We start from the raw sequence: 224,164 nt of genomic DNA, 5'->3' as shown, positions 1-224,164 counted from the left end.
TGGATGGAGGTCAGGAGCTCGGCGGAGAGCATGAGCCAGGTTCCGTCGCCGATGAAGGTGATGACCTCGCGGTCGGGGTCGGCGAGCTTGGCGCCAACACCGGCGGCGACCTCGTAGCCCATGCACGAGTAGCCGTACTCGATGCCGTAGGAGTAGGGGCCACCGGGCCGCCAGATGCGGTGGAGGTCGCCAGGCATCGAGCCTGCGGCGTTGATGACGACGTCGTTGTCCTTGGCGAAGGAGTTGACGATGCCCATGGCCGCGGCCTGGCTGAGCGAACCGGTCTCGGAGACCGGGTCGATGATGCGGTCGATCTCTTCACGCCAGGCCTGGGCCTCAGCGATAGCGTGCTCCCTGTAGCCAGCTGGAACCTGCCAGTCGGCCAGACGATCCCCAAGCTCACGCAAGGACTCGCGGGCATCTCCCACCAGTCCCGTGGCGGACTCCTTGTAGGCGTCGAACTCTGTGGTGTTGATGTTGACGAACCTGACGTCCGGGTTCTGGAAGAGGGTGTTGGATGCGGTGGTGAAGTCGGTGTAGCGCGTGCCGATGCCGATCACGAGGTCGGCTCTCTGGGCCAGACCGTTGGCGAACCTCGAGCCACTGGAGCCCAGGGCGCCGGCGTTGAGCGGGTGCGCATGGGAGAGGGAGGCCTTGCCCGATTGGGTGAGTCCCACCGGGATACCGGTCTTCTCGATGAAGGTCTTGAGCTCGTCCATGGCGTCGGAGTAGATGACGCCGCCGCCGGCGATGATGACGGGCCTCTGCGCCGACTTGATCAGGGCCGCGGCCTTGTCGAGCTGGCTGAGGTCGGCGCGCTGGCGGGCGATGTTCCACACCCGGTCACGGAAGAGGTCCGTCGGGAAGTCGTAGGCCTCGGCCTGGACGTCCTGAGGGACGCAGACTGTGACGGCGCCGGTGTCGACCGGAGAGGTGAGGACGCGCATGGCCTGAAGCAGCGACTCGGCCAGCTGCTCGGGGCGGTACACACGATCCCAGAAGTTGGAGACCGCGCGGAAGGCGTCGTTGGTGGAGATGTCCGGGTTGTGGAAGTGCTCAACCTGCTGGAGCACCGAACCGGTGCGACGTGTGGCGAAGTAGTCCGATGGGATCAGCAGCACCGGGATCCGGTTGGACGTCGCGGTGCCGGCGCCGGTCACCATGTTGGCGGCCCCAGGGCCGATCGAGGTGGTGACGGCCATGGCGCCCATGCGGTTGCGTGCCTTGGCGTAGCCGATGGCCGCATGCACGAGGCCCTGCTCGTTTCGCCCCTGGATGTAGGGGAATTCCTCCTCGTACTGCAGGAGCGCCTGGCCGAGGCCGGCGACATTCCCATGTCCGAAGATGCCCAGGGCTCCGCCGAAGAATGGCTGCGTGACACCATCACGCTCCACCTTCTGGGCCTTGAGGAACGAGACGATTGCCTGCCCGACGGTAAGGCGAACGGTGTCTGAGCTCATGTCTTGCATTTCCTTTCAACATTGAAAGCCGGAATGCCCTCCGGCAACGGATCCACCCCCGGCGCAAGCGCCTCGTGGACCGAACCTGTACACAGTTCTATCACGTAGTGGCCAATACGTCAACTGGAAGAGAAGAAGTCGCTTGGTCGATGTCCCTGAGTGCTAAGCCCGATGAACGCGAGGCGGGGGAACATCGCGAGTCGGTCCGGGCTCTGCCCCAGCCACCTCGTGATCTTGGCTAGGGCACCCCCGCCAAGTTCCCGCAAGAGTGTCGTGTAGTCTGCTGAGTGATAATTCTAAGGACGATCTCAACTGTCGCATTGCGCCGTCGGGGTCTGACGCACATAGAAGGTTGGTTGTCATGAAACGAGTCGCTGGTGCGCCCATCTCCTGGGGCGTGTGTGAGATGCCGGGGTGGGGTCCCATGCTGGAGGCCCGCCGCGTGCTTCGGGAGATGAAGTCTCTGGGGCTGGACGCGATCGAGCTGGGCTCCCCGGGGTTCTTCCCTGAGGACATCGGCCAGATCAAAGAGATCCTGGCGGAGTACGAGGTGCAGGTGATCGCGGACTTCGTGCCGCTGCCGCTCCATGACACCGCCCAGAAGGCGTGGGCCATGGAGAAGGCCGAGAGGATGGCTGCTCGGCTGCAGAGTCTCGGCGCCACCACCTTCGTCACCTGCGCGATCAAGGATCCGAGCTGGAGCGACCCGCACCGGATGGACGCCGATGAGCTGAAGGTGCTGGCAGATTCGCTCGACAGGCTCGAAGACATCTGCGCCGCGCACGATCTCGTCCATACCCTGCACCCGCACCTGAGCAGCATGGTCGAGGTTGCCGAGGACGTGAAGCGGGTCGCCGAAGCGTGCGACGTGAAGTGGACGGTGGATACCGGGCACCTTGCTCTTGGGGGGTACGACCCACTGCAGTTCACGAAGGACCTGGGCAACCGCGTCTCCCACGCCCATCTGAAGGACGTGAACCTCAGCATCGCCGAGAAGGTCATCTCGCGGGAGATCAGCCTGCTGGAAGCCACCGAGCAGGACATCTTCCTGCCGTTCGGCCAGGGTGATGTGCCGGTGGCCGATATCGTGCAGCACCTCGAGAACTCGGGCTACACGGGCTGGTACGTCCTGGAGCGCGACACAACGCTGATGGGACCCGAGCCGGTTGAGGGCGAGGGCCCCGTCAACGACCTGAAGACCTGCGTTGACTACATGAGGGCCAACTTCCCGAACGGCTTCTGAACAAAGCCCATCGAAAGACGTGGCGGCGGGTCTCGGGGGTGAGGCCCGCCCCCGCCCGGACTGCGCACGCGACGTCGCGCCCCACCCACTTTTCGGCTGGGCCTCTAGGCCGGATCGACCTCGTTGGTCATCTGCTCATGCTGGGCAGCGGCTCTCATCAGGGCCTGCCCCAATTCCTCGGAGCGGCGCAGGATCTCATCGCTGAATGACGACACGGCGATTGATCCCAGTTGGCCGCGGACGTTGTCGCGCACCACCACGCTGATGGATCCAAGCCCGAGGATAGTGTCGTCGAGTGACACGGTGTAGCCCTGTCGGCGACTGCGGGCCACGTCTCCCTGAAGCTCCTCGCTGGAGATCATGGTGGACGGGGTGAAGGCCTCGAACGGCGCTTGTGAGAGGACAGCCTGGAGGTCTTCCGGGTCCAGGCTGCTCAGGATCGACCGTCCTTCCGCGCCTGCGTGCAGGGGGACTTGGCGCCCTGGTTGTGCCAGGAGAACCTCGTTGAGCTTCCCGGGCACCCAATCCAGACACATGGGCGTTCTGTTCTGATAGACGCACAGGACGCTGGTGCACTCAGTGAGCTCGGCCAGTTCGCGCAGGATGCGCCGGGCCGGTTGCCATTCGGTGCGGGCTTCGAGGGCGGTGTCGGCCAGCGAGAGCCAGCGGCTGGCGATGTCTATGGTGCCGTTCGCACGGATCGTGACCAGGTCGATGGCGGCCAGGCCCTCGGCCAACCGGAAGACTGTGGATCGCGGCATCTCCAACGCTTCGGCCAGGTGTCCCGTTGTCATCGGGCCCTCGTCGGCGATCGTATCGAGGAGGCGTCGCGCGTTTCCCAGTAAGCGAAGCGGCTTCTTCATGTCGTTGACTCCCGTCCGCCCCGATACCCCATGGCTTGACTCACTTCGTTGGCGGCTTCCAGAACCAGCGAGACCGTCTTTGCGCGATCCTGCAGCAGTCGCATCCGAGCGGTGCTGACGGAGATGGCCGCAACCAGTTCGCCGCGGTGGTTGAACACCGGGGCTCCGACCGCTGCAATTCCGGGAGTCACGTCCTCGTCCGACAACGAGACGCCGGCAGCCTGGATCTCCTCGATCGTGCGCTCCAGCTGGCGTCGGGTCGGCACTTGTGGGTCTACCTCAGATTCCTGTTCGAAATGGTCCAGCACCGCGCGCCTCTCGGCGTCGGCGACGAATGCCAGCAGGGCGCGAGGGCCGGCACCCGCATACAGTGGCATCGACCCACCCAGCCGCAGGGCCAAGGACCGAACCCCCTTGCCGACGACCCGATCGATGCAGACAGCGTTGACCCCCCGGCGGAGCATCAGGAAGGATGTTGCCGTGGTGTTTGTCTGCAACCACTCCAGCCACGGCGTGGCCGTATCCCGCAGGCTCAAGCGGTCGTCGCAGACGGCCCCCATGGTCATTGCGTAGAGCCCTAAGCGGAAACGGCCCCTGGTGAGACCGTTCTCCACGAACCCGATCTCCTTCAGGCTGGTCAGCATGCGGTAGGTGGAGCTGACGGGCTCGTCCGTCGCCTCCGCGATCTCCTGGGCCGACCAGTCGCCACCCTTTTCCAGGAGCGCGAGCACCCCGTTGGCCTTACGGAACAACTCGAGACCCATTGCCTCGTCGGTGGAGCGCCGATTCGCGGGGCCCGGAGCGGCCGGGGGCGCTGCGACCGAGGCTTCAGTGGCCTTGCGGACTGGCTCCACGCTGAGGCTCCCGTTTCTGTGCTGAGATGTGTGCCGGACGTCTTCGTCAGACGCGACGATCTCTGGAATTATCGTTCATTCTGTCACCTGGGGGTGAGTTGGCCCGCCATGTGAACTCTCCCTCCAATACTACGGGCTCTCCGTCGATCCTCTGCTCTACCGGTGGCGTGTCGACGGTGCGCTGGTGGCGGTTCGGGGAGCGGCAGGTGGATCAGTCGTCAGGCCGGGGCGGACTCTCGCAGTGGCAGATCGGCGAGGCGATAGCACTCGTCAATCATCTCCATGTTCGCGATGCCATCGGTCGCGGTCGTGGGGAACGGCGCCCCCTGCCGGATGGCGGCTACTAACGCCTCGAGCTGGTGTCTGTAGGTGGTTTCCCGGCCATGGTGCTCCACGACTTCGCCCGCGGGCGTACGCAGAATGATCCGATCGTCATCGTGAGGGTTGATGTAGTTCGGCACGAACAGGGTTCCCTTCCTGCCGGTGGCGAGGATCGAGTGGCTGCGGGCTGCGTTCAGATCGGCGTGCAGGGCGGCCGTCGCACCGCCCGGCAGGAGGAGACTCACGTGCGCCCACGCGTCGATGCGGGGATCAGCGCCCGGTCGTGGGCCGGTGCGACAGGACAGGACATCAGGCTCGTCGCCAAGGATCGCGGACACATCCCTGGCAACGTGGATGGTGTAGCAGCCGACGTCCATGAGGCAGCCGCCGGACAGGGGCCAGGACCAGCGAATGTCGTGCAGATCGGAGCACTCCCACTTCATGCTGACGTCAAGCTGCTTCAACTCACCGATGGCGCCGCTCTTGAGGAGCTCGAGAAACCGGTTGTAGACCGGGTGGTAGCGGTAGTGAAAAGCCTCGAACACGACGACGCCCGCCGCCGCCGCCGCGGGAGCCACGAGCCTGGCCTCCTCGGCGTTGCTGGCCAACGGCTTCTCTGTGAAGACGTGCTTGCCTGCGCGGATCGCGGCCAGCGTCCACTCGACATGGAGACTGTTCGGTGTCGGGTTGTAGACGACCTCGACGGTGGGATCGGCCAGTAGCGATTCGTAGTCGCCATAGGCGGTGGGGATACCACGGGCCGACGCATACGCCTGTGCCCGGTCGTGGTCACGGGCGGCGATGGCCACCACGCGCGCACCGGCCAGGGCTGCGGGATGGACGACGGCGGGATCCGCGATTCGCGCGGCACCCAGGATGCCGATCCGCAGGGGCTCGCGCTTGGTATCAGAGTCCATGGGGGAGACTCGCCCTTTCACGTGGTTGGTACCTGACCGGTCGGCGGTCGGGGTCGTGGTCTGCACGGAGCCGACGGGCTGCCGGACAGGAACCAGGGCCCATTCGCCGAAGCACGATGACTTCGGCGAATGGGCCAGGATCCATCGATGTCAGCTGATGCCGATGATCTTCTTGATGTCGTCGTCGTTCATGTTGTCCTTGGTGACCCAGACGGACTCGGAGATGATGCTCTTCTCGGACGGCTGGGTGCCCTGGGCGGCTTCCACCAGAAGCTTGACGGTCTGGTAGCCCATGTCGTACGGGTTCTGAGCGACGACGCCAGTGACCTTGCCCTCGCTGAGGAGCGTCAGCACGTCCGGGGGCGCGTCGATGCCGACGACCTTGGTGTCCATGCCCATGGCCGCCACCTGGTCAGCGATGGCGATGGTGCCGAAGTCGCTGGTCCCTGCGAAGCCGGCCAGGTCGGGGTTGGCCTGCAGGATGGCCTGCGCCTTGTCGGAGGACTTTGCCTGATCCGACTCGCCGTTCTGGATGTCGACGACCTCGATGTCAGGCGCATTGGCCTCCAACCATTCGGTGAAACCGTCGCGCCGCGCGGCGGCCGTTCCGCTTTCACCGTTGGTGATCATCGCCACCTTGCCCTTGCCGCCGATCAGCTTCGACAGCTCCTCGGCAGCCTGTGCGCCGATACCGGGGTTGTCAGAGGCGATGGTTGCGATCGCCGCGTCTGTGGACTTGAGGGGGGTGTCGAAGACGACCGTGGGGATACCGGCCTCGGCGGCTGCTTCGACGATGGCCGGCGCGCCGTCCTGGGCGCCGTCCTGGGGTGCGATGCCGACTCCGTCGGGCTGGTCGTTGATGGCCGCCTGCAGTTGGTTGAGCTGCTTGTCGCCCTCGTTCTCGGTGTCCGGGGCGTTGAAGCTGACCTCAGCACCCAGGTCCTCTCCGGCAGCCATGGCGCCGTCCTTGGCGAGCGTCCAGTAGTCCGACGTCCCCTTGGCGATCAGGGCGACGCGAATGGTGCCCTCGGCGGCGCCGCTGCCACCGCTGGTAGCGCTGTCGGTAGTGGTGGCTGTGTTGGTGCAGGCGCCGAGTGTCGCGATTGCGACAGTCGCGATAGCGAAGCTTGCGAGTAGCTTCCTCATCGTAGGTACTCCTTCTGTGGGTGGTGGAAGATGGTTGGTGGGTCGAAGCTGGAGGTCCCAGCTGCGGTCTTGGGTGTAGCGATCACTCTTCTTTTCCGCCGCGCCGCATGATGTCGACGAACACGGCGACCAGGACGACGACGCCGAGGATGACCTTCTGCCACTGGTCCTGAACGCCCATGACGGTCAGGCCGTTGAAGATGGTCTGAATGGTGACGGCGCCGATCACGGCACCGAAGATGGACGCTCGACCGCCTCGGAGCGACGTGCCACCGATGACGGCGGCCGCGATGGCGTACATCTCGTAGCCCTGGCCGAGGGTGGGCTGGGCGGCAGAGAGGCGTGAGGACATCAGGATGCCGGAGATGCCGGTGAAGACGCCGCCGATGACGTAGGCGAGGACCTTCCAGCGTCGGGTGTTGACACCGGAGATCCGAGTTGCCTCTTCGTTGGACCCGATCGCCAGTGCGTAGCGACCGATCGGGGTCTTGTTCATCATGACGCCGGCGATGATCGCGAGGACGATCAGGATGGTGACGCCGTTGGGGATGCCAGGGATCGCCTGTCCCATGGCGATGTCGGCGTAGCCGGGGACCGAGCGCAGGGACACGGTCTTGCCTTCAGCCATCACCAGCGCCAAGCCCCCGCAGACCATCATCATGGCCAGAGTTGCGATCATTGGCTGCATTCGGAGGTAGGCGATCAATAGTCCGTTGGTCAGACCGAGCAGGGCGCCTGCGGCGATGCCGCCGATGATGCCGACCCAGATCGGGAGCTGGAACCCGAATTCGGCGATCAGCACGGCGGTGAACACCGCTGTAGCCGCCATTCCCATTCCGGGCGTCAGGTCGATGCCGCCGGTGGCGATCACGAACGAGAGCCCGAGGGCCTGGATGCCAGTGACGACGGATGCCAGGAGAAGGGAGGAGATGTTCGACCAGCTTGCGAAGTTGGGGTTCATCAGGCTGAAGAACATGCCCAGCAGGATCAGGACGAGCAGGACCATGCCCTGCTGAAGGAACATCTTGTACCGATCCGGGACGGCCCACTTCACGCTGGTGTTGGCCGCGCTCGAGGCGGTACTGGTGGTGACACTCATTTTCTCACGCCTCATTCTGGGTTGCGTTTGGATTGAATTCGGTGGCTAATTGCATGATCTTTTCCTGGGTGGCCTCGGCGTTCGTCAGGATCCCGGTGATACGGCCGTCACACATCACGGCGATTCGGTCGGACATTCGGAGGACTTCCTCCATCTCGGAGGAGATCATGATGATGGACTTGCCCTCGTCCTTGGTCAGGCGTTCGAGCAGGCTGTAAATCTCCTGCTTGGCGCCGACGTCGATGCCTCGGGTCGGCTCATCGAAGATGAGAATGTCGCAGTCGCGCTGCAGCCACTTGGCGAGCACCACCTTCTGCTGGTTGCCGCCCGACAGGTTGCGTACCAGCTGCCGGACGTGGGGGGTTTTGGTGGACAAGGTGGTGGCCCACTTCTCCGCAGCCTGGCGCATGTCGTTGTCTTGCAGGAATCCCGCCCTCGTGAACTGAGAGATCGACGCCAGCACCGTGTTTGCCGCGACGTCCTGGCCCAGGATCAGGCCGTAGCGCTTGCGATCCTCGGAGAGATAACCGATGCCCATGCGCACTGCGTCACCGGGATGGGTGATATTCACCTGTTGCCCGTTGATCAGCACCCGGCCGGCGGACTTCGGATCGGCACCGATCAATGCCCGCGCGGTCTCGGTACGTCCTGCGCCCATCAGTCCGGCAAAGCCGAGGATCTCGCCCTTCTCCAGGGTGAAGCTGACGTCCTTGAGCAGACGCGCGGACGACAGGTGCTCGACCTGGAGGACGGGCGTTGTAGCTTCGCGGATCTCCGGACGGATGTTGGCTGCGATCTCGCGGCCGACCATCAGCTGGATGATCTGCTGGATCGTCAGTTGCGAGGCGGGCCGGGAGTCGATGAGCTCGCCATCGCGCAAGACCGTGACCTGGGTGGAGATCTTCTTGATCTCCTCCATGCGGTGGGAGATGTAGACCACGGCAGTGGTGGGCGTCACGAAGTTGGCGATGATCCGGAAGAGGGTCGTAACCTCGGCGTCGGTCAGCGAAGCGGTCGGCTCGTCCATGATCAGAACCGAGGCATTGAAGGACAACGCCTTGGCGATCTCAACCATCTGCTGTTGGGCGACCGTGAGGTGGGAGACCTGCACCTTGGGGTCGATGTCGACGCCCAGGCGGCCGAGCAGCTCGGCGGCCTGCCGGTTCAAGGCGCGGTCGTCGTTGAGAAACCCGCCGGGGAGCTTGGGCTCGCGACCGATGAAGATGTTCTGGGCCACCGTGAGGTGGTTCATCAGGAAGAACTCCTGGTGGATGACGCTGATTCCCGCGTGGTGGGCGGAGATCGGGGTCGGCAGGGTGATTCGCTCACCGCGCAGCCGAATCTCACCGCCGTCGGGCTGGTACAGGCCCGCGAACACCTTCATCAGGGTCGACTTGCCGGCACCGTTCTCTCCGACCAGCGCATGGACTTCGCCACCTCGCAGCGTGAACGCCACGTTGTGGAGGGCGCGCACGCCGGGGAAGAGCTTGCTCAGGCCTTCGGCCTCGAGGAGCACACCCCCTGGCTCATTCGACAACGGCGATGTGACGTCCTGTGTAAGTACCGTCATTCCCCGACCTCCCTCACTGTTCGTATGGCCAACCCGATGCGAACCGGCCGGCTCCGTGGCTGGCAGGGACGCCGATGTGGCTGTCCCGGTTCGGGTGTCGTGGTTGTGACTCTTGACTTCCTTGTGCAAGAAGCGCTTTGGAGCGCATGGGTAATTCTTACTATGCAACGGTGTCAGTGTCAACTGCGTGAGAGTAGATGGTTAAGGGTTAGTCTGTTGAGGCAGTCAGAATGCGGCTCCGGCCTACACGCAGGGTGATGGAAGCGGCTTGTCGGAGCGCAGAACGTGCCCGTGCGCGTTAAGTCGCGCACGGGCACTATCGCTGTGGACGGAATGACCGTCATATGAGACTTTGTTCTAGCAATTGCGTGTCATCCAGCGGATAACGTCGACAGATCAGGCCCGGGGTATCCGAGGACCGCTGGCTGGGGGTCGAGAGGTTGACCTCTCAACCACCAGCCAGCCCTCCGAGTGCTCGCCTGAGCAGGTCCAGCCTCCGTCGGTCGCGTCAGTCTCGTCTCATGTCGCCTGGTGGAGTACTCACTCCGTCAAGAACAGAGGAGCGTCTGGGTCGACTCAAAGGCCCGCCGTGCGGCCTCTGCCACTGGCAGCTTGCGGTGGGTCGAGGAGAGGATCTCCACTCCCCAGGGGCCGTTCCAGCCCGTTGCCCGCAGTGCGGCCACCACTCCCTTGAGGTCGAAGTCGCCCTCGCCGGGGAGGCGGCGGTTCTTGACCGTATCGGGGAGCCAGTCGCCCACCATGACGGCGCTGGCGTCGGACAGCTCGATGCCGACGATCCGCTCGACCGGACAGGCTGCCACCACCTCGTGGGGCGTGGCCGCCCTCTCAGTGTGCCAGACATCAACGATCAGTCCTCCGTTAGGGTGCCCGGCCGCCTCCACCAGCGCCAAGCCATCCGTGATGGTGGCGATGTTCATCCACGGCAGGAACTCGATGCCCAGACGTGCGCCGACGTTTGCCGTTTCAGTGGCCAACACCGCGAATTCGGCGGCCCACTGGTCCATGCTCCAGTCCTCACCGGAGTCGTCAGGAGCGACCTTCAGGTCGTAGCCTCCGAGTTCCTCCAGGTAGCGCAGCATGGCAGTGCGGTTGGCGTCGGACTCGGCCCGTTGGGGTCCTGGCCCCCACCAGTTCTGCAGGAGTTCGGTCTCCCAGCGTCGGATGCCGTTGTCAGCGAGGATCTTTCGCATCCCGTCGATGCCGTACTTGGCCTCGGCCACTTCGAGATCGCAGAGGAGGAAGCCCATGCCCATGAATCCCGCGGCCGAGGTCACCTCGACCCGTTCCCGGAAATCGACGGGTGACTGTTTGTCGGCCTCCATCGGACTGACGTCGCCTGCGGTCGTCCAGCAGGTGGCGAAGAGCTCGTCGGTCACGCCGGCACCGCCGGGATCTGCACCGCGACGCCGGAGCGGGCCGCTTGCCCAGCGGCGTCAGCCAGAACCAGCGCTGCCCTGCCGTCGGCTAGAGACGGCGACAGCGGTGAGCCAGACTCGATCGCGGCGACGAAGGCCGCCAGCTCGCCGGCGTAGGCCTCGGCATACCGCCCCATGAAGAAGTTGTGGTAGGCGACGGTGCTCTCTGCGTGATCTGAGCCGTAGCTGCGGACGGAGTTCGGCAGCTGATTGACGGCCTGCATCATTCCCTTGGGTCCGAAGACCTCCAGCCGCTGGTCGTAGCCGAAGGCGCAGTGGCGGGAGTTGATGATCGTCGCCACGGCACCGGTTGCGGACTTGAGGGTCACGACGACGCCGTCGAAGTCGCCGGCCTCCTTGATGCCGAGATCGATGAGGTTCTGGCCCGTCGCCGACACCTCGACGATGTCGGGCAGGAAGAAGCGCACCATGTCGAAGTCGTGGATCGTCATGTCCCGGAAGATGCCCCCCGACTGCGCGACGTAGGCCGCGGGCGGCGGGGCCGGATCGCGGGAGATCACGACGATCTGCTCGACGTCGCCGAGTTCACCCTCTAGGACTCGCGCGTGGATGTTGGCAAAGGAGGGGTCGAATCGCCGGTTGAAGCCGATCATCACCTTGGCGTCCTTGCCCTTGAGCGCCTCCAGACACTCGTCGACCCGTTGGAGCGACAGGTCGATCGGCTTCTCGCAGAGCACCGCCTTGCCCGCCGCAACGGAGGCGAGGATCATCTCGACGTGGGTGGGGGTGGGCGAGCAGATCAGGACCGCGTCGACGTCGTCGGCGTTGATGGCCTCGTGGGCATCGAGGGTCGCGCGCGCCCCGAGTGGGCCTGCGATGCGCTCAGCGGCTCCCGGGACCGGGTCCGCCACCCACTTGAGCTCGACGTCCGGGTTGCTTGCGAATGAGCGTGCATGTGCGGGGGCGATGCGCCCGGCACCGATCATTGCGAAACGCTGCATGATTTGTTACTCCTTAATCTCGTCGAGACGCACCGGTCGGTGCTCTGCCAATGAAAGATCCAGTGCTTCACAGATGTAGAGCGCCTCCAGCGCGTCCTGGAGGGTGCACTTGCTCTCGCCGCCCTCGAGCACGCTGGACACGAACTCGGAGATTTCCGAGGCGTAAGCGGGCACGAAGCGTGGGTAGAAGTTCGGGTACCGAGCACCAGCCTGGGCGAACGTGAAGTCGGGCTCGGCAGAGGTGACGGCCATGAACTCGGCGAAACCGACCGAGATCGTCTCCTTGCTTCCAGCGAGTTCGAGCCGGATGTCATAGCCGGCTGCATTGTTGCGTGAGACCTGGAGCGTGATGAACGAGCCGTCGTCGAGCGTCAGAACTCCAGCGCCTTCGTCGATGTCGCCCTGCTCCCCGAAGTAGGCGGCGCCGCGGCTGGCACCGACGACGTATGCCTCGACGACCTCGCGGCCGGTGACCCAGCGGATGATGTCCGCGTCGTGGATCGTGCAGTCCTTGAAGATGCCGCCGGAGCCGGGGATGTAGCTCGCGGGCGGAGGCGGGTAGTCGCCAGTGACGGCGTGCCCACGACGGAGTTCGCCGATGTAGCCCTCGCCGAGCAGCTTGCGGGCGTTGATGTAGCCCTTGTCGAAGCGGCGCATGAAACCGACCTGGACGAGGGTGCCGGTCTGGGCCACCGTGTCGACGACGCGCTTCGTTGTCGGGACATCCAGTGCCACCGGCTTCTCGGTGAATACCGGAACGCCGGCCTTCGCTGCAGCCATGATGTACTCGGCGTGCGCGTTCGTGGGGGTTGCCACGATCAACGCGTCCACCTGGCTGATCAGCTTGTCCGGATCTACCTGACGGGCATTCAGTTCCGCCGCCACCATCGCGGCCCGATTCGAGTCGAAGTCGGCCACCACGAGTCCGGCGATGTTGTCCAGCGTGTTGATGGTCCGAGCGTGATCGGCTCCGATCCGTCCCGTTCCGATCAATCCGACGGTGATTCCTTCTCTTGCCACGGTTGCTCCCTTGCAGTGGTTGGTTGTGGCGGTCGGGTCCCTGTCTGCCATCGGCATCGCAGCGGCCGTAGCCTTGCCTTGATCGCCTCTTCGGACATGGCAGTTGGACGCTGGCCAATGGTCCGGCTGAGGATGCGCAGAAGTTCGTCCTTCTGTGTGCCCTTTCCTATCATGCAACGGTCAGACTGTCAACTGGAAGAGAATATGCGGTGAATCCTGGCCGGCCGACCGCCGTACAGCGGCTCGGCGCGCGGGATGCCTCGCCCGTGCGCCGGGAGCGGTCAGATACGGTGTCGGCCGCGAGTGCCACTCCATACTTAGGTGTCATACAATGGTCAAGGTGTCCGTTGTATGAGTATACTGGGTCTGGAGAGGGGCCCTTCGCCGGCCCGCGGAAGTGCGAACTTGGATCGGAGCAGGCATGCGACAGCGCACCTTCAACCTGGACACGCGTTCCCGTGACGCAGTGCTTGAGATCAGCGCTCGTGGCCGACTCGTCCTGGTGCACCCGATGGCAAACCGCGGTACCGCCTTCTCGCTGGAGGAGCGCGAGGCGCTGGATCTCTCGGGACTCTTGCCGAGCCGGGTCACCACCATCGAGGAGCAGATGCGCCGGACGTACGCCCAGTACGACCGCTCGCCCTCCCCGCTGGCCAAGTTCATCTACCTCTCACAACTGCGCGACCGCAACGAGGTCCTCTTCTACCGCCTCCTCAGCGAGCATCTCGAAGAGATGCTGCCGATCATCTACACCCCTACCATCGGTGAGGCCATCGAACGGTTCAGCCACGAGTACGTGGGGTCTCGAGGATTGTTCCTCTCCATCGACCATCCCGAACTGATCGAACGATCGCTGCTTGACTACGAACTCGACGCGGACGACGTGGACCTCGTCGTGGTGACTGACGCCGAAGGGATTCTCGGCATCGGCGATCAGGGGATCGGCGGCATCCAGATCGCGATCGGCAAGCTGGGCGTCTACACTGCCGCCGCCGGCATTCACCCCCGCCGTGCCATCCCGATCGTCCTTGACGTTGGCACCGACAACCTCGGGCTGCTCAACTCCGACATGTACCTCGGCGAGCGCCATGCGCGTGTGCGTGGGGAGCGCTACGACGAATTCATCGATCAATTCGTGCAGACCGTGACGCGGCTCTTCCCCAACGCGCTGCTCCACTGGGAGGACTTCGGTGCAGCCAACGCCCACCGCATTCTCAACCGCTACGCCAACGACGTCTGCACCTTCAACGACGACATCCAAGGCACAGCCGCGGTGGTCTTGGCCGCTGTGCTCGCAGCCGCGCGCCTCACCGGAACCCCGTTGCCACAGCACCGCGTGGTGGTCTACGGCGCGGGCACGGCAGGCGTCGGCATCGCCGACATCATCAGGGAGGCCATGGCGAAGGCGGGTCTACGCGACGACGGTCACTCCCACTTCTACGCGTTCAACAGCCGTGGGCTCATCGTGGAGGACTCGTCAGGCGTCCGTGACTTCCAACGACCGTACGCCAGAACGAGGTCCGAGGTCTCGCAGTGGGACGTGGCCGACCCAGCGCACATCACGTTGGCTGAGACGATTCGCGCGGTTGCTCCGACGATCCTGATCGGTGCTTCCGCCCAGCATGGCGCGTTCACCGAGGAGGTCGTGCGGGCCATGGCCGACAGCTGCCAACGGCCGATCGTTCTTCCCCTGTCCAACCCCACGAGCCGCTCCGAGGCTCATCCGGCCGACGTCCTCGAATGGACCGACGGAAGGGCGTTGATCGCCACGGGAAGCCCTTATGGCACCGTCAAGCACGGCGACGTCTATCACACCATCGCGCAAGCGAACAACGCCCTGATCTTTCCCGGCCTCGGCCTGGGCGTGTCGGTGGTCCAGGCCCGCCGGGTCACCGAGGAGATGATCTACGCGGCCGCCGACGCACTGGCGGGCCTGGTCAACGAGTTCAGGCCAGGCGCCTCGCTCCTGCCCTCGATGGGGGACCTCCGCCTCGTCGCGGCCACCATCGCCAAGGCTGTGGCTGAGACAGCCGAACGGCAGGGATTGGCTCGACGTCCCATGGTCAACCCGATCAGCGACATCTACCAACGGATGTGGAAGCCGGTATATCCCGAGCTGAAGATCCTCCCGCCCGACCAGACCAACTGAAGGTTGCGCTCAGCAACTCACCCGCCCCGGCGTGGGCACACTCACGGAAGAAGAGGACAACGATGACCGATTTCACCTGGACCGAGCTGGACCAGAGGGCGGTGGATACTGCCCGGATCCTCGCCGCCGACGCGGTGGAGAAGGTGGGCAACGGTCATCCCGGGACCGCCGTGTCCTTGGCGCCGGTGGCGTACCTGCTGTACCAGAAGGTCATGAGAGGCGACCCCGCTGAGCCGACCTGGCTCGGTCGCGACCGCTTCGTCCTGTCTGCGGGGCACTCTTCGTTGACCCAGTACTGCCAGCTGTTCCTCGCTGGGTACGGACTCGAGCTTGCCGACCTCGAGGCGCTTCGCACCGAGGGGTCGCGGACTCCTGGCCACCCTGAGCTCGGCCACACCGACGGTGTCGAATGCACCACCGGTCCGTTGGGTGCGGGCATCTCCAACGCGGTCGGGTTCGCGATGGCGGCCCGTCGGGAGCGCGCACTGTTGGACCCGTCTACCCCGCTGGGGAAGCCGAGCGTGTTTGACCGGACGGTCTTCACGATCGCCGGCGATGGCTGCATGCAGGAGGGTGTGGCGTCAGAGGCGTCATCGCTGGCCGGTGCGCAGAAGCTGGGCAATCTGGTGTTGATCTACGACGACAATCGGATCTCCATCGAGGGAGAGACCCAGATCACGTTCACCGAAGACGTGATGGCCCGGTACGCGGCCTACGGCTGGCATGTGCAACATGTCGATTGGACCGACGGCGGCAGCGGCTACACCGAGAACCTGGGGGCCCTCTTCGACGCCATCGAAGCTGCGAAAGCTGTCACGGACAAGCCGAGCTTCATCAGGCTGACGACCACGATTGGCTGGCCGCTGCCCACCATGGCCGGCCACCACAGCGTCCACGGCGCGAAACTGGGCGCATCGGAGATTGCTGGGCTCAAATCCACTCTCGGCTTCGACCCTGCCGCCCACTTCGCCGTCGAGGCCGACGTGCTGGAGCATACCCGCAGCAACGCGGCGTCGCGGGCGGCGGCCGCTAAGGCGGAATGGCTTCCCCGGTTTGAAGCGTGGCAAAGCAGCAATCCCGACCACGCCGACCTCTACGAGCGCCTTGTCAGCCGCCGCCTCCCCGAAGATCTCGCGGCGGCGCTACCAGTGTTTCCGCCGGGCACAAAGTCCACCCGCGCAGCCTCCGGGGACGTGCTGAACGCTTTGGCGGAGGTGATGCCGGAATTGTGGGGCGGCTCCGCCGACCTGGCTGGGCCCAACTTCACCACCATGAAGGGCGTCAAGTCATTCCTGCCGCCGGATCAGTCGTCACCTGAGTTCGCCGGGGACTTCACCGGGCGGACGCTGCACTTCGGCATCCGCGAGCACGCGATGGGCAACATCATCAACGCGATCACCATCTCCGGGCTGACCCGCTGTTACGGCGGCACCTTCCTTGTCTTCGCCGACTACATGCGCGGCGCAGTCCGGTTGGCCGCGATCCAGAAGGTGCCCAGCATCTTCGTGTGGTCGCATGACTCGGTGGGCGTCGGCGAGGACGGCGCCACTCATCAACCGGTCGAGCACCTCGCGTCGCTGCGGGCCATCCCGGGCCTTGATGTGATCCGGCCGGCTGACGCCAACGAGACCGTGCAGGCCTGGGCGCTTGCCCTGTCCCACACCGACCGGCCTTCGGCGATCATCCTCTCCCGTCAGGACCTGCTCACGGTCGACCGCGACCAAGCCGGCATCGCCCCGGCGTCGGACACGGCCAAGGGCGGCTACATCCTGGTCGACGCCGACGGCCAGCTGCGCGTCGTCCTGATCGCCACAGGCTCCGAAGTCGAGGTGGCCCTCACCGCCCGCGACCAGCTGCAGGCCGAAGGCATCGGCACCCGCGTGGTCTCCATGCCCTGTCAGGAATGGTTCGACGAGCAGCCGGGGGAGTACCGGGCCGAGGTTCTGCCGCCCGGGGTCGCCAAGGTGGCTGTGGAAGCCGGCATCAGTATGGGGTGGCGGGGCTACGTGGGCGACAATGGAGCGATCATTGCCATCGACCACTTCGGGGAATCAGCTTCCGGCGCCCGTCTCTTCACCAAGTACGGCTTCACTGCGGACAATGTCGCGGCAGTCGCCCGAGCCACCTGCCTGGCAGTGGGCAGCTGACCCGCCGTCGCCACGGCGGCGGCTTCAGGCCGCAGTCGACTGGTGCCCCAACGGGTACGATGTCTCACCTAGCGGCCACCCGAACCACTTTCACCTTCGCCCCGGAAACCGACACCCAATCGAGTCAAGAGACCGCTACCAAGGAGCCCCCATGCCCAGTCCGTTCTATCTGTCAGGTGTGCCAACGTTGGGCGCTGAATCCTTTGAGGTTCGGTCCCCCTATGACGGCACGCTTGTTGCTGAAGTCTCGATGCCAACCGACCAGCAAGTCGAACAGGCCGTCGCAGATCTCGCCGCCGTCCGTGCAGAGGCCCAAGCGCTTCCTGCCCACGTGCGAGCATCCGCGCTCGATCACGTCTACCACCGGATGAACGAGCGATTCGACGAGATAGCCCACCTGATCACGATGGAGAGTGGCAAGGCGGACATGTGGGCCCGAAACGAGGTGCGCCGGGCGATCTCCACCTTCAGATGGGCGTCAGAGGAGGCCAGGAGGTTCTCGGGTGAACTCATGCGATTGGACAGCGACGAAGGGGGTGCCGGCAGAATGGCACTCGTTCGACGGTTCCCCCGCGGTCCGATCCTGGCGATCACGCCTTTCAACTTTCCCCTGAACCTTGTGGCGCACAAAGTAGCGCCCGCGCTCGCAGTCGGCGCCCCCGTTCTTGTGAAGCCCACGCCGAAGGCGCCCCTCTCCTCACTCCTGCTCGGCGAACTCGTCGCTGAAACGGCACTCCCGCAGCAGATGTTCTCTGTCTTGCCCATGAGTCTCAGCCAGCAGGAGCCTTTGCTCACGGACCCGCGACTGCCAGTGATCTCATTCACTGGATCTGACCGGGTGGGTGCCATGATTCGCGCCGCAGCACCGGACAAGCATGTGATCACCGAACTCGGCGGTGATGCCGCAGTCGTCGTGACCGCTGATTGGCCGGACATCAGAACTGCAGCCGCCCGAATCGGGCTTTTCGGTTGCTACCAGGCGGGACAGTCGTGTGTTGGCGTACAGCGTGTCTACGTCCACTCGAGCATCGCGGAGGAGTTCACGACGGAACTGGTCAAGGTCATGGAGGGGCTCAGGCAGGGTGACCCGGCCGATGCCGAGGTGCAGGTGGGGCCGGTCATTGATCTCGACTCGGCGAGCCGAATCGTGACGTGGGTGACCGATGCCACGGATCGAGGAGCCAATCTGCTCACTGGCGGGACGGCGGAAGGAACAACGGTCTCTCCGACGCTCCTCACTGACGTCCCCCCGGATTCGATCATCGCCAACAATGAGGTCTTCGGCCCCGTTCTTACCCTTGCGACCTTCGAGGACATCGACGAGGCCTTCGAGCTCGTGAACTCCTCGAAGTACGGCCTACAGGCGGGCGTCTTCACGACCGATATCCAGACGGCATTCCTCGCCCAGCAGCGGCTTGAGGTGGGAGGTGTCATCATCGGTGACGTGCCGACCTTCAGGGCGGACCAGATGTCGTACGGCGGATGGAAGGCTTCCGGCCAAGGCCGCGAGGGTGTAGCCACCGCCATGGCGGACATCACCGACGACCGCCTCCTCGTGTTGACGGGCATCACCATCTAGCCATCTCTCGTTGATGCACACGGTTAGGACGGTGACGTCCGCCGACGCTTCCTTCTGATGGGCCCCGGGCTGCAGGTGCAGCCCGGGGCCCACTGTCACTGACCGGCTAGAGGGCGGAGCCGACGGTGTCCCTCTCTGCCATCTCGGCCCTCGCTGCCTTCGCGTCTTCCTTGAGGTAGGCGAAGTCCGCGGAGGTGAGCATGGGTGCGTCGATCCGCATGTTGTAGAAGGAGCGGTACACCATGTAGATGCTGGCCACGCCGAAGGTGACGGCGAGGACGGCGTTGATGGCGGGGTTGCCGATGATGATCGAGAGCTCGATCGCGAGCATGCCGAACAGGGTGGTGAACTTGATGACCGGGTTGAGGGCCACCGAGGAGGTGTCCTTGAACGGGTCGCCGACGGTGTCGCCGACGATGCTGGCGTCGTGGAGTTCGGTGCCCTTGGCCTGCAGGTCCACCTCGACGATCTTCTTCGCGTTGTCCCAGGCGCCACCGGCGTTGGCCATGAAGATGGCCTGGTAGAGCCCGAAGATGGCGATCGAGATCAGGTAGCCGATGAAGAAGTACGGCTCGACGAAGGCGAACGCGAGGGTGGCGAAGAAGATCCCCAGGAAGATGTTGAACATGCCCTTCTGGGCGTACTGGGTGCAGATCTCCACCACCTTGCGGGAGGTTTCGACGGAGGCCTTGGTGGTGCCTTCAAGGTCGATGTTGGCCTTGATGAACTCCACTGCGCGGAATGCCCCGGTGGTGACGGCCTGCATGGAGGCGCCGGTGAACCAGTAGATGATCGCGCCGCCGGTGATCAGGCCCAGCAGGAACGGCACGTGCAGCAGGGACAGGTTCTCGACGTTGGTGGTCAGACCGGAGGTCAGCCCCATGATGATGGAGAAGATCATCGTGGTGGCGCCCACCGCTGCGGTACCGATCAGAACGGGCTTGGCCGTGGCCTTGAAGGTGTTGCCGGCGCCGTCGTTGGCCTCGAGCAGGTACTTGGCCCGTTCGAAGTTGGGGGTGATGCTGTAGTCGCGCTCGAGCTCCTCGCGGATGCCGGGGAGCGATTCGATCTGGGACAGCTCGTAGACGCTCTGTGCGTTGTCGGTGACCGGGCCGTAGGAGTCCACGGCGATGGTGACCGGGCCCATGCCCAGGAAACCGAAGGCCACCAGGCCCAGCGCGAACACGCCCGGGACGAGCATGACGCCGCCGGTGACCACGCCGTCGACCATCGCGCCGGGTTCGATCAGCGTGGAGACGCCGTAGGCGCCTGCCATCAGGGACACGATCGCGATGCCCAGCCAGTAGGCCGAGAAGTTTCCGGCGACCAGGCCGGAGAGGATGTCGAGGGAGGCGCCGCCTTCCTTGGCCGACTTCACGACCTCCTGGACGTGCTTGGCGCGGACGCCGGTGAAGACCTTGACCAGCTCGGGGATGACCGCGCCGGCCAGGGTGCCGAAGGAGATGATCAGTGAGAGCTTCCACCACAGGGTGGTGTCGCCGCCGACGTCGGGGATCAGGATGGCCGACATGATGAAGGTCAGGACAATGGACACGATCGAGGTGAGCCACACCAGCGAGGTCAGCGGGGTCTCGAATTCCATCTCGTCGGCGTCGCCGAACTTCGACTTGGCCCACATCGCGTTGCCGAAGTAGGACAGCGCCGAGGCCACCAGCATGATCGCGCGGATGAAGAAGATCCAGATCAGGAAGTGGGCCTGCAGGTCCGCCTGGACGCCGAGCAGGATGAAGGTGATCAGCGCGACGCCGGTGACGCCGTAGGTCTCGAAGCCATCCGCGGAGGGGCCGACGGAGTCTCCGGCGTTGTCGCCCACGCAGTCTGCGATGGTGCCGGGGTTACGCGGGTCGTCCTCGCCGATCTTGAACACGATCTTCATCAGGTCCGAACCGATGTCGGCGATCTTGGTGAAGATACCGCCGGCGATACGCAACGCCGAGGCGCCCAGCGACTCACCGATCGCGAAGCCGAGGAAGCAGGCGGTGGCGATGTCGGCCGGCACGAACATCAGGATGGCCAGCATCATGATGAGTTCGGTCGAGATCAGCACCATGCCCACGCTCATGCCCGAGCGCATCGGGATGTCGTAGACCTTGAACGGCTTGCCCTCCAAGGCGGCGAACGAGGTCCGCGAGTTGGCGAACGTGTTCAGCCGGATGCCGTACCAGGCGATGGCATAGGAACCCAGCATGCCGATGATCGCGAACCCCAGCACGATGAACACCCGGGCCCAGCCGCCGGTGGTGTTGAGGAACCCGAAGTAGACGAAGATCACGGCACCGATGAACGCGAACAGCAACATCAGGAACTTGCCCTGCTGCAGGAGGTAGGCCTTGCACGTGGCGTAGATCAGCTCGGACACGTCCCGCATGGACGAGTGGACGGGGAGGTTCTTCAGCTTGATGTAGCTGAGGATCCCGAACACGAATCCGGCCACACAGATCAGCATGCCGACCATGAGGAGCCACCAGCCGCTGATGGTCCCGCCGAAGAACGTGACCGCGTGCAGGTCGGGCAGCGGCAGGTCGAACTCGGAGGTGTGGGAGCCGGTTTCGGCGGGCTCAGCCGGGCCACCCGAGCACGCGGCCAGAGCCAGAGTCAGGAGCCCGAACGCGCCGTAGAGGGCCGCGCGCATGAATCCGCGCGGCCTCCCTGTGGCGGGTTGGGTAACGAGCGAGGGATTCGTCACGATGTCTTCCTTTGAAGGTTCTGTGGGTTGGCGTCGTCCACGTGTCACCGTGTGCAGAGCGACCGCCACGCATCTACGACGTCGGGTCGTAGACAAGACAAGAGTACATCTCATGCAATGAGCAATGTGTCCACCCCGTGCTAACTTGTTCGAACGGGCGTGGGGTGGCGGCGTGCCAACCAGCCGGAGGGTCGAACTTAGTGATGGGTGGCGTCCATGGAGATATGTTCGGTGGAGAAGCAGCGGGGACTTGGGAGCGTGTACCGGGCATGACCGAATGGGTGCATGTCCTGGCTACTGTCTCGCTGGCGGAGTGGCTGATCTTGCTTATCTGCGGGCTGCTCATCGGCTTTGCGAAGACCGCGATCGGGGGAGTGGCGATGATCGCGGTTGTCCTGGCTGCGTTAGTGATCCCGACGAAGGACTCGACGGGGGTCGTCCTGGTGCTGCTCTTGGTGGGTGACATGGTGGCGATCTGGACGTATCGTCGTAACGTCGACTGGCGTTTGATCGGTCGGTTGGTGGTGCCGGTGCTCATCGGTATCGGGCTCGGGGCCTTGTTTCTGAGCTGGGTGGACGGCCCATTGTTGAAGCGGACGATCGGAGCGATCCTGGTCAGTCTGCTCGTGCTGGGACGGTGGTCGGACAGGTTGGCTCCGCACCGGCCGGCTGTGGCCAGGTCCTACGGGTCGCTGGCGGGTTTCACCACCATGGTCGCGAACGCAGGCGGACCTCCCATGAACCTGTATCTGCTCGCCGCCAAGTACGACAAGTGGAGGTTCCTCGGGACAACTGCCTGGTTCTTCTTCGCTGTCAACCTGACAAAGCTCCCAGTCTCTATCGGGCTCGGCATCGTGCGGGCCGACACTGCGGTGTTGGCCTTCGCTCTTGCGCCAGCGGTCCTGCTTGGGACATGGGTGGGCAGGTTGATCATCCGGCGCATTGATCAACCGACGTTCGACCGGCTGGTGACCGTCTTCGTGGCGCTGACCGCTCTATACCTTCTGCTCGGCTGACATGGTCGTCGGTGGTGCGTCGTCATCGCCGCCCAGTCGTCTGCCCCGCCCAAATCTCGCGCACAGCATCTACTACCGACTGGGCCGTGGTGGCCCGGAGCCAGTCGACCGTTCGATGATCCTAGGGCTGACACGCTTCTCTGGATCCCGTGTCGGGGTGAGCTCTAGGGATGGGCCGAGGTGATGCCTCAGGACCCTCAGCAGGGTGGTCGTGATCCGATCAGCTGAGCAGCCCATGAGGGAGCGAGCGAGCGCCTCGAGGTCGGCGCCACACGTTTGGAGGTGCGTCAGCTGGGAAGTGACGCTGTCCCAACTGTTCGGTGCAAGGAGGTCGCTGTTGACGCCGGCGGCCCAGGGGCGCCAGTCGATCTCCACCCGACCACCGGGCTTGTGTTGGGCCAGGGTTGCTGTGACCACGGCGGCGGGGACCCTGGCGAGGCGTCGGGCCAGTAGGTTGGTGTCGGCGCCGGCGTGGTGTAGCTCGTCGAGCCTGGCAGCTATCGATGGCCACTCCGGCGTCCCGGCGAGGCCGGTGGTGTCGGCCCACTGCTGCCAGCGTTCAGTGGAGGGCTGGTCGAGGCGTTGTCGCATGGCCCGGGTCTGCTCCTTGGCTTGGTCGGCGGCTGAGGTGGGTGTGGTGGTCCAGGCGTTGACCCGCGCCACCAGGTATCGGGTCTGCTCCTCCGGGACGAGGTGCAGTTCGTCGCCCCAGGTGGTGGCGGGGCGGGCGGCGATGATGTCGGCGATCTGGCGGCCAGCTTCGATGGGGTTGAGGAAGGTGGCGCGGTCGCGGAGCATCAGCTGCGCCTGGGCGGTGGTGGCATTGGTGAGGGCGTCGTGGAGGGCGTCGGGTCCGTGCTGTTCGAAGAGCTGTGCCGGGTCGCTGCCCGCGGGAAGGAGTAGGCGGTGGGGGTCGTGGCGGTGCTGGGCCAGCAGCCAGAAGGCGTTCTCGGCTGCGACGTGGCCGGCGTTGTCGGAGTCGGTTGCAATCACCGGCGTGACCCCGCCGCGCAGCAGTAGAGCCTGTTCGGGGGTGAAGGCGGTGCCGAGTGGTGCGACGCCGATGAAGGCGCCTCGGCCGGCGAGGGTGACCGCGATCGCGTCCATTGGCCCTTCCACGATGACTGGCACAGCATCGTGGGTGAGGTGGCGGTGGCCGTAGAGCACGTCGCGCTTGGCGAACAGTGGGCTGGCGGGGCTGTTGAGGTACTTCGGGCCGTGGTCGTCGTCGGCGTCGGGGTGGCGTCGGCCGACGAACCCGACGATGACGCCGTCGTGGGTGATGGGGAGGATGGCTCGGTCGCGGAATCGATCGATCACGTTGCCCTGCCGGGTGGTGGTGGCCACTCCGGCCGCCAGTAGCTCGGCGGTGGTGAACCCCCGCTTCCGGAGGTCCGTGACGAGGCTGGTCCAGCCGGCTGGCGCGTGACCGACCCTGAATCGGGGGTCGCCGGCGAGATCCTGCCCGAACCGCTGCGCGAAGTAGCTGTGGCTCCAGCTCCCGGGCAGCTGGACCTCGAAGAACCCGGCTGCGGCCTGGGTGACCTGGGCGAGGCGCTCCGGGGTGTGGGGTTCGTCGGCCCAGCGGTCGGCTGCTGCGAATGCTTGCCGCAGCTCGACCTCGCTGCAATCGGGGTCGGTGCGCTCCCGTAACCGGGCGGCTTCGGCGAGGTCGGCGGTGCGCGTGGACCAGTCGATCTCATCGATCCCGTCGGGCGGCAGCTCGTCGGGATGCGGAGGCGCCTCAAACCCGTCCTCGTCGACCAGTGCGGTGTTGGTTTCGGTGAGGTGGTGGGCGCGCCACAGGATCGCCTGACACGCATCATCGAACCCGGACACATCCGCCACGGGAGCGATCAAGTCGTCGATGTGGAGGCCCTGGTCGGTGCCGTGGGTGATGGCGGCAGCGAGGTGTGGCCACCAGGGGCTGGCTTCCAGATCGGCCGTCGCTTCGTAGCCGAGACGCTCGACGAGCGACCCCTCCCAAGCAGGCATTGTGGGCGCGTCCGCGGTAGCAATGTGTCGGCTGAGGCGCCACCACAGCGCGGCTGCGGGCTGCTCTGCGGGCAGCGGTCCGTCGGCGACGGCTGCGGCGAGGTGTTCGGTGATCGGTACGCCTGTGTTGTGGAGGGAGGCGAGGCGGTGGGCGAGCACGGGGGTGTAGGGGTCGCGGGGGAGGTCGGGGCGGATGTCGAGCAGGAGGTTGGTCCAGATCGCGACGGGGTGGGCGGGGCGGAGCCGGTCGGTGAGGTGTGTTTGCCAGTGGTGTGCGGCTGCGCCGAGTTGAGCGGGTCCGGTGGGTCGTCGGTCGGATCGTTCGACCTGCCAGGCGGCGCGCCACACCTCCACCTCGGTCACGCTCGACGAGGTCAACGTCTGCCCCGGCAACGCCCACACCGGGCGCCCGATGGCAGCTGTGGCGTCTCGGACTTCGGCGGCGAAATCACGGACCTGGGAGGCCCGGGCGGCGAGGTAGGGGCCCCACTGGTCGTGGTGAGCGAGTGTCTCCAGGATGCCGGTGAGCCAGGGGAGTGGCCCCGTTGTGTCGGGGTGGGGGAGTCGCCAGGTCAGGACTGCCGCCGGATCCTGGGCAGTTGACAGTTCGCGCGCATCCACAGCATCGCGGAGCAGCTGGAGCGGTGAAGGGGACGTCTCGCTGGCGGCCGAGAGCAGGAGGAGGTGGGCCCGGAGGGTGGGCCACGCCGCGCTAGAGGTGAGCTGATCGACGACCTCGTCGGCATTCCGATCCAGCTCGCGTGCGGCGTGGGTGTTGAGGTGTTCGACGGCGACGCTCAGCGCGTCGGTGTAGCGGGCCACCGCCTGGCCGAGGCGGGTGTAGGGGTCGACGGCGTGCCGGGTTTCGGTGATGACGGATCTGGAGGATCCGTCGCGGGCAAGGATGGATTCGAGGATGTCGCCGGCGGTGACTGGTCGCAGGGTGGTGGGGTGGATGGGGGAGTTCTCCCCGCCGCCGTCGACCACCTCCACATAGGCATGGTTCGACCGGCGTCCGCGGCTCATCGCCACATACAACTGCTGCCGGGTTTCGGCGCCGGTGAGGACGGTGTGGGTGGTGTCGACGGTGATGCCTTGGGCGCCGTGGACGGTCACCGCGTAGCCCAGCTCCACGCTTTGGGTGACGTAGGTGGGGGGTAGTTGAATCCGGGATCCGGAGAGACGATGAACTGCGTGGATTGCTCCGGTGGTGGTGACGGCGGTGACTGTCCAGCGGTCGCCGTTCTTGACCCAGTCGGTGGCGCTGACGGAGAGTCGACGGTCGTTGAGTCGGGTGACGATGACGTCCCCGACGGAGGCGAGGTTCCCGTCTGACAGCGCGGCGACGGGACCCTCAATGTGGCTGCCGGTGGCGGTGAGGCGGTGTTCGCGGGCCCATTGGTTGAGTTGGGTGACCTGGTCGCGGGTGCCGGCCAGCATCACCGTGTCAAGGCCGGCCGCGCGGTCGGTCTGCCAGCCGTTGAGGGCGTCGCGGAGGACGCTTTCGTCCGAGCCGGCATGGATCCGCTGCTGGTCGAGGTAAAAGCCAAGAGCCTCGGGTCGGCCGTCACGCAGCGCGAGGGAGGCGGCTGCTTCCGCGGTGTCAGCGAACCGCATGACCTCAGTGAGGTGGACGGCGCCGTGGGTGTGGTCGATGTCGCGCAGCACCCCGCCGGCGCCGACGGCGGCGAGCTGCTGATCATCCCCGATCAACCGCACCGACGCCCCACGCGCCATCGCCACTCCGATCACCGCCGCCAGGGTGGGTGTATCAGCCATCCCAGCTTCGTCGATGATGATCAGCGTGTCAGGTCCGATCGTGGAGTGGACATCGTTGTGGTTGTGGTGGAGGTCCCAGGCGACCTTTGCCAGGGTGGTGGCGTGGCCGACGTGGTCTGCCAATAGGCGTGCTGCGATGGCGGAGGGGGCGAGCCCCATGACGGTTCCTCCGCCGTCCTGCCATGCGTGGGCCAGGGCTGCGAGGGCGGTGGTTTTCCCGGATCCGGCGGCGGCGAGGGCGAGCTGGACCCGGCGTCCGCTGGTGGCCATCTGACGCACCAAGGCGATCTGTCCAGCGGTGAGAGTGATGCCATTGGCGGTGGAGGACAGCAGCGCCAGCGACACGTCCGCCTCGCTCGCTGTCCGGCCATCCAGCAGTGTCGCGGCGTTGGTGATGGTCTGTTCGGCTTCGATCACGGCGGTGGACGTGAACCGCCGGCTCCCGACGGTGGTGTACACCGATTCCCCGTCCGTGCGGCGCAGGACCTGCGGGTCGCTGATCGGATCGACCCACCCCTCCAACGCGACACAGCGATCGGTCGCCGCAGCCAGCAGCTCGGCGGTGAGCTGGGCGGCTTGTTCGGGACTGGTGGCGCGTTCCCTGGCCCTCCGGGAAGCTTCGGCCTGCAGGTGCCACACCGTCCACGACGCCCGCGACAGACCCATCCTTGTCACCATCTCGTCGGCCACCGAGTCCACCCATTCCGCCGTCGCCGCCGGCCCCGGCGCGCGGCCCGCGGCGTGCACGTCGGCGAGCATGCGCGTCACGCCGTCGACGCCGAGCACCGCGGTCGCTTGGGCTGCCCAGGTGGTCCGCTGCTCGGTCAGGGTGCGGGGTTCGTGCTTGGCCTGACGGGTCTCCAACGTGGCCTGCTGCGCCAACGCGATCGCCTCGGCAGGTGTCGGCGGGCGATGATGATCGTGCTGGAAGTCGACGGCGAGCTCGGCCTGACGGGCCACGATCGCGGCCCTCCGGCTGGACCACGCCTCACGCAACTGCTCCGGGACGCCGACGATCTCCCGGACCGGTCGCTTCGCCGGATCCCGGGTCAGATCCGGAGCGAAACGGAGACCCAGACGGGTAGTGAGGTGGGCTTCCAGCTGCGTGTTGTACACCTCCGAGACGCTCACCATCCCCGCGAACAAGGGCCGCCCGTCGATCGCCAACCACGCCCCATCCAGGGTCTGGACCTTGTTCGCGATCGCGACATGGGTGTGCAGATTCGGATCCCCCGCGCGCGAGTCCCGGTGCGTGAACGCGGCTGCGATCAGGCCGGTCACCTCGACCTGACGCACCCCACCAGCGCCGCGCCGCGAGTACAGCACCCGCTGCTCGAGGTAGGCCAGGGCGTCGGCGACGGCGGCGTTGTGGGCCTCCTCAATCTGAGCTGCCATCGGCTGTGGCGCGACCGCCCACAAGGCTGAGACCGACTTCACCGGCGTGAACGTCACATCGAACCCCGCACACGCCGTCGTCGCATTCCGCGTCAACCGCGCCACCTCCGAGGACAGCTCCAGACTGCTCGGAGCCCTGCCCATCCGCTGCTGAAAGCCGGCTCTGGCGAGCTCGTTGCGGATCCCTGCCCGCACATCGACAGGCACCGAGGCGTCACTTCCGAGACCGTTGGCGGCGGCCCATTGGCTACACCGGATCGCGACCGCCTGCTGAAACACTGTGGCCGCCTCATGCACCCTGAACGGCGACCCCAGCCGCGCCGCGCGGCGGATCTGCTCGACGGTGGCGCCCTTCGGGAGGGCGGAGAGTCGGGCCTCCATATCGGGATGGTTCCCCGCCCCGAACAATGCCCGCATCTGCACCTCCGACACCGGGCTCCCAGGCTCCATCTCCAGCGCCTTGAGGCCGGCGCCGACCCAGCGTCCGGGGACCTCTCCCTTCTCGGTGTAGTACGACGTCAGCGACGCGTGACCCTTCTCCGTGGAGTCTTGGACAGCGACCTGCCGGGTCAGGTAGTCATAGCCCGACCCGGCCGTCAGCTTGTGCAGTGACGCCGTCATACCCCCTAAGAACCCGCACTCGCCCCAGCCACAGCGCGAACCGTCGTGCAAGAGGTGTGTTCTACATCAAGGGAGGGGGGTATGGGCTTGTCGAGGCAGCGCGGGGAAGGACGCGGCAGAGCGTAGCTGGGAGTCCGAGCGAGGCGGGGGCTCGGCTGATGTCGGCCGGCGACGGAGGCAGTCCTTCGTGCTGTTGACCGGTCCACGGGAAGGGAGCCACGGGTTGCTGAGGTGAGTGATGTGGTCGGGGCCGACACCCATGGTGGTCTCGCTCTCCGCAGCGGGGTTTCACACGTTGTCGTGCCACGCCCTGACATACGTGCACGCTTGGGGAACATGATGGAGCCCTGGTTGTGCGCGAATGTCGATCCTTATCGTCGGCTGCTGCAACAAGCGCGTGTGCCAGGGATCAAGAAAGGACTGCTCATGGGCGTCAACCGGTCGTTGGATCCTGCCCGTGATGTCATCGTGTTGGTTCACAGTGGGTGACCGGTGGCCAGGAGACCTGGGCGCAGCAGGGGGCCCTGTCTGCGACGTACGATCTAGTCCTCCCTGATCGGCAGGGCTATGTGCTATCGGCGCCCGACGCTCCGGATGATCAGCTCGCCGATGCAGTCACCATCAGTGGCCTGCTGGGGGACGGCGCACATCTGGTCGGCTACTCCATGGGCGGGTTGCTCGCGATGCTGGCTGCCGCACGCAACCCGCAGGCCGTGAAGAGCCTCGTCCTGATCGAGCCGGTGGCTTTCGACCTGATGCGGGGTCGAGCACACGTCGAGGCGTTCATCACCGGCTACGATGCATTGCTGTCGAGCAGCGAGATCCCGAGCACTTCTTGCGTCAGTTCCTGGTGTTCTTCGGTAATGATCCGGCAGAGGTGAGCCAGATCCCCGATCCGCTGCCGGAGGGGCTGCGTAAGGCGGCCGTCGCACTCTTGACAGGAGCGGCCCCGTGGGAAGTGCCAACCCCGGTACCTGAGCTCGCTGCGGCGGACTTTCCCATCGTGGTCGTATCTGGTGGGCACAGGGACATCTTCGCTGCCATCCGCGATGAGTTGGCCGGTCGGGTGGGGGCGCAACGCGCCGTCGTCAAGGGCGCCGGTCACGCGGCCCAGTTCACGGGTGAGCCCTTCAACGCCCTGTTACGAGCCACCTTGGAAGGGGCCACCTAACTGTAGGCACGCCAGCATGGCCAGTCATCACCAGGGTTGGATGATGACCCCACCTGCGGATCCCCTCACGATGCGCGTGGGTGGGGCTCTCCGCCAGGGCAATGACGAACGCCGAGATGATCACCCAAACAGCAGCAGAGTCAGCATCCCGCAGACCTTCCCGACATCAACGCCCATGCACGCTTGGCCACGATGGCGATCGACTCAGCGCAGCATGAGCGAGCGCTAAAGCAAGGACTGCGCCGTCCTCTCCGAAGGTGGCTCACACCCGGGTGACCGCGGCCGCACATCGGTAATCTTGTGCGTTTTGTGCGTTTCGGCTAGCCTGGATGCATGACTGGAATGTTGGCTGCGGATCAAGCACGTCAGTTGCATGCCGCCTTGGAGGCGGTAGAGGACATGTCAGCGCGTGAGCCATTTCTGCGTCTCCTGGAGGTGTTGGAGACGTCCCCGGGGGCGGTGGTTCTTCCTTCTGACGAATTGCTCAGCACCCAGGCCGTCGCGGATCACCTGGGCGTAAGCCGGATGACGGTCGTCCGACTCATCGATCAAGGGACTATCGAGGCAGCCGGGGCCGGCACGCATCGCAAGGTCCGAGCATCGGAGGTCGATCGGTACCTGCGGGAGCGGACGTCGAAGCGTCGTGCTGCGTTGGGGAGGCTGGCTCAGGACGTCGATTTCGGCACTCCTGCTGACGAGGTGATCCGCACTCGATGAGTGGCCCCGTCGTGCTGCTGGATGCGTGCACGTTGGTGCCCATTCGGCTGACTTCGTGCCTGCTGTCCCTGGCTGAGGCTGGGCTGCTGACTCCGCTGTGGTCCGACGAGATCCTGGATGAGGTAGAACGGAACCTGCCGAAGCTCAAGCTGATGACCCCTGATCGGGCGAAGCAGCGTGTGGCCGCGATGCGGGATGCCTTTGACGAAGAAGCATCGGTGGACGGTTACGACGACTTGATTCACCGGCTCACGTGCGACCCTAAGGACCGCCATGTGCTGGCCGCGGCCATCGCAGGGGGCGCAGACGTCCTGCTGACGTTCAACCTGAAGGACTTCCCCCCGGCCTCGGCCGAGCCCCATGGGGTGTCCATTCAGCACCCTGACAGGTTCCTGTCGTTGCTGCTCGCCGAGCACCGCCAAGAGGTACTGGACGCCCTTCGCTTGGACGTAGCCCGGTACCGCCAGCCCACTATGAGCATCACCCAGTACCTCGCGGCCCTGACCGCAACGGTACCGACGTTCGCCACACTCGCCCACGATGCCCTCGCTACCGAGGGACAGGATGAGTCGCCCGTGGCGGCACTCATCCCGGCCGCCGAGGACGAAGCGCTTGCCGCCCTCGGGGCACTCGGAGATCTGACGAACCCGGCCCAGGTCGCTTTCCTATGGTGGACAGCGTTGTCGGCTGACGCCGAAGCCGTGCGACTTCTGACTTATGACCCAACGGTTTGGGGCGACTACCAACGGGCGCGTGACCTCCTCAAGGGAAGAGGGCTGGCTTCACGGGTGATCCAGCTTGTTGACGCTCCAGATCGTGTGGCGGTCATGCGGTTCGTCCCAGAAGCCCCCACCGCGGTTCAATCGTTCGCCTCGTTCGTCACACCTATGGTCTTCCTCACGATGCTGCGACTTGAAGACGGCACGTGGCGGGCATGGGGGCTGGGACCCCAGATCCTCAGCGCTCGTGACATTCTGGCGTAGGCGTCGCTTAGCCCGACAGCGGCAAAGGAGTGCATCGCCGTGCAATCCACCGGCTATGTGGGACCTCACTGTCCCGCCCAGCGGTTCGCTGCGAACCATCGCAACCCGAGGTGGACATCCCCCGCACCAAGGCCCTGGCGGTGGGCGCAGAGCGAGGGCATCCTGTTGTCCATGAGTGGACCGTCGCACGCAACCTTGGCCTCGTTCCGCATGAACCTAAACCGGGAGGCGGAGCAGCGGAAGGCACTCGAGCAGATGATCATTCCGGGTCTTCGGGAGTTCCCCGGCTTCGTGTCTGGGCACTGGACCGTGGACCGCGAGGCAGCCCAGAGCGTCGTACTGCTCACGTATGGGCTGTGTCAAGTTTCGTGGACAGGTGTTTTGTTGGTCAGGCCGCGGCTGCGGTCTGAGGTTGGTGGGCAGCGGCGTGGACCGCGGCTGGGGTTTGGTAGTCGAGGGTGGAGTGGCGGCGGCGTCGGTTGTAGAACACCTCGATGTACTGCATGACGTGGAGCCTGGCTTGGGCTCGGGTCGCGAACCTGTGCCGGTGGTACATCTCGTTCTTCAGCATCGAGAACCACGATTCGGCCACCGCGTTGTCGTGGCACGATCCGGTCCGCCCGACCGACAACAGCACCCCGAGTTGGGCGGCGACGGCGGCGTAGTCGGCGGAGGTGTACTGAGATCCGCGGTCCGAGTGGAAGATCGCTCCAGGGGCGAGGTGTCCGTGGGTGTGGGCCATCCGCAGAGCGGCGCTGATCAGTTCGGTGCGCATGTGCTCGGCCATTGCCCAGCCGACCACCATCCGGGAGTGGAGATCGATCACGGTGGCCAGGAACAGCCACCCCTCGCCAGCGCGCAGGTAGGTGATGTCACCGACCAGCTTGGTCCCTGGCGTGTCGGCGGTGAAGTCGCGTTTGACCAGGTCAGGGTGCTGTTCGGCGTCGTCGGCGGGGATCGTGGTGCGTTTCTTCGTCCGCGGTTGGATGCCGGCGATCCCGGCCTGGCGCATGATCGAGCGCACCATCCCCTCCGAGGCGGGCACGCCGTCGGCGGTCAGGTCAGCGCGCACCCGGCGGTGCCCGTTGACGCCATTGGAGGCGGTGTGGCTGTCGATCACCGCAGCGGTCACCTCCGCCCGTCGGGTCGCCGCCGGGCTCGGGGTGTCGCGTCGCTTCACCCACGAGTAGTAACCGGCGCGTGACACGTGCAGCAGGCGGGTCATCAACTCGACCGAGTGGGTGGCCTTCTCCGCGTGGATCAGCGTGAACTTGTCGGTCACGGTTGCGTCCTGGCGAAGAAGGGCTTGATATGTAGGTGATCTCGACCCTGATGCAGCGGGCAGCCGACGTGACGGCGACGATGGGGCCATCGACGTCTGGGCGGGGGCTGGTGATGGAGCGTTTCGAGCCGCATCTGGATTTCATCGATGGGGCCGCGCCCACGATCGGCGAGCAGTTGCTGGATGAGTATCTGCGGTTCACGGCAGCCCGCTTGCGCCCAAATTCCGTACTGGCGCAGGCTTTCGACATCAAGGTGTTCTTCGAGGTGGTGGGGAAAGCACCGCTGGCGGTGACCACGGCGGACGTGCTGGCGTTCATTGAGCAGCAGCGGGCTCCTCGTCATGGCGGCAACGTGGTCCGGTTGGCCGATGGCGAGCAGGGCTTGGCTGCCTCGACGATCAAGCGTCGGCTGGCGACGGTGTCGTCGGTGTTCGACTATCTGGTCGCGCGGGGGTTGTGTGAGCGGCAACCGGTCCCGCGGTCGATGTCGCCGCGGTCCCGCTCCTTGCGGGGCTCGCCGCTGATCCGGGCCCCGAAGCGCCTGCCGCAGGTCCTGTCGCCGGGCGAGGCAGCGGCGTTGATGGCGGCGTTGCGCACGCAGCGGGACCGGGCCATGGTGACGCTGATGTTGCACGCCGGGCTCCGGCGCTGCGAGGTGTTGGGTCTGCGCTTGAGTGACATGCAGCTGGGTGACCAGCGCGTGTTCGTCCATCAGGGCAAGGGCGGCCACGAACGCATCGTCCCGGTCGTCGAGGCCTTCTTCATCCAGCTGGCCGACTATCTCGCCACGGAGCGCCCCGCGGGTTCTGATCCGGAGCTGGTGTTCGTGGTGTTGAAGGGCCCTCGCCGGGGCCGGCCGTTGAGCCCGGCCGGGCTAGACGAGGTCCTGGCCGGCGCCCGCCGCCGAGCCGGGTTACGTCATGCGACCTGTCACGAGTTGCGGCACACGTGCTTCACCCGGCTGCGGGAGGCCGGGATGGCGTTGGAGGCGATCCAGGCCCAGGCCGGACACGCGAACTTGGAAACCACCCGGATCTATCTGCACCTGTCCAATGACTGGCTCGCCGATCAGTATCGCGACGCGATGAGCGTGTTGGCCGACATCTACCCACCGATCACCAGGAGCGAACCATGAGCGTCCCGGCCGAGCACCAGAGTGTCAGCCCCGTCTTGGGTGAGGTGATCGACGCCTACATCGCCGGCGGCGCAGCTGCGGCCGTCCGTAAGGGCCGTCGGCTAGCGGCGGCGCGCTTCGCCCGCTTGTTCGGCGACCTCGAGGGTTGGAGGTCGGCCAGCATCCAGCAACGACGTCAGGTTCGCACCGAGGTCATGTCCTTTGCCGCGCATGCCGTGATCGCCACCCAGACCCCGGTTGATGCGGCGTTCGTGGCGCAGTCGGGCTGCCACTGGGGCATCTACGTCCAAGATGCCTATCCCGAGCAGCACCAACGCTTCACCGCCCAGGCCACAGAGCTGGGCTTCAGCCTTCGGGAACCGCTGATTAATGGGCCAGCCTGGTTTGTCGGTGGATGCGCAGTCGGTGGGTGTTTGGCCGGTGAATGGCGTGTTGGCTAGGTAGAATGCTGGTTGTGGATGAGTTGCAGCCGAGTTTGTCTGAGGTCGAGTACGGTCAGCGTCGCCGGGTCCCGAAGCGGGAGGAGTTCCTCAAGCGGATGGACGCGGTGGTGCCGTGGGCGGACTGGGTCAAGCTGATCGAGCCGCACTACTACAACAAGACCCGCGGCAGGCGGCCGATACCGCTCGAGACGATGCTGCGGATGTACCTGCTGCAGGTGTGGTTCCACCTCTCCGACGAAGGCGTGGAAGATCAGATCAACGACTCGTACGCGATGCGCAAGTTCATGGGTGTGGACTTCGCTACCAGGCAGGTCCCTGACGCCACGACCCTGCTGCATTTTCGGCACCTGCTGGAGGAGCACCAGCTGGGTGAGGCGATGTTCTCCGCGTTGAACGCCCGGCTGGAGGCCGACGGTCTGGTCATGCGTGGCGGGAGCATCGTGGATGCCACGATCATCGCCGCACCTTCGTCGACGAAGAACGCCACCGGCACCCGGGATCCCGAGATGCATCAGACCAGGAAGGGGCGCCAGTGGTACTTCGGGATGAAGGCCCACGCCGGGGTCGATGCCGGCACGGGTCTAGTGCACTCGGTGACCGCGACAGCAGCCAACGTGCACGACCTGGACCAGATCACCCATCTGGTGCGCGAGGATGACCAGGTCGTCTACGCCGACGCCGGCTATTCGGGTGTGACGAAACGCCCCGAGATCCGCGGCGACGACCACCTGTCACACGTCGAGTGGCGGGTCGCTGCCCGGCAGGGCACGTGGAGAGCGATGCACCCTCACGAGCAGCGACTCGAGTCGAGGAAGGCGTCGGTGCGGGCGAAGGTGGAGCACGTGTTCCTGATCGTGAAGCGGGACTTCGGGCTGTCCAAGACCCGCTACCGCGGGCTGGCGAAGAACCTGAACCAGCTCCAGGTCGCGATGGCCTCGGCGAACCTGCTGATGCTCGCCCGCGCGAACACGATCGAAACCAGACTCAAGACCGCCGCTGCTACCGGGTAGCCCCTGGCGGCAGCCTGCCCAGAACCGCAGAAAAGGGCCCTGAACAAGGGCCGGAGGGCAAGCAACCGGCCCTCACCGGCCCCACCGGCGGCCCCACAGCCACCGTCAAGCCCACCCCCGGACGGATGCCCCAAATGATCAGCGGATCCTTCGACAATGCCAGCGGATGTGGTCACATCTGGCCCGGATCTGCGTGGTCTCCGGGCTGGCGCCGGAACAGCTGACGGCCGCAACCTACCAACCTGCACGCGCTGCGTTCTTCGACGCTGCCCTAGCGCTGCATGACAACCCGCCCCACAAGTCCTTGTCGACGCCCTTGTTCGGCCTCGACGCGGTGATGTTCCACCGCGGGCAAGCTGAACGCGCCGAGCTACGCCGCATCTGGAACCACCGCCCCGCCGCCGAGGTCGACTGGGACCAGATCACAGCACAGGTCCCGGTGATGGCCCAGACGATGCGCCGCTACCTGCAGCAGTGCTCCGCCTCGCTACGGCCGTCGTCGGTGACCTTGTTCAACACCACCCTGCGGCAGTTCGCCGCCTTCCTGACCGCTCGTCACCCCGGCGTCACAAGAATCGCCGAGCTTGAGCGCCGCCACATCGAGGACTACCGCGCATGGCTCGACCAGCGTCCCGGATACCGCGGCCAACCCGGTCTGTCGAGGACCACCTTGGGAATGCGCATGGGGCACCTGCACACCTTCTTCACGCGCATCACCGAGTGGGACTACCCAGACCAGCCCCGCACGGGCCTGGTCTTCCGCGAAGACCGCCCGCGGCTGGACAGGCCATTGCCGAAGTTCCTCCACGACGCCGCCGCCGCAGCGTTCATGACCGCAGCCGCCCGGTTGCCCGACGAACTGGATCGGTTGATGGTCCAGATCCTGGCCCGCACCGGCATGCGTCGCGGCGAACTTCTCGGCCTGCGCATCGACGCCGTTGTCCAGATCGGCACCGGCTACTGGCTACGCACCCCAGTCGGGAAACTTCACACCGACCGCTACATCCCCCTCGACCCCGCCCTGAAGACCCTCATCGACGGCTGGATCGCCAATCGCCCGTCCTGGCAGGCCAGTGACCTGCTCCTGCTCGAACGCGGCCGGCCGATCCCTCCCACACGCGTCGACAAGGCCGTCCAGAAAGCAGCCACCACGGCCGGGATCGGGCACGTCCATCCCCACCAACTGCGACACACCCTTGCCACCCAAGCCATCAACCGCGGCATGAGTCTGGAAGCCATCGCCGCGCTGCTCGGACACACCGACCTGTCCATGACCATGGTCTATGCCCGCATCGGCGACCGCACCGTCGCCGACCAGTACTTCCAGGTCACCAGCAAGATCGAAGCCCTCTACCACCAGGCCCAACCCACGCCCGCCACACCCGTGCTACCCGCCGACGCCGCTGGTCCCGCCATGACCGCCCTCCACGCCGAGGTAGCCAAACGCCTACTCGGCAACGGCTACTGCCGCCGGCCCGTCGAGCTCGATTGCCGCTACGAAACCATCTGCGAGACCTGTCCCATGTTCTTCACCACCCACGAGCACCGCCCCCTCCTGCAAGCCCAACGAGACGACGCCTGCGCCAAAGGCCAAACCCGCCGCGCCGAGGTCTACACCGGCCTACTCGAACGCCTGGATCAAGCCACCGCTTGACACCGATCACCCACATAAGCCGCGGCTTTTTTCAGGAACGCGTTCTCCTCCGACAGCCGGCGCACCTCGGCCTCCAACGCGGCCAGGCGGGCCGCCTCCACCGGGGGCGGGGCCTTCACCGGGTCAGGGTGCTGTTCCCGGTAGATCTTGACCCAGTAGCCCAGCGAGCTCTCATTGATCTCCAACTCCCGCGCGACCTGCGCGATCGGCCGCTGCGCGACCACCACGAGCTGGACCGCGTCAGCCTTGAACTCCGGGGTGTACTTCCTGCGTTTCGATGACATCTCGTCTCGTCGTTCCTTCCTGGTAACGACTGTCCACGAGAAGTGTCACACCCCAGAGGAGAGGATGCTTTTCCATTCGCGACGGTTCCACACGAAGACGCCCCGTTGGCCGGTGGAGCCGGCGGTGGCCGCGGTCCACCAACGACCCTGCCAGGGTTGTCCGGGATCACCACCCCGGGACTCCAGATCCTGCAACCGGCGGGTCACCGCTTCGAGGCGAAGCTCCGGAGAGGTCACCAGCCGGTCCCACTGCGCCATCAGTTGTGTCTTGGTCAAGGGCGGCAGCTGCGACAGCGGGGCGGACTGCATGCCGCGGTGCTGGTCGGCATAGTAGGGCGACTGTCGGGCGGCATGGTCGCGCAGACGCGCCAGCATCCGCTGCTGGTGATCATCGAGCTGGGTTCGGGTCCAGCGATCATGCTGTTGGGTCCTCCAACGGGTCACCAGCAGCTCTCCGAACAGGGCAGTCATGGCCAGCTCCCAAGGCTGACTCTGTCCGTGACAGTAGCGGTCCCACCCGAGCCTTCGTATGTAGAGGCCGCCTCGGCGGCCCTGGACACCGCTCTAGGCAGTGCCGCGAATCGGTCCATGCCTTCGGCGACATGGGCGACCTGGAACTCCACCTCGACGGTGGCGCCGAAGACGTCGCCGGCCCCGACGGGGGCCGGTTCGTTGGCGACGGGTTGCGTGAGGATCGGCGTGGCCATGCCGTCCGAGGTCACCTGTAACGGGTGGGCTGACTGGACAAGTGCCGTGTGCAGGTCCAGGTGCCGTGGCGCCGTGGTACCAGGTGGGTGGATGCCGTGGGGAGCGGCGCTTCTGGTCACTTGTACCCCCTTGCCTTGGTGTTCGCTGGGTTCTGTGTTGGGGTCGGGCACTCCGCCGCGGCCAAGTTTCAGTGGCGGTGCCCGGCGCCTGGGCGGCCGTGCATGAGCAGCATCATGCCCGCGCAGAGGAGGCCGCCGATCAGCGCGCCTCCGCCGCCTCCGCTGAACAGGGACCACAGGCCGAACCCGATCAACGGTAGGCACATCAGGAGCATGTGCCACATGTGGCCACCATGGCCTTGGTGCTGCTGGGCGGGTCCGGTGGCGGCGGGTGGGGCGTCGGGGCCGGTGGGGCGGTGGTGGCTGTGGAGGCTCATGAGCCGGGTTCCTCTCGTTCGGATGTTACTTCCACTGTGCGGGGTCGGGATTCAGATCCGATCCGCGGCTGGTCAACCTCTGATCAAGAACGGTTCAGCTGCGGACCAGGCGTGAGATGGCTGTGGAGGCTTCGCTGACCTTGGCGTCCCGGTAGGCGGGATCTGCTGACTGGATGGCCTGGGTGAGGCAGTGCTGGAGGTGGTTGCCGACCAGGTCCAGGGCGACTGAGCGCAGCGAGCCGGTGACTGCTGAGGTCTGGGTGAGGATCTCGATGCAGTTGGCGTCCTGGTCGACCATGCGGGCGATGCCACGGATGTGGCCTTCGATCACCGCGAGTTGGCCGATGAGTTCCTGACGCTGTGGGTTGCTGGTCATGTGTCCTGGACCTGGTCTGGTTCGGCGCCTAGTGGTGGTGGTGCGGGGCGGGGGTGTGGGTGGGCTCGTGGGGGTGCTCGGCCGGGGCGTGGGGGTGTCCGTAGCGGGCGGGGTCGGCGTCGAAGGCTTCGGCGCAGTGGGTGGAGCAGAAGTAGATCGTGGTCTCGCCGATGGTGCGGGTGGCGGCCGCGGTGGCGGGCTTGACCTTCATGCCGCAGACGGGATCGATCTGGGCGGTGGCGGTGGTCTTCTTGCCGAACATGGGGGTGTCCTTTCCGGTGGTGTGGTGCTGGGTGGTGGGGGTTTCGCCGCCGATTTCGACGACGGGGGTGACGGGGGTGACGGGGGTGGGGGTCTGGTCGATGGGGTGTGGTGCCCAGCGGCGGAGCCGGTTGGCGTTGGTGACCACCGACAGTGAGGACAGCGCCATGGCCGCGGCGGCGACCATGGGGCTGAGCAGGATCCCGAAGAACGGGTAGAGCAAACCTGCGGCGATGGGGATGCCCAGGCTGTTGTAGAGGAACGCGAACACCAGGTTCTGTTTGATGTTGCGCATGGTGGCCCGCGACAGGTCGACGGCGGTGACCACCCCTGACAGTGCGCCGGAGATCAGCGTGATGTCGGAGGATTCGATGGCCACATCGGTGCCGGTGCCGATCGCGGAGCCGACGTCTGCCTGGGCCAGTGCGGGGGCGTCGTTGATGCCGTCGCCGACCATTCCGACGATTCTGCCTTCGTCCTGGAGCCGGCGGACCTCGGCGGCCTTGTGGGCGGGCATCACTTCGGCGACCACGCGACGGATCCCGACCTGGGAGGCGATCGCGGCGGCGGTTGCCCGGTTGTCGCCGGTCATCATGATGACCTCGATGCCGCGTGCCTGGAGGGCCGCGACCGCGGCGGGGGAGCCGTCCTTGATGGTGTCGGCGACCGCCACGATTCCCGCGGGGAGCCCGTCGACGGCCACCAGCATCGGCGTCTTGCCCCCTGCGGCGAGCGCGTCATGCAGCGGCTGCAGCGTGTCGGTACTGATGCCATTTTCGTCGAGAAGTCGCCGGTTGCCGATCAGGACGTCGTGGCCGTCGACGTGGCCGCGGACGCCTTGCCCGGTGATCGAGTCGAAGTCGGTGACCTCGCCCAGGGTGAGACCGCGGTCGGTGGCGCCGGTGACGATCGCCGCCGCCAGGGGGTGCTCGGAGCTGTTCTCGATAGCGGCGACCCAGCCGAGGAGCTGGTTCTCATCGAACGCTGCGACGGTGGCGACGTCGGTGAGGGTCGGTACACCCTTGGTGATGGTGCCGGTCTTATCGAGGATGATCGCGTCAAGCTTGTGCGCGGTTTCCAGCGCTTCAGCGGAGCGGATCAGGATGCCGTATTCGGCTCCCTTCCCGGTGCCCACGGTGATCGACATCGGGGTCGCGAGCCCCAAGGCGCAGGGGCAGGCGATGATCAGGACCGAGACCGCGGCGACGAGCGCAAACACGAACACCGGCGGGGGACCCACCAGCAGCCAGATCGCCAGCGTCCACACCGCGACGATGATCACGACCGGGACGAAGTAGCTGGAGACCTTGTCCACGAGCCGTTGGATGGGGGCCTTCGAGCCCTGGGCCTCACGGACCAGTTTGATGATCTGGGCGAGCATGGTGTCGGAGCCGACCTTGGTGGCGACATATCGCAGTGCCCCGGTGGCGTTGATGGTGGCGCCGATGATGGTGTCGCCGACGGTCTTGGCCGCAGGGATGGATTCGCCGGTCACCATCGACTCGTCGACAGCGGAGGATCCGTGGATCACCTCACCGTCGACAGGCATCTTCTCCCCGGGACGGATCACGATCACATCGCCGACGACGACGTCCTCGACCGGGATCTCCAGTTCGGTGTCGTCGCGCAGGACCCGCGCGGTGCGGGGCTGGAGGCCGATCAGCTTACGGATGGCCTCACCGGTGCCGGCCTTGGCTTTGGTTTCCAGGAGACGGCCGAGCAGGATCAACGTGATGATCACCCCGACGGCTTCGAAGTACACCTGCCGCAACTCCTCAGGCAGGAGGCCGGGGGCGAAGGTGACCACCAGGCTGTAACCGAACGCCGCGACAGTGCCCAGCGTGATCAGCGAGTTCATGTCCGCGGTGCGGTGCGACAAGGCCCGCCACCCGACGCGGTGGATCGGCCACCCCGACCACAGCATCACCGGCGCAATCAACGCCAACTGCAACCACGGACTCATCAAGATCTCAGGCACCCAGGTGGCGCCGAACAGTTCGACGGCCATCACCGCGATCAGCGCCGGGGCTGTGAGGATCGCGCCGATGGTCACCCGCCGGGTCAGGTCCCCGATCTCCGCGGCCCGCTCCGCCTCATCGTCATCGGCGCCGTCGGTCGACAGACCCGTCGCCGCCGGGGAGGCGGTCGTCTGCGCATGATGCTCCGGTGCGGTGAGGGGGGCTGGTGCGGTGTGGGGGTCGCCGGTGACGCGGATCAGACCGGAGACCATGTTCATGCCGCATGCGAAGCGGAACTCGCCGGCCTCCGTGGGCGTGAACTCGACGGCGGTGGTGCGGTACGCGGGAAGGCTCGCGTTGACCTTGAAGTCCGACATCACAACTCGCGAGGTGCACTCACCGCCCTCTCGGCGGTCGAACATGATCCGCACCGGCATCCCGGGACGCACCCCCTCGATCACGCCGGGGTTGTAGCCCCCGTCGACGGTCACATCGACCACCTGAACACCGTCCTCGATGCGGACTTTCCCGGCCCGTTTCGGGCCAAAGAAGAACCACAACAGCAGCCCGGTCAGGACCACCGCCCCACCTATGACCAGCCAGAGCATCACAATCTCCACTTCTTCTCGACTCCCACCCATTACCCTGGGGGGGTATAATTCGAGGGTAGACCCAGGAAGGTTCGGAAATGACCCAGAGGGGGTCAGGCTTCGGTCAAGATTTCCCGGCCGTCGTCCACAGGGACTGTGGTGAGGGCAAGTCGGTGGCGGGACCCGGGTCGGGGGCGGCGCCGGCGTCGGGTCAGTTCGAACCCGGAGCGGTCGAGGGTGGCTCGGACCTGCGAGCTGGTCACGGCGCCGGCCGGCGCCAGCGTCAACAGCGACTCGCCGTGCGGCTCCAAATCCATGCCGACGGTGTGCACCCCGGGCAAGGCCCGGACCGCGTCCACAGCGCTGATCATGCAGCGCCAGCAGCTGAGCCCGCGCACCCCGTAGGTGGCCTGTGTCATCGTCGCCACGTCGAATCACCCTCTCTTCCTGGTCGGTTTCGCGTGTCCATGTTCGATGGTGCCCCCCGCGATGTCGGGAACCGGTCTGGGTGGGGTCAAGATCCCGACAAGACCCGGCCAGGTGGTCGGATCTTCACTGCACCCTGTCCGGGTCCTACTCGTTGCTCAGGTGACCGGCCGTGTGGCTCACCAGTCGGCGGGGCTGACAGCCGTCGGGTGCGTGGGGGGCCGGTGAGGTGGTCGAAGAGCGATCCACATGGCCGCCAGCACAGCGAGGAGCCCGGCGGCGGTCCATCCGCCCGGTCGCTCGCCCAGTGCGACGGAGGCCAACGCGATACCAAGGACCGGAGTCAGGAACGTCCACGCCGTCAACGTGTCGAGCCGGCTGCGGCGCGCCTCGGCGAACCACGCCATGGTCGTCGCTGCGGTACCAACAAGGGCCAGGAACGCCAGCGAGAGGGTGAAGCGGGGACTCCATAGGATCACCGGCGGGCCCTCCACGGCCGCGGCGAGCATCATCAGTCCAGCCGCGCCAATCAGCAGGTGCCACGCGGTGGCCGTGACCAGATCCAGCCCGGTCAGCCGCCGGGAGAGCAGGGTGCCGGCGGTCACGGCGGCGGCTGACAGGAGCGACAATGCCGCCCCGCTGCCCCGCCACCGGGCAGCGCAACGGCGACCAGCCCGGCGAAGCCGACGACCAGGGCGGCCGAAGTCCGGGGGGAGAGCCTCTCGCCGTAGAAATACCAGGCGGGGAGGAGGATCAGCAGGGGCTGGGCGTTGGCCAGCACCGCGGCGGTCCCGGTCGCGCCGCCGGCGACCCCGCCGAACATCGCGGCGAATGCCACTGTGACGTTGACCAGGCCTAGGACCGTGATGAGTCCCCAGGCGCGCCAGCCACGGGGGACAGGGCGGTGCAAGGCGGCGCCGAGGGCCAACAGGGCCGCCCCGGCGATGAGGGCCCGCAGCGCGGCGAACCACAGGAGGGGGGCGTCGCGGAGCCCCCACTCGATCGCCACGAAGCACGCCCCCCAGGCCGCTGTGATCCACAGCATCCGCAACGCCTTCGGCCGCCGGGTTTCTTCGGTCCCCGCTCCCGTCGCCGAAGCGGTGAGGCCAACAGGGTCGTCCACGCCCACCCCCCGGTCAGCGGATGCCGGACGGCACTGGAGCGGTGGGCTCCGGCTCCCGGGCCTGGCCTTGCGGCGCGGCCGGGGCCTGCTGCGCGGGCAGCCTGAGCTGTTTGAGCAGGAGGGCATTGACGGTGACGATGACCGTGGAGCCCGACATCGAGAGGGCGGCGATCTCTGGGCGCAGCATCAGGCCGAAAGCGGGGTAAAACACCCCGGCGGCGATCGGCAGCGCGATGACGTTGTAGCCGATGGCCCAGGCCAGGTTCTGACGCTCCTTGCGTACGGTTCCCTTGCCGATGCGCAGTGCGACGGAGACGTCCAAAGGATCGGAGCGCATCAGGACGATGTCCGCGGTCTCGATGGCCACGTCCGTCCCGGCACCAATCGCGATACCGATGTCGGCCTGGGCCAACGCAGGCGCGTCGTTGACGCCATCACCCACCATCGCGACCGTCTTTCCGGACTGCTGCAACTCGGCGATCTTGTTCGCCTTGTCCCCGGGCAGAACCTCGGCGATGACGGTGTCGATGCCGAGCTGGTCAGCGATACGTAGAGCGGTGGCCTCGTTGTCGCCGGTCAGCATGACGACCTCGATCCCGGACTCGTGCAGGGCGGCGACAGCGGCAGCAGCAGTGTCCCGCGCGGCGTCGGCCAATGCGATGACACCAACCGCGCGCCCATCCACCGCGGCGAGCACTGCCGTGCGCCCCGATGCGGCCAACTCGTCACGGCTCACGGCCAGGTCGCCGAGGTCGACGTTCTCCCGGACCATCAGGCGGAGGTTTCCCACCAGGACACGTCGGCCGTCGACGGTGGCGGTTGCGCCGTGGCCCGGGACGTTGAGGAACTCGCTCACGGAGAGCACGGGCACGCCGCGCTCGGCGGCTCGGCGGTCGATGGCGCGGGCCATGGGGTGTTCAGACTCGCGTTCGACGGCAGCGACCAAGGCCAGCATCTCATCCTCGCCCATCCCCGCCGCGAGAACGTCGGTGACCTCAGGCTCCCCCTTGGTTAGGGTGCCCGTCTTGTCCATCACCACCGTGTCGATCCTCGCCATCCCCTCGAGGGCGGTGGCGTTCTTGAACAACACTCCCCGCTTGGCGCCCATCCCGGTACCGACCATGATCGCAGTTGGGGTCGCCAGACCGAGGGCGTCGGGGCATGTGATGACCACGACGGTGATGGCGAAGAGCATCGCCTGTGCCACGCCGACGCCGGCGAGCATCCACACCGCGAAGGTAACAGTGCCGCCGATGAGGGCGACGAACACCAGCCAGAACGCGGCCCGGTCGGCCAGGCGCTGGCCCGGGGCCTTGGAGTTCTGAGCCTCCTGAACCATCTTGACGATCTGCGCCAACGCGGTGTCCGCGCCGACTCTTGCGGCGCGGACCCGCAAGGTGCCGGTGGTGTTGATCGAGGCACCGATCACGTCCGCGCCGGGCGCCTTCTCCACCGGCATGGACTCTCCGGTCACCATCGACTCGTCGACTTCGGACTCCCCCTCCTCCACCACCGCATCGACTGGGATCTTCGCCCCCGGCCGTACCAGTAGCAGGTCACCGGTGACGACTTCGGAGGTCGGGACCTCCACGGGCTGACCGTCCCGGAGCACGACTGCCTGGGAGGGCGCGAGTTCGAGCAGCGTGCGCACAGCGTCGTTCGCGCCGCCACGGGCCCGCATCTCCAGCCAGTGCCCGAGCAGGACGAAGGTGGTCAGGACCGTGGCGGCTTCGTAGAAGACCTCACCCCCGCCGGTGAACGTGACCACCACGCTGTACAACCAGCCTGCCCCGACCGCGACCGCCACCAGGACCATCATGTCCAGCGTCCTCGCGCGGAGCGCCCGGAAGGCCCCGTCGAAGAAGATCCACGCCGAGTAGAACACCACCGGCAGGGACAAGATCAGAGAGAAGACGTCGTCGCGTAGCCCGAAGGGTGCCGGCACGGTGAACCCCAGGACCTCCCGCCCGATCGGCGACCAGAACAAGATGACCACCGACAGGACCGCGGCGACCAGGAGACGGTTGCGCATGTCTCGCACCATGTCCACCATCGACCCACCATGCCCGCCGTGGCCCATCACCGCCTGCGCGGATCCGCCAGCCTCATCCCCACCCCCGTGGCCGGTGTGCCGTTCGTGGCCGATGTGGGGGTCGGTCGAGACCGGTTCCGCCATGGTGTGGCAGATGTGGCTAGGTACCGACTGCCCGGTGCAGTGGTAGCCGCAGTCATTGACCCAGCCGACCAGTTGGGCGACCGAGGTCTGGTTCGGGTCGTAGGTGACCGTCGCGGTCTGGGAGACGGCGCTGGCCTCGACGGCCAGCACGCCGGGTACCCCTAGTAACGTCTTCTCGATCACTGATTCCGAGGTGGCCCAGTGCAGGCCACCGGCCTCTAGGACCGTGGTTTGACTCTTCATGATCGGGTCTTCCTCTCCGGCCGCTCGGCCGACAGGTCGTGCGCCGATGGGCTCGGCGGATGCCTGCCCGTCCGTCGGGTCTCAGGCCGTCGCCCTGACCGGGGCGGGAAGGAATCTCGCTGGTCACGGTACCGGCCGGGGGCGACAGCGACTCCACCGCGCGGCTCCGGCTACAGGTCGACGCAGTGGACGGCAGGTTTCTGGTGATCGCGGTGTCCCGCGAGCACCACATCCGCTCGGGCGCCATCTGAAGAACTGCCGCTTGAACCCATGTCGATCACCGCCTTTGAATCTCGACTTTGGCACGCACCCGCCACGGGACTTCGACCTACGCCGAAGAGCCCTTTCCTCGACGACCCGAGCCGCGGTGGACCCGTGGCGCCGCCACGACACCCCAAAGGGGTATGTCATCAGGGTAGGCACGGTGCAATCCGAAAGTCACGGTCAGGTGGTCAGATTGCGCCCCGCTGGGTGGTGGGCTTTCGGGGTGTTCCCCGGTTGCTCACGCGTCGCCGCCGGTGATGGCGGCGATGGGTTCATTATCGCGGGCGGGGAGCAGTAGCGCCATGGATCCTTCGGAGAGGTAGCGGCGTTCGTCGGTGATCCATTCGTCGTTGGTGTCAGCGAGGATCATCCCCACCAGGCGGATCACGGAGGCCTCGTTGGGAAAGATCCCCACCACGCGGGCGCGGCGTTTGATCTCCTTGTTCAACCTTTCCAGGGGGTTGGTCGACCAGATCTTGCTCCAATGCGCCCGCGGGAACCCGGCGAAGGCCAAGACCTCGGTCTTCGCCGTATCCATCAGGGGTCCGATTGAACCACCCCGGGTTTAGTGGAGAGTTGTGTGTTCTTCGGCGGCGGTCGCCGCGGAAGGGTTCTGAGCAGCATCGTAGGCGTGCTCGTATGCGGCGGGTGCGAGGTAGTCGCACCAGGTGTGTGGCCGGGCCGTGTTGTACCAGTCGACCCATCTGAGAACTTCCAGCTCGACGTGCTCAAGAGTGCGCCACGGCCCTCGACGCCGGATCAGCTCGGTCTTGAAGACCCGGTTCAGCGCCTCGGCGGCGGCGTTGTCGTATGAATCGCCCTTGGACCCGACCGAGGCGACGATGCCGAGTTCCTCCAAGCGTTCGGTGTAGCGGATCGCTCGATACTGGACGCCGCGGTCGGCGTGGTGGACCAGACCCGCCAGCACCCGCCCGTCGCGCTGCCGCTGCCAGATGGCCTGCTCGAGGGCGTCCAGGGCCAGGTCGGTGTGCAGTGATCCGGAGACCCGCCAGCCGACGATCCTGCGGGAGAACAGGTCCATCACGAACGCCACGTAGACGAACCCGGCCCATGTTGGCACGTAGGTGATGTCAGCGACCCACCGGTTGTCCGGCGCCGGGGACGTGAAGTCGCGGTTGAGTTGGTCTGCCGGATGGGCGTCCTTGGCCGGTAGGGTCGTGCGGGGCCGCTTGTGATCACCGGCGACCGCTCCGGTCAGACCCAACGCCCTCATACGGGGGGCCACGGTGCACCGGGCCACCGGTGGATAGTGGACCCCGGTGGTCCGGCCGTGCTCGTCTCGGACCTCCTGCCGGTTGAGGACCTTCCACATCTTCATCACCCCGTAGACCTGGTAGTTCGCCTGGTAGGTCGCTTGGATGCGCTCATCCAGCGCCGCGTCGGCCAGCGCCCGCTGCGACGGTGAGCGCTTCTTGGCCGCGTAATAGGTGCTCGGGGCGATCTGGGCGCCGGCCTGTGTGAGCACGGCGCAGATCGGCTCGACCCCGAAGCGGTCCTTGTGCTGATCGATGTAGTTGATCAACGTGGAGAGGGGCGGTCGAGCTCCGCCGCGAAGAAAGGCTTGATATGTAGGTGATCTCGACCCTGATGCAGCGGGCAGCCGACGTGACGGCGACGATGGGGCCATCGACGTCTGGGCGGGGGCTGGTGATGGAGCGTTTCGAGCCGCATCTGGATTTCATCGATGGGGCCGCGCCCACGATCGGCGAGCAGTTGCTGGATGAGTATCTGCGGTTCACGGCAGCCCGCTTGCGCCCAAATTCCGTACTGGCGCAGGCTTTCGACATCAAGGTGTTCTTCGAGGTGGTGGGGAAAGCACCGCTGGCGGTGACCACGGCGGACGTGCTGGCGTTCATTGAGCAGCAGCGGGCTCCTCGTCATGGCGGCAACGTGGTCCGGTTGGCCGATGGCGAGCAGGGCTTGGCTGCCTCGACGATCAAGCGTCGGCTGGCGACGGTGTCGTCGGTGTTCGACTATCTGGTCGCGCGGGGGTTGTGTGAGCGGCAACCGGTCCCGCGGTCGATGTCGCCGCGGTCCCGCTCCTTGCGGGGCTCGCCGCTGATCCGGGCCCCGAAGCGCCTGCCGCAGGTCCTGTCGCCGGGCGAGGCAGCGGCGTTGATGGCGGCGTTGCGCACGCAGCGGGACCGGGCCATGGTGACGCTGATGTTGCACGCCGGGCTCCGGCGCTGCGAGGTGTTGGGTCTGCGCTTGAGTGACATGCAGCTGGGTGACCAGCGCGTGTTCGTCCATCAGGGCAAGGGCGGCCACGAACGCATCGTCCCGGTCGTCGAGGCCTTCTTCATCCAGCTGGCCGACTATCTCGCCACGGAGCGCCCCGCGGGTTCTGATCCGGAGCTGGTGTTCGTGGTGTTGAAGGGCCCTCGCCGGGGCCGGCCGTTGAGCCCGGCCGGGCTAGACGAGGTCCTGGCCGGCGCCCGCCGCCGAGCCGGGTTACGTCATGCGACCTGTCACGAGTTGCGGCACACGTGCTTCACCCGGCTGCGGGAGGCCGGGATGGCGTTGGAGGCGATCCAGGCCCAGGCCGGACACGCGAACTTGGAAACCACCCGGATCTATCTGCACCTGTCCAATGACTGGCTCGCCGATCAGTATCGCGACGCGATGAGCGTGTTGGCCGACATCTACCCACCGATCACCAGGAGCGAACCATGAGCGTCCCGGCCGAGCACCAGAGTGTCAGCCCCGTCTTGGGTGAGGTGATCGACGCCTACATCGCCGGCGGCGCAGCTGCGGCCGTCCGTAAGGGCCGTCGGCTAGCGGCGGCGCGCTTCGCCCGCTTGTTCGGCGACCTCGAGGGTTGGAGGTCGGCCAGCATCCAGCAACGACGTCAGGTTCGCACCGAGGTCATGTCCTTTGCCGCGCATGCCGTGATCGCCACCCAGACCCCGGTTGATGCGGCGTTCGTGGCGCAGTCGGGCTGCCACTGGGGCATCTACGTCCAAGATGCCTATCCCGAGCAGCACCAACGCTTCACCGCCCAGGCCACAGAGCTGGGCTTCAGCCTTCGACAATGCCAGCGGATGTGGTCACATCTGGCCCGGATCTGCGTGGTCTCCGGGCTGGCGCCGGAACAGCTGACGGCCGCAACCTACCAACCTGCACGCGCTGCGTTCTTCGACGCTGCCCTAGCGCTGCATGACAACCCGCCCCACAAGTCCTTGTCGACGCCCTTGTTCGGCCTCGACGCGGTGATGTTCCACCGCGGGCAAGCTGAACGCGCCGAGCTACGCCGCATCTGGAACCACCGCCCCGCCGCCGAGGTCGACTGGGACCAGATCACAGCACAGGTCCCGGTGATGGCCCAGACGATGCGCCGCTACCTGCAGCAGTGCTCCGCCTCGCTACGGCCGTCGTCGGTGACCTTGTTCAACACCACCCTGCGGCAGTTCGCCGCCTTCCTGACCGCTCGTCACCCCGGCGTCACAAGAATCGCCGAGCTTGAGCGCCGCCACATCGAGGACTACCGCGCATGGCTCGACCAGCGTCCCGGATACCGCGGCCAACCCGGTCTGTCGAGGACCACCTTGGGAATGCGCATGGGGCACCTGCACACCTTCTTCACGCGCATCACCGAGTGGGACTACCCAGACCAGCCCCGCACGGGCCTGGTCTTCCGCGAAGACCGCCCGCGGCTGGACAGGCCATTGCCGAAGTTCCTCCACGACGCCGCCGCCGCAGCGTTCATGACCGCAGCCGCCCGGTTGCCCGACGAACTGGATCGGTTGATGGTCCAGATCCTGGCCCGCACCGGCATGCGTCGCGGCGAACTTCTCGGCCTGCGCATCGACGCCGTTGTCCAGATCGGCACCGGCTACTGGCTACGCACCCCAGTCGGGAAACTTCACACCGACCGCTACATCCCCCTCGACCCCGCCCTGAAGACCCTCATCGACGGCTGGATCGCCAATCGCCCGTCCTGGCAGGCCAGTGACCTGCTCCTGCTCGAACGCGGCCGGCCGATCCCTCCCACACGCGTCGACAAGGCCGTCCAGAAAGCAGCCACCACGGCCGGGATCGGGCACGTCCATCCCCACCAACTGCGACACACCCTTGCCACCCAAGCCATCAACCGCGGCATGAGTCTGGAAGCCATCGCCGCGCTGCTCGGACACACCGACCTGTCCATGACCATGGTCTATGCCCGCATCGGCGACCGCACCGTCGCCGACCAGTACTTCCAGGTCACCAGCAAGATCGAAGCCCTCTACCACCAGGCCCAACCCACGCCCGCCACACCCGTGCTACCCGCCGACGCCGCTGGTCCCGCCATGACCGCCCTCCACGCCGAGGTAGCCAAACGCCTACTCGGCAACGGCTACTGCCGCCGGCCCGTCGAGCTCGATTGCCGCTACGAAACCATCTGCGAGACCTGTCCCATGTTCTTCACCACCCACGAGCACCGCCCCCTCCTGCAAGCCCAACGAGACGACGCCTGCGCCAAAGGCCAAACCCGCCGCGCCGAGGTCTACACCGGCCTACTCGAACGCCTGGATCAAGCCACCGCTTGACACCGATCACCCACATAAGCCGAGGCCGACCTCAGTATCGCGTTCGCTCGACGGAGCTCCCGGTTCTCCTTCTCCAGCTGCACGAGCCGAGCATGCGGATCGGTCTCCACCGCCGACGACCCGACCCCCAGCCCGGGGGCCCGCAGCCAGTTCCGCAGCGTCGATCCCGGGATCCCCAGCTGCTCGCCCACCTGGTTGCAGGCGCGCTTGGCCGGCATCCCCGGGTTCTCCCTGATCGTCTCGTTGACCGTGCGGACCGCACGCTCACGCAACTCGTCGTTGTACTTCCTTGGTGCAGGCATGACTCCACTCTCCTGAAGCGGTCAAGACCCTCCACTAAACCCGGGGCGGTTCAGTCCGCACGATCTTCTGGTTGGCCTGACCGAGCCAGTCGGTGAACTGCTCGTTGAAATCGGCCGGCGGCCTGAACTCGCGGCCCGGCATGAACGACGTCTCGAACCAGCCGTTGCGGCGTTCCACGATCCCCTTCGACTCCGGATCCCTCGCCTTGAGCAGCACCAGGCTCGTCGCGAGGGTCCCCATGAACGACTCCACCCCCGCAGCCCTGGAGGCACCGCGGCCGATACCGCGTTCGTTATCCCAGATCAGCCGCGAGGAACCCTGCCCAACGCCTGCAGGAGTGCCCACATGCCCAGCAGCAGATCCTCGGTCGTCTTCGACGGGATCATCCGGCCGACCGTGAACGGGAGAACGCCGCGGTCATCACCAACACCGGCAACAACACGCCCGTCCCGGTCCCGACAGGGATCCTCGCAGGCGGGAACCACAGATCACACTGCGCCGCGTCCCCGGCGTCCCAGACGAGCCGGTCAGCCGGATCCGGGCGCCGCTGCTCCGGTCGTAGCCGGGCCACGTTCTCCCGGAACTACGACTCCGATCCCGTCCAGCCGACCCTTTCCGCGATCACCGATGCCGGCATCTCCGGACACCCGGCCAGCAGCGTCTTCACCCTGGGCTCGAACACCGCGAACGAGGTCCCGGTCGGGGTCCTCACATAGCGCGGTGGCGCATCGGAGGCGACCGCCTTGACCACCGTCGTCCTCGAGATCCCCAACCTCGCCGCGATCCGCGCGTTCGGCACACCCTCCGCGGCAAGCCTCCTGATCAAGGCCCAATCCTCCATAGTGATCACTCTCCGATCGTCGTGGGAGTGTCCACTTTTCACCGTCGAAAGTGTTCAGTTTTCAACCGTCGTCGACAGCCGACGGTTCCGATCGAGGGCGTGGCGCCGATGTCTGCGAGGGGTTCGCCGTAGCGAATCGAGGTGAATTGGGCGAGTTCAACCGGTCGATGCAACACCGCGGATTCTCGTGCCGGGCGCCGCGGGACCAGCGGGCCATCTCGATCGCGTTGAGGACCATCTCGGTGCGTATGTGCGATGCGACCCGCCACCCCGCGATCATCCTGCTGAACGCGTCGATGATGAAGCACACGTAGGCGACGCCCGGTCCAGGTCGTCACGAATGTCAGGTCGGTGACCCAGAGCCGGTTCGGTGCGGTCGCGGTGAACTCCCGCTTCACCAGATCAGGGTGCCGCGCCGACGCCGGGTCCGGCCTCGTCGTCTTGATCCGCTTCGAACCCCTCACGCCCTCGATCCCCGCAGAGCGCATCAACCGGGCGGTCAGGTCTCCACTGCTGCGGCCTTCTCAGGGCGCTTCACGACAAACACGCCATCGTCTGCCGCGCGGCCGTCGTCCTCAACGCCGTCATCGCCTGGGTCAAGACATTGTCAGACACGCCCTAGGTCAGAGTGCGGCGGCTCCGGCCTCGGCTACTGTCTGGTCCTCTTCGATACTGCCGGTGGACACTCCGATGGCACCGACGATGACACCGTCGCGGACGAGCGGAATGCCTCCGGGGAACACGACGATGCGGCCGCCGTGAGCATCGTTGAGACCGTACAGGTCGCCGGTCGGGCGTGTTGCTCCCGTGAGGTCTTTGGTCTGGGTCTGGAAGGCAATGGACGTATACGCCTTATTGATAGCGATGTGGATGCTGCCGATGTTCGCAGTATCCATCCGCACGTGTGCCTTGAGGTTGCCTCCGGCGTCCACGACGGCGATGTCCTGGGGCTGTCCGATCTCCTCAGCGCGCGCGATGGCGGCATCGATGACGCGGAGTGCGTCCTCAAGGGTGATGGTGTCCTGAATCTTGGGGTTCGACATGGTGTCTCCTCTTCATTGAAGGTCAGGTGTTGCGGGTGTTAGGCGTCGCATGAGCGACGACTGGGGTGGAGCCTCGGACGGTCCCGATCATGACTTGAAAGACAGTGGACCGACCGAGGGCTAGGGGTTCCCGTCAGATGACAGGAAGCAGTGCGATGGACAACCCGGTGGCGAGCGCGCCTCCGATGAGCGGGCCGGCCACGGGCACCCATCCGCGGACGTCTGTGTCCGCGGAGGTCAAACCGCGGGCTCGGATTGAGCGTGGTACAAGGGATGGTGTGCGTGCGAGCGGCGCCGGGTGGACAGTCGAGGGCCAACCGCGGCCCACCCGGGGATTGCTCAGTGTGAGACTGTGCGGCGCAGCGTGACCTGCGCCGCACAGCGGGGGGCTCCTTAGAAGGTGCGGATCGGGATCTCCGCGGGAGCCTCGAGAAGTTCGCGGATCTCGTCGTCAAGCTTGACAAGCGTGATGGACGCGCCCGCCATGTCCAGCGAGGTGCAGTATTCGCCGACATAGCTACGGGTTGGGGTAATTCCTTGGGCCGCGAGCTTCTCGTGTGCGATGCCGTACAGAAGGTACAGCTCGCTGATGGGCGTGCCACCGAGACCGTTCACCATCAGCGCGACGTCATCGCCGCTGCTGTAGGGGATGTCGCTCACGATGGGCTCCAGAAGCAGGTCGACGATCTCGTTCGCCGGGACCCACTTCTGACGTGCACGGCCGGGCTCACCGTGGATACCGATGCCGACTTCGATCTCGTCGTCGCCGATCTCGAACAGCGGCTCGCCCTTGGCGGGCGGGGTGCAGGCGGTGAGCGCCACGCCCATGGTGCGGGTGACGGCGTTGACCTTCTCGCCGATCCGGACGATCTCGTCGAGATCCTTGCCGGCCTCAGCGGCAGCGCCGACGGCCTTGATGACGAAGAAGTTGCCAGCGACGCCGCGGCGACCGATGGTATACAGCGAGTCCTTCACCGCGACGTCGTCGTCGATGAAGAGGGTGCGCACCTTGATGCCCTCTGCGGCAGCGAGCTCTTCTGCCATTTCGAATGCCATCTTGTCGCCGGTGTAGTTGTTCACCAGCAGCAGCACACCCTTGTCGCTCTTGACGCGGCGTGCGGCCTCGACGACGAAATCGGTGGGCGGGGCGGCGAACACGTCACCGGGGCAGGCGGCGTCCAGCATGCCCTTGCCGACAATCATCACGTGTGCGGGCTCGTGGCCAGAGCCGGAGCCCTGGATGATGGAGACCTTGTCGTTGTTGGGCGCATCGGCGCGGACGATGAGGTTGTACTTCGGGTCGTACGTGAGCGTGTCAGGGTTCGCCAGGGCCAGACCCTTCAGCATCTCCGGAACGAACGCCTTCGGGTCGTTGATGAACTTCTTCATTGTGTTCTCACTTCCTTGTGTGGGATGGGGGTGGAGGGAGGGTGAGTCGTTACCAGGTCTCGGCGACGCGCTCGGCGAGCACTGCCATCGCGATGGCGCCCGGGTCGGGGGAGCCGATGCTGCGCTCACCGGTGTAGGACGCGCGGCCACGATGTGCCTCGAGCTTCGCGGTCTCTTCGGCGGCGGCGCGTGCGACAAACACGCCATCGTCTGCCGCGCGGCCGTCGTCCTCAACGCCGTCATCGCCTGGGTCAAGACATTGTCAGACACGCCCTAGGTCAGAGTGCGGCGGCTCCGGCCTCGGCTACTGTCTGGTCCTCTTCGATACTGCCGGTGGACACTCCGATGGCACCGACGATGACACCGTCGCGGACGAGCGGAATGCCTCCGGGGAACACGACGATGCGGCCGCCGTGAGCATCGTTGAGACCGTACAGGTCGCCGGTCGGGCGTGTTGCTCCCGTGAGGTCTTTGGTCTGGGTCTGGAAGGCAATGGACGTATACGCCTTATTGATAGCGATGTGGATGCTGCCGATGTTCGCAGTATCCATCCGCACGTGTGCCTTGAGGTTGCCTCCGGCGTCCACGACGGCGATGTCCTGGGGCTGTCCGATCTCCTCAGCGCGCGCGATGGCGGCATCGATGACGCGGAGTGCGTCCTCAAGGGTGATGGTGTCCTGAAGCTTGGGGTTCGACATGGTGTCTCCTCTTCATTGAAGGTCAGGTGTTGCGGGTGTTAGGCGTCGCATGAGCGACGACTGGGGTGGAGCCTCGGACGGTCCCGATCATGACTTGAAAGACAGTGGACCGACCGAGGGCTAGGGGTTCCCGTCAGATGACAGGAAGCAGTGCGATGGACAACCCGGTGGCGAGCGCGCCTCCGATGAGCGGGCCGGCCACGGGCACCCATCCGCGGACGTCTGTGTCCGCGGAGGTCAAACCGCGGGCTCGGATTGAGCGTGGTACAAGGGATGGTGTGCGTGCGAGCGGCGCCGGGTGGACAGTCGAGGGCCAACCGCGGCCCACCCGGGGATTGCTCAGTGTGAGACTGTGCGGCGCAGCGTGACCTGCGCCGCACAGCGGGGGGCTCCTTAGAAGGTGCGGATCGGGATCTCCGCGGGAGCCTCGAGAAGTTCGCGGATCTCGTCGTCAAGCTTGACAAGCGTGATGGACGCGCCCGCCATGTCCAGCGAGGTGCAGTATTCGCCGACATAGCTACGGGTTGGGGTAATTCCTTGGGCCGCGAGCTTCTCGTGTGCGATGCCGTACAGAAGGTACAGCTCGCTGATGGGCGTGCCACCGAGACCGTTCACCATCAGCGCGACGTCATCGCCGCTGCTGTAGGGGATGTCGCTCACGATGGGCTCCAGAAGCAGGTCGACGATCTCGTTCGCCGGGACCCACTTCTGACGTGCACGGCCGGGCTCACCGTGGATACCGATGCCGACTTCGATCTCGTCGTCGCCGATCTCGAACAGCGGCTCGCCCTTGGCGGGCGGGGTGCAGGCGGTGAGCGCCACGCCCATGGTGCGGGTGACGGCGTTGACCTTCTCGCCGATCCGGACGATCTCGTCGAGATCCTTGCCGGCCTCAGCGGCAGCGCCGACGGCCTTGATGACGAAGAAGTTGCCAGCGACGCCGCGGCGACCGATGGTATACAGCGAGTCCTTCACCGCGACGTCGTCGTCGATGAAGAGGGTGCGCACCTTGATGCCCTCTGCGGCAGCGAGCTCTTCTGCCATTTCGAATGCCATCTTGTCGCCGGTGTAGTTGTTCACCAGCAGCAGCACACCCTTGTCGCTCTTGACGCGGCGTGCGGCCTCGACGACGAAATCGGTGGGCGGGGCGGCGAACACGTCACCGGGGCAGGCGGCGTCCAGCATGCCCTTGCCGACAATCATCACGTGTGCGGGCTCGTGGCCAGAGCCGGAGCCCTGGATGATGGAGACCTTGTCGTTGTTGGGCGCATCGGCGCGGACGATGAGGTTGTACTTCGGGTCGTACGTGAGCGTGTCAGGGTTCGCCAGGGCCAGACCCTTCAGCATCTCCGGAACGAACGCCTTCGGGTCGTTGATGAACTTCTTCATTGTGTTCTCACTTCCTTGTGTGGGATGGGGGTGGAGGGAGGGTGAGTCGTTACCAGGTCTCGGCGACGCGCTCGGCGAGCACTGCCATCGCGATGGCGCCCGGGTCGGGGGAGCCGATGCTGCGCTCACCGGTGTAGGACGCGCGGCCACGATGTGCCTCGAGCTTCGCGGTCTCTTCGGCGGCGGCGCGTGCGACCTCGGCTGCGTGCTGAGCGACAGCCTTGCCGTCCAGACCCTTATCGAGGTCCGCCTCGATGGCATCGGTGAGCGGGACCAGAGCGTCCAGCAGCGTCTTGTCTCCGAGGGAGGCGCCGCCGCGCTTCATGATGCCCTCGACGGCCGAGCGAAGCATCGCGACCACATCGGCCTGGCTGATGTCGTTCTTGTCTTTCACGGAGATAGCGGCGCGAAGGAACGCCGTGCCCCAGATCGGGCCGGACGAGCCACCGATACGGCCGGACATCGTAGTCGCAACCTTCTGGATGAAGGTGCTGAGATCCGACCGGTCGTACTCGTCCCATTCGGCGATGACGTTCTCGAATCCGCGAGCGAGCGAGTATCCGAAGTCGCCGTCGCCGACAACGGCATCCAGGTCGCTGAAGTACTTCTCATTGTCGACGCACGTCTGTGCGATGAGCTTGATGACGCTCTCGACGCGGGCGACGCCCGCCTGGCTGAAGGTGCTGCTCATGATGATCCTCGGGTTGGGTTATCGGATGGTGAGGGCAGTGAGGGTGTCGAGGGTGACCTGACCGGTCTCCTCGACGCCACGCGGGTTGGAAAGGAAGCGCGCTGGCGTCTGCGGCTGGTCACCCAGGCTGTCAACGACCAGTGCCGCCTCGGTGAAGTCCTCGTCGGCGGTGTAACTGGACACCGTCACGACCGTGGTGATGCCGGCCGCGGCGGCGGCCCGCAGCCCGTTCTGGCTGTCTTCGACGACCACAGCGTCCGCCGCGTCGACACCGAGGTCCCGCAGAGCGAGCAGGTAGATGTCCGGTGCCGGCTTCTTCGCCGGGACCACGTCTCCCGCGTAGATACGGAACCAGGAGGCGGACTCTGCACCGACCGCATGCTCCAGCACGGCGCGCACCGATTCTTCGGCGGACGTGGATGCGACAGCGAGCAGCCATCCTGCGTCGTGTGCAGCAGCGACGATTCGGGCGATTCCGGGCCGCCCGGGCATCTCACCAGCTCGAACCTTCGCTGTATAGCGGTCCGTCTTGAAGCGGTGCCACCGCTTGACGAGCTCGATCTGTGCAGCTTCGTCGGTGGGCAAGTTCGCCGACGCAATGAAGTCGCTGGTGAGAAGCGAGGCGAGACGCTCCTTGCCGCCGCCGATTCGTACCTTCTCGGCATAGTCCTCCTCGGACCAGTGCACGGGAAGGTTGAAATGCGCGAAGGTGTCGTTGAAGGCGGGCAGGTGACCATAGCGCTCGGTGTCTGCGAGCACTCCGTCGCAGTCGAAGATCAGGGCGCGAGTCACGGCTTGACGGCCTTCGCCTTGGCTGCCATGCCATCGGAGCCGAACCACTCGATGTGGTCACCGATGACGCTGGTGACAGCATCACCGATGGCAGTCATCAACTTCGGCGGATCCCAATGGTTGTTGGCGCGTGCCCAATCGAGATGCTCCGCCGATGCCTGCATGTACGCGTGCTTGACGGCTGTGGAGATGTTGATCTTGGAGACGCCATTGTTGATGAAGGCGCGGAAGTCGGCGGGCTCAAGGCCGGTTCCCCCGTGAAGAACAATTCCCTTGTCCGTGAGGTGCGCGAGTTCGCGGGCGCGCTCAGGGAGAAGGGTCGGCTTGGACGTGAACAGGCCGTGGCTCGTGCCCAACTGCGGGGCGAGCAGGTCAGCACCGGTGCGCTCCGCGATGGCTGCGAGCTGGTCGACGCTATACGCGTGGTGGGCTTCGTCGCTGCCGACTCCGTCTTCGACCCCGAGGATGTTCTCGATCTCGGATTCGACGTCGACGCCCGCTGCGTGAGCCTCCTTGACGACTTCCGTCGTCTCACGCTCTGCATCAGCAAGATCACGGTCAGAAGCATCGAAGAGAACCGATGACCACCCGGCGGCAATGACGTCAGAGAGGACAGAACGGTCCGGGCAGTGATCCAAGTGGAGCGCGACCGGCACGGATGTGTGCCGCGTGAGCGCCTGGAAAAGGCTCGTGATGAAAGCGGTCCCCGAGGTGCGAACAGTCTTTGTCGAGACCTGGACAATCAGAGGCGAGTCCTTCTCCTCGGCTGCGGCGATGACCGCGCGCATGCTGATCTCGTCGAAGACGTTCACGGCGGGAACCGCGTATCCGTGCTTCCGAGCTCCCGTCGTGAGACGACGAGTTGATACGGCCATAGTCCGATCTCACTTCCTTGTGTCGAGTTCGGGCCAGAACATCCTTCGTTCCGGTCCGTCTGGACCCAGAGTACATGGCTATACAACTCTATACAAGACCTACTTGGTAAGATCATGTGGAAAATTCTGGAGGCGTAAGGATGACCGACGTGATTGAGCGCGACTCAGCGACACCGATCTATCAGCAGCTCGAGGACATCTTTCACGCGAAGATCGCCAGTGGTGAGTGGGCACCCGAGCAGCGCATCCCGTCGGAGAACGAGCTGAACCGGGAGTACAGCCTGAGCCGCATGACGATTCGTGGTGTGCTCAACAAGCTGGCGGGTGAGGGTCTGCTCATCCGCGTCCCTGGCAGGGGCACGTTCGTCGCCCCGCAAAAGATCAACGCGGTCTCTCCTGCATACAAAGGAATCCGTGAGCAGCTCGAAGTGCTCGGGTACGACATCGTGACGACGTTGATTTCTACGGAGCGCGCTCCCGCGCCGACGAGAGTGCGTGAGCACCTGAATCTGCCGGAGGGCGCCGAGGTCATCGCCATCATGCGACTGCGGACGGTAGACGGGAAGCCTCTGAGCGTCCACCGCTCCTTCGTGCCAGCGAGCCTCGCGCCGGGACTGGATCAGCTGGATGTCGTCAACGAGCAGCTGTGCGTGGTTCTCGAAGACAAATTCAATCTGTCGATGAAGAGTGTCTCCGAAGATCTGGAAGTCATCGCCGTGGACGGAACCGACGCCAAGCTGCTGGAGCTGCGCAAGGGCGACCCGGCACTGCTGTTGACGGATGTCATCACGAACCCGGCAGGGACGGCCTTTGAGTACTCGACCATCGTCTTCCGCGGCGATGCGGTGCGGCTGAAGTTCGATTACAAGCGTGAGTGAACCCGCCGTGGTGGATAACTCGGGGCCCACCACAGCGGGTCCGCCTAGCGGACGAGCAGCCGAATGCGCTCGTACAGTCCCGCGGCGTCAAGCGCGTATCGGGCAAGCAGACCTGAGTACGTACCGGTGACGATGTGCTCATGCGGCAACCCGATGGCGTGCACGGGAATTCCCGAGGATGCCAGAGCCTCGCCAACGGCCGCGGAGAGACCGCCGCGGGTGTAGTGCTCCTCGACGGTGATGACGCGTCCGGTGCGATGAGCGGACGCGCGGATAAGCGCCGCGTCAACAGGTTCGACAGTTGGCATCCCGATGAGCTCCACATCGACGCCGTCGTCCGCGAGCCGTTGCACCGCGACCACGACCTCCGGGGTGATGGTCCCCGTCGTGACGACCGTTGCGCGAGACCCTTCCCGAATCATCCGCCCTTCCCCGATGGTGAACGGTGCCTGCGGGAACAGATCGGGGATCGATGGGCCCCCGATGCGCATGTACACGGGCCCGTCGTGCTCAATCATCGCCTTCGCTGCCTCCCGGATCTCTCCGGGGTCCTGGGGTGAGAGGACGACGACCCCGGGAAGCATGCGGATGATTGCATAGTCTTCGAGGGAGTAGTGTGTGGGCCCGAGGTCGGAGTAAGTGATCCCTCCGTTGCGACCGACGATCTTGACGTTCTGACCCATGTACGCGATGTCGTTACGGAATGCTTCGTAGTTCCGGTTGGTGACAAACGCTGCGATGGCTGCGAAGACGGGGATTTTCCCGGTTGTTGCGAGACCTGCCGCGACGCCCGTTGTTCCGTGTTCCTGAATGCCGAACTCGTAGTAGCGGTCGGGGTAGCGCTCGCGAAATGAGCCGAATCCCGACGACAGCCCGCTGTCGGCGGAGAGGACGACGACACGGTCATCGCTCGCAGCGAGGTCGGTCACTGCTTGCCCGAAGGTCTTTCGCGGATCGATAAGAGTAGGCGTCTCAGCAGCCATGGTCGTTCCATTCGCGCAGGTTGTCGATGCGGGCGTGCACTTCACGTTCGGCTCGGTCGAGTTCCTCGACCGTCGGCTTCCAGTAGTGCGAGGCAAGGGTCCCTTCCAGGAAGCTGATGCCCTTCGCCTTCGTCGTGCGAGCAACGACGACAGTAGGCCGGCCCTTTTCACCGTCCGCGGTGCTGACGGCGCCGAGGACGGCATCGATATCGTTCCCGTCGATGGTGACGGTGTTCCACCCGAACGCTGCGAACTTGTCGGCAATCGGCTCCATGTTCATGACCTCAGCGGTCGGCCCGGAGATCTGCAGATCGTTGACATCGACGAAAGCGACGAGGTTGTCGAGTCGGTGGTGGGCCGCAATGGACGCGCCTTCCCAGTTCGCCCCTTCGGGGAGCTCACCATCCCCAAGGACGGTGAAAACCCGTCCTCCGTTGCCCGCTGCGCGAAGGCCAAGTGCCATCCCTGCGGCAATCGACAGCCCGTGACCCAGGGCGCCCGTGTTCGCTTCAATCCCCGGAAGCTTGTGAAGGTCAGGGTGACCGCCGAGTTTGCTGCCGACGGAGCCGTAGGTGTCGTACAGCGTCTCCTCGAAGTAGCCGCGCCGGCCGAGGACGGCGTACTGCGCCATTGCTTTATGGCCCGCGGACAGCAGGAACCGGTCGCGGTTCGGGTCCTTCGGGGCTTGCGGGTTGACGCGCATGGTCGCGAAGTACAGCGCGGTCACGATGTCGATGCACGAGAGTGCTCCTCCAAGGTGGCCAGAACCGCCTGCCCGCACCATCCGCAGGACGTTCAGGCGTGCGAGTTCCGCCTCGATCTGCAGCGGGACGGTATTCATACGCGAGTGTTCTCGGTTTCGTAGTCGTACAGAGCGGCGAGCTTCGGAGCGCTCCGCTCGTTCTCCCCGTACGACACCGAGAGGTATTCGCGAACGAGTCGCTTGATCGTCTCGACGCCGGTGACCTGAGCTCCGAATGCGACCATGTTGGCGTCGTTGCTCAGCTGAGCACGCTCGGCTTGGTACGCGTCCGTGAGCAGTGCGCAGTACGCCCCGGGAACCTTATTCGCAGAGATGGAGACGCCGATGCCGGTGCCGCACATCACGACACCACGCTCGACCTCCTTCGCCGCGACGCTTTCCGCCACCGCTATGGCTGTCTTCGGGTACAGGGGGTCGTCGGAGCCGAAATCACGAACCTCGTGGCCGAGCTCGCGAAGGTAATCAGCGACGGCATCCTTGAGGGTGGCTGCATTCGGGTCGCAGCCAATGCCAATCAACATACGGGACTCCTATCTATACCTGTATAGCCCTGTCTAGCTGATCATAGACCGAATCGGCGTAGAATGGAAGACCGGACTGTAGTCCACCCATCGACCTGGGAGACAGCATGGCCAGAGACGCCCACCCCACCCCTCTTGACAGCGCGGACGTCATCCTCTCCGACCTCGACGGAGTCGTCTACCGCGGCGCAGCACCCATACCGCACGCCGTCACCGCTTTGAACGCGGCTCGAGAGACGAAGACGGTGGGGTTCCTGACGAACAACGCCTCTCGGCTGGCAGCGGACGTCGCGGAACAGCTGACGACAATGGGACTCGGCGTCGACGCAGATGATGTCGTCACCTCACCGCAGGCGACACTGCTGCTCCTCTCAAGGGTCGTCGAGCCTGGAACGTCTCTGCTGGTCGTCGGTGGTCCGGGGCTGACGACGGTGCTCCAAGGGGCGGGATACCGACTTGTCCGCACGGCGGATGAGCATCCCGATGCGGTCGTGCAAGGTTTCTCACCACACGTGAGCTGGAATGACCTCGCCGAAGCTGCTTACGCTCTGGCCTCCGGGATTCCGTGGGTTGCGACGAACCTCGACACCGCACTTCCACTCGAGCGCGGCCTGGCCCCCGGCAATGGTGCGATCGTCGCAGCCGTACGCGCTGTCGTCAACCGCGAACCGCTCGTGGCCGGAAAGCCCGAAGAGGCGATCTTCGACGCCGCGCGCGAACGATTCCCCGGCTCCCGATGGCTATTCATCGGCGACCAGGTCGACACAGACATCAGAGGCGCAAACCGATCCGGGATGAGTAGCGCCCTCGTCTTCACTGGCATCAGTCAGCCTCAAGATGCCTTCGCCGCGCACCCCGATGCAAGACCCGACTTCATCTTGCGCGACCTTCGTGATCTCACCTTGCCGTACCCCCCGATCCGTCTCACGCGCAACGGCAAGTTCCTCAAGTCGGCCGCCGCTGATGCAGTAGTTGCCGCCGACGGGCGTCGGGTCCGCCTTGTCGCCACGGGGGAGGAGCCCATGAATGTAATCCGAGCCACGGCCGCTCTCATCTGGGAGCATGCCGCAACCTTCGACAGTCTTGAGCTCGACACCGAGCTCCACGACGCCATCATCGCGGCCCTTCGTTGACGGCGTCAGCGCGTCGCTTGCTAGGAGATGCCATCCTCCTACTCTGCGAAGGTCCGCAGTAAGACAACGTCCACCCACCTCGCCGGAGGGCTGACGTCGATGTACACTCGGGGGCTCGGCTCAGACGAATCGCAGCTCCAGCAACGCGAAGAACGATTCCATCGCTGAGTTGTCGGCGCTGATGCCGACATGAGTGTGCTGGCAAGGTTCAGCCCGAACCGGCCGCCGCTCCGGCTCCGTGGGCTCAACTTCAAAGAGTTCTTCGAGTGGCTTTCGAAGTCGGTTTCGCGTGTTTCCCGGTCACCCCCGGGTGACACAGTGAAGCTCGACCTCGAAGGGCTTGCTGGGACATGCCGCGCCGAGCTCGAGTCTACTTGATTGGGTTCCGACCCTTGCCAACATCGGCCCTGCGATGATCGGGCAATGAAGCGTTGGTTGGGCGCCGTCGCCGTGGTCTTTGCTGTGGGGGGCGTCGTGGTGATGTTGCTGCCGACCCTGGAGATGCGCTGGCTCGTCGACCCGTCACTGGGTGTTGAGATGCCCATGACTCGGCATTCTTGGTTCGACCCGCTTTTGCTGGGGTATGCGCGCTTTGACGCCCCGTTGTCGCTGATTGCGGGGGTAGCAGGAGTCATCCTGCTGTTGCCTGGGCTCCGAAGGGGTTCGCCGTCGTGGATCGCCATCGGATGCTTGATCGCAGCCGCTGTGGTGCCGCTCATCGGCTACGCGATCTACGGAACACTTGGACCGGCCGCGCTCTTCGCGCCGATTTTGATGGCTGCGAGTGCCGCGACGGCGATCCTCTGGCACCGCCGGGAAAACGCATACTTCGCCACCCGGAAGACGAAGGTCGTCTCTGAGCATTGATCTGATCTGGTCAGGCTTCGGTCAAGATCCGGCCTTACCGTGTGGGTCCGGGCACGTGGACTGGGATCTTGACCAAACCTTGTCCGGGTCCTGCTCGTTGCTTGAGGCGACCGGTTGAGACTGGGCAGTGAGGCCCCGCGGTCACGTCGTGCGCCTGGAACTTCTTTGACGATGGGAGTGGGCTGTGTGGCCTGAGGTGTTCTCGATATTTGGTGTGGGGATCCAGTCCTATGGGCTGAGTAAGGCGCTGGCGCTGCTGGTCGGCGCGTTCCTGTTGGGGCGCGCGTTCACGCGGATCGGTTACGACAAGGAGCTGGCGCACTCGATCGCGTTGTGGGCGACGGTGTGGGGGTTCGTCGGCGCGAAGGTGTACTACCTGATCGCGAACTGGGACAACTTCAGTTGGCACCTGTTCGGCGGGTCCGGGTTCGTCTGGTACGGGGGCCTGATCGCGGGGGCGATCGCGGTGATCGTGATGACCCGACGCCACGACCTCCCCCTTGGACGGGTGGCGGGCGCGATGGCGGCGCCGCTGTCGGTGGCCTACGGCATCGGCCGGATCGGCTGCTTCCTGGCCGGGGACGGCACCTACGGCACGCCCACCGATCTGCCCTGGGGGATGGCGTTCCCCAACGGAGTGGTGCCGGTCGACGTTCCGGTGCACCCGGTCCAGCTATATGAAGCGGCCGGTGCATTCCTGATCGCCGGCATCTTGTGGGCGCTGGGCCGCAGACTGCGGCCGGTGGCCGTGTTCGGGTCCTATCTGATGCTCAGCGGAGCGGCCCGCCTCCTCGCCGAGATGGTCCGCATCAACCCACACGTCGTGCTCGATCTCACAGAGGCGCAGCTGATCGGCATCGCCAGCATCATCCTCGGCGCCGCCCTGATCCTCCGAGACACGTTCCATCCTGCTGCTCCAGTCTCAAACGTCTCCGCCGCCGACCCCTCGTCGGCTGTCCCCAGCCCCCATCCGGTCGGACGGTGAGCGGCGCGATGGACACGATCACCGATACCACCCCAGGCATGACAGGGGGGCGTCGCGGCTTCTGGGGTGCGCTCTGGGCCGGCACACGGGCCACCCTCGGTGCGTTGATGGGCCTGGCGCCGCACGTGATGCACCACATCGGGTTCCTGGCCGGGGCCGCGCTCCTGACGGGATTCCTCGGCAACACGCTGCTCTACGTGGTCGGGTTGGCGTTGAGCATCCCCCTGCTGCGACGGCTGCATCGCCGGTTCAGCACCTGGAAGGCCCCTGCGATTGGCATAGCGGTGTTCACCGGCCTGTTCGCCCTGTCCGCGTTCGTGATCGGGCCACTGTTCAACCCCGCCACCTCCAGCGAACAAGACACCCCCACACCGGCCGCTTCCGCCAGCGCGTCCGGCACCGAGGACCACGAGGGGCACCACAGCGCCTCGCCCACCCGATGATCAACACCACAATGAAATGAAAGGAAACCAAGCACATGTGCAATCACGAGCATGGACACCAGCACGGGAACCAGCAGGAGGGAGGCTGCTGCGGCGGTCACGCCGGCGGCGGTCAGGGTGGGGGCCATCACTGTCAACATGACGTGGTGGCGGGCCCAGGCGACGAGCTGGTCACCTGCACGGTCCGCGGGACCAGCACGCTGAAGTCCACCGCGGAGGCGGCGGGACTGTTCCGCGACGTCGAAGGCCAGCGGTTCTACTTCTGCTGCCGACGTTGCCAGGACCTCTTCGACGCCGAGCATCTCGCCAGCAACCCAGCCGCCTAACCCCGCCAGGTACGGCGTTCGCGCCAACCAGGGCAACCGACGAAGCGCCCGCCCAGCCACAACGGCTGGACGGGCGCCTCATCGCTTGCACGCCTGGGTTGGTCAGAGGCTGGTGAGCATCTCCTGCATCTCGGTGATCTCAGTCTGCTGGTCGGCGATGATCTTCTCCGCCAACATGAGAGCATCCGGGTTCTGCCCCTCGGCCAACTGCTGCTCGGACATCCCGATCGCACCCTCGTGGTGGGCGATCATGGCCTCGAGGAACGCCTGATCAAAGTCGGCGCCGGACATGCCGTCGAGTTGGGTCATCATCTCCTCCTGGCTCATTCCGTTCATGTCCATGCCGCCCATGTCCATGCCGCCATGCCCACCGGGGGAGACGTCTTCACCCCAGGCGCTGAGCCAGGCGGTCATCTCCTCGATCTCGGGGCCTTGTGCCTCGGCGATGCGCTCCGCGAGGGCCACGACCTCGGGTGTTTCGGCGCGTTCGATCGCCAGCTGGGACATTTCGATGGCGCCCTCGTGATGGATGATCATCATCTGCGCGAACGTGGTGTCCTGGTCGTTGTGGTCGGCGGACACCTCAGATGAGGCGCTCGCCGACGCCGACTCGGACTCAGTGGCCGTGGCGGAGGTGCTGCCTGTCGGGGAGGTGGTCGCCGTCGGGGGAGTGGCGCCCTGGTCCGCGCAGGCCGCCAGGGTGGCCGTCAGGACCAGCCCCGCCAAAGTGGCAGTGATCCGCTTAGTGCGTGTCATGAAAGATGCTCCATTCCTGGCCGACGGGGGCCGCCGGTCCTAACGTCGAGGCTATGAACGATCAGCTCAAGAGCCAACCCGTGTAAGGTCAAGAATCGATCAAGACCCGCTCAGGTGCTGGCGCGGTGGGCAGGTGCAGGGTGAAGATCGAGCCGTGTCCGGGGCCGGGGCTGGCGGCTGTCAGTGAGCCGCCGTGAGCCAGGGCGAGGCTGCGGGCGATGGTCAGCCCGATCCCGGAACCGCCCGCATCGCGGGCCCGTGCCGTGTCAGCGCGGTAGAACCGGTCGAACACCTTGGCGATCTGGTCGGGGGTGAGGCCGTCACCGGTGTCGGTGACCGTGATCACCACCTCGTCCCTGGACTCGCGCGCGCTGAGGCGCACGATCCCCCCGATGGGGGTGTGCCGCAGCGCGTTGTCGAGGAGGTTGCCGAGGATCTGTCCCACCCGCTGCGGATCCGCTGCGACGGAGCCCGGGTCGGAGTCCGCGGACAAGACGACTCCCTTGGCCTGGTATCGGGTGGCGACGGTGGCGACGGCGGGCTCGATGAGGTCCCAGACCGGCTGGGTATGGGTGTCGAGGGTGAATCGGCCTTCCTCGGCGCGGGATACGTCGTCGAGGTCGGCGGCGATCTTCTTGAGCCGGGCGGCCTGGAGGGTGAGCAGCTGTTGGCTGTCGTGGTCCCAGGGGACCACGTCGTCGATGACGGCCTCCAGCTCAGCGGTCAGCGTGGCCAGGGGGGTGCGGAGCTCGTGTGCCACGTCGGAGAGAAGCCGCCGTCTGCTGGTCTCGGTGGAGTCCAGGCGGCTGGCCATGTCGTTGAACGCGTCGGCGACGGCCGTGAACTCGGGACTTGTTCCACTCTGGGGGACGCGGGCGGTGTAGTCGCCTGCCTCGAGCTGGGCGGCGGCTGCGGTCAGTTGTTCCAGTGGGCGGCGCAGCCGCCTGGTCTCGATCCAGGCCAGGCCGATAGCCAGCGTGAGTGCCACCACCAGTCCGATGCCCAGCGATCTGACGCCAGCGTCGAGGAACGCCTGCTCCACATGCCCCATCTCGGCAGTTCCGTCCGCGTGACCGAGTTGTTGCAGGTGTTCGTGGAACAGTGGGGGCCCGACCACCACAGCGACCAGGGCGGCGGTGATCACGCCGACTGCCACCACCAGGGCCTGGGTGAGGAAGGTGCGGGTGCCCCACCGCATCCGGCCCACGAGACCGCGCAGCCTGGTCATCGCCCTGGTCCCATCCGGTATCCGACGCCGCGGACGGTGAGGATGTAGCGCGGTTCCGCGGGCGGGTCGTCGAGCTTCTTGCGGAGATTTGCCACATGGACGTCGACGACGTGGTCGTCGCCGGCCCAGCCCGGGCCCCACACCGCGTCGATGATCTGCCGCCTGCTCAGCGCCACGTTGGGTCGGGCTGAGAGTGCGTCGAGGATGTCGAACTCGGTGCGGGTGAGCCCCACCTGCTGGTCGTCGACCCACACGTCGCGGCCCTCCGCGTCCACCCGCAGCCGCCCGAACTCGCGCGGCGCGGTCAGTTGTGCGACGTGGGTCTGGCGGCGCGGGCGTCTCAGCACGGTGTTGACGCGGGCGATGAGCTCGCGGGGGCTGAACGGTTTGGTCAGGTAGTCGTCGGCGCCCACCGACAAGCCGATCAGTTTGTCGACCTCGTCGGCCCGGGCGGTCAGCATCAGGATGTAGCAGTCGGAGAACAGCCGGATCTGGCGGCACACCTCGATGCCGTCGATGCCGGGTAGGCCCAGGTCAAGGATGATGACGTCGGGGTCCAGGTCTTGCGCCGAGGAGACGCCGTCCGGGCCGGTGTAGGCCAGGGCGGTGTCGAAGCCTGCCTTGTTGAGGTAGGAGGCGACGATCCCTGCCAGCGGGCGCTCGTCGTCGATCACCAACACACTCGACCTGCGGGGCTCAGCCATACAGCCATTATTGCCACACGCCCGCCCGCCACCCCACCCCCCTCACGGTGCTGGGGGAGTGTTCTTGGCCGAACCTTGACCCGGGCTGAACCGTTCCCTGATCTGGAGGGTTGAGGATGGGATCGTGAACGAGATTCCGGCGCCAGCACCGCCGACCGCACCGACCCAGGTGGTCAACGTCACCCTGGTGACCACCCCCGCCTGTCACTTCTGCGACGACGCCCATCAACGCCTCAACGCTCTGGACCGTGCAGGATTGTTGCGGCTGACGGCAGTGCCGGCGGAGTCACCGCAAGGTGAGGCGCTGATCGCCGAGCACCGCCCTGGGAGTTTCCCGCTGACCCTGGTGGCGGGCAGGTACTTCCACGCCGGCCGCATTCCGCGAGGCAAGCTGGCGCGGCTCGTCGACCGCCTCGGTGCCCGCTGATGGGTGCCGACTTGCTCAGCGCGGGAGGGGTCCTGGCGGCGTTCCTCGCCGGCGGCGTCGCGCTGTTCGCCCCGTGCTGCATCGTCTTCCTTGCTCCCAGCTATCTGGCTGCGGCGGCGAAGAACCGCCGTTGGCGCCTGATCCCGCTGACCTTCGTGTTCGCCGCCGGACTGTCGGCGGTCCTGGTCCCGATCACCATGGGGGTCAGCCTGATCGCCGGCGCCATTGCCAAGTACCACGTGGTTCTCTACTGGGCCGGCGGCCTGTTGATGATCGGACTCGGCCTGTTGGCGTTGTCGGGGGCGATGTGGTCGATGCCGTCGTTCCTCCGGGCGCCTGACACCGCACGCGGTGACACTGCCACCTTCTTCAGCCTCGGCGTGTTTTCCGGCATCGCCTCCAGTTGCTGCGCGCCGGTCCTGGCGGGCGTGATGACCCTGTCGGCGCTGTCCGGCTCGCCCGTCGGTGGGCTGGTGCTCGGTCTGGCCTACGTGTTCGGGATGGTGATCCCGCTGTTCGTGATGGCACTGCTGTGGGACAAGCGACCCGAGCGGATGCGCAGCCTCCGCGCCAAGCCCATCCGGATCAACCTGGGCCGCTTCACGCTGGCCACCAACACCGTCAACCTGCTGGTCGCCGTCGGGTTCGTGATCATGGGCATCCTCGTGATCGGCCAAGCCGGCGCCACCGAGATGACCGGCGCCGACGCCCCGCTGGTCGGCATGGGCGCCTGGCTCTCCGAGGTCTTCGCCTGGCTGATCGCGATCACCGCCCCTATCCCCGAGGCCGTCCTCGGACTGGCACTGCTCGCACTGGTGGCCGTGTTCGTCATCGCCACCCTTCGCGACCGCCGACACGCCAAGCCCACCGCCGCCGTCCATGACTGCTGCGACACCCAACTCGCACCGACCCCCGCGCCCGAAGGAGCCAGCACTCCGACGACACTCTCCCTGGAGCCACGATGACCCCCACGAACCCCGCACCCTCACGGCGCGAGCAACTCAAAGCCCGCCAGGAGGCCGAGACGCGCCGCGACACGAAGCGCCGCACCTGGAGCCGGATCATCGGCGGAGTAGTGACCCTGATCGTCGTCGTCGTCGTCGGTTACGGGCTGTGGTCCGCCATCCCCGAGCAGGGCGACACCCAGCGCCTCGCACCCGACTTCACCCTCACCACCACAGCCGGCACCAGCGTCACTCTCAGCGACCTGCGACCCAACCCGGTGCTGATCTATTTCAACGAAGGCGCCGGCTGCGCATCCTGCACCATGCAGATGGCCGAGATCGAGAAGGATCCCGGCTTCGCCGAGGCGGGCATCGAGGTTTTGCCAATCGTCATGAACAGCGCCGAGCAGATCCTGCCCGACATGCAGCAGTTCGGCGTCACCACCCCCTATCTCCTCGACGACGGGACCGTGTCGAAGGCGTACGACGTCCTCGACAAGGGCATGCACCCCGGGATGCCCGGCCACGGCTTCGTCCTCATCGACGGCGATGGCGTCCAACGCTGGAATGGCAACTACCCCTCCATGTGGCTCGACCCGAAGGAACTCCTCGACGAGGTCACCACGCGCCTCCAGTGATGCCTTGGGGGTCCACCGGATCAGCCCTGCGGGCGTGGTGCGCTCCAGTTTTCGCGAGCACCTCTACGTGAGTTCGCCCGCTGGCTGATCGAGAGGCAGCCGTTGGTGTCCCGATCAGGGCTCTATGCCTGGCCGGCATCAGCCTGGCAGTCCCAGCCCTGTGTGGCGGCGCAAGTGCCTGTAGGTGTCTAGCTGGGTTGACGGGCAAGTCGGTCCCCTTCCTGCCGTCAGGGCTGCGAGTTCCTAGTAGCAGGGCCCAGCGGTCGTCGGACGCGTCAGCGCACTGGTAGCACTTGAGGAACTCTTTCATTTGGGCGATTCCTTTTCCAGCGCTTCGATGAGGTCCGTGCAGACGCGATGTTCACCTCCTCCTGGCGGAGCTACGCGGGGTAAAATCGATCCCTGGGCCGAGGCAGCAAGCTGGAACATCGCTGGATTCGCGGTCTTCGGTGTGGTGGCCTGGTGGCTGGGGCGCCGTCTTCGCATCGCCACGGTCACCCCCTGACCACGGTGAGCACCGTCCTGGCCATGTGGGTTGGGGTATCACCAGCCCGTGGCTCCGGAGGTGAGCCGGCGCCCGAAGCATGGGATCGGAGGTGCTGGCCAACGTGATGAGGGTTTCCTTCGGGTGCCCCATGTTCACAGGATGGTCCCGAATGTTGAGGCCCACTGTCGCAGGTAGGCAACGAGGATGGCCCACAGGCCGGTGACCATGGATATCCCAACCACAATGAGCAGCCCACCACCGGCACGCTGCAGGGCGCGTTGGTGGCGCTTGAGCCACTCGAAATGGGGAGCGAATGTGGTGAACGAAGCCGCGAAGGCGAGGAAGGGCAGGCCAAGGCCGATTGCGTACCAGAAGGCCAGCAGCCCGCCACGGGCGGCCGAGCCCTCGTTGAGGGCGAGGGTGAGAACCACAGACAGGGTGGGGCCGATGCAAGGGGTCCAGCCGAGGCCGAAGGCTATCCCGAGTAGGGGGGAGGCGAGGGCTCCGGCGCGGGCGGTTTGCGGGCGTCGCTGCGCGGGCAGGGGGATCCAGCCGAGGAAGCCCAGCCCCATCAGGATGATCAGGATTCCGGCAGCGATCGTGATGATGCGCTCGTAGGTGAGTAGGACGGCTCCGAGGCCACCCAGGAGGGCCCCTGTGAGGACGAAAACGACGGCGAACCCGAGCACGAATCCCAGGGTTCCCAGGAGCAGGAGTCGTCGGTTGCCGGTTCCTTGAGTGATCTCGTGGGCCCCAAGACCAGAGGCAAACGACAGGTAGCCTGGGAGCAGGGGCAAGACGCAGGGCGAGGCGAAAGAGATGACACCGGCGAGCATGGCGACAGGGATCCCCAGGAGCAGTGACGATGACATCGCTTGGCTTACCCAGGACTCGAGAGGGATCATTCCGCCGCCGTGACGTCTTCGATGATGCCGACCAACGTCGAGGCGGTGGTCTCACCGAGTATCCGTGCAGCGACCCGCCCTTCAGAATCGATGACCAAAGTACTGGGGATAGCCTTGGGTGGAAGCTGCCCGAACTCGAGCAGGAGCGCACCGTCGGGGTCGTAGATGTTGGGGTAGGGGATGTCGAAGGCCCGAACGAACGCCTGCGCCGGGGCCGGGTTGAGGTCGCGGGTGTTTATGCCGATGAACTGCACCCCCGGCAGTTGGGCGGCCGCTTCGACGAGGGCGGGTGCTTCAGACCGGCAGGGGGCGCACCATGATCCCCAAACGTTGAGCACCAGGAGTTGGCCCGGGAAGTCTGCAGTGGTCAGCGGTGCACCGTCCAAGGTTTCCCCGGCCAGCTCTGGGGCCGATCGCCGCTGCTCGGCAGGGACAATGGTCACTGAACCGTCACCTCCTTGAAAACCTGCTGAGTCAAACACTCCCGCCTGGCCCGATCCACTTGAGCAACCGGTCAGGATCATCACGGTGAGGACCAAGGCGAGGTGACTCACCCACCGGGCTGAGGGGTGGCGCCCTGACTGTCTCATGTCTGACCTTCCTTGATTCTCGGCGGTGGATGGGCGCCCTCGGGGAGGTGTGCGATGCCCGATCCTACGTCCTTCCGCCGTGTTCACGGCGTCGACTGCCAGCCTTCGTCGGGGCCAACCGGATTCCCATGAGCGTTGTTTCAGTGGTGTGAGTGGCGTTCCAGTGCGCTATGGGAGGGGGCTTCGATCTGGAAGGTGGAGTGTTCGACGCTGACGTCGAAGTGTTCGGCGACGCAGGTTTGGAGGTCCCGAAGCTTCTGGGAGACGTGGCCCTGGGCGAAGCAGGTTTCTTCGACGACGACGTGGGCTGTGAGGACCGGTAGCCCGGTGGCGATGGTGGAGGCGTGCAGGTCGTGCACCCCGATCACGTGCGGGACCTGGAGGATGTGTCCGCGGACGTCGTCGAGGTTCAGGCCTCTGGGGGTGGATTCGAGCAGGATCCCCCCGGCTTCCTTGAGGATCGTGATCGCGCGGGGGACGATCAGGGCGGCGATCAGCATCCCGGCGATGGCGTCGATCCGGGTCCATCCGGTGAGCGAGATGACGATCGCGCTGATAATGACCGCCACGGATCCGAGGGCGTCGTTGACCACTTCGAGGAACGCGGCACGCATGTTGAGGTTCGCGGCGCGGCCCGCGCCCAGGACAAGCATGGCGACGATGTTGCCGACGAGTCCGACGATCCCGAACACCAGCAGCCCGCCAGCGGTGACCTCTGCCGGGTCGAAGAGCCGACGGACCCCTTCGATGAAAGCGTAGATCCCGACGGCGAGGAGGATCGCGGACTGGGCGCCGGCGGCCAGCACCTCCGCGCGACGGTATCCCCAGGTCCGCTCCGGTGTGGGCGGCCGCAGGGCCAGGGAGGCGGCGATCAGTGCCATCAGCAGGCCGGAGGCGTCAGTGAGCATATGCCCGGCGTCGACGAGGAGGGCGAGGCTGTTGGTCCACCATGCGCCGATGACCTCGGCGATCAGGATGGTGGCGGTGATCCCGAACGCGATCGCCAGCCTGGTCCGGTTGGTCCCCGGATTCGCGTGGGTGTGGTCGTGGGTGTCGCTCATGCTGGGACCATCGCGGGTTCTGACCGACGGATAGGTGCGGTGATCGGGGACAGGGCGGTGCTGCGTCCTGCCCGGATGCCGTTGCCGATCACGAATACCTCCGCGACTTCGTGGACGAGGACGACGGCTGCCAACCCGAGTACTCCGAAGAGCCCGACTGGGATGAGGATCGTGATGAGTGCGATCGAGAGGATCACGTTCTGGAGCATGATGCGACGGGTACGTCGGGCGTGGTCCAGCGCGTGGGGGAGCAGCCGTAGGTCGTCGCCCATCAGCGCCACGTCGGCGGTCTCGATGGCCACGTCGGTGCCCATCGCCCCCATCGCGATGCCGAGGTCGGCGGTGGCGAGCGCGGGGGCGTCGTTGACGCCGTCGCCGACCATCGCTGTCGAGTGGCCTTCCCGGCGGAGCCGCTCGATGATCGCGGACTTGTCCTCGGGGCGCAGGTCGGCGTACACCTCGCTGATCCCGGCCTCCCGTGCGATGGCGCGCGCGGTTGCGCCGTTGTCGCCGGTGAGCATGACGATGGTGTAGCCGTCCGCGCGGAGTTGCGCGATGACTTCGGGGGCTTCTGGGCGTAGTTCGTCGCGGACGGCGATCGCTCCTACGGGGATGCCGTCGACTTCCACGATGACTGCGGTGGCGCCGGCGTCCTGCATGCGGGTCACGTGCGCGGTCAGTGGGCCGGGGTCGATCCAACCGGGGCGTCCCAGCCGGAGGCTGCGCCCGTCCATGCGGCCGGTGAGCCCGGATCCGACCTCGGCGGTCACCTCATCGGCTGCGCGCACGTCGTCGGCGGCTGCCAGGATTGCGCGGGCGAGCGGGTGTTCGCTTCGCGCCTCGAGCGCGGCGGCCAGGCCGAGTACTTCGGCTGGGCAGTAGCCGTCGGCGGGTGCGACGTCGGCGACGGCCGGCTGGTTGCGGGTCAGGGTGCCGGTCTTGTCCAGGGCGATGGTGCGGACCTTGCCGAGGCTCTCCAGTGCGGCGCCCCCCTTGATCAGGATCCCGCGACGGCTGGCCGCGCCGATGGACGCCACCGCGGTCACGGGAACGGAGATCGCCAGCGCACACGGGGAGGCGGCCACCACCATCACCAGGGCCCGCTGCAGCCACACCGCCGGTTCCCCGAGCAGGAAGCCCGCCATGACGGTCAGGGTGGCGGCGATCAGGATGCCCGGCACCAGGGGCGTGGCGATCCGGTCGGCCAGCCGCTGCGTGTCGCCCTTCCGGGACTGCTCGGCCTCCACGATGTGCACGATCCGGGCAAGAGAGTTGTCCCTGGCCGCGGCCGTGACCTCGACCTCGAGGACGCCGGAGCCGTTGACGGAACCGGCGAACACGGGGTCCCCTGGGCCCACCTCGACGGGCATCGATTCGCCGGTGATGGCGGAGGTGTCCACCGCCGTCCTGCCGGCCCGGATGTCACCGTCGGTGGCCACCCGCTCGCCCGGCTTCACGATCATCAGATCCCCGACCACCAGATCGTCGGGGCTCAGCACCACATCCCGACCGTTGCGCCTGATCGTCGCCTCACGCGGAACCAGACCCAGCAGCGCCCGCAACCCGCGTCTGGTCTTGGCCAGCGAGTAGTCCTCCAAACCTTCGGCCAGGGAGAACAGGAAGGCCAGCATCGCCGCCTCCTCGATCTGCCCCAGAGCAGTTGCGCCGACTGCGCCGATGGTCATCAGGAGCCCGACCCCGACCTTGCCGCGCGCCAGCCTCTTCAACGCTCCGGGCACGAACGTCGACGCCCCCACCAGAAGCGCCGCGACGCTCAACACCAGCTCGGCAACCTCCCAGCCCAGCAGTCCGGAGACGAAGCCGGCCAGCAGCAGCACCCCAGAGGCCAGCCCGAACTGGATGTCGCGGACCTGCCACAGATGCTCCACCGCGTCGTCATCATCACTGCTGGCGCCTGCGGGTGCCTCGCAGCCGCACGCGCTCTCGGTGTTTGCGGTGTTCCCGTGTTCGCGTCCGCTGATCGCTGGCCTGTTCATCGCTGGGCCTCCGCCCCGTGGGCCTTCAACAGATCGGGGGAGGGGTTCGTGGTGGTGCCGACCCCATAGTTCGGACACAGCGCCACAGCCTGCCCGCTCGACTCAAGCAGGCGCTCCGCAGCCGCCAAGACGGCCAGCAACTCCGGGGCGCCCACCAGCGAGAAGACCGACGCGCGACCCTCCGGCCGCGACGACACGAGGCCGCACTCGCGCAGACACGCCAGGTGGGCGCTCACCGTCGACTGCGCCAACCCGAGATGGGCTGTCAGATCACGCACCCGATGCTCGCCCAACGTCAAGTGTTGCAGGATCGCCAGCCGCGAAGGATCGGACAAGCCGTGGAAGAAGGCAGCGGCCACCGACAGATCCCCGACCGCGGATCCATCCTTAACCGTCGTTGTTATCGTCATGTGACGATGATACCAGACGAGGATCGTGTCACTTTCGCCCGCCTCGTGATCTTCTTGATCTGATCTTGACTAAGCGTGTGACTGGCGCATTCAGCGATTGCGGCATTCTGGTTGGACGACCTGTCCGAAACCGTGCCGCGCTCAGTCGCGGAGACCTCGACTTCCTTGAAGACACATAGCTCCTGGAGACACCCATGCGCCGCCATCATCTGACCATTCGTATCGCTGTGCCGCTCGCCGCCGTCTTGGCGCTGTCGGCTTGCTCAACCCCGGAGGTTGCCGAGACCCCGCGAGATTCCGTGTCGACGGCGGCGCCGAGCGTCGCGGCGGGGGACGCGGGGGCGTTGCTTGCGGCGCACGGGTTGGTGGGGAAGAGCGGCGCCGAGGTCGTGGAGGCGCTCGACCGGCTCGACGCTCAGCGCCCGCTGCCGCTGGCCGCGTCGGTGCGCTACGACGAGGTACTGCTCAGCGACGGCACCATCGAGGCCTCGATGCCCCTCGACGGTGATGAGTTCTACCTGTCGATCGCGCCGTACGAGACCACCACTCATGAGTGCTACTTCCACAACCTCGGCACCTGCCGAGGGGAATTGGCTGAGGCGGACGTGAAGGTGACGATCACCACCGATTCAGGTGAGGTGCTCGTCGACGAGGACGCGACCACCTACGCCAACGGCTTCGTCGGTTTCTGGATCCCCAAGGACCTCGCGGGCGTCGTCGTCGTCACCAAGGACGGGAAGCGCGCCGAGAGCCGCTTCTCCTCCGACGCTGAGGGCCCCACCTGCCTGACCACCTTGCAGCTTCTATAGTCCTGGGGGTGAGCCCGCCGTGGACGCGCCTGGGGCCATCCCTGACCGTTGGTGAGGTGGTGACAGTGAGGGTTGGTTTCATCGCTCGTCGCGTCCTGATGCGGCGTTGCGGGCCTCGAGTCAGCGGGATCCCCGCCCGGGCTGTGGTCTCCTTCATGTCGGTGCCGGTCGATCCGGCCGATAAGACCACTGTCCCGCGACAATGTAGATCCGTTCAACTATCCCCTCCGCTTTTGATCAAGAAGTCTGAGGGCCTGGGTCCCACGATTCAGAGTGGGGCTTGGGCAGGCGATCGGCGGCGAAATCCTGGTGCTTGGCTCAGCGCTCGTCGGTGTCTTGTCGCATCTGGTGAGGAAGTGCTCGCCGCGTGCGGGGTAGGTGCGTGGACTCGGGTGAGCCTACTCTTCACCAGGGCCAACTCCCGGACGGGCCTGGCCTGAGCTTTCTGGTCGTAGCCACCTGTATCCCAAGCCAGAAGCAGGCGCCTCCTGTCCCTCCACCATGCTGAGCCACTCCACGGGTGGATCAAGGCTCAGGGAGTTGGTGTTGCTAGTTCCGCCTGCCTTCAGTGGCGGGTTCGCCGGGAACCGCTGGCAGGGAGGGTGATCGTGAATCGGGCGCCGGTGCCGGGGCCGGCGCTGTCGGCGGTGAGGGTCCCGTGGTGGGCCTCGACGATGGCGCGGGCGATGGTCAGCCCGAGGCCGCTGCCGGGGCTGTCGGCAGCTTTCGCGAAGCGGCGGAAGATCTGCCCTGTTTCGGCGGGGGTGAGGCCGAGGCCGTTGTCGGTCACCGTGATGACCGCCGAGTCCCCGGACGGGCTGGGCCGACCGGCGATGGTGACGGTGCCGCCGGCCGGGGTGCAGCGGAGCGCGTTGTCGAGCAGGCTGCCGAGGACTTCCTGGATTCGTTCGGGGTCGACCAGCACGCGAGGGGTGCTGTCAGCGAGTGAGGCGTCGATCCGGACGCCGGCGGACCGGTAGCGCTCCGAATGCGCGGCAACGGCCGCGTGGATCATGGTGGGGACAGGAACGGGTTCGGCGCTGAGGAGCAGTTGACGTTCCTCGGCGCGGGAGACCACCTCGAGGTCGGCGACCAGGCGTCGGAGCCGCGCGCTCTGGGCGGCAAGGGTGTCCCAGGTTTGGTGATCGGCGGGCAGTACATCGTCTCGGACGGCCTCGATGGTGGCTTCGATGGAGGCGATGGGGGTGCGGAGCTGGTGGGCCAGGTCGGCGGTGAGTGCGCGGCGGGTGGTCTCGGTGGCCTGGAGTCGCTCGGCCAGCTCGTTGACCGACGCGGCGAGGGTGGCGAACTCGGGGCCCATGCGGGGATCGAGCACCCGGGCGTCCAGGTCTCCGTGCGCCAGTCGACGGCTGGTGTCTGCGGCATCCCGCACGGGAGCGGCGAGCCGGCGGGCCACGACCCAGCTGATGGTGGCGGCCGTGAACGCTGCGGCGGCGACGCCGATCCCCACGGCCACGAGGACGGCGTCCTGGATCGCCATCAGGATGTGTTGCAGGGCCTCCGAGTCGGCGGCGACGCCCGCCCTGTCCAGGTGGAGCTGGAACACCGACGGGGTGACGAGGAGCACTACGACGAGCACGGTGCCGGCGCCGGCCAGGATGACGAGCAGGTTGTTGAGCAGGAGCCGGGGGGCCAGGGCGAGTCGTGCCAGTCGCGGATCCTTTCGGTGGGCGGTCATCCCGGGCCCATCCGGTAGCCGACCCCGCGGATGGTCAGGACGTAGCGGGCGTCGCGGGGGTCGTCGCCGAGCTTGCGACGGAGGTGGCCGACGTGGATGTCGACGAGGTGCTCGTCGCTCGCGGCGGAGCCCGTCGTGTCGTTCCAGACGCGGTCGAGCAACTGTTGTCGGGTGAACACGATGCGGGGACTCCCGCTCAAGGCCTCGAGCAGGTCGTACTCCGTGCGCGTCAACGCCACCAGTGAGCCCGCGACGCGCGCTTCGCGCGCCGGAACGTCCACTGTCAGGTCCCCGAAGACACGTGCCTCAGGGGCTTCCTGTGCCGTGGTGTCGGCTGGGGTGCGTGGCCGCCGGAGCAGCGTTCTGACCCGCGCCACCAGTGCGCGGGCCGAGAAGGGTTTGGTGACGTAGTCGTCGGCTCCCACCGCAAGCCCGATGAGCATGTCCACCTCGTCGGCGCGCGCAGTCAACATCAGGACGTAGCAGCTGCTGAACGTCCGCAGCTGCCGGCATACCTCGACGCCGTCGATGCCGGGCAGTCCCAGGTCGAGCACAACCACGTCAGGCTCTGACTCCCGCGCCATTGCCAGCGCCGTCTCGCCGTCGCCGGCGGTGCGCACGGAGAACCCCTCCTTGGTCAGGTAGCCCTCCACCACCCTGACCAGGCTGGGTTCGTCGTCAACCACCAGGATGCTCGGCTGCTTGGCAGAACCCACGCTCAAGCGTCCTCCTCCCCGACGAACCGGCCGTGCCACGTGTGGTACCAGACCGCCCCAGTGGTGGCGTTGACCGACAGCATGCCCACCGTCGTACCGCCCGAGGCGGTGTCGAGGGTGTAGTACCCCGGATACTCCATGGCCATCCCTGCCGCCGTCTCACCGGCGGCATTGGTCTGCAGCCAGCCGTCGGCGATCGCAACGGCCTCATCAGCGGACATGGCCGCGGTCCGGCTGCCGGTGTTCCACATCATGGCCGGCCCGTACTCGGTGGACACCGCACCGGTGGCCGGGTCCACGAGCACCTCGGTGGTGGCCTCACCGGAGGCGTCCCTCAACTCGACGTAGAAGTTGGTGGTGAACTGCATCACCTCGCCCGGTATGAGCCCACTGACCGCCGCAGCCTGCGTCGCGCGAGCCCTTGCCTGGGTGATGGTGTCGACCCGGACGCCGTCGCCGGCCAGCCACACCCCGCCGCCCATCATGGAGCCGCTCATCATGGAGCCGCCCCCGGCGCCCATCATTCCGCCCGACGGTCCGACCCACCCGCGACCGTTGGCTCCCATCATCGGACCATGCCCGTTCCAGTTCGGCGCGACACCGGCAGCGCCAGGGTAAGGGCGAGCACCTCCCCAAGCGGCCAAGACCACCGAGGCTATGAACAGCACGCTCGCGACCACCAACACCAGCCACGCCAGCCAGCGTGGGCCGGCCTGAGTCAGGCCCCGCCCAGTCATCGGCGTTCACCCCGGGCCGAGGCCAGCGCAGCCCGCTGCACCTGATACGTCTCGACGTCAACCTCGCCGCGGGCGAACCGACGATCCAGGATCTCCTCCGGTGTCTCCGGCCCGGGCTGCATGCCGCCACCGTTGGGGCGCGTCGGCAAGAGCCTGGTCACCGCCCACACCACCAGACCAATCAGCACCGCCCACAGCAGCACCATGCCGACCATGCCGCCCCACCCCATACCGCCAAAACCGCCGTAACCCATCATGTCTATCCTCCTGGACCGAGTGGGTGGTCCCGTGACCACCCGATGCAACAAGCTTGACCGTCACGTGTAAGGATCCTCGCGCCTGCGGAGTAAAGATTCCCTCTACATCCATCCATGCATCGGTTCCACCCCCAATGTCGGATGTGGAACTGCGGGCCGAGAAGCGGCTGCCATTTCGAGGACCGCCCCGTCGATCAGGATGGAGGGTCGCCCAGCCGGGTCAGTGCTCCGCGTGGCCGCCCTCGGCTCCGGTGGCGTAGTCGGGGACGGTGACGCTGGTAGTGGCGGGCCCGGGCGTAGGCGATTGAGGGCTGTAGCTGATGCCGTTTGGCTTGTCGCCCACAGACACAGTCGAGACGGTCTGGTTGGTCGACAGGTCGATCACGGAGACCGTGTCGTCATAGAGGTTGGTCACCCAGGCCCGCTGCCCGGTCGGTTCGACAACCACCCCGTGCGGGCCAGCCCCCGCGGCGATGGTGTCCTCGATGGTCATGGAGGCCGAGTCGATCACGGACACGGTACTGCCAGGGGCGCCCTCGGTTCCCTGGTCGGCCGACAGCAAGCGGGTCCCGTCCGCGGTCAGGTACAGCTGGACCGGCGGCGACGGAACCGACACCGATCCCGTGACCTTCTGCTCCACCAGGTCGACCTTCACCACAGAACTGGACCCGACCAGGCTCACGTAGGCGTACCGCCCGTCCGGTGCGACAGCGACCTGCGGAGGGGAGTCCCCGACCGGGATCGTCGCGGTGACTTCATAGGTGTCAGTGTCGACCACGTCGACAGTGCCCGCTGTGGTGTTGGCCACGACCACCGCCGCACCGTCCGGGGTGGGACGCAGGCCGTGCGGCCCGGCACTGAGGTCAACGGTGGCCCGGAGCTCCAGCGACTCGGCGTCGTAGACGCTCAGCGTGTCATCCCCCGAGTTGGTGACAAGGACCTGCTCACCATCAGGACTAACGACCACATGCGCAGGGCTCACACCGGTCGGAGCGGTCCCCAACAGCTCATACGTCGCGGCATCCAGCGCCACCACAGCGTTGGCGTGACCACTGACAGCCCAGACCGTGCCACCATCAGGGCTCACCTGAACATTGTGAGGACTCTCGATCCCGCTCACCGTGGTCACCACGACACCGGTGTCCGCGTCGATGGCCGACAAGGAATCACCGTCCTCGTTGGCAACCCACACCGTGCCCCGGATCGCCATCGGCTCCTGAGGTCCGGTGCCTCCCTCACCGGCAGCGCCCTCGTCGCTCTGCGTAGCGGCGGCACTGCTCAACGGCGCAGCCGAACCAGCAGCCGGTGCATCCTGCCCACAGGCAGTCAGCGTCAAGGCGGCCATCACAAGAACGGTGAGGAACAGGGGGCGGCGCAGACCGCCATGGCGAACGAACACGGATTTCTCCTAAGAACATGTAGAAATGTAGGACCACTATGACGCCCCAGTCGTCTGCCTTCGATGCTCATCCGGTCAAGGTTCCGTCAAGGACACATCGCCTACCCGGGGAAGTCGGGGAAGTCCCGCGAAGCATTGGTTCTCGCGCTGGGCGGTGGCAAGCCGCTCCACCTCTGACGCCGCAGATCGACCCGCGTATTACATCGGATCACCCAGAGAATCCGGTGAGCGTCGGCTGCCGACGGCGACAGCAGCTCGTCTCCTGCGACGACGTGCCGCTGCCGCCGCGCGAGTGGAGTCACGACCGCCGCGGCCTGAGTTCCGCGCGTGGTGTGAACCTGCCGACCTCTGAAACCACGATCTGCAGCTGATGGCCCAGTGTGGCCACGCAGGTCGCTGGACCCCAGGACGGTCACAGTCACACCCAGGCCGGTTGGCGCGTCGGGGTTCGCGCCCCACTCCCTGCGGGCGGCATTCGTCACGTAGGCCGGGAAACGTGACGCCACCTCACCGCAAGATCGCCGCCAGACCCGCCTGGGTTCCATCGGCATCAACACCCGAGGACGCCTGGGAGGAACACACCGCCACCCAACTCCCTGATGTGCAAGGTCGTGCCCTGCGGTGCTCAAGCCGTCGAATGTCAACCCGGGTCGGGCTCCGAGGCTCGGCCACGGACACTCGCCGACCTCACTCTCATGCTTGATATGTGGGTGATCTTCTGATTGACCGGCGCCTCTGTGGTGTGTCGGCGGACACGGAAAAATGCCCAGTGACGGTCATGTAGTTGCCCGCTGGCGGTCATGAAATCTGCCCGGTGGTGGCCATGGGATCTGCCCGACACGACATCCGTTGCCTGCCGCGTCCGCGGTCGGCGTCCCTTCCTCGAGTGCGATGAGTGGTGCTGAAGCACTGTTCGTCACCCGGGAAGGGACATCTTGAAGTCTGCCGAGGAAATCATGGAAATCTTGGATGCTTACGATCTGACCGGGTCGTTGCGTGACACCGCCGAGTTGGTGGGGTGTTCCCATCACACGGTGAAACGCTATGTGGAGGCCCGCGACAAGCTGGGTGGCCCGCCGTCGGGGACGGCCCGCCGGCCGCAGTTGATCGACGACTACCTGGAGAAGGTCGAGGAGTGGGTCGAGCGGTCGAAGGGGAAGGTCCGCGCCGACAGGGTCCACCAGAAGCTGGAGTGGCTGGGCTACACCGGCTCGGAGCGCACCACCCGCCGAGCGGTCGCGGCCGCGAAGACCGCGTTCCGGGTCGGGAACCGCCGGGTTCATCGGCCGTGGGTGACCGAGCCCGGGATGTGGTTGCAGTACGACTACGGCGACGGGCCGTTGATCGACGGGGTCAAGACGGTCCTGTTCGTCGCCTGGGTCGCGTGGTCGAGATTCCGGGTGGTGCTGCCGCTGCGGGACAAGACCCTGCCCTCGGTGTTCGCCGCCTTGGATGTCACGTTCCGCCGGATCGGGGGCGTCCCGACGTATGTGTTGACCGACAACGAGAAGACCGTCACCAGTGAGCACATCGCCGGGATCCCGGTCCGGAACCAGCAGCTGGTCGCCTTCGCCTCGCATTATGCGGTGACGGTTCACACATGTGTTCCGGCGGACCCGGCGAGCAAGGGCGGCACCGAATCATCGGTGAAGCTCGCGAAGGCCGACCTGGTGCCCACCGACGCCAACCTGCGCGACGCCTACGACACGTTCGCCGACCTCGAAGCCGCCTGCGAGGCGTTCTGCGACTTGGTCAACGCCCGCCCGCATCGGGTCACCCGCCGGGCCCCGGCCGAGATGCTGGCCGAGGAACGCCCACGGTTGCATCCTGTCGCCGCGGCGCCGTTCACGGTCGCGTTCGGGACCACGAGGGTGGTGCCGGACAACACGCCGATGGTGAACTTCGAACACGGCCAGTACTCCGTCCCTCACCGGCTCTGCGGCGAGACGGTCTGGGTCCGCGTCCACGGCCGCGGCGCGGATGAGCAGATCGTGATCTGCCACCTCGACGACGCGGGCCCGGTCGAGGTCGCCCGCCACCGACGCGCCACCCCAGGCACGCCGATGCTTGAGGGGCTGCATTTCCCGCCCGCCCCGGCCGGGGCCCTGGAGCGGTCACCCAGGGCGAAGACGGTCGCTGACACCGAGTTCCTCGCCCTCGGTGAAGGGGCGCGGATCTGGCTGGTCGAGGCCGCTCACGCGGGCACCGGGAAGATGCGGGTCAAGATGGCCGCCGCGGTCCAGCTGGCACGCCTGTTCAACCCCGCCGACGTCGACTGGGCCTTGGGGCATGCCGCCGTCCACGGCCGCTTCGCCGAGGCCGACCTCGCCTCCATCCTCGACCACCACCGCAGCCGACCCCACCCCCAACAGCTGCAGGCCAGCGAGGACCAGTCCCTGACCCAAGGCACCCGCGGCTGGGCCACCTACGGCACCAACCCCGCCCAGGAGATCGCCTCATGACCGCACCGAAGGTCGCCGTCCCCGTCGCGGGAGTCCCGGTCGCCCCGCCGCTACCGGCCGATCTGGAAGGCCTGCTGCGCCGGATGCGGTTGCCCTACATGCGGGCCCAGGCACCTGACATCCTCGCCACCGCCCGAGCGCAACGCTGGGACCCCGCCGAAATCATCAAGGCCCTCCTCATCGAAGAGGTCACCGGAAGGGAACGCTCCGCGCTCGCCACCCGCCGCACCGCCGCCGGGTTCCCCACCGGGAAAACCTTCGACGCCTGGCAGCCGACCGCCTCATCGATCCCGGCCCCCACCCAACAAGCACTCCGGACCCTGGAATGGGTCGGTCGGCGGGAGAACCTCGTCGTCTGCGGCCCCTCCGGCACCGGGAAGACGTTCTTCCTCGAAGCACTCGGCCAACACGCCGTCGAACAAGGACTACGCGTCGCCTGGTTCACCCTCGAAGACCTCGGCCTCCTGCTGCGCCGGCACCGCGCCGACGACACCGTGTCGAAAGCCATCGCCCGGATCCTGCGCGCCGACGTCGTCGTCGTCGATGACATCGGCCTGCTGCCCGTGTCCCACGACGCCGCCGAGGGCCTCTACCGCTTGGTCGACGCCGCCTACGAGAAACGCTCCGTCGCGATCAGCTCCAACCTCCACCCCGCCGGCTTCGACGAACTCATGCCCAAAACGCTGGCCACCGCCACCGTCGACCGGCTCCTCCACCACGCCCACGTCTGCCAAACCAGCGGCGACAGCGTCCGCCTCACCCAAGCACTCGCCGGCCGGGGGGTGACCCCCTTGCACTAACCACGCCCTCGACCGAGGTGGATGGCCAACAACCCCCTGGGGCAGATCCCATGGCCACCACCGGGCACTTCTCGTGACCGCTACCGGGCAGGTTTCATGTCCGCCTCCGGGCAGAAACCAGTGGCCCTTGACAGTGGTGGGGGTGTCAGGATCGGGTGGAGGTGCCCTCAATGTCGCTGTTGCCGTGTTTGCTCCCTGCTGCTGATCGGGTGACGGGGGCGCCGCCGGGCAGCTTCGGTGACCCGTTGCTGGATGCCTATCTGGAGTTCCTGGTGGCTCGGGTGCGCCCGAACTCTGTGCTTGCTGCCTGGTATGACCTGAAGGTCTTCTTCGGCGTCGTGGGGAAGCCGGTGGTTGCGGTGACCCCGGCGGACGTGTTCGGGAGAGGAGAGTTGCTGGCCGATCCGATCCCCGACACCGTCGCCGCCTTACTCGCCGCCGCCGGCGGCACCATCAGTATGGCGACCATCGCACCGGAACTCCCGGGCGCCATGGATGCGATTCAGGTGTTGCTCGCCAACGGCTGCCTTCCGGCCATCGGTCATACCGCCGCCAGCTACAACATCACCAAGGCCGCCATCGAGGTGGGCGCTACAGGGGTCACCCACATCTTCAGCGCGATGTCACCGCTGGGCCACCGCGACCCTGGGCCGATCCTGGCGTTCCTGGACGACTCGCGGACCACGGTCGAGTTGATCTTCGATGGCATCCACGTGAGTCCCGCACTGGCGGCCTACCCGATGCGCCTGCTGCCGAACCGGGTCGTCCTGATCACCGATGCCATGGCGGCCGCCGGGGCCCCGGACGGCGATTACCAGCTGGGCGCTCTGCCGGTCGAGGTCAGCGATCGGGTGGCTCGACTGACCGGACTCGACACCATCGCCGGCAGCACCCTCACCCTCGACAGGGCGGTACGCAACGCCGTCGCCTACGGAATCCCGCTTGCCCAAGCGGTCCGCAGCGCCACCATCCTTCCCGCCGAGTACCCTCAACCTCCACAACGTCGGAAGAGTCGCAGCAGGAGCCAGAGCCGACCTGGTCGCCCTCGACGACGACGCGAACGTCACCAGGGTCATGTACGGCGGAACCTGGCAGTAGCGCCCACCGGCATGGCACCCCCGCCAGATTGACTTCCATCGATTCGACTAGGCTAGAGTTCACATCGACGGTCTTCGATGTGTCTTCGAGAGGAAATCATGGTCAATATCCGAGTTTTCGAGCCAGCGTTGTGCTGCAACACCGGGGTGTGTGGTGAGGACGTGGACCAGGCGTTGGTGAACTTCTCCGCCGACCTGGACTACGTGAAGCAACAGGGCGTCGACATCACCCGGCACAACCTGGCCAACGACCCGACGGCGTTCGTGGAGAGCCCAGCGGTGATGAGCTTCCTTCAGGCGGCCGGATCGGAGGGGCTTCCCCTGGTCCTGGTTGACGACGTGACCGTGCTGACCGGCAGTTACCCCACGCGTGAGATGCTCGCCCGCTACGCGGGCCTTGGCACACCCACTCTTCGTCCGCGTTTCAGCTTGGCCACCGTGGGTGGCGGCTCCTGCTGCGGCGGCGGCGGTTGCTGAGGCTGTGGACATGAAATTCCTCAGCAGTCCCACGCGCTTCCTCTTCTTCACCGGCAAGGGCGGCGTGGGCAAGACCTCGATCGCGTGCGCCTCGGCGGTGCAGCTCGCCGAAGCCGGACGTCGCGTGCTTCTGGTGAGCACCGACCCGGCGTCCAACGTCGGTCAGGTTTTCGGCCAGACGATCGGCAACACCATCACGGCAGTGACGTCGGTCCCCGGCCTGGACGCCCTGGAGATCGACCCCGAACAGGCCGCCGCCGACTACCGTGAGCGAATCATCGGCCCCGTTCGAGCCTTCCTGCCCGCACGTGAGATCGCCGAGATGACCGAACAGCTGTCCGGATCATGCACCACCGAGATCGCATCGTTCAACGAGTTCACCGGACTGCTGGCCGACCCGACGCTGGTCGCCGACTACGACCACGTCCTGTTCGACACCGCCCCCACCGGTCACACCATCCGGCTCCTGAAGCTGCCCGGCGACTGGACCGGCTTCCTCGACACAGGCAAGGGTGACGCCTCCTGCCTGGGCCCCCTGTCCGGACTGGAGAAGCAACGCACCCTCTACGGCGGAGCGGTGACGGCACTGGCCGATCCTTCGGTCACCCGCCTGGTGCTGGTCGCCAGGGCGCAGGCCTCCAGCCTTGCCGAGCTCGCCCGGACCGCCGAGGAACTGAGCGAGACCGGCATCAAGCCCAGCAACGTGGTGATCAACGGGGTGCTCCCCGATACCGCTGGAGCCGACGACAGCCTGGTCGTCGCCATCCGGGAACGGGAGCAGGCCGCCGTCGCCGACATGCCGGCCTCGTTGGCGGGGGTCCCTCGCGATGTCATCGAACTCAAGCCCGACAACATGGTCGGCCTCGCCGCGCTCCGGTCATTGTTCGACGGCTCAACGACGCTTCCGATGGACTCAGTCAGCTACTTGCGTGAGGACATCGCCCCCTCGTTGAACGACATGGTCGACGACCTTGCCGCCCCCGGGCATGGGCTCATCATGTGCATGGGCAAGGGCGGCGTCGGGAAGACCACCATCGCCGCGGCGGTCGCCACCCGCCTCGCCGAGTTGGGCCACGAGGTCCACCTCACCACCACCGATCCTGCCGGGCGCCTGGCACACACCATGGGGGAAGGTGACGCGCTACCCACCCTCACCATGTCGCAGGTCAATCCCGCTCAGGCAGTCCAGGAGTACCGCGATCACGTCATGGCCACCAAGGGCAAAGACCTTGATGAGGCTGGCCGGGCCCTCTTGGCCGAGGACCTGCTGTCCCCCTGCACCGAGGAGGTCGCGGTCTTCAAGCAGTTCTCCCGACTGGTCAACCAAGCGCGTCGCACGTTCGTCGTGATGGACACCGCGCCCACCGGCCACACCCTGCTGCTCATGGACGCCGCCGGCTCCTATCACCGCGAGATCGCCCGCAACATGCCCGAAGGCGCCCACTACGCCACCCCCATGATGCGACTCCAGGACCCCGACTACACCAGGATCCTGCTCGTCACGCTGCCGGAGACCACGCCCGTCCTCGAGGCGGGCATCCTCGAGGACGACCTGAAGCGGGCCGGCATCCAGCCCTGGGCCTGGGTGATCAACCAGTCGCTTGCCGCCGCCACCACCACATCACCCCTGCTCCGTCACCGGGCAATCCAGGAACAAGGACCTGTCGACTCCGTACGGGCCCGCGCCAAGCGGCTCGCCATCGTCCCCCTGCTGCACGAGGAACCCATCGGACCCAAGCGGCTCGCCCGCCTGGCCTCCTAGGAAACCACGGCGCACGGCCCAGTCTTCGACCGCATCACACCGACCCACCACGAGGAGCCCTGACCACATGCTGAATCCAACCCTCCAGGCGCCGGCTGACGCCGAAGCCGAGGTGCACGCCGCCGCTAGAGCGTTCGGTGCGGCGCTGAAGTCCAGCAACGAGTTCACCGCCCTGCTGGCCGCCGACGAGGCCGTCTCCACCGACGCCGAGGCGAACGCCGCAATTGCCGCGTTCGAACAACTCCAGCAGGAGTTTCGGGCGGAGATCACGGTGGGAGTCCTGACCGACGCCCACCGCGCGGACCTGGAGCGCAGCCAGGAAGCGATGCTCAGCGTCCCGACGGTTGCCGCCTACGCGGCGGCCATGTCAGCGTTCCAGGATGTGTGTCGCGACACGGCATCCGTCGTGACCGCTGAGGTCGGCATCGACTTTGCCGCCAACAGCCGCTCCGGCGGCTGCTGCGGCTGACAGGAGAAGGCAATCATGCTGACCCCCGATCTCCACGACGCTGCCCTGACGTTCGGCCGCGCACTCCGCCAAGCCCCCGCCGTAGCCGCCTACCGGGCCGCAACCGACGCCTTGGCCGACGACCTTGAGGCGCAACAGACCATGATGGCCCTCCGTGGCCCGCAGGCCAGTCTCGTACGGACGCAACAGGCCGGACTGCCACCGAGCCAGGAACAGGTCAACCAGCTGCGCCGCAGCCAGGAGAAGGTCCGGGCCAACGAGGTCATCATGAACCACCTGCGGGCCACCAACGCCGTCAAGGCCTACCTGCCCACGGTGGCTCGTGAGGTGAGTGGTGCACTCGGCGCGGACTACCCGAGCCTGATCGCACCAGCCTCCGGCTGCTGAACTCGCCAACCGCTGCCCTCGTGGTTCACGAACGGCCATGTCGTCGAGGGCGAGGAGCGGCGCCGCAAGGGTGTCCACGCCAACGCGGCGATGTGGACGGACCCGACCCTGAAGAACACCTGCCTGATCGGCCCTGTGGGGGGAAGCGTCAGCTTCTACGACACCAGCGTGACACTGAAGCCGGCCTAGAAGGCTGTCCCAGGGCTGCGGGCATTCTTTGGTCGGTTGCGAATGGGGGTATGGTTCGTATCGATAGCCGTCGATGTGCAAGGGGAGGACCTGATGGATCTCGCGGCCGCTGACACGTCGGTGAAGCCTTCCCCCATTGAGCGGGCTAGGCCTACCGTCCTCTTCGTGTGCGTCCACAACGCCGGCAAATCGCAGATCGCCGCCGCAATCATGCGGCAGGGCGCAGGTGAGCGCGTCAACGTCAGATCAGCAGGAACTGCACCGGACGCGCAGGTGCACGACCTGTCCGCGTCTGCGGTCGCGGAACTCGGCGCGGACATGTCCGACCAGGTTCCGACCCGGCTCGAACCAGAGATGCTGACCGACGCAGACCGCATCATCGTGCTTGGAAGCGAGGCCCGTGTGGAGGCCGTCGAGGGCATGCGCGCAACGATCGACACCTGGGTCATCCCGGACCCCGCAGATCAGGGTATCGAGGGGCTAGATCGCGTCCGGCTGATGCGAGACGACATCGCGGAGCGGGTCCACGACCTCCTTGATGAGATGGGCATGACCGGAGGGAACCCGCTCCAGGGCCAGGTGGCGAACTCCTCCAGCCGCAACGAACCAGCACGCAGTACGAGAAAGCTCTCGACATGATCCGTACCCTGCCCCTCCTCGAGTGCGCTCCCGCCAGCAATGACGCACTCATGTCGGCTACCGACGCGGAGCGGCTGGCCGCCGTGCTCAAAGTGCTCGCAGATCCAGTCAGGCTCAGGTTGCTCCGATTGGTTGCAGACTCCCCAGACACCACGGCCTGCGCCTGCCACCTGCCCGACGCACTCGGCATCTCTCAGCCAACCCTGTCCCACCACCTCAAGAAGCTGGTCGAATCCGGACTTCTCGAACGAGACCAGCGTGGCCGCTGGGTGCACTACCAACTCCGCGCAGGAGCGCTCGGGCCTATAGCGGAGTTCGTGTCGAGCTGCGAGCAATGAGCAAGCCCGCCGTCTCCAGTCACCTTCTTGGCCCGAATGGGAGCCGACGGGTGGCTTGATCGATCAGGAAGGGCTGATCAGCGGCAGGGAAGCTGACGCAAACCATCGGCCCGGCAATTTCGGGAGGCGTCCCTCCTGATGGGCGAGGACTCGGCGGCGGCTCGGGCCGGCCAGCCGGTCGGGTCCGGATACTGCCGACCTGTTCGCATGCTCGGGCACGGGGAGTTAGATGTTTCATGAGCCCCACGGCTGCTGATCCTCTGCGCGGACTCCCCGCGCGGCCTCATCCTGTCCGTCGCGAGCGTGTTCATGGCATCCGCACATCTGATGACTGTCGCCCCCGCAGCGACGCGAGAGCCCCCGCCTGCGGCAGCCAGGGTTCATGCCTCGGCAGCCGGGGCAGGATCACTGGTCCTGCTTCTCCTGAAGCAGGCTGAGCCTCTCGAGATACCCCTCGCGCGGGATGTAGCCATCGGCGAGACTGTCAGCCAGTGAGTATTTGACCGTGTGAGCGCCGTTGGTTATCGCGCTTGAGCGCCACTGGATATTGGGGTCGAGCGCCGGGGGTAGTGCCGGTGAGCGCCACCGGGGGTCGTGGTGGCGCTCACCGGCTCTGGGTTATGCGGTGGCGGTGTGTTCGCGCATGTTGGTGCCGCCGGTTTCGATCCAGATGGTGTTGTGGACGATGCGGTCCATGATCGCATCGGCGTGGACTCCGGAGCCGAGGCGCTGGTGCCAGTCTTTCTTCGCGTACTGGGTGCAGAACACGGTGGAGACTGCGTCGTAGCGGCGTTCAAGCAGTTCCAGGAGCATGCTGCGGGTGCTGTCGTCGGGCGGGTCGAGGAGCCATTCGTCGATCACGAGCAGCGTGAACGCGGCGTATTTGCGGAGGAACTTCTCCTTCCCGGCGGGCCGGTCCCTGGCCGCAGCCCAGGCCTCTTCGAGGTCGGGCATGCGTATGTAGTGCGCCCGATACCGGTGCTGGCAGGCCTGTTTCGCCAGCGCGGAGCCGAGGTAGGACTTCCCGGATCCGGTGAAGCCTTGGAACACGACGTTCTGCTGTCTGGTGATGAAGGTGCAGGTGCCCAGTTGGGCAATCACCCCGCGGTCGAGGCCACGCTGTTCGACCAGGTCGAGGCGGCGGAAGTCCGCGTTCGGGTAACGCAGCCCCGCCCGGCGGATCAGGCCTTCGACCTTGCCGTGGGTGAACGTGGCGTGGGCGTCGTCGACGGCCAGCTTGATGCGTTCTTCGAACACCATCCCGAGGGTGAGGGTGTCGTCCTGGGTTTCCAGGGCGTCGACCAGGCAGGTGGCGCCGATCTCGCGGAGCTTGCGTTTGGTCTCGGTATCGATCCGGGTCATCGTGCGCCTCCGTAGTAGTCGGCCCCACGCACGTACCCGACCGGCCCACCGCCGCCGTTCTCCGGTTCGATCCCCGGCCCTCGGCTGCGGGTGTGGTCCTGGTTGGTTTCCAGGATCGGCCTCAGATGGGCGTAGCGGGGCGAGCGGACCCTGGACGCCAAGGCGATCTGGCAGGCTGCTTCGAGGCGTTCAGTCGAGTAGCGGCGAGTGAGCCGCAGGACCGCCAGCGCGGCATCGAGGCCCTGCTCATCGACCGGGACGGACTCGAAGATCCGGTTGACCACGGTCAGCGTGTTCTCCCCGACCCGGCCCGCCCACTGGCGGACCCTGGCCGCGTCCCATTGCCGGTAGCGCGGCCCCTCGGGCAGATCGGCGTCGTGGGTGCGGTACTGGTTGAACACGCCTGGTGGTGCGAGCAGGTGGCTGGTCAGCCGCGTGTGACCGGTGAACACCTCGAGCATCGTGTCGGTGACCCGCAGATCGACACTGCGACCAATATGCGAATACGGCACGGAGTAGAAGTTCTTCTCCCACACGACATGCCCATTCTTCTGGACTCGTCGCCCGTAGACCCAGCGGCTGATCTCGAACGCGACCGCGGGCAGCGGCCGCAGCAGCGGCTTCTCCTCCGCTTCGAACACACTCAGCCGGGAGCCTTGGCGTTTCTGGAAGGGTTCACGGTTGTAGGCCTCCACCCGCTGGTAGATCGCGGCGCGCAGCTCGGGCAGCGTGGCGAAGCGGCGGTCCCGGAGCCCGGCGATCACCCACGTCGCGACATGCGCGACGGTGTTTTCGACGCTGGCCTTGTCCTTGGGTTTCCGGACCCTGCCGGGTAGCACCGCAGCCGAGTAGTGCGCAGCCAACTCCCGGTAGGCGTCGTTGAGGACCACCTCACCCTCGGCGGGGTGTTTGATCACGCCGGTCTTCAGGTTGTCTGGAACGATCCGCGGGACGGAGCCGCCGAACCAGTCGAACATCGCCACATGCGCCCGCAGCCACGTGTCCTGCCGCATATCCAGGGCCGGCTCGACGAACGCGTAGCGGGAGAACGGCAACGTGGCCACGAACAAGTAGACGCGCTGCTGCTGCCCGGTCACCGGATCGGTCAGCTGCATCGTCGGCCCGGACCAGTCGACCTCGATGCTCTGCCCGGCCTTGTGACCGATCCGCGACGCGGCCCCGCTGACCAGGACATGCTGCTGATAGTTCTTGCAGAACCGGTCATAGCCCATCGCCGTCGACCCCTCGACGCGGCATCGGTCGACGTACTCGCCATGGAGCAGCTTCAACGTCACCCCGACCCGGGCGAGCTCGCGATGCACCGACGGCCAGTCCGGCTGCGCATGGACGCTCTCATGCTCCCCGCGGCCCGGGAACAGACGGGCATACACCTGCGCCTCGTCCAGGTCGGCGACGTCGTCCCAGCCGACGTCCTCCCGCTCGGCGGCCTCGATGACCGCGGTCACGCTATGGCGTGACATGCCCTGCGCGGCGATCTGCCTGCCCGAGAACCCCTCCTCGCGGAGCCGAAGCACCAGCTTCGCTTTGATCTTGCGTACCATCCCAATCACTCCTTCTGCCGCGTGATAGGCCACACGGCAGGAGGAGCCTACGAACCCCGCACCCGGCGCTCACCGACACGAACCGGTGGCGCTCAACCCCACGAACCCGCACGGCGACGGATGGCGCTCAACCGCAATACCGCTGGCGCTCAGAAGACCGAATACTCAGCCAGCACCGATTCGGTCGGTTGTTGGCGCTTGAGCGTCCCCGTGCCTGGGCCCGACAGAGGAACGGGCGACACGGCCCCGACTCCTGAGGACGAACAGGAAGACGGTGATGGCCATCAGGATGCGCGGGTCAGACCCTCGCAGTTGTCGGGGGGCTCTCAGGATGCGTGGGCCCTGACGAGGGCATCTCCGACGGGGATGGGCCGGAACAAGCGATCGAGGTCTTCAACACGCACCCTGATCAGCCGCACTCCAAACCGGGCTGCTGGCAGACGGCCAGCGGAGATACGACGACGTAGAGTGTCAACACTTACTCCGTAGTAGAGAGCAGCCTGTTGAAGGGATAGCCACTCGGCGCTGGGATACTTGCTGGCTTCGGGATGCGTAGCGACGGCCATTACGACAACTCCTTTGATGGCAGGGCGCGAGATTCGGTGGTGCCCCCCCTCGCTGTGTTCTCTTGCTAGTAAGAACCCGGCCCGGAGCTGGACACAGCGTGAGCAACGGCGCCCTACTCCGGGCCTTGGTGCCCACTCGGTGCCCAAGCAGGCCACCGAGGCGCGAGGCGGAGGACCATCACCAGGCACCAACCGGACATGTGTCGACAGCCGACCCCGCCTCCCGTGGGAGCTGCCTGACCGGAGACGTCCGTCCACGCAAGCACCATCCTGACCACCGACCTGTCAACGATGCCCGGCGCGCCCAGGCATGTAGCGCTGTGCGGCCGCGGGGTCCTGGCGCCTGAATGCGGGACTCCCCTGTCCATCGCACCCAGGAAAATGATACGAGTGCCCCCACGAAGCGCACGCACTCCCGAAAAACTCGGGGCACATTCGGGGCACGAATCGCGTCTGGCACCCCGCTGTGCCCCAGAAATGGCGATTCCCGCCCTAGTCAGAGCGGGAATCGTGGTGGCGGAGGATACGAGATTCGAACTCGTGAGGGCGTTAACCCAACCCGCTTTCCAAGCGAGCGCCATAGGCCTCTAGGCGAATCCTCCAAGGCGAGACCTTACCGGAGCGGGTCCTGACCTCTCAAGTCGGGGGAGGACCCGTGCCTGCACCGTCCCCCGCGGTTGTGCCGCGGAGGCTCAGAGCACCATCGCCGCGACCCAGCCTGCCGCCAGCAGCGGCAGATTGAAGTGCAGGAACGTGGGGATGACGGTGTCGCGGATGTGGTCGTGCTGGCCGTCCGCGTTCAGACCGGCGGTGGGGCCGAGCGTGGAATCGGAGGCGGGTGAGCCCGCGTCGCCGAGGGCTCCGGCCGTGCCGATGATCGCCACGGTGGCCACGGGCGAGAATCCCAACGAGATGCAGAGCGGCACGTAGATGGCCGTGATGATCGGAAGCGTCGAGAACGAGCTGCCGATGCCCATCGTGACCAGCAGACCCACCAGCAGCATCGCGAACGCGGCCATGCCCCGGTTGTCGCCGAACAATGCGGCAGAGCCCTCCACGAGGGGCGCGATCTGCTCAGTGGCGCGCATCACCGACGCGAAGCCCTGCGCGGCGATCATGATCAGCCCGATCAATGCCATCATCCGCATGCCGCCGGTGAAGACCTCGTCGGCGTCCTGCCACTTCACGGCACCCGTGATGATGAACAGGCACAGCCCGAGCAGAGCGCCCACCAGGAGCGGATCGGCAGCGGATCCCGCGAAGGTCAGCCAGACCTGCACGCCGAAGGAGGCGACGATGGCGGCCAGTGCAATGGCGATGCGGTAGCCCTTGATCTCTGACGGTGCGTCGTGGTCCACCACCGCGTCCCGGTCGTACTCGCGGGGCCGCCGGTAGGTGACGAACACCGCGACGACAAGGCCGATCACCATGCCCAGCGCCGGGATTCCCATGGCGGACATCACGTTGACGCCGCTGACGTCGAGACCGGAGGCGATGATGTTGCCGTAGAGGATGTCGCTGAGGAAGATCTTGCCGAATCCGATGGGCAGGAACATGTAGGTGGTGACAAGGCCGAACGTGAGCACGCTGGCCACGGCCCGCCTGTCGAGGCGCAGCCGGTTCATGATGATGAGCAGCGGCGGGATCAGCAGTGGGATGAACGCGATGTGCACCGGGATGAGGTTCTGGCTCATGATCGCCATCGCCAGGATCCCGGTCAGCAGGCCGGCGGTGGTCCACCGGGTGACCTTCTGCGACCTGCTGAGGTCGTCCGCGTCGAGCTTGCGGATCAGCCAGCTCGCCAGCAGTTGGGGCAGGCCGGAGTGCGCCACAGCCATGGCGAACGCGCCGAGGAGCGCGTAGCTCAGGGCGATCTTCGCGCCTCCGGCCAGTCCCTCCTGGAACGCCACCATCGTGCCCTCGAGGCCGAGGCCCGCCAGCAGGCCGCCGACGAGGGCGCCGAGGAAGAGCGCCAGCACGACGTGCACACGCAGGACGGACAGCACGAGCATCACGACAACAGACAGCACGACGGCGTTCATGGCGGACCCCTGGGAGAGAAGGACTGGAGCGCGCGCAGACTATCGGACGCCTGCGCGGAGGGCGACGGCGGTGCCAGTCAGAGCGCCGAGCGCAAGACGGCCCGAAGATCGGGGTCCACGACGACGCGGCCCACGGGCCTGCCATGGCCGAGCACCGGTTCCGGGTCCAGAGCCCTCAGCGCCGGCGTGTCGTGGCCCAGCGCGGCCAGCACGGCCACCACCGGCGCGACCGTGCCCCGGTGGTGGCCGTCGCCCACCTTCACCGCGACCCCCGTGCCGTCGGCCAGCCCGATCGCGTAGCAGCCCTCGGCGCCCACCTTGCACACCAGCCCCGGTATCTCGCGGTGCAGGACCACCTCGTCGCGCCGTGTGCCCGACGCGTACTCGGGGTGCGCGCGGAAGGCGTCGCCCACCCGTCGTTCCGGCCCCGTGGGTGCCCCGGCCAGGCGGCCGAATGCCCGTGCCAGGCCGGCCAGGCTGACGGCGAACGCGGGGGCGCCGCACCCGTCGACCACCGGCTCGCCCACGGCCTCGCCGGCCAGCTCGGCGATGACCTCGCGCGAGAGGATCTGGAGCGGATGGGTGATGTCGAGGTAGGAGTCGGTCGGCCAGCCCGCCCGCGCGCAGGTCCGCAGCATGCCGGCGTGCTTGCCGGAGCAGTTGTGCGCCAGCGGCTCCCGTCCGTGCCCGTCCGCCAGCCAGGCGGCCTGGGCCCCGGCGTCGAGCGGCAGCCCCGGCGTGGTCTGGAGGTCTGCGGGGGACAGGCCCGCCCCTTCGAGGATGCTGCGCACGCCGTCGAGGTGGAACGTCTCCCCGGAGTGCGAGGCGCCGACCAGGGCCAGTTCCGCGCCGTCGACGTCGAGCCCGTGGCGCAGCATGGCGACCGCCTGCAGCGGCTTGAGCGACGAGCGCGGAAGGATCTGGGAGGAGGTGTCGCCCGCGGCGAAGCGGACGGTTCCGTCCGGCGCCGTCACCACCACCGCGCCGTGATGCAGGCACTCGAGATGCCCACCCCGCCACACCTGCGCGATCACCGGATCCACCCTGCTCACCATGACGCGAGCCTAGGCCAGGAACGTCGACAGGGCCCCGCCGATGCATGGGGTAGAGTTGGCCCCGGTTCCTCGCGCGGCGGTACCTCGCCCAACTCCCCCAGGGTCGGAAGGCAGCAAGGGTAAGTGAGCTCTTCCGGGTGCGCGAGGGGCCCTTTTCTTTGCCCCTGGAAATGTCGTGCCTCTGGAATAGGGTGGGTCGCGTGGACGACGAGTACGACGAGGACGAGTACGCCCTGATCAGCGATCAGGCGCTCGGAGCGGCTGACCAGCCCGGGTTCGAGCCCATGGAGGGGCCGGGCCTCTTCGATGAGATTCCGGACCCGGTGGAGGATGCCCCGGCCCTGCACGTGCCGCCGTCGAAGCTGGACCACACCCCCCGTCGCGAGTCCCCGGCGGCGCCCCTGGCCCTGTATCGCCGCTACCGCCCGGACACGTTCTCCGAACTCATCGGCCAGGACCACGTCACCGTGCCGCTGCAGCGGGCGCTGGAGAACAACAAGGTCAACCACGCTTACCTCTTCTCCGGCCCGCGGGGCTGCGGGAAGACCACCTCGGCGCGCATCCTGGCGCGCTGCCTCAACTGCGAGAAGGGGCCCACCTCCACCCCCTGCGGACAGTGCGAGTCGTGCCAGGACCTGGCGCGGGGCGGCCCCGGGTCCATCGACGTGATCGAGATCGACGCAGCCTCCCACGGAGGTGTCGACGACGCCCGGGACCTCCGTGAGCGCGCGTACTTCGCCCCGGTGGCGAGCCGCTACAAGATCTACATCATCGACGAGGCGCACATGGTGACGCCGCAGGGGTTCAACGCGCTGCTCAAGCTGGTGGAGGAACCGCCACCGCACACGAAGTTCATCTTCGCCACCACGGAGCCGGAGAAGGTCATCGGCACCATCCGGTCCCGCACGCACCACTACCCGTTCCGCCTCGTGCCGCCCCGCGTGCTGGGTGACTACCTGGCCGAGATCTGTCAGACCGAGGGCGTCATGGTGGACCAGACCGCCCTCCCGCTGGTGGTCCGCGCCGGGGGTGGTTCGGTCCGGGACTCGCTCTCGGTGCTGGATCAGCTGCTCGGCGGCTCGGGGGAGGAGGGCGTCAGCTACATGCAGGCCGCTGCCCTGCTGGGCTACACGCCCGACGCGCTGCTCGACGAGATCATGGACGCGTTCGCCGCGGGCGACGCGGCAGGGGTGTTCCGCACCGTGGACAAGGTGATCGACGTGGGTCAGGACCCCCGCCGGTTCGCCGAGGACCTGTTGCGTCGCCTCCGGGACCTCGTCATCCTGTCGGCCGTTCCCGACGCGGCCACCAACGGGCTGCTGGACGTGGCGGCGGATCAGGCACAGCGCCTCCAGACGCAGGTGGCGGGCCTGGGCGCCGGTGAACTCACCCGCGCCGCGGAGGTGATCGCGACGGGGCTCACGGACATGCGGGGCACCACCGCGCCGCGCCTGCACCTGGAGCTGATGTGCGCACGGGTGCTGCTGCCCGGCGCGGACGCCGGTGAGCGTGGACTGCCGGCCAGGATGGATCGGCTGGAACGCCGCGTGGGGATGATGGGCGCCGCGGAGCCGTCGACGCCGGCCACCGAGCCCCCGGCGTCGACGCCTGTGACGCAGCGCGCCCCCGCAGCGCCCGAGTCGCCCGCCGCCGCACCGCACCGCGCCCCCGCGCCGCCGGAGCGCCCCGCAGCACAGGAGCCCGAGCAGCGGCGGCCGCCCGCCGAGCCGCCCCGCCAGCGTCCCGCCGGCGCCCCCCCGGAGCACTCGGTGGCGCCGCCAGCGCCCGCGCCGGCGAAGGCCGCGCCACCGTCGGAGGCAGCGAAGGCCCGCCAGGCGAAGCTGACCGCCGCCGAACTTCGGCGGGTGTGGCCCAACGTGCTGGAAGAGGTCAAGCAGCGCCGCCGCTTCACCTTCATGCTGCTCAGCCAGCACGCCCAGATCCTGGACGTGGCCGACGGCGTGCTGCACCTCGGCTTCGCCCAGACCGGACCGAAGGACAATTTCGGCAGCGGCGGCAGCGCGGACGTGTTGGCGGACGCGCTGATCCAGGTCATCGGGGTGGAGCTGCGCATCCAGTCGGTCCTGTCCTCGGGCGAGCCCGGCCCCGCCGCTCAGCCCGCGCAGCGGCCCACGGGCGCCCCCGTCGCGCCGCCACCAGCCCCGGAGCCCGCCCCCGTCCCGCAACCCGAGCCGGCTCCGGACGTGGAGGTTTCCCACGATGACGAGGTCCTGGACACCGAGCACAACGCCGAGGAACTGCTGAGCAGCGCGTTCGGGGCGGAGATCATCGCAGTGCGGGACCTCAACGAGTCCTGACGCACGCATAAGCTGGCCCTCAACCCATCCAGGAGTGAACCCACATGTTCGGTGACTTTGACATCAACGCGCTGATGCAGCAGGCGCAGCAGCTGCAGGACGACCTGGCGCGCGCCCAGGCGGAGCTGGCGGAGAAGACCTTCACGGGGTCGGCCGGCGGAGGTCTGGTGTCCGTGACGCTCACCGGCGGCGGGGATCTGGAGCAGGTCGACATCAAGGCCCAGGCCTGGGATCCGGAGGACACCGAAACCCTGTCCGCCCTGATCATCGCGGCCTTCCGCTCGGCGAAGTCGGCTGCAGACGCCGCCACGGCGGCAGCCATGCCGGACATGCCCTCGCTGCCGCCCATGCCCGGCCTCGGGGGCTGACCACTTCCGTGTACGAAGGGCCAATTCAGGACCTCATCGACGAGCTGAGCAGGCTGCCCGGCATCGGTCCGCGCGGCGCGCAACGCATCGCCTTCCACCTGCTCGACGCCCCCGCCGAGGACGTCTACGCACTGTCGGACACGCTTCGCAGGGTGAAGGAGACCTCGCGGTTCTGCGAGGTGTGCTTCAACATCTCGCAGGAGGAACGGTGCCGCGTGTGCAGGGACCCCCGTCGGGACCGCACGCAGCTGTGTGTCGTCGAGGAGTCCAAGGACGTCGTCGCCGTGGAACGCACCAACGAGTTCCGTGGGCTCTACCACGTGCTGGGTGGGTCTATCTCGCCCATCGACGGTCGCGGCCCAGCGGACCTGCACACGCGCGAGCTGTTCCAGCGCCTCGCCGATGGCGAGGTCACGGAAGTGATCCTGGCCACGGATCCCGACACCCAGGGCGAGGCCACCGCGGCCTACCTCAGCCGCATGCTGCGCGACTTCGGGGTGCGCGTCACGCGCCCCGCCAGCGGACTGCCCGTGGGCGGAGACCTGGAGTACGCGGACCAGGTCACCCTCGGGCGCGCTTTTGAGGGTCGTCGATCCATGTTCGACGCAGAGACGGACCGGGCGCGCGCCGTGGCGCTGCCGCCGCTGACCAGGTCGTGACGTTCCGGATCATCCAGGGGTGAGCTGCCCGAAGGCGGCCGCTCCGAGGATGATCGCCAAGGCCCGGCGGACCTCGTCGGCGTCGTGGCCGCCGTAGCTGACCAGGAGACCCGTGAGGCCCGGGTTGTCGGCCCAACCGTCGGCCAGGTCCGCCACCAGGAGCCCGCCGCGTCGGCAGTTCTCCCGGATCCGCACCGCGTCGTCACGCCGCATCTCGAGGATGAGGAGGTGGCCGGTGTCGGTGACCCTCACCATGTGGGGGAGTGCCGTGAGCGCCGCCAGCCGCGCGGCCACCTCCCCCTGCGCCGCCACAGCGCCGCGGCGGGCGCGCGCCAGGCGTCGCCTCAAACCCCCCGCCTGGAGATAGCGCGCCAGCGCCCGCTGCACGATGGGAGCCACGCCTCCGCCCAGCGCAGCCTGGGCGTCGAGGAGGTCGTCGTGCCACGACGGCGGCGCCACGAGGTAGCCCGTGGCCACGTCGCGGCCCAGGACCGCGGCGAACGTGCCGAGATGCGCGACGATGCCGGGCGCCAGGCTCCACAGCGGGGGTAGTGGCGGGCCCAGGTGGCGGTACTCGGAGTCGTAGTCGTCCTCGACGAGCAGCACCCCGGTGCGCGAAGCCCAGCCGATGAGCGATTGCCGGCCGGCGGCGTGCAGGGCGGTGCCGGCCGGGAACTGATGATTGGGTGTGACGAGCACCAGGTCCAGCGGCAGGGACCGGGTGAGTGCATCGGTGTCCACCCCGTCGGGCCCCACAGGAACAGGCACCACCTCTACCCCCAGCACCTCCAGCACGCGGCGGAGGCCGGGGAAGCCGGGGCTCTCGACGGCGACCCGCGGCCGCGCCCCGGTGCGCCGCGCCACCACGCCCAGCAGTAGCGCCAGCCCGGAGCGCGCGCCAGCGGTGACGATCACCGCGTCCGGGTCCACGGCCATGGCGCGCATGAGACGCAGATGCTGGGCGATGGCCTCAGTCAGGAGGGGCCCTCCCGGTCCGACGGCGGCGCGGAGGGATGACCGCCACACCGCGTCGTCCAGCGGATGGGCCGTCTCGTGGCCCGAGCTGAAGTCCAGCTGCAGCCGTGGCCGCCGATGCGGGGGGCGGCGGCTCTGCGGCGCCGCCTGGCGCGCGTGTGTCGAGAGGTTGGGGGCCACCCGCATCCCCGAGCGGTCCCGGGCCACGAGATATCCCTCGGCGACCAGTTGATCGTAGGCGGCGCTGACGGTTCCCCTGGACACGGAGAGGATCTCGGCGGCCGACCGGCTGGAGGCCAGGACGTCGCCGCCTGCCAGGGCGCCTGAGGCGATCAGGCTGCGGATTCCGGCTGCGATCTGGGCCGGCAGCGGAGCCGATCCCGGCGCCCGGTCGAGCGCCAGGGTGGTCAGTGCCTCGGACTCCATGGCGCACAGCATACGCTCTGGTACATCAGAATGGGTGGCATCTGGCTCTTGTCTGGTCCAGTCTGAGCGGACATCATCGTCACCATGACCGCACCTGATACCACTGCGCCCACGCGCGCCCTCGTCAACACCGGACTCGCCGAGATGCTCAAGGGCGGCGTGATCATGGACGTCGTCACGCCCGAGCAGGCGCGCATCGCCGAGGATGCGGGCGCGGTGGCCGTGATGGCGCTGGAACGGGTACCTGCCGACATCCGGGCACAGGGCGGCGTCGCCCGGATGAGCGACCCGGACCTCATCTCCCGCATCATCGAGACCGTGTCCATCCCCGTGATGGCGAAGGCCCGCATCGGCCACTTCGTCGAGGCGCAGGTGTTGCAGGCGTTGGGTGTGGACTACGTCGACGAGTCCGAGGTGCTGTCGCCCGCGGATTTCGTCAACCACATCGACAAGACGCAGTTCGAGGTGCCGTTCGTGTGCGGCGCCACGAACCTCGGGGAGGCGCTTCGCCGGATCACGGAGGGCGCCTCGATGATCCGCAGCAAGGGGGAGGCTGGCACCGGTGACGTGTCCGAGGCCATGAAGCACCTGCGCACCATCAAGGGCGAGATCCGGGCCCTCGCGGCGAAGTGCGACGATGAGCTGTTCGTCGCGGCCAAGGAGCTCGCGGCCCCCTACGAGCTGGTGCGCCGCGTCGCACGCGACGGTGCGCTCCCCGTCGTGCTGTTCGTGGCCGGCGGCATCGCCACGCCCGCCGACGCCGCGATGATGATGCAGCTTGGCGCCGACGGCGTGTTCGTGGGTTCCGGCATCTTCAAGTCCGGCAACCCCGAGCGCCGGGCGAAGGCGATCGTCGAGGCGACGGCGCACTTCGAGGACCCGATGGCGATCGCGGAGGCGTCGCGCGGGCTGGGCGAGGCCATGGTGGGCATCAATGTGGCCGATGTGCCGGCCCCGCACCGGCTGGCCGAGCGCGGCTGGTGACCGTCGGAATCCTCGCCCTGCAGGGAGCGGTTCGGGAGCACGCGGCCGTGCTGGAGTCGCTCGGGCGGTCGGTGAGGCCGGTCCGCAAGCCCGACGATCTCGTCGGGCTCGAGGCGCTGGTGCTCCCGGGCGGCGAGTCGACGGCGATCGCGCGGCTGGCCAGTCCCAGCGGGCTGCTCACCGCCATCCGCGGCTTCGTCGACCGGGGGCTTCCGGTCTTCGGGACCTGCGCCGGCCTGATCCTGCTGGCCGACGACGTCGCCGACCCGGCTGCCTTGGCCGGCTACGCCACCATCGGGGGCCTGAACGTCACCGTTCGCCGCAACGCGTTCGGTGCGCAACTGGCCTCGGGTGAGGCGGAGGTCAGCCTGGTCGGCCCGGCTGCCCGCCCCAGCGACCCGCGGGAGGGCGCCGCCCCGTCGTCGGGGACCATGCAGGGGGTGTTCATCCGCGCGCCGCGGATCGAACGGGTGGGCGCTGGTGTGGAGGTCATCGCGGTGCGCGGCGACGAGCCGGTCGCGGTGCGGCAGGGCAGCGTCGTGGCCTGCACCTTCCACCCCGAGCTCGTTCCCGACCCCACTCTGCATCGCCTGTGGCTGGGTGGGGTTTGAGCCGATGGATGGGTTCGCGCTGAGTTGAACGATCGAATTGGCCGTTTCGCGCATTGAGCCCATCCATCGGCTCAATTCCACCACCCGGTAGGGGGCGTGTGAGTCACCGAGTGTTCATCGAACGGTCACCTGACGTTGGGGGCTGTGGGGTGGGGGGTCGCGTTGGATGGTCAGGACCCACCGACCACCAAGAGGAGACCCTCCATGAAGCGCCTGCTTCCCATGCTCGGCCACACCCGCGGTAACCGATCAGCCGTCACCTGCGAACTCAAGTGCGGCAGCGCCTGCGCGCATCCCGCCCCCAATACCTCCGGCAACGAGTCCTTCCGCGACATCGTCAGCGGCGTGTTCTCCCGCCGCGCCGCGCTCGGCGCCGGTGCCGGGGTGACCGGCGCGATCGTCGTCGGCGGAGCGATGGCCCGGCCGGCCGCGGCAGACTTCGGCAACCCGCCCAAGGGCGGCGGCAAGCTCCCCTTCACCGCGATCGGGCCGACGGCCCGCACGGTCGACACCGTGACCGTGCCCGAGGGCTACCGCTGGGATCCGATCATCCGCTGGGGCGACCCGCTGTTCGCCGACTCGCCGGAGTTCGACATCACGAAGCAGACCGGGGCGTCGCAGGCCAAGCAGTTCGGCTACAACTGCGACTACCTCAACATCATCTCCGACGGCCGCAACGACCGGTCCGGCTACCTGGTGACCAGCCACGAGTACACCAACGAGAACATCATGTTCCCGCCCGGGACCGATGAGCGGGACATCGTCGACGCGGCACTCGCGGCCCACGGCCTGTCCGTGGTGGAACTGACCCGCGCCAAGCAGGGCGACGTGTGGACCTACGTCAGGGGCGGGCGCCGCAACCGCCGCATCACCGCCTTCACCGAGTTCACGGTCAGCGGCCCGGCGGCCGGCGCGGACCTGATGAAGACCGACGCCGACCCCACCGGCACGAAGGTGATCGGCACCCTCAACAACTGCGCCGGCGGCACCACCCCCTGGGGCACCGTGCTCTCCGGCGAGGAGAACTTCAACCAGTACTTCGTCGGCACCGGGTCGCCCGAGGACGGGCGCTACGGCATCGGCAGTGGGCAGACGAACCGGCAGTGGGAGCGTTACTACGACCGGTTCAACCTCAACACCCCTGGCTACGCGAACGAGGCCAACCGATTCGGCTGGATCGTCGAGGTGGACCCGGAGGATCCGACGTCGACGCCGGTCAAGCACACCGCCCTCGGACGCTTCAAGCACGAGGCCGGCACCGTCGCGATCTCCAAGTCCGGCCACGCCGTGGTCTACATGGGCGACGACGAGCGCAACGACTACGTCTACAAGTTCGTCTCCTCGGCCAAGTACCGCGAGGGCGACAAGGCGCACAACCTGACGCTCCTGCAGGACGGCACGCTCTACGTGGCCAAGTACTCCGGCAACTCGCCTCAGGCGCAGATCACCGGGGATGGCACCCTCCCCGCCGACGGCGCCTTCGACGGCACGGGGGAGTGGATTCCCCTCGTGCGGGGCACCACGTCCCTCGTGGACGGCATGACCGTCGAGGAGGTGCTCGTCTACACGCGCCTCGCCGCGGATCGCGTGGGTGCCACCCCGATGGACCGCCCCGAGGACATGGAGCCCAACCCGCTCACCGGCAAGGTGTACCTCGCGTTGACGAACAACAGCCGGCGCGGCGTCACCAGCGCCGTCGACGAGGCCAACCCCGTCGCCCCCAACCGCGACGGCCACGTCGTCGAGATGACCGAGGCAGGAAACGACGCCGCGGCGACGACCTTCGCCTGGAGCATCCTGCTCCTGTGTGGAGATCCGGCCTCCTCGACGTCGGCCTACTTCGCCGGCTTCCCCGCCGACAAGGTCTCGCCGATCAGCTGCCCGGACAACCTGGCGTTCGACTCCGAGGGCACCCTCTGGATCTCGACCGACGGCCAGCCCGGCACCATCGGCCTCAGCGACGCCCTGCACAAGGTGACCCTCACGGGCCCGGAGCGCGGGCGCGTGCAGCAGTTCCTGGGCGTACCCGTCGACGCCGAGACCTGCGGACCGGTCATCCACGACAAGGACCAGTCGGTGTTCATCGCAGTGCAGCACCCCGGCGAGGACGGCGAGTGGGACGCCCACACGTCGTATTTCCCCGATCAGCTGCCCGCCGGCGGCCCGGTCCAGGTGGGTGACAAGGTCGCCGTGCCCCGCCCGACCATCGTTCAGGTCACCCGCACGTCGGGCAACCGTTCGCGCAAGTGACACGAGTCCGTCGGCCCACCTGGCGGAGACCTGATTTTCCGCCAGGTGCGCCGACGGCGGCCCAGCCCTGCGTCGCCGCCTTGTGCACCCGGGGCTGAGGCCGTGTGAATCGTCGGTGGGGTGTCGTAATGTGTCGCGGGTGACTGAGCCAGTGATCACCGCCCGCGCGCTGACCAAGCGCTACGGCACCCTCACCGCTGTGGACGGGATCAGCTTCGACATCGCGCCGGGGGAGTCGTTCGGCTTCCTCGGTCCCAACGGGGCGGGCAAGTCCACCACCATGCGGATGATCGCGGCCACCTCCACCCGCACCGCCGGCGAGCTCACCGTCCTCGGACTGGACACCAACCACCACGGCCCGCAGATCCGGGCGCAGCTGGGCATCGTCCCCCAGGGGGACCTCCTCGACGAGGAGCTCAGGGTGATCGACAACCTCACCGTCTACGGCCGCTACTTCGGCCTTCCCCGCGCCTACGTCAGGCAGCGGGCAGAGGAGCTGCTGGACTTCGCCCAGCTCCGCGACAAGCGCCTGGCCCGCGTCGACGGCCTCTCGGGCGGCATGAAGCGCCGCCTCACCATCGCGCGCGGCCTGATCAACAACCCGAAGATCATGCTCCTGGACGAGCCGACGACAGGCCTGGATCCCCAGGCGCGTCACGTGCTGTGGGACCGCCTGTTCCGGCTCAAGGAGGAGGGGGTCACGCTCGTGGTCACCACGCACTTCATGGACGAGGCCGAGCAGCTGTGTGATCGCCTCGTCGTGATCGACAAGGGGCGCATCGTCGCCGAGGGGAGCCCGCCGTCGCTCATCCGCCAGTACTCCACCCGCGAGGTCCTGGAGGTGCGCTTCGGCTCCTCGCGCAACGAGGAGGCGGCCCGGGTGCTAGGCGGCATCGGCGAGCGCCAGGAGGTGCTGCCGGACCGGGTGCTCATCTATACCGACAACGGCGAACACGCCCTCCAGGCCGTGATCGAGCGGGGGATGGAGCCCGTCACGTCGCTCGTGCGGCGCTCCTCTCTGGAGGACGTGTTCCTGAGACTCACCGGCAGGAGCCTGATCGAATGAGCGCGGACCTCGCGCCTCGTAGCGGGGTCATCGACCGCCGCATGTCCTCGGACCACCGTGTGGTCGCGCGCTGGGGGTGGTGGGCCGTCGTCGAGCACCACGTGCACCGCATGCGCCGCTACCTCGTCACGCTGCTGGTCACCGGCATCGGCTCCCCGGTGATCTACCTGCTCGGGCTGGGCGCCGGGCTGGGTGTCCTCGTCGATCAGGGCGAGGGCATCGGGGGCGTGCCGTATCTCACGTTCATCGCGCCTGCGCTGGTCATGTCGACGGCGATGCTCACGGCCTCGCAGGAGAACACCTACGGGGTGTTCGGCGGGTTCAAGTGGTTCAACACCTTCCCTGCGATGCGGCTGACGCCCATCAGTCCGGCCCAGATGGCGGTGGGCGTGCAGGTGGCCGTGCTGCTGCGGGTGCTGCCGGTGCTGGGCTTCTATCTCACCGCGCTGGTGCTGTTCGGGATCGCGGGGCCGCTGCGGGCCCTGGCGCTGCTCCCCGTCGGGCTGCTCCTGTCGGTGGCCGTGGGGTTCGCGGTGATGGCGTGGGTGGCCACCCAGAAGGATGACCGCGGACAGTTGTCCTTCATCGAGCGGTTCGTCGTCGTGCCGCTCACCCTGTTCTCCGGCACCTACTTCCCGCTCGAGACGTTGCCAGGCTACCTCCAGCCCATCGGGTGGATCTCGCCGCTGTGGCACGCGGCCGAGCTGGGGCGCTGGGCCATGTACGGGCAGCCACTGAGCCTGCTGATGGCCACGGTGCACGTCGGGTTCCTCGCCCTGCTCGCGGTGGTCTGCGGATGGCTGTCCATCCGCACGTTCCGGCGGAGGCTCGACGAATGACATCTCCCATTCAGGCTCCCGCTCCGCGCGTGCCGGCGTTCCTCGCCGGCCTCTACGGGGGCAACACGCGCTCTGTGGTGGCGCGCGGAATGAGGGTGATCGCCCGCAACAACTGGCTGATCATCCTGACGGGCTTCTTCGAGCCGGTGTTCTACCTCCTCTCGATGGGTCTGGGGCTCGGTGCACTCATCGGCACGGTGGCGTTCTACGGCCGCGACGTCGCCTACGCCGCCTACATCGCCCCCGCGTTGATGGCGGTCTCGGCCATGAACGGCGCCATCTACGACTCGACGATGAACGTCTTCTTCCGCATGCGCTACGGCAAGATCTACGACCAGATGCTGTCCACGTCGCTCGGCCCCATGGACGTGGCGTTGGGTGAGATCATCATGGCGCTGTTCCGAGGGCTGCTGTACGCGTGTGGGTTCATGGTGGTGACGACGGCGCTCGGGCTGAACCTGTCCTGGACGGCGGTGCTGGCCATCCCGGCGGCGTTGATGGTGGCGTTCGGGTTCGCGGCCGTGGGGCTGGCTGCCACCAGCTTCATGACGTCGTTCCAGCACCTGGACGCCGTCTATTTCGTGATGCTGCCGATGTTCCTGTTGTCGGCCACCTTCTTCCCCATCGACGTGTACCCCGAGTCCGTGCAATGGGTGATCATGGCCATGCCGCTGTGGCATGCCGTGGACATGGTGCGGCAGCTGACCACCGGCCTGATCCGGCCGTCGATCTGGGGGCACCTGGCCTATTTCGCGGTGATGATCGGGGTAGGGACGACGGCGGCCACCCTGCGTCTGAAGGCCCTGTTCCTGCGCTGAACGGGGAGTGGTGCAGGAGCAATCGACATGAGGATCGCCGGCTCACAGGGTGGCCCCGGAGGCCCGGTCCCGGGGCCCAGGCGTACCCTGTCCCCGGAGAGGTGAGTGGTGGGCAACAGGGATTTCAGGATCGAAGCGCAGCGGCTCACACCCAGAGAACAGGTGGAGCGGTACCGCGCTCTCGTCGGCAGCCACCTGGTGAGCTTCGCCGGGTTGTGGCCCACGCCGAAGGACTACGCCGGCCTGCGCTCGTCCTGGGGCAAGGACCTGCTCGCGGGGATCACCGTGGGTATCGTCGCGCTGCCCCTGGCGCTCGGCTTCGGCGTCGCCTCGGGAGCGGGCGCGGCCGCAGGGCTGGTCACCGCGATCATCGCGGGCCTCGTCGCGGCGATTTTCGGGGGTAGCCACCTGCAGGTCTCGGGCCCCACCGGTGCCATGACGGTGGTGCTGCTGCCGGTGATCGCCAAGCACGGCGTCGAGACCGTTCCCTTGCTGGCCATCATGGCCGGCGTCATCGTCGTGGCGATGGCCCTGACAGCGGTGGGGCGCTCGGTGGAGTTCATACCCCTTTCCGTGGTGGAGGGGTTCACCATCGGCATCGGCGTCATCATCGCACTGCAGCAGATCCCGCTCGTCCTGGGAACCGAGCGGGCGGAGGCTGAGTCCACACTGGTCTCGTCGTGGCTCACGCTGGGCTCCACGGACTGGACCAGCGCCTGGCAGCCGCTCCTGGTGACGGTGGGTGTGATCGCCGTCCATCTGATGGGGCACCGATTCTTCCGGCGTCTTCCCCTCTCGCTCATCGCGATCGTCGTGGCCACCATCGCGGTGGAACTGAGCGGTGCGGACGTCCTTCGGATCGGGGCCCTCCCCACAGGCCTGCCGATGCCCACATTGCCGCTGTTCGACGCAGCGCTCCTCCAGGACCTGATCGCGCCGGCGTTTGCCGTGGCGGCCCTTGCGGCACTCGAGTCGTTGCTGTCCGCGCGCGTGGCCGACGGGATGCGATCCGACCTCACTCAGACCAGCCCGGACCGGGAACTCATGGGCCAGGGGCTCGCCAACGTGGCGTCCGGCCTCTTCGGCGGCCTGCCTGCCACCGGCGCGATCGCCCGCACCGCCGTCAGCGTCCGTTCGGGCGCGAGGACGCGGCTGGCGTCGGTCTCGCACGCGGTGGTCCTGTTGGTCGTCATGCTGCTGCTGGCGCCGCTGGTGTCGCTGATTCCGATGGCGGCGTTGGGAGGCGTGTTGCTGGTCACTGCCGGCCGGATGATCAATCTCGGCCTTGTGCGCACCCTCAGCGCGGTCACCCGGGCGGACCGCAACACCTTCTGGCTCACGCTGGGCGCCACCATCCTTCTCGATCTGGTTGCGGCCGTGCTCCTGGGCATCGGTATGGCAGCGCTGATGAGCCTGCGCCACATGGCCTCCTACTCCGTCGTCGCGCGTCAGCGGCTGCCCACCAACACTCGCGAGGGCGACGTGGACCTTCGGCCGGAACATGAGCACCTCCGCACACAGCTCGCGATCTTCCGCGTGGACGGGGCTCTGTTCTACGGCAATGCCCGTCGATTCGTCGACGAGGTCACCGCCGTCGAGGACGAGGTCGGCGCCGTGATCCTGCGTTGCCATCGGATGACCATCCTCGACGCCTCCGGCGCCGACGCGATCAAGGCGGTGGGCCGGCAGCTCAAGGCCCGCGGGGTGGCCTTCGTGGCCCAGGGGATGACCGAATCCCAGCAGCGGACGTGCCGCCTCATGAGGGTGTTCGACGACGACCAGCATGTCCGCGAACTGTCGGAGGCCGTGGACTGGGCCGTGCGGAGGCTGACCGAGTCCGACGGCTGATCGGTCCGCAGCTTTCGGCGGGCCGTCCGCTCGCGGTAGGTTGGGTCAGTGCCCGAACAACGTCGTTACGAGGTCCTCCCCGGCAATCACGGCTCCCGCGTGAAGGTCAACATCCGCGGAGGCGACATCCTGTGGACCCCCCGGCTCAACCGGGGCACCGCCTTCACCCTGGAGGAACGCGAGGAGCTCGGCCTCGTGGGCCTGCTCCCCACCGGCATCACGCCGATCGACGCCCAGCTGCACCGCGCCTACGAGCAGTTCCTCGACGCGCGTACACCCATGGCGAAGTTCCGTCGCCTGACCGCGCTGCGCGACCGCAATACGGTGCTGTTCTACCGGCTGCTCAGCGAGCACCTCGAAGAGATCATGCCGATCGTGTACACGCCCACCATCGGCGACGCGATCGCGCAGTTCAGCCACCAGTTCACCCGCCTGACGGGCGTCTTCCTGTCCATCGATGCGCCCGATGCCATCGAGCAGTCGCTGCTGGCGAGCAACCGCGACCCTGACGATGTGGACATCATCATCGTCACCGACTCCGAGGGCATCCTCGGCATCGGCGACCAGGGCGTGGGCGGCATCCAGATCTGCCACGGCAAGAAGAGCCTGTACACCGCCGGCGCAGGGGTGGACCCGGACCGGATGCTCGCCGTCGGCCTCGACGTCGGCACCGACAACCTCGGCCTCCTCAACGACGACCTGTACCCGGGGCTCCGGCACGCGCGGGTGCGCGGCAAGCGGTACGACGACTTCATCGAGGCATTCGTCGTGGCCGCGCAGAAGCTCTACCCGCACGCGATGATCCACTGGGAGGACTTCGGCGCCGCCAACGCTCACACCATCCTCACCCGCTACCGCGAGCGCGTCTGCACGTTCAACGATGACGTCCAGGGCACGGCCGCCGTCGTCAGCGCGGCCGCGCTCGCGGCCATCAAGGGCCTGGGGGAGCGGCTGCGCGACCAGCGGATCGTCATCTACGGGGCGGGCACCGCGGGCATCGGCATCGCGGACCTGTTCCGCGACATGATGCTCGACGAGGGCCTGTCGGACGCGGAGGCCCACAACACGTTCTGGTGCCTCAACAGCCGCGGGCTCATCCTGGAGGACTCCGCGGGCGTGCGCGACTTCCAGCGCCCGTATGCCCGCAGGCCCGACGAGGTGGCCGGCTGGGAACTCGATGACCACGGCCGTGTCAGCCTCGCCGACGTCGTGCGCAACGTCCGCCCCACCATCCTGATCGGCACGTCGGGCCAGCCGGGCACCTTCACCGAGCCCATGATCCGGGGCCTGGCGGGCCATGTGCGCCGGCCGATCATCCTGCCGCTGTCCAACCCCACCACGCTGGCCGAGGCGACGCCCGCGGACCTCCTGGAGTGGACCGACGGCGCGGCGCTGATCGCGACGGGTTCGCCGTTCGATCCGGTGACCCGCGGGGACGTCACGTTCGACGTCGCGCAGGCCAACAACGCGCTGGTCTTCCCCGGGCTGGGTCTTGGGGTCGCGGTGTGCCAGGCGAGCAGGGTGACGGACCGGATGATCGCGGCGGCCGCCAGGGCGGTGGCGTCGCTGGTCAGCCTGCGTACGATGGGCGCGCCGCTGCTCCCGCGGATCGGCGAGCTCCGTCGCGTCTCGGCCACGGTGGCGATCGCGGTGGCGCGGGCGGCCGCTGAGGACGGCGTCGCGGGCGTGGAGTTGGACAATCCGGTGCAGGACGTGTTCGACCGCATGTGGCAGCCGGTCTACCCCGAGCTCATCCTGGATTAGCCGCGCGGGCCGGGCTCTGGAAGGAGCAGGTCGATGCGCTCGACGACGTACGTGGGGCGCTTGTCCTCTGGCAGCGCCGCGACATCCTCGAGTGTCGATTCGCCCGTCAGCACCAGGGCTGATGCCATGCCGGCGTCGACGGCCATCTGGATGTCGGTGTGCAGGCGATCGCCCACCATCAGGCAGCGCGAGAGGTCGAGGCCGAGCCCGCCCAGCGCGGCCTCCAGCATCACCGGCGACGGCTTGCCCAGGCTCACGCTGCACGTGACGCCCGTGCACGCCTCGATCGCGGCGGTGATCGCCGCGCAGTCAGGCTCTCCGCGACCCCCCGGAAACGGGCAGAACCGGTCCGGGTTGGTCTGGATGAGGATCGCGCGCTTGTGGAACCACAGCGCGTCGAAGGCGATCTGCAACTTGCGGTAGTCGAAGGTGCGGTCGTACGACGCGACCACCACGTCGATCTCCGCCGGATCCTCGGTCAGCCGGAATCCGGCCGCGCGCAGCGACCGCTTGAGCGGCTCCTCGCCCACGACGAACAGCGCCGCCTCCGGCTGATGGTCGAGCAGCCAGCGCGTGGTGGTGACGACGGTGTTGGCGATGTCCTCCAGCGGCGTCGGCAGCCCGAGCGCCTCCAGCTTGGCCTGGTACTGCCGGGGGTCCTTGGTGGGGTTGTTGGAGAGGAACTTCACCACCTTGCCCTCCGCGCGGACCCCCTCGATCAGCGTTTGCGCTCCCTGGAGGAGGTCGTCGCCGAGGTAGATCGTGCCGTCGAGGTCGAACACGTACGCGTCGTACCACGGCGTGGGGATGGTGAACATCGGTCTCCTTGCGCCCCGGCGACTCTGTCCGCGGGCCTGTACCCAACAGTGCCATCTCCGGCCCCGCCCATCTGAACCAATTAGGCCGGTCAGGTGCGCGGAACCGGAAGAAAAACGACTCGTTCGGTAGTGAACCACACCGGAACGCAAAGGCCCGGGCGGCCGGCGCGTCGCCTTCACGGGGCTTCTCGCCTAAAGGACCTCGCCCGGCAGCGAGACGCCCACCTGGCGGCGCAGCTCGTCCATCGTCGCCATGACGGCCAAGGTCTCGTCGAGCGGCAGGATCTCGGACTCGAGCCGCCCCTCCGTGATCAGGGCGGCGAGGTGCGCCGCCTGGTAGCACAACCCCTCGTGCGCTGGGATCGGCCCCGCCTCGGATGAGGTGCGTTCACCGTCGCGGCGGGTCACCGTGACCGGCTGCGGCCCGTAGAAGGGGCCGGGGATCTCCAGGCGGGCCTCGTCGCCCGCGACGAACGCGAGCGTGGGGGTCAGGGCGGCCAGCGTCGTCGTCACGATCCCGTGAGCCATCGGGTGCCGCTCGAATCCCGTCAGCACGGCCGAGATCTGCCGGTCAACGCCGGTAAAGGCCCTGGTGCCCGTCGCCAGGGCCGCGCCGGGGGTGCCGAGGGCGAAGTGTGCGAAGCTCACCGGGTACACCCCGAGGTCCAGCATGGCTCCGCCGGCCTTGGCCGGGTCGAAGAGGCGGAAGTCCGGGTCCTTGGGGAACCACTGCCCGTGGTCGGCGAACGCGGTCTCGATCTCGCCGAGTGCGCCGTCGGCCAGGACCTGGCGCACCACATCCATGTGCGGAAGGAAGCGCGTCCACATGGCCTCCATCGCCGCGACCCCCGCGGCGCGGGCCGCGTCCACCACCTCGGTGGCCTCGCCCAGGTTACGGGTGAAGGCCTTCTCGATGAGGACGTGCTTGCCGGCCGCGATCGCGAGGAGCGCGTTGTCGCGGTGCTCGCTGTGCGGCGTGGCCACGTAGACGATGTCCACCGTCGGGTCCGCCGCCACCGCCTCGTAGCCCACGAGGCTGCGCTCGATGCCGTGCCGGGAAGCGAACTCGGCGCCTTTTTCGGATGTGCGGGAGCCGACCACCACCACCCGCTGCCGGGTGTGCGTGTGCAAGGCCTCGACGAAGCGCTCAGCGATCCATCCGGTGCCGAGCATGCCCCACCTCAGCGGCGGGGCGTCCATCGGGTCCGGGGTGCGGGGGGAGGGCAGCCAGAAGGTCATGTGCCCCAGTCAATCACCTCGGACGACGGCGGGGCGGGCGTTCCGCGGCGGCGTGAGGGCGGGCGTGAGGGCCAGCGCCACCAGCGCGGTGGTGGGCACCACGATGAGCGCCCAGCGCAGGCTGACGAGGTCGCCGACCAGGCCGATCAGCGGCGGGCCCGCGAAGAAGCCGAGCCGCATCAGCCACGTCACGAACGTCAGGCCGGAGCCGTGCGCCATGCCGGGAAGCTCGTCGGCGGCGTGCATGGCCGACGGGATCCCCGTCGCGATGCCCCAGCCGGCGCACGCGAAGCCGATGATGGTGGTGGCCGGGTGCGGGAACGCAACCGCCATCCCCATGCCCAGGGCCGCGACACTCACACCCCAGGTCACCGCGGGGCGGGCGCCGATCCGGTTGACCAGGGCGTCGCCGGTGAACCGGCCGATCATCTGGGCCAGCTGCAGTGCGACGAAGGCGAGGCCCGCCACGAACGGGATGACGTCGAACATGCCGTCCATGTAGATGGCACCCCACGACGCGGCGCTGTCCTCGACTAGGCCGACGGAGGCACCGAGGAGGCCCAGCGCGATGAGCCGCAGCCACATGGAGGCAGGGATCCGGCGGCTCGGGCGCACCTCCGTAGCGGCCGCCTCGCTCAACGGCTCCTGGTCTCTGCCCGGGAGGAGCAGTGTGCGGGCGAACAGCGCGATGAAGCCGAACACGACGGTCGCGATGATGGCCTGCAGCCACAGCGCCATGTCGATCTGCGCGGCGACCGAGCCGAGGAAGCCGCCGCACACCGCGCCGATGGACCACCAGCCGTGGAACGAGTTGAGGATGCTGCGGCCGTACAGCTTCTGCACGCGGAGGCCATGGGCGTTCATCGAGATGTCCGTGACGGCGTCCATGGCCGCCATGAAGGCGAGGGCGGCGGAGAACACGGCGATGTGCGGCGCGAAGGCGATGAGGTTGAGGGTCGCGATGCCCGTGATGAGCGTCACGGTGGCCACGGAGGCCGAGCTGAACCGGCGCACCAGGCGGGCGGTGAAGAGGCCGGCGACGAGCCCACCCACAGGTCCCAGTCCCACGGCCAGGCCGAATGCGGTGTTGGACGCCTCCAGCGCAACCTTGATCTCGGGGTAGCGCGGCAGGATGGAGGACCAGGCGACGCCGTTGAGCCAGAACAGCAGAATGACGCCCCAACGGGCGCGCAGGACTTCCTTGGACATGAGAACTTCCGTCGGGCAGGAGGGCCCCATCGCGCGCAGGGCTACGTCGCGGCGTGGGGTGGAGAGCTTCGATCCTGCCAGATCCTGGCCGGGGCACCAAAGTGCGCTCTTCCCGCACATGGGGGTCCCCAGGGCCGACGGGGGACGGCTTCGTCGGCGTGTCGTGCCCGGAGGGGGAGGCGGTGACCTCGCGCCGCTCACGGGGATGACCACTAGCCTGGGAGCATGAGCATGGACGTGGTTGACCTCATTCGCACCAAGCGCGACGGGGGCAGGCTGAGCCCGGACGAGATCGACTGGGTGGTCGACGCCTACACCACGGGCCGGGTGGCCGACTATCAGATGTCGGCGCTGGCCATGGCCATCCTCCTCAAGGGCATGGATCGCGACGAGATCGCCCGCTGGACCGCCGCGATGATCGCCTCCGGGGAGCGGATGGACTTCTCCACGCTCAGCAGGCCGACGGCGGACAAGCACTCCACGGGCGGCGTGGGGGACAAGATCACCCTCCCGCTGGCCCCCCTCGTCGCGGTGTTCGACGTGGCGGTCCCGCAGCTGTCGGGGCGTGGCCTTGGCCACACCGGCGGCACGCTGGACAAGCTCGAGGCCATCCCCGGGTGGCGCGCGGCATTGACCAACGAGGAGATCTTCCGTCAGCTCGAGGACGTCGGCGCGGTCATCTGCGCGGCGGGCTCCGGCCTGGCCCCCGCGGACAAGAAGCTCTACGCCCTCCGCGACACCACGGGCACCGTCGAGGCCATCCCGCTGATCGCGAGTTCCATCATGAGCAAGAAGATCGCCGAGGGCACGGGGGCGCTGGTCCTCGACGTCAAGGTGGGCTCCGGCGCGTTCATGAAGTCGTTCGACCAGGCCGAGGAGCTCGCCCGCACCATGGTGGACCTGGGCAAGGACGCCGGCGTCACCACCGTCGCGCTGCTCACGGGCATGGACACGCCACTGGGGCTCACCGCAGGCAACGCGCTCGAGGTGCGCGAGTCCGTCGAGGTCCTCGCCGGGGGTGGTCCAGCCGATGTGGTCGAGTTGACGGTGGCGCTGGCCAGGGAGATGCTGACCGCAGCCGGACGGCCGGGCGTGGACCCGGCACCGGCGCTGCAGGACGGTCGGGCGATGGACGTGTGGCGCCGGATGATCGCCGCCCAGGGCGGAGACCCTGACGCGTCGCTGCCGGTGGCGACCCATCAGCACACCGTGACGGCCGGCCGCGCCGGGTACCTCACCAGGATGGACGCCTTCGCCGTCGGGGTGGCCGCGTGGCGCCTCGGTGCCGGGCGAGCCAGGAAGGAGGACGACGTCCAGGCCGTGGCTGGGGTCGAGATGCACGCCAAGCCGGGCGACGCGGTGACTGCCGGACAGCCGCTGTTCACCCTCCACACGGCCACTCCCGAGCGCTTCGACCGAGCACTCGACGCGCTGGAGGGCGCCGTCGACTATGCCGACGAGGTCCCCGAGCTCCCCGGGCTGATCCTGGGACGCGTGGACTGACGCCAGGGGTCAGGTATCCGTCGACGACCGGCCGAGCGCCCGCTCCAGCGTGCGCAGCTCGTCGACGATTTCGCGCGGGAGCCGCCATCCGAAGGTGTCGAACCAGCGCCCGATGCGAGGCACCTCGTCGCGCCATTCGTTGTCCTTGAAGGACACCACGTCGCTGAGATCGCGGGCGTCGATGTCCAGCCCCTCCACGTCGAGGCTGCCCTCAGCCGGCACGAACCCGATGGGCGTCTCCACCGCGTCGGCCAGCCCGTCGACGCGCTGCGCGATCCACTTGAGCACGCGGGAATTCTCGCCGAAACCGGGCCACATGAAGCGGCCGTCGGCGTCGCGGCGGAACCAGTTGACGTAGAAGATCTTCGGCAGCTTGTCCGCCTGGGCGGTCCTGCCGATGTTGATCCAGTGCTGCACGTAGTCAGCCACGTGGTAGCCGATGAACGGGAGCATGGCCATGGGATCCCGGCGCAGCACCCCGACGGCGCCGGAGGCTGCGGCCGTCGTCTCCGACGAGCACGTGGCGCCCATGAACACGCCGTGCTGCCAGGTCCTCGACTGCATCACCAACGGGATGGTGTTCTCCCGCCGGCCGCCGAAGATGATCGCGTCCAGGGGGACCCCGTGCGGCGAGTAGTAGTCCTCCGACAGGATGGGGCACTGGTCGATCGGGGTGCAGAACCGGCTGTTGGGATGCGCGGCCTTCTCGTCGGGCCGGCCGCCCACGGGGCCGGTGGCGCCCCGCCACTCGCGGCCCTTCCAGTCGATGAGCGACTCCGGCTTCTGGGGTGTCATGCCCTCCCACCACACGTCGCCGTCGGGAGTCAGGGCGACGTTGGTGAAGATCGTGTTGCCCGCCTCGATCGAGCGCATGGCGTTGGGATTGGTCTCGTAGCTGGTGCCCGGCGCCACACCGAAGAATCCCGTCTCCGGATTGGTGGCGTACAGGCGGCCGTCCGCTCCGAAGCGCAGCCAGGCGATGTCGTCGCCCAGGGTCTCGACGGTCCAGCCCGGGATCGTGGGCTCCAGCATCGCCAGGTTGGTCTTCCCGCAGGCCGACGGGAACGCCGCCGCCACGTGGTACTGACGCCCCTCGGGGGAGATCAGCTTGAGGATCAGCATGTGCTCGGCCAGCCAGCCCTCATCGCGGGCCATGACGGAGGCGATCCGCAGCGCGTAGCACTTCTTGCCCAGCAGCGAGTTGCCGCCGTAGCCGGACCCGTAGGACCAGATGACGCGCTCGTCGGTGAAGTGGACGATGTACTTGCTCTCGTTGCACGGCCACGGCACGTCCTCCTGGCCCTCGGCCAGCGGCATCCCGACGGAGTGCAGCGCCGGCACGAAGTCCGCGTCGGTCTCCTCCATCCTGGCCAGGGTCTCGGCGCCCATGCGCGTCATGATCTTCATCGACAGGGCGACGTAGGCGGAGTCGGACACCTCGACGCCGTACTTCGGGTCGTCGGCATCCAGGCTGCCCATGCAGAACGGCATCACGTACATGGTCCGGCCGGACATGCACCCGTCGAACAGGGGCGTCATCACCCGCTTCATCTGGTCCGGGTCCATCCAGTTGTTCGTGGGCCCGGCGTTGCGCTCGTCCTTGGAGCAGATGAACGTCTGGTCCTCCACCCGGGCCACGTCGTCGGGGTCGGTGCGCGCCAGGATTGAGTGGGGCTTCAGCGTGTCGTTGAGCCGGATGATCGTGCCCTTGGCCTCGAGTTCGCGCACCAGCGCGTCGTACTCGACATCCGAGCCGTCGCAGTAGTGGACGGCGTCCGGCCTGCACAACGCGACGACCTCGTCGAGCCATGCGAGCAGCCTCGGGTGCGACGGGGCCATGCCCGTGGAGGGGAGGTCGGTTCGGGTCATCTGGCGGATCTCGGTAGCGGTTGACATGGGTCTCCTCGGTGCGACACTTGCCTCGGACAGCCGCGTCGTCCTTGAGCGCTGTCCGCCTCCACGGTAGCCCGCCGCCCCGGGTGCCCGTGCCAACTTCGGGTGGACGCGTGGACCCCTGGTAGCGTCGGTGCCGTGCGGAATGTGATGCTGACAGGTGGCGTGCTGGCCGTCGCGCTGACGCTGGGGTCCTGCGGGGCCGCTGCGGACGTCGCCCCCGCGCCATCGGCGCCGCCGCCGGCCACGGCCTCGGTGGGTCCGTCGTCAAGCTCGCCGCTCCCGGCGGAGTCGGAGGCTCCCGATCCCCAGCCGGAGCCGTCACTCGAACTGGCCCCCACCACGGCTCTGACCCCGGTGCCGCAGCCCTCACCGGAGGGCGGTCCGTGGGCGGAGGTCGGGGCAGCGGTCACCACACCCGAGGAGGCGCGAGAGCACGCGGAGCTGCCTGCCTCGTTCCGGGACTTCCTGGCTGTGCGGTTGGGCTATGCCGACGAGACGGGGTGCGTCACCTCGCGGGTGGATGTCAGGGCGGTGCACCGCGACGGGTTCGTCTTCGGTGACGAGGAGACCACATGCGGTGACAGCCTCACCATCTGGGGCATCACGGAGCGACGGTGGCAGTACATCGTGGCGTTCCAGGACGCGATCCCGTGCCGGGACCTGGCCCAGAACGACGTGCCGGCCGGAGTGCCCGGGCTCCGCTGCCTTGATGACACCGGACGGGCGGCCGACTACTGACCCGCCGGGCCACCCCGGCGCTACCCCAGCGACATCCCGATGTACTTGATCTCGAGGAACTCCTCGATCCCCTCGGGGCCACCTTCGCGCCCCAGGCCGGAACTCTTCACACCGCCGAACGGGGCGGCCGGGTTGGACACCAGCCCGGAATTGAGCCCCACCATGCCGGACTCCAGTCGCTCGGCCGTCGTGATGGCCTCCGTGAGGTCCTCGGCGAAGACGTAGCTCATGAGCCCGTAGTCGGTGTCGTTGGCCAGCGCGACCGCCTCGTCGACCGAGTCCACGGCCACGATGGGGGCGACGGGCCCGAAGATCTCCTGGCGGAAACAGCGCGACGACGGGTCCACGTCGGCCAGGACGGTGGGCTGCATGAAGTGGCCCGGGCCCTCGCCCCGCGAGCCGCCGACGACCACGCGGGCCCCGTCGGCCACGGCCTCACGAACCATCGCCTCGACGTCGTCCAGCGCCGACGCGGACACCAGCGGTCCCACCTCGACTCCCTCGGCCATGCCGTCACCCACCTTCATCGCGCCCACGCGCGCGGCGAGCTTCTCGGTGAACTCCTCGACGAGGCTGCGGTGCACGATCAGCCGGTTGGCAGCCGTGCAGGCCTGCCCGATGTTACGCATCTTCGCCACCAACGCCCCCTCGACGGCGCGGTCCACGTCCGCGCTGGGCAGGACCAGGAACGGGGCGTTGCCGCCCAGCTCCATGGAGGTCTTGAGCACGTTGGCGGAGGCCTGCTCGAGCAGCGTGACTCCGACGGATGTCGAGCCGGTGAAGGTGAGCTTGCGCAGCCGTCGGTCGGCGATCAGGGGACCTGTTGTCGCGGAGGCCGACGACGACACGAAGCAGTTCACCACGCCCGCGGGGACGCCCACCTCGTCGAAGACGTCCATGAGCAGCAGCGAGGTGAGCGGCGTCAGCTGGGCGGGCTTGAGGACCGCGGTGCAGCCGGCGGCCAGGGCCGGCCCCAGCTTGCGCGTGGCCATGGCCAACGGGAAGTTCCACGGCGTGATCGCGAGGACCGGCCCGACTGGTTGCTTCGTGGTGAGCAGCCGCTGCCCGCCGACGGGCGCGACGGTGTAGCGCCCGTGGATCCGGGGGGTCTCCTCGGCGAACCAGCGCAGGAACTCGGCGCCGTACGTGACCTCGCCTCGCGCCTCGGCGAAGGGCTTGCCCATCTCCCGGGTCATGGTCTCGGCGAACTCGTCCGCGCGCTCCAGGATCCGCTCCCAGGCTGCGCGCAGCAGCTCTCCGCGGAACCGTGGCTCGGTGGCGGCCCAGCCGGCGGCGGCGTCGACGGCGGCGTCCAGGCAGGCCATCGCCACCTCGGGCCCGGCATCGGCCACCGTGGCCAGTGCCTCGCCGGTTGCCGGGTTCTCCACGACGAGGGTGGGCTGGTCGGTGCTGAAACGCCCATCGATGTAGTGAGTGGTGCGCAGGGGCGTCCAGGTCATCGTCGGCTCCGTCCGTGAGGTGTCCACCAGCTTAGGCCCGGCGGGGCCGGGCGGGGCGTCGGGGCGGAGAGGGGCGCCGCGGCAGGATCCCGCGCCCAGACGGACGCGAGCTCACCGTTGACCGTAAAGACGAAAAGACCGAGAGCTGTGGGCGCTTGCCCATTTCTCTCGACCTGCGTCGGGGTGTTCCGGGACTTCGTCCCTCCAACCCCCTCCTTGGCCTCGGAAATGGACAAGCGCCGAGACCATGGGCAACAAAAAGTCGAGAGCTGTGGGCGCTTGCCCATTTCTCTCGACCTGCGTCGGGGTGTTCCGGGACTTCGTCCCTCCAACCCCCTCCTTGGCCTCGGAAATGGACAAGCGCCGAGACCATGGGCAACAAAAAGTCGAGAGCTGTGGGCGCTTGCCCATTTCTCTCGACCTGCGTCGGGGTGTTCCGGGACTTCGTCCCTCCAACCCCCTCCTTGGCCTCGGAAATGGACAAGCGCCGAGACCATGGGCAACAAAAAGTCGAGAGCTGTGGGCGCTTGCCCATTTCTCTCGACCTGCGTCGGGGTGACAGGATTTGAACCTGCGGCCTCGTCGTCCCGAACGACGCGCGCTACCAAGCTGCGCCACACCCCGATGGCCCAGAGGGCCAACCGAGATACTAGCCCATCGGCGTCGTCACCGCGAAACCGGACGGAGCGTCAGGAGGGTGACCTCCGGCCTGCAGGCGAACCGGTAGGGGGCGTACGGGGAGGTGCCCACGCCCGCCGACACGTGGAGGTGGGCGGTGCGACCGCCGGCGGTGTGGGTGGACAGGCCCTTGACCCGCGCGGGGTCGAGGTCGCAGTTGGTCACCAGCGCGCCGTAGCCGGGGACGGTCACCTGGCCGCCGTGGGTGTGGCCCGCGAAGATCAGGTCCATGCCGTCGGCGGTCATCGCGTCCAGGAGCCGCAGGTAGGGCGCGTGCGTGACGCCGATGTTGAGGTGGGCCTCCGGGTCCGGCGGTCCCGCCACGGCAGCGTAGTCGTCGCGGCCGAGGTGGGCGTCGTCGACGCCCCGGAACGCGAGGCGGTAGCCGTTGACCTCCAGTGCGGCGCGACGGTGGGTGAGATCTACCCAGCCGTGCCTGGTCATGCCGTCACGCAGCTTCTCCCAAGGCAGGGTGGGGCGCGACCGGCCCTCTGACTCCGACTTGCCGTGCACGAGGTAGCGCAGCGGATTGCGGAAGTGCGGAGAGTAGTAGTCGTTGGAGCCGAACACAAACACGCCCGGCACCAGCCGGAGCTTGTTCCACGCGGCGAGCAGGGGGAAGATCGCCTCGGCCTGGGCGATGTTGTCGCCGGTGTTGACCACGAGATCCGGCTCGAGGGCCGCCATCGACCGTACGAAATCCAGCTTGAAGTGCTGGCTCGTGGTGAGGTGGACGTCGGAGACGTGCAGGATCCTGATCGATCTGCCCCCAGGGGGCAGGATGTCCAGGTCCACCCGGCGGACGGTGAACAGCGCCGCCTCGATCAGCCCCCACCCGAAACCGGCCGCGCCCAGGGCCGCGGTGGCGCCGAGTGCACGCAGCACCGGGCGCGTCATCGGTCCGATTTACCGGGCGGGTCCTGCGTGGCCGCAGGGGTGGGCGTGGCGGCTGGCGCCGGTGTCGCGGGCGTCGGAGAAGGCTCGGGAGAGGGCTCAGGTTTGGGCTTGGGCTTCGGCCCGACGGACACCTTGAGCCGCACCGTCGAGAATTTCACGGCGGAGCCCTCAGGCGAGATTCCCAGGAACGTGCCACGGGGGCGGCTGGAGTAGATCCCCCAGCGCTCGGTCTGGAAGCCGGCGGCCTCCAGCGTGCGCTCAGCCTCGTTGTAACCCATGCCGGACACGTCCGGCAGCGGCACCTTCACGCCCTCGAGCACTTCCTTGGACGGCGCCGTGAACGCCGTCTCCGGTTTGCCCGCCAGAGCCGACGACATGGCGGCGTTCCAGATGAGTCCGGCGTCGCCGCCGCCAGTGCCCCGGAGGTACGTGCCGCTGGGAAGGCGCACGTTCTTGAGGGTCTTGCGCTTGGTCTCGTACCAGGGGTTGGTCTTGTCGATGGCGATCCACGCAGCCCCAGCCATCTCCGGCGTGTAGCCCGCGAACCAGACGGCCTGGTTATCGGTGATCGTGCCCGTCTTCCCGGCTTGGGGGCGCCCGTCGCGGAGGCGGGCCGGGTAGCCCGTGCCCTGCTTGACGACGCTCTGCAGGATGTAGTTGACGCCGTCGGCGATCTCAGGCCGGATCACCTGCGTGCAGTCGGCAGACGGCACGGCCAGGTCCGCCCCGTCCTTCGTCGTGACCGACTTCAGGATGATGGGCGTGCAGTGGATGCCGCGGTTGGCGAACGTGGCGTACGCCTCCGCCATGGACAGGGGGGTGACCTCGGATGTGCCGAGCACGAACGTGGGGTAGTTCTGGTTGACCCGCAGATCCTGGCCGGTGGACATCTTCACGCCCGCCGCTTTGGCTATGTCGATCGACGCGCAGATGCCCGCGTCGGCCTCCAACTGCATGAAGTAGGTGTTGACCGAGTCCTCCGCGGCGCTGATCATGTCGATCTTGCCGTAGCCGCGGTCGTAGTTGCGGACGCTGTGGTCCTGCTTGAACACGAACGGGCCGGAACAGTTCTTGAACGTCATCCCCTCCAGGGGGAGCTCGGCCGGCGCGGTGTAGGAGCGCTCCGGCGTCATCCCGAGGTCCAGGGCTGCCGCGATCGTGAACGTCTTGAAGGTGGAGCCGGCCTGGTATCCCTCGGCGCCGCCCATCGCGCGTTCCACGTTGTAGTTGTAGTAGGTCTCGCCCGGGTCCGTGCCCATGTCCGGGCGGGACTGCGCCAGGGCGACGATCAGGCCGGTGCTGGGCTGGATCAGGGCTGCTCCGGCCAGCACGGGATCGGTGGGGGCGATCAGGTCCGCCACCGCGGCCTCGGCCGACGCCTGCGCCGCGGGGTCGATCAGGGTGTTGATGGTCAGACCGCCCCGGTTGAGCAGGTTCTCGCGCTCCTCCAGCGTCGCCCCCATGCTCGGCATCGCGTCGCTGAGCAGCGTGAGGCGGACGTAGTCGCACAGGAAGGGGTACGGCGACGACGTGCAGCCGTTGGGCGTGCGGGTGACGGTGGCGGGATCGAACGCGACCGCCTTGGCCTCGGCAGCCCGGTCCTCGCTGATGATGCCGAGTTCGGCCATCCGGTTGAGTACCACATTGCGCCGCGCGATGGCCTTGTCCGGGTTCTTCACCGGGTTCGTGGCCACGGGGTTCTGCACCAGACCGGCCAGCATGGCCGCCTGCTCCAGCGTGAGGGCCTTGGCCGTGGTGCCCCAGTAGTGCTGAGCTGCCGCCTCGACGCCGTAGGCCCCGTCGCCGTAGTAGGCGATGTTGAGGTAGCGCTCCAGGATCTCGTCCTTGGTCAGCCGCTCCTCGAGCGCCATGGCGTAGCGGGCCTCGATGATCTTACGGTCGAGGGTCACCTCGGTGGCCTTGCTGACCCCCTCCTTGTCGCCGGCTGCCACGGCCGATTCGACGCGCACCAGCTTGACGTACTGCTGGGTGAGCGTCGAGGCGCCTTGGGTGTCACCCGTCATGGTCTTGACGAAGGCGCGACCGAAGCCCTGGAAGTCGATGGCGCCGTGCTCGTAGAACCGGTGGTCCTCGATGGCGATCTGGGCGTCCTGCATCACCGGGGCGATGTCCGACAGCGGTACATAGACGCGGTTCTCGTTGAAGAACGTGGCCAGCACCTGACCGTCCGCCATCAGCACGCGTGAGCGCTCTGACTGCGGGGGGGTCTCCAGGTCCGCGGGAAGGAACTCCAGCGAGTCCGCCGCCATCTTGGCGCCACCCCCGGCGAGCGCGGCGAACGGCACGGCCAGGCCCGACAGCAGGAGGCCCGCGAGCACGCTCACGGCGAGGAACATGAGGACGGAGTACGCCTTCTGGCTGAGGGAGGCAGACTTCATTTGCTCAGTTTACGTGACGGGTCCCAGGAGGCCATGCTCGCCGGGCTGGCTTGCATCTTTACCGGTGGGACCCCTGTTGCGATGGGCCGGGGATGCGCTAGCGTCAGGGTATTGACAGCAACTGCGCAAAGGAGGGCAGCTCATGTCACTCGCCGAGGTGAGCGAATGGACGCTCCACGCCAAGTGCCGAGACATGGCGGACGCTCTATTCCCCGAGGGCAAGGATCAGAAGCGCGCACGGTCCGTGTGCGTCGGATGTCCGGTCCGGTCGGAATGTCTGGCAGAGGCGCTGGACAACCGCATCGAATGGGGCGTCTGGGGCGGCATGACCGAGCGGGAAAGGCGGGCGCTCCTGCGCTCCCGTCCGGACATCGATTCGTGGCACGACGTCCTGGTCGATTTTCACGACACGGCTGAGGCCACCATCACCGTTCTGCCCGTCCGCCACGGATAGAACTCACGCCACTGCACCGGCGCGCGGCTTGCCGTGCGCCGGTGTCGTCTCTCATGGATCACCGCTAGTCGCGCATGTAGCGCGCCGGGATGCCGGAGACCCGGTCGCGGTCCCATGGCTGCGCCCATCCACCCAGATCCAGCACCCAGTCCACCAGGTGCGCGGTCAGCCCCCAGATGAACTGGGCACCCATCACGAACGCCGGCCCTTCGAAGCCGCTCGGGTGGCGAGCCGTCACGCGCACAGCAGGGGAGGCCAGCTCCGCCACGGTGAAGGCGTGCACCGCGCCCGTCTCCGCGGGGTCGCGCGGCTCCAAGGGGTGCCCACCCGGCCAGACCGCCACCACCGTCGTCACGTCGTAGCGGGAGGCCGGCACCCAGAGCGGTGGGAGTTCGCCCAGCACTGAGACGTGTTCGGCCGCCAGTCCGATCTCCTCGTCCGCCTCCCGGAGCGCCGTGTGGCGGCGGTCGGTGTCCGTCGGGTCGACGGCGCCCCCGGGCAAGGCGATCTGACCGGCGTGGCGGCGCATCGTCTCGGCCCGCGTCACGAAGGTGAGCGAGGGATCGGCGTCGTCGGAGAACAGCATGAGGACCGCGGCCGCCCGCTCCCCCCGCGGCGTGCGGTCGAGGTGGAGGTGACGCGCCGTCGGCCCGTGCACCAGGGCGCGGCACAGCTGCTCGAAGGACTCGGGATGCCTCATCCCGCACCCAGATACTCGTCGGTGAGGTCCACCAGTTGCTGCGTCGAGGCCAGGGGGCCGGCATGCACCCCGGCGATCCGACCGTCGACGTCGATGAAATACGTGGTGGGAAGCCCTGGGACCCGCAGGTCCACCTGAAGGGACCTGTCCTCGTCCACGACGTGGGGGTACAGCCAGCCGGCGAGCCCGGCGAACTCGATCGCCCAGTCCGGTTTGGGGTCGTTGTAGTTGACGCCGATGAAGCTGACCCCCTCGAGCTTGGTGACTCCTTCGCGCAGGAAGGGAGCCTCCTCGCGGCAGGGTCCACACCACTGGGCCCAGAGGTTGAGAATCGTGGGGGTGCGCGGCAGGCCCGCGAGGTTCACCGTCGTGTCGCTGCCCAGACACTGCAGGCTGGTCCGGGGCAGTCCGTCGGCGGACTGCGGCGCGTCCGGATCCGTGGCCGGGCAGTCGGGAAGGCCGAACTGGACCCGCAGGGCCGCCAGGTCCGCCGGCGCCGCGGGGGTGGCGACGGGATCCGGTGTGGGGGCGGTGACCGCAGGGGAGCAGGCGGCCAGCGCGAGTGTCGCGGCGAGCGTCGCACGGAGCAGCAGGGAGGTCACCGGAACGAGATTACCCGCGCGGCTCGCGGATGAGGCCGGCGGCGATGGCTGGATCCTGTTCGCCGAGGGTACGGCTGGGGCACAGGTCACGGACTGGACAGGCTCCGCACGCGGGGCGCCGCGCGTGGCAGCAGCGGCGCCCGTGCCAGATCACGCGGTGGCAGAGCATCACCCACTCGTCAGGCGGAAACAGGGCCCCGACGTCGCGCTCCACGTCGTCGGGCCTGGTGCTCGCGCTCCACCCGAGCCGTCCCGACACCCTGATGAGGTGCGTGTCGGGCGTGACCCCGGGCACCCCGAAGGCGTTGCCGAGCACCACGTTGGCCGTCTTCCGGCCCACCCCGGGAAGCGTCACCAATTCCTCGAGGGTGCCCGGGACGCGCCCGTCGAACTCGTCGACGATCCTCCGGGCGAGGCCGATGATGGCGGTGGTCTTGTTGCGGAAGAAACCCACCGGCCCGATGAGGGACTCGACCGTCGCGCGGTCCGCCTCCGCGAGCGCCGCGGGGGTGGGGTACCGGCCGAAGAGCGCGGGCGTGACCGAGTTGACGCGCCGGTCCGTGGACTGGGCGGACAGGACTGTGGCCACGAGCAGTTCGAACGGCGTGTCGAAGTCCAGCTCGCACCGCGCGTCGGGATAGGCCTCTGCGAGGGCCCGGTGGACGTCGGCCGGCCGGTTCATCAGACCTCGACGATGAGCTCGACCTCGACGGGCGCGTCCAAGGGCAGTACCGAGACGCCTACCGCGGAACGGACGTGGGCGCCGGCGTCGCCGAACACCTCGCCGAACAGGGTGGAGGCACCGTTCGCGACGGCGGGTTGCCCGCTGAACGCCGGCTCGCTCGCCACATAGACCACAACCTTGACCACACGTCGGATCTGGTCCACGCCCCCCGCCAGTGCAGCGGCGGCGGCCAGCGCGTTGAGTGCTGCGACGCGCGCCGCCGCGGCGCCCTCCTCGGCTGTGACGCCCGCGCCCAGCTTGCCGGTGAGGGAGAGCTCCCCTGCGACGCTGGGCAACTGCCCGGAGGTCCAGATCTGATCGCCCACGCGGGTGGCCGGGACATAGGCCGCCACGGGGGTGGCGACGGGTGGCAGGTCGATGCCCAGCTCGGTCAGGCGGCGTGAGGGAGCCGTCATGCGCCGCTGGCGGGGCGCTTGAAGTAGCCGACGAGGGTGTCGGGGTTGGGGCCCGGGGCCAGCTGGATGAGTTCCCAGCCCTCCGAGCCGAAGTTGTTGAGGATCTGCTGCGCCACGTGCGACAGGATCGGGGCCACGAAGTATTCCCACTTGGTCATGGGCCCAAGCCTGCCATGTCGGGGGCGACTCGCGAACCAGGCGGCGCGCCTATGGTCGCCCGAGGTTGCTCTCGCGGTCCGCGTCGCGGAACTTCGGAAGGTCACCGGGCCTGATCACGACCTCGCTGCCCTGGGTCCGCGAGGCGATGGCCGCGACGACGGCGTCCAGCGTGGCCTTGGCCTCGAGGATCGTGGCCTCGGGCTTCCTGACCTGCCGGAACTTGTTGCGTCCCAGGACGGCCAGCACCCCGGCGATGATGAGTGAGATGAGGACGCTGGCGAGGAAACCGAGCGTGAACGAGGACCACGGACCCAGGGGTGTGACGGCGTAGAGCAGCAGCCCCACGGCCAGTGCGATGAGGATGACGAGCATCCAGATGGCGTGGAACGCGAACAGCGCGGCACCGGCGAAGAGACCGGCACCGAAGCCCGCGGCCTTGGCGGCGGGCTTGAGTTCGGCCGCCGCCAGCTCCGACTCGCGGGCGACGAAGTCCGAGACGGCGTCCTTGATGTCTGTCAGGGGGTGGCTGGGCTCAATACGCATGGTGCTCCTTTCGGCACTCGCCAGCCTAGTGGCAGCACGCGCCGCCTGGGGTGGCGATCGGACTTACCAGGGGCTACAGCTGGATCGCCAGGGCGTTGTCGGGCAGGACGACGGGGGCGGTCAGCTCCTCGTGGCTGACCCAGGCGCGCGCACACAGCAGCTGGAACGGGAGCCTCAGGCTCTCACCCGGACGCACCGCCCCGTCGTAGAGCTCGGCCACCTGGCGCAGGAGCTGCGCGAGCTGGGTCTCGTCGAGGTTGGCGGCCAGCGGTTGGGCCCGCACCAGGCTCTGGAGGTCATCCCGCGTGACGGTCTGCCATACCCGGAAGGCGCGCTCCTCGACCTCCGGGAAGTACTTGCTGGCACCCAGCTCGGCCAGGCTGTGATGCCCGTAGTCGCCCTTCATGGCCATCGGGTCGAACCGACGCAGCAGCGCGGCCAGCCGACGCACCCACGGGACCGAGTCGTCGCGGACCAGGTAGGAGGCGCTCAGGCAGCCGCCCGGCCGCAGGACGCGGGCGATCTGGGCGAGCGCCTGCCCCAGGTCGTAGTGGTGCAGGCCCTGGTGGACGAATGCCACCTCGACGGCGCACGGGTCCATGGGAATGGCCTCGGGGCGCGCCAGTATCGGAGTGACGTTGCGGATGGCGTGCAGGCGGCGCAAGCGGGCCACGTCGTCGGTGAGGGCGAAGAGTGAGTGGCCGGCATCCGTCAGCCGCCGCGCGAGGTGCGGTTCGGGGTTGAGCGCCAGAGCGCGCACACCGTGCCACACCGCCAACCAGTCCAAGGCCTCGGTGGGGAGGGTGGTACGGCTCATGGGGTCCTTCCGGGGTAGATCGAGTCAAGGGTAACCGGACCCCGCCCGCCACGGGTTCTCCACAGCGCGCAGCACACCTGGGAAACGGCGGCGATCCCGTGCGATCAAGGTGTCATGGAGACGCCCGTGCGTGTGCTGCTGTGTGCCAAGGATCCGTCGGTGATCGAGGCCGTCGAGGTGACGGCGGCCGCCCTGGAGCTTCCCGTCCAGGTGGCGCGGGACGCGGACTCCGTGGGGGCGCACTGGGCGGCGGCCGGGCTGCGGCTCGTCTCCACCGAGGTCGCGGCCAGGTGGTCGTCGGCGCCTGCGGGGAGGGCCTACCTGGTGGGCACGTCGCCGGCTGAGCTGGCCCGCTGCTCCGCGGAGCTGGAGCTGCCGGTGCTGCCGCTCCCGGACACCGGCGGCCGGTTGGCCGCTGTCCTGGCCCGGGCCCGAACATCGGAACGTCAGCGAGGGTCGACGGTGGCGTTGGTCGGCGCCACGGGAGGCCTGGGCGTCAGCACGTTGGCCCTGGCACTCGGCCTCACCGGTGCGCGCCAGGCCATGGGATCTGCGGTGGTGGACCTGGCGGCGAGCAGCGGCGGGCTGGACCTCGCCGTCGGCGCGGAGGCCGTGGAGGGCGTCCGCTGGGCGGACCTGGCGGGTGCGCACGGGGAACTGGGCGAGGTGGCGGCGCGTCTGCCGGCGGTGGCGGGTATGGCACTCCTGGCGCAGTCCCGCCAGGATCCGGGACCCCCGTCGCCGGGTTCCGTCTCCGCGGTGGTGTCCGCCCTGGCGCGCTCCCACCGTCTCGTGGTGCTGGACTGCGGCCGTGACCCCGCGCCCCTGCCCGTGGATCACACTGTCCTGGTGGTGGGGGCAGACGTCCGCTCCGTGGCCGCGGCCAGGATGTTGGGCGAGACGCGGGGGGTCACGCCAAGCGCCATCGTGGTGCGGCACGGCCCCGGTCGCACCCTGCCCGAGCAGGTGATCTGCCGCACTCTCGTGGCGCGCAGCCTCGGCCGCATCGATCAGCATCGCGCCCTCCCGCGCCTCGCCGAACTGGGCCTGCATCCTGTGGGCGGGCCGGCCCGGCGTTACGCCGCCCAGGTGGCGGCCGTCCTCAGGGAACTCACCCGTGGTTGACGTGGACCTGGACCAGGTGCAGGTCCACCTGGCGGCTCTGGGCCGGCCGTACGCCCCCGTGGACGTGGCCTCCGCGCTCCGCTCCATGGGGGTCGCGGTCACGGATGCCGCCGTGCACGAGGTTCTTGCGGACCTTCGTCGCAACAGCGTGGGCGCCGGACCGCTCGACGAGCTGCTGCGCCACCCCGGGGTCTCCGACGTGGTGGTCAACGGCCCCCGTGACGTGTTCGTGGATCGCGGATCCGGGCTCGAGCGGGCTGACCTGGCCTTCGTGGACGACGAGCAGGTGCGGCGTCTCGCCATCCGCCTGGCTGCAGCGGCGGGGCGGCGGCTGGACGACGCGGCACCCTTCGTCGACGGACGGCTGCCTGGAGGGGTACGGCTCCACGCCGTCCTCGCCCCGGTGTCCGCCCCAGGGACCTGCCTGTCGCTGCGGGTCCCGGCGGCCAGGACCTTCTCCCTGGCGGACCTCGTGGCGGCCGGCTCGCTGCCGGAGGCGGGGGCCCAGCTACTCCGGGACGTGGTCCGCAGGCGGGTGCCGTTTCTCATCTCGGGTGGTACCGGCACAGGCAAGACCACGCTCCTGGCCGCCATGCTGGCGCAGGTGCCGGCAACGGAGCGGATCGTGCTCGTGGAGGATGCCCGGGAGCTCATCCCCGATCATCCGCACTGTGTGCGGCTGGAGGCCAGGCCGGCAAACGCCGAGGGGGCAGGGGCCATCACTCTGACCATGCTTGTGCGCCAGGCGCTGCGCATGAGGCCGGACCGGGTGGTGCTGGGTGAGGTGCGCGGCGCGGAGTTGACGGACCTGCTCACCGCCCTGAACACCGGTCACGAGGGCGGCTGTGGGACGGTGCACGCCAACTCGGTCGCGGACATCCCGGCACGGCTCGAGGCCCTCGCGGCGCTCGGCGGGATGAGCAGGGAGGCGTGCCACGCGCAGGTTGCGTCGGCGCTCAAGGTGGTCATCCACGTGACCCGGGAGAGCAGCGGACGCAGGAGGGTGGCGCAGGTGGGTGTCTTTCTGCGCGGGGCGGACGCGATGGTGGAGATCCTGCCCGCCGCCACTCTCACCGACGGGGGCCTCACCTTCGGCGCGGGGGCCGATCTGCTTCTAAAGGCGGTGGGGGGATGATCCCGGCCGTCCTCACCGCCGCGCTCGCCGCCGCCATGATGATGGGGCCACCGCCGGCCGGCGCCGAATCCCGGTTAATCCCGTCGCGGGTCAGGAGGCGCGGGCATCCGTCTGTGGGGTGGACCGTGCTCGCGCTGCTGCTGCCGGTGGTCGTCGCGGGCGTGTGGGGCGTGAGAGTCACGGGGTGGGTCGTGTGCGTGGGGGTGGCGGCGGGCACGGTGGCGTGGGTGATCGCGGGCAGACGTCGTCGACGCCGCGAAGCATCGGCGGCGGAGGACTGCGCCCAGGCGGCCCGCGCCCTTGCGTCGTTGCTGCGGGCGGGCAACATCCCGCACCAGGCGTTGGCGGAGGCCGCCACGGACTTCCCCGTGCTGGCGTCGGCGGCTTCGGCGGCCAGGCTGGGCGCGGACGTCGCCCGTGAGCTGGATCGGGCCGCATCCCGCCCGGGCCTGAGCGGGATGCGGCCGGTCGCGGCCGCGTGGCGGCTCAGCGAGCGGACGGGGGCCCCCATCGCCGGCGTCCTCTCAGGGGTGGCTGAGACCCTGCGCAGGCAGCGCCAGGTCGAGGCGGTCGTGGAGACCGAACTTGCGGCTGCGCGGACGAGCGGCCACATCATGGCGGCGCTACCGCTGCTCGCGGTCGGGCTGGGGCTGGTGGCCGGCGTCAACACGCCGGAGTTCCTCCTGACCGAGCCGTTGGGGCAGCTGTTGACGGTGGCAGGCGTGCTGCTTACTGCCGCGGGAGTGCTCTGGGTGGAGGCGCTGGCTCGGCCAGGCCCACGTGGGGGAGCCCAGACCCGGCGGAGCGACAGATGATGAGCACCCTCGTCCTCGCCGCGCTCGCGGCCGCCCTCGCGTCGTGGCTGGTCCTCGCCTCGCCGTCGGAGCGCCTCGCATCGCTCAGCGCCCCCCTTGGTGTCCCCGTGAGGCTGGCGGCAGCGCGGCCAGGGGCACCGTCGGCGCGGCAGCGTGCGGCCGTGGGGGCCGGGGTCCTGCTGGTGAGCCTGCTCATTCTGGATGTCGGACCGGGCCTGAGTGCCGGGGCACTGCTCGGCGGCCTTACCTTCTGGGGCCTGGGTTTCGCCGCGCCGAGGCCGGATTGGGCCGTTGCGGCGGACGAACTCCCCGATGCCCTGGACTTCCTCTCGGTCTGTCTGCGCGTCGGCCTCCCCACCTCCCGCGCGGTGGCGGACGTGGCGGGGGTGTCGCCGCCCACCACGCGTCGGCTCCTCGAGCGCGTCGGGGCGGAGCTGGCGTTGGGGAGGGCGGGGCCGGACGCCTGGCAGCCGCTCCGCGGACATCCCGTCTGGGGGCGCCCTGCCATGGACATCATGCGGGCCGAACGGTCAGGGACGTCGCTGGTGGGGATCCTGACCGACCACGCCGAGGACGCGCGGCAGGGGATGCGGGACAGGGCCGCCAAGCGGGCCCGCACCGTTGGTGTGCGGTCTGTCGTCCCATTGATGGCCTGCTTCCTCCCAGCGTTCATGGCCGTGGGCGTCGTGCCGATCATCGCCAGCCTGATGCAGGGGTTCTTCGGATGAGTTCAGGGGGCGTCGTCGAGGAGGTCCGGCAGGGTGGCGAAGCCGTATCCGCGGGCGTGTAGATCGCTGATGATGCCTGGGAGGGCGTCCGAGTCCAGCGTGGAGCCGTCCTCCGGGTGGGCGCCCACGTGCATCAGCACGACAGCACCCGGCTGCAGCCGGTCCAGGATCCGCTGGCGGACGACGGCGGTGGTGATGCCCCCGCTGGTGCCCTTCCATCCCAGCGTGTCCACGGTCCACCGGACCGGGATGTAGCCGGCGCCGTTGACCACCCGGATGTCGAGGTCGGCGACATCGCCGTACGGGAAGCGGAACAGGGGCTTGGTGGTGGTGCCGGTCAGTGCGGAGATGCTCCGTTCGGCGGCGGTCAGCTGGGCGCGGATCTCCTCGTTCGTGATCCGCGTGAAGTACGGGTGCGTGTCACTGTGATTGCCCACCGGATGGCCGGCGCGGTCCATCGCCCGGACGGCATCGGGGTAGGCCCGCGCGAACTGGCCCGTGACGAAGAAGGTGGCGGGTACCCCGTGGGTGGCCAGCGTGGCCAGGATCGGCGTCACGGCGTCCGCGGAGGCGCCGCCGTCGAAGGTGAGGGCCACCACCCTGCGTTGAGTGGTGAACACCTCGATGTCCTGCCCCGCCCACAGCTGCACGAGGGTCGCGGGGGCCGGGGGAGTGGTTGTCAGCGTCGGGCGGGGTGTGCTGGTCGACGGCGTGGCGGTGGTCTCGGTGCGCGTCGACGACGGCGCGGCGGAAGCCGTGACTTTCGTGGTGGAGGCAGCTGCCGAACTCGTGGTGGGCGTGACCGTCGGGCGGGCGGTGCTGGGACTGTGCGTCGCGGGTCCGTCGCTGGTGGGCACCTGGGAGGGGGAGAGAGTCGGCGTCGGGGGGAGCGGGGAGGCGGGAGCGGAGGGTTGCTGGGAGGTGGGCACAGGAGAAGGGGCCGCGGGCGTGACGGGCGACGGGCCACAACTCAGGAGGCCGAGGGCGAGCACCATCGCCCCGGCCGCCGTGCCGAGCCGAACTCGGCGGTGGACGGGCCCGCACTGGCCGACCGACCGGCACACTGCCCCGCCTCCCTGTTGCCTCGCATTCTACTCGCGCAAGCCCACCCCAGTGGGGTGACTGGGGTCGGCGTCGGGGCGCGTTGTGGAAGTGTCAGCCGTCGCTGGCACAGTGGTGGTGTGAAGTTCGGCTGGGTGAGCGCCAGGGACGAGGCAGTCGCCGTCTCGCTGCGGGAGCCTGCCGCGGGCCGGACATCACGGTGGCCGGACTGGCTCTCATCCGAGGCTGTGGAGCGGATCCAGCGCTCGGGGGTCCCTGCGCCCTGGGAGCACCAGGTGGACTTCGCCCAGGCGCTGTTCGAGGGCAGGCACGCCATCGTCTGCACCCCCACCGGGTCAGGCAAGACCCTCGGGTACCTGATGCCCATCATCGCCGCCACGGCAGAGGGCCGGCTCGGCGTTACCGTGGACTCCACGCGGGCCCGCCTCAGCTCGCGTCACACCGCGGTGTACCTGGCTCCTACGAAGGCCCTCGCGCACGATCAGGCGCGGGCGGCCGCGGCAGTGGGTCCGCAGGGGTGGCGGATCGGCGCCCTGGACGGTGACTCGGACGAGGCGGAGCGCAGATTCGCCAGGGAGCATGCGGATCTGGTGCTGACCAACCCGGACATGTTGCACTTCTCGGTGCTTCCCGGCCACCAGAGGTGGGCGTCGTTCCTCGGGTCGTTGCGCTACATCGTCGTCGACGAGGCCCACCGCTACCAGGGCGTCTTCGGGGCCCACGTGGCCCAGGTGATCCGGCGGCTGAGGCGGCTGGCTGCGCAGTACGGCGCGGACCCGGTCGTCGCGCTGTCCTCGGCCACCGCCCCCAACGCGGGCGAGTTCGCCGGCACGCTCATCGGCGCGGACCATGTGCAGGTCATCGACCGGGACGCGTCTCCGAGCGGTCGACGTACCGCGGTGCTGTGGCGTCCCGCGTCGTCGCTGCGCGCCGCCACCGCCGAATTGCTGGCCCGGCTCACCGATGACGATGCCCAGACCATCGCGTTCGTGCCGTCGCGCCAGGGCGCGGAACTGGTTTCCCTCGCGGCCCAGGAGCTCTCGGCGGAGCCCACCCGGATCGCCTCGTACCGCGGCGGGTACCTCGCGGTGGACCGGCGTTCCCTGGAAGCCGGGCTGCACAGCCGGGAGCTGCGCGGCCTGGCCAGCACCAACGCGTTGGAGCTCGGGGTGGATGTGGCGGGCATGGACGCCGTGCTGGTGTCCGGCTATCCGGGCAAGCTGTCCTCCTTCTGGCAGCAGGCCGGCCGCGCAGGACGCCGGGGTCAGGAATCGCTGGTGGTGCTCCTGGCCAGGGAGGACCCGTTGGACGCCTACCTCCTCGAGCATCCGGAGCTGGTGTTCGAGGCGTCCGTGGAGCGGGCGGTGCTGCATCCGGAGAACCCGAGGGTGCTCGGCCCGCACCTGGCGGCGGCGGCGCAGGAGCTTCCCCTGTCAGACGAGGACGCCAGGTGGTTCGGCCCGACGGCACCCGTGGTCGCCCGGGCGCTGGCGCAGCAGGGCGTGCTGCGGGCGCGGCGCGACAGGTTCTTCTGGACCCGCCCGGATCGCGCGGTGGACTTCATCAACCTCAGGTCCATGGGAGGGCGCCCGGTGGACATCATCGAGCGGACCACGGGCAGGGTCGTGGGGATGGTGGACGCGGCTGCGGCGGACCGCACGGTGCACCCCGGTGCGGTCTATCTCCACCAGGGCGAGAGCTTCACCGTCGAGGAGCTGGACCTGGGCGAGCACCAGGCGATGGTCGCATCGTCGTGCCCCCGCTACTACACCCAGGCCCAGTCGTCGTTCGACATCGAGGTGGTGCGGGAGGAGGCTCGGCGGACGCTGGGTGCCACCTGGGTCAGCCGGGGAGAGGTGCGGCTGGACTCCCAGGTGACCGGTTACCTCCGTCGCGACGAGGTCACCCACGACGTCTGGGATTCCACGCCGCTGGACCTGCCGCTGCACCGCATGACCACGCAGGCGGTGTGGTGGACGGTGCCCGCGTCGTTGGCCGGCCGGCTCGGCTGGGCCGAGCTGCAGATGGGGGCCGCGGCGCACGCCATGGAGCACACCGCCATCGGGCTCCTGCCGGCGTTCGCCCCGTGTGACCGGTGGGACATCGGCGGAGTGAGCACGGCGCTTCACCCGGACACGGGGCTCCCGACGGTGTTCGTCCACGACGGCATGTCCGGCGGGGCCGGGTTCGCCTACCGAGGCTTCGAGGCAGCTGAGCAGTGGCTGGGCGCCACCCTGGACCGTCTCACCCGATGCGCCTGCGAGGCGGGTTGTCCTGCCTGCGTGGTCTCGCCCAAGTGCGGCAACGCGAACCAGGTGCTCAACAAGGCCGACGCCGCCGAGTTGTTGGCGCTCCTGCTCGATGAGACCCCGTCCCGTCATCCACAGCCATCGGTGTTGTCCGTCGCGTCCATCCACAACCTCGGGGCCCGCACGGGAAATGGTGAGATGGCCGGGCGATCAAGGGGCTGACCGGCTGAGAGGCGGCCGGCACACCGAAAGGACGCCCCATGGCACACCCCGTCCCGAGCCGAGCAGGTCGCGCCCGCGCGTTGGCGCAGCGCGGACTCACCACCGTCGAGTACGCCCTCGGGCTGCTCGCCGCCGCCACAGTGGCCCTCGTGCTGCTGCGGATCTTCGGAGACAACACCTTCTACAAGACCCTTTTCGACTGGGTGATCAACGTGTTCACCACCGTCGCGAACGGTGGGTGACCCGGCTCAATGAGCAGGCAGCGGAGGCCCCGGCGCGGCTCGCGGGGGATGGTGACCGTCGAGCTGGCCATCGGGCTGGTGACGGCGGTGACGCTCACCGCGTGTCTCGTCGGGCTCTCCCTGTTGGGCGTGGCGCAGGCGACGGTGGCGGAATCCAGCGCCCAGATCGCACGTCAAGCGGCCCGAGGCGACGACGCGTCGCTCCAGGAGGCCAGGGCACGGGCGCCGCGCCGGTCCACGATCGACGTGAGCACCGATCGGGCGGGGGTGAGTGTCACGGTCGCCATGGCGCTCGAGGTCCCAGGCCTGGGCCCCCTCAGCGTGACATCCACGGCGTGGGCCGCCTACGAGCCGGGGGTCGGCCCATGACGTGGCGCGGTGACCAGCGCGGGGCGGCCGGTTCGGCGCTGGTGGCCGGGGTGTGCCTGGTCCTCGTCTCGGTGTTCATGGCGGGCGCCGTTCTCATCCAGTGGTTCTATCTCGCCCGCCGCGCCGAACACACGGCGGAGCTGGCAGCCCTGGCTGCGGTGAGTGCCACGGTCGAGGGCAGCTCCGCCTGTGGGGCTGCGGGCGAAGCCGCCCGCCGCAACCACGGGACCGTCACCGGTTGCGAGGTGGCGGTGTCGGGCAGGGCGGTGGTCGTGCAGGTCACCGTCGGCGTGCCCCTGGAACCAAGGGTTCCGTGGGGGCCGTCGCGGCTCACCAGGTCGGCCACGGCCGGCACCTGAGCCGGCCGGATGGGCGTGGCGGTCGTGGATCCCCGTCCCCGGCAGGCGCCGTGCCGCGGCGATACAGTGCTGGTATGACTTACATCGCCGCCGAAGACCGCTATTCCTCCATGCCGTACCGACGCCTGGGCGCGTCAGGTCTCAAGCTCCCCGCGATCTCGCTGGGCCTGTGGCACAACTTCGGCGACGACTTCCCCCTGCAGACCCAGCGCCGGATCCTGCGCCGCGCCTTCGACCGCGGCGTCACGCACTTCGATCTGGCGAACAACTACGGGCCGCCCTACGGCGCGTCCGAAACCAACTTCGGTCGGATCATGGCCGAGGACTTCGCCCGCTACCGCCACGAGCTCGTCATCTCGTCCAAGGCGGGCTGGGACATGTGGCCCGGCCCCTACGGGTTCGGAGGCTCCAGGAAGTACCTGCTCAGCTCGCTCGACGACTCCCTCACGCGCATGGGGCTGGAGTATGTCGACATCTTCTACCACCACCGCCCGGATCCGGAGACGCCCCTGGAGGAGACCATGGCGGCCCTGGACCAGGCGGTCCGTTCGGGCAAGGCGCTGTACGCGGGCATCTCGTCGTACTCGGCCAAGCTCACCGCGGAGGCGCAGCAGATCGCGCGCTCGCTGGGCACCCCGCTGATCATCCACCAGCCGTCGTACTCCGTGCTCAACCGGTGGGTCGAGCAGGGTGAGCCGAGCTTGTTGGAGGCCTGCCACGCCGCGGGCATGGGCGTCATCGCCTTCTCGCCGCTGGCCCAGGGCATGCTGACGGACCGCTATCTCGACGGGATCCCCTCGGATTCGCGCGCCGCGCAGGGCAAGTCCCTGGACACGGGGCTCCTCACCGAGGAGAACATCGACCACCTGCGGGCGCTCAACGACATCGCGCAGGCCCGCGGCCAGAGCCTCGCCCAGATGGCGATCGCCTGGGCACTTCGCGATCAGGGAGAGGCCTCCGTCACCTCCGTCGTGCTCGGCGCCTCCTCGGTGCAGCAACTCGACGCAAATCTCGACGCGCTGGGCGTCCTGGACTTCACCGCGGAGGAACTCTCCGCCATCGACCAGCACTCGGTCGTCGAGGGCGTCAATCTCTGGCAGGGGGCCACCGACTCGGTCCGGTGACCGCCAGGGCATGGGCGCCTAGGATGGCGTCCATGCCTCTCGATGCCTCCGCCCTGCGCGCCCGCCTGGTGGCGGCGGACTTCACCGTCGACGCGGTCCTCGGGCGGATCGGCGAGGCGGGGCAGGACGGTCTGGGGCGAAACTCGACGGTCCCCGCCGACGTGGCGCTCGGTGAGGCCTCCGACCCGCTGTCCACTCTGATCCGGCTGTTCGTGCTCCAGCAGCCCGTCGACGCGGACCAGCTCGCCGAGGCAGTCGACGTGTCGGCCATGCAGGCGGCCGGGTACCTGGAGACGCTCACCGGGGGCCGGATGCGGGCGCTGGTCGACATCCGTCCCTACGGCTCCCCGGACGACGGCGCGTCCGGGTGGATCGTCGCGGATCCCACGCCGGGGATGGACGGCGAGACGGCCCCGACGCGCCCGGACTACGTGCTGGGCGTGTCGCCGGCGTCGAGCACGCTGGCGCAGATCACGCCCCGCGAGCGGGTGGGCTCCGCGCTGGACCTGGGCACCGGGTGTGGCGTGCAGTCGCTGCACCTGGCGCGCCACGCGTCCCGGGTGGTGGCCACCGACGTCAACCCCCGGGCGCTGGAACTGGCCCGTCTCACGGCAGAGCTCAACGGGGTGGCCCTCGATCTGCGCGCGGGCTCGTTGTACGACCCGGTGCAGGGCGAGCGCTTCGACCTCATCGTGTCCAACCCGCCGTTCGTGATGAGCCCGCCCACTCACGAGGCGGACACCTTGACCTACCGTGAGGCCAACTTCGAAGGGGATTCCCTCGTCGAGACGCTGGTGCGTGGGGCCGCGGACCACCTCACCCCGGGCGGCAGCCTCCAGCTGCTCACCAACTGGGCCATCCTCGACCAGCCGTGGGAGGACAGGCTCCGCGGCTGGATCCCAGCCGGGTGCGACGCGTGGGTCATCGAGCGTGAGCGGCTGGACATCTTCTCCTATATAGAGATGTGGCTGACCGACGCCGGGTTGGTGGGCTCCCCGCGATGGCGCGGGGCCTATGACGAGTGGCTCCGCTACTTCGACAGGCTCGGGGTGCGGGCCGTCGGCATGGGGTGGATCCTGGTCACCAGGGCGGGCCGGGACGAGCCGCATCTGCGCCTCGAGACCTGGCCCCACGCCGTGGCGCAACCCGTCGGCGCGGTGTTCGGCCGGCACGCGGGCGCCGTCACGGCCGCGACACTCGCGCTGCGCGAACTCCTCGCCACCCGCCCCCGGCTCGTCGACGTGGACCAGGAGGCCATCGGGCGTCCCGGGGCTGAGGATCCTGAGCACATAGTCTTCCGCCAGAGCGTCGGGCTGCGGCGCGCCATCAAGGCGGACACGGCCCTGGCCGCTGTGCTGGGCGCCCTCGACGGAGATCTCACCGTCGCCCAGGTGCTCGGTGCCGTCGCACAGGTCCTCCAGACCGACGCGTCGGACCTGGCCGCCGCCGTCGTGCCGGAGCTCCGCACGGCGCTGCTCACTCAGATGCTGCGCATCGGCCAGTGACGAGCGGGACATCCCGCCTGGCACGTCCGCGCCGGAGCCGGCGGCATTGCGCACACGCCTGACGCCGACGCCCGGTGGCACGGCCGGATTGACAGCGCAGGCTATTGTTCGAGGAGTTTCCGACCGGAGGGCTGATTCACCCATGGCTTCAAAGCGTCTCGTGATCGTCGAGTCGCCGACCAAGGCGACCAAAATCGCCGGCTTCCTCGGCTCCGACTACATCGTCGAGTCCAGCCGTGGTCACGTCCGCGACCTTCCCACCTCGGCCGCCGAGGTTCCCGCCAAGTACAAGGGCGAGAAGTGGGCGCGCACCGGCGTCAACGTCGACAACGACTTCCAGCCCATCTATGTCGTGTCCCCGGACAAGAAATCCACCATCAGAGATCTGAAGTCCAAGCTCGCCGGCGTCGACGAACTCCTGCTGGCCACCGACGGTGACCGTGAGGGCGAGGCCATCGCGTGGCACCTCATGGAGGAGCTGAAGCCGAAGGTCCCGGTGAAGCGGATGGTGTTCCACGAGATCACCAAGTCCGCCATCGCCGAGGCGGTGACCAATCCCCGTGAACTGGACGTCGATCTGGTCGACGCGCAGGAGACGCGCCGGATCCTGGACCGGTTGTACGGCTACGAGGTCTCGCCCGTGCTGTGGAAGAAGGTCATGCCACGGTTGTCCGCGGGCCGGGTGCAGTCCGTCGCGACGCGGCTGGTGGTGGACAGGGAGCGCGAGCGGATCGCGTTCGTACCGGCCTCGTACTGGGACCTCGACACCTACCTGGACGCGGGCCCCGACGCGGAACCGCGCACGTTTCCCGCCCGCCTGGCGACCGTCGGCGACGCCAAGGTGGCCCAGGGCCGCGATTTCAACGCCGCCGGCGAGCTGACCGCGCAGGACTCCCTCGTGCTCGACGAGGCCACCGCCCGGGCGCTGGCCGAGGCTCTCACCGCCGCGACCCTCGTGGTCGGCGCCGTCGAGGCCAAGCCCTACACGCGCAAGCCCTACGAGCCGTTCCGCACCACGACGCTGCAGCAGGAGGCCGGGCGGAAGCTCGGGTTCACCTCGGAGCGGGCCATGCGGGTGGCGCAGGAGCTGTACGAGAAGGGTTTCATCACCTACATGCGTACGGACTCCGTGACGCTGGCCGGGCAGGCCATCCAGGCCGCGCGGCAGCAGGTCAGGGAGCTCTTCGGCGAGGCGTACCTCCCCGCGCAACCCAGGGTCTACGCGTCGAAGGTGAAGAACGCCCAGGAGGCGCACGAGGCCATCAGGCCGGCCGGTGACACGTTCCGGCATCCGGACGAGACCGGCCTGGGGGGCGACGCGTTCAAGCTCTACCAGCTGATCTGGCGCCGCACGCTGGCCTCGCAGATGTCGGACGCCAAGGGCGAGTCGCTGACCATCCGGGTCGACGCTGCCTTCGCTCCGGTCCAGGTCGGGGCCGGCGCGGCGACGACGGCGGGGCTGGTGGCCTCGGGTCGTACCATCACCTTCCCCGGCTTCCTCAAGGCCTACGTGGTCAGTGTCGACGACGACTCGGCCTCGGACGATCAGCAGACCCGACTGCCCGTCCTGGAGCGGGGTCGGAGCCTCGAGGTGGCCAAGGTCGACGCGCTGGGCCACGAGACCCGCCCGCCCGCCCGCTACACCGAGCCGTCGCTGGTGGCGAAGCTGGAGGAGCTGGAGATCGGGCGCCCGTCCACCTACGCCTCCATCATCCGCACCATCACGGCGCGGGACTACGTGTTCAAGAAGGGGTCCGCGCTGGTCCCGACGTGGCTGGCGTTCGCCGTCACGCGGCTACTGGAGGAGCACTTCTCGGAGCTGGTGGACTACGCGTTCACCGCGCAGCTCGAGGATCAGCTCGACGAGATCGCGGCAGGCAAGGCCAAGCGCCTCACCGTGCTGTCGGACTTCTACCGCGGCCCGGAGGGCAGCTCGCACCACGGTCTGGAGACCCTGGTCACCGAGCTGGGCGAGATCGACGCCCGCGCGCTGTCCACCTTTGCGCTGCGCGACTCGGGCATCGATGTGCGGGTGGGCCGGTACGGCACCTACGTCGAGTCCTCGGACGGCCGCCGGGCCAACGTGCCCGAGGACATGGCCCCGGATGCGTTGACCGTCGAGGTGGCCGAGGAACTGCTGAGCAGGCCGCTCGACGAGGAGCGCGAGCTCGGCGTCGATGAGGCCACCGGCACCATGATCGTGGCGAAGAACGGCCGGTACGGGCCCTACGTCACGGAGGTGCTGCCGGAGGACTCCCCGAAGTCGGCCAAGCCGAGGACGGGGTCGCTCTTCTCGTCCATGTCGCTGGACTCCATCGACCTGCCCACCGCGCTCCTGCTGATGAGCCTGCCCCGCGTGGTGGGGGTGGACCCGGACGGCACCGAGATCACGGCGCAGAACGGCCGCTACGGTCCGTACCTCAAGCGCGGCACGGACTCCCGTTCCCTGGCCGCTGAGGATCAGATCTTCTCCATCTCCCTGGAGGAAGCGCTGGCCATCTACGCGCAACCGAAGACGCGCGGGCGGGCTGCCGCCGCGGCGCCGCTGAAGGAGTACGGTGCGGACCCGGTGTCCGCGAAACCGGTGGTGCTGAAGTCCGGCCGGTTCGGTCCCTACGTCACCGACGGCGAGACCAACGCCACGCTGCGGCGCGACGACGATCCGGAGGCGATCACCCCCGAGCGGGCCTTCGAGTTGATCGCGGAGAAGCGGGCCAAGGGCCCGGCGAAGAAGCCGGTGGCCAAGAGGGCGACGACCGCACGCAAGCCGGCGGCCAAGAAGCCGGCAGCCGGCGCCAAGAAGGCGTGAGCGGCACCGTCGGCTCTGGCCGCGGGCTCGCGCCACTAGGGTTGCCCCATGGCTAAGAAGCGACGCGCCGTGCTCCGGCTGGAGGTCCCGTTCACCTCTGATCCGCCACGGCTCACGTCGGACGCCGTCGGCCTGCCGCGCATCCTCCGTCGCCCGGCCGCGTCGTACACGATGGACGTGACCGTGCTCGACGTCAGCGACGCCAGGCTCCTCCGGGCGGGCGTGATCGTGGCGCACCGGGTGATCGACGGCATGGGCGAGTGGTACCTGTCGGCACCGGCCTGGGCACCGCACCTGCCCGCCGAACAGGTGGTTCCGCTGGGCGCCTCGGGTGATCTTCCGGAGCACTACGCGCGCATGCTCCGGCCGCTGGTCAGACGTGGGGTGCTGGGCACCATGGCCGCGCTGCACTGTGAGCGCGACGAGTGGGCGCTGCGGACCACAGAGGGCAGGATCGCGGCCGTGGTCCGCGACGAACGGGTCCGGGTCCGGCGCAGCGGCATCACCGTCGCCCGCTACCGCGAAGTCACCATCACCCCCACCGAACATCTGACGGGCCAGCAGCGCGATTTCCTGGTCAGCGCCGCGATGTCGGTCAACGCGACCGTTGTGGACCATTACCCCACCATCCAGCAGCGACTCGGTGCCCCGGCGACGGGGCTCACCAGCTTCCCCCGCCCCCGCGAGATCCGTCGCGACTCCTCGCTGGAGGAGTTCGTCGGCGCCGTGTTCGCTGAGCACCTCCATAGCCTCGTGCGGGCGGACCTGGCGCGCCGTGCCGCAGAGAGCGACGACCTGGCGGACCTCAACGCAAGGCTCTGGGCCTTCGGCCGCGACCTTCGCGGTCTGGCCCCGGTGCTGGAGCCGTCCTGGCGCGAGGCCACCGAGCGGGCGCTGGCGGGACTGCCGTACTCGTCGCCGGCGGAGATCGAGACACCCATGCTGGACGTCATCGACTCCCTCGTAGGCGCCGTAAGAGCGCCGCGCCTGGGGGATCTCGCGCACAAGCAGGCCGGGGAACTGCTCTACGAGCGCGCCGAGCAGGCCACGTTCATTCTCGCGGACCGCTGTCGCGCCCTGGCGGTGGACTCCCCGGACGACAAGTGGCAGGGGGCCCTGCGTGCCGCCGAACAGCTCGAGGTGGTGGTCGCGGTGGCGTCCCCGCTGTTCCCCAAGGCGGTCACCAGGTTCCTGCGCCGACTGGCGGACGTGACCCAGGATCTGCGTCGCTGTGCCCTCGGCGCTTTCGTCGGCGATCCGGCGCTGGACGGGCTGAGCGCCACCCAGGCCTTCAGCCTGGGGCGTGACGCCGAGCGGAAACGTCACCAGGTGCGGACGCAGCGTGAGGCCTTCATCGAGCGGTGGCCCGAACGCGTCGCCGAGGCCCGCAAGCTCATGAAGCGAGCCGGGAAGAGTCAGGTCGGGAAGAAATGACGGGCCTGTTCATCGTCTTCGAGGGAGGCGACGGCGTGGGCAAGTCCACGCAGGTGGAACGCCTGTCCCGGTGGCTCGAGGGTCGCGGCGTGGGTCACGTCGTCACGAGGCAGCCGGGCGGCACGCAGGTGGGGACCGAGCTGCGGCGCCTGGTGCTGGACCCGGCGATGGGCCACGTGGACGCGCGCGCCGAGGCGCTCATGTACGCCGCTGACAAGGCCCAGCACGTCTTCGAGCTGATCGGGCCCGCGTTGGAGCGCGGCGACGTGGTGGTGTGCGACCGCTATGTCGATTCCATGATCGCCTATCAGGGGGCGGGTCGGGCGCTGGACATCGACGAGGTCGGCAGGATCGCCTGGTGGGCCGTGGGTGGGCTCACGCCGAACCTCACGGTGCTGCTCGACACGGACCCGTCCCTGGCCATGGAGACCATCGCGGACAAGGACCGGCTCGAAGGTGCGGGGATCGGGCTGCACCTGCGCGCCCGCCAGTTCTTCCTCGATCTGGCCGCCGCGGCCCCTGAACGCTATCTCGTCCTGGACGCCCGGGCGACGCGTGAGGCGTTGGCCACCGCCATAGCCGACCGCGTGGGTGCCATGCTCGGGGGTGACGCGGCCTGAGGGACGCGCCCGCCCGAGCGAACCGTCGGCGGGCCATGGCAGGATGGCGGCCATGGGTGACGTCTTCTCTGAGCTGATCGGGCAGGAGCGCGCCGTCGCCACCCTCCGTCGGGCCGTGGAGGGGCGCCGTCACGCCATGACGCACGCCTGGCTTTTCGTCGGCCCCCCGGGATCGGGCCGATCCAACGCGGCCAAGGCGTTCGCCGCCGCACTGCAGTGCGCCAAGGGCGGCTGCGGGCAGTGCGTGGACTGTCGCACCACACTGACCGGCGCGCATCCGGATGTCACGCTGCTGCGCACGGAGCAGTTGTCGATCGGGGTGGACGAGGTGCGCGCGCTCGTGGGCCGGGCGGGGGTCATGCCCGTCAAGAACCAGTACCAGATCGTGGTGGTGGAGGACGCGGACCGCATCACTGAGAGGGGCGCCGACGCGCTGCTCAAGGGGCTGGAGGAGCCGGCGCCGAGAACGGTGTGGCTGCTCTGCGCGCCGAGCGCGGACGACGTGATCATCACCATCCGGTCACGCTGCCGGGCCATCAAGCTGGTCACCCCCGGCGACGATGCGGTGACGGAACTCCTGGTCACCCGTGACGGGATCTCCCCCGCCTTGGCCGCGCACGCCGCCCGCGCCGCGCAGGGGCACGTCGGTCGCGCGCGCATGCTGGCCCGGTCGGAGGACGCCCGGATCCGCCGCCGGGAGATCCTCTCCCTGCCCCGGAAGCTGACCTCGGTCACGGCCTGCCTGGACGCGGCGGACAATCTCGTCTCCTCCAGCGCGGAGGAGGCGGCACAGGCCACGGCGGAACTCGACGCGAAGGAGATGGCCGCCCTGCAGGGGGCGTTGGGCGTGGGCGGGCGGGGTGCCAAGCCGCGCAACGCGCAGGCCGCCATCCGGGAGCTTGAGGAGCAGCAGAAGGCCCGCGGTAAGCGGCTGCAGCGCGACGCGCTGGATCGCGTCCTCACGGAACTGACCGGGTACTACCGCGACGTCCTTGCCAGGCAGACGGCGCCGGACGTGCCCCTGGTCAATGCCGATCTCGCGGACGAGATCGAGCCGGCCGCGCGGCGGTCCACCCCGGAGCAGACGATCCGAGCCCTGGATGCCATCCTCCAGGCGCGCACGGCCCTCGAGGGCAACGTGGCCCCTCTGTTGGCGTTGGAGGCGCTGCTCATCAGCATTTCGCTGGCCGCGCGGACCTGACCCCCTCGGGCGTGTCCTCGGCACACCCCTGCCACCGGGTGCCAAGATGGAGCGCAAGACTGCCCACGGATAGGGGAACTGATGTCCAACAACGATTGGGTCCAGCAAGGCACACCTCGCGACGAGGAGTGGACGGCCGAAGAGGACGACTACGGCGTGCCTGTGGAGCCAGCCGAGTGGGATGACTACTCATCGGAGCAGACCGTGCCCGTGCCCCCCGCACCCAGCCAGCCCGCAGCCGAGGCACGCCCGCCGGAGGAGAGCGGCGGGGGGCCCTCCGCCGAACCGCCGGTGGACGACGCCTCGCCAGAGCCCGCCATCGACGAGCCTGCCGGGGACCAGTGGGCGGAGACCGGGGTCCATGACGCTGAGGCCCCGGCCGCGGACGCGGGCGAGGCGGAGGTCCACGGCGAGGATCACGCCGAGGGGCAGCCCGTCGAGGACGCCCCGGAGTGGGACGAGGCCGCACCGGCGCCAGAGGCAGGGAAGCCCGAGCCCGAGGCTGAGCCTGTCGCCGAATCAGAGCCTCAGCCTGCATCGTTCGGCCACCCCGCGGAGCCCTTCGGATGGCCCGCAGACGCCGAGCCTGCGGGCCACACCGACCAGCAGGACACACCGTCGCCCGAGTCTCCGGAGGAGTCCGGGAGCGGTGACGGCGTGGAGGATCCCGACGCCACTCGGGCGATGCCTGTGGTGGCCGGCGGTGGCGCAGGTCAGGAAACCGCTGCAGCGGCGGGCGCGGCAGGCGGAGCCGCCGGCGCCGCCGCCCTGGCCGGGCTGTACCGGGCAGACCGCGCGGGTGCAGATGACACACAGGTGATCGAGGGCGCAGGCCGCCGCACCGTGGACGACGAGGTGGCCGAGGAGGAGCGGCTCGCGCACCAGTTGCGCGCCGAGAAGGAGGCGCGGGACCAGCGGCTGGGTCTGGTTCAGACCTCGGACGCCAACTCCGTGCGTGATCCCCGGCCGCTGCGCCGCAAGGGTGTGGGCGGCTTCGGCAGCTTCGGGCTCTTCGTCCTGCGGCTGGTGACCGCGGCCGTGCTGGGCGTGGTCGGCTACCAGGTGCTGAGCGACATCGACGCCACGGCCGAATTCCTGGGGCGCACTCTGATTCCTGAGCCGCGTCTCGTGGCCTGGATTCTCGGCTTCGGGCTGGCTGCGCTGGCCGTGCTCCTGGTGATCGGTCTGGCGGTCCGTGTGGTCGGTCTCCTGCTCGCATTCGTGGCCGTCGGCGCGCTCGCGTTCATCCGGTGGGGTCAGTTCAGCCCGTTCATCGACGGGATGGAGGGCTTCCTCGGGGACAAGGATCTCCTCCTCTTCGGCGTCGGGGTCCTGTTCCTCTCCCTCGGCGGCGGCCGGTGGGGCATCGACGGCGCCTTCTCGAAGGCCAGGGAGAACGCCCGCGAGGCGAAGCACTGAGCAGTGTCGGCCTCCGCTGAGCGGAGGCCGACGCCCGGGCCGTTTGGGCCGTTCACTAGGCTGACCTCATGGCACGGGTGATGGCTGTCGCCTTCGAGCGATACGGCCAACTGCACTATCTGGACCCAGGCGTCCACCAGTACGCGGTGGGGGACTGGGTCCGTTACCCGACGCCTGACGGCGACGAGGTGGCCCAGTGCGTGTGGGCTCCCGAGGAGGTCGTGGACGGTTTCGTCGGCCTTCCGGTCTGCCCCGGCCCGGCGGATGCGGCGGACCTCGCCCGCGACGAGGCCAACCGGCGGATCCGGGAGGAGGCCACAGGGCTGGCCAAGGGCCTCATCGCCAAGCATCACCTCCCGATGAAGGTCGTGGGGGTGGACTACGTGGATCGGTCGACCGAATTCGACCGCCTCGTGGCCATCTACTACACCGCACCTCAGCGGGTGGACTTCCGCCAACTCCTGGGCGACCTCGCCCGCGCTCTCGAAGCCCGCATCGATCTGCGGCAGGTGGGTGCCCGCGACGCCGCGCGGCTGATCGGGGGCGTCGGAAGCTGCGGGCGCGAGTTCTGCTGCACCACGTTCCTCACGGACTTCGAACCCCTGTCTCTGCGCCTGGCGCGCGTGCAGGGACTTCCGTCCAACCCCCTGCAGATAGCCGGTGCCTGCGGCCGGATGATGTGCTGCCTCAAGTACGAGCACCCCCTCTACGTGGACTTCCTGCAGCGCGCGCCGGGCGTCGGGGACCAGGTGAGCGTGGACGGGGAGCCGGGGGTGGTCACGGGTCATCAGGTTCCCCTGCAGTCGGTCACCGTGCGGCGTCCGGGCGGGGAGATCGTCCGGTGTCCGTTGGAGGCGGTATGCACAACGGCGCACGGCCGGCGGGTAGTGGAGCAGGAGCTCGCGGGTAAGGGCGCGGATGAGTAGGAGAGTCACCCTCATCCAGGCGGTGTTGGCGCTCATCGCGATCACGCTGGTGGGCACTTTGTTCCTCGGCGGTTTCGTGGGAGGACGCAACCGTGATCAGCCCGCATCGCCACACACTCCTGGGCCGGCCACCCCGTCGCCACTGGCCGCCGGTGCCCGGATGCCGGGGATGCCCGAGGTTCCGGTCGAGGACCACGAGACCTTCCCGGACGAGCCCGGCCGCGACGCGGACCGTCAGCTGGACTACCAACCCATCGACACGCCGGAGGTGGAGTTCGTCGCCCCGGCCGGAGGCCTGGAGGCCTACGCCACCCAGGTGGTGGACTGGGAACTCTGCGATGAGGATGCCTCCGCCGGGCAGTGCGCCACCGTGAAGGTCCCCCTGGACTGGGACAACCCGGCCGGGGAGGCCATCGAGATCGCGGTGCGCCGCGTCATCAATGGTGATTCGTCGCGCGGGCCGCTGTTCGTCAATCCCGGGGGGCCCGGGTTCGGTGGGCAGGACATGGCCCAGCAGATCGCCGGCCGATGGACCAACTACGACACGGTGGGCTGGGATCCGCGAGGCACGGGTGAGAGCACCGCAGTGGTGTGCGGCACGCTCGAGGAGACCGATCAGATCTTGGGGCTGGACGCCAGCCCGGACGACGCAGCCGAGGACCGCGCGCTCCAGGAGGGGGCCGCCGACTTCGCGCAGCAGTGCCGCGACGGGTCCGGCAAGCTGCTGGATCACATCACCACCATCGACGTGGTGCGCGATCTCGATCTGCTCCGCCACCTCCTGGGCGCGGAGAAGCTGAACTACGTCGGCGTCTCCTACGGCACGTACGTCGGCGCGATGTACGCCGAGCTGTTTCCCGGTTCCGTGGGCCGGATGGTGCTCGACGCCGCGGTGGACATCACCGGCGAGGGCGACACCCCCCAGACCGAGGGCTTTGAACGCGCGATGGCCAACTTCACGCAGTGGTGCGCGGGCTCGGACCTCTGCGGCCTGGGCGATGAGCAGCAGGAGATCACGGACACGATCGACGATTTCCTGACCGGACTCGACGCCCGGCCGATCCAAGTGGGTGACAGGCGGCTGACGCAGAGCATGGCGGCCACCGGGATAGCGCTGTACCTCTACGAGACCGAGGAGGCCTACCGCACCCTGGCCCAGGTGATCGCGTCCGCCATCGCAGGGGACGGAGAGGCACTGCTCTACTCGGCGGACCTCCTCAATGGGCGCGGCCCGACGGCGTACGAGACCATCGCCTACGCGTTCCCGGCCATGGTGTGCGCGGACGCCGCGGACGAGGGCGTGGCGCCGGTCCCCCAGGAATGGCGCGACACGTTCGACGAGGCCCCGCTCATGGCGCCCCACATGGGCATGGGCTACACCTGCCAGCTCTGGACGGCCGAGTCTGCGCCGCAGATCAGGATCACCGCCCAGGGCGCGCCCACCATCCTCGTCGTGGGCACCACGGGCGATTCGGCCACTCCGTACGAACAGGCGGGGGCCATGGCCGAGCAGCTCGAGTCCGGCACGCTGCTGACCCTGGAGGGCGCCGGCCACGGGGCCGTCACCGGGGACAACGGCTGCATCGCCGACGCCGTGGACGCCTACCTCTACGACGGCGTCGCCCCGGAGGACGGCACGACCTGTTCCTAGCGCAGCCGTGCCGGCCGTCCGGGTCCTCCGGGGCGCACGCGCTTTGCCGCGGCGAAGCGTCGCCGGTATAGTTCCTGCGTGCTGCCGCCCTAGCTCAGTTGGTAGAGCGACGCTCTCGTAAAGCGTAGGTCACGGGTTCGATTCCCGTGGGCGGCTCCAGTGCGGGCCCCGGTCGAAGACCGGGGCCTCGTGCGTCCCGGCACCACGGATGGGCCGCGTCGCGGCCGTCGGTGGGGATCGATAGAGTGCCGCCCATGGCCCAGTTCGATCTGCCCCTCGACGCCCTGCGCACCTATCAGCCCGACGTGCCCGAATCGCCGCGCTTCGACGAGTTCTGGTCATCCACGCTCGCTCACGACGAGCCCGTCGCGCTGCTCGACGAGGCGCTGATCGACAACCGGCAGGCGCTGATCGACACCTACGACCTCACGTTCACCGGCTTCGGCGGCGCGCCCGTCAAGGCGTGGCTGCATGTCCCCGCCGGTGCCAGCGGCCCGTTGCCGACCGTCGTGCGTTACCACGGGTACTCGGTCTCGCGAGGCATGCCGCTGGCTCCGGTGTTCGCCGCCGCCGGGTTCGCGCAGTTCGACCTCGACAATCGAGGGCAGGGCTGGCATTCCGCGAGCCTATTCGAGCGGACCCCGGATCCGGACGTGGCGGCGGGGGAATTCGGCCCGGCCGGTCCCATGACCAAGGGCATCTCGTCGCCGGAGACCTACTATTACCGCCGGCTCATCACCGACGCGGTGCGGATGCTCCAGCTGGCGGCCGCTCATCGGCTCGTGGATGAGTCCCGGATGTTCATCGCCGGAGGATCGCAGGGCGGCTATCTGACGCTCGCCGTCGCCGGGTTGGCGCCTTCCCTGGGGCTCAGCCTGGCCGGCGCCATGCCGGACGTGGCGTTCATGTGTCACATCCGCCGGGCGGTGTCCCTCACCGACGACGCCCCGGTCTCCGACATCGCCCGCTTCATCAGGGCGGCCCCTCATCTGGAGGACGCGGTGTGGGAGACGCTGGGCCACTTCGACGGGGTGTCGTTCGCGCGGCGTGCCGAGTGCCCGGCGCTGTTCTCGGTGGCGCTGGCGGACACCATCTGCCCCCCGTCGACGGTCTTCGCGGCGCACAACGCCTATGGGGGTGAGCGTGACATCGTCGTCTATCCGCACAGCGGCCATGAAGGTGGCCAGGACGTCCAGACATGGCACCAGCTCGGTTGGCTGGCCGGCCGCATCGGAGAGGACCACGCATGACCCGCCCCATGTTCGGTGAGCGCCCGGACCGATTCGAGGATGCTGTCCACCGTCAGTTCCTCGTCGAACACCGCCGAGATCTGCTGGACTTCTATCAGCCCGAGGTGTGCCTACCCTCCGGGGGTTTCGCATGGATCGGGAGCGACGGGCGCGCCATGCCGGAGATGGGCGCGCAGCTGTTCATCGGCGCCCGCATGACGCACGTATTCTCCCTCGCCGCCCTCGAGGGGCGCGCGGGGGCCCGGGAGGTGGTGGAGCACGGCCTGGACTTCTACCTCGACGGACCCGGCCGGGACGCCCAGTTCGACGGGTGGGTGCCCGTTGTCGGCGGGGACGCGCCGCAGGACCGCAAGGAACTCTACGGGACGGCCCAGCTCCTCCTGGCGGCCAGCTCGGCAACGGTGGCCGGCTTCAGCCGCGGACGGGCGCTGCTGGACGCGGCCTCGGCCGTGATCGACCGCCACTACTGGAGCGAGGAGGAGGGCATCTGCGTCGAGGGCTACGACCGCACGTTCACCACCCTCGACGAGTACCGCGGCCAGAACGCCAACATGCACCTCACCGAGGCTTACCTCGCGGCCTACGAGGCCACCGGAGAGGGCAAGTTCCTCACGCGGGCAACGTCGATCGCGCGGAGGATAGCCGCGGGCGCCGCCACTCCCGAGGACGGGGCATGGCGCTTACCGGAGCACTTCACGGCCCGCTGGCAACCCTTGGGCCAGTACAACGCCGACGACCCCCGCCACGCGTTCCGGCCGTACGGCTCACAGCCTGGTCACTGGCTCGAGTGGACCAAGCTCCTGCTCCAGCTGAGGGGGTTGGGCGCGGACGAGCCGTGGATGCTGCCTGCGGCGACAGCGCTGTTCGAGGGGGCCATCCGCGACGCGTGGGCGGCTGACGGCGGCTTCGTGTACACGGTGGACTGGGACGGCACCCCGGTGGTGGAGGAGCGGTTCTTCTGGGAGGTGGCGGAGGCCATGGGCGCGGCGCGCTACCTGTGGCTCGCCACGGGGGAGGAGCGCTACCAGGAGTGGTACGAGACTCTCTGGCGGTTCGCGGATGCGCACTTCATCGACCATGAGCGCGGAAGCTGGCACTCAGAGCTGGATCCCACCAACGCGCCGGTGGCGCACACCTGGGAGGGTAAACCGGACCTCTACCACGTGTATCAGGCCACGTTGTACGCGTCCCTCCCCGCGGATCGAGGCTTCGCGGTGTGGCTGGCCACGCACCCATCGGGGGCCCTCGCTTAGGAGACTCCGGCGCCTCGATGAAGGGCGGGCCTTGTAGGCTGGGCATCGCTTCCCCGACCCGGGGATCCGTCTAGGAGGAACACCGTGTTCGACTGCGCCATCATCGGGGCTGGCCTGGCAGGGCTCGTGGCCGCGCGATACCTCACGGACCGCGGCCTGTCCGTCACGGTGCTCGAGGCCCGGGACCGGGTGGGGGGCCGCGTCGAGAACAAGGTATTGAGCGACGGGTCCTACGTCGAACTCGGTGGGCAGTGGATCGGGCCTGGGTTCGATGAACTGCTGGAGATCATCGAGGACCTCGGTCTCGACACCATCGGTCTCCCCGCCCGCGGGAACCTGGTGGTCCGCCTCCGCGGCCAGGCCCTGCAGGTGCCGTCGAAGGAGGACGTCGCGGCGCTGACGCCCTTCGAGGTCTCCGACCTCGGGCAGGGGCTGCTTCGGCTTCGTCGCCTGGCGGAACGCCTCCGCGATGATCCGGCATGGCGCAAGGCCAACGACGCCTGGCTCAAGCAGGACCTGCGGCGATGGGTCACCACGAACCTCCGCACGCACGGCGCCCAGCGCAGGTTCGGCGAGGTCTACGCGGCCGCCTTCGGGCCCATGCCGAAGGACGCCACCCTCGTCGAGGGGCTGCACCAGGTCAACTCGGGTCCGGATCTCGAAACCATGCTGGCCAGCAACGGGGGCCTGCATCAGAAGCGGGTCGACGGTGGTATGGCAGCGGTCGTGGACGCCCTCGCCGCCCGCCTCGGAGACGTGGTGCGCCTCGGCGCCGAGGTCTCGCGGGTGGAGCACACGGACCAAGGTGCCCGGCTGATCCTGGCCGACGGCCACGTGGTGGAGGCCCGGCAGGTCATCTCGACACTTCCCCCGCGGCTCGCCGTCGCGCTGCCCCACGAGCCTCCCCTGGCGGCGTGGCGCGGGGAGGCTGCGGACAAGGTCTCCCCGGGCAACGTCATCAAGGCGTTCCTCATCTACGACAAGCCGTTCTGGCGCGAGCTGGGCTTCTCCGGCCAGTCCAGCGCCGACGAGGGCGCGGTCAGGGTGACCTTCGACACCACGTCGGACAACTCCGAGCGCGGGCACCTCATGGGGTTCTTCGAGGGGGCAGACGCCGACAGCCTGTCGCGCCGCTCCGTCACGCTGCGCGAGCGGGCCTTCGTGGATTCCGTGGTGCGGACGTTCGGCGAGGTCGCCGCCAAGCCGCTGTCGTACATCGAGCGTGACTGGTCCACCGAGAAGTTCACGGGCGGCTGCCACGGCGCCCACTTCGCCCCCGGCGTCTGGACCACCAACGGACCCATCCTGGCGGAGCCCGACGGCGTGCTGCACTGGGCCGGGGCCGAGTACGCCACGCGGTTCAACGGATACCTGGAGGGCGCCGTGCGCTCCGGCCGCGAGGTGGCCGCTGTTGTCGCCCGCAATCTCGCCTGACCCTCGGCTCGGCAGGCTGCGCCTCGTGGCGCAGGGCCTGGTCACGCGCCCCTACGCGAGGCCCGCGGACGCCGTGGGCGCGTTCGGCGCCATGCAGGCCCAGGACCTGCCCGGTGTGCTCGCCTCGGCGGTGCTTCGCGCCCAGGGGGACGTTGGCTCCGTGCTCGAGGACCTGGACGAGGGCCGGATCGTGCGCGGTTATCCCATGCGTGGGACGGTGTTCCTGCTGCCGGGCACCGACGCCGCGTGGATCACGGAGCTGTGCGCGCGTCCGTCGTTGCGGGCCGCCTCGGCACGGAGCCATCAACTGCAGCTCGATCAGGCCCAGGTCGACCTTGCACGGGCACTCGCCGTCGGCCGGCTCGACGACGGCCCCGTACCGCGCGCAGGGCTGTTCGCACACTGGGACGCCCACGGGCTGGCTACCGCGGGCGGCCGGGGCTACCACCTGCTGTTCCACCTCATCGCCGGCGGCACCCTCTGCTACGGGCCGTGGAACGGCACCGAGCAGGATCTCATCCTCGCGTCGCGATGGCTGCCCCAGGGCTCGAGCCTGGAAGGCCGGTTCAACGGGGACCGGGTGGCCGGCGTCGCCGAACTTCTGCGCCGCTACCTGACCAGTCACGGTCCGGCGACAGTGCGCGACTTCGCGTGGTGGACCAAACTCGGCCTGGGGGAGATCCGCACGGCCTTGGCCCACGTTTCCGACCACCTGGACAGCGACGGCGCCGAGGAGCCGAGCTTCTGGCGCCCGGGACTCGTGGAGGAGGCCGCCGCGCTGGGGAGGCGACCTTCAGCCGCGCTGCTGCTGCCCGGATTCGACGAGTTCATCCTCGGCTACCAGGACCGGCTGTTCGCAATGTCGGCCGAGCAACACCACCGGCTCGTGCCGGGCAACAACGGGGTGTTCAAGAAGTCCATCGTGGCCGGCGGAGTCGTGCGCGGGGTCTGGGCACGCGCCGGGCGACCCGGTCGGCGATCCCTCGAGACCGACGAGTTCGTGCCACTCAGCGCGACGCTCCGGTCGAGACTGGGCGCGCTGTTCGCGGCCTACCCCTTCGTCACCGCCTGAGGCTCGACGCAGAGGGAGGGCGACGCGTGGTGCGTCGCCCTCCCTCTGACAGTCCTACGGACTCAGATTGCTGCGGAGCCCTTCTCCCCGGTGCGGATCCGGACGATCTCATCGACGGGCGTCGACCAGACCTTGCCGTCGCCCACGGCGCCGGTGCGGGCCGCGCGGGTGATCACGTCGATCACGGCCTCCGCCTCGCCGTCCTCCACGATGACCTCGATCTTGGCCTTCGTGATGAAGTCGATCGTGTACTCGGCGCCTCGGTAGAACTCCTTGTGGCCGCGCTGGCGGGCATAGCCGGAGCATTCGGTGACGGTCATGCCGGCCACGCCGTGCTGGGCGAGCGCGATCTGAACCTGGGTCAACATGGTGGGCTGAACGATTGCCGTGACGAGCCTCATGCCTGCACGTCCTCTCGGGGGGTGGGAACGATCAGCGTCTGCCGAACGCCGTAGGTGGAGTAGCCGACCGCGCTGAGGTCGTAGCCGGTCTCAGCGTGTTCGACGGTGTCGATGCCCTGCGTCTCGGCCAGTTCGGCGACCCGCAGGCCCATGACCTTGTCGAGGACCTTGGCGATGATCAACGTCACCACGAAGGAGTAGACCATCACCACGAGCGCGCCGAGCGCCTGCCGCCAGAGCTGGTCGACGCCGCCGCCGTAGAACAGGCCCGCCACGCCCGCGGGTGAGGCCGGATCGGCCAGGAAGCCGATGGCCAGGGTGCCGACGAGCCCGCCGACCAGGTGGACGCCGACCACGTCGAGCGAGTCGTCGTAGCCGAGGCGGGACTTCAGGCCGATGGCGAATGCGCAGGCCACGCCGGCGAGGACGCCGATGATCAGCGCGCCGAGGGGGCTGACGGAGTGGGCGGCGGGCGTGACGCCGACCAGGCCCGCGACGATGCCGGAGGCGGCGCCCAGGCTGGTGGCGCGACCGTCGCGGAGCCGCTCGACCAGGAGCCAGCTCAGCATCGCGGCCGCAGCGGCGGCCAGCGTGTTGATCCAGGCGACGCCGGCCATCGCGTTGGCGCCCAGCGCCGAGCCCGCGTTGAACCCGAACCAGCCGAACCACAGGATGCCTGCGCCGAGCATGACGAGGGTGAGGTTGTGGGGACGCATGGGAGTGCGGCCGAAGCCCAGGCGGGGTCCGATCACGATGGCCAGGGCGAGCGCCGCGGCTCCCGCGTTGATGTGGATGGCGGTGCCGCCGGCGAAGTCGATGGCCTGGATGCCGTTGGCGATGAAGCCGCCGGTCTCCGCGGTGCCGCCGTCGAAGCTGAAGACCCAGTGCGCGGCGGGGAAGTACACCAGGAGCGCCCACACAGCGGCGAAGACGGCCCAGGCCGAGAACTTCATGCGGTCGGCCACGGCGCCGGAGATCAGCGCGACCGCGATGATCGCGAAGGCGGCCTGGAACCCGGCGAAGACCATGGCCGGCACCGTGAAGGTGGCCCGCTCAGGGTCCATGAGGCCGTTGAGGAACAGGAACTCCAGGGGGTTGCCCAGGAACCCGCCCATGGAGTTGCCGAAGGCCATGGAGTAGCCGACGACCACCCACAGGACCCCGACGACGCCCATGGTGGTGATCGACATCATGAGCATGTTGAGCACGCTCTTGGCGCGGACCATGCCGCCGTAGAAGAACGCGAGACCGGGGGTCATGAGCAGCACCATGGCTGCGCTCACCAGGACCCAAGCGGTATCGCCTGCGCTGATTTCGAGAACTGTCATGGACGGAATCCTGCAGGGCGCCCGTGTCGGCTGAGCCGTCGCACGGTAACGGTTGGGTAAGGGATGGCGGGCGCGTGTAACGATGTGTCGCCGGTGCGTTACCGCACGGTTAACCGGGCCGCTTGATCTCTTCCAGCCGGATCGTCGAGAAGTCGCCGGCGGCCAGATCGGCCCAGGATCCGTCGAACACGAACGTGGTGTAGGCGGAGGTGGGGAACCAGCACTGTGCCTGGTCCGCCTCGGCGCGGTTGCTCGCGTAGGCCAGCTCGGCCACGAGGCTGGGGATCGTGGGTGCATGGCCGACGACGAGGAGGCCGGTGATGTCCGGATCGGTCTCGCCGATGCGCTGGAGCATGGTCTCCGTGCCCTGGTGGTACAGGGCGTCCTGGAACTCGACGGGGATGTTCAGGCCAAGGGCGGCGAACGTCTCGCGGGTGCGCTCGGAGGACGACACCAGCGCGTAGCCGAGGCCCAGCCCGGCGAGCGCGACACCTGCCTCCTGCGCCTCCCGGACCCCGCGCGGCATGAGCCGGCGGGCCTTGTCACCGCCGACGTTGTTGGCCTCGGTCTTCGCGTGGCGCATGAGCACGAGTCGTCGCATGGGTCGAGCCTACGCCGGGGAACAACCGCGGAGCTCCGTCAGGACCGGGTGGCCACGATGAGGTCGCGCTTGATGGACGAGTCGACGCGGTGGGCGAACCGCTCCCAGGCGCCGCCCTCGCACACGTCGAGCCCGGCCCCGGCCAGCATGGCAGCCAGGTCCTGCCGCGACAGCCCGAACGTGTTCCAACTGATCCCCAGCGCGCCGCCGTGCATGAGTTGTCCGGCCCACACCGGGATGGCCTCGCCGAGAAGGCCTGCGGGTGACCGGTCACGCTTGCCCGCGACCCCGCGCACGTCGGTGGAGGAGCCGTGAACGACGCCGTAGGGGGCGTCGGCGACGATGGCGTCGAATCTCTTCCTGCCGAACAGGGCCGCGGAGTCCCGCGTGTCTCCGGTGAAGGAGGTGAGGTGCAGCGTGGCGCCCTCGAGCCTGAGCTCCGCGTCGAATCTCTTGCCCACGGCCTTGCCGTCACGTCTGACGGGGGTCGTGTCCGCCGTGTGCTTGAGCCTCTTGCGGCGTAGGTAGGCGGTGTAGAACGAGGCCATCTGCTCGAACGCCTTCGCGTCTCCTTCAACGCCGTATGCGTCGTGCCCGAGGAGGAGGGCCGTCGACAGGGTGGTGCCGCGCCCGGCGAGCGGATCGAGGATCTGGCGCGGGCCCGTCGGCTCACGGGTGAGGGCCGCCAGCGTGACGTTGAGGAGCAGCTGCGTGAACTGCTCATTGGTCTTGCCCTGGTACTTGGGGATGCTGACCAGGTCCTCGTCGAGCACGAACGGCCGGGGGAGGGCGACGGGGCGCAGCAGGTCCCCTTCGAGTTCGAACAGCGCGAAGCACGCCGACTGCCGCGCCACCGACTCCAGCTGAGGCTCGGCCAGCCCGGGGGAGTCGAACGCCAGATAGCTGACCCCCGCAAGGTCCACCTCGACGATGTCCCGCGCGAAGGGCGCGGTCAGTTCCAGTTCGGCGGCCGTGAGCGGACCGGACTCGCCGGCGTACACGCGGTTGGCCGACGGCGTACGCAGCATGAGGTAGCGGGGCATGTCGCCGATCAGGCCAGGTTGAGGTGGTGATGCTCGTAGGGGGTGCCCTTCGCGCGCTCGAACGACGCTGAGACCTCCGCCTCGGCCTCCTCACGGCCCGTCCACGTGGCCCCCTCGACGGACTTGCCCGGCTCGAGGTCCTTGTAGACCGAGAAGAAGTGCTCGACCTCCAGGAGCAGGTGCTCCGGCACGGAGGACAGGTCAGTGATGTGCTTGCGACGGGTGTCCGCGGTGGCGACGCAGAGCACCTTGTCATCTCCGCCCATCTCGTCGGTCATGCGGAACATCGCCACGGCGTAGCACTCGATGAGGCAGCCGGGGAACGTGGGCTCGGCGCCGATGACCATGGCGTCCAGAGGGTCTCCGTCCTGGCCGAGGGTGCCCTCGACGAAGCCGTAGTCGTACGGGTACTGGGTGGAGGTGAACAGGGTCCGGTCCAGCCGGATGCGCCCGGTGTTGTGGTCCATCTCGTACTTGTTCTTGGTGCCCTTGGGGATCTCGACCGTGACGTCGAACAGGATGCGACGGCCGGGATCCACGGGGGTCATGCCGACGGGTGCGTCTTCGCTCACTGAGGGCACTCCTATGATTGAGATCGGTGCCCGCTGCAGCAGCGGGTCAACTACCCCTGCAGGATACAGGTTCGGAGGACACCGTGCGGACACGCTCGAGGACCATGGAACGGGTCCTCGCGTGGCTTCTGGTAGGGCTGTTGCTCATCGCCGTGTTCGCCGCTGCGCTGTTCCACCAGCCACTGCTGCAGGCCGTTGGCGCCACGCGCGACGGGGCGCCCACCACCATCCCGCCGGCGCTGTTCTCGCCCTCGCCCTCGCCCACGCCGGAGACCGCAGCCGCGGGTACCGGGCTCGCCGACGCCGCGTCCGCGCCACCTGCCGGGATCATGCCCGTCCGCGCGACGCTCGACGCCCGGCTCGCCGCACTGGACCGGACCGCCCTGGTGGGGGTCGACGGCGCGCCGGTCCAGGTGGCGTGGGAGGTCCTCGACGTCACGACGGGCGACGTGGTGGCCGCCAGCATCAGCGACACGCCGCTGATCCCCGCCTCGAACACCAAGACGCTGACCACCCTGGCCGTCATGAGCGCGTTCACCGGCTCCGAGCGGTTCGCCACCACCGTGGTCCAGCCGGCCCCGGGGCAGATCGTGCTCGTGGGTGGAGGCGATCCCCTGCTGCGCAGCGTTCCCGCGGAGGCGGGCTCCTATCCGCAGCCGCCCACCACCCAGCAGCTCGCCGGGGCGACCGCCGCCGCGCTGAAGGCAGCCGGCCAGACAGAAGTCACGCTCGGCTTCGACGCCACCCTCTTCACCGACGAAGGGTGGAACTCCACCTGGCCGTCGAACTACCGGGACCAGGTCACCCAGCTGTCGGCGCTCTGGGTGGACGAGGGGCAAGTGGGCGGCGCCCGCAGCCGCACGCCAGCCCTGGCCGCGGCGACGGTGTTCGCCGCCCAGCTCTCGGCCGCCGGCATTACAGTCAGCGGCGCCCCCGTCGCAGCGGTGGGTAGCGGGGCGGAGATCGCCAGGGTCGAGTCGCTCCCCGTCCACGTGCTCGTCGAGACCGCCATGAACAGGTCCAACAACTCCTTCACCGAGGTGCTGGGCTTCCAGCTGGCGCTGGCCACCGGACGCCCGGCCACGTTCGCCGGGTCGGTCGCCGCCATCGAGGAGCGCCTGGCCTCCCTCGGCCTCTGGGACGACGGCGCCGAGCTGTACGACGCCTCCGGCCTGTCGCGCAGCAACCTCGTCACGGCGCACATGCTGGCCGCGGCCATGCGGCGCATGAGCACCGATCCCCGCCTCTCCGTCGTCCTCGACGGGCTTCCCATCGCCGGAGTCACCGGCACGCTGTCAGACCGCTTCACCGACGATGTGTCGCGCCCGGCGCGGGGGGTCGCCCAGGCGAAGACCGGCACGCTCTCCTTCGTGTCCACCCTCGCCGGCACCGCGCTCACGGCCGATGACCGCCAGCTCGCCTTCGCGTTCCTCGTCAACGGCACCCCCGACGGCTTCTCGGCCAAGCTGTGGACGGACCAGGCCACCGGGGTCGTCGCCTCGTGCGGGTGCTGATGGAGCACGCCCCGATCCTCAACTGGGCCATCGCCCGTCGCGTCGCGTCCTCGGCGGCCGGGGAGCTTCCCGCGCTGTCGCGGCCGGAGGCGCAGCGGCTGGCGGCCGACCTCCGGGTGACGGCGCGGCTGGCCGGCGAGGTGGCCGGGCGCCACCTGGGCCTGGACAGCGCAGGTGCGAGCGACATCAGGGTGGTGGACTGGGCAGGCTGGGGACGTGCCGTGAGGGCCATGGCCGACGGCGCCGTCGCCGAACTCGGCCTGCCCGCGCGCCGCCCCGCGGCGCTCAATGCCCTGCGCGGCGTCGGTAATGGACTCGTCGCCGGCCTCGCCATCGGGGCGGTGAGCCGCAGGATGCTCGGCCAGTACGACGCCTTCACCGGAAGCCGCGCCCTGTATCTCGTGGCGCCCACCATCGTGGCGCACGAACTCAGCCACGGTTTCGTGCCGGCGGACTTCCGGCTGTGGATCGCGCTGCACGAGCAGACGCACGCGCTGCAGTTCCACGCCGCGCCCTGGTTGGGCGACCATCTGCGGGGGCTGATGACGCGCCTGGCCGCAGACGACGCGCACCTGCTGGAGGGGCTCGCCGGTTGGCGTTCGACGGGCGACGTCGCGGCGCTGCTCACCTCTCCATCCGCCCGGGCGGACCTGGCCTCCCTCATCGCGACCATGACCTTCCTGGAGGGTCACGCCGATCACGTGGCCGATCAGGCCGGCCGACGGCGGATCGGCACGGTGGCCGCGCTGAGGCGCGCCTTCCAGCGGCCGCGGAGCCGGTCGCTGCTCACACGCCTCTCCGGCTCGTTGAACAAGGACGCCCAGTACCGCGACGGGCTGGCGTTCTGCACCGCGGTGCACCGCGCCCGGGGGCCCAAGGGTCTGGCGGCCGCCTTCGCGGCTCCGGACGCTCTCCCGGGACCCGGCGAGATCGCCGATCCCGCCGCCTGGGTGCGGAGGGTCCATGGCGCGGCGTGAGCTGGGGCCGGCCGCCCTCCGCGTGGCGCAGGCTGTCGCGGCGGTGCTCCCGACCGGTCCGGTGACCGTCGGCTGCTCAGGCGGCGCGGACTCCACGGCCCTCGCGCTGGGCGCGCAGTGGGCGGCCGTGCGCGCTGGGGCGACGATCCGCGTGCTGGTGGTGGATCACGGGCTGCAGGCCGGCTCCCGGGGCGTGGCCGACGCCACGGTCGCGCGGCTGGCCGCCGTCGGGATCGACGGTGCGGTCGAGTCCGTGACCGTGCCCCCGCCCCACGCCGGCGGGCTGGAGGCGGCCGCCCGGGAGGCGCGGCTGGCCGCGCTGGAGGCCCCCGGGGCTCCGGTCCTGCTGGGGCACACGCTGGACGACCAGGCGGAGACGGTGCTGCTGGGGCTGCTGCGCGGCGCCGGGACCCGGTCGCTGGCCGGCATGGCGCCGGTGCGCGGCCGGTTCCTCCGCCCGCTCCTCGGACTCCGACGCTCGGACACAGAGCAGGCGTGCCGGGAGTGGGGGGTGGACGTGTGGCACGACCCCATGAACCAGGACCCCCGGTTCGCCCGGGTCGCCGTGCGCGGCTACCTGCGGGACCTGTCGGCGGCGCTGGGACGCGACGTGGGCCCGGCGCTCGCGCGTACGGCCACGTTGGCCAGGGCGGACGCGGACCTGCTCGACCAGTTGGCCGCGCGCGCCGTCGGCGAGCGAGGGACGCTGCCCGTGAATGACCTCGACGGGCTGCCCGACGCGCTGCGGTGGCGCGCGATCCAGCGCTGGCTCGGCGTCAGGTCACCGACGGCGGGCATGGTGCACGTCATGGCGGTGGCCGCCCTCGTGGACCGCTGGCACGGGCAGGGAGCGGTGACGGTCCCCGGCGGCTCGGTGGAACGCGCCTCCGGCGTCCTGGTGTACACGCCGTCTCCGCGGGATGGGGCCGGGGCTGCGGCACCGGCGCCGTCGCGATAGGCTGACCAACCGTGGATGCCGCTGACGTTGCACAAGACCTTGAAAAGGTGCTTTTCACCTCTGACCAGATCCAGGCCCGCGTGGCCGAGATCGCCGCACATATCGACGAGGACTATCTGGGCCGCGAGGTGCTCCTCGTGGGCGTCCTCAACGGCGCGGTGATGGTGATGAGCGATCTGCAGCGCGCCATGCGTAGTCACGTCCAGATGGACTGGATGGCGGTGTCGTCCTACGGTGCGGGGACCCAGTCCAGCGGGGTGGTGCGCATTCTGAAGGACCTCAGCGTGGAGTTGGAGGGCCGCGACGTCATCGTCGTCGAGGACATCATCGACACCGGCCTCACGCTGTCCTACCTCATGAGCAACCTGGCGTCCCGGGGGCCGGCCTCGCTGGAGATCATGACCATGTTCCGCAAGCCGGACGCGGCGCAGATCGACGTCCCGGTGAAGTACGTGGGCTTCGAGATCCCCAACGAGTTCGTGGTCGGTTACGGCCTGGACTACGCGGGCCGCTACCGCAACCTGCGTGACGTGGGCACCCTCTCGCCCCACGTCTACAGCTGACCGCGCGCCCCTCCCCGGGCGTGAGCGACGGCGGGGCCGGTTGGGCCCGCTGGTAGTGTTTCGGTGCACCCCACCGTCGCCCTATTAGATCGGCTTTGCCCGTGCAGAAGTTCTTCAAGAGCCCGATGGCCTGGATTCTGATCAGCCTGCTCGTCCTCCTCATGGGCATGCAGCTGCTGAGCAGCGTCACCGGATTCCAGACCGTCCCCACCTCGGAGAGTCTCGCGCTACTCAACAGCGATGAGCAGCTGCGCGAGGTGGTGCTCGTCGACGGCGAGCAGACCATCCAGATCACCGATGACCAGGGTGTCAAGACGCAGTCCGCGTGGGTGGGCAACCAGGTGGACGACATCATCCCCATCCTGGAGCGGCGCGAATCAGAGGGCACCCTCGAGCGCTGGTCGGGCACCAACCCCAGCCCCGGGCTGCTGTCCATGCTCCTCTACACGGGTCTGCCATTCCTCATCATGATCCTGGTGTTCTTCTGGATCATGCGCTCGATGTCCGGCGGCGGCCAGGGAGGCCCGCTGTCGTTCGGGAAGTCCAAGGCCAAGCTGGTGAGCAAGGACACCCCCAAGACGACGTTCAAGGATGTGGCGGGGGCACAGGAGGCCGTGGAGGAGCTCGAGGAGATCAAGGAATTCCTCGCCGAGCCCGCGAAGTTCCAGAAACTGGGGGCGAAGATCCCCAAGGGCGTGCTGCTGTACGGGCCGCCCGGCACCGGTAAGACCCTGCTCGCGCGCGCCGTCGCGGGGGAGGCGTCGGTGCCGTTCTTCTCTATCTCGGGGTCGGACTTCGTCGAGATGTTCGTCGGGGTGGGCGCGTCCCGCGTGCGGGACCTGTTCAACCAGGCCAAGGAGAACGCCCCCGCCATCATCTTCATCGACGAGATCGACGCCGTAGGCCGCCACCGAGGCGCCGGCATGGGCGGCGGGCACGACGAGCGCGAACAGACCCTGAACCAGCTGCTGGTCGAGATGGACGGCTTCGACGTGCGCGGCGGCGTCATCCTCATCGCCGCCACCAACCGGCCGGACGTGCTGGACCCGGCACTGCTGCGCCCCGGCCGCTTCGACCGGCAGATCGGCGTGGAAGCGCCGGACTTCGACGGTCGTCACAAGATCCTGCAGGTGCACGCCAAGGGCAAGCCGCTCTCCAGCGATGTGGACCTGGCATCGATCGCCCGTCGCACGCCGGGATTCTCCGGCGCGGACCTCGCCAACGTCCTCAACGAGGCGGCCCTCCTGTCGGCCCGCATGAACCAGGAGATGATCCGGCAGCCGCAGCTCGACGAGGCCATCGACAGGGTCATCGCCGGGCCGCAGAAGCGCACGCGTCTCATGAACGACCGCGAGCGCCTCATCACCGCCTACCACGAGGGTGGCCACGCGCTCGTCGCGGCCGCCCTGCCCGGCAACGACCCGGTGCAGAAGGTCACCATCCTCCCGCGTGGGCGCGCCCTGGGGTACACCATGGTCATGCCCGACGCGGACAAGTACTCGCAGACCCGCGCCGAGTTGCTGGACCAGATGGCCTACATGATGGGCGGCCGGGCCGCCGAGGAGCTCGTGTTCCACGACCCCACCACCGGGGCCTCCAATGACATCGAGAAGGCCACCAAGGTGGCCCGCGCCATGGTGATGCAGTTCGGCATGAGCGAGCGGGTCGGGGCCGTCAAGCTCGGCGGCGGTGACTCGGAGCCCTTCATGGGGATGCGGGGCACGGACTCCAGCCAGGAGTTCTCGCAGGCCATGGCGGCCGTCGTGGACGACGAGGTGGCCAAGCTGATCCACACGGCCCATCAGGAGGCGTTCGACGTGCTCCAGGAGAACCGCGACGTCCTGGATGAACTCGTCCGGCAACTGTTCGCCAGGGAGACCCTGAACAAGGCGGAGGTGGCCGAGGTGTTCACCGGGCTCCGGCGCCGGGACAAGCGCCCCGCGTGGACGGGCTCGGACTTGCGCCAGCCCTCGCACCTGCCACCCGTGGACGTGCCCCCCGCTCCGGACGGCCCGGCAGGCGGCCCGGCGGTCCTCCCCTCGCCGCCCACCCCACCCGGCGTCGGGCCGGACTTCCAACCGGGCTCCGGCCCGCAGCCCCCTGAGACCGGACCGTCTCCGTGGGGTCCGCCCGTCCCGCCGGCCGGTCACTGACATGGCCGTCGACCACACGCGAGCGGCGGCCGCGGTACGCGAACTTCTCATCGCCATCGGCGAGGACCCGGAGCGCGACGGGCTGCTGGAGACTCCCGACCGGGTGGCACGGGCGTGGGGCGAGTTGCTGGCCGGTCACGGGGCCGACGCGTCCGGCGTGCTGGGCAAGACCTTCGACATCGCCCACGACGAGATGGTGCTGGTCAAGGACATCGAGCTGGTCAGTACCTGCGAACACCACCTCCTGCCCTTCACCGGCGTGGCGCACGTGGGCTACATCCCGTCGGTGAACGGGCGCGTGACCGGGCTGTCCAAGCTCGCGAGGCTGGTCGATGTCTACGCCCGCCGGCTGCAGGTGCAGGAACGGCTCACCACCCAGATCGCCGACGCACTCGTCGAGCACCTCGACGCGCGCGGCGTCATCGTCGTGGTGGAGGCCGAGCACACCTGCATGACCATGCGCGGGGTCCGGAAGCCGGGGAGCCGGACCGTGACCTCAGCGGTCCGCGGGCTCCTTCGGCAGCCCGCCACCCGCGCGGAGGCGATGAGCCTCATCATCGGGAGGTGACGCGATGACCCTCGTGATGGGGATCGTCAACGTGACCCCCGATTCCTTCTCCGACGGCGGACGCTTCCTCGACCCGAAGGAGGCGCTGCGGCATGCCCGGAGGATGCTGGCAGAGGGAGCCTCCCTGATCGACATCGGCGGCGAGTCCACGCGCCCGGGCGCGCAGCGGGTGTCCCTCGACGAGGAACTGGACAGGGTGGTTCCCGTGGTGCGGGCGCTGGCTGCGGACGGTGTCCGGGTCTCCGTGGACACCATGCGCGCCGATGTGGCGCGGGAGGCCATCGAGGCCGGCGCCGCCATCATCAACGACGTCTCCGGCGGGCAGGCCGACGCGGACATGCTGGGAGTGGTGGCGCGCTCGAGGGCGGACTTCGTCGTCATGCACTGGCGGGAGCACTCTGTCCGCATGCAGACGGCCGCCCTGTACTCCGACGTGGTGGGCGAGGTCCTCGCGGAGGTGACCGCCCAACGGGACGCGGCCCTCACCGCAGGGATCCCGGGGGAGCGGATCATCCTGGATCCCGGTCTCGGCTTCTCGAAGTCGTGGGACCACAACTGGACGGTACTCAGGCACCTGGACCGGTTCCAGGCGATGGGTCACCGGGTGCTCATCGGCGCCTCCCGTAAAGCCTTCCTCGGCGAGCTGCTGGGCGGACGGGAGCCTGAGGGGCGAGACGGCGCGACGGCTGCCGTGTCCTTCTGGTCGGCGCTGCACGGGGTGTGGGCGGTGCGCACCCACGACGTGATCCATCAGGGCGACGCCATCGCGGTGGCGCGTCGCCTCAGGCACGAACACCCCATCGAGATCCACTGAGAGCAGGCCCCCGCGGCCCAGCCGTCGGAGAGCCGTGCGGTAGGGTCGGGGCAGGGCCGGAGGGAGCACGCACATCGACAGGATCACGCTCACAGGACTCACCGCGACGGGATTTCACGGGGTCTTTCCCCACGAGCGTCGCGACGGTCAGCCGTTCGTCGTCGACGTGGTCCTGGAGCTCCCCCTGGAGACCACGACAGACGAGTTGGCGGACACCGTCAGCTATGCCGACATCGCCGACATCGTCGAGTCGGTGATCACGGGACCGCCACGCAACCTCATTGAGACAGTGGCTGGGGAGATTGCGGAGAGGTGCCTGGACCATGGCAGAGTGGGCAACGTCACGGTCACGGTGCACAAGCCCCGGGCGCCCCTGAGCCAGACCTTCACGGATGTTGCCGTCACGATCAGCAGGAGTAGAGATGTCTAACGGTCCTTTCGATATCGATGTCGACACGCTGGGCAATCTGCGCCCCATTGCGAAGGTGGTGCTGAGCCTCGGGTCCAACATGGGGGATTCGGCCGCCATCCTGCAGGAGGCGGTGGACTACCTCGCTGAGACCCCGGACCTGATCCTGGTCGACGTGTCCCCGGTGTACGAGACCAAGCCGGAGGGCGACGTCCAGGAGCAGGCGGACTTCCTCAACCTCGTCGTGGTCGCGGAGTCCACGCTCGAACCGCTCACCCTGCTCGATCGCGCCCAGGCCATCGAGGAGAACTTCGGCCGGACCCGGGAGCTGAGGCACGGCCCCCGGACCCTGGACATCGACATCATCATGGTCGGCAAGCGGATCTCCGAGGACAGCATCGAACTGCCTCACCCGCGCGCGCACGAGCGCGCCTTCGTGCTGGTGCCGTGGCTGGACATCGACCCCAACGCCGAGATCGCCGGACACGGCCCCATCGCGGACCTGGTCGATGACCTCGACACGTCGACGGTGACCCGCCGCGACGACGTCGTCATCACGGCCGCCACAGGCTTTTGAGCGACGGGCCGCGCCTCGGCCTGACCACTGCCCGTCAGGCCGTCATCTCGGTGCTCGCGGGTGCCGTCATCTGCGCCCTGATCCTGCTGGGTTTCGAGGCCGCGGGCTCGTTCCCTCCTGTGGTGCCCTGGTCGGTTCCCCTCCTCATGGTTGCGCTGGCGGTGGGGGTCGCGGTGTACGCGCGGCTGCTGCCGAAGCGGATCCACGAGCACCGGGTCGAGCCGCAGGAGTCAGTGGCGGCCCTGGCCATCGGCAAATCCATGATCATGACCGGTGCGGTGCTGGCAGGTGCCCACGTGGTCTACGTCGCGCGGTACCTGCAGCTCTTCGACGCCCCCCTGCCGTCGGCGCGTGTCGTCCAGGGCGCCGCCACCATAGTCGCGTCGCTGCTGCTCGCCGGGGCAGGCGCGCTCCTCGAACGGGCCTGCGTGGTCCGCGACGACGATGACGACGATGACAAGCCCAACAACGGGGTGGCCTCCCCGGCGTGATCACGACACGCCCGGCCGCCTGACCGGGAGTTCTGGTCCGACCGCCTACTCTGACGGCATGGCTGGTCGACACGCTTCACAGAAGTCCACAGAGCGGACGCTCGCGCTCACGATCCTGGGTGTGGGCACCGCGGTCTCCCTCGCCTCCCTGGTAGGTGACGTGTGGATCCTCCGCGGTGGCGTGCTCGTCGCGGTGGCCATGGCGTTCGTCGCCGTGTGGGCCGCGTGGCGCGAGCTGAAGGCCGAGCGCGAGCGCCACGTAGTGGAGATGAAGCATGAGGTGGGGCTGCGGTCTCAGCAGGCCTCGCGGTTCCACGAGGAGTCCGTGGCCATGATCGTCCGCTTCAACGCACGCGCCGAGAACCTGCAGTCCGTGATCGCCAAGCTGCGCAGCCAGCTGGGTGCGGCCAAGGCCGAGCTGAGCTCCATGCGCGGCAACGCCGCGTGGCTGCGTGCCGAGGTTGCCGAGCGCCAGGCGCGGATCGAGGCACTGGAGGCCCGGATCGCCGAACTGGAGGCCGAGGACACCGCCAACATCGTGGACCTGCCGCGCCGCGTCTCGCCGAGCGTGGCCGACATCTGGGGCGAGAACGAGCACCCCACCATGGTGAACCTGACCAAGCTCAACCTCGAGATGCTTCCGGAGTTGCGCCGCCAGGCCTGACCCCGTCTACTTGTCGGCATCGCCGACGCTGTAGCCCACCGAGGCGACGGCGTCGGCGATGCGGTCTTTCGGCACCCCCGCCAGGGCACGGGCGAGAACCGACAGGTTGCTGAACGACGGCGTCCGGAGCGCCACACGCCACGGAGTGGCGCCACCGCGCGAGACCATGAGACACGACGCGATCCCCCATGGGGCCTCGATTTCCGTAGCATGCTCGCCCTCGGGCACCTTCAGCCGCCGCGACAGCCGGATCGCCACGTCGCCGGGGCCGTCCTCGGCCAGGGACCGAGCCATCCGGATCATGTCGACGCTGGTGCCCAGCTCGTCGATGAGGATCGCCAGACGGGCCTCGGCGTCCCCCGCCGTCCTCAGTCCCGCTGGCCTGAAGAGCTCGCCGTAGGACAGGTAGCCGCCGTGCCGACGGTCCACGTCCAGTCCGCAGGCACGGGCCACCGGACCGGACAGGCCGTAGCCCAGGCAGATCTCGGGGTCCAGCACCGCCAGGCCGGAGAACCGGCTGGTCCCGGCGAGGGTGGCCCGCAGATCCGCGGACAGCCGCGCGACCTCGTCGAGGTGGGGCTCCAGGCCAGCCAGCCATCCCTCCGGCGCGTCCGTGGCGAGCCCGCCGACGCGGCACAGCATGGGATGGACCCGGTTGCCCGTCCACGCCAGCATGTGACGTCGAAGCCCGTCCACGGTGGTCCAGAGCCGGCCGGAGAGCTCGCCGTCGGCCAGGTAGCTGAGGTAGGAGAGGTGGCTGTGGATACGCGCATACTCGGCCAGCAGCGTCCGCAGAATTGTCGCCCGCGGCGGAGCAGTAAGACGCATTGCATTCTCCACAGTGAGCACCAGGGTCAATTCACCGCTGAAGGCGGCCAGCCAGTCATGACGGTCCCCGAGCATGATCATCGATCGGAAATCACGCACCTCGAATAACTTCTCGGCGGCTCGGTGACCATAGCCGGAAGTGACGTCCGCGGCGGTCACCACATCCCCATCAAGGTCGATGCTGAGTCGAATCAGGCCGACGCTCGAAGGATGCCTCGGCCCCAATGTCACGGCAGTATGGCCTGGGAGCGAAAGTCCTCCGACCGTCATCAGTTCCACAGACCTCATCTCGAATTCCTTTCCCTTTCAGGGTGATGCGCGGTAGTGTTCTCCGGAGAATCCCATCCCCCCAAGGAGCATTCATGGCACGTCAGATCCGCGTATTTCTCGTCGACGACATCGATGGCACCAATGACGCCCGCACAGTCGAATTCTCGCTCGGGCGCGACGCGTACACCATCGACCTCTCCGAGAAGAATGCCAGCAAGCTCGAGGCGGCGCTCGCGCCATTCATCGAGAAGGCCACCAAGGCGGGCCGCAAGTCCGCGCGCAAGGCCGCGGCACGCTCCACCGGCAAGGACACCAACGCGGTCCGCGAGTGGGCACGGGCCAACGGCTTCGAGGTGTCGGACCGCGGCCGCGTCCCCGCCCAGATCCTCGCGGCCTACGAAGCGGCCCAGTAACGGTCCACGTTCGCGGCCAGTGAACCGCGGAGGATTGGTTCCCTCGCTGGCATCAGTAAGCTAGAGGCGGCTGCCCGTCGCACGTCGTCGGGCCGCAGGAGGGAAGTTTTCATGTTCGAACGGTTCACGGACCGCGCACGCCGCGTGATCGTCCTGGCACAGGACGAGGCGAAGCTGCTCAACCACAACTTCATCGGCACCGAGCACATCCTGCTCGGCCTCATCCATGAGGGTGAGGGTGTGGCGGCGAAGGCGCTCGAGTCGCTCGGCATCGCGCTGGAAGCGGTGCGCGAGCAGGTCGAGGAGATCATCGGCCAGGGGCAGCAGGTTCCCACGGGGCACATCCCGTTCACCCCGCGCGCCAAGAAGGTGCTGGAGCTCTCGCTGCGCGAGGCGCTCCAGATGAATCACAACTACATCGGCACCGAGCACATCCTGCTCGGCCTCATCCGTGAGGGCGAGGGCGTCGCGGCCCAGGTGCTGATCAAGCTCGGCGCCGACCTCAACCGGGTCCGCAACACCGTGTTGCAGCTGATCACCGGATACCAGGGGCGCGAGGCGTCCATGTCCGGCGCCCCGGAGACGGGTCCCGAGAAGGGCAGCTCGCAGGTCCTGGACCAGTTCGGCCGCAACCTCACCCAGGCCGCGCGCGAGAACCAGCTGGACCCGGTCATCGGCCGCGTCCACGAGATCGAGCGCGTCATGACCGTGCTCAGCCGCCGCACCAAGAACAACCCGGTGCTGATCGGTGAGCCCGGCGTGGGCAAGACGGCCGTCGTCGAAGGGCTGGCCCAGGCCATCGTCCGCGGAGACGTGCCTGAGACGCTGCGTGACAAGCAGATCTACACGCTGGATCTGGGCGCCCTGGTGGCCGGCTCGCGCTACCGCGGTGATTTCGAGGAGCGCCTGAAGAAGGTGCTCAAGGAGATCAAGACCCGCGGCGACATCATGCTGTTCATCGACGAGATCCACACCCTCGTCGGGGCGGGCGCCGCGGAGGGCGCCATCGACGCCGCGAGCATCCTCAAGCCCATGCTGGCCAGAGGGGAGCTCCAGACCATCGGGGCCACCACCCTGGACGAGTACCGCAAGCACATCGAGAAGGACGCCGCGCTCGAGCGCCGCTTCCAGCCCATCCAGGTGGCCGAGCCCTCGGTCGCGCTCACGGTGGACATCCTCAAGGGCCTCCGGGACCGGTACGAGGCGCACCACCGGATCACCATCACGGACGAGGCCCTCGTGGCCGCGGCCACCATGGCGGACCGCTACATCCAGGACCGCTTCCTCCCGGACAAGGCCATCGACCTGATCGACGAGGCCGGGGCCCGGCTGCGCATCCAGCGCATGACGGCGCCGCCGGACCTGCGTGAATTCGACGAGGCGATCGCGGCCAACAAGCTGGAGAAGGACGCCGCCATCGACGCGCAGGACTTCGAGCGCGCCGCACGCCTCCGTGACGAGGAGCAGAAGCTTCGCGCCCAGCGCGCCGAGCGCGAAGAGGCCTGGAAGCAGGGCGATTCGGACATCCCCGCCGTCGTCGGCGAGGAGGAGATCGCCGTCGTGCTCTCCGGGTCAACCGGCATCCCCGTGTTCAAGCTCACGGAGGAGGAGTCCCAGCGGCTGCTCCGCATGGAGGAGGAACTGGGGAAGCGCTACATCGGGCAGAACGACGCCGTCAAGGCGCTCTCGCGGTCCATCCGGCGCACCCGCGCCGGGCTCAAGGACCCCAAGCGGCCCAGCGGTTCATTCATCTTCGCCGGGCCTTCGGGCGTCGGCAAGACGGAGCTGACAAAGGCGCTCACCGAGTTCCTGTTCGGGGATGAGGACGCCCTCATCACGCTGGACATGAGCGAATACTCGGAAAAGCACACCGCGTCGCGGATGTTCGGTTCCCCTCCCGGTTACATCGGGTACGAAGAGGGCGGGCAGCTCACGGAGAAGGTCCGTCGCAAGCCGTTCTCGGTGGTGTTGTTCGACGAGATCGAGAAGGCCCACCCGGACATCTTCAATTCCCTGTTGCAGATCCTCGACGAAGGTCGGCTCACGGACGCGCAAGGCAGGGTGGTGGACTTCAAGAACACTGTCATCGTGATGACCACGAACCTCGGGTCGCGCGACATCTCGAAGAACATCAACCTCGGGTTCACCCGGTCCGGTGACCAGGAATCGGGGTACGAGAAGATGAAGGCGAAGGTCTCGGATGAGCTGAAGCAGCACTTCCGCCCCGAATTCCTCAACCGCGTCGACGAGATCGTCGTGTTCCATCAGCTCACGCAGGCCGATATCGAGCGGATCGTGGACCTCATGGTGGCGCAGATCGAGTTGCGGCTCAAGGACAAGGACATGGGCATCGAGCTCACGCCTGCGGCCAAGACGCTCATCGCGAAGCGCGGCTTCGACCCGGTGCTCGGTGCCCGCCCGCTTCGGCGGGCGCTGCAGCGCGACATCGAGGATCTGCTGGCGGAGAAGATCCTGTTCGGCGAGATCCAGGCGGGCCAGATCGTCCAGGTCGACGTCAGCGAGGAGGGCGCAGAGCTGCCGTTCAAGTTCACCGGCGTCGCGAAGGCGGACCTGCCCGAGCTTCAGCCGGTGGCAGAGGGCGACGGAGCAGCCACCGCCTGACCAGGGTGCATACGGGCGGGGCGGACCTTCGGGTCCGCCCCGCCCGTCTTTCTATGTCAGCCGGCGATCACGGCCAGGGCCAGGGCCACGATGCCACCCACGGCGACCACCATCGCCAGCACGGCGGGGAGGAGACCGTCTGCCAGGCGGGTACCGCCGGCCGTGAGCGTGCGGTGCGTGTAGCCGTAGCGGCGGCGCGACCAGACGCCGATGAGCACCGCCGAGGCCAGGCCCGCGCCGGCGAAGGCCCAGGACCAGACGCCGAGGACAGTCGCCTCGACCCTGGCGAAGATCAGGGCGCCCATGCCGATCGACAGGGAGGTGCGCTGCCACGCCAGGACCGTGCGCTCGGGCTGGAGACCGGGGTCGTAGGGGCGTTGGGTCATCGCAGGAGAAAGCCGACGAACACCAGAAGGCCGCTCACGGCGACGGCCGCGGCGATGGGAAGGGCGAACATCGAGGCGGGCAACGGTGTGTTGTTGCGCAGGGCCCGCTCGTAGCGGGCCCACCCCCACCAGGCGACGGGGGCGGCCGCGATCCCCGTGCCCATGAGGACCACTGAGGCGGCCATGCGGAAGAACTCGTCGATGCCCAGCCCGAGCACCTCCAGGGCGATCCCTCCGGCCAACAGCGCCAATGACGTGCGGATCCAGGCCAGGTAGGTGCGCTCGTTGGCCAGGGTGAATCGGGCGTCCGGCTCGTCGCCGGTGCCGTACACGGACTGGGGGAATCTGTCGCGGGCCACCGGTTCACCGTAGCGTCAACCCGTCCGGGGGCGGACAGTGAGCCCCAGGTGGCCTCCCGACCGTGGACGGGGATCGGCTCGGTAGGCTGGGGAGGTGCTCTCCTTCCTCCGCGGTGCCTACGGGCGCGCCTTGACCCCGTTGGCCCTTCTCCTGCTCCGGCTGGGGATCTCCCCGACGGCGGTCACCGTGGCCGGCACGGTGGGGGTCGCGGCCGCAGCGCTGTGGTTTCTTCCCAGGGGTGAACTGGTGACCGGGGTGGTCGTGCTGACCGTCTTCCTCCTGGCTGACGGCCTGGACGGCACCATGGCGAGGAAGGGCGGACGGGTGACGAGGTTCGGCGCGTTCCTGGACTCGACTCTGGACCGCCTGGCCGACGGCGCCGCGTTCGCCGGCCTGGCACTCTGGGCCGCGAGCCGCGACCAGGTCGTCCTGGGGCTGGCCCTGGCCTGCATGGTGCTGGGGTTCGCGGTGTCCTACGCGCGGGCCCGTGCCGAGGCCGAGGGCTGGGACGCCTCCGCCGGCCTGTTCGAACGGTCGGACCGGCTCGCCGTCGCAGCCGTCGGGACCCTCGCCGTCGGCCTGGGCGGGCCGACGCTCATTCTGACCGTCGCGCTCGCCGTGGTGGCCGTCGGCAGCGCCGTCACGGTGGGGCAGCGCATCCGCGCGGCCTGGAAAGGGTCCCTCACGCGGGTGTGACGGCCCCCCCGACGAGCCGTATACGCACCGTCGGACCCTCCACCCGCTCGGGAGAGGCCACCGTGGCCCGCTGCCCGTCCGGCAGGCGCACGCCGATCTCCACGTGGTCGACGGTGTAGCCCTGGTCCACGACGGCCACCTCCACGCCCGCGTCGTCGAGCACCAGCGAGCTCTGGCCCACGCCGAGGACCGCTCCCACGGGCAGGGCACCGTGCCAGCCCAGCGCCCTTGCCTGGTGCTCCGTGAGGAACGCTCTGCTTCCCAGGAATGCGGCCACCTGCTTCGAGGCCGGCGCACGCCGCAGGGCCTCGGGATCGTCCATCTGCAGGAGGGCGCCGTCGTGCAGGACCGCCACCGAATCGGCGATGGTGTAGGCCTCCTGGTGGTCATGGGTGACGTAGACCGCCGTGGTGTGGGTCTCGCGCAGGATCCTGGCCAGGTCGTCGGCGAGGCGACGGCGCAGGCCGGTGTCGAGTGCGGAGAGTGGCTCGTCGAGCAGGAGGGCCCGGGGCGAGGGGGCCAGGGAGCGCGCCAATGCCACGCGCTGCGCCTGTCCGCCCGAGAGCTCTGTGGTTCGCCGCTGCTCGTAGCCCGGCAACCCGACGAGCTCGAGCATCTCCGCCACCCTGGCGCGCTGGCCCTCGCGGCTCAGCCTGCCCAGCCCGTAGGCGATGTTCCTGCCCACCGTCATGGTCGGGAAGAGCTGCGCGTCCTGGAAGACGAGGCCGAAGTTGCGTTGGTGGACCTTGACGCCGGCGAGGTCCACGCCGTCCCAGGCGATGGACCCGGCAACCAGCGGCTCAAGGCCCGCGATGGCGCGCAGCAGCGTGGACTTGCCGGAGCCGGAGGGCCCGAGAAGGCCCACGACGCTGCCCCGCGGCACGGCCAACGAGACCTGATCGACGGCGGTGGTGCGGCCGTAACGCACGACAGCGTCGTGCACGGTCAGACCGGCTACCACGTGGCTACCTCCTTCGGGCGCGCGCGTTCAGCGACGGCCATGGTGACTCCGGCCAATCCTGCCAGGATGACGGACGCGGCCAGGGCGAGGCCGTAGTTCTCGGCGCCGGGGCGACCGAACGCACGGAAGATCAGCACGGGCAAAGTGGGGTTGTCCGGCCGTGCGAGGAACGACGTGGCGCCGAACTCGCCGAGCGACGTCGCGAAGGCGAATCCCGCGGCCAGTCCCACGCCGCGCGCCAGGTGGGGGAGCTCGATGCGCCGCAGGACCTGGCCGGGGGTGGATCCGAGTGTGGCGGCGGCCTCCAGCTGTCGGGGGTCGATGGCACGCAGCGTGGGCAGCAGCGTCCGGACCACCAGCGGGAGCGCGACCACCGCCTGCGCGATGGGGATCAGCACGATGCTGGAGCGCAGATCCAGCGGCGGCCGGTTCAGGGTGATGAGGTAGCCGAAGCCGACGGTGACCGCCGAGACGCCCAGCGGGAGCAGGAACAGGCCCTCGAGCACGGCGAGGGCCTGCCTGCCGCGTCGGCGCCGCGGCCGCCGCGACGCGACCAGCGCCACCAGGACGCCCAGCGTGAGGGCCACGGCGGTGGCGGCCAGAGCGGTCACCAGCGTCGTGCGGAGCGCCTCCCAGACGGTCGCCCCGAGGCTGTCGGCGGTGGCCAGGCGGAGGTAGTTGGCGAGGCCGAACTCCCCCTGGACGGTCAGGGAGCGCCAGAGGAGGTTGGCCAGGGGCAGCGCCAGCAGCCCGACGACGACCGCGACGGTCGCTGCGATCGCGGGCCAGTCGCGGACCAGGGAGAGGGGCCGCGCCCCTGCACTCTCGGGATGCAGGCGCAGCGCGCGGGTCATCCGCGCCTGGGCGTGGCCACTGACCCACAGGGTGGCGGTGACGATCACCAGTTGGGCGACGGACAGCGCCGCCGCGGCCGGCAGATCCAGAAGCTGCGTGGTGAGGAACCAGATCTCGGTCTCGACGGTCTGGAACCGCGTCTCGCCCAGCACCATCACGATGCCGTAGGACGAGGCGCTGAAGAGGAACACCAGGGAGGCTGACGACAGGAGCGCCGGCGCCAGCGTCGGGATGGTCACCGTCGCGAGGACACGCGCCGGGGAGGCCCCCAGGGTCGCGGCGGCCTGACCCAGCCGAGGGTCCAGACGCGCCCAGAAGGTGCCGACGGCGCGCACCACCACCGAATAGTTGAAGAACACCATCGCGGCGAGAATGGCGGCCACCGAGCCTCCCAGGCCGAGCCATCCGAGGAGGCCGTCCTCGCGCAGCAGGGAGCCGAACGCCACACCCGCCACCACCGTCGGCAGCACGAACGGAACCGCCACCAGCGCGCGCAGGGTGTCGCGGCCGCGGAAGCTGCACCGGTACAGCACGTACGCGCCCGGGAGACCCAGCGCAAGGCAGGCCGCCGTCGTGGCGAGGGCCGAGCCCAGGGTGAACCGGACGGCCCGCCAGGTGCGGGGGGAGTTGTAGACCGCGGTGAACCCGTCCAGCGTCCAGGCGGCACCGTCGTGGAAGCCGCGCGCGATGAGAGCGGCCGCCGGCCAGGCGAAGAACACCGCGAGGAAGGCGGCGGGGATCGCCGCGGCGACCACCCACCCGCCCCGCCACAGTGCCCGGGTCAACTGGTGGCGTCGGTCCACGCCCGGATCCACTCGTCGCGGGAGGCGCCGATCTCCTCCTGCGGCACCTCGATGGGCGCGTCGGGCAGCGCGGCGAACCTCTCCCACTGCTCAGGAAGGGGGGTCCCGGGGACGACGGGGAACATGTAGAGGTTCTCCGGGATGGCCGCCTGGACCTCAGGCGTGAGCATGAAGTCGATGAACTTCCGGGCCCCCACCTCGTTCTCGGCGCCCGCGATCACGCCCGCGTACTCGACCTGCCGGAAACAGGTCTCCAAGAGGGCCACGGTCGTGGACTCGTCGCCGGAGACGGTGAAGGCCGGCGAGGTCGCGTAGGACAGGACGAGCGGCCGGGGGCCCTTGCCGTCGGCGCCGGAGAAGTCGGTGTAGTAGGCGTCCGTCCAGCCCGAGGCGATCTTGGTGCCGTTGTCCATCAGCGAGCGCCAGTACTCCAGGTAGCCCTCGCCCTTGGCGCCGACGGTGGCGATGAGGAACGCCAACCCCGGCGACGACGACGCCGGGTTGGTGACCACCAGGAGGTCCTTGTACTCGGGCTCAGCCAGGTCGTCGAGGGTGACCGGCACGGGCAGGGCGTGGTCCTCGAACCAGGCCTTGTCCGCGTTGATGCAGACGTCGCCGTAGTCGACGGGGGTGAGATCCGGGGCCTGGAACTCCTCGGGCACCGTGGCCGCGGCCGGCGAGGTGTACGGCGCCAGGACGCCTTCGTCCGAGGCACGGGACGCGAAGGTGTTGTCGATACCGAACACCACGTCGCCGAGCGGGGAGTCCTTGGTGAGGATCAGCTGGTTGACCAGCGCGCCCGCGTCCCCCGGCGTCGTATAGGTCACGTCGTAGCCCGTCTGCTCGGCGAACGAGGCCTTCAGCTCGTCCGGCAGCGTGAACGCGTCGTGGGTGAAGACGGTGAGGGTGCTGGTCTCTGTGGGCCCGGCTGCCGAGGACGGGCCGGTGGTCGTCGTGGACTGCGGCGAGCCCGCGCAGGCGACGAGGGCGAGCGCCGCGACCGAGGCGGCAAGGGTCCTGGTGGTGGACGTCCTGGACATACGTGTCTCCTTTCGGAGGCTCGGCGAGGCCGAGGAGATTCTCACTCCCTACGCCGGTGCTAACCGGATCAGGTTGAGGGTCTGCGGCTTCCCGCACTCTCAGCGCCCCAGTGGCGCTCCCCTGTGTGTGCGCCCAGGCTATACCGTCGCGACGCCGGCGGAAGACGGGTCCGCGTCAGGTGATCTCTGCGATCCGCAGCATCGCGTCGCGAATCTGGCGCGCGCGGAGCTGTCCGATGCCCTCCACCTCGAGCAGGGAGCTCACCGGGGCCCCGGACAGCTCCTGGAGGGTGAACCGGTCCACGAGCTTGGCCACCAGAGGCGACGGCAGGCGGCCGACCATGGTGAGGAGCCTGACGCCGCGGGTGGTCAGCAGCTGTTCCATGGGCGGGTTCGAGCCGAAACCGAGGCGCTGGGCCACCAGCTGGCCGCTGAACAGTTCCTCGGTGGAGAAATTGTGCAGGCGCGCCAGGTCGAACTCCGCCGGCTCGTCGAGGTTGTGCGCGTAGTCCTCTGTCAGGAGCCCCGCGACACCGTCGAAACTCGTGGCGAGTTCAGCGTGCTGCATGGCCACCATGCGTCCCTCGACGCCGAGGACGTCGGCGTGGAACTGCATCTCGGAGGACAACCTGCGCGTGAGCTCCAGGCGGTGCACCACGTGAGTGAGGTCCCGTAGCGTCACCTGCTCGCCGATCTCGAGGGCGGTGAACTGATCCATCAGGTCACCCAGCCGCGTGACCACCCGTGCCAGGGTGGCCAGGGTCTGGTTGGCCCGGCTGATCACCTGGGGGGCGGTCTCGACGACGTGGCGCCGGCCCTCGAGGAAGAGCGAGACGGTGGACATGGAGGCCGACACCGTCACCACGGGCACACCGGAGGCCTGGGCCGTCCGGTCGGCCGAGCGGTGGCGGGTTCCGGTCTCCGCGGTGGGGAGGTCACCGGCCGGCACCAGGTGCACGCCGGCCGCGATGATGGTGGAGAGATCCGTCGACAGGATGATGGCACCGTCCAGCTTGGCGAGCTCGCGCAGTGCCTGCTCGGTGCACTCGACCCCGATCTGGAAGCCTCCCGAGCACACCTGGTGCACCTTCGCGTTGTTGCCCAGCACGATCAGGGCGCCGGTTCCCCCGAGCAGAATCCGGTCCAGGCCCGCGCGGAGCGGGGTGCCGGGCGCGAGCAGTTTCAGATAGCGACGGACCGTGGACTTGGGCAACGCACCTCCCCGTGGTGATCCGCCCAGTGTAGGGGCCGCTAGGAGCGTCCGGGGTCGTCCGAGAGCCGGGCCTTTCGGTCCGTGCGCTTGACGTTGCGGCGGACAGGGCGGTCGTGCCAGAGGATGGTGGCCACCATCACCAGGCCGCCGACGGCCGCGAGCAGGAAGAAGACGGTGCCCAGCGCCGGATAGCCCAGGAGGCGGGGACCGACGTCGGCGAACATCAGCAGGGCCGCCGCGATGGTGATGGCCGCGAGGATCAGGGCGGTCGACAGGCGGTTGGCCACCTGCTGCAGCACCATCAGCATCCGGCTCTCATCGAACGCGTCGATCTTGAACGCCAGTTCGCCCTCGGTGAGCGCGTCCATGAGGCGGTTGGCGCGTCTGGGCAGGCGCTCCAGAAACTCCTTGCCCTCGATGGTGCCCAGCAGGGTCTGCCCGGCGCCGGGCTTCAGGCCCGCGGTGAGGATGGTGGGCAGGTTGGCCCGGATGGCCTCGATGGGTGTGAACTTCGGGTCCAGGTGCTGGGTGGCCTGGTCGAGGTTGAGCAGCGCCTTGGCCACGAGCGTCATCTCCGCCGGCGGGCGCAGGCCGTGCACGCCGGAGACCCGCGCCAGCTGCATCAGCACACTGCCGGCCTGCAGGTCCGCGCCCATGGAGAGGGTGGAGGAGACCAGGTGCGACACGTCGTCGCGGAAGGCGGCCGCGTCGTAGTCCGCCGTGGGGTGGCCCATGTCGGCCAGGATGGTCGCGGCCCCCTCGCCGTCGCCGTCGCCGATCGACACCAGCAGCTTCACCATGGCGCTACGCAGCCGGCCGGGCAGCCGCACCACCATGCCGACGTCCAGGATGGCGATTCTGTGTTCGGGGGTGAGGAACAGGTTGCCGGGATGGGGGTCGGCGTGCAGGATGCCGTCGATCAGCATGGCGCTGAGCATGAAGCGGAACAAGGCTGCGGCCAGGCGGGCGCCGTCCACGTCCAGCATGGCCAGTGGTCCCACGTCGGTGATCTTCTTGCCGGGCATGAACTCCAGCGTCAGCACGTCGTCGGCGGAGTAGTCCGGGACATAGCCGGGCACCACCAGGTCCGGCTCGTCCTGCACGAGGCGGCGGAACAGGTCGAGGTTGGCCGCCTCCTTGCGGTAGTCGAGCTCGTCGGCCATGGAGCGCCGGAACTGCGCCAGCATCCGGGCCGCGCCTAGCCTGGGCCCGATGGCCGTGTTGGCGTCGGCGAAGTCAGCGAGTTCGGCCAGCGACGCCAGATCCCTGCGAACGCGCTCCCGCACGCCCGGGCGCAGGACCTTCACCACCACCTCACGGCCGGTCCGGGTGACCGCGCGATGGGCCTGGGCCAGGGACGCCGATGCCAGCGGCACGTCGTCGAACTCGGTGAAGAGCGTCGAGATGGGGGCACCGATCGAGCTCTCGATCCGCTCCCGGACCTCCTCGACGGGAACCGGCGACACGTCGTCCTGGAGCCGCGACAGCGCGTCGGTGTAGACGGCAGGGAGCAGGTCCTGGCGCGTGGAAAGCAGCTGGCCGAACTTGATGAAGGTGGGTCCCAACTTCTCCAGCGCGGCCGTGAAGCTCTCCGCGTCCTCACGCTCGGCGTCGTCGGCGGGTTCCCCCGGCAGCGGTGAGGCATCCGTGTTGAACGCCTTGAGGTGCCGGATGAGCAGTCCGCCGAGCTGGGTCATCATGGCAACGTCTGGCATGTCTCTCCTGTGGTCGCACGCACTGGTCCTGCCCCCACGCAAGTGCAGCCAGGGCGTGTTCGCTGAGGGACGACGGCCGGGGTCAGCGCCTGGCTTGACCTTGACGCGGCGTCAAGGTTTACCGTCGAGCGCATGACCGAACTGCAGAGCATCATCTCGTCCCTCGCCGACCACGACGGCACCGTGCGCCGGCATGCGGCGCTCACCCTCGGCGCGACGAAGGATCCCTCCGCCGCCCCCGCCCTCGTGGAGCGGATGCGCGTCGAGCCGGATCCGCGCGTCCGCGAGGACCTCACCTGGGCACTTGTCCAGCACGCCGCGGAGGTGGAGCCGGACCTTCTCGACATGCTGATCAGCGACGAGCCCGCGCAGCGGCGCACCGCCGCCCACGTATTCAGCAAGATCGGCGACCCCAGGCACTTCGAGCACCTGCGCCCCCTGGTGGACGACGAGCACCCCGACGTGGCGATCAAGGCCTACCGGGCCGTCGCCAACACGAGGCGCCCCGAAGCCGCGGAGGCGTTGACGCAGCGCCTGGGCCACGGGGCGGCGCTGCAGCGCGACGCGCTCACCACGGCGCTGCACCGTCTCGGCGAGGCCGCGGTCCCGGCGCTCACCTCGGCACTGGGCGATCCCGACGCCGAGGTGCGCGCCCATGCGGCCGAGGCGCTGGGCCACCTTGGAGGCCCCGACGCCGATCCCGCCGCGGCCGCTCTTGAGGCTGCCGCCCTCGACACGGACGCCGACGTGCGGCTGGCTGCGGTCTCCGCGCTGGGGCAGCTGACCGGGGCCGCGGACGGCGCCCTCGAGCGCCTCGCCGGCGGGGAGGATGCCCTGATCGCTCAGGTGGCCAGGCGCTTCCGCTCCGATCGGGACGCGGCGGCCGGGGCGACCGCCTGACGGTCCGCCACCAGACGGCGGGCCAGGAGCCGCGCGCGGTCGTCGGGCGAGTCGATCTCACCCTCGACGGCGCGCGCGGCACCCTCGTCGTCCAGCTGCCCGAGCGCCAACAGGGCCGCGAAACGTACCTCGGGCTGCGTATCGGAGAGCAGAGCCGTGAGCGCGGCGACGGTGGTGGGCTCCCGCGACAACCCCAGCGCCTCCGCCGCGAGCGCCCGGACCGCCGGCTGGGGGTCCGACAGCGCCGCGACGAGCGGCTCCACCGCCCCGTCCAGCGCCGCCAGCGCCGCCGCCACCTCGTCGCGCACACCAGGCCGCTGGTCGCCGAGCGCGGCGACCAGCGCGGCCACGGCACCCGGCCCGCCCACCTGACCCAGGCTGAAGGCGGCCTTGGCGGCCACATCGGCCTCGTCGTCGCGTAGCAGCTCTCCGAGCAGCGGCACCGCGGACGGGTCGCGCAGCTTGCCCAGCACGTGCGCCAACGCGTGGCGGGCCCGCGCGTCGCCTGAGGCAAGCGCGTCGCCGAGCCTGGCCGCGGCCCCGGCGGGGCGTTGGGTGATGGCCCAGGTGGCCGCCTCCCGGACCCCCGGCTCCGGGTCGCTGCGCAGCACCTCGACGAGGTCCTCGAACGGCGCGGACGCGTGCCCGGTGAGCGCCGCGCGGAGCCGTACCTCGGCATGCGGATGGCGCAGCCGCTCGCTCAGCGCGATGGCGTCCAGCACGTCGTCCCATCCCGCCTCCGCGGCGGACTGGAGCGCCCGGAGCCTCCCGAGCAGATCCTGCTCCGCGGCGATCCGTCGCTCCACGGCGGCGGCGTGCTGCCCCAGCATGGCGGGCGCGTCCACGGCCGGGTCATCCAGCGCGCTGCGCACCTCCCCCAGGGACAGACCCAGCGACTTGAGGTGCTGGATGGCGAGGAGCCGCACAAGATCCTCGTGGGAATAGAGCCGGTAGTCCGCCGACGAGCGACCGCTCGGCACCAGGAGGCCCAGCTCGTCGTAGTGGCGCAACGTGCGCTGCGACAGGCCCGTGCGGCGGGCCACCTCACCGATCCGCAACGCCCCCACCGCCCTACTCCTTGGCCCCGCGACGGAGGTCCAGCACGCCCAGAGCGTCCGCCAACGTGGTCACCTCCACCACCTTCAGGCTTCCAAGGCGGGGCACCTTCACGGTCACGTCCCGCGACCCGGTGGGCACGATGGCCAGTTCGAACCCCAGCCGGGCCGCCTCCGCGAGGCGACGCTCAACCCCCGGGACGCGGCGGAGGTCTCCGGCGAGCCCCACCTCTCCCAGCGCCAGGAACCGGCGGGGGTGCTGCCGGTCCACGGCGGCCGATGCGATCGCGATGGCCGTGGCGAGGTCCACCGACGGGTCCGTGACCCTGGCCCCGCCCACCGTCGAGACGTACACGTCGTGCTGTGACAGCGGCAGCCGTGCCTTCCGCTCGAGGACGGCCAGCACCATCGCGATCCTCGAGGCGTCCAGCCCGTGTGTGGTCCGGCGGGGCGAGGACTGGTACGGGGAGGGCGCCACCAGCGCCTGGATCTCCGCCAGCAGCGGGCGCCTGCCCTCCAGCGTGACGGTCACGCAGGTCCCCGGCGTGGGCTCGGCATGCGTGGTGGTGAACAGCCCTGAGGGGTCCGGCACCTCCACGATCCCCGTCTCGCTCATCTCGAAGCATCCCACCTCGTCCGCGGGGCCGAAGCGGTTCTTCGTGGCGCGCACCATGCGAAAACCGGAGTGCCGGTCCCCCTCGAACGTGAGCACCACGTCGACGAGGTGCTCCAGCGTGCGGGGCCCCGCGATGGAGCCGTCCTTGGTGACGTGCCCGACGATGATCACCGCCATGTCCTCGCGCTTGGCCACCTTGGCGAGCGCCCCCGTCACCTCCCGGACCTGCGCCGGCCCGCCGGGCGCGCCCTCGGCCTCCGCGGTGGCGATGGTCTGCACCGAGTCCAGCACGAGCAGCGAGGGGCGCACGGTCTCGATGTGGCCGAGCACCGTCCCCAGGTCGTTCTCCGAGGCCAGGTAGAGCGACTCGGCCACGGCGCCGGTGCGCTCGGCCCGCAGCCGCACCTGCGACGCGGATTCCTCTCCGGAGATGTAGAGCGTGGTCTGGCCCGAACGGGCCCACTTCGCTGCGACGTCCAGCAGCAGGGTGGACTTTCCGACGCCAGGCTCACCGGCCAGGAGGACGACGGCGCCCGGCACGAGCCCGGCGCCCAGGACGCGGTCCAGCTCCGCGATGGTGGTGAGCCGGCGCTGCGCGGTGTCCGTGGGGACCTGGGTGATGGGGACTGCTGCGTCCACGGGAACCGAGGAGGACACCTGCCTGAGTTTCGGGGCGCCGCGCTCGGCGACGGTGCCCCAGGCCTGACACTCGCCGCACCTGCCCACCCACCGCACCGTCGTCCAGCCGCACTCGGTGCAGTGGTAGATGTCTTGTTTCTTCGCCACACGAATGAGCTTAGGTGCGCCCACCGACAAAGCCGCAGCCGAGCGAGCGGCAGAAGGTGGTCGCGGTGCTGAGAGCTGCCCACCTGTGGGGAGCCGGGCCTGCGGTTGCGCCTGCAGCAGGGGTCTCAGATGGTGACGGTGCCCTTCGGCGTCTCAAAGGTCACGTTGGAGATGCCGGGTGTGCCGTGGGGGGCCACGAGATCGAGGCGGATGCCGTCGAGCTCGTCCGCCACCGGCATGGCCAGCCACTCTGACAGGCGGTCCGCCGAGCCGGAGATCTGCATCGACGTGAGGCGGACCTCGCCGCGCAGGGCGGCCGGGCGCAACGAGTCGTCGCTCTTCCACTCCAGGAAGTAGGGCAGTTGCGGGTCCGCGATCAGCCCTCTGATGCCGATCTGGACCCATTCAAGCCGACGGCCGTCGGGGAAGTGACGCAGGCCGGTGACGGCCGAACGCTCCAGCCGCTGCTCGAACGGGGCGATGTCGGGCACGCTGACCACCCATCCCATCCAGCCGCCGCCCATCTCGGAGCGGGCGCGGACGGCCTGCCCGAAGGCGGCCTTCTCGGCTGCCGGGTGATCGAGCACCTCGACCACCTCGATGTAGCGGGCGTCCGCGAGCGGGATGATGTGGTTGCGGGTGCCGAACCTTGGATGGAAGCCACCGTCCTTGTAGTCGGTGCCCAGCGCATCAGCGAGCCGTGATGCCTCAGCCTTGAGGCCGTCGGGGCCGGTCGCAAAGATCAGATGGTCGACGTGCATGGCCCCATTCTTGCCCTGAGCAGCGCTAAACAACTAATCGGCCCTCGCCGGTCCTCCCTCATCGCTAGTAGGGTGGCGATGTGTCCACGTCGAAGGTTCTTCTGTCGACCACGTCGGTGTTCCCGGAGGCCTCGGCCAGCGCGTTCGAGCTGGCCGCCTCCCTGGGGTACGACGGCATCGAGCTGATGGTCGGTGTCGACGCGCTCTCCACGGACATCGACGCCATCGAGAAGCTCGCCTCCTATCACGGTGTGCCCGTGCTCTCGGTGCACGCACCCACGCTGCTCGTCACGCAGAGCACCTGGGGCTCCGAGCCGTGGGACAAGCTGCGGCGATCAGGCGAGGCCGTGCAGCGGTTCGGGGGCGACACCGTCGTGGTACATCCCCCATTCCGCTGGCAGCGCGAGTACGGGGCGGGCTTCGTGGCCGGCATCAAGCGGCTCAACGCGGAGATGGACGTGCAGTTCGCCGTCGAGAACATGTATCCCTGGCGCACGCCCGCCGGTCACTTCCAGGCGTACCTGCCCGGCTGGGACCCCACTCCGTACGACTACGACCACCTCACGCTGGACCTCAGCCACGCGTCCACGTCCCAGCGGCAGTCGCTGGATCTGGTGCGCGCCTGGGGGGACAGGCTGGCGCACGTCCACCTGACCGACGGTCGCGGCTCCCTCAAGGATGAACACCTCATGCCCGGCGAGGGGGACCAGGCGGCCTGGACGGTGGTCGAGGAGATCGCCGCCTCAGGGTTCGAGGGGCACATGGTGCTGGAGGTCTCCTCCAGGAGGGCGCGGTCGCGGCATGAGCGGGAGGAACTGCTGGGCGAATCGCTGGCCTCCATCCGGTCCGTGCTGGCCAAGGGCACGGCGAGGAGGGTGGATGTCGCGTCTTAACAGCGCGGTCCGCGGGGTGATCAGGTCGCGGCGGGTGCAGACCTCGGCGCTGGCCTCGGGCGCGGCGGAGGAGTTCGCCAAGGCCTACGTGGCGGGAGAGACCATCGACGACGCGGTGGCCGTGACGCGCACGCTGGTGCGACAGGGGTTGCTCGTGTCGTTGGCCTACCTGCCCAGCTCGGACAGCGAGGCGGAGACCCCCGCGATGTTGTGCCGCGCGCTGGAGGCGCTTGGTGCCGACGCGGCCGGCGTGGACATCTCGGTCAAGCCTTCGTCGCTGGGGCTCAGGGACAGCCCCTCCAGTGCCAGGGACCGGCTCGGTGAACTCTGCCGCGTGAGCAATGCGGCCGGCGCCGTCGTGACGCTGGAGATGCAGGGCACCGAGGAGTACGACGAGACCCTCGCGCTCTGGCAGCAGGCCCGGGACGAGTGCGACACCATCGGGCTGACCCTCCCGATGGACATCCGGCGCGCCGAACGCGACGCCTCGAGGGTCGCGGCGGAGGGCGCCCGGGTGCGGCTCTGCGTCGGCTCCTATCCGGTGCCCAGAAGCGCCGGCTACCGCGATGAGCAGGAGAAGTCCCTGGCGCTCGTGCGCGGCGTGCGCCGCGTCATGGAGGACGGCGGCTACGCGATGGTCGCCTCGCACGACCCCACGATCATCGCCATCGCGCAGGATCTCGCGCGGCGTAACGCCGTCGGCCGTGACGGCTTCGAGTTCCAGATGTTCTACGGCGTGCGCCCGTTGGAGCAGCGCCGGCTGACGGACATCGGCTACCGCTCCCGCACCTATGTGCCGTTCGGCCCCGCATGGTTCGAGTACCTGACCACGAGGATCGCCGCGCGCCCGCGCACGCTGTACAGCTACCTGCGGGCCATCTCGGACAAGCGATGACGGCGGCCCCGCTGGCGGTGTCATCGACGGTGGGCGGCGCCTCCCGGCGCCTGCTGCGCACCGAGATCGCCATCGTGCTGCTGTTGTCCTTGGGACAGTCGGCCATCTACGCCGTGTTGTCCATCATCGAGAAGCTCACCCGGCCGATCCCGCTCAATCAGCAGACCACGTCGATCAACACCAGCGCCACGCCTGACCGGCCGTGGCTGGACCTCGCCTACCAGGTGGCGTGGATGACGTTCCCGCTGATCCCCGTGGTGCTGGCGCTCTATCTCCTCGCCACGCAGCGCCGCCCGGCGGAGGGGCCGTGGCGCGTGATGGGCTTCGACCTGCGCAGGCCGGGCCACGATCTGTCCTGGGGTTTCGGCGTGTTCGCCATGATCGGGGTGGCGGGCCTCGCCTTCTACCTCTTCGCCGTGGAGATCGGCATCAACACGCAGGTCAGTACCGCCAACCTGGCCGCCAACTGGTGGACGGTGCCCGTCCTGCTGCTGCGCGCGGTGATGAACGGCGTGCTGGAGGAGGTGCTGATGATCGGCTATCTCTTCTCCCGGTGGGCGCAGACCGGCGGCCGGATGTGGGCCGTCGTCGTCGTCAGCGCGCTCATCCGCGGCGGCTATCACCTCTATCAGGGGTTCGGCGGATTCGTCGGCAACCTCGTCATGGGGCTGGCCTTCGGCTGGCTGTACATGAAGATCAAGCGCGTCATGCCGCTGGTGATCACCCACTCGCTGCTGGACATCGCGGCCTTCGTCGGGGCGCCCCTGCTGCCGGTGCTGCTGGCCTGGCTCGGGCGCTGATCCGGCTCAGGGGAGCACAGGCCCGACGGCCAGTCCCGCGCCGGCGGCGGCCAGGCTGAGCGCGAGCATCGCCACCGCGAGCCCCGCGGCCGCCACCGGCCGGCCGGCTCGCGCCAGCCGCACCAGTTCGACGCTCGCGGTGCTGAAGGTGGTGAACCCGCCGAGGAACCCGACCCCGGCGATGAGCTGCAGGGTGGGAGCGGCTCCGTCGGCGACCCGTCCGGTGACCAGTCCCAGGAGGAACGAGCCGAGCACGTTGATGATCAGGGTCGCGGCAGGGAGGGTTCGGCGGCTGCGGGAGGTGAGCGCGCCGTCGAGGGTGAATCGGGCAGCGGCCCCGAGGCCCCCGGCCAGGGCCACCCAGATCGGCGTCATATCGGCCTTGCTGCGCGGACGATCCGCCTGAGCGCTGTCATCGCCGCGAGGGCGGCGATGAAGCCGGCCAGAAGTGAGGCGGCGGCGTAGGTCGCGGCGAGTGCCACGTCGCCGGCCCGCCCCAGAGTCAGGGTCTCGAGCACGAAGGTGCTGTAGGTGGTGTAGCCGCCGAGCAGTCCCGTGCCCAGCGTCAGCTGCAGCACCCGGCGGCGGCCACCCTCGGCCCGCACCAGCGCCAAGGACTCCAGCAATGCGCCAAGGATCATGGCCCCGGTGACGTTGATCGCGAACGTGGCCCAGGGGAACTCGCCTGCCGAGGCGCCGAACGCGGACTCGATCGCGTGCCGCAGCGCGGTCCCGGCGGCGCCCCCCAGCGCGACGAGGCCGATCAGCGAGGGGCGCAGGTAAGCCGGCCCCGGAGTGGTGGTCACCGCCATTCCAGTGGCGTCTTCCAGTCGACCACAGAGGTGGGGACCGTGAGCACGGGCCGATGCTGATGGTGGACCAGGTGGGTGCCGACGGCGGCGTCGAGCAACCCGTGGAATCTCCCGCTACGCCCGGGCCGCCCCGTACCGACGACGATCACCGCGGCGTCGACGGCACGCGCCAGATGGGTCAGCGCCCGGTCCGGTCGCCCCGCCAGGTAGCGAAACTCCCACGACACGCCCGAGCCGGCCAGCGCCTCCTCGATCGCCGCGACGATCCTCGCCTGCCGCTGCCGCCACTCCTCGTCGTCGGACATGTCCGGGTCCATGTCGCTGTGCTCGACGTTGCCGTCGGGGAACTCGCGGTCGACGACGCGACCCGGGTCGGCGTAGGCGCAGAACAGGGCGCCCCCCTGTGCGCGGGCGAGTTCCGCCGCGGTCAGCAGGACGAGATCCGGCTGCTCCGGGGTGACGCCCACCACGACCGCGTGGCCCGCGAAGGGCGTGATGCGGGACGGATGGGGCTGGGGAACCTGCGGCATCATCGGACCTCTCTCGCGAACTCCTCGAGGCGAACACTACCCAGCGCCGGCTGGGGGAGCGGCGATCGGTGACGGCGTCGTAGACTTCAGCCCATGCGTGTAGGAGTTTTCGGAGCGACCGGGCAGGTGGGTGGCGTGATGCGTCGTCTCCTGGCGGAGCGCGATGTCCCGGTTGAGCAGATCCGCTACTTCGCCTCGGCGCGGTCGGCCGGCAGGGTGTTGCCCTGGGGTGCCGGTGAGGTGGTGGTCGAGGACATCGGGACCGCGGACTTCTCCGGCCTCGACGTGGCGCTCTTCTCCGCCGGCGGAGCCACCTCGACGACGTGGGCGCCGCGGGTGGCCGAGGCCGGCGCCATCGTGGTGGACAACTCCTCCGCCTGGCGCATGGACGATCGCGTCCCGTTGGTGGTCTCCGAGGTCAACCCTGAGGACATCGCCCTGGCCGGGCTCGGCATCATCGCCAATCCCAACTGCACCACCATGGCGGCCATGCCGGTGCTCAAGGCGCTGCACGACGCGGCGGGCCTCGAGGCGCTGCAGGTCACCACCTTCCAGGCCGTCTCCGGCTCGGGCGTCAAGGGTGTGGAGGCGCTGGCGGGCCAGCTCGGCCTGATGGAGGACCCGCGCGTCCTGGCTCAGGACGGGTCCGCGTTCCAGCCCGCGGACATCGCGCCCTACGTCGCCCCCATCGCCTACAACGTCGTGCCGCTCGCGGGCAGCCTCGTCGACGACGGTGAGGGAGAGACGGACGAGGAGAAGAAGCTGCGCAACGAGTCGCGCAAGATCCTCCACCTGCCCGACCTGAGGGTGGCCGGAACCTGCGTTCGGGTGCCGGTCTTCACGGGTCACTCCCTGTCCGTCCACGCGACCTTCGGGCGCGAGATCACACCCGATCAGGCACGCGCGCTGCTGGCCGACGCCCCCGGCGTGCAACTCGTCGACGTCCCCACGCCGCTCCAGGCCGCCGGCGCAGACGCGTCGCTGGTGGGACGGATCCGCCAGGACCGCAGCGTCGAGGGAAACCACGGTCTCGTGCTGTTCATCAGCAACGACAATCTGCGCAAGGGCGCCGCCCTCAACGCCATCCAGATCGCCGAGCTGCTCGCCCGATGAAGCTCACGCTGATCGGCGCCGGCGCCATGGGCGAGGCGTTGCTGGCCGGGTGGCTCGCCGCGGGGCGCCTGCCGGAGGAGCTGAGCATCGTCGAGCCGGCCGAGGAACGCGCCGCCGCCATCCAGGCACGCCACGGCGTGCGTGCGGTGGCCTTGCAGGACGCCGCGGCGGCGGACGTGGTGGTCCTCGCGGTCAAGCCCCACCAGATTCCGGACGTCCTCGCGGCGCTCACCCCTCAGTTGGAGGGCGGGCAGTTGTCACCGCTGGTCGTCTCCATTGCCGCCGGCACCCCCGTCGCCCAGCTCGAGGCCGGGCTGCCGGATGGGACCGCGGTGGTGCGGGTCATGCCGAACACCCCCGCGCTGGTGGGCCAGGGGATGGCCGGTGTGGTGTCCGGGACCTGGGCCACCGCCGAACAGCTGGACCTGGTCGCATCCCTGATGGACGCCGTCGGGCGCAGCATGGTCATCCCGGAGAGCCAGATCGACGCCCTCACGGCGGTCTCCGGCTCCGGCCCCGCCTACCTGTTCTATGTGGCTGACGCCATGATCGAGGCCGGGGTGCACCAAGGGCTGACCCGCGCCCAGGCCACGGATCTGGTGGTGCAGACGTTCGTGGGGTCGGCCTCCCTGCTCGCCACCGGGACCCGGCCGGGCGAACTGCGGGAGCAGGTGACGTCCCCGGCCGGCACGACGGCGGCCGCGTTGAGAGTGCTCGACGAGCGGGCCGTGCGCGCCGCGTTCCTCGCCGCGATGGAGGCGTGCGCCGACCGCGGCCGGGCGATGGCCCGCTGAGATTGGTCGATCACCGTCCCTAACAGCTAAGATTCACTGTCTGGCCCAGTGTGGCCAGGCACATTGAACCACCCGGATCATCCGGTAATGAAAGGCACACAGTGGGTTCTGTCATCAAGAAGCGACGCAAGCGCATGGCCAAGAAGAAGCACCGCAAGCTTCTGAAGAAGACGCGCATCCAGCGTCGTCGCGCCGGCAAGTAGTGGCACCACCCTCGCGGGTCCTGCTGCTGACCCGCTCCGGCTGTCACCTCTGTGTGGAGGCCGAAGCGGTGGTCAGGAGCGCCTGCGAGGACCTCGGTGTGCGGTGGCGCGCCGTCGACGTCGACACCGACGCGGCGCTGCGGGCCAGGTACACCGATCACGTGCCTGTCACTTTCGTGGATCAGCGGCAGTTCGGCTACTGGTTCGTCGACGATGACGCACTCCGCGCGGCCTTGGCCGTCCCGTCCCTGTGGGACACGCCGGCCGATTGGATCCCGTCCCTCGCCGACCAGCCCTGAACGGAATAGATCGAAGTGACCGATTCCATGGAACCGACCTCACCGGCCACTCCGCCGGAGTTCGAGCCGACCGGTGGGTCGGTCACGTTTGTCGGTTCCGGCCCCGCGGATCTTGGGCTCCTCACCCTGTCCGGATCCCGGGCCATACGCTTCGCGGATCTCATCATCGTCGACCCGTCCGCGGATGTGGAGCAGGTCCGCGCCCTCGCGCCCGCCCACGCCGAGGTCCGCTTCGCCGGGGGCGATGACGAGGTGTCGGAGATCCTCAGCGCAGTGGCACGCGGACGACGGGTGGTCCGGCTCCACTCAGGTGACTACTTCACCGATGCCGACGCGGGGGGCGTGCTGCCGGAGGTCCTGGCTGCCGCGGGCATCCGCGCGAACGTGGTCCCCGGGATCAACCGGTGGAGCGCCGCACTGTCCTTCGGCGGCGTGAAGGCGACGGCCGCGTTCGCGGCGCTCGACGCCATGCTCGAGGTGCCCCCCATCGACGAGTGGCCCAGCGCCAACACCCTCGTGGTGCGCACCGCCGGCACCCGGGCCCGTCAGTTGGCGCGGGAGGCGGAGGCGCGGTTCGGCCGCTCCGGCCAGTGCCTGAGCCTTATGGGCGTCGGGACGACGGCGCAGGTCAGCGAGGTGCTCACCTGGGGCGAGATCGAGGACGTGGACGCCGACGAGTGCTACTTCATCGTCGGCCCGGGCATCGAGGAAGTCCGACGGCAGCGCTACGCCTGGTTCGAGGGCAAGCCCCTGTTCGACTGGCGCGTCATCACACCGCGCACCAAGGACGACCTCGCCTCCCTGACCGAGGAGCTGGCGCACTACGGGGCGAGCACGGAACTGGTGGCCACCATGTCCATCGAGCCTCCCCGTACCGAGCAGGGTATGGAGAAGGCCGTCCGGGGCCTCGTCGACGGTCGCTACCTGTGGCTGGTGTTCACCTCACCCCACGCGGTCACCGCCATCGCCGAGCGTCTCGCGGAGTACGGCCTGGACTCACGGGCGCTGTCCGGGATCAGCCTCGCCGCCGTGGGCCGCGGCACGGTAGAGGCGCTCGCCCGCCTCGGGCTCGTCGCGGACCTCACGCCGGTGGTGGAGAACACCACCGGAGCGCTGGCCAACGAGTTCCCTGCCTACGACGACCTCATCGACCCGCTCAACCGGGTACTCGTGCCCTCCGCGGACGTCTCGGTCGAGCCGCTCCTCGTCGGCCTCAGCCGCCTCGGTTGGGAGGTCGAGGAGGTGACCGCCTACCGGACCGTGCGCGCCGCGCCACCGCCCGCCGAGGTCCGCGACGACATCAAGACTGGCATGTTCGACGCCGTGGTCTTCACCTCGGCCACCGCCGTGCGCAACATGATCGGCATCGCCGGCAAGCCGCACTCCGCCACGGTCGTCGCCGCCATCGGGCCGGCTACCGCCGCCGCGTGCGAGATGCACGGGCTCCGGGTGGACGTGGTCGCAGATGTGCCCACCTTCGAGTCCCTCGCCGAGTCGCTGGCCCGTTTCGCGGATCGCCGGCGCGCCGACCAGGTGGCGGCGGGTCTCCCCGTCGCCAAGCCCTCGCAGCGCAAGCGCCGGAAGCGTCGCAAGGCCGTTTCCCCGGCGGACTAGGGTGATGGCGTGACGGACGCAACCATCGTGCACGTGATGCGGCACGGACAAGTGGAGAACCCTGGCGGTGTGCTGTACGGCCGCCTGCCGGGCTTCGGGCTCTCGGACCTGGGCCGGCAGATGGCCGAACGCATGTCGCAGCACTGGCGCGACGTGCCCCTCACCCATCTGCGCTGCTCGCCGCTGCAACGCGCCCAGGAGACGCTGGCCCCCACCGCCGCGCTCTTCCCGGCGCTGGAGATCACCACCGACGAGCGCATCATCGAGGCGGACAACCGGTTCGAGGGCATGGTGTTCGGCAAGAACAACAGGGCGCTGCGGGATCCACGCATGTTCTGGCACATGCGCAACCCGCTGGAGCCCAGCTGGGGGGAGCCCTACAAGAAGGTGGCCGCCCGCATGCGCGCCGCCATCGCCGACGCAGCAGCGGCCGCCGGCCCGGGTGGACAGGCCCTGGTGGTGAGCCATCAGCTGCCCATCTGGATCGCCCGGAGTGACGCGGAGGGACGCCCGCTCGTCCACGATCCGCGCCGGCGGCAGTGCACCCTGTGCTCCGTCACCAGCTTCACCCTCCGCGACGGCGTGGTCACCGCGGTGGATTACGTCGAGCCGGTCGCGGACCTGCTGCCCGGGGTGCAGAGCCGGCGGTTCAAGGTCGGGACGTGAGGGCCCTCCTCGCGGGCGTGGCCGCGGCGGGGTTGCTGACCGGCTGCGGCACTCAGGCCGGGGCGGACGGCGTGGGCTTCCAGGGCGGTGACGGGACGGTCTCCATCATCCCCGCGGACCAACGCCCCGCGGCCCCCATCCTGGCCGGGACCACTCTGTCGGGCGAGGAGGTGTCCACCGCGGACTTCGCCGGCCGCACCGTCGTGGTCAACGTGTGGGGCTCGTGGTGCGCTCCATGCCGCGCAGAGGCCCCCGAGCTGGTCGAGGCCCACCGCGCGCTGGGTGGCGAGGTGGAGTTCCTGGGCGTCAACACGCGGGACCTCGACGCCGCACCGGCCCTGGCGTTCGAACGGGCGTTCGGCCTCACCTACCCCAGCATCTTCGACCCCGACGGGGAGCTGCTGCTGGGATTCGGCCAGCTTCCCCCCAAGGCCATTCCCAGCACGGTCGTCATCGACGCCGACGGTCGCGTCGCGGCGCGAGTCCTCGGCGAGGTGGACGCCACCACGTTGAGCGGCATCGTCGAGGACGTTGAGGCCGGGCCATGATCCTGCTGGAGTCCTGGGCGCGTGAGGCGCTCACCTCCTCCATGCTGGTGGCCGTTCCGGTGGCGATGCTGGCCGGGCTGGTGTCCTTCCTGTCGCCCTGCGTGCTGCCTCTGCTCCCCGGCTACCTGTCCTATGCCTCCGGACTGGGCTCGGCCCAGATCATGGCGGGTACCGGGTCTAGGCGGCACCTGGTGGGCGGCACGCTGGGCTTCATTCTCGGCTTCTCGGTGGTGTTCGTCCTCACGGGCGCCCTCCTCGGGGGCCTCGGCGCCGTGCTGCTCACCAACATGCGTCTCATCACGGTGCTGCTCGGCGTCGTCATCATGGTGCTCGGCGCCGGGTTCGCCGGATGGCTGCCGGTGCCGTCGGGATGGCGCCCCAGCGTGACGCCGCGGGTAGGGGTGTGGGCCTCGCCGCTGCTTGGCATGGTGTTCGGCCTGGGGTGGACGCCCTGCATCGGGCCCGCGTTGTCGGTGGTGCTCACCCTGGCCCTCAACGAGGGATCGGCCACCCGTGGGGGCATCCTGGCGTTCGCCTACGCGCTGGGGCTCGGCCTTCCGTTCCTGCTGTTCGCCGTCGCGTTCACGGCCCTGGCCCCGCGGTTCGAGTGGATGAGGCGCCACGGGCTCCTGCTGCAGCGCGTCGGCGGGGTGGCGATGATGCTGGTGGGCCTCGCCATGGTGGTGGGGTGGTGGGATGTGCTCGTCGGGGTGCTCCGCCAGTGGGCCGCCAGCTTCGGGACCATCCTGTGACGCAGCCGGACGGCCGGGCCCTCGCGCCGTCGGCGCTCCTGCGCTGGGTGTGGGGGCAGCTCACCTCCATGCGCACCGCCCTGCTGCTGCTGTTCCTGCTGGCCCTGGCGGCCATCCCGGGCTCGATGATTCCGCAGCAGAGCGCCTCACCCATCTCGGTGATGGACTTCAAGCGCGACAACCCCTTCTGGGACGCCATCTTCGAGCCGCTGGGCTTCTACGACGTCTACACCTCGCCGGCGTTCTCCGCGGTCTACCTGCTGCTGTTCGTGTCCCTGATCGGCTGCATCCTGCCTCGCATCGCCAGGTACTGGACGGCTGTGCGCACACCTCCGCCGGCGCTGCCGTCGCGGATCGAGAGGTTGCCCGCGTCAGCCTCCGGCGCGCTGCGCGGGGCCCCCGAGGAGGCGCTGGGGGCCGCGGAGGCATGGCTGAGGGGCAGGAGGTACCGCACCAGGAGGCTCGCCGACGGCGTCTCCGCCGAGCGCGGCTACACGCGTGAGGCCGGCAACCTGATCTTCCATATCTCTCTGGTGGCGATGCTGCTCGGCATGGCCTGGTCCAACCTGTGGGGATTCCACGGCACCGTCGTGGTGGTGGAGGGGCGCGGCTTCGCCAACGTGATCACCCAGTACGACGACTTCACCTCCGGTTCCCTCGTGGACACCGACGGGCTCGAGGGGTTCTCCGTCCAGGTCGAGGAGTTCCGGGCGTCGTTCGAGACGGGGGCCGTCCAGCGCGGCGCGGCGCGGCAGTTCGACGCCGACGTCAGCCTCACGGACGCCGCCGGCACCCGAGAAGCGCTGCTCACCGTCAACGAGCCGCTGATCACCGCGGGCGGCACCCAGGTCAACCTCATCGGCCACGGCTACGCACCGAACTTCACCGTCACCGACGGCAACGGCGACGTGGCGTTCAGCGGTCCGGTGGTGTTCCTCCCGCAGGACGGCAACTTCGCCTCCGTCGGCGTGGTGAAGGTGCCCGACGCCAGCCCGCAGCGGCTGGCATTCGAGGCGTTCTTCTTCCCGACGGCGGTGCTGGACGAGACGGGACCGCACTCCGTCTTCCCCGACGCACTCAACCCCGAGGTGTATCTCAACGCCTGGTCCGGTCCCCGCGCCCAGGAGACCGGCATCCCTGAGAGCGTCTACACCCTCAACACCGCCGGCCTCACGCCGGTGCCCGGTGACGGGGGAGAGGTGCTGCGCGCCCGGATGCTGCCCGGGGCGGGGTTCGCCCTGCCGGACGGCCTGGGATCCATCAGCTTCGACGGCTGGGACCGGTGGGTGAAGCTGCAGGTCAGCGAGACCCCGGGCAACACCATGACGTTGGTGTCCCTCCTCGTTGGCGTCACCGGACTGAGCGTGTCGCTGTTCGTGCGCCCCCGTCGGCTCTTCGTGCGAGTGGCCGGCGGTATGGCCCTCGTGGGGGGCTTGGACCGGGCAGACGCGGCGAGCGGCCTCGACGAGGACGTGGCGGCTCTGTTGGCCACGGTGGCACATCCTGTGCACAATGGGGGCGCGCCGCCCGAGGAAACCAAGGAGGAGGCATCGGTATGACTCTGTCCGAGTGGTCCTACACCGCCATGGTCTACGCGGCCGTCGGCTACCTGCTCGCCTTCGCGCTGCATGCGCTCGAGTGGTCTGCCGCCCGAGGCCTCGCCCCGCTGCGCCCATCGGACGGCTCCGAGGACTCCCAGCGCATCAGGGTGGACCTGTGGGGGCGCTTCGCGGTCGCCGCCACCGTGCTGTCGGCAGTCCTGCACGTGGGCGCCGTGGTCCTGCGCGGGGTGGCGGCCGATCGGCCGCCGTGGGGCAACATGTACGAGTTCATCACCTCGGCTCTCGCGTTCGCGGTGATCATCTACCTGTTCTGCGTGGCGAAGTTCGGCATGCGGTGGCTCGGGCTCGGCCTGACCCTGCTGTTCACGATCGGACTGGGGTTGTCGGTGACGCAGTTCTACGTGGAGGTCTCACCGCTGGTGCCGGCCCTGCACAGCGTCTGGTTCATCATCCACATCGTGGCGGCCGCCATCTCCGGGGCGGCCTTCAACGTGGGCGCGGTGGCGTCGGCGCTGTTCCTCATCCGGGACGCTGCCGAGCGTCGCTCCGCCGAGCGGGGCGTCCCCGTCAGCGGATACCTGGCCAAGGTGCCGTCCGCGCAGAAGCTGGACCTCATCTCGTACCGGCTGCACGCGTTCGCCGTCCCGTTGTGGACTTTCACGATCGCGGCCGGGGCCATCTGGGCGCAGTACGCCTGGGGCCGGTTCTGGAATTGGGACCCGAAGGAGACCTGGTCCTTCATCACGTGGATCGTCTACGTCGCCTACCTCCATGCCCGCGCGACCGCAGGATGGCGTGGGCGCCCGGTGGCGATCGTCGCGCTCGTGGGGCTGGCGACGTTCTGGTTCAATTTCATCGGCGTCAATCTGCTCTTCAGCGGGCTCCACTCGTACGCGGGCATCTGAGCGGTGGCGTCGGACGAGGCACCGGACTGGTTGGTCCGGCTGTACGAGGAGCAGGGGGCCACTCTGCACCGGCTCGCCGTGCTGCTCGACGCCGAGGCCCAGTCCGGGCGCATCCTCCGCAGCGCGCTGCTCGCGCTGCACCGCCGTGGCCACCGGCTGATCGACCCGGCTGAACGCATCGAGTTCCTGCAGGAGCACGTGGTGCACCTCGCCCGAGGCGTCCGCGGCGCCACGGACCCCATCCGGCTTCCGGAGGTGGCCGAGGGACGCCAGCGGGAGATCCTCCGGGCGGTGTCATCGCTCCCGCCCCGGGCCGCGGAACTGGTGATCGTCAGCCACTACCTCGCCGTCTTCGGCCCGGAGTTGGCCGGCATCATGCGCATGTCTGTGCGGGGCTGCAACCAGAGGCTCGAGTCGGCCCTGGAAGCCCTGCGCTCCCGCGTGGGTGACCCCACGCCAGGCAGTCAACCCGGCGTCATCGAGTCCCTGTCGCAGGAAGCCACCGCGGCGCTGCGCTCGGCCGCGCGCATGGTTCAGGCCCCCGGGACGGAGACCCTGGAGGGCGAGCTGCTCCAGCTCGCCTCGCAACGGCACAGGAGCTTCGGCCCGCGGATGGTGGCGTCCGTGACGGTCGTGGCCGTGGTCGCCGGACTGCTGCTTGCCGCGCTCACCCGACCGACGCTCGCCACGCCAGAGCCCTCGCAATCCGGCCCCACGGTCTCCGCGACAGCCGTGGCCTCGCGCTCCCTTCCCGCCCAGGTGCGCGGGGTGCCGCTGTACTACGTCGGCAGGCAGGACGGGAAGCTGTACCGGGAACTCCGCGACCTCCCGGCCACGGCCAACCTGGTCCGCGGTGCCCTGGACGCCCTGCTCACGCTAGCTCCGCTGGACCCGGACTACGAGTCCGCGTGGGGGCCAGGCACCCTGGTGGGCACGGAGCTGGCCGGCGACACGCTCACGGTGGACCTGACCTCCGACGCGTACGTCGATCTGTCCTCGCCGGTACTGGCCGCCCGGGCGCGCGACCAGATCGTCTACACAGCCTCCGAGCTGATGGGTGACCCCCAGCTGCGGGTCAAGTTCCTCGCCGACGGGGCTCCGCCCCCGGCCGGGTTCGTCAGCGGCACCGGCTTCACGCGGACGGGGCTCACGCCGATGCCGCTGCTGTGGATCAACTCGCCGAGGAACGCCGCCCGGCTGGCGCCGGGCCAGGTCGTGATCATCGGCACCGTGAAGCCTGATGTGGGGGTGCCCATCGTGCGGATCACCGACATCGACACCAGCCGAGTGGTGGCGGAGACGTCCGCGCAGACCTCCACAGGCATCAACGCCGACGGGTGGCGAGTGTGGTCGGTCAGCGTGCGGCTGGGCGAGGGCAGCTACGACGTCGAGGCCACCGTGCGGGGCGGCAACCCGCCGGCGACCTCGTCGGAGAACAAGTCCGTGCGCGTCGGGTAACTCAGTTCGTCGTGACCAGGCGGGCGATGCGGGCCTGAAGGTGCATCGGTACCAGGCGAGTGGCCAGCGCCAACGCAACGTTGGTGGGGCCGTCCACCACCACGGGCCGGTGCGCGCGCAGACCCACGAACGTGGTGTCCACCACCTGGGCAACCGTGCGGCGGCGGCGCATCACCGTGTCGTCGCCTGCCGTGGCGAAGAAGTCCGTGTCGGTGGGGCCCGGGCAGATGACGATGGCGCGGACGCCTGTGGCGTACAGCTCCTCCCACAGCGCGACGGTCAGCCGCATCACGTAGGCCTTCGACGCGGCATAGACCGCCATCGTCGGCGTGGGCTGGAACGCGGCCGTCGACGCAACGTTGATCACCGCGCCGGCCCTGCGCTCCACCATGGCGGGAAGGACGGCCCGGGTCAGCTCGGTCAGCGCCACCATGTTGAGCTCCATCTCGTCGCGCACCAGGTCCGGTGACACCTCGTGGAACTCGCCCATGGCCCAGAAGCCGGCGTTGTTGACCAGGTGGCTGACGTCCAGCTGCGCCATCCGGGCAGCGAGCCGCGCGCGTTCCTTCCGGTCCGTGAGATCCGCCGGCCACACCTCGACCTCCACGCCTGTCGTGGACCGGATCCGGTCCGCCACGGACTGGAGCAGATCCTGCCGCCTGGCCACCAGCAGCACGTTGTATCCGTCGGCGGAGAGCCGCTCCGCGAAGCCGACCCCCAGCCCGCTCGACGCGCCGGTGACCACTGCCCACGAGTTGCTCATGGGGGCCAGCTTACGGGCAGGCGGACGACGCCCCGCGGAGGCGACGGTCGAGCTGGGCCGTCCATGGAAGAATGGCCACATGCAGCATTTTGATCTGGCGGTCATCGGGTCCGGATCGGGGAACTCGCTGATCGACGAGCGGTTCGCCTCCTGGAATGTCGCGCTCATCGAGCGCGACGAGACGTTCGGCGGCACGTGCCTGAACCGTGGCTGCATCCCCACCAAGATGTTCGTCCTCCCCGCGGGCCACGCCGCCTCGCCGGCTGAGGCGAAGCGGCTGGGGGTGGATCTGCAGTACCGCGGATCGGACTGGAGGGGGATCCGGGACCGGATCTTCGGCCGGATCGATCCGATCTCCGCCGGGGGCCTGGCATGGCGCGAGCAGTCCGGCAACGTCACCGTCTTCCACGGCGAGGGGCGGTTCGTCGGCCCGCGGACGCTGCAGGTGGGCGAGGACCAGATCAGTGCGGACCACGTCGTCATCGCCACCGGTTCACGCCCGCGCATGGTCGACGTGCCTGGCCTCGACGAGGTGGCGGACCGCGTCCACACGTCGGACACCATCATGCGGATCGACGAGCGGCCCAGGCGGCTCGTCATCGTGGGCGGCGGGTATATCGCGGCGGAGTTCGCCCACGTGTTCTCCGCTCTGGGCACCGATGTGACCCTGATCAACCGTTCGGACGTGCTGCTGCGCCACCATGATCGCGAGGTCGCCGAGCACTTCGCAGACCGCTTGTCCCGCAGGGTCCACATCCGGCTCAACCAGCAGCTCAGCGCCGTCGAGAACGGTCCCGGCGGCGGGCTGACGGTGATCACCAAGGACCGCAACGGGGTCGAGTACGAATACTTCGCCGACGCGCTGCTGCTCGCGGTGGGGCGGGACCGCAATGCGGACTCGCTCAACCTCACGGCCGCCGGTGTCGAGGTGCGGGCGGCCGGCCAGATCCGCGTGGACGCGCAGCAGCGCACCAACGTCCCCGGCGTCTGGGCCATGGGCGACGCATCGTCGGACTTCCTGCTCAAGCACGTGGCCAACGCGGAGATGCGCACCGTGCAGCACAATCTGCTTCATCCCGACGCCCTCGTCGAGACGGACCACCGCTACGTGCCCCACGCCGTGTTCAGCGATCCACAGATCGCCAGCGTGGGCGCCACGGAGGAGCAGCTCAAGGCGTGGGGGGTTCCGCACGTCGTGGCGCGGCAGCGCTACGCCGACGTTGCCTACGGGTGGGCCATGGAGGACGAGGGTCACTTCGTGAAGCTGCTGGCGGATCCGCACAGCTGGCACCTGCTGGGTGCCCACATCATGGGCCCCCAGGCTCCCACGCTCCTGCAGCCGCTCGTCCAGGCCATGAGCTTCGGGCTCCCGGTGACCCAGATGGCGCGCGGCCAGTACTGGATCCATCCGGCGCTGCCTGAGGTGGTGGAGAACGCTCTGCTGGGGCTGGTCGACGCGCACCACCCCGTCTACCTGGACCGCTGAGTGTTCCCCACCCGCGCTGCGTGCGCCGTCGCGTCCCTGGCCGCCCTCGCGGCGGTGGGCTGCGCGCCCGGCCCGGTGCTGCCCCCCACGCTGGCCACCGTCGATGCCTCCGCTCCCGGCGGTGATGCGGTTGAGGCGTCCAGTGCGTCCATCGCCCGCCACACGCCGACGGCGGCCAGCTGCCGCAGCATCGCGGAGGGCCTGGACGGCCCCACCAGGGTGGGCCAACTCTTCATGGTTGGGGTCACCACGTCGGGTCTGGACCAGAGCACCCGGGCGGCCATCTCGCTGGGCAGGGTGGGGTCGGTGGTGCTCCTGGGCAATACCTCCACCGGCATCGACGGGGTGCGGGCGCTCACCGCGGAGCTGGGGAGCCTCGGCACTGCCGCGCTGCCGCTCATGATTGCCGTGGACCAGGAGGGCGGCCAGGTTCAGCGCCTGCGGGGGGAGGGCTTCGACGTGATCCCGCCGGCGATCGACCAGGGGGTCATGCCCGAGGGCCAGCTGCGTGAGGCGAGCCGACGGTGGGGCGAGCAGTTGCGCCGCGCAGGGGTCCATTACGACCTTGCGCCCGTCGCTGACGTCGTGCCCGCCGAGAAGCAGACCAGCAATGCGCCCATCGGTGCCCTGTCCCGCAACTACGGCAACGCCCCGCAGGTGGTGGCGGCGGCCGTGGTGGAGTTCGTCGAGGGGATGACGGACGCGGGGATCGCCACCTCCCTCAAGCACTTCCCAGGACTGGGTGAGGTGGACGTCAACACCGACCAGGGTGCAGCGACCGACGACGACACCACCCGCGACGACACGTTCCTGGACTCCTTCCGGGCGGGGATCGAAGCCGGCGCGGGCTCGGTGATGGTGTCGTCGGCGGTGTTCTCCCAGATCGACCCGGCCTCGGAGGCGGTGTTCAGTCGCGTCATCGTCTCCGACCTCCTGCGCTCCGAGATGGGCTTCGACGGCGTCGTCATCGCGGATGATCTCGGCGTCGCGCGGTCGGTGGCCGGCATTCCCCCGGCGGAGCGCGCGGTGGGATTCCTCGACGCGGGAGGGGATCTGGTGATCAACGCGGACCCGGGCATCATGGGGGAGATGATCGAGGCGACGGTGGCCAAGGAGGCCTCGGACGGGGCCTTCTCCGCACGGGTGCTCGACTCCGCCACCCGCGTGCTGCGCCTCAAGGCGACGGTGGGCCTCGTCGACTGCGCCTGACAGGCTCTCTGGGTAGGCTGGCCATCATGTCGCGCTGCTCCGTGCTGTGGTCCGCCTCCGGTCTCCCGGCGTGGGGTACGGCTGCTCGCGCAGAATTCTGGGTGTGCCTCGAGACCCCCGGGCCCTGGGGCGCGAAGGCCGCCACGAGCGCGCGGGCGCTCGACCCGGCCCTCGGCGCGCGGCTGGAGGCCCTCATCGAGGAGATGGGCGGCCGGTTGCTGCTCATCCGGCACGCCTCGCGCAACACCGTCGGCGACGAGCCCCTCACGGTCCTGGTGTCGGGTGGTTTCGACGGCGGGGGGTGGGTGACCCGCTTCGAGGTGGGTGCAGCGGCCGAGGTCGAAGGATGGCTCGCCCAGTGGCGCGCGGCCGGTGCCCCGCCACCGGCGGACCCGGAGGCCGAGCCGGTGCTGCTGGTGTGCACGCACGCCAAACGCGACCAGTGTTGCGCGCTCGAGGGGCGCCCCGTCCTGGAGACGCTCACCGACGAGGTTGCCCCCGAATCGCTGTGGGAGTGCTCCCACCTGGGCGGCCACCGGTTCGCGCCCACGGCGCTGCTGCTGCCCACCGGCCAAGTGCTGGGGCGGCTGACGGTGGGTGAGGCGCTGGCCGCGCACCGCGACGCCGGTGTGGGGCTGCTGTGGCCCGGGGGGCAGCGCGCGGACCGCGGGCGCAGCCATCTTCCACCGGAGCGTCAGGCGGCCGAAGCTTGGGCAGTGGAGAGGTTCGGTGCCGCCCGGGCTGTGGACCTGGACAGCGCCACCGACGGCGACCTCGTCACGCTGCGGCACGGCCAGTGGCGCGGCACCGTGCGGGTGACCCGCATCGACACCGGAGACGAGGCGCCGCTGAGCTGCGGCAAGGCGGCCGAACCCGTCACGTTCTGGTCCGTCGAGGAGTCGTAGCGCCACCCCAGGGAAGCGGCGCCGCGAACCGGGGTGGCCGGCTCAGCCGAAGCGACCCGTGATGTAGTCCTCCGTGGCCTTCTGGTCCGGGTTGTGGAAGATCTTCTCCGTGGAGCCGTACTCGATCAACTCGCCTGGCTGACCGTGTGCCTTGAGGTTGAAGAACGCCGTGGAGTCCGAGACACGCGCCGCCTGCTGCATGTTGTGCGTGACGATCACCACCGTGTAGGTCTCCTTGAGATCCTTGATGAGGTCCTCGATGGCCAGGGTGGAGATGGGGTCCAGGGCGGAACAGGGCTCGTCCATGAGGAGCACGTCCGGGGACACGGCGATGGCGCGCGCGATGCACAGGCGCTGCTGCTGGCCGCCTGACAGGCCCGAGCCCGGCTTGTCAAGGCGGTCCTTGACCTCGTTCCAGAGGTTTGCCCCCTTGAGGGACTGTTCCACGAGGTCATCGGATTCGGATCGGGTCATCCGTGCGTTGTTGAGCCGTACGCCGGCGAGGATGTTCTCCCTGATCGACATGGTGGGGAACGGATTGGGCCGCTGGAACACCATGCCGATGTGGCGGCGGACACGTACGGGGTCCACGGTCTTGTCGTAGAGGTCCACTCCGTCGAGGAGGACGTGCCCGTCGACATAGGCCCCGTCGATCACCTCATGCATGCGGTTGATGGAGCGCAGGACGGTGGACTTCCCGCAGCCGGAGGAGCCGATGAACGCGGTGACGGCCCGGGGCTCGATGGTCATGTTGACCGACTTGACGGCGTGGAACTTGCCGTAGTAGATGTCGAGATCCTTGAGCTCAATTCGCTTGGACATGTCTAGATCTTCCTGATCAGCGGCCGGACTTGGGGGCGAACTTCCACGCGATGAGTCGACCGATCGCGTTGAGGCCCATGACGATGAGGATGAGGGTGAGGGCTCCGGCCCACGCGCGAGCGTAGAACGGGTCCTGCGGGATTCCTGGAGTCACGTACTGGTAGTACACGAACACCGGCAGGGTGGCCATCGGGTTGGAGAGCGGATTGGCGTTCATCGACGCCGTGATGCCGGCGGTGACCAGCAGCGGCGCGGTCTCGCCGATGACGCGGGCGACGGCCAGCACGACACCGGTGATGATGCCGGCCAGGGCCGTGGGCAGGACCACCTTGGCGATGGTGCGCCACTTCGGCACGCCCAGCGCGTAGGAAGCCTCGCGCAGCTCGTTGGGGACCAGCCGCAGCATCTCCTCCACGGATCGGACCACCGTCGGGATCATGAGGACCGACAGAGCCACGGCGCCCGACACGCCGTTGTTCGTCCCCGGACCGAACACGAGGCTGAACAGGGTGTAGGCGAACAGACCGGCGACGATGGAGGGGATGCCGGTCATCACGTCGACGAAGAAGCGAATGGCCGAGGCGAGCCTGCTGCCGGCGCTGTACTCCACGAGGTAGATGGCGGTGAACAGGCCGATCGGCACCGAGATGAGGGAGGCGATCCCCGTGACGATGAGCGTGCCCCAGATGGCGTGGATGGCCCCGCCGCCCTCGCCGATGACGTTGCGCATCGAATAGCTGAAGAACTGCGGATCCATCCGCACGAGGCCCTTGACCACCGTCTGCCAGATCAGCGAGACCAGGGGGAGGAGCGCGATGAGGAAGAAGCCGGTCACCACGTAGCGGGCATTGCGGTCCTTCGCCTTGCGGATGCCCTCCACTGCCCACGACAACGCGAACATCGCACCGAGGAACACGATCACGCCGATGATGAGGACCGGCGCGACGGTTGCCGCGCTGAACAGGGCCAGGACCCCTGCGGTGACGACGAAGGCGACCACGAGCATCGCCAACGCGGTGAAGCGCGGGAGCCGGCCCGCGGTCAGTTCGCTGGATTGCCTGGTGAGGGTGGTGGCGGACATCAGTTGGCTCCCGAGAATTCCTTGCGCAGGGACAGGACCCAGCGCGCCGTCATGTTCACGGCCAGCGTGATCACGAACAGCACGAGGCCGGTGGCGATCAGTTGGTTGATCCCCAGGCCGAAGGCCTCCGGGAAGGCCAGCGCGATGTTGCCCGCGATGGTGTTGGGGTTGCTCGAGGTGAGGAGTTCGAAGTGGATCACCGCCGCGGGGGACAGCACCATGGCGATAGCCATGGTCTCGCCCAGTGCGCGGCCGAGGCCCAGCATGCAGGCGGACACGACTCCTGGGGTGCCGAACGGCAGCACCGCCTGGCGGATCATCTCCCAGCGGGTGGCACCCAGCGCCAGCGACGCCTCTTCGTGGAGGCGGGGCGTCTGGAGGAAGACCTCCCGGGAGATGGCCGTGATGATGGGCAGCACCATGACGGCCAGCACGATGGCGGCCGTCAGCACGGTGCGCCCGGTGCCGGAGACCGGCCCCGCGAAGAACCACCCGAGGACGGGGAGTTCACCGAAATTCTCCGCCAGCCACACGTAGATGGGGCGCATGAGCGGGGCCAGCGTATTGATGCCCCACAGGCCGAAGACCACCGAGGGGACAGCCGCGAGCAGGTCGATGATGTAGCCAAGGCCCTGAGCGAGCCGTCGGGGGGCGTAGTGGCTGATGAACAGCGCGATGCCGATGGCCACCGGTACGGCGAAGACCATGGCCAGCGAGGCAGCCCACACGGTGCCGAACGCGAACGGCAATGCGTAGCTGAGGAACTCGCCGTACTGCAGGTCCGCGGCGTCAGCGGTGAAGGCCGGGATGGACAATCCGACGAGGAATGTCGCCACGGCCGCCAGGATGACGAGGATGAGGATGCCGGAGCCGGTGGAGATGCCCTTGTAGAGCTTGTCTCCGAAGCGCTTGCTGCTGTGCCGGAGGGCGTGGCTGTCATCGTCGCGATGTGGGAGGGAGTCGTTAGGCTGCGGCGTGGGTGTCGCCTCCGCGTCGATCGTCGACATGGGTCTCCTGGTTGTGAGCCGGGGGTGGGCCGGGCTGGCGCCCAACCCCAGAGTCGCGCCTCCCGCATGCGAGAGGCGCGACTCTGGGGTTACTGCGATCTTACGGTCACTTGATGGAATCGATGGCGGCGAGCACCTTATCGCGGAGGCCGGCGGCCAGCGGAGCGGAGCCGGCGCCCTCGGCAGCGTCAGCCTGACCCTGCTCGGAGGCGACGTAACCCAGGTAGGCCTTCACGAGCTCGGCCTTGGCCGGGTCCGCGTACTCGGCGCACGCCATGGCGTAGGCGACCAGCACGATGCCGTAGCCCTCGGCGCTGCGGTCCAGGTTGATGGCGAGGTCGTTGGCGTCGCGGCCCTCCTCCATGGGGGAGACGTCGACCGCGGCGGCGGCGGCCTCGGCCGTGGGGCCGTAGAACTCGTCGTCGCCGATCATGGCCACCGAGAGCTCACCGGCCTGCGAGGCGTCGGCGTAGCCGATGGTGCCGGTGCCGTTGGTGACCGCTGCCACCACGCCGGAGGTGCCCTTGGCAGCCTCGCCGCCCTCGTAGGTCCATTCGCCGTCGGCCTCGTTCGTCCACACGCTGGGGGCGGTCTTGTTGAGGTAGTCGGTGAAGTTCTCGGTGGTGCCCGAGTCATCCGAGCGGTGGACGGGGGTGATGTCCATGTCCGGCAGCTCGACGCCCTCGTTGGTGGCGGCGATGGCCGGGTCGTTCCACTTGGTGATGGAACCGTTGAAGATGCCGGCCAGCGTGTCGGGGTTGAGGTTGAGTTCGGTGACGCCCTCGAGGTTGAAGATCACCGCGATGGGGGAGACGTAGATCGGGAGGTCGTAGGCGATCGAGTCGTCGGCGCACAGCGACGAGGCGCCCGCCACGTTCTCATCCAGCTTGAACGCGCGGTCCGAGCCGGCGAAGTCCACGCCGGCGCCCATGAAGGCCTCACGGCCGGCGCCGGAGCCGTCGGGCGCGTAGTTGACGGTGACGCCGGGGTTGGCCTCCTGGAACTTGGCGATCCAGGTGGTCTGGGCGGAGTTCATGGCGGAGGAGCCCTTGCCGGCGAGGGTGCCCTCGAGCTCCGAGGCGGGGGCGCTGGCGTCGCCCGATGCGGCGGCCGATGCGGAGGCCGAGCCGGTGGTGTCCGGGGTGGTGACCTCGTTGGCGGCGCAGGCCGACAGGAGGAGAGCGGCGGAGAGACCGAGTGCAGCGGTCAGACGGATCTTCATACTTCGGGTGCCTTCCAAGACGGGTGGTGGCCCTCGCGGGGCCCGGAACCGGGGTGTTCGAGCGTTCCTGCTCTGGACGGTAGAGAAGCGAAGTAACGTGATCGGGCCTGTTGGGTGAACAGAAGGTGAACGGAAGCCGAGTTTTCGCCTGCGCGGGCGTGAAATCGGGTACTTAAGGCAGATTCAGAAAAACTCATGCCGTGGGTTTGTGGACCTCCACCGACACCTTCTCGCCATCGTCGTCGCGGTGCACCACGATCACCTCGCCCACCACCATCGGCCGGGCAGGGAGGTCCAGGCCCTCGAACATTGCCGGCAGCACGGGGCGGTGCCCGCACACCGCCGTCGGGTCGTTGATGCTGAGGAACAGGTCGGCGGTGTAGGAGGTCACCACATCGGGGTGCACCGTGCCCTCCTCCTCGGTGAGCACGTCCTCGGTCTCCACGGGCAGCCCGCGCTGTCGGGCGTAGGGCAGGAGCGTGTCGGCGCACCGGGTCGACGACGAGGACACGAGCCGTTCCACCCCGTAGGCGGCGAACAGCTGCGACAGTTCACGCGCCTGGCGTCTGCCCCGACCCGAGAGCCTCCGCTCCTGGTCAGGCCCGCTCCAGTCCTTGCGCAGCATCGCCTTGGCGTGGCGCACCAGCAGGAGGGGCGTGGTGCGGGGGGTCAGGAGGGCAGCCGACAGCACTCGACGCTCGTCTGCATAGGTGAGGCGCCGCATGGCCTCGTCGATGGTGAACCATCGCACCCGATCCACCTCCGCGTCGGGTTCGCGCGGGTGCTGCTCCAGCACTTCGGCGCGCCAGTACTCCACGGTCTTGGGCCCCTTGGCCAGCTCGTACCGGATCGACGGCAGCCTCAGCCCGAGCCGGACCACGGCACCGGTCTCCTCCCGCACTTCGCGGACCGCGGTGCGGGGTGCCAGCTCGTCCGCCGCGCCCTTGCCCTTCGGCAGCGACCAGTCGTCGTAGGCGGGCCGGTGGATCATCAGCACTTCCATGTCGTCGCCGGTGCCGCGGAGCACCACCGCGCCCGCCGCCCGGATCTTCGCCCTCTTGCTCATCGGGAGGAGCGGCGGGCAGCTGTCTGCTGGATGAGAATCTCCTGAAGGTCGGTCAGGGGGGAACCGTCGGCGTGTGTGGTGTGGGCCCTCCAGGTGTCGTCCGTCAGCGTCCAGTGCACCGTGGTGGGGTTGAAGGCCATCTCGAACAACTCCTCGACCTGCCGGACGTGCGCGGGGTTGCTGATCCCCACGATGGCCTCGACCCGCCGGTCGAGGTTGCGGTGCATCATGTCCGCGGACCCCAGCCCGACGATGGGGCGCCCACCGCCGGCGAACCAGAACACCCGGGAGTGCTCCAGGAAGCGGCCCAGGATGGAGCGGACGCGGATGTTGTCGCTGAGGCCGGGGACCCCCGGGCGGATGGTGCAGATGCCGCGCACCCAGATGTCGACGGGGACACCCGCCTGCGAGGCGCGATACAGCGCGTCGGTGAGGGACTCGTCCACCACGGAGTTGACCTTGAACTTGATGCCGGCCGGCTTGCCGGCCCGGTGGTTGGCGATCTCGTCCTCGACGTACTCCAGCAGGCCCCTGCGGATGCCGTGCGGGGCGACGAGGAGCCGGCGGTAGTGGGTCTCCTGCGTCATGCCGGACAGGTGGTTGAACAGCCGGGCCACGTCGTCGGTGATGATGGGGTTGGACGTGAGCAGGCCCATGTCCTCGTACTGGCGGGCCGTCTTCGGGTTGTAGTTACCGGTGCCGATGTGCGCGTAGCGGCGCAGCCCGTCAGCTTCCTCCCGCACCACCATGGACAGCTTGCAGTGGGTCTTGAGCCCGAGCATGCCGTAGACGACGTGCACCCCGGACTTCTCCAGCTTGCGGGCCCAGCCGATGTTGGCCTGCTCATCGAAGCGCGCCTTGATCTCGACGACGGCGAGCACCTGCTTGCCCGCCTGGGCAGCCTCGATGAGGGCGTCGACGATGGGCGAATCTCCCGAGGTGCGGTACAGCGTCTGCTTGATGGCCAGGACGGCGGGGTCCGCGGCCGACTGCTCGATGAACCGCTGCACGGACGTGGCGAAGGAATCATAGGGGTGCTGCACCAGGACGTCGCGCAGCTTGAGCGCCTTGAACATGTCAGCAGGGCTGGCGCTCTCCACCTCCGCGAGGTCAGGGTGCGTGATGGGGAGGAAGTTGGGGTACTTCAGGTCCTCCCGTTGGGAGTCTGCGAGCGCGAACAGCGCGGTGAGGTCCAGCGGCGCGGTGAGGCGGAAGACCTCGCTGTCGCGGACGTCCAGCTCGGCCATGAGCATGGTGAGCATGTGCTCGTCGATGCCCTCCTCCACCTCGAGGCGCACCGGCGGGCGGCCCACCTTGCTGCGGAGCAGTTCCTTCTCCAGGGCGAACAGCAGGTTCTCCGCGTCGTCCTCCTCCACCTCGATGTCCTCGTTGCGGGTCACCCGGAAGGTTGTGTAGGACACCACCTGCATGCCGGTGAACAGCTGGCCCAGGTGGCGGGCGATGATCTCCTCGAGCGTCACGAAGCGGCCCTCGGCCAGCTTGACGAGACGCGACAGCACCGACGGAACCTTCACCCGCGCGAACTGGCGGGCCCCGGACTGCGGGCTCTTCAGCAGCACCGCCAGGTTGATCGACAGGCCTGAGATATAGGGGAAGGGGTGTGAGGGGTCCACCGCCAACGGCGTGAGGACCGGGAAGATCCGCTCCGCGAACAGTGCCCGCATGCGGTCCTTCTCCGTGGCGGTGAGCTGATCCCAGCGCAGGATCTCGATCCCCTCCGCAGCGAGAGCCGGCCGGATCTCGTCCTGGAAAACCCGCGACTGCTCCTTGACCAGGGCTCTGATGTTCTCCAGCAACTCGCCGTGCAGTTCTCCGGGCATCTTGCCGGTGACGGTGGGGACCGCGACCCCCGCGGCGATCCGCCGCTTGAGTCCGGCGATGCGCACCATGAAGAACTCGTCGAGGTTGGAGGAGAAGATAGCCAGGAACTTCGCCCGCTCGATCAGCGGGATCCGCGTGGTGTCGCGGGCCAGATCCAGCACCCGCTCGTTGAACTGGAGCCAGGAGATCTCCCGATCCAGGTAACGGTTCGCCGGTAGCGGCGTCTCACTCAATGTCTCTTACCTCTCGAGGCGGTAGCTGGTGTCGGTCTGCATGATCTGGAAACCGGCACGTTGGTACATCGTGACGACCCTTTTCTGATCGCCCTCCACGTAGAGCTGGACCCGTTCGTCTCCCACGGCCTCCAGGTGGGCCAGACCCCGGGCCAGCAGGGCGCGGCCCAGCCCCCGGCCCTCGTGCTCGGCGGCGACGGCGATGAGATACACCTCGCCCAAGCCGCCGCCGTGGCGCTTGGTCCAGTGGAATCCGGCCACCTCGTCGCCGGCGAGCGCCACGAAGAAGCCCGACGGGTCGAACCAGGGGAGGCGCGTCAGGTCGTCGAACTCCCTGCGGGTCAGGCGGCCCTGCTCAGGGTGGCTCGCGAACGCCCTCGCGTTGACCGCGACGATCCGATCCGCCAGGTCCGGGGTGTAGGTGACGATCCGATAGCCGTCCGCGGGGTCCACGGCGGCTTCCGCCGCACCCGCGAGCGGGCGTTCCATGCGCAGGAGCGTCCTGACTGGGTAGAACCCCAGCCGGTTGGCCAGGGCGTCGCCGCCCGGCAGCGTGCCGAACGCCCACACCGCGAAGTCCGGGTGGGCGCGCATGGCCTCCTCCAACAGCTTGGTGCCCACGCCCTCGCCCCGGTGAGCCGGGTGCACGCCGAGCAGCAGCGTGCCGTCGCGTTCGTCACACACCACGAAGCCGTAGGGGTCCGAGCGCAGTCCCATGAAGAAGAACTCCGCCTCGCGCAGCCCTTCGATGCCGAGCGACGCAGACTCGTTGATCGGCGAGACGCCGTCGTGCTCGGTGATGGCGGCCACGAGGCGGCGCAGCGCATCCTGCATGGTCGGAGTGAGCGTGGTCAGATTAACCAGCACGGTGTCCCTCCCTGGAGTTGGCGAACCTGTACCCCACGTTACGCACCGTGCCGATGTAGTAGTCGAATTGCCCGAGCTTCGCGCGGAGGCGGCGCACGTGCACGTCCACCGTCCGGGTGCCGCCGTAGTAGTCGTAACCCCAGACCTGGCTGACGAGGGTCTCGCGGGACAGCACCCGCCCTGGATGCTGCATGAGGTATCGCAGCAGCTCGAACTCCGTGTAGGTGAGGTCCAGCGGGGCGCCGTCGAGGCTCGCGCTGTACGCGGCGCCGTCGATGCGGATGGGTCCGGCCGTGAGTACATCCGGGTCCACGTTGGTCTTGGCCAGGATGCGGAGCCGGGCGTCCAACTCGGCCGGCTCGCTCCCGGCCGCGACGAAGTCCGAGAACCCCCAGTCCGGCGACAGGACCGCCAGCCCCGAGGTGGCCACGAGGAGCAGGACCGGGGTGCCGCCGCTCTTGGCCAGCGTCTGACACGCGGACCGGGCACCGGCCAGGTCCGAGCGGCCGTCAACCACCACCACGTCCATGGTCTCCGCGTCCACCAGCGCCTGGGCCGCGGACGTCACCGCCGTCACCTGATGGCTGAGGAGCGTCAGCTCCACGGGCGGTTCGCCGTCGGAGACGAAGAGGATGCTGCTCACACGTGGTCCTCCTTCCGTCGACTGGCCTGGCTCATCGTATCGTCGTAGGTCCCCGAGCGACATCCGCAACGACTTGTAGCATGGCGCACATGGACCAGCGGGTTCCGGACGAATACTTCCGGCCGGCCGCCGAATCCGACGACGTGCGGGGCGCCGAGGCGCACGACCGGCTGCCGGACAAGGCGGCCGTGAAGGCCGTCGCCGCCACCGATGTGCGCGACGGTTGGGCACCCCGCGCCGTGGTGACCCTGGCCGCCGTGACTCTCGGGCTGGCGTTCACCGTCGGCCGGATGTGGATCTTCCCGCCGGAGCCGCAGCCGCGTCCCAACGAGTCCTCGACGGTCTCCGCCTCGGCCACCGCGTCCATTCCGCCCGACGCCTTCGCGCCGTACGACGGCCCGGTGGCCACGGTTCAGGCCATCGGGGCGGACGGGGACTGCCTCGAGGGTGGCAGCGTGGACGGCGCCTATTCGCTCCTGGACAGCAAACCCGACACCATCTGGCGGTGTCGCGGCAGGGGGGTGGACGAGACTGTCACGGTCACGTTTCCGGGTCCTCGGGCGCTGGTGGGGTTGCGGGTCGTCAACGGCAACACGGCCTGGACGGACCGCTACCTGTCCGAGCGTCGCATCCTCACCCTCCGCTGGACCTTCTCGGACGGCTCGTTCTTCGAGCAGGGCCTGGCGGCCAACAACCGCCATCCGCAGGAGGTCCGGTTCCCGGAAATGGTCACCGAGTCCATGACCTTCACGGTCCTGGAGGCCACCCCGCCAGGCGACGACGGCATCTCCACCGACGCGGTGTCCGTCAGCTCGCTGGAGTTCCTGGGCCCCGCCTGACCGCCCTCGCTGGGGGGTCATTCCCAGGTTCGCGTGTCCATGATGATCGTGACGGGCCCGTCGTTGACCGACGCCACGCGCATGTGGGCGCCGAATCGGCCCCGCGCCACCGTCGCGCCCAGCACCTCCAGTTGGCGGCACAGCTCCTCGACGAGGGGCCCGCTCACCTCACCGGGCGCGGCGAGGCTCCAGGAGGGACGGCGGCCCTTCCGGGTGGAGGCGTACAGCGTGAACTGGCTGACCACGAGGAGCGGGGCGCCGGTGTCGCTCGCAGAGGACTCGCCGTCCAGGATCCGCAGGCCCCAGATCTTGCGCGCAAGGGCCGCCGCGTCCGAGGCGTCGTCGTCACGGCCCACGCCCGCCAGGACCAGCAACCCCGGGCCGTCGAGCCGGGCGGTCACCTCGCCGTCGACCTCGACGGACGCCTCGAGCACCTTCGTCACCACCACGCGCATGGGCCCATTGTGGCCCGTTCGTATACTGGCCCGCATGGCCGCGGTTCTGGTGTGGGTGCTGATTGTCGCCACCGTCGCGCTGGGCGCCGGTGCGCTCGTCGCGCTCGGTTTCACACTGAGGGGTCTGTGGCGTGAGTTGCGAGGAGATCAGACGTGAACATTGACATCGAGGTACCCGAGGGCCTCAACCCTGCGCTGACGGCGCTGGGATGGCTGGTCGGCCGGTGGGAGGGCACCGGCAGCGGCACGGACCATGAGGGCGAAGGCTTCGAGTTCGAGCAGCGCGTCGAGTTCAATCACAACGGTGGCGACTACCTGTACTACGCCTCGCAGACGTTCCTGCTCAGCGACGAGGGCGCGGACCAGGTGCCGCTCAGCATGGAAACCGGCTTCTGGCGCCCCAAGGCGGACGCTTCCCTCGAGGTGGTGCTGACCAGCGCCGACGGCTGGACCGAGGTCCTCGTCGGCAAGATCCAGGTGACCCGGATCGACCTGCTGACGGACGCCGTCGTACGAACGGAGTCGGCCAGCGTCTCGCATTCCGCGGGTCAGCGGCTCTACGGCAAGGTGGAGGGCGACCTCATGTACGCGCTGGACCGCGCCACCACCGACCACGAGCTGCGCCCGCACATGTGGGCCCGGCTGAAGCGGGTCTGACATGCCGGTGACGGTGGAGAACGGCCTTGACGCCGGGCTGGCGTGGCACTACGGCAACCCGGTGACGGAGGCGCGCGCCCTCGCGGCCGGTGAGGGCGTCGTGGACCTGCGCAACCGCGAGATCGTCGAGGTGAGCGGAGCCGACAGGCTCGGCTGGCTCCACTCGATCACCACCCAGCACCTGAGCGGGCTGCGGCCCGGCGAGGCCACCACGGCGCTGATCCTGTCGCCCACCGGCCACATCGAGCACGTGATGCACGGCGTCGACGACGGCGCCTCCTTCCTGGCGTGGACCGAGCCGGGCCGGGCCGGCGCGCTGGTGGAGTTCCTCCAGCGGATGCGTTTCGCGATGCGTGTCGAGGTGTCGATCCGCCCGGACCTGAGGCTCGCCTGGATGGGGCACCGGGTGCCGGTCGACGGCTCGTGGCGCGTCCGCGACTCGGAGCTGGGTGGACTGGAGGTGTTCCTGCCCCATGACGCGGCGGTGGAGGGCACCGCCGGCACGTGGGCGTTCGACGCCATGCGGATCGCCGCGGGGGTGCCGCGGATCTTCGTCGACACGGACCACAAGACCATCCCTAACGAGATCGGACTGGTGGGCACGCACCTGGACAAGGGCTGCTATCGCGGGCAGGAGACGGTTGCCCGGGTGCACACGCTGGGGCGCCCGCCCCGACGGCTCGTCCAGTTGCACCTCGACGGCACCATGTCGGCGCTGCCCGCGGAGGGGGCGGCCATCGAGTTCGGCGGCCGGACCGTCGGCGTCGTCGGCTCGTCGTCGCGCCATCACGAACTGGGCCCCATCGCGCTCGGGCTGATCAAGCGGTCGGTTCCCGTCGACGCCGAACTGCTGGCCGACGGCATCCCCGCAGCCCAGGAGGCGCTCGTCGACCCGGACGTCGGGCTGCACGTGCGCCCCGTCCTCGGATAGCGCGCCGGACTGGCATCATGTCCCCGTGCAGACCGAGCCGCGGCGCAACCACACCATCGACGTGGCCCGCGCCCTGTCGGTCCTCGTGGTGGTCGTCTTCCACGGCTTCATCTACAAGGCGTCCCTGAAGCCGGACGGCACGCTGGAGGCCGGGCTCTGGACGCCGCCCACCTGGGTGTGGGCCCTGTCGTGGCTGCTGATGTCCATGCCGCTGTTCTTCGCCTGCGGCGGATTCTCCAACGCGCTGATCGTGGACAAGATGCAGCGGCGGGGCACCGGCTTCTCCCACTACCTCGCCAACCGGGGTCGGCGACTGACCGGTGGGTTGACGCTGTTCGTGACGTTCTTCGCGGTCATCGCGACGGTCGCGGCGTGGGCGGGCTACGGGCTGCTGGCGGCCGAGCTCAGCCGTTCGCTCATGTTCCTGCTCTGGTTCATCTCGGTGTACCTGGTGATCGTGCTGTTCGCGCCGCTGATGGTGGTTCTGCACGACCGGTTCGGGGCGTGGGTGATCGTCGTGATGCTGCTCGGCATCGTGGTGGTCGACAGGGCATGGCTGGGGTTCGGGCGCAACGACATCGGCCAGATCAACATGTTTCTCGTGTGGCCGCTGTGCCATCAGCTGGGCATCGGGTACCAGCGCGGCTGGTTCCGCGAGGGACCCGTGCGGCGGACGTGGGCCGTCCTGTTCGCGGCCGCGGCCGCGATCGCGGTCCTGATCCTCTTCTTCGGGTACCCGGCGTCGGCCGTCGGGTTCGCCAACGCCCCGCTGGCCAACCACATGCCGCCGACGTTGGCGATGGCCCTGCTCGGGGTGGGGCAGACCGCGGTCATGGGCCTGGTCGAACGAGCAGGCGTGTTCGACGCCTTGTCCGGGAGGGCCGAGGCGGGACTGTCGCGGCTGAGCGCCCTGGCCATGACGGTCTACCTGTGGCATGTGCCGTGCCTGCTGGTGGGGGGCGCGGGCCTCATCCTCCTCGCACGGTTGATGCCGGCTGCCGCGCCCGTGTTGCTCTCGCAGGTCACCGTGCTCGCCGTCGGCATGGTGCTCATCTCGGTGCTGGTGCCACTGATCGGTCTGGTGGAGTACCGCCTGATCCCTCCGCTGGGAACGGTGCAGGACCGCTATCTCGCCCTGTTGAGCTTTGTGTTGATGATCGCCGGCGCGATGCTGGTGTGGACCCACGGCACCGTCGTGCACCCACTGCAGCTGGGGTCGTCCTTGGGGGTGCTCACGGTGTGGGCGGGAGCTTGGACGATGGTTCGCGCGTCGCGCCCCGCGGGCGTGGCCCGCGTCGCCGATGATGCGCTGAAGCCGGCCCGGGTGTCGCGGCGGTCGCGGGGGCGGCGTTCCGATGAGGGTTGAGCCGGACACGGCACTCGTGGGAGGGGGTTGAGCCGGACACGGCACTCGTGGGAGGGGGTTGAGCCGGACACAGCACTCGGAAGCTCAGGCCGGCGATGGCAACGCTGCCACGCCGACGAGTCTCGGCTCAGGCTCGTGGCCGTCTTGGGCGCGTTCAACTGGCGTTCACCCGGAGGTGATGAACTATTCCCATGAGCCAGAACCTCCGTGAGTACATCGACAAGTTGCGCGACGAGGGGTACGCCGTCGCCGATGTCCACGGGGAGGATCCCTACCTGATCGACCCGATGGGCCAGGCCGTCGAGACCTGGCGGGACCGCCACCCCTACGACGAACTCCTCGACAGGAACGAGTACGAGGCGGAGAAGCGGGAACTGCAGATCGAACTGCTCAAGTTCCAGTACGCCGCGCAGGACGCCGGCACGAAACACGTGATCATCTTCGAAGGCCGCGACGCCGCGGGCAAGGGTGGCGCGATCAAGCGCTTCACCGAGCATCTCAACCCCAGGACCGCGCGCGTCGTGGCGCTGGCCGCGCCGACGGAGCGGGAGAGGGGGCAGTGGTACTTCCAGCGTTACGTGCAGCACCTGCCGACGGCGGGTGAGATCGTGCTCTTCGACCGGTCCTGGTACAACCGGGCCGGGGTCGAGCGGGTCATGGGGTTCTGCACCGACGAGGAGTATGAGATCTTCATCCGGCAGGCGCCCCTGTTCGAAGAGATGCTGATCCAATCGGGCATCACGGTCACGAAGCTGTGGTTCTCCGTGGCGCAACGCGAACAGCGCACGCGGTTCGCGATCCGGCAGATCGACCCGGTTCGCCAGTGGAAGCTGTCGCCGATGGACCTGGAGTCGCTCGGCCGCTGGGAGGACTACACAGCGGCGAAGACGGCGATGCTCAAGCACACAGACACCGAGATCGCCCCGTGGTACCGGATCAAGTCCAACGACAAGAAGCGCGCGCGGCTCAATGCGATGCGCCTCTTCCTCGACCTGCATGAGTACGAGGGAAAGGACCCCTCCGCGATCAGGCCCACCGACCCCCTGATCGTCCAGCGCGGGCGCAAGAAGTGGATGAAGTCCGACGAAGAATCCGCCGATGACGCGGTGGTCCGCATCGATGACACCGACGCCAAGAACGACTCCGAGAAGGGAACACCTATGAAGCCGAGCGTCCTGTTCGTGTGCGTGAAGAACGGCGGCAAGAGCCAGATGGCCGCAGCGCTCGCGCGTTTGCACGCCGGCGACACCGTCGACGTCTACTCCGCAGGCACCAAACCGGCCGCCGCGCTCAATGAGGAGTCGCGCGCCAGCGTGGAGCAGGTGGGCGCCACGTTCGACGGCGAGGAGCCCAAGGCGATCGACCCGGAGATCCTGCGCCGCGTGGACAAGGTGGTGCTCGTCGGCGGCGAGGCGGTGGTGGAGCCCCTGGAGGGCATGCGCGGCACCATCGAGACGTGGCTGACGGACGAACCCTCGCTGCGGGGCATCGAGGGTGAGGAGCGCATGACGCTGCTGCGCGAAGACATCGATGCCCGGGTGCGCGCCCTCCTCGCCGAGTTGGTGCCGCCCACCGCGGTCTAGGGGAGCTGGCCCAGGGCGATGATGACGTCCATCAGCGGGCGAAGGTCGTTGTTGCGCACGCGCTGAGAGTTGGCCGACGCGCTGATGCCCTCGATGTCGGCGATCTCCGCGTTGTCCAGGCCCTCGAGCATGCCCCGGAGGGTGGAGAGGGCCCCCGGGCGTAGCCGGGTCAGGTGCACGTCCACAAGCCGCGACACCGCGTCGGCCGACGGGGTGGCTGCCGCCCGCTCGTCGCGGATCGCGGTCCGCACCGTCTCGTAGCCGGGTCTGGCCGCCTGCGCCTTCACCCAGTCGATCGCCTCGCGGGCCAGCCACCAGCCGGAGCCGTCCTGGATCCCGCGTGCCTCGTCGACGACGACCACCTCGCCGCCCCCGACCCCGCACCGCGCATCCCACCTGGGAGCGAGCGCGAGCCTGAGGCTCAACCCGGCCGTCAACGCGGCGCCCAGGGTGGGGTAGACGCCCTGGAGTTCGTCGCCGACGGTGGGGCGAAGTTCGTGCACCGATTCGACGGCGCCGTTCACGCCCTCAACCGCGCGGAGGACGTCCGCGTGCAGGGCAGCCCTGGGCGAGGAGCGTGACGCCACGATGTCCACGAGGAGCGCCACGGCCAGTCCGCCCTTCATTTCGCTCATATGTAGATACTACCTTCATATCGTCAGAATGTAGTAGCACGCTCCCTGCGGGGCTTGTCGGGGAGGCGGTGTAGCGTTCCGGGCATGGACTGGGGGCTGGTGCTGGAAGCCGCGACACTGGTGGCCGCGGGACTCGTCGCCACGCTCGGCAACCCCGTCGTCCGGGCCCTGCTCAGGCGGATCGACAAGGCGTCCGCGCCGTCGTCCGAGACCGAGGTGGCTCAGACCAGGGCCAGCCTCGGTCTGGAAGCCGCTCAGCGGGAGCTGCCCGGAGGCCGGTGGATCGGGATGCTGGAGCGCCTGGCGGTCTATGCGTGCATCGTGACGCAGTTCCCCGCGGGCATCGCGATGGTGCTCGCGGTCAAAGGGCTCGGACGCTACGCGGACCTGGCCACGGCGTCGGAGTCGGGCACGTCGCGCAAGGGTGAGCTGTTCATCATCGGCACGTTCGCCAGCATGCTGTGGGCAGGGCTCTGGGCGGGCGTGGCCTACTTCGCCGTGCGGGCGTGGTGAACGCCGACGGACTCCTGCCGGACCCCGTGGCGGCCGAACTGCTCGCCAGGTGGTCCGAGCCGCACCGTCGCTACCACTCGCGGACCCACCTGGGCGACGGGCTGGAGGCGCTCGACATCCTGCAGGCGGGCAGGCTGGAGCGTGTCGCATTCTGGTTCCATGACGCGGTCCATCGCAACGCCAGCCCGGACGACGAACTCGCCTCCGCCGCGTTGGCGCGCGACCTCCTGGCCCACCTGCCGATCGCGGAGGTCGACGAGGTGTGCCGGCTGATCCTGGTCACCGTCGATCACGCGCCTCGGGCCGACGACGCGGCCGGTGCGCGCATGGCCGACGCGGACCTGCACGGGCTGGGGCTTCCGTGGGAGCGCTACCGCGCCAATGTCGCGGCGATCCGGGCCGAGCTGCCAACGCTGGGGACGCCCGAGTGGGCGCAGCGCCGCCGGCGCTTCGTCGAGCGGATGCTCAAGCGCGGATCGGTGTTCAACACGCCGAAAGGCCTGGCGCTCTGGGAGCACCAGGCCCGGAACAACCTCCAGGCGGAGGCGGATCAGCTCTCGGCGAGCAGCTGGTAGAGGCGGAGCTTGAGCGGTCAGCCCTTCTTGGCGCCCTTGCGCTCCTTGGCCCGGTCGTTGGCGTTGAGCGCCACCTTCCGGATGCGCACCGCGGCAGGGGTGACCTCCAGGCACTCGTCGCCGGCGCAGAATTCCAGGGCCTGCTCCATCGACATGTTCTTGGCCGGGATCAGCCGCTCCAGCTCGTCGCCCGTGGAGGAGCGCACGTTGGTGAGCTTCTTCTCCTTGGTGGGGTTGACGTCCATGTCCTCGGCGCGGGGGTTCTCGCCGACGATCATGCCCTCGTACACCTCGGTTCCGGGAGCGACGAACATGGTGCCGCGCTCCTGCAGGTTGAACAGCGCGTAGGACGTGGCCACGCCCGTGCGGTCCGCCACCAGGGAGCCGGTGGGACGGGTGCGGAACTCGCCGGCCCACGGCTCGTAGCCCTCGCCCACGTGGTTCATGATGCCGGTGCCGCGGGTCTCGGTGAGGAACTCCGTGCGGAAGCCGATGAGGCCGCGGGCGGGCACGATGAACTCCATCCGGACCCATCCGGTGCCGTGGTTGACCATCATCTCCATGCGGCCGCGGCGCAGCCCCATGAGCTGGGTGACCACACCGACGAAGTCCTCGGGGATGTCGACGGTGAGGCGTTCGATGGGCTCGTGCACCTTGCCGTCGACGAGCTTGGTGACCACCTGGGGCTTACCGACGGTGAGCTCGAAGCTCTCGCGGCGCATCATCTCCACGAGGATGGCCAGCTGGAGCTCGCCGCGACCCTGCACCTCCCAGGTGTCCGGGCGCTCGGTGGTGTTGACCTTGATCGACACATTGCCGACCAGTTCCTGCTCCAGGCGACCCTTCAGCAGGCGCGCGGTGAGGTTCTTGCCGGACTGGCCGGCCAGGGGGGAGGTGTTGATGCCGATGGTCATGGAGATCGACGGTTCGTCGACGTGGATGAGCGGCAGCGGCTTGGGGGTCTCGGGATCCGAGAGCGTCTCGCCGATCATGATCTGCGGGATGCCCGCGATGGCGACGATGTCGCCTGGGCCGGCGATGTCGGCCTGGACGCGGTCCAGCGCCTGGGTCATGAACATCTCGGTCAGCTTCACCGTGGAGATGGTGCCGTCGGTCTTGCACCACGACACGAGCTGGCCGCGCTTCATCTCACCGGCGATGATGCGGCACAGGGCGAGGCGGCCCAGGTACGGTGAGGCGTCGAGGTTGGTGACGTGCGCCTGGAGGATCGCGCCCTCTTCGTAGACGGGGGCGGGGATGTGCTCCATCAACGTGTCGAACAGCGGCTCGAGATTGGGGCTGTCCGGCATGCCGCCGTCCTCGGGCTGCGTCAGCGAGGCGCGACCGGCCTTCGCGGAGGCATACACGATCGGGAAGTCGAGCACGTGGGCCGCGTCGTCGTCGATGAGGTCCATGAAGAGGTCGTAGGTTTCCTCGACGACGGCCGAGATGCGAGCGTCGCTGCGGTCCACCTTGTTGACCACCACCACGATCGGCAGGTTCTTCGCCAGCGCCTTGCGCAGCACGAACCGGGTCTGGGGGAGGGGGCCCTCGGACGCGTCGATCAGCAGGACCACGCCGTCGACCATTTCGAGGCCGCGCTCCACCTCGCCGCCGAAGTCGGCGTGGCCGGGGGTGTCGATGATGTTGATCGTCACCCCGGTGCCGTCGGGGCGGATGTGCCGCACGCCGGTGTTCTTCGCGAGGATGGTGATGCCCTTCTCGCGCTCGAGGTCCATCGAGTCCATGACGCGGTTGTTGACGTCGGAGCCCTCGCGGAAGGCACCGGACTGCCACAACATGGCGTCGACGAGCGTCGTCTTACCGTGGTCGACGTGGGCGACGATGGCGACGTTGCGCAGGTCTTCGCGTGTGGGCATGAGGCATCTCCGGGGGATCGACGGTGGGGGCCTCGGGAGAGTCTACGTGGCGGGAGCCTGGTGCCACGAACCGTGAGCCCCGGGAAGGTGTGTGGCCACGTGTGCGGCGCGTTGCAGCGAAGCGCGGTCCCGGAGCGTATAGAGGTGTGGGTGCGGGTCGTCCTGTCGACGGCGCCGCCCTCACCCGTGCCTTCGGGCACGGGAGTACACGTCGAACGAGGAGTCCAGATGAGCGACCGTTCAGATCAGGCATTCAGTGGCGCCATGGGCCAGCGGGCCCCGATGGGGCGGAAGGCGCCGCCACGCCTTGCGCACCTCGTGTGGGCGGTGGTGGCGACGGTGGCCCTCGTGGCGATGGTCGTCGCTGTGGCGGTGGTGCTGACCAGCCGCCCGGTCCAGGTGGCCACGCCTGCCGCTCCGACGAGCGTGAGTGGGCTGCCTGCTCCGGAGGACGGTTGGCGGTGGGTGTCTCGAGGGGATGTGGCGGCGCAGGTGCCCGAGGAGTGGGGATACAGCGACTACGCCTGGGTGCCGTGGTGCCTGGGCGCGACGCCGGAGCCCGTCCCGCCGGCCGGCCCGTTCGTCTCGACGCCCGCCGGTCCGGTCGCGGCGATCGCGTGCCCTGAGTTCCAGGCCGGCTGGGTGCAGACCTATCTGGGCTTCGCCGACCCGGCGCTGGAACCCTCGACCCTCACCCCCGTGCTGAGCCGTACCGTGGCAGACGTCGACGTCCGCGTGACGCTGAGGCAGGACGCCCCCGACGACGAGCGGGCCACGGCCCAGAAGATCCTCGACTCCGCCGTCGAGTTCGAGCGGGACGCAGCCGGGTGTACGCCGCACGCCCCGTTCTCGACCCTCGATGACAGGCCGGAGGCGTGGGATGTGTCGAGCGCGACCGGCGTCGTCGAGGTGGGTCTCTGCCGCCATCTCGACTCTGCGTCGGAGGGGGACCGCCCCAATCTGAGCGCGTCGCGAGTGGTGGCGGGGGAGGAGGCCGCGGGCCTTGTCGCGGCCATCGCGGCCGCGCCCGAAGGAGCTAGCGGGAACCCCGACGAATGCATCTCGGACTTCGACCAACGCTCCGGACTCGTTCTGCGCGTCCTCGATGCCACCGGACTCCACGACGTCTACCTCCGAGTCGACGGGTGCCGCAACCTCGGCTTCGACGACGGGACCGCGCACCGTGAACTGACCCGCGACGCGTGCACCCCTGTCTTCTCCGCAGACCCGATTCGGTTCGACGGCGGCCAGGAGGCGGCGATGGCCGCCTGCCACGTCGGGCGTTAGGGTCAGTCGATCCGGAGCTCGCCCATGGTGTCCCAGCCGTCTCCGTCGATCGTGCGCGAGATGATCTGCGGGGTGGCGAGGATGTGCGGGCGCATGGCGTCCAGTCCTCGAGGGAAGTGGGCGGAGTTGACGTGCGCCGAGCCGGCGTCGCCGTCGCGGAAGGCCTCGACGAGCACATACTCGTTGGGGTTCTCCATGCTGCGCGACCACTCGAACCACAGGTTCCCCGGCTCGGCTCGCGTGGCCTCGTTGAAGGGGCCGACGACATCCATCCACTGCTCGGCGGATTCAGGCTTGACCTGGTACTTGACGACGATGAAGATCATGCCGCCAGCCTAGCCAGGTCTCCCGGATCCACGGGAGCGGCAGAGCCGCCCACGCATTGTGCAATGCGGCGATCGGGCTGCATGTTGCGGGAAGTGTTCCTCCAGGCTGGATCTCGAAGGCAAAACAGGGCCCGACAACCAGCCTGGAGGAACACTAGCCGCGCGCTCCGGGTGATGAGGTTGAACCGATCTAGATGACAGGCTCCGCCAGCACCTGGTAGGCGGTCTCGGAGGAGTCGCGGAGGAACTGCGCACACCGTTCCTGCTCCTCGGTCTCGCCGATCCGCCCCGCCGCGACACTCAACGCCCACAAAGCACGCAGGAAGCCCTGGTTGGGTTCGTGTTCCCACGGCACCTGGCCGGATCCCTTCCAGCCGTTGCGCCGCAGCGTGTCCAGCCCGCGGTGGTAACCGGTGCGGGCGTAGGCATAGGCGGCCACGGCGCTGCCGAGATCCTCCTCGGTCAGGCAGGTCTCGGCGAGCAGTGCCCAGCACAGCGACGACGTGGGATGCTGCGCGACGATCTCGAGGAAGCGTTCCTTGCCGTGCTCGGCGATCGCCGCGAGAGCGGGGTCCTCCGGCAGGCGCACGACCACAGGGGAGGCCATCAGGTTGGGGTGCGTGTCGCTCATGCCGCTCAGCCTAGCGGCGCGCGCTCACTTCTCGCCGAAGCCGGCCGATATGAGGGTCACGAGCGCGTCGACGGCCTCGCGTGCCTGAGGGCCGGTGGCCGTCAGGCGGAGGACGTCACCCTTGCGGGCGTTGAGGGTGGCCAGCCCGATGCTGCTGGCCGCCTTGACCGGACCGATGTCCGCGTTGCTGATTCGGACGTCGGCGTCGAACCGGCGGGCCTCGGCGACGAACAGCGCCGCCGGCCGGGCGTGCAGGCCCGTCTCGTTGACCAGCACCGCCTCGCCGGAGGCGACGCCATCGGCCCCGTCTGGTCCGTCACCTGAGAGTTCCGGGGAGGCAGAGGCCGGTCCACCGGCCGCCTGCTCGTCGGGCGATGAGGCCCGGCCCAGCGCCATGAGCTTGGGCGTGAGCGCCGATTCGGCCTCCTCCGCGACGTCCGCCAGCGATGCGCCGCCCACGGCGCGCACCAGCCCCGCCGTGAGGCCCTCGACGAACGGCGCGGCGAGGATCCGGACGTTCTCCACGCCCGCGAACTCCACTCCCATCTCGGCGCTCATCAGCGCCGAGCCCATGTCGACGAAGATGACCACACCGTCGCCCCGGTCCACCTCGGCGACGGCCGCCGCGACCGCCGTGGCATCCGTCCCCAGCCCGCCGTCGGGCATGCCGGCGGCGATGGCCACGGGCGAGGGTGCCTCGTGGACCATCTGCATGGCCAACTCGACGGCGGCCTCGGCGAGCGCGCGACTGTGCGAGACGACGACGATGCCGACCGCCATCAGGCGCCGATCACGTCCGCCAGGGCGTCGAAGAGATAGGCCGACGACGTGGCACCGGGATCCTGGTGCCCGGCGGACCGCTCGCCCAGGTAGCTCGCCCTGCCCTTCTTCGCCACCATCGGCGTGGTGGCGTCGCGTCCCGCAGCCGCGGACTGCGTGGCGGCTGCCACTGCGTCGTGCAGCCCGGCGCCGTCCGCCACCGCGGCGTCGAAGGCGTCGATGGCGGGCGCCAGGGCGTCCACCATCGTCTTGTCGCCCAACTCCGTCTTACCCCGGGCGATCAACCCTTCGAGCCCGGCCCGGAACGCCTTTCCGAACTCCTCCGGCGAGAGCTCGACCACGGTCCCGCTGGCCATCCCCATCTTCATCAGCAGGGTGCCGTAGAGCGGGCCGGCGGTGCCGCCGACCGTGCTCACCAGCGTCATGCCAGCCTTCTTGAAGAGGCCATCGATCGTGGTGGCCTGATCAAGATGCAGCAACACGGCGGCTGTCCCACGGGCCATGTTGGCGCCGTGATCGGCGTCACCGATGGCGGAATCCAGGTCCGTCAGGAAGACCTTGTTCTCGTCGATGATCTGCGCGTAGCGGCGCAGCCAGTCCGCGAGGAGGTCCAGGGTGAGGTGTTGTTCGGTCACAGGCCCCACCGTAGACCCGCGGTCT

General features: G+C 68.6%; 216 protein-coding genes, 3 tRNA genes, 1 other RNA gene, 5 pseudogenes, 1 riboswitch and 1 other annotated feature (2 of these 227 running past the window's edge). Of the genes and pseudogenes, 113 read left to right on the top strand and 112 right to left on the bottom strand.

What is annotated here, in order from left to right; all coding sequences use genetic code 11:
- On the bottom strand, nt 1-1,460 hold the 5' portion of the coding sequence (gene iolD, locus ACX1D0_RS09865) for a 3D-(3,5/4)-trihydroxycyclohexane-1,2-dione acylhydrolase (decyclizing) (protein ID WP_459017703.1). 415 nt of this gene lie to the left of the window's left edge; only the first 1,460 of its 1,875 coding nucleotides appear in the window; its start codon is at nt 1,458-1,460; its stop codon lies beyond the left edge, outside the window.
- Nucleotides 1,461-1,821: 361 nt separating this feature from the next.
- On the opposite strand from iolD, the gene ACX1D0_RS09860 reads away from it, so the two are divergent.
- Nucleotides 1,822-2,703 (top strand): sugar phosphate isomerase/epimerase family protein, encoded by an 882-nt coding sequence (locus ACX1D0_RS09860; RefSeq protein ID WP_459017702.1) that lies wholly within the window; start codon nt 1,822-1,824, stop codon nt 2,701-2,703.
- A gap of 104 nt (nt 2,704-2,807) precedes the next feature.
- Here the strand turns inward: ACX1D0_RS09860 and ACX1D0_RS09855 are convergent, their stop codons facing one another.
- From ACX1D0_RS09855 to ACX1D0_RS09815, 9 genes are all read right to left on the bottom strand, one after another.
- The gene (locus ACX1D0_RS09855; RefSeq protein ID WP_459017701.1) at nt 2,808-3,566 is read right to left on the bottom strand and encodes an IclR family transcriptional regulator; all 759 of its coding nucleotides are present in this window, start codon (nt 3,564-3,566) and stop codon (nt 2,808-2,810) included.
- Nucleotides 3,563-4,330 carry an IclR family transcriptional regulator gene (locus ACX1D0_RS09850; RefSeq protein ID WP_459017700.1) on the bottom strand — a complete coding sequence of 256 codons (768 nt, stop codon included), beginning with the start codon at nt 4,328-4,330 and terminating at the stop codon, nt 3,563-3,565. Before ACX1D0_RS09850 ends, ACX1D0_RS09855 begins: the two co-directional genes overlap by 4 nt.
- A 308-nt stretch (nt 4,331-4,638) precedes the next feature.
- A complete protein-coding gene (locus tag ACX1D0_RS09845; protein WP_459017699.1) occupies nt 4,639-5,724 on the bottom strand; it encodes a Gfo/Idh/MocA family protein in 1,086 nt (361 codons plus the stop codon).
- Between the two features lie 84 nt (nt 5,725-5,808).
- Nucleotides 5,809-6,804: a substrate-binding domain-containing protein gene (locus tag ACX1D0_RS09840; protein ID WP_459017698.1), complete on the bottom strand. Its 996-nt coding sequence runs from the start codon at nt 6,802-6,804 to the stop codon at nt 5,809-5,811.
- Nucleotides 6,805-6,886: 82 nt separating this feature from the next.
- Entirely contained in the window at nt 6,887-7,903 is a 1,017-nt protein-coding gene (locus tag ACX1D0_RS09835; protein WP_459017697.1) for an ABC transporter permease, read from the bottom strand.
- 4 nt (nt 7,904-7,907) lie between these two features.
- The gene (locus tag ACX1D0_RS09830) at nt 7,908-9,419 is read right to left on the bottom strand and encodes a sugar ABC transporter ATP-binding protein (RefSeq protein ID WP_459017696.1); all 1,512 of its coding nucleotides are present in this window, start codon (nt 9,417-9,419) and stop codon (nt 7,908-7,910) included.
- Between the two features lie 602 nt (nt 9,420-10,021).
- A complete protein-coding gene (locus tag ACX1D0_RS09825; RefSeq protein WP_459017695.1) occupies nt 10,022-10,870 on the bottom strand; it encodes a sugar phosphate isomerase/epimerase family protein in 849 nt (282 codons plus the stop codon).
- Entirely contained in the window at nt 10,867-11,871 is a 1,005-nt protein-coding gene (gene iolG, locus ACX1D0_RS09820) for an inositol 2-dehydrogenase (RefSeq protein ID WP_459017694.1), read from the bottom strand. The genes ACX1D0_RS09825 and iolG overlap by 4 nt, the downstream gene beginning before the upstream one ends.
- Before the next feature lie 6 nt (nt 11,872-11,877).
- Nucleotides 11,878-12,891: a Gfo/Idh/MocA family oxidoreductase gene (locus ACX1D0_RS09815; RefSeq protein WP_459017693.1), complete on the bottom strand. Its 1,014-nt coding sequence runs from the start codon at nt 12,889-12,891 to the stop codon at nt 11,878-11,880.
- A gap of 421 nt (nt 12,892-13,312) precedes the next feature.
- On the opposite strand from ACX1D0_RS09815, the gene maeA (ACX1D0_RS09810) reads away from it, so the two are divergent.
- The 3 genes from maeA (ACX1D0_RS09810) (at nt 13,313) to ACX1D0_RS09800 (ending at nt 18,766) form a co-directional block, all read left to right on the top strand.
- Nucleotides 13,313-15,040 (top strand): NAD-dependent malic enzyme, encoded by a 1,728-nt coding sequence (gene maeA, locus ACX1D0_RS09810; RefSeq protein WP_459017692.1) that lies wholly within the window; start codon nt 13,313-13,315, stop codon nt 15,038-15,040.
- A gap of 62 nt (nt 15,041-15,102) precedes the next feature.
- Nucleotides 15,103-17,187, top strand: coding sequence for a transketolase (tkt, locus tag ACX1D0_RS09805; protein WP_459017691.1), 2,085 nt, complete (start codon nt 15,103-15,105; stop codon nt 17,185-17,187).
- Between the two features lie 151 nt (nt 17,188-17,338).
- Nucleotides 17,339-18,766, top strand: coding sequence for an aldehyde dehydrogenase family protein (locus ACX1D0_RS09800; RefSeq protein WP_459017690.1), 1,428 nt, complete (start codon nt 17,339-17,341; stop codon nt 18,764-18,766).
- A 106-nt stretch (nt 18,767-18,872) separates the two neighbouring features.
- Here the strand turns inward: ACX1D0_RS09800 and ACX1D0_RS09795 are convergent, their stop codons facing one another.
- A complete protein-coding gene (locus ACX1D0_RS09795; RefSeq protein ID WP_459020436.1) occupies nt 18,873-21,419 on the bottom strand; it encodes a sodium-translocating pyrophosphatase in 2,547 nt (848 codons plus the stop codon).
- Between the two features lie 323 nt (nt 21,420-21,742).
- Between ACX1D0_RS09795 and ACX1D0_RS09790 the strand changes: the two genes are divergently transcribed.
- Nucleotides 21,743-22,489 (top strand): sulfite exporter TauE/SafE family protein, encoded by a 747-nt coding sequence (locus ACX1D0_RS09790; RefSeq protein ID WP_459017689.1) that lies wholly within the window; start codon nt 21,743-21,745, stop codon nt 22,487-22,489.
- 72 nt (nt 22,490-22,561) lie between these two features.
- Here the strand turns inward: ACX1D0_RS09790 and mobF are convergent, their stop codons facing one another.
- The gene (mobF, locus tag ACX1D0_RS09785; protein ID WP_459017688.1) at nt 22,562-28,279 is read right to left on the bottom strand and encodes a MobF family relaxase; all 5,718 of its coding nucleotides are present in this window, start codon (nt 28,277-28,279) and stop codon (nt 22,562-22,564) included.
- Between the two features lie 485 nt (nt 28,280-28,764).
- Here mobF and ACX1D0_RS09780 point away from each other — a divergent pair, with 485 nt between their 5' ends.
- The 4 genes from ACX1D0_RS09780 to ACX1D0_RS09765 all read left to right on the top strand — a co-directional run bounded on the left by ACX1D0_RS09780 (nt 28,765) and on the right by ACX1D0_RS09765 (nt 31,150).
- Nucleotides 28,765-29,160, top strand: coding sequence for an alpha/beta fold hydrolase (locus ACX1D0_RS09780; protein WP_459017687.1), 396 nt, complete (start codon nt 28,765-28,767; stop codon nt 29,158-29,160).
- Complete coding sequence (locus tag ACX1D0_RS09775) at nt 29,157-29,450, top strand: alpha/beta fold hydrolase family protein (protein ID WP_459017686.1); 294 nt, start codon at nt 29,157-29,159, stop codon at nt 29,448-29,450. The genes ACX1D0_RS09780 and ACX1D0_RS09775 overlap by 4 nt, the downstream gene beginning before the upstream one ends.
- Before the next feature lie 333 nt (nt 29,451-29,783).
- On the top strand, nt 29,784-30,167 hold the full coding sequence (locus ACX1D0_RS09770) for a helix-turn-helix domain-containing protein (RefSeq protein WP_459017685.1): 384 nt from the start codon (nt 29,784-29,786) through the stop codon (nt 30,165-30,167).
- Entirely contained in the window at nt 30,164-31,150 is a 987-nt protein-coding gene (locus ACX1D0_RS09765) for a PIN domain-containing protein (protein ID WP_459017684.1), read from the top strand. Before ACX1D0_RS09770 ends, ACX1D0_RS09765 begins: the two co-directional genes overlap by 4 nt.
- A gap of 388 nt (nt 31,151-31,538) precedes the next feature.
- Here the strand turns inward: ACX1D0_RS09765 and ACX1D0_RS09760 are convergent, their stop codons facing one another.
- The gene (locus ACX1D0_RS09760) at nt 31,539-32,432 is read right to left on the bottom strand and encodes an IS3 family transposase (RefSeq protein ID WP_459017683.1); all 894 of its coding nucleotides are present in this window, start codon (nt 32,430-32,432) and stop codon (nt 31,539-31,541) included.
- Between the two features lie 35 nt (nt 32,433-32,467).
- Between ACX1D0_RS09760 and ACX1D0_RS09755 the strand changes: the two genes are divergently transcribed.
- The 4 genes from ACX1D0_RS09755 to ACX1D0_RS09740 all read left to right on the top strand — a co-directional run bounded on the left by ACX1D0_RS09755 (nt 32,468) and on the right by ACX1D0_RS09740 (nt 36,675).
- Entirely contained in the window at nt 32,468-33,568 is a 1,101-nt protein-coding gene (locus tag ACX1D0_RS09755; RefSeq protein ID WP_459017671.1) for a tyrosine-type recombinase/integrase, read from the top strand.
- A complete protein-coding gene (locus ACX1D0_RS09750; protein WP_459017682.1) occupies nt 33,565-34,008 on the top strand; it encodes a hypothetical protein in 444 nt (147 codons plus the stop codon). The genes ACX1D0_RS09755 and ACX1D0_RS09750 overlap by 4 nt, the downstream gene beginning before the upstream one ends.
- A gap of 23 nt (nt 34,009-34,031) precedes the next feature.
- The gene (locus ACX1D0_RS09745) at nt 34,032-35,021 is read left to right on the top strand and encodes an IS5 family transposase (RefSeq protein ID WP_459020358.1); all 990 of its coding nucleotides are present in this window, start codon (nt 34,032-34,034) and stop codon (nt 35,019-35,021) included.
- A 166-nt stretch (nt 35,022-35,187) separates the two neighbouring features.
- Nucleotides 35,188-36,675: a tyrosine-type recombinase/integrase gene (locus ACX1D0_RS09740; protein ID WP_459017681.1), complete on the top strand. Its 1,488-nt coding sequence runs from the start codon at nt 35,188-35,190 to the stop codon at nt 36,673-36,675.
- A 23-nt stretch (nt 36,676-36,698) separates the two neighbouring features.
- On the opposite strand, the pseudogene ACX1D0_RS09735 reads toward ACX1D0_RS09740, so the two are convergent.
- The 12 genes and pseudogenes from ACX1D0_RS09735 to ACX1D0_RS09680 form a co-directional block, all read right to left on the bottom strand.
- Nucleotides 36,699-36,959, bottom strand: a pseudogene (locus ACX1D0_RS09735) (transposase); the annotation flags it as partial.
- 45 nt (nt 36,960-37,004) lie between these two features.
- Nucleotides 37,005-37,430 (bottom strand): phenylacetate--CoA ligase family protein, encoded by a 426-nt coding sequence (locus tag ACX1D0_RS09730; protein WP_459017680.1) that lies wholly within the window; start codon nt 37,428-37,430, stop codon nt 37,005-37,007.
- Nucleotides 37,427-37,786, bottom strand: coding sequence for a hypothetical protein (locus ACX1D0_RS09725; protein ID WP_459017679.1), 360 nt, complete (start codon nt 37,784-37,786; stop codon nt 37,427-37,429). Before ACX1D0_RS09725 ends, ACX1D0_RS09730 begins: the two co-directional genes overlap by 4 nt.
- Before the next feature lie 68 nt (nt 37,787-37,854).
- Nucleotides 37,855-38,103 (bottom strand): hypothetical protein, encoded by a 249-nt coding sequence (locus ACX1D0_RS09720; RefSeq protein WP_459017678.1) that lies wholly within the window; start codon nt 38,101-38,103, stop codon nt 37,855-37,857.
- A gap of 94 nt (nt 38,104-38,197) precedes the next feature.
- Nucleotides 38,198-38,479, bottom strand: a complete 282-nt coding sequence (locus tag ACX1D0_RS09715) for a metal-sensitive transcriptional regulator (protein ID WP_459017677.1) — start codon at nt 38,477-38,479, stop codon at nt 38,198-38,200.
- A gap of 28 nt (nt 38,480-38,507) precedes the next feature.
- Nucleotides 38,508-41,306: a heavy metal translocating P-type ATPase gene (locus ACX1D0_RS09710; RefSeq protein WP_459017676.1), complete on the bottom strand. Its 2,799-nt coding sequence runs from the start codon at nt 41,304-41,306 to the stop codon at nt 38,508-38,510.
- A gap of 95 nt (nt 41,307-41,401) precedes the next feature.
- A complete protein-coding gene (locus tag ACX1D0_RS09705) occupies nt 41,402-41,716 on the bottom strand; it encodes a hypothetical protein (RefSeq protein ID WP_459017675.1) in 315 nt (104 codons plus the stop codon).
- A 177-nt stretch (nt 41,717-41,893) separates the two neighbouring features.
- Nucleotides 41,894-42,319, bottom strand: a complete 426-nt coding sequence (locus tag ACX1D0_RS09700; protein WP_459017674.1) for an EamA family transporter — start codon at nt 42,317-42,319, stop codon at nt 41,894-41,896.
- Nucleotides 42,316-42,759, bottom strand: coding sequence for an EamA family transporter (locus ACX1D0_RS09695; protein ID WP_459017673.1), 444 nt, complete (start codon nt 42,757-42,759; stop codon nt 42,316-42,318). The genes ACX1D0_RS09700 and ACX1D0_RS09695 overlap by 4 nt, the downstream gene beginning before the upstream one ends.
- Nucleotides 42,760-42,850: 91 nt before the next feature.
- Nucleotides 42,851-45,256, bottom strand: coding sequence for a heavy metal translocating P-type ATPase (locus tag ACX1D0_RS09690; RefSeq protein WP_459017672.1), 2,406 nt, complete (start codon nt 45,254-45,256; stop codon nt 42,851-42,853).
- A 502-nt stretch (nt 45,257-45,758) separates the two neighbouring features.
- Nucleotides 45,759-46,070, bottom strand: a pseudogene (locus ACX1D0_RS09685) (transposase); the annotation flags it as partial.
- A 15-nt stretch (nt 46,071-46,085) separates the two neighbouring features.
- Nucleotides 46,086-47,063 (bottom strand): IS3 family transposase, encoded by a 978-nt coding sequence (locus ACX1D0_RS09680; RefSeq protein ID WP_068750207.1) that lies wholly within the window; start codon nt 47,061-47,063, stop codon nt 46,086-46,088.
- Nucleotides 46,974-47,103: a sequence feature (AL1L pseudoknot), on the bottom strand. Its footprint overlaps the gene before it by 90 nt.
- Before the next feature lie 10 nt (nt 47,104-47,113).
- On the opposite strand from ACX1D0_RS09680, the gene ACX1D0_RS09675 reads away from it, so the two are divergent.
- Complete coding sequence (locus ACX1D0_RS09675; protein ID WP_459017671.1) at nt 47,114-48,214, top strand: tyrosine-type recombinase/integrase; 1,101 nt, start codon at nt 47,114-47,116, stop codon at nt 48,212-48,214.
- Nucleotides 48,211-50,070 carry a tyrosine-type recombinase/integrase gene (locus ACX1D0_RS09670; RefSeq protein ID WP_459017670.1) on the top strand — a complete coding sequence of 620 codons (1,860 nt, stop codon included), beginning with the start codon at nt 48,211-48,213 and terminating at the stop codon, nt 50,068-50,070. Before ACX1D0_RS09675 ends, ACX1D0_RS09670 begins: the two co-directional genes overlap by 4 nt.
- Here the strand turns inward: ACX1D0_RS09670 and ACX1D0_RS09665 are convergent.
- From ACX1D0_RS09665 to ACX1D0_RS09610, 12 genes and pseudogenes are all read right to left on the bottom strand, one after another.
- The gene (locus ACX1D0_RS09665; protein ID WP_459017669.1) at nt 50,055-50,372 is read right to left on the bottom strand and encodes a transposase; all 318 of its coding nucleotides are present in this window, start codon (nt 50,370-50,372) and stop codon (nt 50,055-50,057) included. The genes ACX1D0_RS09670 and ACX1D0_RS09665 overlap by 16 nt on opposite strands.
- 34 nt (nt 50,373-50,406) lie before the next feature.
- Entirely contained in the window at nt 50,407-50,613 is a 207-nt protein-coding gene (locus tag ACX1D0_RS09660; RefSeq protein WP_068750211.1) for a hypothetical protein, read from the bottom strand.
- 343 nt (nt 50,614-50,956) lie between these two features.
- On the bottom strand, nt 50,957-51,214 hold the full coding sequence (locus ACX1D0_RS09655; RefSeq protein WP_458996513.1) for a helix-turn-helix domain-containing protein: 258 nt from the start codon (nt 51,212-51,214) through the stop codon (nt 50,957-50,959).
- 77 nt (nt 51,215-51,291) lie between these two features.
- Nucleotides 51,292-51,720: pseudogene (locus tag ACX1D0_RS09650) on the bottom strand (DDE-type integrase/transposase/recombinase); the annotation flags it as partial.
- 117 nt (nt 51,721-51,837) lie between these two features.
- Nucleotides 51,838-52,257, bottom strand: a complete 420-nt coding sequence (locus ACX1D0_RS09645; RefSeq protein WP_068751134.1) for a GlcG/HbpS family heme-binding protein — start codon at nt 52,255-52,257, stop codon at nt 51,838-51,840.
- A 393-nt stretch (nt 52,258-52,650) separates the two neighbouring features.
- Nucleotides 52,651-53,646 carry a dihydroxyacetone kinase subunit DhaK gene (gene dhaK / locus ACX1D0_RS09640; protein ID WP_068751136.1) on the bottom strand — a complete coding sequence of 332 codons (996 nt, stop codon included), beginning with the start codon at nt 53,644-53,646 and terminating at the stop codon, nt 52,651-52,653.
- A 49-nt stretch (nt 53,647-53,695) separates the two neighbouring features.
- A pseudogene (locus tag ACX1D0_RS09635) lies at nt 53,696-53,854 on the bottom strand (DAK2 domain-containing protein); the annotation flags it as partial.
- 70 nt (nt 53,855-53,924) lie between these two features.
- Nucleotides 53,925-54,344 carry a GlcG/HbpS family heme-binding protein gene (locus ACX1D0_RS09630; RefSeq protein WP_459017668.1) on the bottom strand — a complete coding sequence of 140 codons (420 nt, stop codon included), beginning with the start codon at nt 54,342-54,344 and terminating at the stop codon, nt 53,925-53,927.
- A 393-nt stretch (nt 54,345-54,737) separates the two neighbouring features.
- Complete coding sequence (dhaK, locus tag ACX1D0_RS09625; protein ID WP_068751136.1) at nt 54,738-55,733, bottom strand: dihydroxyacetone kinase subunit DhaK; 996 nt, start codon at nt 55,731-55,733, stop codon at nt 54,738-54,740.
- A gap of 49 nt (nt 55,734-55,782) precedes the next feature.
- Entirely contained in the window at nt 55,783-56,424 is a 642-nt protein-coding gene (gene dhaL, locus ACX1D0_RS09620) for a dihydroxyacetone kinase subunit DhaL (RefSeq protein WP_068751139.1), read from the bottom strand.
- An 18-nt stretch (nt 56,425-56,442) separates the two neighbouring features.
- Nucleotides 56,443-57,216: an HAD-IA family hydrolase gene (locus ACX1D0_RS09615; protein ID WP_068751141.1), complete on the bottom strand. Its 774-nt coding sequence runs from the start codon at nt 57,214-57,216 to the stop codon at nt 56,443-56,445.
- Nucleotides 57,213-58,091 (bottom strand): class II fructose-bisphosphate aldolase, encoded by an 879-nt coding sequence (locus ACX1D0_RS09610; protein ID WP_068751143.1) that lies wholly within the window; start codon nt 58,089-58,091, stop codon nt 57,213-57,215. The genes ACX1D0_RS09615 and ACX1D0_RS09610 overlap by 4 nt, the downstream gene beginning before the upstream one ends.
- Nucleotides 58,092-58,231: 140 nt before the next feature.
- Between ACX1D0_RS09610 and ACX1D0_RS09605 the strand changes: the two genes are divergently transcribed.
- Nucleotides 58,232-58,969: a GntR family transcriptional regulator gene (locus ACX1D0_RS09605; RefSeq protein ID WP_459017667.1), complete on the top strand. Its 738-nt coding sequence runs from the start codon at nt 58,232-58,234 to the stop codon at nt 58,967-58,969.
- A 44-nt stretch (nt 58,970-59,013) separates the two neighbouring features.
- On the opposite strand, the gene ACX1D0_RS09600 is transcribed toward ACX1D0_RS09605, so the two are convergent.
- The 3 genes from ACX1D0_RS09600 to ACX1D0_RS09590 are packed head-to-tail and all read right to left on the bottom strand — an operon-like array spanning nt 59,014 to nt 61,236.
- Nucleotides 59,014-59,952: a transketolase family protein gene (locus ACX1D0_RS09600; protein WP_068751146.1), complete on the bottom strand. Its 939-nt coding sequence runs from the start codon at nt 59,950-59,952 to the stop codon at nt 59,014-59,016.
- Nucleotides 59,942-60,793, bottom strand: a complete 852-nt coding sequence (locus tag ACX1D0_RS09595; RefSeq protein WP_068751149.1) for a transketolase — start codon at nt 60,791-60,793, stop codon at nt 59,942-59,944. The genes ACX1D0_RS09600 and ACX1D0_RS09595 overlap by 11 nt, the downstream gene beginning before the upstream one ends.
- On the bottom strand, nt 60,790-61,236 hold the full coding sequence (locus ACX1D0_RS09590; RefSeq protein WP_459017666.1) for an RpiB/LacA/LacB family sugar-phosphate isomerase: 447 nt from the start codon (nt 61,234-61,236) through the stop codon (nt 60,790-60,792). Before ACX1D0_RS09590 ends, ACX1D0_RS09595 begins: the two co-directional genes overlap by 4 nt.
- 107 nt (nt 61,237-61,343) lie before the next feature.
- Here ACX1D0_RS09590 and ACX1D0_RS09585 point away from each other — a divergent pair, with 107 nt between their 5' ends.
- The 5 genes from ACX1D0_RS09585 (at nt 61,344) to ACX1D0_RS09565 (ending at nt 64,990) form a co-directional block, all read left to right on the top strand.
- Entirely contained in the window at nt 61,344-62,369 is a 1,026-nt protein-coding gene (locus tag ACX1D0_RS09585) for an HAD-IIA family hydrolase (protein ID WP_068751153.1), read from the top strand.
- 423 nt (nt 62,370-62,792) lie between these two features.
- Nucleotides 62,793-63,236 carry a hypothetical protein gene (locus ACX1D0_RS09580; RefSeq protein ID WP_068751154.1) on the top strand — a complete coding sequence of 148 codons (444 nt, stop codon included), beginning with the start codon at nt 62,793-62,795 and terminating at the stop codon, nt 63,234-63,236.
- Between the two features lie 184 nt (nt 63,237-63,420).
- Nucleotides 63,421-64,221 carry a prolipoprotein diacylglyceryl transferase gene (locus tag ACX1D0_RS09575; RefSeq protein WP_459017665.1) on the top strand — a complete coding sequence of 267 codons (801 nt, stop codon included), beginning with the start codon at nt 63,421-63,423 and terminating at the stop codon, nt 64,219-64,221.
- Nucleotides 64,222-64,229: 8 nt separating this feature from the next.
- The gene (locus tag ACX1D0_RS09570; RefSeq protein WP_459017664.1) at nt 64,230-64,664 is read left to right on the top strand and encodes a hypothetical protein; all 435 of its coding nucleotides are present in this window, start codon (nt 64,230-64,232) and stop codon (nt 64,662-64,664) included.
- Between the two features lie 146 nt (nt 64,665-64,810).
- The gene (locus tag ACX1D0_RS09565) at nt 64,811-64,990 is read left to right on the top strand and encodes a hypothetical protein (protein ID WP_068752814.1); all 180 of its coding nucleotides are present in this window, start codon (nt 64,811-64,813) and stop codon (nt 64,988-64,990) included.
- A 102-nt stretch (nt 64,991-65,092) separates the two neighbouring features.
- On the opposite strand, the gene ACX1D0_RS09560 is transcribed toward ACX1D0_RS09565, so the two are convergent.
- From ACX1D0_RS09560 to ACX1D0_RS09550, 3 genes are all read right to left on the bottom strand, one after another.
- The gene (locus ACX1D0_RS09560) at nt 65,093-65,746 is read right to left on the bottom strand and encodes a DUF305 domain-containing protein (RefSeq protein WP_459017663.1); all 654 of its coding nucleotides are present in this window, start codon (nt 65,744-65,746) and stop codon (nt 65,093-65,095) included.
- An 88-nt stretch (nt 65,747-65,834) separates the two neighbouring features.
- Nucleotides 65,835-66,974: a sensor histidine kinase gene (locus tag ACX1D0_RS09555; RefSeq protein ID WP_459017662.1), complete on the bottom strand. Its 1,140-nt coding sequence runs from the start codon at nt 66,972-66,974 to the stop codon at nt 65,835-65,837.
- On the bottom strand, nt 66,971-67,678 hold the full coding sequence (locus ACX1D0_RS09550; RefSeq protein WP_078919647.1) for a response regulator transcription factor: 708 nt from the start codon (nt 67,676-67,678) through the stop codon (nt 66,971-66,973). The genes ACX1D0_RS09555 and ACX1D0_RS09550 overlap by 4 nt, the downstream gene beginning before the upstream one ends.
- A gap of 124 nt (nt 67,679-67,802) precedes the next feature.
- Here ACX1D0_RS09550 and ACX1D0_RS09545 point away from each other — a divergent pair, with 124 nt between their 5' ends.
- The 3 genes from ACX1D0_RS09545 to ACX1D0_RS09535 are packed head-to-tail and all read left to right on the top strand — an operon-like array spanning nt 67,803 to nt 69,687.
- Entirely contained in the window at nt 67,803-68,105 is a 303-nt protein-coding gene (locus ACX1D0_RS09545; RefSeq protein ID WP_459017661.1) for a glutaredoxin, read from the top strand.
- Nucleotides 68,105-69,070, top strand: coding sequence for a cytochrome c biogenesis CcdA family protein (locus ACX1D0_RS09540; RefSeq protein WP_458993598.1), 966 nt, complete (start codon nt 68,105-68,107; stop codon nt 69,068-69,070). Before ACX1D0_RS09545 ends, ACX1D0_RS09540 begins: the two co-directional genes overlap by 1 nt.
- A complete protein-coding gene (locus ACX1D0_RS09535; protein ID WP_458993599.1) occupies nt 69,067-69,687 on the top strand; it encodes a peroxiredoxin family protein in 621 nt (206 codons plus the stop codon). Before ACX1D0_RS09540 ends, ACX1D0_RS09535 begins: the two co-directional genes overlap by 4 nt.
- Nucleotides 69,688-70,326: 639 nt before the next feature.
- On the opposite strand, the gene ACX1D0_RS09530 is transcribed toward ACX1D0_RS09535, so the two are convergent.
- The 5 genes from ACX1D0_RS09530 to ACX1D0_RS09510 form a co-directional block, all read right to left on the bottom strand.
- The gene (locus ACX1D0_RS09530; RefSeq protein ID WP_459017660.1) at nt 70,327-71,046 is read right to left on the bottom strand and encodes a cytochrome c biogenesis CcdA family protein; all 720 of its coding nucleotides are present in this window, start codon (nt 71,044-71,046) and stop codon (nt 70,327-70,329) included.
- A 29-nt stretch (nt 71,047-71,075) separates the two neighbouring features.
- Complete coding sequence (locus ACX1D0_RS09525) at nt 71,076-71,669, bottom strand: TlpA family protein disulfide reductase (protein ID WP_073186929.1); 594 nt, start codon at nt 71,667-71,669, stop codon at nt 71,076-71,078.
- A 140-nt stretch (nt 71,670-71,809) separates the two neighbouring features.
- Complete coding sequence (locus ACX1D0_RS09520; protein ID WP_459017659.1) at nt 71,810-72,730, bottom strand: cation diffusion facilitator family transporter; 921 nt, start codon at nt 72,728-72,730, stop codon at nt 71,810-71,812.
- A complete protein-coding gene (locus tag ACX1D0_RS09515) occupies nt 72,727-74,727 on the bottom strand; it encodes a heavy metal translocating P-type ATPase (RefSeq protein WP_459017658.1) in 2,001 nt (666 codons plus the stop codon). Before ACX1D0_RS09515 ends, ACX1D0_RS09520 begins: the two co-directional genes overlap by 4 nt.
- Nucleotides 74,724-75,137: an ArsR/SmtB family transcription factor gene (locus tag ACX1D0_RS09510; protein ID WP_459017657.1), complete on the bottom strand. Its 414-nt coding sequence runs from the start codon at nt 75,135-75,137 to the stop codon at nt 74,724-74,726. The genes ACX1D0_RS09515 and ACX1D0_RS09510 overlap by 4 nt, the downstream gene beginning before the upstream one ends.
- Nucleotides 75,138-75,331: 194 nt before the next feature.
- On the opposite strand from ACX1D0_RS09510, the gene ACX1D0_RS09505 reads away from it, so the two are divergent.
- The gene (locus tag ACX1D0_RS09505) at nt 75,332-75,946 is read left to right on the top strand and encodes a CueP family metal-binding protein (protein WP_182782063.1); all 615 of its coding nucleotides are present in this window, start codon (nt 75,332-75,334) and stop codon (nt 75,944-75,946) included.
- Between the two features lie 565 nt (nt 75,947-76,511).
- On the opposite strand, the gene ACX1D0_RS09500 is transcribed toward ACX1D0_RS09505, so the two are convergent.
- The 5 genes from ACX1D0_RS09500 to ACX1D0_RS09480 all read right to left on the bottom strand — a co-directional run bounded on the left by ACX1D0_RS09500 (nt 76,512) and on the right by ACX1D0_RS09480 (nt 80,754).
- A complete protein-coding gene (locus ACX1D0_RS09500; RefSeq protein WP_459017656.1) occupies nt 76,512-77,645 on the bottom strand; it encodes a HAMP domain-containing sensor histidine kinase in 1,134 nt (377 codons plus the stop codon).
- Complete coding sequence (locus ACX1D0_RS09495; protein ID WP_459020435.1) at nt 77,642-78,361, bottom strand: response regulator; 720 nt, start codon at nt 78,359-78,361, stop codon at nt 77,642-77,644. The genes ACX1D0_RS09500 and ACX1D0_RS09495 overlap by 4 nt, the downstream gene beginning before the upstream one ends.
- Nucleotides 78,362-78,363: 2 nt before the next feature.
- The gene (locus ACX1D0_RS09490; protein WP_459017655.1) at nt 78,364-78,930 is read right to left on the bottom strand and encodes a hypothetical protein; all 567 of its coding nucleotides are present in this window, start codon (nt 78,928-78,930) and stop codon (nt 78,364-78,366) included.
- A 164-nt stretch (nt 78,931-79,094) separates the two neighbouring features.
- Nucleotides 79,095-79,355 carry an SHOCT domain-containing protein gene (locus tag ACX1D0_RS09485; RefSeq protein ID WP_459017654.1) on the bottom strand — a complete coding sequence of 87 codons (261 nt, stop codon included), beginning with the start codon at nt 79,353-79,355 and terminating at the stop codon, nt 79,095-79,097.
- 220 nt (nt 79,356-79,575) lie between these two features.
- Entirely contained in the window at nt 79,576-80,754 is a 1,179-nt protein-coding gene (locus ACX1D0_RS09480; protein ID WP_459017653.1) for a YVTN family beta-propeller repeat protein, read from the bottom strand.
- 935 nt (nt 80,755-81,689) lie between these two features.
- On the opposite strand from ACX1D0_RS09480, the gene istA (ACX1D0_RS09475) reads away from it, so the two are divergent.
- The 9 genes from istA (ACX1D0_RS09475) to ACX1D0_RS09435 all read left to right on the top strand — a co-directional run bounded on the left by istA (ACX1D0_RS09475) (nt 81,690) and on the right by ACX1D0_RS09435 (nt 89,374).
- Nucleotides 81,690-83,216: an IS21 family transposase gene (gene istA, locus ACX1D0_RS09475; protein ID WP_459017652.1), complete on the top strand. Its 1,527-nt coding sequence runs from the start codon at nt 81,690-81,692 to the stop codon at nt 83,214-83,216.
- The gene (istB, locus tag ACX1D0_RS09470) at nt 83,213-84,016 is read left to right on the top strand and encodes an IS21-like element helper ATPase IstB (protein ID WP_459017651.1); all 804 of its coding nucleotides are present in this window, start codon (nt 83,213-83,215) and stop codon (nt 84,014-84,016) included. Before istA (ACX1D0_RS09475) ends, istB begins: the two co-directional genes overlap by 4 nt.
- A 170-nt stretch (nt 84,017-84,186) precedes the next feature.
- Complete coding sequence (locus ACX1D0_RS09465) at nt 84,187-85,146, top strand: hypothetical protein (RefSeq protein WP_459017650.1); 960 nt, start codon at nt 84,187-84,189, stop codon at nt 85,144-85,146.
- A 66-nt stretch (nt 85,147-85,212) separates the two neighbouring features.
- Complete coding sequence (gene arsD / locus ACX1D0_RS09460; RefSeq protein WP_182782071.1) at nt 85,213-85,590, top strand: arsenite efflux transporter metallochaperone ArsD; 378 nt, start codon at nt 85,213-85,215, stop codon at nt 85,588-85,590.
- 10 nt (nt 85,591-85,600) lie between these two features.
- Entirely contained in the window at nt 85,601-87,352 is a 1,752-nt protein-coding gene (arsA, locus tag ACX1D0_RS09455; protein ID WP_459017649.1) for an arsenical pump-driving ATPase, read from the top strand.
- A 67-nt stretch (nt 87,353-87,419) separates the two neighbouring features.
- Nucleotides 87,420-87,821, top strand: a complete 402-nt coding sequence (locus ACX1D0_RS09450) for a YlbF family regulator (protein ID WP_182782073.1) — start codon at nt 87,420-87,422, stop codon at nt 87,819-87,821.
- 15 nt (nt 87,822-87,836) lie between these two features.
- The gene (locus ACX1D0_RS09445) at nt 87,837-88,208 is read left to right on the top strand and encodes a YlbF family regulator (RefSeq protein ID WP_182799174.1); all 372 of its coding nucleotides are present in this window, start codon (nt 87,837-87,839) and stop codon (nt 88,206-88,208) included.
- Nucleotides 88,209-88,490: 282 nt separating this feature from the next.
- On the top strand, nt 88,491-89,036 hold the full coding sequence (locus tag ACX1D0_RS09440; protein ID WP_182782075.1) for an arsenate-mycothiol transferase ArsC: 546 nt from the start codon (nt 88,491-88,493) through the stop codon (nt 89,034-89,036).
- The gene (locus tag ACX1D0_RS09435; protein ID WP_459017648.1) at nt 89,033-89,374 is read left to right on the top strand and encodes an ArsR/SmtB family transcription factor; all 342 of its coding nucleotides are present in this window, start codon (nt 89,033-89,035) and stop codon (nt 89,372-89,374) included. Before ACX1D0_RS09440 ends, ACX1D0_RS09435 begins: the two co-directional genes overlap by 4 nt.
- Before the next feature lie 618 nt (nt 89,375-89,992).
- Here the strand turns inward: ACX1D0_RS09435 and ACX1D0_RS09430 are convergent.
- The 6 genes from ACX1D0_RS09430 to ACX1D0_RS09405 form a co-directional block, all read right to left on the bottom strand.
- Nucleotides 89,993-90,736, bottom strand: coding sequence for an ATP-binding protein (locus ACX1D0_RS09430; protein WP_459017647.1), 744 nt, complete (start codon nt 90,734-90,736; stop codon nt 89,993-89,995).
- The gene (gene istA / locus ACX1D0_RS09425; RefSeq protein WP_459017646.1) at nt 90,733-92,298 is read right to left on the bottom strand and encodes an IS21 family transposase; all 1,566 of its coding nucleotides are present in this window, start codon (nt 92,296-92,298) and stop codon (nt 90,733-90,735) included. Before istA (ACX1D0_RS09425) ends, ACX1D0_RS09430 begins: the two co-directional genes overlap by 4 nt.
- A 326-nt stretch (nt 92,299-92,624) precedes the next feature.
- On the bottom strand, nt 92,625-92,864 hold the full coding sequence (locus ACX1D0_RS09420; protein WP_182799173.1) for a helix-turn-helix domain-containing protein: 240 nt from the start codon (nt 92,862-92,864) through the stop codon (nt 92,625-92,627).
- Nucleotides 92,865-93,378: 514 nt separating this feature from the next.
- Nucleotides 93,379-93,466: transfer RNA gene (locus tag ACX1D0_RS09415), tRNA-Ser, on the bottom strand.
- 90 nt (nt 93,467-93,556) lie between these two features.
- The gene (locus ACX1D0_RS09410) at nt 93,557-94,906 is read right to left on the bottom strand and encodes a Na+/H+ antiporter family protein (protein WP_459017645.1); all 1,350 of its coding nucleotides are present in this window, start codon (nt 94,904-94,906) and stop codon (nt 93,557-93,559) included.
- A gap of 77 nt (nt 94,907-94,983) precedes the next feature.
- Nucleotides 94,984-95,961: an asparaginase gene (locus ACX1D0_RS09405; RefSeq protein WP_459017644.1), complete on the bottom strand. Its 978-nt coding sequence runs from the start codon at nt 95,959-95,961 to the stop codon at nt 94,984-94,986.
- 60 nt (nt 95,962-96,021) lie between these two features.
- Between ACX1D0_RS09405 and ffs the strand changes: the two genes are divergently transcribed.
- The 4 genes from ffs to recR all read left to right on the top strand — a co-directional run bounded on the left by ffs (nt 96,022) and on the right by recR (nt 99,306).
- Nucleotides 96,022-96,118, top strand: an RNA gene (ffs, locus tag ACX1D0_RS09400) — signal recognition particle sRNA small type.
- Nucleotides 96,119-96,131: 13 nt separating this feature from the next.
- Nucleotides 96,132-98,279: a DNA polymerase III subunit gamma and tau gene (locus ACX1D0_RS09395; protein WP_459017643.1), complete on the top strand. Its 2,148-nt coding sequence runs from the start codon at nt 96,132-96,134 to the stop codon at nt 98,277-98,279.
- Between the two features lie 44 nt (nt 98,280-98,323).
- Entirely contained in the window at nt 98,324-98,647 is a 324-nt protein-coding gene (locus ACX1D0_RS09390) for a YbaB/EbfC family nucleoid-associated protein (RefSeq protein ID WP_459017642.1), read from the top strand.
- Between the two features lie 8 nt (nt 98,648-98,655).
- The gene (recR, locus tag ACX1D0_RS09385; protein ID WP_459017641.1) at nt 98,656-99,306 is read left to right on the top strand and encodes a recombination mediator RecR; all 651 of its coding nucleotides are present in this window, start codon (nt 98,656-98,658) and stop codon (nt 99,304-99,306) included.
- A 9-nt stretch (nt 99,307-99,315) separates the two neighbouring features.
- On the opposite strand, the gene pdxR is transcribed toward recR, so the two are convergent.
- Entirely contained in the window at nt 99,316-100,707 is a 1,392-nt protein-coding gene (gene pdxR / locus ACX1D0_RS09380) for a MocR-like pyridoxine biosynthesis transcription factor PdxR (RefSeq protein WP_459017640.1), read from the bottom strand.
- 84 nt (nt 100,708-100,791) lie between these two features.
- Here pdxR and pdxS point away from each other — a divergent pair, with 84 nt between their 5' ends.
- The 8 genes from pdxS (at nt 100,792) to maeA (ACX1D0_RS09340) (ending at nt 110,887) form a co-directional block, all read left to right on the top strand.
- Nucleotides 100,792-101,691: a pyridoxal 5'-phosphate synthase lyase subunit PdxS gene (pdxS, locus tag ACX1D0_RS09375; protein WP_459017639.1), complete on the top strand. Its 900-nt coding sequence runs from the start codon at nt 100,792-100,794 to the stop codon at nt 101,689-101,691.
- Entirely contained in the window at nt 101,688-102,302 is a 615-nt protein-coding gene (gene pdxT, locus ACX1D0_RS09370) for a pyridoxal 5'-phosphate synthase glutaminase subunit PdxT (RefSeq protein WP_459017638.1), read from the top strand. The genes pdxS and pdxT overlap by 4 nt, the downstream gene beginning before the upstream one ends.
- A 204-nt stretch (nt 102,303-102,506) precedes the next feature.
- Complete coding sequence (locus tag ACX1D0_RS09365; RefSeq protein ID WP_459017637.1) at nt 102,507-104,552, top strand: PhoX family protein; 2,046 nt, start codon at nt 102,507-102,509, stop codon at nt 104,550-104,552.
- Between the two features lie 139 nt (nt 104,553-104,691).
- Complete coding sequence (locus ACX1D0_RS09360; RefSeq protein WP_459017636.1) at nt 104,692-105,618, top strand: ABC transporter ATP-binding protein; 927 nt, start codon at nt 104,692-104,694, stop codon at nt 105,616-105,618.
- On the top strand, nt 105,615-106,457 hold the full coding sequence (locus tag ACX1D0_RS09355) for an ABC transporter permease (protein WP_459017635.1): 843 nt from the start codon (nt 105,615-105,617) through the stop codon (nt 106,455-106,457). The genes ACX1D0_RS09360 and ACX1D0_RS09355 overlap by 4 nt, the downstream gene beginning before the upstream one ends.
- The gene (locus tag ACX1D0_RS09350; protein WP_459017634.1) at nt 106,454-107,275 is read left to right on the top strand and encodes an ABC transporter permease; all 822 of its coding nucleotides are present in this window, start codon (nt 106,454-106,456) and stop codon (nt 107,273-107,275) included. Before ACX1D0_RS09355 ends, ACX1D0_RS09350 begins: the two co-directional genes overlap by 4 nt.
- A gap of 108 nt (nt 107,276-107,383) precedes the next feature.
- Nucleotides 107,384-109,123 (top strand): SulP family inorganic anion transporter, encoded by a 1,740-nt coding sequence (locus tag ACX1D0_RS09345; protein ID WP_459017633.1) that lies wholly within the window; start codon nt 107,384-107,386, stop codon nt 109,121-109,123.
- A 48-nt stretch (nt 109,124-109,171) separates the two neighbouring features.
- Nucleotides 109,172-110,887 carry an NAD-dependent malic enzyme gene (gene maeA / locus ACX1D0_RS09340; RefSeq protein WP_459017632.1) on the top strand — a complete coding sequence of 572 codons (1,716 nt, stop codon included), beginning with the start codon at nt 109,172-109,174 and terminating at the stop codon, nt 110,885-110,887.
- Here maeA (ACX1D0_RS09340) and ACX1D0_RS09335 read toward each other — a convergent pair.
- The 3 genes from ACX1D0_RS09335 to ACX1D0_RS09325 form a co-directional block, all read right to left on the bottom strand.
- The gene (locus ACX1D0_RS09335) at nt 110,884-111,705 is read right to left on the bottom strand and encodes an HAD-IIA family hydrolase (RefSeq protein ID WP_459017631.1); all 822 of its coding nucleotides are present in this window, start codon (nt 111,703-111,705) and stop codon (nt 110,884-110,886) included. The genes maeA (ACX1D0_RS09340) and ACX1D0_RS09335 overlap by 4 nt on opposite strands.
- 192 nt (nt 111,706-111,897) lie before the next feature.
- The gene (locus tag ACX1D0_RS09330; RefSeq protein ID WP_459017630.1) at nt 111,898-112,944 is read right to left on the bottom strand and encodes a Gfo/Idh/MocA family protein; all 1,047 of its coding nucleotides are present in this window, start codon (nt 112,942-112,944) and stop codon (nt 111,898-111,900) included.
- A gap of 9 nt (nt 112,945-112,953) precedes the next feature.
- Nucleotides 112,954-114,153 carry an MFS transporter gene (locus ACX1D0_RS09325; RefSeq protein ID WP_459017629.1) on the bottom strand — a complete coding sequence of 400 codons (1,200 nt, stop codon included), beginning with the start codon at nt 114,151-114,153 and terminating at the stop codon, nt 112,954-112,956.
- Between the two features lie 225 nt (nt 114,154-114,378).
- On the opposite strand from ACX1D0_RS09325, the gene ACX1D0_RS09320 reads away from it, so the two are divergent.
- Nucleotides 114,379-115,656, top strand: coding sequence for a thymidine phosphorylase (locus tag ACX1D0_RS09320; protein WP_459017628.1), 1,278 nt, complete (start codon nt 114,379-114,381; stop codon nt 115,654-115,656).
- 9 nt (nt 115,657-115,665) lie between these two features.
- Here the strand turns inward: ACX1D0_RS09320 and ACX1D0_RS09315 are convergent, their stop codons facing one another.
- The gene (locus tag ACX1D0_RS09315) at nt 115,666-117,552 is read right to left on the bottom strand and encodes a phosphoenolpyruvate carboxykinase (GTP) (RefSeq protein ID WP_459017627.1); all 1,887 of its coding nucleotides are present in this window, start codon (nt 117,550-117,552) and stop codon (nt 115,666-115,668) included.
- A gap of 135 nt (nt 117,553-117,687) precedes the next feature.
- On the opposite strand from ACX1D0_RS09315, the gene ACX1D0_RS09310 reads away from it, so the two are divergent.
- Nucleotides 117,688-118,290 (top strand): hypothetical protein, encoded by a 603-nt coding sequence (locus tag ACX1D0_RS09310; protein ID WP_459017626.1) that lies wholly within the window; start codon nt 117,688-117,690, stop codon nt 118,288-118,290.
- A gap of 20 nt (nt 118,291-118,310) precedes the next feature.
- On the opposite strand, the gene ACX1D0_RS09305 is transcribed toward ACX1D0_RS09310, so the two are convergent.
- The 4 genes from ACX1D0_RS09305 to ACX1D0_RS09290 all read right to left on the bottom strand — a co-directional run bounded on the left by ACX1D0_RS09305 (nt 118,311) and on the right by ACX1D0_RS09290 (nt 123,724).
- Entirely contained in the window at nt 118,311-119,750 is a 1,440-nt protein-coding gene (locus ACX1D0_RS09305; protein WP_459017625.1) for an NAD-dependent succinate-semialdehyde dehydrogenase, read from the bottom strand.
- Between the two features lie 550 nt (nt 119,751-120,300).
- Nucleotides 120,301-120,374 (bottom strand) — tRNA-Pro (locus tag ACX1D0_RS09300).
- Between the two features lie 42 nt (nt 120,375-120,416).
- Complete coding sequence (locus tag ACX1D0_RS09295) at nt 120,417-121,325, bottom strand: metallophosphoesterase (protein ID WP_459017624.1); 909 nt, start codon at nt 121,323-121,325, stop codon at nt 120,417-120,419.
- Nucleotides 121,322-123,724, bottom strand: coding sequence for a transglycosylase domain-containing protein (locus ACX1D0_RS09290; protein ID WP_459017623.1), 2,403 nt, complete (start codon nt 123,722-123,724; stop codon nt 121,322-121,324). Before ACX1D0_RS09290 ends, ACX1D0_RS09295 begins: the two co-directional genes overlap by 4 nt.
- 142 nt (nt 123,725-123,866) lie before the next feature.
- Between ACX1D0_RS09290 and ACX1D0_RS09285 the strand changes: the two genes are divergently transcribed.
- Nucleotides 123,867-124,178 carry a WhiB family transcriptional regulator gene (locus ACX1D0_RS09285; protein ID WP_459017622.1) on the top strand — a complete coding sequence of 104 codons (312 nt, stop codon included), beginning with the start codon at nt 123,867-123,869 and terminating at the stop codon, nt 124,176-124,178.
- A 64-nt stretch (nt 124,179-124,242) separates the two neighbouring features.
- Here ACX1D0_RS09285 and ACX1D0_RS09280 read toward each other — a convergent pair whose 3' ends face one another.
- From ACX1D0_RS09280 to ACX1D0_RS09250, 7 genes are all read right to left on the bottom strand, one after another.
- Nucleotides 124,243-124,878 carry an NUDIX hydrolase gene (locus ACX1D0_RS09280; RefSeq protein ID WP_459017621.1) on the bottom strand — a complete coding sequence of 212 codons (636 nt, stop codon included), beginning with the start codon at nt 124,876-124,878 and terminating at the stop codon, nt 124,243-124,245.
- On the bottom strand, nt 124,875-125,480 hold the full coding sequence (locus ACX1D0_RS09275) for a TlpA family protein disulfide reductase (protein WP_459017620.1): 606 nt from the start codon (nt 125,478-125,480) through the stop codon (nt 124,875-124,877). Before ACX1D0_RS09275 ends, ACX1D0_RS09280 begins: the two co-directional genes overlap by 4 nt.
- 10 nt (nt 125,481-125,490) lie before the next feature.
- Nucleotides 125,491-126,162 carry an endonuclease III gene (nth, locus tag ACX1D0_RS09270; protein ID WP_459017619.1) on the bottom strand — a complete coding sequence of 224 codons (672 nt, stop codon included), beginning with the start codon at nt 126,160-126,162 and terminating at the stop codon, nt 125,491-125,493.
- Complete coding sequence (locus tag ACX1D0_RS09265) at nt 126,162-126,620, bottom strand: RidA family protein (RefSeq protein WP_459017618.1); 459 nt, start codon at nt 126,618-126,620, stop codon at nt 126,162-126,164. The genes nth and ACX1D0_RS09265 overlap by 1 nt, the downstream gene beginning before the upstream one ends.
- Complete coding sequence (gene sp36 / locus ACX1D0_RS09260; protein WP_459017617.1) at nt 126,617-126,778, bottom strand: Sp36 family protein; 162 nt, start codon at nt 126,776-126,778, stop codon at nt 126,617-126,619. The genes ACX1D0_RS09265 and sp36 overlap by 4 nt, the downstream gene beginning before the upstream one ends.
- Before the next feature lie 49 nt (nt 126,779-126,827).
- On the bottom strand, nt 126,828-127,322 hold the full coding sequence (locus tag ACX1D0_RS09255) for a phage holin family protein (protein WP_459017616.1): 495 nt from the start codon (nt 127,320-127,322) through the stop codon (nt 126,828-126,830).
- 73 nt (nt 127,323-127,395) lie between these two features.
- Complete coding sequence (locus ACX1D0_RS09250) at nt 127,396-128,139, bottom strand: class I SAM-dependent methyltransferase (protein WP_459017615.1); 744 nt, start codon at nt 128,137-128,139, stop codon at nt 127,396-127,398.
- A gap of 114 nt (nt 128,140-128,253) precedes the next feature.
- Between ACX1D0_RS09250 and ssd the strand changes: the two genes are divergently transcribed.
- The 4 genes from ssd to ACX1D0_RS09230 are packed head-to-tail and all read left to right on the top strand — an operon-like array spanning nt 128,254 to nt 131,942.
- The gene (ssd, locus tag ACX1D0_RS09245; protein ID WP_459017614.1) at nt 128,254-129,264 is read left to right on the top strand and encodes a septum site-determining protein Ssd; all 1,011 of its coding nucleotides are present in this window, start codon (nt 128,254-128,256) and stop codon (nt 129,262-129,264) included.
- A complete protein-coding gene (locus ACX1D0_RS09240) occupies nt 129,257-130,399 on the top strand; it encodes a TadA family conjugal transfer-associated ATPase (RefSeq protein WP_459017613.1) in 1,143 nt (380 codons plus the stop codon). Before ssd ends, ACX1D0_RS09240 begins: the two co-directional genes overlap by 8 nt.
- Nucleotides 130,396-131,214, top strand: a complete 819-nt coding sequence (locus ACX1D0_RS09235; protein ID WP_459017612.1) for a type II secretion system F family protein — start codon at nt 130,396-130,398, stop codon at nt 131,212-131,214. The genes ACX1D0_RS09240 and ACX1D0_RS09235 overlap by 4 nt, the downstream gene beginning before the upstream one ends.
- A complete protein-coding gene (locus tag ACX1D0_RS09230; RefSeq protein WP_459017611.1) occupies nt 131,211-131,942 on the top strand; it encodes a type II secretion system F family protein in 732 nt (243 codons plus the stop codon). The genes ACX1D0_RS09235 and ACX1D0_RS09230 overlap by 4 nt, the downstream gene beginning before the upstream one ends.
- Nucleotides 131,943-131,944: 2 nt before the next feature.
- Here the strand turns inward: ACX1D0_RS09230 and ACX1D0_RS09225 are convergent, their stop codons facing one another.
- Entirely contained in the window at nt 131,945-132,799 is an 855-nt protein-coding gene (locus ACX1D0_RS09225) for a polysaccharide deacetylase family protein (RefSeq protein ID WP_459017610.1), read from the bottom strand.
- Between the two features lie 324 nt (nt 132,800-133,123).
- Between ACX1D0_RS09225 and sftH the strand changes: the two genes are divergently transcribed.
- The 18 genes from sftH to ACX1D0_RS09135 all read left to right on the top strand — a co-directional run bounded on the left by sftH (nt 133,124) and on the right by ACX1D0_RS09135 (nt 154,143).
- On the top strand, nt 133,124-135,475 hold the full coding sequence (gene sftH, locus ACX1D0_RS09220; RefSeq protein ID WP_459017609.1) for a DNA 3'-5' helicase SftH: 2,352 nt from the start codon (nt 133,124-133,126) through the stop codon (nt 135,473-135,475).
- Nucleotides 135,476-135,513: 38 nt separating this feature from the next.
- Nucleotides 135,514-135,717, top strand: coding sequence for a DUF4244 domain-containing protein (locus ACX1D0_RS09215; RefSeq protein WP_459017608.1), 204 nt, complete (start codon nt 135,514-135,516; stop codon nt 135,715-135,717).
- A 9-nt stretch (nt 135,718-135,726) separates the two neighbouring features.
- Nucleotides 135,727-136,086 carry a TadE family type IV pilus minor pilin gene (locus ACX1D0_RS09210; protein ID WP_459017607.1) on the top strand — a complete coding sequence of 120 codons (360 nt, stop codon included), beginning with the start codon at nt 135,727-135,729 and terminating at the stop codon, nt 136,084-136,086.
- The gene (locus tag ACX1D0_RS09205) at nt 136,083-136,445 is read left to right on the top strand and encodes an Rv3654c family TadE-like protein (RefSeq protein ID WP_459017606.1); all 363 of its coding nucleotides are present in this window, start codon (nt 136,083-136,085) and stop codon (nt 136,443-136,445) included. The genes ACX1D0_RS09210 and ACX1D0_RS09205 overlap by 4 nt, the downstream gene beginning before the upstream one ends.
- A gap of 74 nt (nt 136,446-136,519) precedes the next feature.
- Nucleotides 136,520-137,569: an L-glyceraldehyde 3-phosphate reductase gene (mgrA, locus tag ACX1D0_RS09200; RefSeq protein WP_459017605.1), complete on the top strand. Its 1,050-nt coding sequence runs from the start codon at nt 136,520-136,522 to the stop codon at nt 137,567-137,569.
- 32 nt (nt 137,570-137,601) lie between these two features.
- Nucleotides 137,602-139,074, top strand: a complete 1,473-nt coding sequence (locus ACX1D0_RS09195; protein ID WP_459017604.1) for a methyltransferase — start codon at nt 137,602-137,604, stop codon at nt 139,072-139,074.
- A gap of 142 nt (nt 139,075-139,216) precedes the next feature.
- The gene (gene topA, locus ACX1D0_RS09190; protein ID WP_459017603.1) at nt 139,217-141,883 is read left to right on the top strand and encodes a type I DNA topoisomerase; all 2,667 of its coding nucleotides are present in this window, start codon (nt 139,217-139,219) and stop codon (nt 141,881-141,883) included.
- Between the two features lie 48 nt (nt 141,884-141,931).
- Nucleotides 141,932-143,317: a hypothetical protein gene (locus ACX1D0_RS09185; RefSeq protein ID WP_459017602.1), complete on the top strand. Its 1,386-nt coding sequence runs from the start codon at nt 141,932-141,934 to the stop codon at nt 143,315-143,317.
- Nucleotides 143,314-143,937 (top strand): dTMP kinase, encoded by a 624-nt coding sequence (gene tmk / locus ACX1D0_RS09180; RefSeq protein WP_459017601.1) that lies wholly within the window; start codon nt 143,314-143,316, stop codon nt 143,935-143,937. Before ACX1D0_RS09185 ends, tmk begins: the two co-directional genes overlap by 4 nt.
- A 52-nt stretch (nt 143,938-143,989) precedes the next feature.
- Nucleotides 143,990-145,138: a DNA polymerase III subunit delta' gene (locus ACX1D0_RS09175; RefSeq protein WP_459017600.1), complete on the top strand. Its 1,149-nt coding sequence runs from the start codon at nt 143,990-143,992 to the stop codon at nt 145,136-145,138.
- Nucleotides 145,139-145,219: 81 nt separating this feature from the next.
- Nucleotides 145,220-146,557 carry a DoxX family protein gene (locus ACX1D0_RS09170; RefSeq protein ID WP_459017599.1) on the top strand — a complete coding sequence of 446 codons (1,338 nt, stop codon included), beginning with the start codon at nt 145,220-145,222 and terminating at the stop codon, nt 146,555-146,557.
- 68 nt (nt 146,558-146,625) lie between these two features.
- A complete protein-coding gene (locus ACX1D0_RS09165) occupies nt 146,626-147,483 on the top strand; it encodes a PSP1 domain-containing protein (RefSeq protein WP_459017598.1) in 858 nt (285 codons plus the stop codon).
- On the top strand, nt 147,476-149,134 hold the full coding sequence (locus tag ACX1D0_RS09160) for an alpha/beta hydrolase (RefSeq protein WP_459017597.1): 1,659 nt from the start codon (nt 147,476-147,478) through the stop codon (nt 149,132-149,134). The genes ACX1D0_RS09165 and ACX1D0_RS09160 overlap by 8 nt, the downstream gene beginning before the upstream one ends.
- Before the next feature lie 83 nt (nt 149,135-149,217).
- Nucleotides 149,218-149,293: transfer RNA gene (locus tag ACX1D0_RS09155), tRNA-Thr, on the top strand.
- 95 nt (nt 149,294-149,388) lie between these two features.
- Nucleotides 149,389-150,384: an acetylxylan esterase gene (locus ACX1D0_RS09150; RefSeq protein WP_459017596.1), complete on the top strand. Its 996-nt coding sequence runs from the start codon at nt 149,389-149,391 to the stop codon at nt 150,382-150,384.
- Nucleotides 150,381-151,637 (top strand): AGE family epimerase/isomerase, encoded by a 1,257-nt coding sequence (locus ACX1D0_RS09145; RefSeq protein ID WP_459017595.1) that lies wholly within the window; start codon nt 150,381-150,383, stop codon nt 151,635-151,637. Before ACX1D0_RS09150 ends, ACX1D0_RS09145 begins: the two co-directional genes overlap by 4 nt.
- 84 nt (nt 151,638-151,721) lie before the next feature.
- Nucleotides 151,722-153,071, top strand: a complete 1,350-nt coding sequence (locus ACX1D0_RS09140) for a flavin monoamine oxidase family protein (RefSeq protein ID WP_459017594.1) — start codon at nt 151,722-151,724, stop codon at nt 153,069-153,071.
- Nucleotides 153,049-154,143, top strand: coding sequence for a winged helix DNA-binding domain-containing protein (locus ACX1D0_RS09135; protein WP_459017593.1), 1,095 nt, complete (start codon nt 153,049-153,051; stop codon nt 154,141-154,143). The genes ACX1D0_RS09140 and ACX1D0_RS09135 overlap by 23 nt, the downstream gene beginning before the upstream one ends.
- A gap of 62 nt (nt 154,144-154,205) precedes the next feature.
- Here ACX1D0_RS09135 and ACX1D0_RS09130 read toward each other — a convergent pair whose 3' ends face one another.
- From ACX1D0_RS09130 to ACX1D0_RS09110, 5 genes are all read right to left on the bottom strand, one after another.
- Nucleotides 154,206-154,544: a P-II family nitrogen regulator gene (locus tag ACX1D0_RS09130; RefSeq protein WP_459017592.1), complete on the bottom strand. Its 339-nt coding sequence runs from the start codon at nt 154,542-154,544 to the stop codon at nt 154,206-154,208.
- The gene (locus tag ACX1D0_RS09125) at nt 154,541-155,872 is read right to left on the bottom strand and encodes an ammonium transporter (RefSeq protein ID WP_459017591.1); all 1,332 of its coding nucleotides are present in this window, start codon (nt 155,870-155,872) and stop codon (nt 154,541-154,543) included. The genes ACX1D0_RS09130 and ACX1D0_RS09125 overlap by 4 nt, the downstream gene beginning before the upstream one ends.
- 109 nt (nt 155,873-155,981) lie before the next feature.
- Nucleotides 155,982-156,473, bottom strand: a complete 492-nt coding sequence (locus tag ACX1D0_RS09120) for a SixA phosphatase family protein (RefSeq protein ID WP_459017590.1) — start codon at nt 156,471-156,473, stop codon at nt 155,982-155,984.
- Between the two features lie 38 nt (nt 156,474-156,511).
- On the bottom strand, nt 156,512-157,516 hold the full coding sequence (locus tag ACX1D0_RS09115; RefSeq protein WP_459017589.1) for a TRM11 family SAM-dependent methyltransferase: 1,005 nt from the start codon (nt 157,514-157,516) through the stop codon (nt 156,512-156,514).
- A gap of 8 nt (nt 157,517-157,524) precedes the next feature.
- Nucleotides 157,525-158,064, bottom strand: coding sequence for an inorganic diphosphatase (locus ACX1D0_RS09110; protein ID WP_459020434.1), 540 nt, complete (start codon nt 158,062-158,064; stop codon nt 157,525-157,527).
- 128 nt (nt 158,065-158,192) lie between these two features.
- On the opposite strand from ACX1D0_RS09110, the gene dacB reads away from it, so the two are divergent.
- The 11 genes from dacB (at nt 158,193) to ACX1D0_RS09055 (ending at nt 167,776) form a co-directional block, all read left to right on the top strand.
- Nucleotides 158,193-159,602: a D-alanyl-D-alanine carboxypeptidase/D-alanyl-D-alanine endopeptidase gene (gene dacB, locus ACX1D0_RS09105; RefSeq protein WP_459017588.1), complete on the top strand. Its 1,410-nt coding sequence runs from the start codon at nt 158,193-158,195 to the stop codon at nt 159,600-159,602.
- Nucleotides 159,602-160,579 carry an Rv3626c family coenzyme F420 biosynthesis-associated protein gene (locus ACX1D0_RS09100; protein ID WP_459020433.1) on the top strand — a complete coding sequence of 326 codons (978 nt, stop codon included), beginning with the start codon at nt 159,602-159,604 and terminating at the stop codon, nt 160,577-160,579. Before dacB ends, ACX1D0_RS09100 begins: the two co-directional genes overlap by 1 nt.
- Nucleotides 160,566-161,537 carry a tRNA lysidine(34) synthetase TilS gene (gene tilS / locus ACX1D0_RS09095; RefSeq protein WP_459017587.1) on the top strand — a complete coding sequence of 324 codons (972 nt, stop codon included), beginning with the start codon at nt 160,566-160,568 and terminating at the stop codon, nt 161,535-161,537. Before ACX1D0_RS09100 ends, tilS begins: the two co-directional genes overlap by 14 nt.
- An 11-nt stretch (nt 161,538-161,548) precedes the next feature.
- A complete protein-coding gene (gene hpt / locus ACX1D0_RS09090) occupies nt 161,549-162,100 on the top strand; it encodes a hypoxanthine phosphoribosyltransferase (RefSeq protein WP_459017586.1) in 552 nt (183 codons plus the stop codon).
- 125 nt (nt 162,101-162,225) lie between these two features.
- Nucleotides 162,226-164,253, top strand: a complete 2,028-nt coding sequence (gene ftsH / locus ACX1D0_RS09085; protein ID WP_459020431.1) for an ATP-dependent zinc metalloprotease FtsH — start codon at nt 162,226-162,228, stop codon at nt 164,251-164,253.
- Between the two features lies 1 nt (nt 164,254).
- Nucleotides 164,255-164,821: a GTP cyclohydrolase I FolE gene (gene folE, locus ACX1D0_RS09080; RefSeq protein WP_459017585.1), complete on the top strand. Its 567-nt coding sequence runs from the start codon at nt 164,255-164,257 to the stop codon at nt 164,819-164,821.
- Nucleotides 164,822-164,825: 4 nt separating this feature from the next.
- Nucleotides 164,826-165,635 (top strand): dihydropteroate synthase, encoded by an 810-nt coding sequence (folP, locus tag ACX1D0_RS09075; protein ID WP_459017584.1) that lies wholly within the window; start codon nt 164,826-164,828, stop codon nt 165,633-165,635.
- A gap of 73 nt (nt 165,636-165,708) precedes the next feature.
- Nucleotides 165,709-166,065 (top strand): dihydroneopterin aldolase, encoded by a 357-nt coding sequence (gene folB, locus ACX1D0_RS09070; RefSeq protein ID WP_459020430.1) that lies wholly within the window; start codon nt 165,709-165,711, stop codon nt 166,063-166,065.
- On the top strand, nt 166,058-166,621 hold the full coding sequence (gene folK, locus ACX1D0_RS09065; protein WP_459017583.1) for a 2-amino-4-hydroxy-6-hydroxymethyldihydropteridine diphosphokinase: 564 nt from the start codon (nt 166,058-166,060) through the stop codon (nt 166,619-166,621). The genes folB and folK overlap by 8 nt, the downstream gene beginning before the upstream one ends.
- On the top strand, nt 166,618-167,112 hold the full coding sequence (locus ACX1D0_RS09060) for a DUF3180 domain-containing protein (protein ID WP_459017582.1): 495 nt from the start codon (nt 166,618-166,620) through the stop codon (nt 167,110-167,112). Before folK ends, ACX1D0_RS09060 begins: the two co-directional genes overlap by 4 nt.
- A gap of 58 nt (nt 167,113-167,170) precedes the next feature.
- Nucleotides 167,171-167,776 (top strand): hypothetical protein, encoded by a 606-nt coding sequence (locus ACX1D0_RS09055; RefSeq protein WP_459017581.1) that lies wholly within the window; start codon nt 167,171-167,173, stop codon nt 167,774-167,776.
- 6 nt (nt 167,777-167,782) lie between these two features.
- Here the strand turns inward: ACX1D0_RS09055 and ACX1D0_RS09050 are convergent, their stop codons facing one another.
- Nucleotides 167,783-168,703: an NADH-quinone oxidoreductase subunit D-related protein gene (locus ACX1D0_RS09050; protein WP_459017580.1), complete on the bottom strand. Its 921-nt coding sequence runs from the start codon at nt 168,701-168,703 to the stop codon at nt 167,783-167,785.
- Nucleotides 168,704-168,966: 263 nt separating this feature from the next.
- Between ACX1D0_RS09050 and ACX1D0_RS09045 the strand changes: the two genes are divergently transcribed.
- On the top strand, nt 168,967-169,287 hold the full coding sequence (locus ACX1D0_RS09045) for a histone-like nucleoid-structuring protein Lsr2 (protein ID WP_459017579.1): 321 nt from the start codon (nt 168,967-168,969) through the stop codon (nt 169,285-169,287).
- A 111-nt stretch (nt 169,288-169,398) separates the two neighbouring features.
- Nucleotides 169,399-171,909 carry an ATP-dependent Clp protease ATP-binding subunit gene (locus ACX1D0_RS09040; RefSeq protein WP_459017578.1) on the top strand — a complete coding sequence of 837 codons (2,511 nt, stop codon included), beginning with the start codon at nt 169,399-169,401 and terminating at the stop codon, nt 171,907-171,909.
- Nucleotides 171,910-171,965: 56 nt separating this feature from the next.
- Here the strand turns inward: ACX1D0_RS09040 and ACX1D0_RS09035 are convergent, their stop codons facing one another.
- Both ACX1D0_RS09035 and ACX1D0_RS09030 read right to left on the bottom strand, forming a co-directional pair.
- On the bottom strand, nt 171,966-172,295 hold the full coding sequence (locus ACX1D0_RS09035) for a DUF202 domain-containing protein (protein ID WP_459017577.1): 330 nt from the start codon (nt 172,293-172,295) through the stop codon (nt 171,966-171,968).
- Nucleotides 172,292-172,654: a YidH family protein gene (locus ACX1D0_RS09030; RefSeq protein ID WP_459017576.1), complete on the bottom strand. Its 363-nt coding sequence runs from the start codon at nt 172,652-172,654 to the stop codon at nt 172,292-172,294. Before ACX1D0_RS09030 ends, ACX1D0_RS09035 begins: the two co-directional genes overlap by 4 nt.
- Nucleotides 172,655-172,748: 94 nt before the next feature.
- On the opposite strand from ACX1D0_RS09030, the gene pgsA reads away from it, so the two are divergent.
- Entirely contained in the window at nt 172,749-173,351 is a 603-nt protein-coding gene (gene pgsA, locus ACX1D0_RS09025) for a phosphatidylinositol phosphate synthase (protein WP_459017575.1), read from the top strand.
- Here the strand turns inward: pgsA and ACX1D0_RS09020 are convergent.
- The 5 genes from ACX1D0_RS09020 to ACX1D0_RS09000 form a co-directional block, all read right to left on the bottom strand.
- Complete coding sequence (locus ACX1D0_RS09020) at nt 173,338-174,312, bottom strand: ABC transporter ATP-binding protein (RefSeq protein ID WP_459017574.1); 975 nt, start codon at nt 174,310-174,312, stop codon at nt 173,338-173,340. The genes pgsA and ACX1D0_RS09020 overlap by 14 nt on opposite strands.
- The gene (locus ACX1D0_RS09015) at nt 174,306-175,970 is read right to left on the bottom strand and encodes an ABC transporter permease (protein WP_459017573.1); all 1,665 of its coding nucleotides are present in this window, start codon (nt 175,968-175,970) and stop codon (nt 174,306-174,308) included. The genes ACX1D0_RS09020 and ACX1D0_RS09015 overlap by 7 nt, the downstream gene beginning before the upstream one ends.
- Nucleotides 175,949-177,010 carry a thiamine ABC transporter substrate-binding protein gene (locus ACX1D0_RS09010; protein WP_459017572.1) on the bottom strand — a complete coding sequence of 354 codons (1,062 nt, stop codon included), beginning with the start codon at nt 177,008-177,010 and terminating at the stop codon, nt 175,949-175,951. Before ACX1D0_RS09010 ends, ACX1D0_RS09015 begins: the two co-directional genes overlap by 22 nt.
- A 28-nt stretch (nt 177,011-177,038) precedes the next feature.
- A riboswitch (TPP riboswitch) is annotated at nt 177,039-177,143 on the bottom strand.
- A gap of 42 nt (nt 177,144-177,185) precedes the next feature.
- Complete coding sequence (gene disA / locus ACX1D0_RS09005) at nt 177,186-178,223, bottom strand: DNA integrity scanning diadenylate cyclase DisA (RefSeq protein WP_459017571.1); 1,038 nt, start codon at nt 178,221-178,223, stop codon at nt 177,186-177,188.
- A 38-nt stretch (nt 178,224-178,261) separates the two neighbouring features.
- Nucleotides 178,262-179,938, bottom strand: coding sequence for an ABC1 kinase family protein (locus tag ACX1D0_RS09000; RefSeq protein WP_459017570.1), 1,677 nt, complete (start codon nt 179,936-179,938; stop codon nt 178,262-178,264).
- 132 nt (nt 179,939-180,070) lie between these two features.
- On the opposite strand from ACX1D0_RS09000, the gene ACX1D0_RS08995 reads away from it, so the two are divergent.
- Nucleotides 180,071-180,838, top strand: a complete 768-nt coding sequence (locus ACX1D0_RS08995; protein ID WP_459017569.1) for a HEAT repeat domain-containing protein — start codon at nt 180,071-180,073, stop codon at nt 180,836-180,838.
- On the opposite strand, the gene ACX1D0_RS08990 is transcribed toward ACX1D0_RS08995, so the two are convergent.
- From ACX1D0_RS08990 to ACX1D0_RS08980, 3 genes are all read right to left on the bottom strand, one after another.
- The gene (locus ACX1D0_RS08990; RefSeq protein ID WP_459017568.1) at nt 180,781-181,905 is read right to left on the bottom strand and encodes a HEAT repeat domain-containing protein; all 1,125 of its coding nucleotides are present in this window, start codon (nt 181,903-181,905) and stop codon (nt 180,781-180,783) included. The genes ACX1D0_RS08995 and ACX1D0_RS08990 overlap by 58 nt on opposite strands.
- A gap of 4 nt (nt 181,906-181,909) precedes the next feature.
- Nucleotides 181,910-183,295, bottom strand: a complete 1,386-nt coding sequence (radA, locus tag ACX1D0_RS08985) for a DNA repair protein RadA (protein WP_459017567.1) — start codon at nt 183,293-183,295, stop codon at nt 181,910-181,912.
- A gap of 125 nt (nt 183,296-183,420) precedes the next feature.
- Nucleotides 183,421-184,056, bottom strand: a complete 636-nt coding sequence (locus ACX1D0_RS08980; protein ID WP_459017566.1) for a VOC family protein — start codon at nt 184,054-184,056, stop codon at nt 183,421-183,423.
- Nucleotides 184,057-184,136: 80 nt separating this feature from the next.
- Here ACX1D0_RS08980 and ACX1D0_RS08975 point away from each other — a divergent pair, with 80 nt between their 5' ends.
- Genes ACX1D0_RS08975 through ACX1D0_RS08965 form a run of 3 tightly spaced genes read left to right on the top strand, consistent with a single transcriptional unit; the run spans nt 184,137 to nt 186,644 of the window.
- Entirely contained in the window at nt 184,137-184,949 is an 813-nt protein-coding gene (locus ACX1D0_RS08975) for a sugar phosphate isomerase/epimerase family protein (RefSeq protein ID WP_459017565.1), read from the top strand.
- Complete coding sequence (locus ACX1D0_RS08970) at nt 184,936-185,844, top strand: proline dehydrogenase family protein (protein ID WP_459017564.1); 909 nt, start codon at nt 184,936-184,938, stop codon at nt 185,842-185,844. The genes ACX1D0_RS08975 and ACX1D0_RS08970 overlap by 14 nt, the downstream gene beginning before the upstream one ends.
- Nucleotides 185,841-186,644, top strand: a complete 804-nt coding sequence (locus ACX1D0_RS08965; RefSeq protein ID WP_459017563.1) for a CPBP family intramembrane glutamic endopeptidase — start codon at nt 185,841-185,843, stop codon at nt 186,642-186,644. Before ACX1D0_RS08970 ends, ACX1D0_RS08965 begins: the two co-directional genes overlap by 4 nt.
- A 6-nt stretch (nt 186,645-186,650) precedes the next feature.
- Here ACX1D0_RS08965 and ACX1D0_RS08960 read toward each other — a convergent pair whose 3' ends face one another.
- The 3 genes from ACX1D0_RS08960 to ACX1D0_RS08950 are packed head-to-tail and all read right to left on the bottom strand — an operon-like array spanning nt 186,651 to nt 187,989.
- Nucleotides 186,651-187,019, bottom strand: a complete 369-nt coding sequence (locus ACX1D0_RS08960; protein ID WP_459017562.1) for a fluoride efflux transporter FluC — start codon at nt 187,017-187,019, stop codon at nt 186,651-186,653.
- On the bottom strand, nt 187,016-187,450 hold the full coding sequence (locus ACX1D0_RS08955) for a FluC/FEX family fluoride channel (RefSeq protein ID WP_459017561.1): 435 nt from the start codon (nt 187,448-187,450) through the stop codon (nt 187,016-187,018). The genes ACX1D0_RS08960 and ACX1D0_RS08955 overlap by 4 nt, the downstream gene beginning before the upstream one ends.
- The gene (locus ACX1D0_RS08950; protein ID WP_459017560.1) at nt 187,447-187,989 is read right to left on the bottom strand and encodes a universal stress protein; all 543 of its coding nucleotides are present in this window, start codon (nt 187,987-187,989) and stop codon (nt 187,447-187,449) included. The genes ACX1D0_RS08955 and ACX1D0_RS08950 overlap by 4 nt, the downstream gene beginning before the upstream one ends.
- A gap of 90 nt (nt 187,990-188,079) precedes the next feature.
- Here ACX1D0_RS08950 and ACX1D0_RS08945 point away from each other — a divergent pair, with 90 nt between their 5' ends.
- The 11 genes from ACX1D0_RS08945 to ACX1D0_RS08895 all read left to right on the top strand — a co-directional run bounded on the left by ACX1D0_RS08945 (nt 188,080) and on the right by ACX1D0_RS08895 (nt 197,900).
- Entirely contained in the window at nt 188,080-189,099 is a 1,020-nt protein-coding gene (locus tag ACX1D0_RS08945) for an aspartate-semialdehyde dehydrogenase (protein ID WP_459017559.1), read from the top strand.
- Entirely contained in the window at nt 189,096-189,893 is a 798-nt protein-coding gene (proC, locus tag ACX1D0_RS08940) for a pyrroline-5-carboxylate reductase (RefSeq protein WP_459017558.1), read from the top strand. Before ACX1D0_RS08945 ends, proC begins: the two co-directional genes overlap by 4 nt.
- A 101-nt stretch (nt 189,894-189,994) precedes the next feature.
- Nucleotides 189,995-190,096: a 30S ribosomal protein bS22 gene (locus ACX1D0_RS08935; protein ID WP_002550589.1), complete on the top strand. Its 102-nt coding sequence runs from the start codon at nt 189,995-189,997 to the stop codon at nt 190,094-190,096.
- A complete protein-coding gene (locus ACX1D0_RS08930) occupies nt 190,096-190,395 on the top strand; it encodes a glutaredoxin family protein (protein WP_459017557.1) in 300 nt (99 codons plus the stop codon). Before ACX1D0_RS08935 ends, ACX1D0_RS08930 begins: the two co-directional genes overlap by 1 nt.
- A 27-nt stretch (nt 190,396-190,422) precedes the next feature.
- Nucleotides 190,423-192,009, top strand: a complete 1,587-nt coding sequence (locus tag ACX1D0_RS08925; RefSeq protein WP_459017556.1) for a uroporphyrinogen-III synthase — start codon at nt 190,423-190,425, stop codon at nt 192,007-192,009.
- Nucleotides 192,010-192,045: 36 nt separating this feature from the next.
- Nucleotides 192,046-192,675 (top strand): histidine phosphatase family protein, encoded by a 630-nt coding sequence (locus tag ACX1D0_RS08920; RefSeq protein WP_459020429.1) that lies wholly within the window; start codon nt 192,046-192,048, stop codon nt 192,673-192,675.
- Nucleotides 192,672-193,223: a TlpA family protein disulfide reductase gene (locus ACX1D0_RS08915; RefSeq protein ID WP_459017555.1), complete on the top strand. Its 552-nt coding sequence runs from the start codon at nt 192,672-192,674 to the stop codon at nt 193,221-193,223. Before ACX1D0_RS08920 ends, ACX1D0_RS08915 begins: the two co-directional genes overlap by 4 nt.
- Nucleotides 193,224-193,264: 41 nt before the next feature.
- Nucleotides 193,265-193,975, top strand: coding sequence for a cytochrome c biogenesis CcdA family protein (locus tag ACX1D0_RS08910; RefSeq protein ID WP_459020428.1), 711 nt, complete (start codon nt 193,265-193,267; stop codon nt 193,973-193,975).
- Nucleotides 193,945-195,534: a cytochrome c biogenesis protein ResB gene (gene resB / locus ACX1D0_RS08905; RefSeq protein WP_459017554.1), complete on the top strand. Its 1,590-nt coding sequence runs from the start codon at nt 193,945-193,947 to the stop codon at nt 195,532-195,534. Before ACX1D0_RS08910 ends, resB begins: the two co-directional genes overlap by 31 nt.
- On the top strand, nt 195,531-196,442 hold the full coding sequence (ccsB, locus tag ACX1D0_RS08900; RefSeq protein WP_459017553.1) for a c-type cytochrome biogenesis protein CcsB: 912 nt from the start codon (nt 195,531-195,533) through the stop codon (nt 196,440-196,442). The genes resB and ccsB overlap by 4 nt, the downstream gene beginning before the upstream one ends.
- Before the next feature lie 3 nt (nt 196,443-196,445).
- Nucleotides 196,446-197,900, top strand: a complete 1,455-nt coding sequence (locus ACX1D0_RS08895; protein ID WP_459017552.1) for a GerMN domain-containing protein — start codon at nt 196,446-196,448, stop codon at nt 197,898-197,900.
- 1 nt (nt 197,901) lies between these two features.
- Here the strand turns inward: ACX1D0_RS08895 and ACX1D0_RS08890 are convergent, their stop codons facing one another.
- Entirely contained in the window at nt 197,902-198,663 is a 762-nt protein-coding gene (locus ACX1D0_RS08890) for an SDR family NAD(P)-dependent oxidoreductase (RefSeq protein WP_459017551.1), read from the bottom strand.
- Between the two features lie 79 nt (nt 198,664-198,742).
- Between ACX1D0_RS08890 and ACX1D0_RS08885 the strand changes: the two genes are divergently transcribed.
- Genes ACX1D0_RS08885 through ACX1D0_RS08875 form a run of 3 tightly spaced genes read left to right on the top strand, consistent with a single transcriptional unit; the run spans nt 198,743 to nt 202,263 of the window.
- Nucleotides 198,743-200,149 carry a mycothione reductase gene (locus ACX1D0_RS08885; protein WP_459017550.1) on the top strand — a complete coding sequence of 469 codons (1,407 nt, stop codon included), beginning with the start codon at nt 198,743-198,745 and terminating at the stop codon, nt 200,147-200,149.
- On the top strand, nt 200,150-201,358 hold the full coding sequence (locus tag ACX1D0_RS08880; protein ID WP_459017549.1) for a glycoside hydrolase family 3 N-terminal domain-containing protein: 1,209 nt from the start codon (nt 200,150-200,152) through the stop codon (nt 201,356-201,358). It abuts the gene before it with no gap.
- A 26-nt stretch (nt 201,359-201,384) separates the two neighbouring features.
- Nucleotides 201,385-202,263, top strand: coding sequence for a ferredoxin family protein (locus tag ACX1D0_RS08875; RefSeq protein ID WP_459017548.1), 879 nt, complete (start codon nt 201,385-201,387; stop codon nt 202,261-202,263).
- A 42-nt stretch (nt 202,264-202,305) separates the two neighbouring features.
- Here ACX1D0_RS08875 and pstB read toward each other — a convergent pair whose 3' ends face one another.
- The 8 genes from pstB to ACX1D0_RS08835 form a co-directional block, all read right to left on the bottom strand.
- A complete protein-coding gene (gene pstB, locus ACX1D0_RS08870) occupies nt 202,306-203,085 on the bottom strand; it encodes a phosphate ABC transporter ATP-binding protein PstB (RefSeq protein ID WP_459017547.1) in 780 nt (259 codons plus the stop codon).
- A 16-nt stretch (nt 203,086-203,101) separates the two neighbouring features.
- Nucleotides 203,102-204,166 (bottom strand): phosphate ABC transporter permease PstA, encoded by a 1,065-nt coding sequence (pstA, locus tag ACX1D0_RS08865; RefSeq protein WP_459017546.1) that lies wholly within the window; start codon nt 204,164-204,166, stop codon nt 203,102-203,104.
- A complete protein-coding gene (pstC, locus tag ACX1D0_RS08860) occupies nt 204,166-205,173 on the bottom strand; it encodes a phosphate ABC transporter permease subunit PstC (RefSeq protein ID WP_459017545.1) in 1,008 nt (335 codons plus the stop codon). Before pstC ends, pstA begins: the two co-directional genes overlap by 1 nt.
- Before the next feature lie 106 nt (nt 205,174-205,279).
- On the bottom strand, nt 205,280-206,395 hold the full coding sequence (gene pstS, locus ACX1D0_RS08855; protein WP_459017544.1) for a phosphate ABC transporter substrate-binding protein PstS: 1,116 nt from the start codon (nt 206,393-206,395) through the stop codon (nt 205,280-205,282).
- 193 nt (nt 206,396-206,588) lie between these two features.
- A complete protein-coding gene (locus tag ACX1D0_RS08850) occupies nt 206,589-207,461 on the bottom strand; it encodes an NUDIX hydrolase (RefSeq protein ID WP_459017543.1) in 873 nt (290 codons plus the stop codon).
- Complete coding sequence (locus ACX1D0_RS08845) at nt 207,458-209,536, bottom strand: RNA degradosome polyphosphate kinase (protein ID WP_459017542.1); 2,079 nt, start codon at nt 209,534-209,536, stop codon at nt 207,458-207,460. The genes ACX1D0_RS08850 and ACX1D0_RS08845 overlap by 4 nt, the downstream gene beginning before the upstream one ends.
- Before the next feature lie 6 nt (nt 209,537-209,542).
- The gene (gene mshD, locus ACX1D0_RS08840) at nt 209,543-210,403 is read right to left on the bottom strand and encodes a mycothiol synthase (protein WP_459017541.1); all 861 of its coding nucleotides are present in this window, start codon (nt 210,401-210,403) and stop codon (nt 209,543-209,545) included.
- Nucleotides 210,393-211,046 (bottom strand): winged helix-turn-helix transcriptional regulator, encoded by a 654-nt coding sequence (locus ACX1D0_RS08835; protein WP_459017540.1) that lies wholly within the window; start codon nt 211,044-211,046, stop codon nt 210,393-210,395. Before ACX1D0_RS08835 ends, mshD begins: the two co-directional genes overlap by 11 nt.
- A gap of 89 nt (nt 211,047-211,135) precedes the next feature.
- Here ACX1D0_RS08835 and ACX1D0_RS08830 point away from each other — a divergent pair, with 89 nt between their 5' ends.
- A complete protein-coding gene (locus tag ACX1D0_RS08830; RefSeq protein ID WP_459017539.1) occupies nt 211,136-211,885 on the top strand; it encodes an NADase-type glycan-binding domain-containing protein in 750 nt (249 codons plus the stop codon).
- A 17-nt stretch (nt 211,886-211,902) separates the two neighbouring features.
- On the opposite strand, the gene dtd is transcribed toward ACX1D0_RS08830, so the two are convergent.
- Entirely contained in the window at nt 211,903-212,340 is a 438-nt protein-coding gene (dtd, locus tag ACX1D0_RS08825; RefSeq protein ID WP_459017538.1) for a D-aminoacyl-tRNA deacylase, read from the bottom strand.
- A gap of 34 nt (nt 212,341-212,374) precedes the next feature.
- Here dtd and ACX1D0_RS08820 point away from each other — a divergent pair, with 34 nt between their 5' ends.
- From ACX1D0_RS08820 to ACX1D0_RS08795, 6 genes and pseudogenes are all read left to right on the top strand, one after another.
- The gene (locus tag ACX1D0_RS08820) at nt 212,375-212,497 is read left to right on the top strand and encodes a hypothetical protein (RefSeq protein WP_459017537.1); all 123 of its coding nucleotides are present in this window, start codon (nt 212,375-212,377) and stop codon (nt 212,495-212,497) included.
- Nucleotides 212,498-212,499: 2 nt separating this feature from the next.
- Entirely contained in the window at nt 212,500-212,997 is a 498-nt protein-coding gene (locus ACX1D0_RS08815; RefSeq protein WP_459020427.1) for a heme-binding beta-barrel domain-containing protein, read from the top strand.
- Nucleotide 212,998: 1 nt separating this feature from the next.
- The gene (gene ygfZ, locus ACX1D0_RS08810) at nt 212,999-213,928 is read left to right on the top strand and encodes a CAF17-like 4Fe-4S cluster assembly/insertion protein YgfZ (protein ID WP_459017536.1); all 930 of its coding nucleotides are present in this window, start codon (nt 212,999-213,001) and stop codon (nt 213,926-213,928) included.
- Nucleotides 213,929-213,953: 25 nt separating this feature from the next.
- A complete protein-coding gene (locus ACX1D0_RS08805) occupies nt 213,954-215,294 on the top strand; it encodes an acyltransferase family protein (protein ID WP_459017535.1) in 1,341 nt (446 codons plus the stop codon).
- Between the two features lie 191 nt (nt 215,295-215,485).
- Nucleotides 215,486-216,358: pseudogene (ppk2, locus tag ACX1D0_RS08800) on the top strand (polyphosphate kinase 2); the annotation flags it as partial.
- A 9-nt stretch (nt 216,359-216,367) separates the two neighbouring features.
- On the top strand, nt 216,368-216,877 hold the full coding sequence (locus ACX1D0_RS08795; RefSeq protein ID WP_459020426.1) for an arsenate-mycothiol transferase ArsC: 510 nt from the start codon (nt 216,368-216,370) through the stop codon (nt 216,875-216,877).
- Here ACX1D0_RS08795 and ACX1D0_RS08790 read toward each other — a convergent pair.
- Nucleotides 216,874-217,512, bottom strand: coding sequence for a SatD family protein (locus ACX1D0_RS08790; protein ID WP_459017534.1), 639 nt, complete (start codon nt 217,510-217,512; stop codon nt 216,874-216,876). The genes ACX1D0_RS08795 and ACX1D0_RS08790 overlap by 4 nt on opposite strands.
- Before the next feature lie 84 nt (nt 217,513-217,596).
- On the opposite strand from ACX1D0_RS08790, the gene ACX1D0_RS08785 reads away from it, so the two are divergent.
- Together ACX1D0_RS08785 and ACX1D0_RS08780 are read left to right on the top strand one after the other, a co-directional pair.
- Nucleotides 217,597-218,025 carry a hypothetical protein gene (locus ACX1D0_RS08785; RefSeq protein ID WP_459017533.1) on the top strand — a complete coding sequence of 143 codons (429 nt, stop codon included), beginning with the start codon at nt 217,597-217,599 and terminating at the stop codon, nt 218,023-218,025.
- Nucleotides 218,022-218,600, top strand: coding sequence for an HD domain-containing protein (locus ACX1D0_RS08780; RefSeq protein ID WP_459017532.1), 579 nt, complete (start codon nt 218,022-218,024; stop codon nt 218,598-218,600). Before ACX1D0_RS08785 ends, ACX1D0_RS08780 begins: the two co-directional genes overlap by 4 nt.
- Nucleotides 218,601-218,617: 17 nt before the next feature.
- Here the strand turns inward: ACX1D0_RS08780 and typA are convergent, their stop codons facing one another.
- On the bottom strand, nt 218,618-220,480 hold the full coding sequence (gene typA, locus ACX1D0_RS08775) for a translational GTPase TypA (RefSeq protein WP_459017531.1): 1,863 nt from the start codon (nt 220,478-220,480) through the stop codon (nt 218,618-218,620).
- A gap of 228 nt (nt 220,481-220,708) precedes the next feature.
- On the opposite strand from typA, the gene ACX1D0_RS08770 reads away from it, so the two are divergent.
- Entirely contained in the window at nt 220,709-221,767 is a 1,059-nt protein-coding gene (locus tag ACX1D0_RS08770; RefSeq protein ID WP_459017530.1) for a hypothetical protein, read from the top strand.
- Between the two features lie 2 nt (nt 221,768-221,769).
- On the opposite strand, the gene ACX1D0_RS08765 is transcribed toward ACX1D0_RS08770, so the two are convergent.
- The 5 genes from ACX1D0_RS08765 to dhaK (ACX1D0_RS08745) all read right to left on the bottom strand — a co-directional run.
- On the bottom strand, nt 221,770-222,093 hold the full coding sequence (locus tag ACX1D0_RS08765; protein ID WP_459017529.1) for a putative quinol monooxygenase: 324 nt from the start codon (nt 222,091-222,093) through the stop codon (nt 221,770-221,772).
- A 190-nt stretch (nt 222,094-222,283) separates the two neighbouring features.
- Nucleotides 222,284-222,724 (bottom strand): DUF3151 domain-containing protein, encoded by a 441-nt coding sequence (locus ACX1D0_RS08760; protein ID WP_459017528.1) that lies wholly within the window; start codon nt 222,722-222,724, stop codon nt 222,284-222,286.
- A gap of 24 nt (nt 222,725-222,748) precedes the next feature.
- On the bottom strand, nt 222,749-223,504 hold the full coding sequence (gene dhaM / locus ACX1D0_RS08755) for a dihydroxyacetone kinase phosphoryl donor subunit DhaM (RefSeq protein WP_459017527.1): 756 nt from the start codon (nt 223,502-223,504) through the stop codon (nt 222,749-222,751).
- Complete coding sequence (gene dhaL / locus ACX1D0_RS08750) at nt 223,504-224,139, bottom strand: dihydroxyacetone kinase subunit DhaL (RefSeq protein WP_459017526.1); 636 nt, start codon at nt 224,137-224,139, stop codon at nt 223,504-223,506. Before dhaL (ACX1D0_RS08750) ends, dhaM begins: the two co-directional genes overlap by 1 nt.
- A protein-coding gene (dhaK, locus tag ACX1D0_RS08745) for a dihydroxyacetone kinase subunit DhaK (protein WP_459017525.1) crosses the window boundary here: on the bottom strand, nt 224,136-224,164 show its end. The gene runs 967 nt beyond the window's last position; only the last 29 of its 996 coding nucleotides appear in the window; its start codon lies beyond the right edge, outside the window; it ends in the stop codon at nt 224,136-224,138. The genes dhaL (ACX1D0_RS08750) and dhaK (ACX1D0_RS08745) overlap by 4 nt, the downstream gene beginning before the upstream one ends.

The organism is Tessaracoccus pujii, from assembly GCF_054483895.1.
This window is presented reverse-complemented; position numbering and strand designations above follow the sequence as displayed.

Excerpts from the sequence above, each read along its gene's own strand:
- ACX1D0_RS09860 (WP_459017702.1), top strand. The coding sequence starts at position 1,822 with ATGAAACGAGTCGCTGGTGCGCCCATCTCCTGGGGCGTGTGTGAGATG.
- ACX1D0_RS09855 (WP_459017701.1), bottom strand. The coding sequence starts at position 3,566 with ATGAAGAAGCCGCTTCGCTTACTGGGAAACGCGCGACGCCTCCTCGAT.
- ACX1D0_RS09850 (WP_459017700.1), bottom strand. The coding sequence starts at position 4,330 with ATGGGTCTCGAGTTGTTCCGTAAGGCCAACGGGGTGCTCGCGCTCCTG.
- ACX1D0_RS09840 (WP_459017698.1), bottom strand. The coding sequence starts at position 6,804 with ATGAGGAAGCTACTCGCAAGCTTCGCTATCGCGACTGTCGCAATCGCG.
- ACX1D0_RS09835 (WP_459017697.1), bottom strand. The coding sequence starts at position 7,903 with ATGAGTGTCACCACCAGTACCGCCTCGAGCGCGGCCAACACCAGCGTG.
- iolG (WP_459017694.1), bottom strand. The coding sequence starts at position 11,871 with ATGCAGCGTTTCGCAATGATCGGTGCCGGGCGCATCGCCCCCGCACAT.
- maeA (WP_459017692.1), top strand. The coding sequence starts at position 13,313 with ATGCGACAGCGCACCTTCAACCTGGACACGCGTTCCCGTGACGCAGTG.
- tkt (WP_459017691.1), top strand. The coding sequence starts at position 15,103 with ATGACCGATTTCACCTGGACCGAGCTGGACCAGAGGGCGGTGGATACT.
- ACX1D0_RS09800 (WP_459017690.1), top strand. The coding sequence starts at position 17,339 with ATGCCCAGTCCGTTCTATCTGTCAGGTGTGCCAACGTTGGGCGCTGAA.
- ACX1D0_RS09795 (WP_459020436.1), bottom strand. The coding sequence starts at position 21,419 with ATGCGCGCGGCCCTCTACGGCGCGTTCGGGCTCCTGACTCTGGCTCTG.
- ACX1D0_RS09790 (WP_459017689.1), top strand. The coding sequence starts at position 21,743 with ATGACCGAATGGGTGCATGTCCTGGCTACTGTCTCGCTGGCGGAGTGG.
- mobF (WP_459017688.1), bottom strand. The coding sequence starts at position 28,279 with ATGACGGCGTCACTGCACAAGCTGACGGCCGGGTCGGGCTATGACTAC.
- ACX1D0_RS09770 (WP_459017685.1), top strand. The coding sequence starts at position 29,784 with ATGACTGGAATGTTGGCTGCGGATCAAGCACGTCAGTTGCATGCCGCC.
- ACX1D0_RS09765 (WP_459017684.1), top strand. The coding sequence starts at position 30,164 with ATGAGTGGCCCCGTCGTGCTGCTGGATGCGTGCACGTTGGTGCCCATT.
- ACX1D0_RS09750 (WP_459017682.1), top strand. The coding sequence starts at position 33,565 with ATGAGCGTCCCGGCCGAGCACCAGAGTGTCAGCCCCGTCTTGGGTGAG.
- ACX1D0_RS09740 (WP_459017681.1), top strand. The coding sequence starts at position 35,188 with ATGTGGTCACATCTGGCCCGGATCTGCGTGGTCTCCGGGCTGGCGCCG.
- ACX1D0_RS09730 (WP_459017680.1), bottom strand. The coding sequence starts at position 37,430 with ATGACTGCCCTGTTCGGAGAGCTGCTGGTGACCCGTTGGAGGACCCAA.
- ACX1D0_RS09720 (WP_459017678.1), bottom strand. The coding sequence starts at position 38,103 with ATGAGCCTCCACAGCCACCACCGCCCCACCGGCCCCGACGCCCCACCC.
- ACX1D0_RS09715 (WP_459017677.1), bottom strand. The coding sequence starts at position 38,479 with ATGACCAGCAACCCACAGCGTCAGGAACTCATCGGCCAACTCGCGGTG.
- ACX1D0_RS09710 (WP_459017676.1), bottom strand. The coding sequence starts at position 41,306 with ATGCTCTGGCTGGTCATAGGTGGGGCGGTGGTCCTGACCGGGCTGCTG.
- ACX1D0_RS09695 (WP_459017673.1), bottom strand. The coding sequence starts at position 42,759 with ATGCTGTGGATCACAGCGGCCTGGGGGGCGTGCTTCGTGGCGATCGAG.
- ACX1D0_RS09690 (WP_459017672.1), bottom strand. The coding sequence starts at position 45,256 with ATGAAGAGTCAAACCACGGTCCTAGAGGCCGGTGGCCTGCACTGGGCC.
- ACX1D0_RS09670 (WP_459017670.1), top strand. The coding sequence starts at position 48,211 with ATGAGCGTCCCGGCCGAGCACCAGAGTGTCAGCCCCGTCTTGGGTGAG.
- ACX1D0_RS09665 (WP_459017669.1), bottom strand. The coding sequence starts at position 50,372 with ATGCCTGCACCAAGGAAGTACAACGACGAGTTGCGTGAGCGTGCGGTC.
- ACX1D0_RS09660 (WP_068750211.1), bottom strand. The coding sequence starts at position 50,613 with ATGGGGACCCTCGCGACGAGCCTGGTGCTGCTCAAGGCGAGGGATCCG.
- ACX1D0_RS09655 (WP_458996513.1), bottom strand. The coding sequence starts at position 51,214 with ATGGAGGATTGGGCCTTGATCAGGAGGCTTGCCGCGGAGGGTGTGCCG.
- ACX1D0_RS09645 (WP_068751134.1), bottom strand. The coding sequence starts at position 52,257 with ATGTCGAACCCCAAGATTCAGGACACCATCACCCTTGAGGACGCACTC.
- dhaK (WP_068751136.1), bottom strand. The coding sequence starts at position 53,646 with ATGAAGAAGTTCATCAACGACCCGAAGGCGTTCGTTCCGGAGATGCTG.
- ACX1D0_RS09630 (WP_459017668.1), bottom strand. The coding sequence starts at position 54,344 with ATGTCGAACCCCAAGCTTCAGGACACCATCACCCTTGAGGACGCACTC.
- dhaK (WP_068751136.1), bottom strand. The coding sequence starts at position 55,733 with ATGAAGAAGTTCATCAACGACCCGAAGGCGTTCGTTCCGGAGATGCTG.
- dhaL (WP_068751139.1), bottom strand. The coding sequence starts at position 56,424 with ATGAGCAGCACCTTCAGCCAGGCGGGCGTCGCCCGCGTCGAGAGCGTC.
- ACX1D0_RS09610 (WP_068751143.1), bottom strand. The coding sequence starts at position 58,091 with ATGGCCGTATCAACTCGTCGTCTCACGACGGGAGCTCGGAAGCACGGA.
- ACX1D0_RS09605 (WP_459017667.1), top strand. The coding sequence starts at position 58,232 with ATGACCGACGTGATTGAGCGCGACTCAGCGACACCGATCTATCAGCAG.
- ACX1D0_RS09600 (WP_068751146.1), bottom strand. The coding sequence starts at position 59,952 with ATGGCTGCTGAGACGCCTACTCTTATCGATCCGCGAAAGACCTTCGGG.
- ACX1D0_RS09595 (WP_068751149.1), bottom strand. The coding sequence starts at position 60,793 with ATGAATACCGTCCCGCTGCAGATCGAGGCGGAACTCGCACGCCTGAAC.
- ACX1D0_RS09590 (WP_459017666.1), bottom strand. The coding sequence starts at position 61,236 with ATGTTGATTGGCATTGGCTGCGACCCGAATGCAGCCACCCTCAAGGAT.
- ACX1D0_RS09585 (WP_068751153.1), top strand. The coding sequence starts at position 61,344 with ATGGCCAGAGACGCCCACCCCACCCCTCTTGACAGCGCGGACGTCATC.
- ACX1D0_RS09580 (WP_068751154.1), top strand. The coding sequence starts at position 62,793 with ATGAAGCGTTGGTTGGGCGCCGTCGCCGTGGTCTTTGCTGTGGGGGGC.
- ACX1D0_RS09570 (WP_459017664.1), top strand. The coding sequence starts at position 64,230 with ATGGACACGATCACCGATACCACCCCAGGCATGACAGGGGGGCGTCGC.
- ACX1D0_RS09560 (WP_459017663.1), bottom strand. The coding sequence starts at position 65,746 with ATGACACGCACTAAGCGGATCACTGCCACTTTGGCGGGGCTGGTCCTG.
- ACX1D0_RS09555 (WP_459017662.1), bottom strand. The coding sequence starts at position 66,974 with ATGACCAGGCTGCGCGGTCTCGTGGGCCGGATGCGGTGGGGCACCCGC.
- ACX1D0_RS09550 (WP_078919647.1), bottom strand. The coding sequence starts at position 67,678 with ATGGCTGAGCCCCGCAGGTCGAGTGTGTTGGTGATCGACGACGAGCGC.
- ACX1D0_RS09540 (WP_458993598.1), top strand. The coding sequence starts at position 68,105 with ATGGGTGCCGACTTGCTCAGCGCGGGAGGGGTCCTGGCGGCGTTCCTC.
- ACX1D0_RS09535 (WP_458993599.1), top strand. The coding sequence starts at position 69,067 with ATGACCCCCACGAACCCCGCACCCTCACGGCGCGAGCAACTCAAAGCC.
- ACX1D0_RS09530 (WP_459017660.1), bottom strand. The coding sequence starts at position 71,046 with ATGTCATCGTCACTGCTCCTGGGGATCCCTGTCGCCATGCTCGCCGGT.
- ACX1D0_RS09525 (WP_073186929.1), bottom strand. The coding sequence starts at position 71,669 with ATGAGACAGTCAGGGCGCCACCCCTCAGCCCGGTGGGTGAGTCACCTC.
- ACX1D0_RS09520 (WP_459017659.1), bottom strand. The coding sequence starts at position 72,730 with ATGAGCGACACCCACGACCACACCCACGCGAATCCGGGGACCAACCGG.
- ACX1D0_RS09515 (WP_459017658.1), bottom strand. The coding sequence starts at position 74,727 with ATGAACAGGCCAGCGATCAGCGGACGCGAACACGGGAACACCGCAAAC.
- ACX1D0_RS09510 (WP_459017657.1), bottom strand. The coding sequence starts at position 75,137 with ATGACGATAACAACGACGGTTAAGGATGGATCCGCGGTCGGGGATCTG.
- ACX1D0_RS09505 (WP_182782063.1), top strand. The coding sequence starts at position 75,332 with ATGCGCCGCCATCATCTGACCATTCGTATCGCTGTGCCGCTCGCCGCC.
- ACX1D0_RS09500 (WP_459017656.1), bottom strand. The coding sequence starts at position 77,645 with ATGACCGCCCACCGAAAGGATCCGCGACTGGCACGACTCGCCCTGGCC.
- ACX1D0_RS09490 (WP_459017655.1), bottom strand. The coding sequence starts at position 78,930 with ATGATGGGAGCCAACGGTCGCGGGTGGGTCGGACCGTCGGGCGGAATG.
- ACX1D0_RS09485 (WP_459017654.1), bottom strand. The coding sequence starts at position 79,355 with ATGATGGGTTACGGCGGTTTTGGCGGTATGGGGTGGGGCGGCATGGTC.
- istB (WP_459017651.1), top strand. The coding sequence starts at position 83,213 with ATGACCGCACCGAAGGTCGCCGTCCCCGTCGCGGGAGTCCCGGTCGCC.
- ACX1D0_RS09465 (WP_459017650.1), top strand. The coding sequence starts at position 84,187 with ATGTCGCTGTTGCCGTGTTTGCTCCCTGCTGCTGATCGGGTGACGGGG.
- arsD (WP_182782071.1), top strand. The coding sequence starts at position 85,213 with ATGGTCAATATCCGAGTTTTCGAGCCAGCGTTGTGCTGCAACACCGGG.
- arsA (WP_459017649.1), top strand. The coding sequence starts at position 85,601 with ATGAAATTCCTCAGCAGTCCCACGCGCTTCCTCTTCTTCACCGGCAAG.
- ACX1D0_RS09450 (WP_182782073.1), top strand. The coding sequence starts at position 87,420 with ATGCTGAATCCAACCCTCCAGGCGCCGGCTGACGCCGAAGCCGAGGTG.
- ACX1D0_RS09445 (WP_182799174.1), top strand. The coding sequence starts at position 87,837 with ATGCTGACCCCCGATCTCCACGACGCTGCCCTGACGTTCGGCCGCGCA.
- ACX1D0_RS09440 (WP_182782075.1), top strand. The coding sequence starts at position 88,491 with ATGGATCTCGCGGCCGCTGACACGTCGGTGAAGCCTTCCCCCATTGAG.
- ACX1D0_RS09435 (WP_459017648.1), top strand. The coding sequence starts at position 89,033 with ATGATCCGTACCCTGCCCCTCCTCGAGTGCGCTCCCGCCAGCAATGAC.
- ACX1D0_RS09430 (WP_459017647.1), bottom strand. The coding sequence starts at position 90,736 with ATGACCCGGATCGATACCGAGACCAAACGCAAGCTCCGCGAGATCGGC.
- istA (WP_459017646.1), bottom strand. The coding sequence starts at position 92,298 with ATGGTACGCAAGATCAAAGCGAAGCTGGTGCTTCGGCTCCGCGAGGAG.
- ACX1D0_RS09420 (WP_182799173.1), bottom strand. The coding sequence starts at position 92,864 with ATGGCCGTCGCTACGCATCCCGAAGCCAGCAAGTATCCCAGCGCCGAG.
- ACX1D0_RS09410 (WP_459017645.1), bottom strand. The coding sequence starts at position 94,906 with ATGAACGCCGTCGTGCTGTCTGTTGTCGTGATGCTCGTGCTGTCCGTC.
- ACX1D0_RS09405 (WP_459017644.1), bottom strand. The coding sequence starts at position 95,961 with ATGGTGAGCAGGGTGGATCCGGTGATCGCGCAGGTGTGGCGGGGTGGG.
- ACX1D0_RS09395 (WP_459017643.1), top strand. The coding sequence starts at position 96,132 with ATGTCGTGCCTCTGGAATAGGGTGGGTCGCGTGGACGACGAGTACGAC.
- ACX1D0_RS09390 (WP_459017642.1), top strand. The coding sequence starts at position 98,324 with ATGTTCGGTGACTTTGACATCAACGCGCTGATGCAGCAGGCGCAGCAG.
- pdxR (WP_459017640.1), bottom strand. The coding sequence starts at position 100,707 with ATGGAGTCCGAGGCACTGACCACCCTGGCGCTCGACCGGGCGCCGGGA.
- pdxS (WP_459017639.1), top strand. The coding sequence starts at position 100,792 with ATGACCGCACCTGATACCACTGCGCCCACGCGCGCCCTCGTCAACACC.
- ACX1D0_RS09365 (WP_459017637.1), top strand. The coding sequence starts at position 102,507 with ATGAAGCGCCTGCTTCCCATGCTCGGCCACACCCGCGGTAACCGATCA.
- ACX1D0_RS09355 (WP_459017635.1), top strand. The coding sequence starts at position 105,615 with ATGAGCGCGGACCTCGCGCCTCGTAGCGGGGTCATCGACCGCCGCATG.
- ACX1D0_RS09350 (WP_459017634.1), top strand. The coding sequence starts at position 106,454 with ATGACATCTCCCATTCAGGCTCCCGCTCCGCGCGTGCCGGCGTTCCTC.
- ACX1D0_RS09335 (WP_459017631.1), bottom strand. The coding sequence starts at position 111,705 with ATGTTCACCATCCCCACGCCGTGGTACGACGCGTACGTGTTCGACCTC.
- ACX1D0_RS09330 (WP_459017630.1), bottom strand. The coding sequence starts at position 112,944 with ATGACCTTCTGGCTGCCCTCCCCCCGCACCCCGGACCCGATGGACGCC.
- ACX1D0_RS09325 (WP_459017629.1), bottom strand. The coding sequence starts at position 114,153 with ATGTCCAAGGAAGTCCTGCGCGCCCGTTGGGGCGTCATTCTGCTGTTC.
- ACX1D0_RS09320 (WP_459017628.1), top strand. The coding sequence starts at position 114,379 with ATGAGCATGGACGTGGTTGACCTCATTCGCACCAAGCGCGACGGGGGC.
- ACX1D0_RS09315 (WP_459017627.1), bottom strand. The coding sequence starts at position 117,552 with ATGTCAACCGCTACCGAGATCCGCCAGATGACCCGAACCGACCTCCCC.
- ACX1D0_RS09305 (WP_459017625.1), bottom strand. The coding sequence starts at position 119,750 with ATGACCTGGACGCCCCTGCGCACCACTCACTACATCGATGGGCGTTTC.
- ACX1D0_RS09295 (WP_459017624.1), bottom strand. The coding sequence starts at position 121,325 with ATGACGCGCCCGGTGCTGCGTGCACTCGGCGCCACCGCGGCCCTGGGC.
- ACX1D0_RS09290 (WP_459017623.1), bottom strand. The coding sequence starts at position 123,724 with ATGAAGTCTGCCTCCCTCAGCCAGAAGGCGTACTCCGTCCTCATGTTC.
- ACX1D0_RS09285 (WP_459017622.1), top strand. The coding sequence starts at position 123,867 with ATGTCACTCGCCGAGGTGAGCGAATGGACGCTCCACGCCAAGTGCCGA.
- ACX1D0_RS09280 (WP_459017621.1), bottom strand. The coding sequence starts at position 124,878 with ATGAGGCATCCCGAGTCCTTCGAGCAGCTGTGCCGCGCCCTGGTGCAC.
- nth (WP_459017619.1), bottom strand. The coding sequence starts at position 126,162 with ATGAACCGGCCGGCCGACGTCCACCGGGCCCTCGCAGAGGCCTATCCC.
- ACX1D0_RS09265 (WP_459017618.1), bottom strand. The coding sequence starts at position 126,620 with ATGACGGCTCCCTCACGCCGCCTGACCGAGCTGGGCATCGACCTGCCA.
- sp36 (WP_459017617.1), bottom strand. The coding sequence starts at position 126,778 with ATGACCAAGTGGGAATACTTCGTGGCCCCGATCCTGTCGCACGTGGCG.
- ACX1D0_RS09255 (WP_459017616.1), bottom strand. The coding sequence starts at position 127,322 with ATGCGTATTGAGCCCAGCCACCCCCTGACAGACATCAAGGACGCCGTC.
- ACX1D0_RS09250 (WP_459017615.1), bottom strand. The coding sequence starts at position 128,139 with ATGAGCCGTACCACCCTCCCCACCGAGGCCTTGGACTGGTTGGCGGTG.
- ssd (WP_459017614.1), top strand. The coding sequence starts at position 128,254 with ATGGAGACGCCCGTGCGTGTGCTGCTGTGTGCCAAGGATCCGTCGGTG.
- ACX1D0_RS09235 (WP_459017612.1), top strand. The coding sequence starts at position 130,396 with ATGATCCCGGCCGTCCTCACCGCCGCGCTCGCCGCCGCCATGATGATG.
- ACX1D0_RS09230 (WP_459017611.1), top strand. The coding sequence starts at position 131,211 with ATGATGAGCACCCTCGTCCTCGCCGCGCTCGCGGCCGCCCTCGCGTCG.
- ACX1D0_RS09215 (WP_459017608.1), top strand. The coding sequence starts at position 135,514 with ATGGCACACCCCGTCCCGAGCCGAGCAGGTCGCGCCCGCGCGTTGGCG.
- ACX1D0_RS09210 (WP_459017607.1), top strand. The coding sequence starts at position 135,727 with ATGAGCAGGCAGCGGAGGCCCCGGCGCGGCTCGCGGGGGATGGTGACC.
- ACX1D0_RS09205 (WP_459017606.1), top strand. The coding sequence starts at position 136,083 with ATGACGTGGCGCGGTGACCAGCGCGGGGCGGCCGGTTCGGCGCTGGTG.
- mgrA (WP_459017605.1), top strand. The coding sequence starts at position 136,520 with ATGACTTACATCGCCGCCGAAGACCGCTATTCCTCCATGCCGTACCGA.
- ACX1D0_RS09195 (WP_459017604.1), top strand. The coding sequence starts at position 137,602 with ATGCCTCTCGATGCCTCCGCCCTGCGCGCCCGCCTGGTGGCGGCGGAC.
- topA (WP_459017603.1), top strand. The coding sequence starts at position 139,217 with ATGGCTTCAAAGCGTCTCGTGATCGTCGAGTCGCCGACCAAGGCGACC.
- ACX1D0_RS09185 (WP_459017602.1), top strand. The coding sequence starts at position 141,932 with ATGGCTAAGAAGCGACGCGCCGTGCTCCGGCTGGAGGTCCCGTTCACC.
- tmk (WP_459017601.1), top strand. The coding sequence starts at position 143,314 with ATGACGGGCCTGTTCATCGTCTTCGAGGGAGGCGACGGCGTGGGCAAG.
- ACX1D0_RS09175 (WP_459017600.1), top strand. The coding sequence starts at position 143,990 with ATGGGTGACGTCTTCTCTGAGCTGATCGGGCAGGAGCGCGCCGTCGCC.
- ACX1D0_RS09170 (WP_459017599.1), top strand. The coding sequence starts at position 145,220 with ATGTCCAACAACGATTGGGTCCAGCAAGGCACACCTCGCGACGAGGAG.
- ACX1D0_RS09165 (WP_459017598.1), top strand. The coding sequence starts at position 146,626 with ATGGCACGGGTGATGGCTGTCGCCTTCGAGCGATACGGCCAACTGCAC.
- ACX1D0_RS09160 (WP_459017597.1), top strand. The coding sequence starts at position 147,476 with ATGAGTAGGAGAGTCACCCTCATCCAGGCGGTGTTGGCGCTCATCGCG.
- ACX1D0_RS09150 (WP_459017596.1), top strand. The coding sequence starts at position 149,389 with ATGGCCCAGTTCGATCTGCCCCTCGACGCCCTGCGCACCTATCAGCCC.
- ACX1D0_RS09145 (WP_459017595.1), top strand. The coding sequence starts at position 150,381 with ATGACCCGCCCCATGTTCGGTGAGCGCCCGGACCGATTCGAGGATGCT.
- ACX1D0_RS09130 (WP_459017592.1), bottom strand. The coding sequence starts at position 154,544 with ATGAGGCTCGTCACGGCAATCGTTCAGCCCACCATGTTGACCCAGGTT.
- ACX1D0_RS09125 (WP_459017591.1), bottom strand. The coding sequence starts at position 155,872 with ATGACAGTTCTCGAAATCAGCGCAGGCGATACCGCTTGGGTCCTGGTG.
- ACX1D0_RS09120 (WP_459017590.1), bottom strand. The coding sequence starts at position 156,473 with ATGCGACGACTCGTGCTCATGCGCCACGCGAAGACCGAGGCCAACAAC.
- ACX1D0_RS09115 (WP_459017589.1), bottom strand. The coding sequence starts at position 157,516 with ATGCCCCGCTACCTCATGCTGCGTACGCCGTCGGCCAACCGCGTGTAC.
- ACX1D0_RS09110 (WP_459020434.1), bottom strand. The coding sequence starts at position 158,064 with ATGACCCCCGTGGATCCCGGCCGTCGCATCCTGTTCGACGTCACGGTC.
- dacB (WP_459017588.1), top strand. The coding sequence starts at position 158,193 with ATGGAACGGGTCCTCGCGTGGCTTCTGGTAGGGCTGTTGCTCATCGCC.
- ACX1D0_RS09100 (WP_459020433.1), top strand. The coding sequence starts at position 159,602 with ATGGAGCACGCCCCGATCCTCAACTGGGCCATCGCCCGTCGCGTCGCG.
- tilS (WP_459017587.1), top strand. The coding sequence starts at position 160,566 with ATGGCGCGGCGTGAGCTGGGGCCGGCCGCCCTCCGCGTGGCGCAGGCT.
- ftsH (WP_459020431.1), top strand. The coding sequence starts at position 162,226 with ATGGCCTGGATTCTGATCAGCCTGCTCGTCCTCCTCATGGGCATGCAG.
- folE (WP_459017585.1), top strand. The coding sequence starts at position 164,255 with ATGGCCGTCGACCACACGCGAGCGGCGGCCGCGGTACGCGAACTTCTC.
- folP (WP_459017584.1), top strand. The coding sequence starts at position 164,826 with ATGACCCTCGTGATGGGGATCGTCAACGTGACCCCCGATTCCTTCTCC.
- folK (WP_459017583.1), top strand. The coding sequence starts at position 166,058 with ATGTCTAACGGTCCTTTCGATATCGATGTCGACACGCTGGGCAATCTG.
- ACX1D0_RS09055 (WP_459017581.1), top strand. The coding sequence starts at position 167,171 with ATGGCTGGTCGACACGCTTCACAGAAGTCCACAGAGCGGACGCTCGCG.
- ACX1D0_RS09045 (WP_459017579.1), top strand. The coding sequence starts at position 168,967 with ATGGCACGTCAGATCCGCGTATTTCTCGTCGACGACATCGATGGCACC.
- ACX1D0_RS09040 (WP_459017578.1), top strand. The coding sequence starts at position 169,399 with ATGTTCGAACGGTTCACGGACCGCGCACGCCGCGTGATCGTCCTGGCA.
- ACX1D0_RS09035 (WP_459017577.1), bottom strand. The coding sequence starts at position 172,295 with ATGACCCAACGCCCCTACGACCCCGGTCTCCAGCCCGAGCGCACGGTC.
- ACX1D0_RS09010 (WP_459017572.1), bottom strand. The coding sequence starts at position 177,010 with ATGTCCAGGACGTCCACCACCAGGACCCTTGCCGCCTCGGTCGCGGCG.
- ACX1D0_RS09000 (WP_459017570.1), bottom strand. The coding sequence starts at position 179,938 with ATGCCAGACGTTGCCATGATGACCCAGCTCGGCGGACTGCTCATCCGG.
- ACX1D0_RS08995 (WP_459017569.1), top strand. The coding sequence starts at position 180,071 with ATGACCGAACTGCAGAGCATCATCTCGTCCCTCGCCGACCACGACGGC.
- ACX1D0_RS08980 (WP_459017566.1), bottom strand. The coding sequence starts at position 184,056 with ATGCACGTCGACCATCTGATCTTTGCGACCGGCCCCGACGGCCTCAAG.
- ACX1D0_RS08970 (WP_459017564.1), top strand. The coding sequence starts at position 184,936 with ATGTCGCGTCTTAACAGCGCGGTCCGCGGGGTGATCAGGTCGCGGCGG.
- ACX1D0_RS08965 (WP_459017563.1), top strand. The coding sequence starts at position 185,841 with ATGACGGCGGCCCCGCTGGCGGTGTCATCGACGGTGGGCGGCGCCTCC.
- ACX1D0_RS08960 (WP_459017562.1), bottom strand. The coding sequence starts at position 187,019 with ATGACGCCGATCTGGGTGGCCCTGGCCGGGGGCCTCGGGGCCGCTGCC.
- ACX1D0_RS08950 (WP_459017560.1), bottom strand. The coding sequence starts at position 187,989 with ATGATGCCGCAGGTTCCCCAGCCCCATCCGTCCCGCATCACGCCCTTC.
- ACX1D0_RS08945 (WP_459017559.1), top strand. The coding sequence starts at position 188,080 with ATGCGTGTAGGAGTTTTCGGAGCGACCGGGCAGGTGGGTGGCGTGATG.
- proC (WP_459017558.1), top strand. The coding sequence starts at position 189,096 with ATGAAGCTCACGCTGATCGGCGCCGGCGCCATGGGCGAGGCGTTGCTG.
- ACX1D0_RS08925 (WP_459017556.1), top strand. The coding sequence starts at position 190,423 with ATGGAACCGACCTCACCGGCCACTCCGCCGGAGTTCGAGCCGACCGGT.
- ACX1D0_RS08920 (WP_459020429.1), top strand. The coding sequence starts at position 192,046 with ATGCGGCACGGACAAGTGGAGAACCCTGGCGGTGTGCTGTACGGCCGC.
- ACX1D0_RS08910 (WP_459020428.1), top strand. The coding sequence starts at position 193,265 with ATGCTGGTGGCCGTTCCGGTGGCGATGCTGGCCGGGCTGGTGTCCTTC.
- ccsB (WP_459017553.1), top strand. The coding sequence starts at position 195,531 with ATGACTCTGTCCGAGTGGTCCTACACCGCCATGGTCTACGCGGCCGTC.
- ACX1D0_RS08890 (WP_459017551.1), bottom strand. The coding sequence starts at position 198,663 with ATGAGCAACTCGTGGGCAGTGGTCACCGGCGCGTCGAGCGGGCTGGGG.
- ACX1D0_RS08885 (WP_459017550.1), top strand. The coding sequence starts at position 198,743 with ATGCAGCATTTTGATCTGGCGGTCATCGGGTCCGGATCGGGGAACTCG.
- ACX1D0_RS08875 (WP_459017548.1), top strand. The coding sequence starts at position 201,385 with ATGTCGCGCTGCTCCGTGCTGTGGTCCGCCTCCGGTCTCCCGGCGTGG.
- pstB (WP_459017547.1), bottom strand. The coding sequence starts at position 203,085 with ATGTCCAAGCGAATTGAGCTCAAGGATCTCGACATCTACTACGGCAAG.
- pstA (WP_459017546.1), bottom strand. The coding sequence starts at position 204,166 with ATGTCCGCCACCACCCTCACCAGGCAATCCAGCGAACTGACCGCGGGC.
- pstC (WP_459017545.1), bottom strand. The coding sequence starts at position 205,173 with ATGTCGACGATCGACGCGGAGGCGACACCCACGCCGCAGCCTAACGAC.
- pstS (WP_459017544.1), bottom strand. The coding sequence starts at position 206,395 with ATGAAGATCCGTCTGACCGCTGCACTCGGTCTCTCCGCCGCTCTCCTC.
- ACX1D0_RS08850 (WP_459017543.1), bottom strand. The coding sequence starts at position 207,461 with ATGAGCAAGAGGGCGAAGATCCGGGCGGCGGGCGCGGTGGTGCTCCGC.
- ACX1D0_RS08830 (WP_459017539.1), top strand. The coding sequence starts at position 211,136 with ATGGACCAGCGGGTTCCGGACGAATACTTCCGGCCGGCCGCCGAATCC.
- dtd (WP_459017538.1), bottom strand. The coding sequence starts at position 212,340 with ATGCGCGTGGTGGTGACGAAGGTGCTCGAGGCGTCCGTCGAGGTCGAC.
- ACX1D0_RS08820 (WP_459017537.1), top strand. The coding sequence starts at position 212,375 with ATGGCCGCGGTTCTGGTGTGGGTGCTGATTGTCGCCACCGTCGCGCTG.
- ygfZ (WP_459017536.1), top strand. The coding sequence starts at position 212,999 with ATGCCGGTGACGGTGGAGAACGGCCTTGACGCCGGGCTGGCGTGGCAC.
- ACX1D0_RS08795 (WP_459020426.1), top strand. The coding sequence starts at position 216,368 with ATGAAGTCCGACGAAGAATCCGCCGATGACGCGGTGGTCCGCATCGAT.
- ACX1D0_RS08790 (WP_459017534.1), bottom strand. The coding sequence starts at position 217,512 with ATGAGCGAAATGAAGGGCGGACTGGCCGTGGCGCTCCTCGTGGACATC.
- ACX1D0_RS08785 (WP_459017533.1), top strand. The coding sequence starts at position 217,597 with ATGGACTGGGGGCTGGTGCTGGAAGCCGCGACACTGGTGGCCGCGGGA.
- typA (WP_459017531.1), bottom strand. The coding sequence starts at position 220,480 with ATGCCCACACGCGAAGACCTGCGCAACGTCGCCATCGTCGCCCACGTC.
- ACX1D0_RS08770 (WP_459017530.1), top strand. The coding sequence starts at position 220,709 with ATGAGCGACCGTTCAGATCAGGCATTCAGTGGCGCCATGGGCCAGCGG.
- ACX1D0_RS08765 (WP_459017529.1), bottom strand. The coding sequence starts at position 222,093 with ATGATCTTCATCGTCGTCAAGTACCAGGTCAAGCCTGAATCCGCCGAG.
- ACX1D0_RS08760 (WP_459017528.1), bottom strand. The coding sequence starts at position 222,724 with ATGAGCGACACGCACCCCAACCTGATGGCCTCCCCTGTGGTCGTGCGC.
- dhaM (WP_459017527.1), bottom strand. The coding sequence starts at position 223,504 with ATGGCGGTCGGCATCGTCGTCGTCTCGCACAGTCGCGCGCTCGCCGAG.